The 230,686-nt window shown below is 53.1% G+C and carries 215 protein-coding genes, 3 tRNA genes, 2 pseudogenes and 1 other annotated feature (2 of these 221 only partly in view); of the genes and pseudogenes, 187 read left to right on the top strand and 33 right to left on the bottom strand.

Annotated features, from left to right (window positions below):
- The 10 genes from KE531_02220 to ytvI all read left to right on the top strand — a co-directional run.
- Positions 1-511 carry the 3' portion of a Gx transporter family protein gene (locus tag KE531_02220; GenBank protein MBR9952448.1) on the top strand. It extends 26 nt beyond the left edge of the window, so the window shows 511 of its 537 coding nt (coding positions 27-537); its start codon lies beyond the left edge, outside the window; the stop codon is at positions 509-511.
- An 85-nt stretch (positions 512-596) separates the two neighbouring features.
- Positions 597-2,099: a UDP-glucose--hexose-1-phosphate uridylyltransferase gene (gene galT, locus KE531_02215; protein MBR9952447.1), complete on the top strand. Its 1,503-nt coding sequence runs from the start codon at positions 597-599 to the stop codon at positions 2,097-2,099.
- A gap of 112 nt (positions 2,100-2,211) precedes the next feature.
- Complete coding sequence (locus KE531_02210; protein ID MBR9952446.1) at positions 2,212-2,637, top strand: hypothetical protein; 426 nt, start codon at positions 2,212-2,214, stop codon at positions 2,635-2,637.
- The gene (locus KE531_02205) at positions 2,634-3,599 is read left to right on the top strand and encodes an ABC transporter permease (protein MBR9952445.1); all 966 of its coding nucleotides are present in this window, start codon (positions 2,634-2,636) and stop codon (positions 3,597-3,599) included. The genes KE531_02210 and KE531_02205 overlap by 4 nt, the downstream gene beginning before the upstream one ends.
- Before the next feature lie 24 nt (positions 3,600-3,623).
- Positions 3,624-4,493: a diadenylate cyclase CdaA gene (gene cdaA / locus KE531_02200; GenBank protein MBR9952444.1), complete on the top strand. Its 870-nt coding sequence runs from the start codon at positions 3,624-3,626 to the stop codon at positions 4,491-4,493.
- Positions 4,474-5,883 (top strand): hypothetical protein, encoded by a 1,410-nt coding sequence (locus KE531_02195; GenBank protein ID MBR9952443.1) that lies wholly within the window; start codon positions 4,474-4,476, stop codon positions 5,881-5,883. The genes cdaA and KE531_02195 overlap by 20 nt, the downstream gene beginning before the upstream one ends.
- 26 nt (positions 5,884-5,909) lie before the next feature.
- Positions 5,910-6,173 carry an HPr family phosphocarrier protein gene (locus tag KE531_02190; protein MBR9952442.1) on the top strand — a complete coding sequence of 88 codons (264 nt, stop codon included), beginning with the start codon at positions 5,910-5,912 and terminating at the stop codon, positions 6,171-6,173.
- Positions 6,174-6,183: 10 nt separating this feature from the next.
- The gene (locus KE531_02185; GenBank protein ID MBR9952441.1) at positions 6,184-7,476 is read left to right on the top strand and encodes an oligosaccharide repeat unit polymerase; all 1,293 of its coding nucleotides are present in this window, start codon (positions 6,184-6,186) and stop codon (positions 7,474-7,476) included.
- Positions 7,473-8,672, top strand: a complete 1,200-nt coding sequence (locus tag KE531_02180; protein ID MBR9952440.1) for a pyridoxal phosphate-dependent aminotransferase — start codon at positions 7,473-7,475, stop codon at positions 8,670-8,672. The genes KE531_02185 and KE531_02180 overlap by 4 nt, the downstream gene beginning before the upstream one ends.
- A 32-nt stretch (positions 8,673-8,704) precedes the next feature.
- On the top strand, positions 8,705-9,850 hold the full coding sequence (ytvI, locus tag KE531_02175; GenBank protein ID MBR9952439.1) for a sporulation integral membrane protein YtvI: 1,146 nt from the start codon (positions 8,705-8,707) through the stop codon (positions 9,848-9,850).
- 184 nt (positions 9,851-10,034) lie between these two features.
- Here ytvI and KE531_02170 read toward each other — a convergent pair whose 3' ends face one another.
- From KE531_02170 to KE531_02155, 4 genes are all read right to left on the bottom strand, one after another.
- The gene (locus KE531_02170) at positions 10,035-10,373 is read right to left on the bottom strand and encodes a sporulation initiation factor Spo0A C-terminal domain-containing protein (protein ID MBR9952438.1); all 339 of its coding nucleotides are present in this window, start codon (positions 10,371-10,373) and stop codon (positions 10,035-10,037) included.
- 231 nt (positions 10,374-10,604) lie between these two features.
- Positions 10,605-11,213 carry a manganese catalase family protein gene (locus KE531_02165; GenBank protein ID MBR9952437.1) on the bottom strand — a complete coding sequence of 203 codons (609 nt, stop codon included), beginning with the start codon at positions 11,211-11,213 and terminating at the stop codon, positions 10,605-10,607.
- On the bottom strand, positions 11,213-11,509 hold the full coding sequence (locus KE531_02160) for a spore coat protein CotJB (GenBank protein MBR9952436.1): 297 nt from the start codon (positions 11,507-11,509) through the stop codon (positions 11,213-11,215). The genes KE531_02165 and KE531_02160 overlap by 1 nt, the downstream gene beginning before the upstream one ends.
- Positions 11,499-11,678 (bottom strand): spore coat associated protein CotJA, encoded by a 180-nt coding sequence (locus KE531_02155; GenBank protein MBR9952435.1) that lies wholly within the window; start codon positions 11,676-11,678, stop codon positions 11,499-11,501. Before KE531_02155 ends, KE531_02160 begins: the two co-directional genes overlap by 11 nt.
- A gap of 186 nt (positions 11,679-11,864) precedes the next feature.
- Between KE531_02155 and KE531_02150 the strand changes: the two genes are divergently transcribed.
- The 11 genes and pseudogenes from KE531_02150 to KE531_02100 all read left to right on the top strand — a co-directional run bounded on the left by KE531_02150 (position 11,865) and on the right by KE531_02100 (position 20,269).
- Positions 11,865-11,937 (top strand) — tRNA-Val (locus tag KE531_02150).
- Positions 11,938-11,949: 12 nt separating this feature from the next.
- Positions 11,950-12,022 (top strand) — tRNA-Ala (locus KE531_02145).
- A 27-nt stretch (positions 12,023-12,049) separates the two neighbouring features.
- Positions 12,050-12,120, top strand: a tRNA-Gly gene (locus KE531_02140).
- 120 nt (positions 12,121-12,240) lie between these two features.
- A complete protein-coding gene (locus KE531_02135) occupies positions 12,241-13,470 on the top strand; it encodes a peptidoglycan-binding protein (protein ID MBR9952434.1) in 1,230 nt (409 codons plus the stop codon).
- Positions 13,471-13,577: 107 nt separating this feature from the next.
- Positions 13,578-13,739 (top strand): hypothetical protein, encoded by a 162-nt coding sequence (locus tag KE531_02130; GenBank protein ID MBR9952433.1) that lies wholly within the window; start codon positions 13,578-13,580, stop codon positions 13,737-13,739.
- A gap of 21 nt (positions 13,740-13,760) precedes the next feature.
- A pseudogene (locus KE531_02125) lies at positions 13,761-14,990 on the top strand (N-acetylmuramoyl-L-alanine amidase family protein).
- Positions 14,991-15,311: 321 nt separating this feature from the next.
- Positions 15,312-16,373: a DUF4118 domain-containing protein gene (locus KE531_02120; protein ID MBR9952432.1), complete on the top strand. Its 1,062-nt coding sequence runs from the start codon at positions 15,312-15,314 to the stop codon at positions 16,371-16,373.
- Between the two features lie 10 nt (positions 16,374-16,383).
- Positions 16,384-17,091, top strand: coding sequence for a response regulator transcription factor (locus KE531_02115; protein ID MBR9952431.1), 708 nt, complete (start codon positions 16,384-16,386; stop codon positions 17,089-17,091).
- A gap of 234 nt (positions 17,092-17,325) precedes the next feature.
- Positions 17,326-17,601, top strand: a complete 276-nt coding sequence (locus KE531_02110) for a transcriptional repressor (GenBank protein MBR9952430.1) — start codon at positions 17,326-17,328, stop codon at positions 17,599-17,601.
- Between the two features lie 174 nt (positions 17,602-17,775).
- The gene (locus KE531_02105; GenBank protein MBR9952429.1) at positions 17,776-18,060 is read left to right on the top strand and encodes a hypothetical protein; all 285 of its coding nucleotides are present in this window, start codon (positions 17,776-17,778) and stop codon (positions 18,058-18,060) included.
- A gap of 106 nt (positions 18,061-18,166) precedes the next feature.
- Complete coding sequence (locus KE531_02100; protein ID MBR9952428.1) at positions 18,167-20,269, top strand: heavy metal translocating P-type ATPase; 2,103 nt, start codon at positions 18,167-18,169, stop codon at positions 20,267-20,269.
- Between the two features lie 59 nt (positions 20,270-20,328).
- On the opposite strand, the gene KE531_02095 is transcribed toward KE531_02100, so the two are convergent.
- Entirely contained in the window at positions 20,329-20,913 is a 585-nt protein-coding gene (locus tag KE531_02095; GenBank protein MBR9952427.1) for a GNAT family N-acetyltransferase, read from the bottom strand.
- Positions 20,914-21,165: 252 nt separating this feature from the next.
- Here KE531_02095 and KE531_02090 point away from each other — a divergent pair, with 252 nt between their 5' ends.
- From KE531_02090 to KE531_02010, 17 genes are all read left to right on the top strand, one after another.
- Complete coding sequence (locus KE531_02090) at positions 21,166-22,239, top strand: carbamoyl phosphate synthase small subunit (protein MBR9952426.1); 1,074 nt, start codon at positions 21,166-21,168, stop codon at positions 22,237-22,239.
- A complete protein-coding gene (carB, locus tag KE531_02085) occupies positions 22,239-25,439 on the top strand; it encodes a carbamoyl-phosphate synthase large subunit (GenBank protein MBR9952425.1) in 3,201 nt (1,066 codons plus the stop codon). The genes KE531_02090 and carB overlap by 1 nt, the downstream gene beginning before the upstream one ends.
- Before the next feature lie 172 nt (positions 25,440-25,611).
- A complete protein-coding gene (locus KE531_02080; protein MBR9952424.1) occupies positions 25,612-26,613 on the top strand; it encodes a transporter substrate-binding domain-containing protein in 1,002 nt (333 codons plus the stop codon).
- Between the two features lie 165 nt (positions 26,614-26,778).
- The gene (locus KE531_02075) at positions 26,779-27,468 is read left to right on the top strand and encodes an amino acid ABC transporter permease (GenBank protein ID MBR9952423.1); all 690 of its coding nucleotides are present in this window, start codon (positions 26,779-26,781) and stop codon (positions 27,466-27,468) included.
- Entirely contained in the window at positions 27,458-28,198 is a 741-nt protein-coding gene (locus KE531_02070) for an amino acid ABC transporter ATP-binding protein (GenBank protein MBR9952422.1), read from the top strand. The genes KE531_02075 and KE531_02070 overlap by 11 nt, the downstream gene beginning before the upstream one ends.
- A 70-nt stretch (positions 28,199-28,268) precedes the next feature.
- Positions 28,269-29,732: an amidohydrolase gene (locus KE531_02065; GenBank protein MBR9952421.1), complete on the top strand. Its 1,464-nt coding sequence runs from the start codon at positions 28,269-28,271 to the stop codon at positions 29,730-29,732.
- Positions 29,733-30,656: 924 nt separating this feature from the next.
- Positions 30,657-30,995 carry a helix-turn-helix transcriptional regulator gene (locus KE531_02060; GenBank protein MBR9952420.1) on the top strand — a complete coding sequence of 113 codons (339 nt, stop codon included), beginning with the start codon at positions 30,657-30,659 and terminating at the stop codon, positions 30,993-30,995.
- 4 nt (positions 30,996-30,999) lie between these two features.
- Positions 31,000-31,818: an ImmA/IrrE family metallo-endopeptidase gene (locus KE531_02055; protein ID MBR9952419.1), complete on the top strand. Its 819-nt coding sequence runs from the start codon at positions 31,000-31,002 to the stop codon at positions 31,816-31,818.
- 10 nt (positions 31,819-31,828) lie between these two features.
- The gene (locus KE531_02050) at positions 31,829-32,635 is read left to right on the top strand and encodes a hypothetical protein (protein ID MBR9952418.1); all 807 of its coding nucleotides are present in this window, start codon (positions 31,829-31,831) and stop codon (positions 32,633-32,635) included.
- Positions 32,636-32,998: 363 nt separating this feature from the next.
- Entirely contained in the window at positions 32,999-34,624 is a 1,626-nt protein-coding gene (locus KE531_02045) for a response regulator (protein MBR9952417.1), read from the top strand.
- Positions 34,625-34,636: 12 nt separating this feature from the next.
- Positions 34,637-36,367, top strand: coding sequence for a sensor histidine kinase (locus KE531_02040; protein ID MBR9952416.1), 1,731 nt, complete (start codon positions 34,637-34,639; stop codon positions 36,365-36,367).
- Positions 36,354-37,325, top strand: a complete 972-nt coding sequence (locus KE531_02035; GenBank protein MBR9952415.1) for a substrate-binding domain-containing protein — start codon at positions 36,354-36,356, stop codon at positions 37,323-37,325. Before KE531_02040 ends, KE531_02035 begins: the two co-directional genes overlap by 14 nt.
- Positions 37,326-37,480: 155 nt before the next feature.
- The gene (locus KE531_02030; GenBank protein MBR9952414.1) at positions 37,481-38,665 is read left to right on the top strand and encodes a galactose ABC transporter substrate-binding protein; all 1,185 of its coding nucleotides are present in this window, start codon (positions 37,481-37,483) and stop codon (positions 38,663-38,665) included.
- A gap of 184 nt (positions 38,666-38,849) precedes the next feature.
- Positions 38,850-40,364, top strand: coding sequence for an ATP-binding cassette domain-containing protein (locus tag KE531_02025; GenBank protein MBR9952413.1), 1,515 nt, complete (start codon positions 38,850-38,852; stop codon positions 40,362-40,364).
- A 12-nt stretch (positions 40,365-40,376) separates the two neighbouring features.
- On the top strand, positions 40,377-41,438 hold the full coding sequence (locus KE531_02020; GenBank protein MBR9952412.1) for a beta-methylgalactoside transporter: 1,062 nt from the start codon (positions 40,377-40,379) through the stop codon (positions 41,436-41,438).
- Between the two features lie 21 nt (positions 41,439-41,459).
- Positions 41,460-41,645, top strand: coding sequence for a hypothetical protein (locus KE531_02015; protein MBR9952411.1), 186 nt, complete (start codon positions 41,460-41,462; stop codon positions 41,643-41,645).
- Positions 41,646-41,774: 129 nt separating this feature from the next.
- Positions 41,775-42,428, top strand: coding sequence for a DUF1275 domain-containing protein (locus KE531_02010; protein ID MBR9952410.1), 654 nt, complete (start codon positions 41,775-41,777; stop codon positions 42,426-42,428).
- Here KE531_02010 and KE531_02005 read toward each other — a convergent pair.
- Entirely contained in the window at positions 42,425-43,318 is an 894-nt protein-coding gene (locus tag KE531_02005; GenBank protein ID MBR9952409.1) for a LysR family transcriptional regulator, read from the bottom strand. The two genes, KE531_02010 and KE531_02005, sit on opposite strands and share 4 nt — an antisense overlap.
- Positions 43,319-43,617: 299 nt before the next feature.
- On the opposite strand from KE531_02005, the gene KE531_02000 reads away from it, so the two are divergent.
- Together KE531_02000 and KE531_01995 are read left to right on the top strand one after the other, a co-directional pair.
- Complete coding sequence (locus KE531_02000; protein MBR9952408.1) at positions 43,618-45,168, top strand: hypothetical protein; 1,551 nt, start codon at positions 43,618-43,620, stop codon at positions 45,166-45,168.
- Positions 45,169-45,200: 32 nt separating this feature from the next.
- The gene (locus KE531_01995; protein MBR9952407.1) at positions 45,201-45,593 is read left to right on the top strand and encodes a hypothetical protein; all 393 of its coding nucleotides are present in this window, start codon (positions 45,201-45,203) and stop codon (positions 45,591-45,593) included.
- A gap of 86 nt (positions 45,594-45,679) precedes the next feature.
- Here KE531_01995 and KE531_01990 read toward each other — a convergent pair whose 3' ends face one another.
- A complete protein-coding gene (locus KE531_01990) occupies positions 45,680-46,561 on the bottom strand; it encodes a LysR family transcriptional regulator (GenBank protein MBR9952406.1) in 882 nt (293 codons plus the stop codon).
- 284 nt (positions 46,562-46,845) lie between these two features.
- Here KE531_01990 and KE531_01985 point away from each other — a divergent pair, with 284 nt between their 5' ends.
- The 6 genes from KE531_01985 (at position 46,846) to KE531_01960 (ending at position 51,665) form a co-directional block, all read left to right on the top strand.
- On the top strand, positions 46,846-47,796 hold the full coding sequence (locus KE531_01985) for an alpha/beta hydrolase (protein ID MBR9952405.1): 951 nt from the start codon (positions 46,846-46,848) through the stop codon (positions 47,794-47,796).
- A 207-nt stretch (positions 47,797-48,003) separates the two neighbouring features.
- Complete coding sequence (locus KE531_01980; protein ID MBR9952404.1) at positions 48,004-48,498, top strand: hypothetical protein; 495 nt, start codon at positions 48,004-48,006, stop codon at positions 48,496-48,498.
- A 13-nt stretch (positions 48,499-48,511) separates the two neighbouring features.
- Complete coding sequence (locus KE531_01975) at positions 48,512-49,378, top strand: aldo/keto reductase (protein MBR9952403.1); 867 nt, start codon at positions 48,512-48,514, stop codon at positions 49,376-49,378.
- Between the two features lie 18 nt (positions 49,379-49,396).
- Positions 49,397-50,536: an aldo/keto reductase gene (locus KE531_01970; protein ID MBR9952402.1), complete on the top strand. Its 1,140-nt coding sequence runs from the start codon at positions 49,397-49,399 to the stop codon at positions 50,534-50,536.
- Positions 50,533-51,390, top strand: coding sequence for a DUF3737 family protein (locus tag KE531_01965; protein MBR9952401.1), 858 nt, complete (start codon positions 50,533-50,535; stop codon positions 51,388-51,390). Before KE531_01970 ends, KE531_01965 begins: the two co-directional genes overlap by 4 nt.
- A gap of 26 nt (positions 51,391-51,416) precedes the next feature.
- The gene (locus KE531_01960; protein ID MBR9952400.1) at positions 51,417-51,665 is read left to right on the top strand and encodes a hypothetical protein; all 249 of its coding nucleotides are present in this window, start codon (positions 51,417-51,419) and stop codon (positions 51,663-51,665) included.
- 58 nt (positions 51,666-51,723) lie between these two features.
- Here the strand turns inward: KE531_01960 and KE531_01955 are convergent, their stop codons facing one another.
- The 3 genes from KE531_01955 to KE531_01945 form a co-directional block, all read right to left on the bottom strand.
- The gene (locus tag KE531_01955; GenBank protein ID MBR9952399.1) at positions 51,724-52,995 is read right to left on the bottom strand and encodes an MFS transporter; all 1,272 of its coding nucleotides are present in this window, start codon (positions 52,993-52,995) and stop codon (positions 51,724-51,726) included.
- Positions 52,996-53,316: 321 nt separating this feature from the next.
- A complete protein-coding gene (gene cadA / locus KE531_01950; GenBank protein MBR9952398.1) occupies positions 53,317-55,857 on the bottom strand; it encodes a cadmium-translocating P-type ATPase in 2,541 nt (846 codons plus the stop codon).
- A 320-nt stretch (positions 55,858-56,177) separates the two neighbouring features.
- Positions 56,178-57,623: a putative DNA binding domain-containing protein gene (locus KE531_01945; GenBank protein ID MBR9952397.1), complete on the bottom strand. Its 1,446-nt coding sequence runs from the start codon at positions 57,621-57,623 to the stop codon at positions 56,178-56,180.
- 211 nt (positions 57,624-57,834) lie between these two features.
- On the opposite strand from KE531_01945, the gene KE531_01940 reads away from it, so the two are divergent.
- From KE531_01940 to KE531_01865, 16 genes are all read left to right on the top strand, one after another.
- Positions 57,835-58,257: an acyl-CoA thioesterase gene (locus KE531_01940; protein ID MBR9952396.1), complete on the top strand. Its 423-nt coding sequence runs from the start codon at positions 57,835-57,837 to the stop codon at positions 58,255-58,257.
- Between the two features lie 75 nt (positions 58,258-58,332).
- Positions 58,333-59,937, top strand: a complete 1,605-nt coding sequence (locus tag KE531_01935) for a hypothetical protein (protein ID MBR9952395.1) — start codon at positions 58,333-58,335, stop codon at positions 59,935-59,937.
- Between the two features lie 106 nt (positions 59,938-60,043).
- On the top strand, positions 60,044-60,697 hold the full coding sequence (gene fsa, locus KE531_01930) for a fructose-6-phosphate aldolase (protein ID MBR9952394.1): 654 nt from the start codon (positions 60,044-60,046) through the stop codon (positions 60,695-60,697).
- 103 nt (positions 60,698-60,800) lie between these two features.
- Positions 60,801-61,673 carry a YitT family protein gene (locus KE531_01925; GenBank protein MBR9952393.1) on the top strand — a complete coding sequence of 291 codons (873 nt, stop codon included), beginning with the start codon at positions 60,801-60,803 and terminating at the stop codon, positions 61,671-61,673.
- A gap of 324 nt (positions 61,674-61,997) precedes the next feature.
- Positions 61,998-63,437, top strand: coding sequence for a carboxyl transferase (locus KE531_01920; GenBank protein MBR9952392.1), 1,440 nt, complete (start codon positions 61,998-62,000; stop codon positions 63,435-63,437).
- Positions 63,438-63,454: 17 nt separating this feature from the next.
- On the top strand, positions 63,455-64,264 hold the full coding sequence (locus tag KE531_01915; protein MBR9952391.1) for an OadG family protein: 810 nt from the start codon (positions 63,455-63,457) through the stop codon (positions 64,262-64,264).
- Between the two features lie 18 nt (positions 64,265-64,282).
- Positions 64,283-64,699, top strand: a complete 417-nt coding sequence (locus KE531_01910; GenBank protein ID MBR9952390.1) for a biotin/lipoyl-binding protein — start codon at positions 64,283-64,285, stop codon at positions 64,697-64,699.
- A gap of 38 nt (positions 64,700-64,737) precedes the next feature.
- The gene (locus tag KE531_01905; GenBank protein MBR9952389.1) at positions 64,738-65,886 is read left to right on the top strand and encodes a sodium ion-translocating decarboxylase subunit beta; all 1,149 of its coding nucleotides are present in this window, start codon (positions 64,738-64,740) and stop codon (positions 65,884-65,886) included.
- A gap of 78 nt (positions 65,887-65,964) precedes the next feature.
- The gene (locus tag KE531_01900; GenBank protein ID MBR9952388.1) at positions 65,965-67,377 is read left to right on the top strand and encodes an oxaloacetate decarboxylase subunit alpha; all 1,413 of its coding nucleotides are present in this window, start codon (positions 65,965-65,967) and stop codon (positions 67,375-67,377) included.
- A gap of 157 nt (positions 67,378-67,534) precedes the next feature.
- The gene (locus tag KE531_01895; protein ID MBR9952387.1) at positions 67,535-68,983 is read left to right on the top strand and encodes a sugar transferase; all 1,449 of its coding nucleotides are present in this window, start codon (positions 67,535-67,537) and stop codon (positions 68,981-68,983) included.
- Between the two features lie 63 nt (positions 68,984-69,046).
- Complete coding sequence (locus KE531_01890; protein ID MBR9952386.1) at positions 69,047-69,562, top strand: VanZ family protein; 516 nt, start codon at positions 69,047-69,049, stop codon at positions 69,560-69,562.
- Positions 69,563-69,805: 243 nt separating this feature from the next.
- A complete protein-coding gene (locus KE531_01885; protein ID MBR9952385.1) occupies positions 69,806-72,232 on the top strand; it encodes an SH3 domain-containing protein in 2,427 nt (808 codons plus the stop codon).
- 25 nt (positions 72,233-72,257) lie between these two features.
- Positions 72,258-74,096, top strand: coding sequence for a cadherin-like beta sandwich domain-containing protein (locus KE531_01880; GenBank protein ID MBR9952384.1), 1,839 nt, complete (start codon positions 72,258-72,260; stop codon positions 74,094-74,096).
- Positions 74,097-74,127: 31 nt separating this feature from the next.
- Entirely contained in the window at positions 74,128-75,519 is a 1,392-nt protein-coding gene (locus KE531_01875) for a M20/M25/M40 family metallo-hydrolase (protein MBR9952383.1), read from the top strand.
- Positions 75,520-75,619: 100 nt separating this feature from the next.
- Positions 75,620-76,993, top strand: coding sequence for a sodium-dependent transporter (locus KE531_01870; GenBank protein MBR9952382.1), 1,374 nt, complete (start codon positions 75,620-75,622; stop codon positions 76,991-76,993).
- A 15-nt stretch (positions 76,994-77,008) separates the two neighbouring features.
- Positions 77,009-77,536, top strand: coding sequence for a phosphatase PAP2 family protein (locus KE531_01865; GenBank protein ID MBR9952381.1), 528 nt, complete (start codon positions 77,009-77,011; stop codon positions 77,534-77,536).
- A 32-nt stretch (positions 77,537-77,568) separates the two neighbouring features.
- On the opposite strand, the gene KE531_01860 is transcribed toward KE531_01865, so the two are convergent.
- Both KE531_01860 and KE531_01855 read right to left on the bottom strand, forming a co-directional pair.
- Positions 77,569-78,591 carry a sugar kinase gene (locus KE531_01860; protein MBR9952380.1) on the bottom strand — a complete coding sequence of 341 codons (1,023 nt, stop codon included), beginning with the start codon at positions 78,589-78,591 and terminating at the stop codon, positions 77,569-77,571.
- 70 nt (positions 78,592-78,661) lie between these two features.
- On the bottom strand, positions 78,662-79,618 hold the full coding sequence (locus KE531_01855) for an L-lactate dehydrogenase (protein ID MBR9952379.1): 957 nt from the start codon (positions 79,616-79,618) through the stop codon (positions 78,662-78,664).
- 208 nt (positions 79,619-79,826) lie between these two features.
- On the opposite strand from KE531_01855, the gene KE531_01850 reads away from it, so the two are divergent.
- The 3 genes from KE531_01850 (at position 79,827) to KE531_01840 (ending at position 83,908) form a co-directional block, all read left to right on the top strand.
- The gene (locus tag KE531_01850) at positions 79,827-81,524 is read left to right on the top strand and encodes a glutamine--tRNA ligase/YqeY domain fusion protein (protein MBR9952378.1); all 1,698 of its coding nucleotides are present in this window, start codon (positions 79,827-79,829) and stop codon (positions 81,522-81,524) included.
- Positions 81,525-81,635: 111 nt separating this feature from the next.
- Positions 81,636-83,063 (top strand): PLP-dependent aminotransferase family protein, encoded by a 1,428-nt coding sequence (locus KE531_01845; protein ID MBR9952377.1) that lies wholly within the window; start codon positions 81,636-81,638, stop codon positions 83,061-83,063.
- Complete coding sequence (locus KE531_01840) at positions 83,060-83,908, top strand: hypothetical protein (protein ID MBR9952376.1); 849 nt, start codon at positions 83,060-83,062, stop codon at positions 83,906-83,908. Before KE531_01845 ends, KE531_01840 begins: the two co-directional genes overlap by 4 nt.
- On the opposite strand, the gene KE531_01835 is transcribed toward KE531_01840, so the two are convergent.
- On the bottom strand, positions 83,905-84,840 hold the full coding sequence (locus tag KE531_01835) for a ketopantoate reductase family protein (GenBank protein ID MBR9952375.1): 936 nt from the start codon (positions 84,838-84,840) through the stop codon (positions 83,905-83,907). The two genes, KE531_01840 and KE531_01835, sit on opposite strands and share 4 nt — an antisense overlap.
- A 485-nt stretch (positions 84,841-85,325) precedes the next feature.
- Between KE531_01835 and KE531_01830 the strand changes: the two genes are divergently transcribed.
- The 12 genes from KE531_01830 (at position 85,326) to KE531_01775 (ending at position 101,615) form a co-directional block, all read left to right on the top strand.
- Complete coding sequence (locus tag KE531_01830; protein MBR9952374.1) at positions 85,326-85,988, top strand: hypothetical protein; 663 nt, start codon at positions 85,326-85,328, stop codon at positions 85,986-85,988.
- Positions 85,989-86,059: 71 nt separating this feature from the next.
- Positions 86,060-90,319, top strand: coding sequence for a sortase (locus KE531_01825; GenBank protein MBR9952373.1), 4,260 nt, complete (start codon positions 86,060-86,062; stop codon positions 90,317-90,319).
- A 461-nt stretch (positions 90,320-90,780) separates the two neighbouring features.
- Entirely contained in the window at positions 90,781-91,065 is a 285-nt protein-coding gene (locus KE531_01820) for an OadG family protein (protein MBR9952372.1), read from the top strand.
- A 48-nt stretch (positions 91,066-91,113) separates the two neighbouring features.
- A complete protein-coding gene (locus KE531_01815; protein ID MBR9952371.1) occupies positions 91,114-91,560 on the top strand; it encodes an acetyl-CoA carboxylase biotin carboxyl carrier protein subunit in 447 nt (148 codons plus the stop codon).
- 10 nt (positions 91,561-91,570) lie between these two features.
- Positions 91,571-92,710 (top strand): sodium ion-translocating decarboxylase subunit beta, encoded by a 1,140-nt coding sequence (locus KE531_01810; GenBank protein MBR9952370.1) that lies wholly within the window; start codon positions 91,571-91,573, stop codon positions 92,708-92,710.
- A 72-nt stretch (positions 92,711-92,782) separates the two neighbouring features.
- On the top strand, positions 92,783-93,745 hold the full coding sequence (locus KE531_01805) for a CoA transferase subunit A (GenBank protein ID MBR9952369.1): 963 nt from the start codon (positions 92,783-92,785) through the stop codon (positions 93,743-93,745).
- A 2-nt stretch (positions 93,746-93,747) separates the two neighbouring features.
- Positions 93,748-94,554 carry a CoA-transferase subunit beta gene (locus KE531_01800; protein MBR9952368.1) on the top strand — a complete coding sequence of 269 codons (807 nt, stop codon included), beginning with the start codon at positions 93,748-93,750 and terminating at the stop codon, positions 94,552-94,554.
- Positions 94,555-94,663: 109 nt separating this feature from the next.
- Entirely contained in the window at positions 94,664-96,433 is a 1,770-nt protein-coding gene (locus KE531_01795) for a glutaconyl-CoA decarboxylase subunit alpha (protein ID MBR9952367.1), read from the top strand.
- Positions 96,434-96,607: 174 nt separating this feature from the next.
- Positions 96,608-97,399 carry a 2-hydroxyglutaryl-CoA dehydratase gene (locus KE531_01790; GenBank protein MBR9952366.1) on the top strand — a complete coding sequence of 264 codons (792 nt, stop codon included), beginning with the start codon at positions 96,608-96,610 and terminating at the stop codon, positions 97,397-97,399.
- Positions 97,400-97,425: 26 nt separating this feature from the next.
- A complete protein-coding gene (locus tag KE531_01785; protein ID MBR9952365.1) occupies positions 97,426-98,865 on the top strand; it encodes a 2-hydroxyacyl-CoA dehydratase in 1,440 nt (479 codons plus the stop codon).
- 4 nt (positions 98,866-98,869) lie between these two features.
- Positions 98,870-100,015 (top strand): 2-hydroxyacyl-CoA dehydratase, encoded by a 1,146-nt coding sequence (locus KE531_01780; GenBank protein ID MBR9952364.1) that lies wholly within the window; start codon positions 98,870-98,872, stop codon positions 100,013-100,015.
- A 217-nt stretch (positions 100,016-100,232) separates the two neighbouring features.
- Positions 100,233-101,615, top strand: coding sequence for an MATE family efflux transporter (locus tag KE531_01775; protein ID MBR9952363.1), 1,383 nt, complete (start codon positions 100,233-100,235; stop codon positions 101,613-101,615).
- Between the two features lie 48 nt (positions 101,616-101,663).
- On the opposite strand, the gene KE531_01770 is transcribed toward KE531_01775, so the two are convergent.
- Both KE531_01770 and KE531_01765 read right to left on the bottom strand, forming a co-directional pair.
- Entirely contained in the window at positions 101,664-102,425 is a 762-nt protein-coding gene (locus KE531_01770; protein ID MBR9952362.1) for an IclR family transcriptional regulator, read from the bottom strand.
- Positions 102,422-102,775, bottom strand: coding sequence for a hypothetical protein (locus tag KE531_01765; protein MBR9952361.1), 354 nt, complete (start codon positions 102,773-102,775; stop codon positions 102,422-102,424). Before KE531_01765 ends, KE531_01770 begins: the two co-directional genes overlap by 4 nt.
- Before the next feature lie 320 nt (positions 102,776-103,095).
- Here KE531_01765 and KE531_01760 point away from each other — a divergent pair, with 320 nt between their 5' ends.
- Both KE531_01760 and groL read left to right on the top strand, forming a co-directional pair.
- A complete protein-coding gene (locus KE531_01760) occupies positions 103,096-103,380 on the top strand; it encodes a co-chaperone GroES (GenBank protein MBR9952360.1) in 285 nt (94 codons plus the stop codon).
- A 38-nt stretch (positions 103,381-103,418) separates the two neighbouring features.
- Positions 103,419-105,041, top strand: a complete 1,623-nt coding sequence (groL, locus tag KE531_01755) for a chaperonin GroEL (protein ID MBR9952359.1) — start codon at positions 103,419-103,421, stop codon at positions 105,039-105,041.
- A 91-nt stretch (positions 105,042-105,132) separates the two neighbouring features.
- Here groL and KE531_01750 read toward each other — a convergent pair whose 3' ends face one another.
- Positions 105,133-105,585, bottom strand: coding sequence for a CYTH domain-containing protein (locus KE531_01750; protein MBR9952358.1), 453 nt, complete (start codon positions 105,583-105,585; stop codon positions 105,133-105,135).
- Between the two features lie 213 nt (positions 105,586-105,798).
- Between KE531_01750 and KE531_01745 the strand changes: the two genes are divergently transcribed.
- From KE531_01745 to KE531_01715, 7 genes are all read left to right on the top strand, one after another.
- Complete coding sequence (locus KE531_01745; protein ID MBR9952357.1) at positions 105,799-107,058, top strand: DUF975 family protein; 1,260 nt, start codon at positions 105,799-105,801, stop codon at positions 107,056-107,058.
- Positions 107,059-107,081: 23 nt separating this feature from the next.
- Positions 107,082-107,630: a DJ-1/PfpI family protein gene (locus KE531_01740; protein ID MBR9952356.1), complete on the top strand. Its 549-nt coding sequence runs from the start codon at positions 107,082-107,084 to the stop codon at positions 107,628-107,630.
- Between the two features lie 131 nt (positions 107,631-107,761).
- Entirely contained in the window at positions 107,762-109,051 is a 1,290-nt protein-coding gene (gene tig / locus KE531_01735; GenBank protein MBR9952355.1) for a trigger factor, read from the top strand.
- Between the two features lie 123 nt (positions 109,052-109,174).
- Positions 109,175-109,756, top strand: coding sequence for an ATP-dependent Clp endopeptidase proteolytic subunit ClpP (gene clpP, locus KE531_01730; GenBank protein ID MBR9952354.1), 582 nt, complete (start codon positions 109,175-109,177; stop codon positions 109,754-109,756).
- A gap of 32 nt (positions 109,757-109,788) precedes the next feature.
- On the top strand, positions 109,789-111,087 hold the full coding sequence (gene clpX, locus KE531_01725; protein ID MBR9952353.1) for an ATP-dependent Clp protease ATP-binding subunit ClpX: 1,299 nt from the start codon (positions 109,789-109,791) through the stop codon (positions 111,085-111,087).
- A 104-nt stretch (positions 111,088-111,191) separates the two neighbouring features.
- On the top strand, positions 111,192-113,507 hold the full coding sequence (lon, locus tag KE531_01720) for an endopeptidase La (GenBank protein ID MBR9952352.1): 2,316 nt from the start codon (positions 111,192-111,194) through the stop codon (positions 113,505-113,507).
- A 68-nt stretch (positions 113,508-113,575) separates the two neighbouring features.
- Positions 113,576-114,163: a YihA family ribosome biogenesis GTP-binding protein gene (locus KE531_01715; protein MBR9952351.1), complete on the top strand. Its 588-nt coding sequence runs from the start codon at positions 113,576-113,578 to the stop codon at positions 114,161-114,163.
- Positions 114,164-114,250: 87 nt separating this feature from the next.
- Here the strand turns inward: KE531_01715 and KE531_01710 are convergent, their stop codons facing one another.
- The 3 genes from KE531_01710 to KE531_01700 all read right to left on the bottom strand — a co-directional run bounded on the left by KE531_01710 (position 114,251) and on the right by KE531_01700 (position 115,606).
- Positions 114,251-114,703 carry a helix-turn-helix transcriptional regulator gene (locus KE531_01710; protein ID MBR9952350.1) on the bottom strand — a complete coding sequence of 151 codons (453 nt, stop codon included), beginning with the start codon at positions 114,701-114,703 and terminating at the stop codon, positions 114,251-114,253.
- 182 nt (positions 114,704-114,885) lie between these two features.
- The gene (locus tag KE531_01705) at positions 114,886-115,074 is read right to left on the bottom strand and encodes a hypothetical protein (protein ID MBR9952349.1); all 189 of its coding nucleotides are present in this window, start codon (positions 115,072-115,074) and stop codon (positions 114,886-114,888) included.
- Positions 115,075-115,084: 10 nt separating this feature from the next.
- Positions 115,085-115,606: a DUF4364 family protein gene (locus tag KE531_01700; GenBank protein ID MBR9952348.1), complete on the bottom strand. Its 522-nt coding sequence runs from the start codon at positions 115,604-115,606 to the stop codon at positions 115,085-115,087.
- A 289-nt stretch (positions 115,607-115,895) separates the two neighbouring features.
- Here KE531_01700 and KE531_01695 point away from each other — a divergent pair, with 289 nt between their 5' ends.
- From KE531_01695 to KE531_01580, 24 genes are all read left to right on the top strand, one after another.
- On the top strand, positions 115,896-119,468 hold the full coding sequence (locus KE531_01695; GenBank protein ID MBR9952347.1) for a hypothetical protein: 3,573 nt from the start codon (positions 115,896-115,898) through the stop codon (positions 119,466-119,468).
- A gap of 12 nt (positions 119,469-119,480) precedes the next feature.
- Positions 119,481-120,704, top strand: coding sequence for a hypothetical protein (locus KE531_01690; protein MBR9952346.1), 1,224 nt, complete (start codon positions 119,481-119,483; stop codon positions 120,702-120,704).
- Positions 120,701-121,513 (top strand): hypothetical protein, encoded by an 813-nt coding sequence (locus tag KE531_01685; protein MBR9952345.1) that lies wholly within the window; start codon positions 120,701-120,703, stop codon positions 121,511-121,513. The genes KE531_01690 and KE531_01685 overlap by 4 nt, the downstream gene beginning before the upstream one ends.
- Positions 121,514-121,590: 77 nt before the next feature.
- Positions 121,591-121,805: a binding site (T-box leader), on the top strand.
- Between the two features lie 87 nt (positions 121,806-121,892).
- Positions 121,893-122,102: a hypothetical protein gene (locus KE531_01680; GenBank protein ID MBR9952344.1), complete on the top strand. Its 210-nt coding sequence runs from the start codon at positions 121,893-121,895 to the stop codon at positions 122,100-122,102.
- Between the two features lie 25 nt (positions 122,103-122,127).
- Positions 122,128-124,767 (top strand): valine--tRNA ligase, encoded by a 2,640-nt coding sequence (locus tag KE531_01675; protein ID MBR9952343.1) that lies wholly within the window; start codon positions 122,128-122,130, stop codon positions 124,765-124,767.
- Positions 124,768-124,849: 82 nt separating this feature from the next.
- Positions 124,850-126,151, top strand: coding sequence for a bifunctional folylpolyglutamate synthase/dihydrofolate synthase (locus tag KE531_01670; GenBank protein MBR9952342.1), 1,302 nt, complete (start codon positions 124,850-124,852; stop codon positions 126,149-126,151).
- Positions 126,144-126,284 (top strand): hypothetical protein, encoded by a 141-nt coding sequence (locus KE531_01665; protein ID MBR9952341.1) that lies wholly within the window; start codon positions 126,144-126,146, stop codon positions 126,282-126,284. Before KE531_01670 ends, KE531_01665 begins: the two co-directional genes overlap by 8 nt.
- Positions 126,285-126,287: 3 nt before the next feature.
- Positions 126,288-127,592 carry a tetratricopeptide repeat protein gene (locus KE531_01660; protein MBR9952340.1) on the top strand — a complete coding sequence of 435 codons (1,305 nt, stop codon included), beginning with the start codon at positions 126,288-126,290 and terminating at the stop codon, positions 127,590-127,592.
- A 95-nt stretch (positions 127,593-127,687) separates the two neighbouring features.
- A complete protein-coding gene (locus KE531_01655; protein ID MBR9952339.1) occupies positions 127,688-128,026 on the top strand; it encodes an anti-sigma factor antagonist in 339 nt (112 codons plus the stop codon).
- A gap of 11 nt (positions 128,027-128,037) precedes the next feature.
- A complete protein-coding gene (gene spoIIAB, locus KE531_01650; GenBank protein ID MBR9952338.1) occupies positions 128,038-128,463 on the top strand; it encodes an anti-sigma F factor in 426 nt (141 codons plus the stop codon).
- Between the two features lie 4 nt (positions 128,464-128,467).
- A complete protein-coding gene (locus tag KE531_01645) occupies positions 128,468-129,190 on the top strand; it encodes a SigB/SigF/SigG family RNA polymerase sigma factor (protein ID MBR9952337.1) in 723 nt (240 codons plus the stop codon).
- Positions 129,191-129,260: 70 nt separating this feature from the next.
- The gene (locus KE531_01640) at positions 129,261-129,422 is read left to right on the top strand and encodes a hypothetical protein (GenBank protein MBR9952336.1); all 162 of its coding nucleotides are present in this window, start codon (positions 129,261-129,263) and stop codon (positions 129,420-129,422) included.
- Positions 129,419-130,060, top strand: a complete 642-nt coding sequence (locus KE531_01635; protein MBR9952335.1) for a stage V sporulation protein AA — start codon at positions 129,419-129,421, stop codon at positions 130,058-130,060. Before KE531_01640 ends, KE531_01635 begins: the two co-directional genes overlap by 4 nt.
- Positions 130,050-130,478, top strand: coding sequence for a stage V sporulation protein AB (locus KE531_01630; GenBank protein MBR9952334.1), 429 nt, complete (start codon positions 130,050-130,052; stop codon positions 130,476-130,478). Before KE531_01635 ends, KE531_01630 begins: the two co-directional genes overlap by 11 nt.
- A gap of 2 nt (positions 130,479-130,480) precedes the next feature.
- A complete protein-coding gene (locus KE531_01625; protein ID MBR9952333.1) occupies positions 130,481-130,930 on the top strand; it encodes a SpoVA/SpoVAEb family sporulation membrane protein in 450 nt (149 codons plus the stop codon).
- A 331-nt stretch (positions 130,931-131,261) separates the two neighbouring features.
- The gene (locus KE531_01620; protein MBR9952332.1) at positions 131,262-131,828 is read left to right on the top strand and encodes a flavodoxin family protein; all 567 of its coding nucleotides are present in this window, start codon (positions 131,262-131,264) and stop codon (positions 131,826-131,828) included.
- A gap of 29 nt (positions 131,829-131,857) precedes the next feature.
- Positions 131,858-132,583 (top strand): response regulator, encoded by a 726-nt coding sequence (locus KE531_01615; GenBank protein MBR9952331.1) that lies wholly within the window; start codon positions 131,858-131,860, stop codon positions 132,581-132,583.
- 767 nt (positions 132,584-133,350) lie between these two features.
- Entirely contained in the window at positions 133,351-133,851 is a 501-nt protein-coding gene (locus KE531_01610) for a sensor histidine kinase (GenBank protein MBR9952330.1), read from the top strand.
- Positions 133,852-133,972: 121 nt separating this feature from the next.
- The gene (locus KE531_01605) at positions 133,973-134,554 is read left to right on the top strand and encodes an accessory gene regulator B family protein (GenBank protein ID MBR9952329.1); all 582 of its coding nucleotides are present in this window, start codon (positions 133,973-133,975) and stop codon (positions 134,552-134,554) included.
- 1 nt (position 134,555) lies between these two features.
- Positions 134,556-134,678 (top strand): cyclic lactone autoinducer peptide, encoded by a 123-nt coding sequence (locus tag KE531_01600; GenBank protein MBR9952328.1) that lies wholly within the window; start codon positions 134,556-134,558, stop codon positions 134,676-134,678.
- Between the two features lie 294 nt (positions 134,679-134,972).
- On the top strand, positions 134,973-135,950 hold the full coding sequence (gene pfkA, locus KE531_01595) for a 6-phosphofructokinase (protein ID MBR9952327.1): 978 nt from the start codon (positions 134,973-134,975) through the stop codon (positions 135,948-135,950).
- A gap of 89 nt (positions 135,951-136,039) precedes the next feature.
- On the top strand, positions 136,040-136,411 hold the full coding sequence (locus tag KE531_01590; protein ID MBR9952326.1) for a helix-turn-helix transcriptional regulator: 372 nt from the start codon (positions 136,040-136,042) through the stop codon (positions 136,409-136,411).
- A gap of 18 nt (positions 136,412-136,429) precedes the next feature.
- On the top strand, positions 136,430-137,242 hold the full coding sequence (locus tag KE531_01585; protein MBR9952325.1) for a diaminopimelate epimerase: 813 nt from the start codon (positions 136,430-136,432) through the stop codon (positions 137,240-137,242).
- Between the two features lie 12 nt (positions 137,243-137,254).
- Positions 137,255-137,692 (top strand): Lrp/AsnC family transcriptional regulator, encoded by a 438-nt coding sequence (locus tag KE531_01580; GenBank protein ID MBR9952324.1) that lies wholly within the window; start codon positions 137,255-137,257, stop codon positions 137,690-137,692.
- Between the two features lie 68 nt (positions 137,693-137,760).
- Here KE531_01580 and sigG read toward each other — a convergent pair whose 3' ends face one another.
- A complete protein-coding gene (gene sigG / locus KE531_01575) occupies positions 137,761-138,537 on the bottom strand; it encodes an RNA polymerase sporulation sigma factor SigG (protein MBR9952323.1) in 777 nt (258 codons plus the stop codon).
- 283 nt (positions 138,538-138,820) lie between these two features.
- On the opposite strand from sigG, the gene KE531_01570 reads away from it, so the two are divergent.
- The 10 genes from KE531_01570 to KE531_01525 all read left to right on the top strand — a co-directional run bounded on the left by KE531_01570 (position 138,821) and on the right by KE531_01525 (position 147,993).
- Positions 138,821-139,615 (top strand): XdhC family protein, encoded by a 795-nt coding sequence (locus tag KE531_01570; protein ID MBR9952322.1) that lies wholly within the window; start codon positions 138,821-138,823, stop codon positions 139,613-139,615.
- A 16-nt stretch (positions 139,616-139,631) separates the two neighbouring features.
- Positions 139,632-140,411, top strand: coding sequence for a hypothetical protein (locus KE531_01565; protein ID MBR9952321.1), 780 nt, complete (start codon positions 139,632-139,634; stop codon positions 140,409-140,411).
- A 37-nt stretch (positions 140,412-140,448) separates the two neighbouring features.
- Positions 140,449-140,955: a formylmethanofuran dehydrogenase subunit E family protein gene (locus KE531_01560; GenBank protein MBR9952320.1), complete on the top strand. Its 507-nt coding sequence runs from the start codon at positions 140,449-140,451 to the stop codon at positions 140,953-140,955.
- Between the two features lie 27 nt (positions 140,956-140,982).
- A complete protein-coding gene (locus KE531_01555) occupies positions 140,983-142,686 on the top strand; it encodes a hypothetical protein (protein ID MBR9952319.1) in 1,704 nt (567 codons plus the stop codon).
- A gap of 129 nt (positions 142,687-142,815) precedes the next feature.
- Complete coding sequence (locus KE531_01550) at positions 142,816-143,769, top strand: ABC transporter permease (protein MBR9952318.1); 954 nt, start codon at positions 142,816-142,818, stop codon at positions 143,767-143,769.
- A 22-nt stretch (positions 143,770-143,791) separates the two neighbouring features.
- Positions 143,792-144,595, top strand: a complete 804-nt coding sequence (locus tag KE531_01545; GenBank protein ID MBR9952317.1) for an ABC transporter permease — start codon at positions 143,792-143,794, stop codon at positions 144,593-144,595.
- A 2-nt stretch (positions 144,596-144,597) separates the two neighbouring features.
- Positions 144,598-145,224 (top strand): ATP-binding cassette domain-containing protein, encoded by a 627-nt coding sequence (locus KE531_01540; protein MBR9952316.1) that lies wholly within the window; start codon positions 144,598-144,600, stop codon positions 145,222-145,224.
- Positions 145,225-145,236: 12 nt separating this feature from the next.
- Positions 145,237-145,995, top strand: coding sequence for an ATP-binding cassette domain-containing protein (locus KE531_01535; GenBank protein ID MBR9952315.1), 759 nt, complete (start codon positions 145,237-145,239; stop codon positions 145,993-145,995).
- Positions 145,992-147,236, top strand: coding sequence for a glutamate-5-semialdehyde dehydrogenase (locus tag KE531_01530; GenBank protein ID MBR9952314.1), 1,245 nt, complete (start codon positions 145,992-145,994; stop codon positions 147,234-147,236). The genes KE531_01535 and KE531_01530 overlap by 4 nt, the downstream gene beginning before the upstream one ends.
- Positions 147,237-147,300: 64 nt before the next feature.
- On the top strand, positions 147,301-147,993 hold the full coding sequence (locus KE531_01525) for a D-lyxose/D-mannose family sugar isomerase (GenBank protein ID MBR9952313.1): 693 nt from the start codon (positions 147,301-147,303) through the stop codon (positions 147,991-147,993).
- Between the two features lie 56 nt (positions 147,994-148,049).
- On the opposite strand, the gene KE531_01520 is transcribed toward KE531_01525, so the two are convergent.
- Genes KE531_01520 through KE531_01510 form a run of 3 tightly spaced genes read right to left on the bottom strand, consistent with a single transcriptional unit; the run spans position 148,050 to position 151,075 of the window.
- Positions 148,050-148,865 carry a carbohydrate ABC transporter permease gene (locus KE531_01520; GenBank protein ID MBR9952312.1) on the bottom strand — a complete coding sequence of 272 codons (816 nt, stop codon included), beginning with the start codon at positions 148,863-148,865 and terminating at the stop codon, positions 148,050-148,052.
- Positions 148,866-148,867: 2 nt separating this feature from the next.
- Complete coding sequence (locus KE531_01515) at positions 148,868-149,731, bottom strand: sugar ABC transporter permease (GenBank protein MBR9952311.1); 864 nt, start codon at positions 149,729-149,731, stop codon at positions 148,868-148,870.
- Between the two features lie 36 nt (positions 149,732-149,767).
- Positions 149,768-151,075 (bottom strand): sugar ABC transporter substrate-binding protein, encoded by a 1,308-nt coding sequence (locus KE531_01510; protein MBR9952310.1) that lies wholly within the window; start codon positions 151,073-151,075, stop codon positions 149,768-149,770.
- 342 nt (positions 151,076-151,417) lie between these two features.
- Between KE531_01510 and KE531_01505 the strand changes: the two genes are divergently transcribed.
- From KE531_01505 to KE531_01475, 7 genes are all read left to right on the top strand, one after another.
- On the top strand, positions 151,418-154,426 hold the full coding sequence (locus KE531_01505; protein ID MBR9952309.1) for a DUF4981 domain-containing protein: 3,009 nt from the start codon (positions 151,418-151,420) through the stop codon (positions 154,424-154,426).
- A 12-nt stretch (positions 154,427-154,438) separates the two neighbouring features.
- Positions 154,439-155,491: a LacI family DNA-binding transcriptional regulator gene (locus tag KE531_01500; GenBank protein MBR9952308.1), complete on the top strand. Its 1,053-nt coding sequence runs from the start codon at positions 154,439-154,441 to the stop codon at positions 155,489-155,491.
- Positions 155,492-155,506: 15 nt separating this feature from the next.
- Positions 155,507-156,616, top strand: a complete 1,110-nt coding sequence (gene ugpC, locus KE531_01495; protein ID MBR9952307.1) for a sn-glycerol-3-phosphate ABC transporter ATP-binding protein UgpC — start codon at positions 155,507-155,509, stop codon at positions 156,614-156,616.
- Positions 156,600-157,295: a YesL family protein gene (locus tag KE531_01490; protein ID MBR9952306.1), complete on the top strand. Its 696-nt coding sequence runs from the start codon at positions 156,600-156,602 to the stop codon at positions 157,293-157,295. Before ugpC ends, KE531_01490 begins: the two co-directional genes overlap by 17 nt.
- Before the next feature lie 155 nt (positions 157,296-157,450).
- Positions 157,451-157,963 carry a hypothetical protein gene (locus tag KE531_01485; protein MBR9952305.1) on the top strand — a complete coding sequence of 171 codons (513 nt, stop codon included), beginning with the start codon at positions 157,451-157,453 and terminating at the stop codon, positions 157,961-157,963.
- Complete coding sequence (locus KE531_01480; GenBank protein MBR9952304.1) at positions 157,960-158,634, top strand: hypothetical protein; 675 nt, start codon at positions 157,960-157,962, stop codon at positions 158,632-158,634. The genes KE531_01485 and KE531_01480 overlap by 4 nt, the downstream gene beginning before the upstream one ends.
- 97 nt (positions 158,635-158,731) lie before the next feature.
- Positions 158,732-159,457, top strand: a complete 726-nt coding sequence (locus tag KE531_01475; protein ID MBR9952303.1) for a hypothetical protein — start codon at positions 158,732-158,734, stop codon at positions 159,455-159,457.
- Positions 159,458-159,534: 77 nt separating this feature from the next.
- Here KE531_01475 and KE531_01470 read toward each other — a convergent pair whose 3' ends face one another.
- Positions 159,535-160,308 (bottom strand): type III pantothenate kinase, encoded by a 774-nt coding sequence (locus KE531_01470; protein MBR9952302.1) that lies wholly within the window; start codon positions 160,306-160,308, stop codon positions 159,535-159,537.
- A 336-nt stretch (positions 160,309-160,644) separates the two neighbouring features.
- Between KE531_01470 and coaBC the strand changes: the two genes are divergently transcribed.
- The 13 genes from coaBC (at position 160,645) to KE531_01405 (ending at position 172,849) form a co-directional block, all read left to right on the top strand.
- Positions 160,645-161,862, top strand: a complete 1,218-nt coding sequence (gene coaBC / locus KE531_01465; GenBank protein ID MBR9952301.1) for a bifunctional phosphopantothenoylcysteine decarboxylase/phosphopantothenate--cysteine ligase CoaBC — start codon at positions 160,645-160,647, stop codon at positions 161,860-161,862.
- A 41-nt stretch (positions 161,863-161,903) separates the two neighbouring features.
- Entirely contained in the window at positions 161,904-163,496 is a 1,593-nt protein-coding gene (locus KE531_01460; GenBank protein ID MBR9952300.1) for a peptide chain release factor 3, read from the top strand.
- A 15-nt stretch (positions 163,497-163,511) separates the two neighbouring features.
- Positions 163,512-163,958 carry a GatB/YqeY domain-containing protein gene (locus KE531_01455; GenBank protein ID MBR9952299.1) on the top strand — a complete coding sequence of 149 codons (447 nt, stop codon included), beginning with the start codon at positions 163,512-163,514 and terminating at the stop codon, positions 163,956-163,958.
- Positions 163,959-163,987: 29 nt separating this feature from the next.
- Positions 163,988-165,391: a dipeptidase PepV gene (gene pepV / locus KE531_01450; protein ID MBR9952298.1), complete on the top strand. Its 1,404-nt coding sequence runs from the start codon at positions 163,988-163,990 to the stop codon at positions 165,389-165,391.
- 16 nt (positions 165,392-165,407) lie between these two features.
- The gene (locus KE531_01445) at positions 165,408-166,220 is read left to right on the top strand and encodes an amidohydrolase family protein (protein ID MBR9952297.1); all 813 of its coding nucleotides are present in this window, start codon (positions 165,408-165,410) and stop codon (positions 166,218-166,220) included.
- Positions 166,221-166,246: 26 nt separating this feature from the next.
- On the top strand, positions 166,247-166,864 hold the full coding sequence (locus KE531_01440; protein MBR9952296.1) for a DUF1847 domain-containing protein: 618 nt from the start codon (positions 166,247-166,249) through the stop codon (positions 166,862-166,864).
- Between the two features lie 75 nt (positions 166,865-166,939).
- On the top strand, positions 166,940-167,188 hold the full coding sequence (locus KE531_01435; protein MBR9952295.1) for a YlmC/YmxH family sporulation protein: 249 nt from the start codon (positions 166,940-166,942) through the stop codon (positions 167,186-167,188).
- A gap of 81 nt (positions 167,189-167,269) precedes the next feature.
- Positions 167,270-167,725, top strand: a complete 456-nt coding sequence (gene nrdR / locus KE531_01430; GenBank protein ID MBR9952294.1) for a transcriptional regulator NrdR — start codon at positions 167,270-167,272, stop codon at positions 167,723-167,725.
- 9 nt (positions 167,726-167,734) lie between these two features.
- Complete coding sequence (locus tag KE531_01425) at positions 167,735-168,271, top strand: YqeG family HAD IIIA-type phosphatase (protein ID MBR9952293.1); 537 nt, start codon at positions 167,735-167,737, stop codon at positions 168,269-168,271.
- 77 nt (positions 168,272-168,348) lie between these two features.
- Complete coding sequence (gene efp / locus KE531_01420; protein MBR9952292.1) at positions 168,349-168,906, top strand: elongation factor P; 558 nt, start codon at positions 168,349-168,351, stop codon at positions 168,904-168,906.
- A 64-nt stretch (positions 168,907-168,970) separates the two neighbouring features.
- Positions 168,971-170,800: a bifunctional metallophosphatase/5'-nucleotidase gene (locus KE531_01415; protein ID MBR9952291.1), complete on the top strand. Its 1,830-nt coding sequence runs from the start codon at positions 168,971-168,973 to the stop codon at positions 170,798-170,800.
- Positions 170,801-170,950: 150 nt separating this feature from the next.
- The gene (locus KE531_01410; protein MBR9952290.1) at positions 170,951-171,823 is read left to right on the top strand and encodes a CPBP family intramembrane metalloprotease; all 873 of its coding nucleotides are present in this window, start codon (positions 170,951-170,953) and stop codon (positions 171,821-171,823) included.
- A gap of 75 nt (positions 171,824-171,898) precedes the next feature.
- Complete coding sequence (locus KE531_01405; GenBank protein ID MBR9952289.1) at positions 171,899-172,849, top strand: hydroxymethylglutaryl-CoA lyase; 951 nt, start codon at positions 171,899-171,901, stop codon at positions 172,847-172,849.
- Between the two features lie 46 nt (positions 172,850-172,895).
- Here KE531_01405 and KE531_01400 read toward each other — a convergent pair whose 3' ends face one another.
- Positions 172,896-173,639 (bottom strand): IclR family transcriptional regulator, encoded by a 744-nt coding sequence (locus tag KE531_01400; protein ID MBR9952288.1) that lies wholly within the window; start codon positions 173,637-173,639, stop codon positions 172,896-172,898.
- 138 nt (positions 173,640-173,777) lie between these two features.
- Between KE531_01400 and KE531_01395 the strand changes: the two genes are divergently transcribed.
- From KE531_01395 to KE531_01375, 5 genes are all read left to right on the top strand, one after another.
- A complete protein-coding gene (locus KE531_01395; protein ID MBR9952287.1) occupies positions 173,778-174,614 on the top strand; it encodes a helix-turn-helix domain-containing protein in 837 nt (278 codons plus the stop codon).
- Entirely contained in the window at positions 174,604-175,482 is an 879-nt protein-coding gene (locus KE531_01390) for a DMT family transporter (GenBank protein ID MBR9952286.1), read from the top strand. The genes KE531_01395 and KE531_01390 overlap by 11 nt, the downstream gene beginning before the upstream one ends.
- Positions 175,483-175,627: 145 nt before the next feature.
- Positions 175,628-176,197 carry an RNA polymerase sigma factor gene (locus KE531_01385; protein ID MBR9952285.1) on the top strand — a complete coding sequence of 190 codons (570 nt, stop codon included), beginning with the start codon at positions 175,628-175,630 and terminating at the stop codon, positions 176,195-176,197.
- On the top strand, positions 176,179-176,955 hold the full coding sequence (locus tag KE531_01380; protein ID MBR9952284.1) for a hypothetical protein: 777 nt from the start codon (positions 176,179-176,181) through the stop codon (positions 176,953-176,955). The genes KE531_01385 and KE531_01380 overlap by 19 nt, the downstream gene beginning before the upstream one ends.
- A 125-nt stretch (positions 176,956-177,080) precedes the next feature.
- A complete protein-coding gene (locus tag KE531_01375) occupies positions 177,081-177,689 on the top strand; it encodes a hypothetical protein (protein MBR9952283.1) in 609 nt (202 codons plus the stop codon).
- 68 nt (positions 177,690-177,757) lie between these two features.
- On the opposite strand, the gene aroE is transcribed toward KE531_01375, so the two are convergent.
- Positions 177,758-178,627 (bottom strand): shikimate dehydrogenase, encoded by an 870-nt coding sequence (gene aroE, locus KE531_01370; protein MBR9952282.1) that lies wholly within the window; start codon positions 178,625-178,627, stop codon positions 177,758-177,760.
- Between the two features lie 199 nt (positions 178,628-178,826).
- On the opposite strand from aroE, the gene KE531_01365 reads away from it, so the two are divergent.
- The 14 genes from KE531_01365 to KE531_01300 all read left to right on the top strand — a co-directional run bounded on the left by KE531_01365 (position 178,827) and on the right by KE531_01300 (position 193,897).
- Positions 178,827-179,354: a shikimate kinase gene (locus KE531_01365; protein ID MBR9952281.1), complete on the top strand. Its 528-nt coding sequence runs from the start codon at positions 178,827-178,829 to the stop codon at positions 179,352-179,354.
- Complete coding sequence (locus tag KE531_01360) at positions 179,351-180,127, top strand: class I SAM-dependent methyltransferase (GenBank protein MBR9952280.1); 777 nt, start codon at positions 179,351-179,353, stop codon at positions 180,125-180,127. The genes KE531_01365 and KE531_01360 overlap by 4 nt, the downstream gene beginning before the upstream one ends.
- Before the next feature lie 17 nt (positions 180,128-180,144).
- The gene (locus tag KE531_01355) at positions 180,145-180,576 is read left to right on the top strand and encodes a RidA family protein (protein ID MBR9952279.1); all 432 of its coding nucleotides are present in this window, start codon (positions 180,145-180,147) and stop codon (positions 180,574-180,576) included.
- Positions 180,577-180,648: 72 nt separating this feature from the next.
- Positions 180,649-181,611 carry a LysR family transcriptional regulator gene (locus tag KE531_01350; protein MBR9952278.1) on the top strand — a complete coding sequence of 321 codons (963 nt, stop codon included), beginning with the start codon at positions 180,649-180,651 and terminating at the stop codon, positions 181,609-181,611.
- Positions 181,612-181,751: 140 nt separating this feature from the next.
- Entirely contained in the window at positions 181,752-182,960 is a 1,209-nt protein-coding gene (locus tag KE531_01345; GenBank protein ID MBR9952277.1) for a pyridoxal phosphate-dependent aminotransferase, read from the top strand.
- Positions 182,961-183,005: 45 nt separating this feature from the next.
- Entirely contained in the window at positions 183,006-183,758 is a 753-nt protein-coding gene (locus KE531_01340; protein ID MBR9952276.1) for a DUF108 domain-containing protein, read from the top strand.
- 12 nt (positions 183,759-183,770) lie between these two features.
- Positions 183,771-184,949 (top strand): pyridoxal phosphate-dependent aminotransferase, encoded by a 1,179-nt coding sequence (locus KE531_01335; protein MBR9952275.1) that lies wholly within the window; start codon positions 183,771-183,773, stop codon positions 184,947-184,949.
- Between the two features lie 12 nt (positions 184,950-184,961).
- Positions 184,962-185,900, top strand: a complete 939-nt coding sequence (locus tag KE531_01330) for a hydroxyacid dehydrogenase (protein ID MBR9952274.1) — start codon at positions 184,962-184,964, stop codon at positions 185,898-185,900.
- Between the two features lie 5 nt (positions 185,901-185,905).
- The gene (locus KE531_01325; GenBank protein ID MBR9952273.1) at positions 185,906-187,957 is read left to right on the top strand and encodes a sigma 54-interacting transcriptional regulator; all 2,052 of its coding nucleotides are present in this window, start codon (positions 185,906-185,908) and stop codon (positions 187,955-187,957) included.
- A gap of 227 nt (positions 187,958-188,184) precedes the next feature.
- Positions 188,185-189,636 carry a Na+/H+ antiporter NhaC gene (nhaC, locus tag KE531_01320; protein ID MBR9952272.1) on the top strand — a complete coding sequence of 484 codons (1,452 nt, stop codon included), beginning with the start codon at positions 188,185-188,187 and terminating at the stop codon, positions 189,634-189,636.
- A gap of 12 nt (positions 189,637-189,648) precedes the next feature.
- Positions 189,649-191,025, top strand: coding sequence for an amidohydrolase (locus tag KE531_01315; GenBank protein MBR9952271.1), 1,377 nt, complete (start codon positions 189,649-189,651; stop codon positions 191,023-191,025).
- A gap of 4 nt (positions 191,026-191,029) precedes the next feature.
- The gene (locus KE531_01310) at positions 191,030-191,722 is read left to right on the top strand and encodes an L-2-amino-thiazoline-4-carboxylic acid hydrolase (GenBank protein MBR9952270.1); all 693 of its coding nucleotides are present in this window, start codon (positions 191,030-191,032) and stop codon (positions 191,720-191,722) included.
- 21 nt (positions 191,723-191,743) lie between these two features.
- Positions 191,744-193,576, top strand: coding sequence for an FAD-binding protein (locus tag KE531_01305; GenBank protein MBR9952269.1), 1,833 nt, complete (start codon positions 191,744-191,746; stop codon positions 193,574-193,576).
- Positions 193,577-193,897, top strand: coding sequence for a 2Fe-2S iron-sulfur cluster binding domain-containing protein (locus KE531_01300; protein ID MBR9952268.1), 321 nt, complete (start codon positions 193,577-193,579; stop codon positions 193,895-193,897).
- A gap of 426 nt (positions 193,898-194,323) precedes the next feature.
- Here the strand turns inward: KE531_01300 and aroF are convergent, their stop codons facing one another.
- Together aroF and KE531_01290 are read right to left on the bottom strand one after the other, a co-directional pair.
- Positions 194,324-195,343 (bottom strand): 3-deoxy-7-phosphoheptulonate synthase, encoded by a 1,020-nt coding sequence (gene aroF / locus KE531_01295; GenBank protein MBR9952267.1) that lies wholly within the window; start codon positions 195,341-195,343, stop codon positions 194,324-194,326.
- A gap of 299 nt (positions 195,344-195,642) precedes the next feature.
- A complete protein-coding gene (locus KE531_01290; protein MBR9952266.1) occupies positions 195,643-195,945 on the bottom strand; it encodes a helix-turn-helix transcriptional regulator in 303 nt (100 codons plus the stop codon).
- Positions 195,946-196,099: 154 nt separating this feature from the next.
- Between KE531_01290 and KE531_01285 the strand changes: the two genes are divergently transcribed.
- Genes KE531_01285 through KE531_01230 form a run of 12 tightly spaced genes read left to right on the top strand, consistent with a single transcriptional unit; the run spans position 196,100 to position 208,828 of the window.
- The gene (locus KE531_01285) at positions 196,100-197,140 is read left to right on the top strand and encodes an AAA family ATPase (GenBank protein ID MBR9952265.1); all 1,041 of its coding nucleotides are present in this window, start codon (positions 196,100-196,102) and stop codon (positions 197,138-197,140) included.
- A gap of 36 nt (positions 197,141-197,176) precedes the next feature.
- Positions 197,177-198,475, top strand: a complete 1,299-nt coding sequence (locus KE531_01280; GenBank protein MBR9952264.1) for a CpaF family protein — start codon at positions 197,177-197,179, stop codon at positions 198,473-198,475.
- A complete protein-coding gene (locus KE531_01275) occupies positions 198,441-199,220 on the top strand; it encodes a hypothetical protein (protein MBR9952263.1) in 780 nt (259 codons plus the stop codon). The genes KE531_01280 and KE531_01275 overlap by 35 nt, the downstream gene beginning before the upstream one ends.
- A 9-nt stretch (positions 199,221-199,229) precedes the next feature.
- Positions 199,230-200,321, top strand: a complete 1,092-nt coding sequence (locus tag KE531_01270; protein MBR9952262.1) for a type II secretion system F family protein — start codon at positions 199,230-199,232, stop codon at positions 200,319-200,321.
- Between the two features lie 44 nt (positions 200,322-200,365).
- Positions 200,366-200,599 (top strand): hypothetical protein, encoded by a 234-nt coding sequence (locus KE531_01265; GenBank protein MBR9952261.1) that lies wholly within the window; start codon positions 200,366-200,368, stop codon positions 200,597-200,599.
- 32 nt (positions 200,600-200,631) lie between these two features.
- Complete coding sequence (locus KE531_01260; GenBank protein ID MBR9952260.1) at positions 200,632-201,297, top strand: hypothetical protein; 666 nt, start codon at positions 200,632-200,634, stop codon at positions 201,295-201,297.
- Between the two features lie 32 nt (positions 201,298-201,329).
- Complete coding sequence (locus KE531_01255; protein MBR9952259.1) at positions 201,330-203,807, top strand: hypothetical protein; 2,478 nt, start codon at positions 201,330-201,332, stop codon at positions 203,805-203,807.
- Between the two features lie 14 nt (positions 203,808-203,821).
- Positions 203,822-204,616 (top strand): pilus assembly protein, encoded by a 795-nt coding sequence (locus KE531_01250; GenBank protein MBR9952258.1) that lies wholly within the window; start codon positions 203,822-203,824, stop codon positions 204,614-204,616.
- An 18-nt stretch (positions 204,617-204,634) separates the two neighbouring features.
- Positions 204,635-205,267, top strand: coding sequence for a prepilin peptidase (locus KE531_01245; protein ID MBR9952257.1), 633 nt, complete (start codon positions 204,635-204,637; stop codon positions 205,265-205,267).
- 42 nt (positions 205,268-205,309) lie between these two features.
- Positions 205,310-206,647, top strand: a complete 1,338-nt coding sequence (locus KE531_01240) for a WG repeat-containing protein (GenBank protein ID MBR9952256.1) — start codon at positions 205,310-205,312, stop codon at positions 206,645-206,647.
- A gap of 20 nt (positions 206,648-206,667) precedes the next feature.
- Complete coding sequence (locus tag KE531_01235) at positions 206,668-208,080, top strand: FHA domain-containing protein (GenBank protein MBR9952255.1); 1,413 nt, start codon at positions 206,668-206,670, stop codon at positions 208,078-208,080.
- Positions 208,081-208,096: 16 nt separating this feature from the next.
- On the top strand, positions 208,097-208,828 hold the full coding sequence (locus KE531_01230) for a serine/threonine-protein phosphatase (GenBank protein ID MBR9952254.1): 732 nt from the start codon (positions 208,097-208,099) through the stop codon (positions 208,826-208,828).
- A 7-nt stretch (positions 208,829-208,835) separates the two neighbouring features.
- Here the strand turns inward: KE531_01230 and KE531_01225 are convergent, their stop codons facing one another.
- Positions 208,836-209,291, bottom strand: a complete 456-nt coding sequence (locus KE531_01225; protein MBR9952253.1) for a prepilin peptidase — start codon at positions 209,289-209,291, stop codon at positions 208,836-208,838.
- A 97-nt stretch (positions 209,292-209,388) separates the two neighbouring features.
- Here KE531_01225 and KE531_01220 point away from each other — a divergent pair, with 97 nt between their 5' ends.
- Genes KE531_01220 through KE531_01210 form a run of 3 tightly spaced genes read left to right on the top strand, consistent with a single transcriptional unit; the run spans position 209,389 to position 216,185 of the window.
- Positions 209,389-209,538 carry a hypothetical protein gene (locus KE531_01220; GenBank protein MBR9952252.1) on the top strand — a complete coding sequence of 50 codons (150 nt, stop codon included), beginning with the start codon at positions 209,389-209,391 and terminating at the stop codon, positions 209,536-209,538.
- Positions 209,539-209,547: 9 nt separating this feature from the next.
- Positions 209,548-212,445, top strand: coding sequence for a protein kinase (locus tag KE531_01215; GenBank protein ID MBR9952251.1), 2,898 nt, complete (start codon positions 209,548-209,550; stop codon positions 212,443-212,445).
- 2 nt (positions 212,446-212,447) lie between these two features.
- The gene (locus tag KE531_01210) at positions 212,448-216,185 is read left to right on the top strand and encodes a putative Ig domain-containing protein (protein ID MBR9952250.1); all 3,738 of its coding nucleotides are present in this window, start codon (positions 212,448-212,450) and stop codon (positions 216,183-216,185) included.
- A gap of 118 nt (positions 216,186-216,303) precedes the next feature.
- On the opposite strand, the gene KE531_01205 is transcribed toward KE531_01210, so the two are convergent.
- From KE531_01205 to KE531_01195, 3 genes are all read right to left on the bottom strand, one after another.
- Positions 216,304-217,233 (bottom strand): IS3 family transposase, encoded by a 930-nt coding sequence (locus KE531_01205; protein ID MBR9952249.1) that lies wholly within the window; start codon positions 217,231-217,233, stop codon positions 216,304-216,306.
- Positions 217,203-217,874, bottom strand: coding sequence for a transposase (locus tag KE531_01200; protein ID MBR9952248.1), 672 nt, complete (start codon positions 217,872-217,874; stop codon positions 217,203-217,205). The genes KE531_01205 and KE531_01200 overlap by 31 nt, the downstream gene beginning before the upstream one ends.
- Positions 217,875-217,971: 97 nt before the next feature.
- Positions 217,972-218,571 carry a cytidylate kinase-like family protein gene (locus KE531_01195; GenBank protein ID MBR9952247.1) on the bottom strand — a complete coding sequence of 200 codons (600 nt, stop codon included), beginning with the start codon at positions 218,569-218,571 and terminating at the stop codon, positions 217,972-217,974.
- A gap of 192 nt (positions 218,572-218,763) precedes the next feature.
- Between KE531_01195 and metF the strand changes: the two are divergent.
- From metF to KE531_01175, 4 genes and pseudogenes are all read left to right on the top strand, one after another.
- Positions 218,764-219,625 (top strand): annotated as a pseudogene (metF, locus tag KE531_01190) (methylenetetrahydrofolate reductase [NAD(P)H]).
- Complete coding sequence (locus KE531_01185; GenBank protein ID MBR9952246.1) at positions 219,625-220,311, top strand: Vitamin B12 dependent methionine synthase activation subunit; 687 nt, start codon at positions 219,625-219,627, stop codon at positions 220,309-220,311. Before metF ends, KE531_01185 begins: the two are co-directional and overlap by 1 nt.
- Positions 220,268-222,721 (top strand): homocysteine S-methyltransferase family protein, encoded by a 2,454-nt coding sequence (locus tag KE531_01180; GenBank protein ID MBR9952245.1) that lies wholly within the window; start codon positions 220,268-220,270, stop codon positions 222,719-222,721. Before KE531_01185 ends, KE531_01180 begins: the two co-directional genes overlap by 44 nt.
- An 83-nt stretch (positions 222,722-222,804) precedes the next feature.
- Positions 222,805-223,407, top strand: coding sequence for a GNAT family N-acetyltransferase (locus KE531_01175; GenBank protein ID MBR9952244.1), 603 nt, complete (start codon positions 222,805-222,807; stop codon positions 223,405-223,407).
- Between the two features lie 67 nt (positions 223,408-223,474).
- Here KE531_01175 and KE531_01170 read toward each other — a convergent pair whose 3' ends face one another.
- Positions 223,475-224,017 (bottom strand): nitroreductase family protein, encoded by a 543-nt coding sequence (locus KE531_01170; protein ID MBR9952243.1) that lies wholly within the window; start codon positions 224,015-224,017, stop codon positions 223,475-223,477.
- Between the two features lie 138 nt (positions 224,018-224,155).
- Here KE531_01170 and KE531_01165 point away from each other — a divergent pair, with 138 nt between their 5' ends.
- The 9 genes from KE531_01165 to KE531_01125 form a co-directional block, all read left to right on the top strand.
- Positions 224,156-224,518, top strand: a complete 363-nt coding sequence (locus tag KE531_01165; GenBank protein MBR9952242.1) for a helix-turn-helix transcriptional regulator — start codon at positions 224,156-224,158, stop codon at positions 224,516-224,518.
- 66 nt (positions 224,519-224,584) lie between these two features.
- Complete coding sequence (locus KE531_01160) at positions 224,585-224,953, top strand: hypothetical protein (GenBank protein ID MBR9952241.1); 369 nt, start codon at positions 224,585-224,587, stop codon at positions 224,951-224,953.
- A 116-nt stretch (positions 224,954-225,069) separates the two neighbouring features.
- Positions 225,070-225,444 carry a DUF3795 domain-containing protein gene (locus KE531_01155; GenBank protein MBR9952240.1) on the top strand — a complete coding sequence of 125 codons (375 nt, stop codon included), beginning with the start codon at positions 225,070-225,072 and terminating at the stop codon, positions 225,442-225,444.
- 120 nt (positions 225,445-225,564) lie between these two features.
- Complete coding sequence (gene mscL, locus KE531_01150; protein MBR9952239.1) at positions 225,565-225,990, top strand: large conductance mechanosensitive channel protein MscL; 426 nt, start codon at positions 225,565-225,567, stop codon at positions 225,988-225,990.
- Between the two features lie 88 nt (positions 225,991-226,078).
- Positions 226,079-226,666, top strand: coding sequence for a sugar O-acetyltransferase (locus tag KE531_01145; GenBank protein ID MBR9952238.1), 588 nt, complete (start codon positions 226,079-226,081; stop codon positions 226,664-226,666).
- Positions 226,663-227,736, top strand: coding sequence for a CapA family protein (locus KE531_01140; protein ID MBR9952237.1), 1,074 nt, complete (start codon positions 226,663-226,665; stop codon positions 227,734-227,736). Before KE531_01145 ends, KE531_01140 begins: the two co-directional genes overlap by 4 nt.
- A 43-nt stretch (positions 227,737-227,779) precedes the next feature.
- Complete coding sequence (locus KE531_01135; protein MBR9952236.1) at positions 227,780-228,154, top strand: heavy-metal-associated domain-containing protein; 375 nt, start codon at positions 227,780-227,782, stop codon at positions 228,152-228,154.
- Positions 228,155-228,386: 232 nt separating this feature from the next.
- A complete protein-coding gene (locus KE531_01130) occupies positions 228,387-229,091 on the top strand; it encodes a hypothetical protein (protein ID MBR9952235.1) in 705 nt (234 codons plus the stop codon).
- An 83-nt stretch (positions 229,092-229,174) separates the two neighbouring features.
- Positions 229,175-230,686, top strand: the 5' portion of a protein-coding gene (locus KE531_01125) for a TetM/TetW/TetO/TetS family tetracycline resistance ribosomal protection protein (GenBank protein MBR9952234.1). It continues 1,245 nt past the right edge of the window; the window shows 1,512 of its 2,757 coding nt (coding positions 1-1,512); it begins with the start codon at positions 229,175-229,177; its stop codon lies off the right edge, out of view.

Below are 230,686 nucleotides of genomic sequence, written 5' to 3'. Positions count from 1 at the left end.
AACAGGAGAGGCAGCCAGATTCGCGTCCCTTTACGGCGTCCTCATCGCCCTTGCCATGGTGCTCAGCTACGTGGAGACGCTGATCCCGCTCCCGATGCTGGTGCCGGGCGCAAAGCTTGGGCTGGCCAATCTGGTGACCGTGGTGGGGCTTTTTCTCGTGGGGATCCCGGGAACCGTCTGCATCACCGTATTCCGGGTGGTGCTCGCAGGACTCACCTTCGGGAACGTGTACAGCATGGCCTATGGCCTTTCCGGAAGCTTTCTAAGCCTTTTTGTGATGGCGTCTGTCAAAAAAAGCGGCCTGTTCGGCCAGACTGGCATCAGCGTTTTGGGCGGCATCGCCCACAACATCGGCCAGCTCACGTTTGCGGCCTTTCTGGTGCGTACAGCCGGCGTGTTCAGCTATCTGCCCATGCTGCTGGCGGCCGGCTGCATCGCCGGGACAGTCATCGGGCTTTTGGGGGGAATCCTTACGAAACGGCTGGAAAAATTCGTAAAAAACCTGCATTAAACGATTGTATTGTCAGCATGTTTTTATTATAATAGAAGGAAGTATGTGTGTCTCTGAGACGCAGGTTTTATTGGGAGGAACCGGTATGATTTACGAAGCTGTGAGAGATCTGGTACAATATGGGCTGGAGACAGGCCTTTTGGAAAAGGACGACGAAATTTATGCAAGAAATCAGCTCCTGGCTGTCCTGGGGCTTGACGGGTATGAGGAGCCGGAACCGCCGGTATCCGGCCGTCCCCTGGAGGAAATTTTAAAGGAGCTTCTGGACTATGCGGCCGAAAACGGGCTTTTGGAGCATGACAGCGTCGTTTACCGTGACCTCTTCGATACAAAGCTCATGAACTGCCTGATGCCGCGTCCGAGCGAGGTGACAAACCATTTCTGGTCAGTCTATCACAGCGAATCGCCGAAGGCGGCCTCCGACTATTTCTATAAACTGAGCCAGGATTCCGACTATATCCGCCGGTACCGCGTAAAAAAGGATATGAAATGGGCCGTTTCCACGGAATACGGGGATCTGGACATCACGGTAAACCTTTCCAAGCCGGAAAAAGATCCGAAGGCCATTGCGGCGGCCAAGCTTGCCAAACAGGGCGGCTACCCCAAATGCCTGCTCTGCATGGAAAATGTGGGCTATGCCGGCCGCGTCAACCATCCGGCCAGAAACAACCACAGGATCATCCCGCTTACCATAAACGGCGAAGGCTGGGGCTTCCAGTATTCTCCCTATGTGTACTACAACGAGCACTGCATTGTGTTCAACGGGAACCATACGCCAATGAAGATTGAACGTAACACCTTTGTGAAGCTGTTCGATTTTGTAAAGCTGTTCCCCCACTATTTCCTGGGCTCCAACGCGGACCTTCCGATTGTGGGCGGCTCCATCTTAAGCCACGACCATTTCCAGGGCGGCAATTACACCTTTGCCATGGCAAAGGCCCCGGTGGAGACGGAGCTTTCGATCCGCGGCTTCGAGGATGTGAAGGCAGGGATCGTCAAATGGCCCATGTCCGTGATCCGGACAAGCAGCCCGAATCCGGAGCGGCTCATTGAGCTGGGTGATAAAATTTTAAAGGCCTGGAGAGGCTACACGGATGAGGCGGCCTTTATCTTTGCGGAAACGGACGGAGAGCCCCATAATACCATCACACCCATTGCCAGAAAACGCGGCGGGGAATACGAACTGGATCTGGTGCTCAGAAACAACATTACAACGGAGGAACATCCTCTCGGCGTCTTCCATCCGCATGAGAACCTGCACCATATTAAAAAAGAAAACATCGGGCTCATTGAGGTCATGGGGCTTGCGGTGCTGCCGGCCAGGTTAAAAGAGGAGCTGGCCCTGCTTGCCGACTATATGGTAAACGGGAAAGACATTCGAAGCTGCGAGGCCATCGAAAAGCATGCGGACTGGGTCACTGGCTTCCTTCCGAAGTACGGCTCCGTCACCGGGGAAAATGCCATGGAAATCTTAAAGAACGAGGTGGGACTCGTCTTTGCCCAGGTGCTTCTCGATGCCGGCGTTTATAAGCGTACCGAAGATGGAAAAGAGGCTTTCCTGCGGTTCGCGGACTTCTTAAACCGCTAATTTGTTTCATTTTCCTTAACATTTTTATAAAAACCAGGGAACCACCTCGCCAAGAAAAGGCAGATGTGCTATACTGTCTTATGGCCCGGACGAGGGCAAAAAGGAGGAGCTTATGCTCAATGAAGAAAAAATAAAGCTGATGACAGGGATTGCCATGTATGAAAAAAAGGCAGAAAAAGATATTTTCCCCATCAACCGCTATTTTAAGGGGGATTATATCGGCGCCCATATGCTGCGCTCCTTTGTTTCCTACACGTTTTCCTGCCTGCTTATCTTCCTTCTGTGGTTCCTTTACAGCATTGAGGATATTCTGGACACCCTGGATCTGGAGGCCCTTGCGGATACGGCAAAGCACATGGGCGTTTACTACCTCCTGGGGCTCATCCTCTATCTTTTCATTACTTACCGTGTTTACTCCGTGCGGTACGACACCGCCGGCAAAAGCATGAAAGTATATCAGGCAAAGCTGCGCCGCCTGGAAAAACGGTATGAGAACCAGGCACCGCAGAAAGACATGGAGGAGGGAAGAAGCCTATGATGGGACTTCTGGTCTTTAAGGAAAAACTCAGACGGTTTTATGCTAAATATAATATCTACATCACTCCGGTCATAAAATTCCTGGTGGGATTTCTGGCCTTCTTCCTGATAAATTCCAACGTCGGTTTTATGGAGAGGCTGTCAAACCCGCTGATCCCGGTGATTATGGGGTTAGTGGCCTCCTGCATTCCCTACGGCGTCACGGCATTCTTTGCCGGCTGCTTTGCCATGGGGCACATTTCCCAGGTTTCCATGGAAGCTGCCCTGATTATCCTGGTATTTATGCTGGTTGTGATGGCTTTATACTACGGCTTCCGGCCAGGAGACGGATATCTCCTTCTTCTAACGCCGATGCTGTTCTTTTTCAACATCCCGTATGCAGTCCCGCTGATTATGGGGCTTTCCGGGAGCCTTGTGTCCATTGTCCCGGTGAGCTGCGGCGTCTGCATTTACTACATCATCATGTATGTGAACCAGAATGCCGGTGTCCTGGCCGGCGGCAGCATGGCGGAGACGGCCCAGAGGTTCATCCAGATCGTCAAAAGCGTGTTCGGGAACGAGCTCATGTGGGTTATGGTGATTGCCTTTGCGCTGGCCATCCTTGTGGTCTATATTATCAGGAACCTGTCGGTGGATTATGCCTGGTCCATCGCCATTGTCGCCGGTGTGATTACACAGCTTGTGGCCGTGTTCATCGGGGATTTCTATTATGATCTCTCCCTTTCCGTGGGCGCCATGGTTGTCGGCGTTCTGGGCTCGCTGGCCCTGGCCTTTATCTACCAGTTCTTCGTCTTTGCCGTAGATTATTCGCGGACGGAGTACACACAGTTTGAGGATGACGACTATTATTATTATGTAAAGGCAGTTCCGAAGATTGCCGTATCGGCCCCTGACGTGAAAGTACGCAGGATCAATGCGAGAAAGGCCGTGCGGAAGGAGCGGAACATACAGAACCGAAAATAAATCGTGAGGAATGGTGGTGAGGATATGACGGAATTTTTAGGGCGCATGTATTCGTGGTTCGCATTTGTCCCGAAAATTACCCTGACGAATCTCCTGGAAATTCTGATTATTTCCTTTTTAATTTATGAAATCCTGATCTGGGTCCAGAACACGAGGGCGTGGTCCCTGTTAAAGGGCGGCCTCGTGATTATCGTCTTCTATCTTGCAGCCACGTTCCTGCATCTGACGACGATCACCTGGATCATCAATCATATGGGCCAGCTCGCCCTGATTGCCCTGATTATTATTTTCCAGCCGGAGCTTCGCCGGGCGTTAGAACAGCTCGGAAGCAAAAACATCCTGACGGAACTGTTTACGGCTGACAATACCAGGGTTCAGGAGGGGTACACGGAGAAAACCGTGAACGAAATCGTGCGGGCCGCCTTTGAAATGGGAAAAGTAAAGACAGGCGCCCTGATTGTCATCGAGAGGGAGACGCCCCTCCAGGAGATCGAGCGCACGGGCATTGCCGTGGACGGCATTGTGACGAGTCAGCTTTTAATCAATATTTTTGAGCACAACACGCCGCTCCATGACGGGGCCGTGGTGGTGCGCGGCAACCGTGTGACGGCTGCAACGTGTTACCTGCCGCTTTCCGACAACTTAAGTATCAGCAAGGACCTGGGCACCAGGCACAGGGCCGCCCTTGGAATCAGCGAGTCCACGGACAGCCTGACGGTGGTAGTCTCCGAGGAGACGGGCCGCGTGACGCTGGCGGAAGGCGGGAAGCTTACGAGAATGAACGACCAGGATTCCCTGCGGGCGGCGTTAAACATCGTGCCCAAAGAGGAAGCAGGCACAGGGCGTTTCCGGCTCAGAAAGGGAAGGCATAAAAATGAAAGAAAAGATCAATAGACGGTGGGCATTAAAGCTTCTGTCGTTCCTTTGTGCATTCCTTGTCTGGCTCGGTGTCGTCAATCTGGCAGACCCGGTAATGACGGGAACGGTGGAAGTGCCTGTGGAAATCGAAAACGAAGAAGTGCTGACGGCTAACGGCCTGACCTACCAGATCGTCGGGAAGAAGACGGCCACCGTCACATATAAAGTAAAGACAACAAACGCCTTCAAAATCAGATCGGCAGATTTCCGTGCCTATGCGGATATGACGGATCTCTGGTCAGTGACAGGCTCCGTGCCGATCAAGGTGGAGGTTTTAAACAATTCGGAATATCTGATTGACTCCCCGTCCACGAGGACGTCGACGATCAAGATTGAGACAGAGCCGCTCCAGAGAAAGCGGTTCGACCTGTCCGTGAAGATCACGGGAGAGCCGGGAGAGGGCTACGAGACGGGGGATGTGGAGCTGTTCCCGTCCTATGTCTATGTGGAAGGCCCGGAATCCCAGATCGGCCAGATCAGCAGCGCCGGCATCGAAATCAATACGGACGGCGTGACGGCGGACATGGAAGGGTACGCGGAGCTCACGTACTATGATGCCAACGGGAACAAGCTTTCGCCTGGCGACCGGGTGGAGAGCGACACGACGCAGATCAGCTACCAGCTTTCTGTTTTAAAGGTAAAGATCGTTCCCATTGATTTCCAGGTTTCCGGACAGCCGGCCTCCGGCTACCGGTTTACAGGAGTGGAAAGCAGCATCCAGGAGATTTCCATTGTGGGCTTAAAGTCGGCGTTAGCCTCTGTCAATACGGTGATTATCCCCGGCAGCGACCTGGATATCACAGGCGCCAGGGGGAATGTGGTAAAGACTGTTTACCTTGAGGATTATATCCCGGCCAATGTCTCCATCGCGGGAAGCACCGGCCAGGAGATCCAGGTGACGCTTCTCGTGGAGAAGCTGGAAGACCGGATCTATACGGTCAGCACGGCCGATGTACAGTTAAGCGGCCAGAGCGACGAGTACCGGTACGAGATGGTTTCTCCCAGTGTGTCAATCCTCGTGCGGGCGCTGACGGAAGAATTGGACAGCCTTGAAATTTCCGGCGCTGATTTTTCGGCGGACGTATCGTCTTTAACCGAGGGAACCCATTCGATCAGCCTGAATTTTGAACTGGATCCGGCATACGAGCTCATGAGCGTGCCGTCCATGGACATTCAGGTGATAAAAGTGAATGACGGGCCAGGTGCAGACGATTCCGCCCAGGAAGAGACATCTGCTGCGGCCGGCGGCCAGACAGACGAGACCGGCGGAAGCACCCAGACCTCCTCTGCCGATTCCGATAACGGCACAGAGGCAGCGCAGGCCCATGCAGAGCCAAGCTCTGCGGCGCATGAAAACGGGCAGTGACAAGAGAGAAAATTAGGAGAAGAGATATGGTAAGCCAGAAAGTGACAATCAAAAATCCTACCGGCCTTCATTTAAGGCCGGCAGGGCTTCTCTGCAAGGAGGCCCTCAAATACCAGTCGTCCGTTAAATTCCGGTACAGGAACTCCACAGCCAATGCCAAAAGCGTTTTAAGCGTCCTGGGAGCCTGCGTGAAAAGCGGGGACGAGGTGGAATTTTTCTGCGAGGGCCCGGATGAGACGGAGGCCTTAAACGCAATTATCGGGCTCATTGAGTCTGGTCTTGGAGAATAACAGGTAGGGTATGGCTGTATATTTTGCATGTTATGGCGCCGGAATGCTGTTTGCATCCAGCGCCCATTACTGTTTGTCGGGGGTGAGCCTGATTTTGGCCGCCGTCTGGCTGTATTTTTATGATTATCGAAGATCCGGGAATCCCCTTCATCTGCGGGCCCTGTTTTCACTGTTCTGGGTCGGCGGGGAAGGCGTTTCCTGCATGAAGCTGTCCAGGCTTCAGACAGACTGGCAGTTAGAAACATGGGCCGCATTTTTTGTGGCCTTTACGGCGTTTTGGGCCGTGTTCCAGTTTGCAGATTCCCATTTTGGGAAAAAGCCGGAAAAGGAGGCGCCGGTTCGCCTGGAAAAAGGCAGTATGCAGGGGCTTTTTGAGGCCATCCTGATCCTCACTGCCGTTTCCCTCGGTGCCTTTCTTCTGGAAGCAGCCGTCCTCGGATATGTGCCGTTTTTCCTCCGGGGCGTCCCTCACGCTTATTCGTACTTTCATATTTCCGGCGTCCATTATTTTACGGTTTCCTGTGTGCTGGTGCCGTCTCTTGCAGTGATCTTCCTTTTTTCTGCCGGGGCGGACGGGCTTTCAAGGAAAAAGAAGGCGGCGATTCTTGGTGCCTGCGGGATTTCGCTCTTGATTCCGATTCTCTGCGTGTCCAGGTTCCAGCTCATTTTTGCGGTGATCCTGGCCGTCCTCACCTACATGCTGGTGAGCGGGAAGAAGAAGCTTAAGTACCTGTTTCTGGCGGCTCTTGCGCTTGTTCCGGCTTACGTGATCCTGACCATTGCCAGGAGTCATGACGTGGAATACTTAAACGGGATTTTTGAGATGAAAAATGCCAGGATGCCGATTTTTATTACGCAGCCTTACATGTATATTGCAAACAATTACGACAATTTCAACTGCCTGGTGGAGCAGCTTCCGGAATATGCCATGGGGCTTAAGGGACTGTTTCCGCTGTGGGCGCTGACGGGACTGAAATTTTTGAAGCCGGAGCTGGTGAACTTTCCCATTTACACAACGAAGGAAGAACTGACGACGGTCACACTGTTTTACGATTCCTATTATGATTTCGGAATCGCAGGCGTGTTCTTTTTCGCCTGTGTCCTGGGGATTGCGGCAGCCTGGCTGGTGAAAAAAGTGAGGGAGGGCGCAGGCCCCATCTGGTACATGGTGTACGCCCAGGCAGCCCTTTATTTGATGCTTTCGTTTTTTACCACGTGGTTTTCCAACCCGACCACATGGTTCTATCTTGCGGCAACAGGAGCGATTGCTCTTTATATAAAAATCAGGAGGATGAAGCGATGATATCAGAAAAAATGAAGCCATATCTTCAGAATAATTCGGCGATCCGCGCCATGTTTGAGGAAGGAAACCGGCTGGCCGCCATCTACGGCCGCGAAAATGTCTACGATTTCAGCCTCGGGAACCCCAATGTCCCGGCGCCGAAGGAAGTGAACGAGGGGATCGCAGAAATCCTGTCCAAAGAGGATTCCGTCTTTGTCCACGGTTACATGAGCAATGCCGGCTTTGAGGATGTCAGGAAAACCATTGCAGACGATTTGAACAGGCGGTTTAAAACGGCGTTCGGGCCGCATAATATGATTATGACCGTCGGCGCCGCAAGCGGCCTCAACGTGATTTTAAAGACCATTTTAAATCCGAACGACGAGGTCATCGTTTTTGCGCCGTATTTTGTGGAGTACGGCGGCTATACGAGGAATTACGACGGCCGTCTCGTGGTGATTTCCCCGGATACGGAGACCTTCATGCCGAAGCTTTCCGAGTTTGAGGAGAAGATTACGGCAAAAACGAAGGCCGTTATCATCAACAACCCCAACAACCCCACAGGCGTCGTGTACCCGGCAGAGACCATTGAGGCCATGGCAGAGATCATGCGGAGAAAGGAAAAGGAGTTTGGTACCTCCATCGTCCTGATTTCTGACGAGCCCTACCGGGAGTTAGCCTACGGCGGCGTCGAGGTTCCCTTTGTGACGAAGTATTACCACAATACGGCAGTCTGCTATTCGTACAGTAAGTCCCTGTCTCTCCCGGGAGAGCGGATCGGATACCTTCTGATTCCCGATGAAATGGACGAGAGCCAGAGCGTGATTGAGGCGGCCACCATCGCAAACCGCGTCTTAGGAAGCGTAAACGCCCCGTCCCTCATGCAGCTTGCCGTCAAATACTGCATCGAGCATCACGCGGCGGTGAATCTTGAGGCATACGAAAAGAACCGGGATCTTCTGTATTCGTCCCTGACCGAGTACGGTTTTACATGCGCGAAGCCGGACGGCGCCTTTTATCTCTTTGTGAAGTCGCCGGCGGAAGATGAAAAAGAATTCTGTGAGGCGGCGAAGAAGCACCGCGTCCTGTTTGTGCCGGGAAGCTCCTTTGCGTGCCCGGGCTATGTGCGGATCGCCTACTGTGTTTCCTATGAGCAGATTGAGCGTTCCCTGCCGTCCTTTAAAGAGATTGCGAAAGAGTACGGGCTGATAAAGTAGAAGACGCAGAGCATCAGGGCAGGTGAGAGACTATGGAAGTGCGAAAATATGTGAGGATTATTCTCAATATCGTGATCCCCGTGATTACGGTTCTTGTAATCTGCTTTTTTGTGCCGAAGGTGCTGGCGTTTTTCCTGCCCTTTGTCATCGGCTGGATCGTGGCCATGATTGCGAATCCGCTTGTGCGGTTCCTGGAAAAGCGGGTGAAGATTGTGCGCAAGCACAGCTCCGTGCTTTTGATCGTCGGTGTTCTGGCCCTTGTGATCGCAGGGCTTTATATGCTGGCGAGCATCCTGATCCGGGAGATGAACGGGTTCCTCCATGACCTTCCGGCGCTCTATGAGAACAGCCGCGGGGAGATTCTGAGTGCAGTCGAGCGGATTTCCAGCCTCTTTGATTTCCTTCCGGAATCGCTTAACACGTCCTTTGAGCAGTTCATGGACAGCCTCGGCGCAGTCACGGGGGATTTTCTCCAAAAGCATGCGGCGTCGGCCGGCGGCGCCGTTGCCAGGACGCTGCCGGATGTCCTTGTGAATGTGATTGTCGCCCTGCTTTCGTCTTATCTGTTTTTAACGGAGCATGACCGTTTGGTGGCCCGCGTCTATAAATGGCTCCCGGACAGCACAAAACGGTATCTCCGGCTTTTCCGGCATGACCTTCGCCGTGTCATCGGCGGGTATTTTCTGGCCCAGTTTAAGATCATGTTCGTGGTGGCCTTTGTGCTGTTTGCCGGCTTCCTTGTCCTCGGGGTGCATTACGGCCTTTTGTGGGCCGTGCTCATTGCGATCCTGGATTTTCTTCCGATGTTCGGAACCGGGACGGCCCTGATCCCGTGGGCGCTTGTGAAGCTGTTCGCCGGGGAGTATGCCTACGCCTTCGGCCTTGCGATGATTTATGTGCTTTCCCAGGTGATCCGGCAGGTGATCCAGCCGAAAATCGTCGGGGACAGCATGGGTCTCCCGCCGCTTACAACCTTGTTTTTCCTGTTCATCGGCTACAAGGTCAGAGGGCTTGCCGGCATGATCCTGGCAGTGCCGGTGGGGCTTATTTTCATCAATTTCTACCGATATGGCGCCTTTGATTCCTTCCTGGAAAACGGACGTCTTCTGATCCATGAGATCGAAGCATTGCGGAAAGGGGAGGAAAAGGGCAGAAAAAATGCCGGCGAGGGGAAATGACCCCTGCCGGCTTTTCGCATCGTTTTTTGGAAAAAAAGCACACCAGCCGCAGCGTGTTCCCGGAATAGTCAGAGTGAGACCGGACACCTGCGATACGGAAAAGACCGCACTCCTTTCGGAACTGATGTGTTTAAAAGCATTATATGACAGAATAAAGGAAGTTTCAAGATGCAAATGAGAAGAGCTATTCTTCCTGCTCTGAGAGATAATTGACGAGGCCGTCGATGAACCGGCCGTTCTTCGGTTTGGCATCATAGGGATAGGGGATGATTTCCTTTAGGAGCTCCCGGTTTCCGTGATTCCAGATCAGATCCACAATCGTCCGGATATCCCGTTCCACGCAGTAGGGAGTGGTGTGAAACTGCTTTGCTACTTCGTTGTACAGCCACTTGCACTGGTAGATGTTCTCATGAGTTGCCATGACGGTTTCGATGGCGGCCGCTGTATAGTAGAAGCCGAGATAGCTTCCGCTTGCGCCCAGTCGCCGGAGCAGCTTATGCGCGCTTGTTTCTTTTCTTGGCATTTGCGTTTCTCTCCATTTCTTTTGTATGCTTTCATTATTATTTTAGATGGAGAACCCAAAGACGAAAACAGAATTCCAACGACAAGTTTCGACGGCAACCGACGGTAGGCGGGAAGCAGCCGAAAAACCGGCTTTTTGGCGGCAAAAAGAAGCGGCCGGGCGCAGGAGGAGCACATATTCGGGCATCCTTTTCCTGCGTGGGGCCGCTTTTTAGGCAGTGGCAAAAAGCCGCTATTTTACGAACTGCTTGTCAAATTCCGGGTTGAACCAGTAGTAATTTTTGGAGTCCAGGGTGGATTTGATCTTTTCCAGGGCCTCCCCGAACCGCTGGAAATGGACGATCTCCCTGGTACGGAGGAACTTTAGCGGCTCCCGCACTTCGGGATTGTCGATGACACGGATCAGGTTGTCGTAGGTGGTGCGTGCCTTCTGTTCGGCAGCCAGGTTTTCAAAAAGGTCGGTAATGGCATCGCCTTTGGACTGGAACTCGCAGGCGTTAAACGGCACGCCGGCCGCGGCTGTGGGCCAGACGCCGGTGGTGTGGTCGATATAGTAGGCATCGAAGCCGGCCGTCTTCGCCTGTTCCGGCGTCAGGTTTTTTGTGAGCTGGAAGACGATGGCGCAGATCATCTCCAGATGGGCCAGTTCCTCTGTGCCGATGTCGGTCAAAAGCCCGGCCGTCTCCCTGCATGGCATGGAATATCTCTGGGAAAGATAACGCATGGAGGCCGCCAGCTCACCGTCCGGGCCGCCGAACTGGCTGATGATGAGAGAGGCTGTTTTCGGGCATGGCTTTGTGATGGTTACGGGGAACTGAAGCCGTTTTTCATATTTCCACATCAGACGTTTCCTCCTTCCCACGGAAGCGGGCCGTCCGTCCAGGTAAAGTGGCGGATGCCGGCGTGTTTTGTTACGATATTGGTGCGGTTGGTGGTATCCGGGCAGGCATGGTCTGCCGTCAGTGGCTCGAACTCCGCGGCAAACTGGTCGAGAAGCTGTTTCCGCTTCTTTATGGTTTCGGAATACAGGGATAACGCTTCCGGATCCTCGGGATGGGTGTCCAGATACAAGGTCAGGTCGTCTGCCATGAAGCTGGTTTCATTGATTTCCTTTAAAAGTGCGGATCTATCGGCCAACTGCGTCACCTCCCGTCAGATAGAACTGGAGATCGAGGCAGGGGAATATGGTGCCCTGCCTGAGGGCTTTTTCCGGATCATATGGCGGCTCCCAGGGCTGGAACGGGACAGAAGCCATGGCGATGATGAGAGGGCCGGTTTCCGGCTGGCATTTACAGAAATCCATCATAAACACTCCTTTCTTTGGCTGTGATGCTTCCTGTTTTAGTATGCCGCATGTCGTCGGTTTGAGGCTGATGGATTTCTGCCTGCGGCGGAAAGATCTGTCATGGATGGAGGCGGGAACAGAGAAAATTTTTTCAATTTTTAAAAATTCTGCTTGCCAAAATGCCGGGGATATAGTAGAATATGTCTCGGAGATATAGCTCAGCTGGGAGAGCATCTGCTTGACGTGTAGAGGGTCGCAGGTTCGAGTCCTGTTGTCTCCATTGTAAGTTTTTGGGGCATTGGCGCAGTTGGGAGCGCGTTTGAATGGCATTCAAAAGGTCGTGGGTTCGAATCCCATATGCTCCACTCGGGACAAATTGTCTTTCTCAGTTTGCAGATATGGTTCATCGGTAGAACGCTAGCTTCCCAAGCTGGAAAGGCGGGTTCGACTCCCGTTATCTGCTGAATACGGCCTCTGTATTGCTTTTGCGGCAATACAGGGGTTTCTTTTTTTGCCTGAACAGGTCACAAATGCCTTTCTGCGGCCATACTCTATAATGACATCGTTTCCTGCGAGGGCAGCTATGGCTAAAGGCTATTTACAGGTGGACGTGGTATCGGACACCAACAGCTTTCCCATCGAAAATGCTGAAGTTTCCATTGCGAATACAGAGACGCCGAACGATATTTTTGAGACCCTGCGGACGAACAGTTCCGGCCAGACGGCAAACGTGGAGCTGGAGGCGCCGCCGCTTGAGTACAGCCTGGAACCGGGGGATGTGAGGCCCTACTCGGAGTACACGCTGCGGGTCTCGGCTCCGGGATTTGAGCCGGCCATGATTTCCGGAACGGAGATCCTTTCCGGCGCCACGGCGATTCAGGGCGTGAGGCTGCATCCGCTTGCGCTTGCGACAGGCGCCGAGGAGGAGATCATCATCCCGGATCATACCTTATATGGCGTTTATCCACCGAAAATTGCCGAAGATGAAATCAAGCCGGTGAATGAGAGTGGGGAGATCGTTTTGTCCCGGGTCGTCGTTCCCCAGACCATCGTCGTCCACGACGGTGTGCCGTCCAACGCCTCAGCGAAAAACTACTATGTGCCTTACCGCGATTACATCAAAAATGTGGCTTCCAGCGAGATTTATGCCACATGGCCCCAGTCCACCATCGTGGCCAACGTGCTGGCTATCATGTCGTTTACGTTGAACCGGGTCTATACGGAGTGGTACAGGAACCAGGGCTATGACTTTACGATCACATCGTCAACGGCCTTTGATCACAAGTGGATTTTCGGACGGAATATCTATGAGTCCATTTCGGTGGTGGTGGACGATATCTTCGATAGCTATCTTTCCAGACCCGGCGTGAAACAGCCGATTTTGACCCAGTACTGCGACGGCAGGCGGGTGACGTGTCCGGGGTGGATGACCCAGTGGGGCTCCTGTGACTTAGGCGAGCGCGGGTACAGCCCCATCGAGATCCTGCGCTACTTCTACGGGGACTCCATTTACATCAACAACGCGGAACAGATCGCCGGCATCCCCGCCTCCTGGCCGGGATACGACCTGACCATCGGCACCAGCGGCGACAAGGTGCGCCAGCTTCAGGAACAGCTTGATGCCATCTCCGGAATTTACACGGCAATCCCAGGCGTCGTCCCGGACGGGATCTACGGAAACGCCACGGCTCAGGCCGTGCGGGAGTTCCAGTCGATCTTCGGCCTGCCGGAGACGGGGACGGTGGACTTTGCCACCTGGTACAAAATTTCCCATATCTATGTGGCAATCACGCGGATCGCAGAGCTGTCATGACATGGCAGCGGCATGCAGGCCCTCGCCGGAAGCTGGCGGGGGCTGCGGTCCGTCCTGCCTGCTGTGCAGCTGGGGGCCAGGACGGCCGCTGCCGGCCGGGAGACGGTATGAGAGGAGCTGTGTGCCCCTCGGCGGGACATGCTGGAACGGGTATTTTTTGTGATGGGAAGCGGAGAGATGGATTGTCAGAAAATTGTAAAATTTATGTAATCGTTCTTCCATTGCCAGAGAATTCCATAGGCTGTATAATAGAGATAGAAAAGGAGTGAAGATCTATTGGAGGTGGAGTTATGAAGAAGAAATATAAGATTTTCCTGCTGTCTGCGGCGTTTGCGCTGGCAGGGGCCATGACGGTATTTGCAGACGATGAAGTAAAGATTGACAAGGTTCCGCTAAAAATCACATGCAATCCTGTTCCGGAGGCGGAGGCAGAGCCGGGAACCGTCACGGTGACGACTGCGAGCCAGGAATTTACGGTGCAGGGGGCGGAGTACACCAACGACGTGGAGACGTGGGTGCTCGGTGACGAGCCGGTTGTCCTGGTGGAACTGGAAGCAAAAAACGGGTACCGGTTTTCCTACACGAGCAAGAGCCACTTCGAGATTTCCGGCGACGGCGCCTCTTTTAAGAAGGCGAAAATCTATGACAGCGGGAGCTATATGGAAGTGGAGATCGAGCTGGATCAGATTACGGGAAAGCTGGGGCCGGTGGAGTACGTGGACTGGGACGGCCGCTATGCCTGGTGGGACCGCCTGGAGGGCGCCAAAAGCTATGAAGTCCGCCTGTACCGGAACGGGAATACGATAGGGACGTATAAAACGTCGAGAACGTCTTATGATTTTGCCGGGAAATTTACGAAGGCCGGCGAGTATAAGTTCCGGGTGCGCGGCGTCGCCGATTACAACGGGCGTGCCGGCGAGTGGTCGGAGTATTCCGAGGAATATGACCTTTCAACCCGGGATATCAACCGGATCAACGGCTCTGCTAATTCCGGCTCCTCGAACGACCGGGATGACTGGAAAGACGACGTTTTTGCAGGCGATCAGTGGCAGCAGAACCCGTCGGGCTGGCGCTACCGCTACGCCAACGGCACGTATGCGTCGGGCTGGCTTGAGACGGGCGGAGCGAAATATTATTTTGGAAGCAGCGGCTATATGGTGACGGGCTGGCAGCTTATAAACGGAAGCTGGTACTATTTTGACAGCAGCGGGGCCATGCAGAGAGACTGGCAGTTTGTCAATGACCGCTGGTACTTTATGGAGAGCAGCGGAAAGATGCTGACAGGCTGGCAGAATATCAACAATAAATGGTATTATCTGAACGGCAGCGGAGCCATGCTGACGGGCTGGCAGTATATCAACGACAAATGGTACTATCTGGACAGCAGCGGAGCCATGCAGACCGGCTGGCAGCTTGTAAACGGCCGCTGGTACTATATGGAAGGAAGCGGAAAGATGCTGACAGACTGGCAGTTCATCAACGGTGACTGGTACTATCTGGACAGCAGCGGAGCCATGTGGACAGGGCGCCAGAATATCAACGGAAAGTGGTATTACCTGGACGGAGACGGAAAGATGAAGACCGGCTGGCTTCAGATCGACGGCCGCTGGTACTACATGGAAAAGAGCGGCGCTGCGCTGACGGGCTGGCAGAATATCAATGAAAAATGGTATTATCTGGGTGACAATGGCGCCATGTATGCGTCGACCTGGACGCCGGACGGCTGGTACGTGGATGCCAACGGAGTCAGGACGGGAGAAAAACGGTAATTTTAACGGGATTTTAGCGAGAAGTTGTGTTACAATATAACTGAATAACGCCGGGAAGGAGATACAGAGGAGATGCCGAGAAAGAAAAATTCTGTCATGGAAAACAGTATGATTACGGCGGGAATCCTTTTTCTGGCGCTGGTGTTCTGTCTGGTGCTTTTAAATATTGCAGAGTCGGACAATCACGTGCTTTTGATCTTTGTACTGGCGGTGCTGTTCGTTTCCCGCTATACGGACGGTTATGTATATGGGATCGCCGCGTCCATGATCGCAGTCCTCTGCGTCAACTACGTGTTTACGATCCCATATTTCCAGTTTGACTTTACTCTCACCGGATATCCGCTGACATTTTTCACGATGCTGGCGGTGAGCTGGTGCGTCAGTGCGCTGACGACGCGGCTGAAAAACCAGGAAGAGATCCGGCTGGAGGCGGAAAAGGAAAAAATGCGTGGGAATCTTCTGAGAGCCATTTCCCACGATATCCGGACGCCGCTTACGTCCATCGCCGCCTCGGCTTCCGGCATGATTGAGAACTACGACCTGCTTCCGGAGGAGCAGAAGATCGGGCTTTTAAACGATATCCGGGAGGAGGCCCAGTGGCTGAACCGGATTGTGGAAAACCTGCTTTCTGTCACGCGGATCAGCAACGACGGAGGCGGGACGCGGCTGGACACCCAGGACGAGCTGGCAGAGGAGATCATCAGCGGCGCTGTCGGGAAGTTTAACAAGCGGTTTCCCGAGGTGCCTGTTGAAGTGAAGCTTCCCGACGAGGCGCTTCTCGTGCCGATGGAAGGGATCCTGATTGAACAGGTTCTTGTGAACCTTCTGGAAAATTCCGTGCTTCACGGGAAGGACATTTCAAAGGTCGAGGTGATTGTCTGGAAGGAGCGGGACCGGGTCGTGTTCTCCGTGGAGGACGACGGCCAGGGAATCAAGGAGTCTGTGCTCCCTGTCATGTTTGACGGAATTATCCAGGACGGGGACGTCAGGGAAAGCGAAAGCAAGAGGAACATGGGAATCGGCCTTTCCGTATGCAAAAGCATCGTGAAGGCCCATAATGGAAATATGAAAGCAGAAAACAAGGCAGCCGGCGGGGCCAGGGTCATGTTCTGGCTCCCTCTGGGTGAGGAGTGAGGAATACCATATGGAGATAAAAGACAGGGTACTCGTCATTGAGGACGACAAACATATATGCAGCTTTTTTAAGACGATTCTGGAGGCAAACCATTATGACGTAATCATCGCGCATACAGGCGCCGAGGCGTACAGCCTGGTTACGTCCCAGTGCCCCGATATTGTGATTCTGGATCTGGGACTTCCGGATATGGACGGGATGAAGATCTTAAAGAGCGTCCGGGAATGGTCGTCGATGCCGATTCTTGTGGTCTCAGCAAGGACACATGAAAAGGACAAGGTGGCAGCCCTGGATCTGGGAGCCGACGATTATATCACGAAGCCCTTCGGAACGTCAGAGCTTCTCGCCAGGATCCGCACGGCCATCCGCCACACGAGGACGGCGTTCCTCTCTCCGGGCGGTGCACAGACCGGGACATTTTCGGCAGGCGGACTTGTGATTGACTATGACAAACACCGGGTGTTCGTGGACGGCACAGATGCCAATCTGACCCAGAATGAGTATAAAATCGTGAGCCTTCTTGGAAAGTATCCGGGAAAGGTGCTGACCTACGACTACATTATTAAGGAAATCTGGGGCCCCAATATGAAGAACGACAACCGGATCCTGCGGGTCAACATGGCAAATATCAGACGGAAGATCGAGAAAAATCCGGCGCAGCCCCAGTACATTTTCACCGAAGTGGGAGTCGGCTACCGGATCGTGGAGCCGGATTGAGAAAAAATGGAAAAAGAAGATTGACAAGTTAGTTAGTCAGTGCTAATCTAAGTGTGTTACCAAGAATGGATAAACATGTTTCCTATCCGGAATGCCGGGCAGGGATGTCTGCGGCAGCAGCGTTTGTTTCGACGCGGTTCGCCGCAGGCAAAAAAGCCGGTATGGCCGGAATTTTTTTACTACTGAGTTAGTTAAAACTAATCAAATGGGCGGCGCACAGAGAGGGGCATGACGATGTGGCGAAAAGAGGAGATTATAGAAGAGTTCCGGAAGAGGGGGATGCGGATCACCCAGCAGAGGCTTGTGATTTTTGATGTGATTGCAGGGAATGAGTGGGAAAGCTGCAAAGAGATCTACTGTGAGGCGGCAAAGCGGGACCGTACCATCGGGATGGCGACGGTTTACCGGACGGTGCGGGTTCTGGAGGAGATTGGTGTATTGAAGCATGGGTACCAGTATGCGCCCCTTTCCAGGCCGGAACAGGAGCCAGTTGATAAGATTTCTCAATAAGGTGCGTTAGCTTTGACAAACCGGGGGCGGATTTGTTAGGCTTTACCAATAAACAGAGGAACTGCAAAGGAGAGAGGCGGAATGAAAAATCATAAATTCTGGGCATGGGCCACAGTCTTTTGCTTTGTGATGGTTTTTTATACCGGATATAAGCACAAATAGGAGGATGAAAAGATGTTTGATTGTTTAAAGCTTAAAAATATTGCGATTTTTGCCGGCGGCGTCCTGTTTGGAACGGCCGGAGTCAAGGTTCTTGCCAGCAAGGATGCGAAGAAAGTCTATGTAAACTGCCTGGCAGCAGGACTTCGGGCGAAGGATACGGTCATGACGACGGCCACGACGATCCAGGAGAACGCCGATGACATCCTGGCGGAGGCAAAGGAAATCAACCGGAAGCGCGAGGAAGACGAGGAGGCCGTCATCACAGACGAGGAAGCTTCTTCTGAGGCAGACGCGTAAAAGATAGGAAGGGACAGCAGCCGCCTGTGGAGAAAACCGAAGAATCCACAGGCGGCTGCTGTTCCCTGTTCGGTACCGGAAAACTGCAAAACGAGGAGATGACAGCATGAAATTTATAATCAGGCATGAAATCCGGGGACGGCTCCGTCTCCATGTCTGCCAGGCGCGGATGACGGTTCGGCAGGCAGACCTTCTTCATTATTATCTGCTTTCTCTGCCGCAGGTAAAGGATGTGAAGGTATATGAGCGGACGGCCGACGTTTCCGTCGTATTTACGGGAAGCCGTGAGGACATGATCGAGGGGCTTAAGCGGTTTTCCTATGAGGATAAAAAGTTAAACGAGCTTGTCCCGGGGGACAGCGGAAGACAGCTTAACAGGGAATATAAGGAGAAGTTAATCGGAAAGGTGCTCATGCGGGCGGCGGCGAAGCTGTTCTTTCCGGCGCCTGTCCGTGCCGTTTATACGACGGTGCAGTCGGTGCGGTACCTGTGGAAGGGAATCCGGTGCCTTGTGCGGGGACGGCTGGAGGTGGAGGTGCTGGATGCGGCGGCCATCTCCGTTTCCATCGCAAGGTGCGACTTTGACACGGCCAGCACCGTCATGTTCCTTTTGGGAGTCGGAGAGCTTCTGGAGGAGTGGACACACAAAAAGTCCGTCGGCGACCTGGCGCGAAGCATGTCCTTAAACATCGAAAAGGTATGGCAGAATGTGGACGGCACCGAAGTGCTGGTTCCGGTGTCCCAGATCAAAGAGGGCGATCTGGTGACGGTGCATACGGGAAATGTGATTCCCCTTGACGGCATCGTGGCCGCAGGTGAAGCCATGGTGAACCAGGCTTCCATGACCGGGGAGGCGGTTCCCGTGAGAAAGGAAAAGGACATGTACGTCTACGCCGGCACGGCCGTCGAAGAGGGGACGATTACGATCTGCGTAAAAAAGGCGGCCGGTTCCACCAGGTTCGAGCGGATTGTGACGATGATCGAGGAGTCGGAGAAGCTGAAATCCACGCTGGAAGGGAAAGCGGCCTCCCTGGCCGATGCGCTTGTGCCTTTAAGCTTTGGCGGGACGATCCTTACCTGGCTTCTTACGCGAAATGTGACGAAGGCCATCTCTGTCCTGATGGTGGATTTTTCCTGTGCCTTGAAGCTTGCCATGCCCCTTTCGGTGCTTTCGGCCATGCGGGAGGCAAGCAGCCATCAGGTGACGGTAAAAGGCGGCGTCTATCTGGAGGCCGCCGCAGAGGCCGATACCATTGTTTTTGATAAGACCGGGACGCTTACGAAGGCCAGGCCTGTGGTGGCAGGCGTCGTGACCTTTGAAGGGCGGGAGGAGAACGAGATGCTCCGGATCGCCGCCTGCCTGGAAGAGCATTTCCCTCATTCCATGGCAAACGCCGTCGTGAGTGAGTCGGTGCGCCGCGGCCTGGTGCACGAGGAAATGCATTCCAAGGTGGACTACATCGTGGCTCACGGCATCGCCTCGTACATCGGAGAAGACCGTGTGATTATCGGAAGCAGCCATTTTGTGTTCGAGGATGAGAAATGCGTTGTGCCGGAGGACGAGGAGGAGAAATTTGAAAGTCTCCCGCCGGAGTATTCCCACTTGTATCTGGCCGTGGCCGGGCGTCTGGCGGCAGTGATCTGCATCGAGGATCCGCTCCGCGAGGAAGCGCCTGAGGTCATGCGGAAACTAAAGGAGCTGGGAATCTCCAAGATTGTCATGATGACCGGGGACAGCGAGCGGACGGCACGGGCCATCGCGGCCCGCGTCGGCGTCGACGAGTATTATTCGGAAGTGCTGCCGGAGGACAAGGCCGCTTTTGTGGAGAAGGAAAAGAAGGCAGGAAGAAAGGTCATCATGGTCGGTGACGGCATTAACGATTCGCCGGCGCTTTCCGCCGCAGATGTGGGGATTGCCATCAGCGAAGGGGCGGAAATTGCAAGGGAGATTGCTGACATCACGATTTCCGAGAATGCCCTCACGCAGCTCGTGACCTTAAAGGCCTTAAGCAATGCCTTAATGCGGCGGGTCAACTGGAATTACCGGTTTGTCATCGGCTTTAATTTCGGCCTGATTCTCCTTGGCGTTGGCGGGATTCTGGCGCCGGCTGCATCAGCGCTTCTTCATAATACGTCGACTCTGCTTGTGAGCATGAAAAGCATGACGAACCTTCTGGAAAAGGAAGAGGGCCAAAAGGCCCGCGGATAAAATGGTTTGCGCCGGAGAATACGGCAGGATTGTCCTGCATGTTCTCCGGCGCATTCGGTTTATAAGTTTTCAACAAAGTGGTTCGGATACTGGTTCCAGTATTTTCTAAAGACGCGGTCTTCGTTTCCGTCCAGGTTTAACTGGTACATGCGGAAAACGACCGGGAAGTTTTTCGGCTGCCAGAGTTCCTCGTAGGAATACTGGTAGCGCATGCCGAGGGCCTGCATTACATGGCCGCTCCGAGGATTTTTGACGTCGTGGGTGGCCGTTAAATAGGGCATGCCGTCTTTTTTTACCTGGCTTATGACGGCCTGACAGGCTTCGGTGATGATGCCGCGGCGCCAGAATTCCTTTCTGAGGCCGTAGCCAAGGTCATGGCTTTCGCCTGTGTCCACGTTTACATAGCCGATGGGGATTCCGTCCTCTTTTAGGCAGACGGCGTAGCGGTACCCGAAGGGGCGCTCGTATTCTGAGGCATACCGCTCTTTAAAAAAGACTTCTGCCTCTTCCATGGATTTTAACGGGAACCACGGCAGGTACGTGTTGACTTCTTCATCTCTATAAATGTCATAAAAGGCCGGAAGGTCTTTCCCGGTAAATCTCCGGAGAATGAGACGTTCGGTTTCAAGTGTTGGTGTGTTCATTTTACTGTCCCCCTCTCATTTTCTTCCATTATAGTGTCTGTCCGTCAAATTATCAATAAAACGAACCCTGTCGGAGATAAAATTAACTTTTTAGCAAAAATCCGCCGTTTCTAACAGGAAAATTTCCCTGATTCCCACCTTCTTTCCGCCGATATTTTCGTCGAAAACCAGTTGAAAAATGACGGGGAATGTGATATCATAGTGAAAATTTGGGCAAAAATCAGTGCCCAAAAAAGAAGAAAGGGTGGCGTCATGAAAGCATATTTAATTCTGGAAGACGGAACCGTTTTTGAAGGTACGAGCATCGGTTCCGCCAGGGAAGTAATCAGTGAAATTGTTTTTAACACCTCCATGACCGGTTATCTGGAAGTCCTGACCGACCCGTCCTATGCAGGGCAGGCTGTGGTGATGACTTATCCGTTAATTGGCAATTACGGTATTTGCCGTGATGATATGGAATCGAAACGTGCATGGCCGGACGGCTATATTGTCAGAGAGTTATCCAGAATTCCCAGCAATTTCAGAAGCGGGGACACCATCGATCATTTCTTAAAAGAGCAGGATATTCCAGGTATCAGTGGTATCGATACAAGAGCCCTCACAAAAATTTTAAGAGAAAAAGGAACCATGAACGGCATGATCACCACCAACGGCGATTATGACCTTGAGGAAGTGAAAGCGCGCATCAAAGAGTACGCGGTGACTGGTGTTGTCTTAAAAACCAGCACGAAGGAAAAATATGTGCTTCCGGGGAACGGAAAACGCGTGGCGCTCATGGACTACGGTGCAAAGAGGAACATCGCCAGGTCGTTAAATGAGAGGGGCATGGAAGTGACGGTGTATCCGGCCGATACTCCGGCTGAGGAGGTCTTAAAGGATAAACCCGACGGCATTATGCTGTCCAACGGCCCGGGGGATCCTGCGGAGAACGTGGATATTATTAAGGAAGTAAGAAAGCTTTATGAATCCGATGTGCCGATTTTTGCCATCTGCCTTGGCCATCAGCTCATGGCGCTGGCCACCGGCGCCGAAACCTACAAATTAAAATACGGCCACCGCGGCGGAAACCATCCGGTCAAGGATCTGGAGACGGGACGCGTCTACATTTCTTCCCAGAACCATGGCTACGCCGTGAACATGGAGACGGTGGATCCGAAGATCGCAAAGGAGGCCTTCGTAAACGTCAACGACGGCACCAACGAGGGCTTAAAGTATGTTGGAAAGAACATTTTTACGGTTCAGTACCACCCGGAGGCCTGCCCGGGACCGCAGGATTCGGGATATCTGTTTGACCGGTTTTTACGCATGATGGAGGAGGGAAAATAATGCCAAAGAATCCTGATATCAAGAAAGTTCTCGTTCTGGGCTCCGGCCCGATCATCATTGGACAGGCGGCGGAGTTCGACTATGCAGGAACCCAGGCCTGCCGTTCCTTAAAGGAAGAGGGCATCGAAGTTGTCCTCTTAAACTCCAACCCGGCCACCATCATGACAGATAAAGACATTGCAGACCGGGTGTACATCGAGCCGCTGACCGTGGAGGTCGTAGAACAGTTAATTTTAAAGGAACAGCCGGACAGCGTCCTTCCGACTCTCGGCGGCCAGGCTGGCTTAAACCTTGCCATGGAGCTTGAGGAGGCCGGCTTCTTAAGGGAGCACAACGTCCGCCTCATCGGAACCACGGCCCTTACCATTAAAAAGGCCGAGGACCGTGAGATGTTTAAGGAGACCATGGAAAAAATCGGCGAGCCGGTAGCACCGTCCGAGATCGTCGAGGACGTGAATGCAGGCCTCGAGGTGGCTGCAAGAATCGGCTATCCCGTCGTGTTGCGTCCGGCCTATACCCTGGGCGGCTCCGGCGGCGGCATCGCAGAAAATCCCGAACAGTGCGCCGAAATCCTGGAAAACGGTTTAAGGCTTTCCCGCGTCGGCCAGGTGCTTGTGGAGCGGTGCATTTCCGGCTGGAAGGAGATCGAGTACGAGGTTATGCGCGACGGCGCAGGCAACGTGATTACGGTCTGCAACATGGAAAACATCGACCCGGTCGGCGTCCATACAGGCGACTCCATTGTCGTGGCGCCGTCTCAGACCCTGGGGGACAAGGAGTACCAGATGCTCCGTACCTCCGCTTTAAAGATTATCACCGAGCTTGGGATCACCGGCGGCTGCAACGTGCAGTATGCCTTAAACCCCAACAGCTTTGAATACTGCGTCATCGAGGTAAACCCGCGTGTGAGCCGTTCTTCGGCCCTGGCGTCCAAAGCCACCGGCTATCCGATAGCCAAGGTGGCCGCAAAGATCGCCCTGGGCTATACCCTGGATGAGATCAAAAACGCTGTCACGAAGAAGACCTACGCAAGCTTCGAGCCGATGCTCGACTATGTGGTTGTAAAGATGCCGCGTCTCCCGTTCGACAAGTTCATCAGCGCCAAGAGGACGTTAGGAACCCAGATGAAGGCCACCGGCGAGGTCATGAGTATCTGCACCAATTTCGAGGGCGCCCTCATGAAGGCCATCCGCTCCCTGGAACAGCACGTGGACTGCCTTCTTTCCTATGATTACAGCGAACTTACCGACATCGCCCTGATGGAAGAGTTAAGAAAAGTGGACGACAGGCGGATCTGGGTCATCGCAGAGGCCCTGCGCCGCGGCTTCTCCTACGAGCTGATTCACAGCGCCACAAAGATTGACATCTGGTTTATTGACAAGCTGGCGATCCTGGTGGAGATGGAAGCGGCCCTTAAGGAAGCCGGAAAAGACATGACGCCGGAGCTTTTAAAGGAAGCAAAGCGCGTCGAGTTTCCGGATACGGTCATTGCGCGGCTCACAGGCCTTTCCCAGGCTGACGTAAAGAGCATGCGCCATGAAAACGGCATCCGCGCCGCCTTCAAGATGGTAGATACCTGCGCCGCCGAGTTTGCCGCCGAGACGCCGTATTACTACTCCTGCTTCGGAAGCGAGAACGAGGCCGACGGCACAAAGACGAAAAAGAAGGTGCTCGTCCTCGGCTCCGGCCCCATCCGCATCGGACAGGGTATCGAGTTCGACTTCTGTTCGGTTCACAGCACCTGGGCATTTTCCAAAGAGGGATATGAGACGATCATCATCAACAACAACCCGGAGACGGTCAGCACCGATTTCGACATTGCAGACAAGCTGTATTTTGAGCCGCTGACGCCGGAGGACGTGGAGAGCATCGTGGATCTGGAACAGCCTGACGGTGCTGTCGTCCAGTTCGGCGGCCAGACGGCCATCAAGCTGACGGAAGCTCTTATGAAAATGGGCGTCCCGATTTTAGGAACCGCGGCCGAGGACGTGGATGCGGCCGAGGACAGGGAGCTGTTCGACAAGATCTTGGAGCAGTGCGGCATCCCGAGACCGAAGGGACAGACCGTGTTCACGGCCGAAGAGGCAAAGCGCGCAGCCAACGAGCTTGGCTACCCGGTGCTCGTGCGCCCGTCCTACGTGCTGGGCGGCCAGGGCATGCAGATCGCCATCAACGACCAGGACATCGACGAGTTCATCGGCATCATCAACCAGATCGCCCAGGAACACCCGATCCTGGTTGACAAATACATCATGGGCAAGGAAATCGAGGTAGACGCCATCTGTGACGGCACCGACATTTTAATCCCCGGCATCATGGAGCACATCGAGCGCACCGGTATCCATTCCGGCGACAGCATCTCCGTGTACCCGGCCCAGAGCATCACCGAGGGCAACAAAAAGACCATCGTCGACTACACCGAAAAGCTGGCCCGCGCCCTGCACGTAAAGGGCATGATCAACATCCAGTTCATCGTGGACGGCGATAACGTCTACATCATCGAGGTGAACCCGCGCTCCTCGAGAACCGTGCCGTACATTAGCAAGGTGACGGGCATCCCGATTGTGCCCTTTGCGACCAGGATCATCTGCGGCCATACGATCAAAGAGCTTGGCTATACGCCGGGACTCCAGAAGGAAGCCGATTACTTTGCCATCAAGATGCCTGTCTTCTCCTTCGAGAAGATCCGCGGCGCCGATATCAGCCTCGGGCCGGAGATGAAGTCCACCGGCGAGTGCCTCGGCATTGCAAAGAGCTTCAACGAGGCGCTTTATAAGGCCTTCCAGGGCGCCGGAATCAAGCTTCCGAAATATAAGAACATGATTATCACGGTGCGCGATTCCGACAAACCGGAGATGACAGAGATTGCCGAGCGGTTTGCCGCCCTTGGCTACAAGATCTTCTCCACGGCCGGAACGGCAAAGTTTCTGAACAGCCATGGCGTCAAGGCCATCCAGGTACCGAAGATCGAGCAGGATTCCCCCAATATCCTGGATCTGATCCTTGGCCATGAGATCGACCTTGTCATCGACATCCCGGCTCAGGGCGCCGAGCGCAGCCGCGACGGCTTCGTCATCCGCCGGAACGCCATCGAGACCGGCGTCACGGTTCTGACAGCCGTTGATACGGCCAGAGCCCTCGTCACCAGCATGGAAAACAGGGCGAAAGAGCTGACCTTAATCAACATTGCAGAGATTTAAAAATGCGAGGGCATGTCTGTGTATGCATGACATGCCCTTAAAAAATGCATAAAAAGTGAAAAAAACTCTTTACAAAAGAATATTTATGCATTATAATGCATATCAACAAAGGCGGCCGGCAAAAATGGCCGGCAGCCCGAGGAAACTGAAAGCAAAAAGAGGAGAGAGGATTATGAAAAAGAAATTTTTATTTGCGACATTAGCAGCAGCCATTTCCATCGCGGCGCTGGCAGGCTGCGGAAGCCAGAATACAGAAACGACGGCAGCCGCCACAACGGCAGCAGAAACAACAACCGCCGCTGAGACAACGACGGCGGCTGAGACGGAAGAAACAGAAGCGGAGTCCGAGACGGCGGCAGAGACCGAGGCCGCAGCGGCTGAGGCAGACGGCGACACCTTAGAGGCCGTAAAGAATATGTCTCCGGACGGAGAGCTTGCAAAAATTATCAATTCCGGAAAGATTTCCCTTGGAACGGCTCCTGATTTCGCTCCCTGGGAGTTCAAGGACGTAAGCTCCGGTACCACCGAATACGTCGGCGCAGATATCGAGCTTGCAAAATATATTGCCGAGAGACTTGGCGTTGAGTTAGAGATTAAGCCGATGGAGTTCGGCGCCATCATCCAGGGCCTTTCCTCCGATACCATCAACATGGGTATTTCCGGATTTGCCTACACCGAGGAGCGTGCGGAGGCAGCAGGCCTTTCCACTCCGTACAACCAGGCTTCCAAGGCCGGCCAGGGCCTTCTCGTTCTGAAGGATCAGACATCTGACTACAACACGGCAGAAGCTTTCTCCGGCAAGAAGGTAGCTGCTCAGAATGCTTCCCTTCAGATGCAGCTCTGCACGGCACAGCTTCCGTCCGACGTAGATCTTCAGCCGGTGCTTGCTGTTACCGACGGCGTCCTGATGCTGACGACAGGAAAGATTGACGCCCTTGCCGTTTCCGGCGAGAACGGAATTTCCCTTTCCCAGTCTTATCCGGAAGTTGCCATGGCAGATTTCATGTTTGAGTATGAGAGCGACGGAAACGTGGTTGCTGTTAAGAAAGGCAATGAAGAACTTCTTGCCGCAGTCAATGAAGTTATTGACGAAGTAAATGAGAACGGGCTGTACGAAGTATGGAAGGCAGACGCGATGGAGCTTGCCAACAGCCTCGGAATCGAAACACACTAATCAATCAGACAGACAGGAACCTTTTCAGGCCCCCAATCCGGTCTTCCCGGTTCATCGCCGGGAAGGCCGTTGTCTGCTGCAAAAGCCCTGCAAGCGGCTCTATGCTTGCAGCTATGTGTCCCGCCCGCGGCGCGGGGAAAAACGAAGAGAGGAGCTTTAAAGCGCATGGAATTTTTCAGCATCATGCTTCAGGTCTGGGAACGGTACTGGTCCCTGTTCCTGGAAGGTCTTGGGATGACCGTCTACATGGGTCTTGTGACCGTATTCATCAGTACCATTTCAGGTTCCCTGATGGCCCTGCTGCGGCGCAGCAACTGGGGGATTGGAAAGGTTAAGCCCTTCCGCGCCATTGCAACGGCATACGTGGAGATCATCCGCGGTACACCGATCCTGCTCCAGTTGTATTTCTTCTATTTTATGCTGCCCCAGTGGCTGCCGTTTTTGAACCTCAGCGAGTTCACCTGCGTCATGGTTGCCTGCTGCGTCAACTCCACGGCATACGTCTGTGAGATCGTGCGCGCCGGAATCCAGGCCGTAGACATCGGCCAGACCGAGGCGGCCCGCTCCCTGGGACTTAACAGCCGCCAGACTATGTTAAACATCGTCCTTCCCCAGGCAGTCAAGAACATCCTGCCGGCGCTCTGCAATGAGTTCGTGGCCATCGTCAAGGAGACCTCCCTGGCATCCACCTTCTTCATCGGCGAGCTGATGACCCAGTTTAAGACGATCCAGGGCATTACGTTCCGCGTTCTGGAACCCCTTACGATCATCGGTATTATCTATTTCCTTCTGACCTTTATTTTATCGAAGTTAATTGCCCTGCTTGAGAGGAGGTTGAGTGCAAGTGAACGATAATGTTTTAATCCGTGTAGAGGACTTACATAAATCCTTCGGAAGCCTCCAGGTACTCCGCGGGGTGACAGAGCAGATCAGCAAAGGAGAGGTGGTTTCGGTCATCGGCCCGTCCGGCGGCGGAAAAAGTACCTTCCTGCGCTGTCTGAACCTTCTGGAGGTGCCCACATCCGGCCATATTTATTTCGAGGGCGTGGATATTACAGATAAGAGCGTGGACATCAACGTGCACCGTCAGAAGATGGGCATGGTGTTCCAGCATTTCAACGTGTTCAATAACCTGACCGTCTCGAAAAATGTGACGCTGGCGCCTGTGCTTCTCGGGAAAAAGAAGCAGAAGGAGGCCGACGAGATGGCAAAGGATCTCCTTTCCAGGGTCGGACTTCTGGAAAAATGGGATCAGTATCCGAAAAAGCTTTCCGGCGGCCAGAAGCAGCGTCTTGCCATTGTAAGGGCCCTTGCCATGGAGCCGGATGTGATGCTGTTCGATGAGCCAACATCGGCCCTTGACCCGGAGATGGTCGGCGAGGTTCTCCAGGTTATTAAAAACCTGGTGAAGACAGGACTTACGACAGTCATCGTGACGCATGAGATGGGATTTGCAAAGGAGATTTCCGACCGCGTCTTCTTTATGGACGGCGGTATCATCGCGGAAAAGGGATCGCCGGACGAGGTGTTCAACCATCCCCAGAACCCGCGTACACAGGAATTTTTAAGCAAGGTATTATATTAGGATACCAGGGTCAGAAGGCCATAAATCCTTTTGGCCCCAGCATTATATCAGGAAACAGGAGGAAAGCAGCGTGACGGACGGAAAAAAGAAGATTTTGGATTATATTGATGAGCGGGCAGACCTGATTACGGAGGTGTCCGACAAGATCTGGGAGTATGCGGAGCTTTCTCTGCGTGAGTACAAGTCCGGTGATTTGTATGCAAAGGTGTTTGAGGAAGAGGGCTTTGTGGTTGAGCATCCTTTCGACAATATTGAGACGGCCTTAAAGGCCTCCTACGGCTCCGGGAAGCCGGTTATCGGCATCCTGGCCGAGTATGATGCTCTGACAGGGCTTTCCCAGGTGGCAGGTCTTTCGGAGAGAAAGGAGCTTGTCCCCGACGGAAACGGCCACGGCTGCGGCCATAATCTCCTTGGCGCCGGTTCCATGGCGGCTGCCTTTGCCTTAAAGAAATATCTGGAAGAAAAGGGCGAGGGAAGCGGAACCGTGATTTTCTACGGATGCCCCGGCGAGGAAGGCGCAGCGACGAAGGCGTTCATGGCCCGCGACGGCGTGTTTGCCGAGTGCGATGCCTGCTTAACCTGGCATCCCGGCAACGTGAACCAGGTGACGTCGGGAACCTGCAACACCTGCATCCAGACGGAGTATAAGTTTACAGGCGTGGCTTCCCATGCGGCAGGAGCGCCGGAAAAGGGACGTTCCGCCCTGGACGCCGTGGAGCTTATGAATGTGGCCGTGCAGTTTTTGCGCGAGCACATGCCGGACAGCGCGAGAATCCACTATTCCATCACCGACGCCGGCGGAGCCTCTCCCAACGTGGTTCAGCCGAGGGCGCAGGTGCTTTACATGGTTCGTTCCATTTGGGCAAAGGACGCCATTGCTCTTCAGGAGCGGGTCGATAGGATTGCGCTGGCAGCTTCCATGATGACGGATACGACCATGGAGAAGAAGTTCATCGACGGCTGCTCCAATTCCGTGCCCAACAAGGCGCTGGAATCCCTGCTTTATGAGAATTTCAGCGAAATCGGCGTGCCGGAGTACACCGAGGACGAGGTGAAGTTTGCCCAGGCTCTTTATGATTCCTATGAGATGAAGGACGACAGCCTTCCGGGCGCAGCTACGGAGGAAGACCCTGACATTTATGCCTATGTGGATGAGAAGTCCTGCCACGGGACGAAGCCCATCAACGATTTTATCGTGCCGTATCTCTATTCCGAGAAGCCGCGCATGGGTTCCACCGACGTGGGCGACGTGAGCTGGTGCGTGCCGACGGCGCAGATCAATACGGCCACGTACCCGTCCAAGGCGCCGGGGCATTCCTGGCAGAACGTGTCCTGCGGCCATACGTCCATCGCCCATAAGGCTATGCTTCTGGCCGGAAAGGTCATCGCCGCCACGGCCATTGACCTGATGGAAAAGCCGGAGCTTATAAAGGCAGCTAAGGACGAATTTGACGCGAAGATGAAACGCTACGGCGGATACTACTGCCCGGTTCCGGAGGGAGCCGTGCCGGTGGTGCCGGGGGAGAAGATGTAAAAAAGTTTCTGCATGAAAATGATATGCTCCCTTCCGGGGATGCAGGCGGGATAAGAAACGCCTGCGGCCTGGGAGGGAGCATATTTTTTCCTGTAAATGGCTTTTTCTGCAATCATGGCAACATACTGGCAACTCTCTAAAAAGTCTTGATTTATCTTGGAAAATGAAGCTTCAGAGTCCTGTTTTAGACCAAGTTTAGACCATTTGAAATGTGTAGAAAATAATGAAAAAACATGCAGATGGGGAGCCTTGTTGCAAATATACTCATATAGAAAATTACACAACGGAGATAACTCATGAGAGAAAAAATCATCCGGTGATGTGTGGAAATGTATCCATACGTCACCGGATTTTTACGTTTCGGGATTTGATTCCTGATCGCGTTTCATGGCTTCAGCGATTGCTCTACTGATAAAGGCAGTGGCACTTTCACCCATCTTTTCTGCGTGGTCTTTAATGATGGTACGCTTCTTTGGGGGGGACATGAACCTTGATTTCAACGAAACGATCATTATATTTTTTGTTCGCTCTTCAACGAGCTTCGGCTAAGCCCTTATAGGAACCATTTTTCTCTTCACTCATGACAGCCTCCAGCATGTGTATTGGCAGATATGCCTGTAAAGAGTATAGCACAGATTGATACATAAGACCATGTAAGATTTTACGGTAGTAATACTATCATTGTAAAAAAGAGTTTTCGCAATGTTATCGAAAAGTTCCACCGTGCCGTTGCAATGTTATTAAGTCTAAAAGAGTTGTGAATATAGGGACAAAACAGGGCAAAATAAAGAAATAGAGTTAAGAGAATGTTGATTTTTTCTGATGCTACGAATATAATGAAAGTGTAGAAGAAAGAAGATGCTTTGAATTATGTTGGAGGTAACGATGATGGTAAAGGCAAGCGAGATTATTAGCAACAATATAATGAATATTATGAAACAGAACGGAAAAAAGCAGATTGATCTTGCAGACTATCTCGGGGTGTCCAAGCAAGTGATAAGCAAGATGCTTACCGGTGGAAGGATGATTAATGCAATTGAACTGCAGAAAATTTCGGAGTTTCTGGGTACTTCCATGGAAAATCTTGTTAACCCCCCAGCAGTGGATGTAGAAACGAATGCGGTAAAGGCTTTTATGGGAAAGGTGGAATCTCAGGAAGCAAAGGATGGACTTGGAATTGCAGATGAGATTGCAAATCTTATTTGTTTTTATGCACGTACTCGTGAAAATGCTGAGGAAATGATGAAACCATGGGAGGCTTAGAACTATGTGCCGAGTTTTGGATAATAGCCTTTATATTAAAGATAGAAAGAAATATACAAAAATAAGTGAATGTGCAACAAGTTTTAATTCGCTCTATAATAAGAATAATATTATTCAGGATGATATCTTCAACGTGTTGGAGAATTATGTGGCACGACATGATATGCCCTTTGATATGCTGAGATATCCTATTGAAGATGCCGATTTGTGTGCATGTACTTTCATTCGTAAAGGAAGAATGTTTGTTATGGTTAATTCTGCGTTGCCATTATCAAAGCAGATATTTGCAACAGCACATGAATTGTATCATATTTATTGCTATTTCGAGGGGCATGATTCCGCATTATTACAATCTGGGTCAATTTTGGAATCTGGTATTATAGATGAAGAAGCAAAAGAGATTGAGGATATGGAAGCCAATGCTTTTGCAGCCTTTTTACTGGCTCCAAAGGAGCGGCTTGATGAGCAGACGGATGTGTACAATTTATCATATAAAGATATTTCAGTGCAGACGGTGCTTAAGATAATGGACATTTTTGCAATTCCTTATAAGGCAGCGGTACTTCGTCTCTTGGAGGAAAACAAGATTGATGTTAAAGCTGCAAAGAATCTCTTGCAAGTTGAAGAAAAGGAAATTTGCAGACAAATGGAACTTACGGGAAAAGCTGCACGCTGGCAGGAGATACCTAAGGATTTCATTAGATTTGGAAGCTTACCTGAATTGATGTATGATGTGGAGCAGTTGGATGCTGTTCGCGATGAACGGTTAGCAAGTGATAAGAACAGATTGAGTGAAATAATGAAAAGTTTAAGAAAACAGTGAGGTAGTGCCTATGGAAATGGACAAAAAATATGCCTTGCTGGATACTGACTTTTTGTATAAATCACATTTAGCAAGAAATGCAAAAAATCATACGTTGACAGACTTTGTAATGGAATTTGCGGAGTATGAGTTTTTCTGTCATGAAATGATAAAGAAAGAACTGAGCAGACATAAACTGAATCCGGATCCGAATCCTTGGCTTGAAGAGAAAATTAAAGCAGGAAAAGTGAAATCGTATTCGGATCGAGAGATTATAAGTGAATTAGGAAAAGTATATGGAGGAAAAGCAACAAGCATATATTTAGAGTTACTGGAAACAAGTTGTGATACTTTTAATGTCAATTTTTATAAACAGTACTATGGTTCTTTGAATGAGATGGAGAACCTGAACGATGTTGAGGCCTTTTTGGCGGCATTAAAGGATTGCGATGATAAGGTTCCACATAAAAAGGGACTAGGCGAGAAAAAGACCTATGTATTAATTCAAATGATGAAGGTGCTGTACGGTAATCGGGTGTATATATTCTGTTCAGATGATTTTAAAGCAAGACAGAGTATTACAAGTTTAGAAATGCCGGTTCATTGTATTAGTATCTTAGGTGTATTCTATAAGCTGATGAAGATGGGAAAGCAAAAATCTGAAATGCAGGAATATTACGATCATTTATCTGCGTTTTTGAAGAATCAGACGGAATATAAGGTTTGGTCGATATCTGGTCACCAACGAGATAGTGTGCCAATTAAACAAGTGTTTGATGAGATATATGATGAAAAGTTTCAGATGTTGCGGAACGGAGATTTGCAATACATAAAGTAATATGTTAGATAGCATGTAACAAAGCCTTGAGGAAAAGAAATCCTTCAGGGCTTTTCTTATGCAAAAAATTAAGTATAGATTGGAGTTCCGGCAGGAATGCCTAACTGAAGAAGATGAATTATGCCATCTGAAAAAGATCCAATTTGCTTTCGGGTTATTAGATTCCACCTTTCGTTTCCGCCTGGCAGAATAGAATTGATAAAGAAAAGAAGTGATTTCAGGAATGGAATGCTTTTATAATCATTATCATAGCTCAATCCATGCATTTTATAAATGGAAAACGGTTTGCTCGTCTCCCCAGTTGATTTCCCGCCCGCAGGATGGTAAACTATCCATATAAAAAACGAAAGAAACGGAGTCTTCATGTACACAGTAATTTTTGCAGACGACGAAGAAGATTTAAGGAAAGCCATCATACATAAAATCGACTGGAACGCCATCGGCTTCGAGATCATCGGCGAGGCGGAGAACGGGGCTGAAGCGCTGGAGCTGGTGGAAAAGCTGGGCCCCGACCTGCTGCTCACGGATATCAAGATGCCCTTCGTCTCCGGCATCGAGCTTGCCAGGCAGGCCAGGGAGATTCGCCCGTCCATGCAGATCGCCTTTTTAAGCGGCTACGACAGCTTCGCCTACGCCCAGCAGGCCATCCAGTACAACATCATCAGCTACCTGTTAAAGCCCATTTCCGCCGAGGAGCTGACCGTGGAATTAAGGCGGATCAAGGAGAAGCTGGACAAGCGGTTTTTCGAGATGAAAAACGGCGCTGTGGACAGCGGTCTGCGGGACAAAGAACACCGGCTGGCGTTGATGGAATTTTTGACGCCGCTTCTCATGGATCAGGACGACTTGTCCTTTGGACGCGGCGGCGGGCGGAAAGCGCTTCTGGAGCGGAAAGCGGCCGAACTGGGCCTGAAAAAAGCCCCGGAGACGGAGGTACGGTACCTGATCCTGGTGACGAGCATGGAGGACGCAGAGGGGAAAAACAGGACGGAGCCGGAGCTTCTGCCGTTCGTGGATTCCATCTTAAAAAAATACATGCAGTACGGAAGTATCTGTTCCGGCGGGAAGCTTATCTCCGTGGTTTCCGCCGTCGGGAGAGATGCCGGAAAATACATTCATATCCTGGTGACGGAAATCGCACAGAGTGCCGAGCGGATTCTCGGGCTTAAAACGCGGATCGGCGTAAGCCGGGAATTTTCCGAGATTGCCGTCGGCGGCGCCGCCTATTCGGAGGCGCTGGCGGCCATGCACTATATCCCTGCCGGGAGCGCCGGGATCCAGTTCATCTCCGACATCGAGCCGCGGGACGTAAGGCGGTTTGAATATATTGAGGACACGGTCAATACCCTGGATCAGCTCATCAAGACGGGGAGCCGGGCGGAACTGGAGGAATTTCTGGACGAGCTGTTTTCACGCGTCAGAAACGATCAGAACGCCGGGACCACCTGCGAGCTTCTTGTGATCCAGATTTTGTCCACAGTCTACCGCACCGTCAACATGTCCTTGAACAACAACGTGCCGCTTGAAATTCTCTCCCGGTTTTCGTTCCTGGAAAAGGGCTTTACCCAGAATTCCATCGATGCGGTGCAGGCCAAGGTCATCGGCCTCTGCCGCCAGGCCCAGGAGATCATCTCCAACCACAGGAAGGTGAGCTCGGAAATCCTTTCCGACAAGGCCATCCAAATCATCGACGCAGAATATGCCGACGAGATGCTGACGCTCGTCTCATTAAGCGAGCGGCTCCATATCAGCTCCAACTACTTAAGCGCCACCATCAAAAAGAACACAGGCGAGACGTTTATCAGCCTCCTCACGAAAAAGCGGATGGAGAAGGCGAAGGAGTACCTGCTCTGCACTTCCTTTAAGATTCAGGAGATCGCCGGCCGCTGCGGATACAGCGACCAGCATTATTTCAGCTACTGCTTTAAAAAGTATTACGGGAAATCGCCCAACAAGATGCGCGAGAGCGCCGCGAAGGCGGAAGCCTAAAAGGAGAGAGCCATGGAACAGAACAGGAAAAGGCGGGCAGTGCCCCTGTCCGTGCTTTTAGTGGCCATCATCAGCGGGATGACGATTGCGGCTATCCTTTTTATGACGCAGATTTTCGTCTCGGCATACCGGCGGTCGCTTCTTGAGTTAGCGGCCACCAACTCCGAGCAGGCCGTGTCCCAGGCGGCCAACACGGTGGAAATCAACGAAGAAGGCATGAGAAACGACCTGGAGCTTATCATTGGCCGCCTATCCAGAACCAGGAGCATGGAAGCGGCCGAAGCTCTGATTTCCGGCATGGCCGGCTTAAGGAGCGACGTAGTCTCCGTCATGATCTACGATGAGGACGGGAACCTTCTCCTCACGGGAAGCAGCAGCCTGCGGCTGAAAGATGAGATCACGGACAACCTGTCCTTTTGCAAAGAGATTTTTGAGAGCGCAGAAGACACGGCAGTCCTGGCGCCCCATGTGCAGAATCTGTTTTTAAATTACTATCCCTGGGTTGTCACCATCGCCAAACGGGCCGATCTGGTGCTGTTTCGCAAGCCGGTCTATGTGGCCATGGACTTTAACTTTTCATCCCTGGCCTCTTACGTGGACAACGTGGGCATCGGCCAGCACGGCTACTGCTATATCATGGATCAGGACGGGCAGATCGTCTACCATCCCCAGCAGCAGCTTATTTTTGCAGGTTTAAAGGAAGAAGACACCTCGTGGATCTCCGAAAGTCCGGACGGCGTTTACGCCGGTATGGATACGATTACGACGGTGCGCTCCCTGTCCGACGGAGGCTGGCGGATCGTCGGCGTCAGCTTTACGGATGAGCTGATCGGGGACAAGCTAAAAAGCGTTCAGACCATGGCAGCCGGCATTGCGCTCCTTTTCATCGGGGCAGCCGTCCTGTCGGGCGTCCTGATTTCCAAGGTGATTTCACGCCCTGTGCGTGTCCTGGTGTCAGCCATGCGGGAGTTTGAGGAGAACGCCGGCGCCTATGACTATGAGGCGCAGAACGGTGTCCGGGAAATCCAGACGCTGTCGGAGTCCTTTGCCCACATGGTGAAGATGATCAGGGAGCTGATGAACAAGGTCAAGCAGGAAGAAATTTCCTTAAGAAAGACGGAACTAAAGGCACTCCAGGCCCAGATTAACCCCCATTTCCTCTACAATACGCTGGATTCGATCCAGTGGATGTGCGAGCAGGGAAACAGCGCCGATGCCGTCCGCATGGTGGGCGCGCTGGCGAAGCTGTTCCGGATCAGCATCAGCCGCGGGAAGGAGTTAATCCCCATTGAGGACGAATTGAACCATGCCAAAAGCTATCTGGTGATCCAGAGCTACCGGTACAAGAACCAGTTCACCTATGAATTCGAGGTGGAGGACGCGGTGAAGCATTATCTCTGCAACAAAATCACCCTCCAGCCCATGATTGAAAACGCCATCTACCACGGCATCGACCGGATGGTGGACGAGGGGCTCATCCGGATTGAGGCGAAGGCCGCCGGGGACGACATCGAATTCCGGGTTTCGGATAACGGCGCCGGCATGACGCCGGAACAGTGCGAAAGCATCTTAAAGAAAGAGCGCAGCGACAGCAGCGGCATCGGCATCAAAAACGTCAACGACCGGATCAAAATTTTCTTCGGAGAACAGTACGGGATCCGGATTGAGAGCGAGCTGGATGTGGGGACGACGGTGATTATCCGGTTCCCGAAGATTGAGGAGGGAAGCTATGAGGCGAAATAAAACTGCGGCATTTTTCCTGGCGGCGCTTCTTTCTCTTTCCCTCTGCGGCTGTGCTGGCGCCAGGACGGCAGGGCAGGAGCGGAAGCCTTACATTGCCGTCATCACAAAGTCCACCGGCTCCAACTTTTTTAAAACCGTGTTTGCCGGCGTCCGGACGGCGTCCATCGAGTACAACGTGGATGTGACGATGGAGGGGCCGGACAGCGAGGAAAATTATGAAGAGCAGAATGCCATGATAAAGAAAGCCGTGGAAAATGGCGCCGACGCCATTGTGCTTTCGGCCATCGATTACAATGAGTCGGTGGAAGCCATGGAGGAGGCGGCTGCGGCAGGTGTCAAGCTGGTTGTCATCGACAGCGGCATCAACTCGGACGAGGTGGCCGTGAAGATCGGAACCGACAATTACAGCGCCGGCGTCCAGGCGGCAAAGGCGATTCTCGACCGGACAGAAGGCGATATCCAGGTGGGCGTCGTCAATTTCGATGAAGGAACCTACAACGGGCAGGAGAGGGAGCGCGGCTTCCTTGCCGCATTAGAGGAGAGCGGCCGCGCCCAGGTGGCGTCGGTGATCCATGTAAACTCCAACATCCGCGATGCCAGCGAGGGAACCAAGGCGATGTTATCGGAATATCCCGACATCCGCTGCATTGCGGCCTTCAACGAGTGGACGACCCTGGGCGTCGGCTATGCCGTACAGGAGCTTGGAATCGGAGAAGAGACGACCGTCGTCGGCTTTGACAACAACGTGATTTCCATCGGCATGCTGGAGACCGGCGAGGTGGACGCCCTCGTGGTGCAGAATCCCTTTGCCATGGGCTACCTTGGCATCGAAAACGCCTACCAGCTCATCAATGGAAAGAAGCCGGAGCACAAGGAGGTTTTTACGGAAACCCTGACAGCCTTCAGGGAGAATCTGTTCGATGAGGCGAACCAGAAGTTGATTTTTCCGTTCCGATAGGACAAAAACCGCCTGGAATGTGTAAAAATCTACATAAGAACAAAAACGGAGCATAAAATATTTAACATTTTGCATAAGATTTTCTATTTTACCCTTGTCTTTAATTTTATATACTATATACGTAACAAAAGTTCTATTTGAAGGAGGAGTTCAAAATGAGAAAGATCTTAAGCGTTGCTCTTGCATGCTCGATGGCATTCGCACTGGCCGGCTGTTCCGGCGGTACGGAGGAGACGACGGCAGCAGCAACAACCACCGCAGCAGCAGCCGCAGAGGAAACAACAGTAGCAGAGGCTGAGGCAGAAGCAGAAGCTACCACCGCAGCAGCAGAGGCAGCCGCAGTAGACGGAAATGTCGGCGTATTCTATTATTCTTACAGCGATACATATATCTCCAGCGTAAGAAGCGCCATGGATGCAAAATGGGATGAGCTTGGAATTACCTACACAGACTATGACGGCAACTCCACGCAGACAACACAGACCGAGCAGGTTTCCACAGCCATCACAAGCGGTGCGAACCTTCTTGTTGTAAACATCGTTGATACCGGTTCCGACGATGCCGCACAGAACATCGTTGATCAGGCAAAGGAAAAGGACATCCCGGTTATCTTCTTTAACCGCGAGGTTTCCGACGACGTTGTAAATTCCTATGAGAAGTGCGTATTCATCGGTACGGATGCAGCAGAAGCCGGCCATATGCAGGGCGAAATGATTGCCAACTTCTTACTGGAAGGCGACAACTACGCAAACACTGACTTAAACGGCGACGGAGAGATCTCCTACGTTATGTTCAAGGGCCAGGAAGGCAACAACGAGGCTATTTACAGAACCCAGTATTCTGTTGAGGATGCCGACGCCCTTCTTACCGAGGCTGGAAAGAGCGCATTAAAGTTCTACGACGACAAGAACAGCAACAAGTACCTGGTAGACCAGGACGGCAACTGGTCGGCAGCAGCCGCTCAGAACTACATGACCACGATCCTTTCCGAGTACAGCGAAGCAAACGGAAACATGATCGAGATGGTTATCTGCAACAACGACGGTATGGCTGAGGGCGCCATCGCAGCTCTCCAGACAGCCGGCTACAACATCGGCGACGGCAAAGTGATCCCGGTATTCGGCGTTGACGCAACAGACGCTGCAAAATCCCTGATCGCAAACGGCCAGATGACCGGTACCATCAAGCAGGATGCCGAAGGTATGGCAAACGGCATCGTTGAGGCAGCTCAGAACGGTCTTGCAGGCAATGGCCTGTTAGACGGCATGGACAGCTACATCATCGACAGCGAAGTTGATAAAGTCCGCATCCCGTATCAGATCTATCTCGGCGAGGAATAAAGAGACGTTTGTAAGAAATAAATCCAGAAAACGCGGCCGGCAGAAAGAGCCGGCCCGCGTTTTCTGTTGCACAAGAATCGGGCAGGGGGAAATCTTCCCCCAGCCGGTTTACATGGGGATGTAATGGGTATGGAAAAAGCCCTGCCCTGAGCTCATTATGAACCCGGGATAGAGGAGGTGGCTTATGAGCAGTATTGACAGAACAAAAAACGAAGTTCTGCTGGAAATGAAAGACATTGTGAAGGAGTTTCCCGGCGTTAAGGCTTTAAACCACGTTTCCCTGACGGTGAAAAAGGGGACGGTGCACGCCCTCATGGGGGAAAACGGTGCCGGAAAATCCACACTGATGAAATGTCTGTTTGGTATGTATGAAAAGAACGAGGGCCACATTTTCTTAGAAGGAAAAGAAGTGGATTTCAAGAGTTCCAAGGAAGCCCTGGAGAACGGCGTTGCCATGGTGCACCAGGAGCTGAACCAGGCCTTAAAGCGGAATGTTATGGATAACATCTGGCTCGGACGTTATCCCCACGTGGCAGGCATCTTCACATCTGAGAAAAAGATGTATGACGATACGAAGGCCATTTTTGACGAGCTTGGAGTCGACGTGGATCCGAAGCGGATCATGAGCACAATGCCTGTCTCCCAGAGACAGATGGTGGAGATCGCAAAAGCAGTCTCCTTCCACTCGAAAATTATTGTATTCGACGAACCGACCTCATCCTTAACGGAGAAAGAGGTAGAGCATTTATTTAAGATTATCAACATGCTCCGTGACAGAGGATGCGGCATTATCTATATTTCTCACAAAATGGAAGAAATCCTCCGGATCTCCGACGAAGTTACCATCATGCGCGACGGTACATGGGTGGCGACGAAGCCGGCGGCGGAGCTGACAATGAACGAGATTATCAAGCTGATGGTAGGACGTGAGCTGACGAACCGGTTCCCGCCGAAAACCAACCAGGTGGGCGGCCCGCTCATGGAGGTGGAGGGCTTAACGGCCATGTACTCCCATATCCGCGACGTCTCCTTTACTTTAAAGCAGGGTGAGGTGCTCGGCATCGCCGGCCTGGACGGCTCCGGACGGACGGAAGTCCTGGAAAATATCTTCGGCATCGCCACGAGAAAGAGCGGTACCATCAAGCTTCATGGAAAGCAGGTTTTCAATAAGAATGCCAGCGAATCCATCAAAAACAAATTTGCGCTTTTAACCGAGGAGCGCCGTGCCACCGGTATTTTCGGGATCCTGGACATCAAGGAGAATACGACGATTTCCAGCCTTCCGAAGTATAAAAAAGGCCTCCTTCTGGATGATTCCAAGATGCGCGAGGTGACGGACTGGTCGATCAAGGCCATGCGGATCAAGACGCCGAACCAGCAGACAAAGATCCGTTCCCTCTCCGGCGGCAATCAGCAGAAGGTAATTCTTGGAAGATGGCTTCTTACGGAGCCGGAGGTGCTTCTTCTTGACGAGCCGACGCGAGGCATCGACGTCGGCGCCAAGTACGAGATTTACCAGCTCATTCTGGATCTGGCAGGCCAGGGAAAAGGCGTTATCATGGTATCCTCTGAGATGCCGGAGCTTCTTGGCGTCTGCGACAGGATCCTTGTCATGTCCGGCGGACGACTTGCCGGCGAGGTTGACGCAAAGAGCACGACACAGGAAGAGATTATGACGCTTGCAGCGATGTATGCGTAAAGGAGGTCAAATATGAACCGTATCAGTGCGAGTATTCAGAATTATAAAAGTTTAGATGCGAAGGAAAAGAAGACATGGAGAAAGGAGTTCATGATCAACAACTCCCTGTACTTTTTCCTGATTATTGCCGTTATTTTGATTGAGATCAAGTCACCGAAATTCCTTTCCCTGGCTTCGGTCGTCAACATCATCTCCCTTTCCGCAGCCGCGCTTCCCTGCGCCCTGGGAATTGCCGGAGCCATCGTTTTAACCGGTACCGACCTTTCCGCAGGCCGCTGCGTTGGTCTCTGCGCCTGTGTTTCCGCCTCCCTGCTTCAGATGAGCGGATACGCCAACAAGATGTTTAAAACCCTGGACACCATGCCGATTATCGTCGTGCTGCTTGCCGTCATCGCCATCGGCGCTGTCGTGGGCTTAATCAACGGCTTCTGCGTGGCGAAGTTTAGCCTCCATCCGTTTATCGTAACCCTGGCGACCCAGTTAATCCTCTACGGCATCATCTTAATGTACCTGATGATCGGTACCAACAACGGCCAGTCCATTTCCGGTCTGGACGCAAGCTACACCGATTTCATCAAAGCACCGTTATTTAAGATCGGCGATGTTGCCATACCGAGATTTATCCTTTACGTTGCAATCCTGACGGTTATCATGTGGTTAATCTGGAACAAGACGTCCTTCGGAAAGAACATGTTTGCCGTCGGCTCCAACCCGGAAGCTGCCAATGTATCTGGTGTCAACGTGGCCCGCACGACGATCCTCGTATTCGTCCTTGCAGGCGTGATGTACAGCCTGACAGGCTTTATCGAGGGCGCGCGTATCGGTTCCAACTCCGCTACCACAGGTCTTAACTACGAGCTGGATGCCATCGCAGCCTGCGTTATCGGCGGCGTTTCCTTCGTCGGCGGTATTGGAAAGATTTCCGGCATTATCCTTGGCGTTGTAATGTTAAAGCTGATCTTCACGGGTCTTACGTTCCTTGGCATGAGCGCCAACATGACCTACATCATCAAGGGCCTTGTTATCCTTGTTGCATGTGCCATTGATATGAGAAAGTATCTGGTTCGCAAATAATCCGGAAGAAAGCAGGTTTTTATGGAAGAAAAGCTGGAAGAAAAAAAGGAAGCGGGAACAGAAGAAAAGGAAAAGGATGAGGGCCCGGTTGTCGTTGGACGCGGGAATATTTACGGGAACGCAAAGATTCCGGTCAAGGTGCTGGACGGCGTCATTTTCTTTGGAATTGCCCTGATCTTTCTTTTGATCCTTCTGGAGCTTCGATAGGAAGTAGAGCCCCCCGGCGGCAGATGAAATGTCTGCCCCGGGGGATTTTTGCTTTACATGGCGAAAAGCCGTGCTATAATGAAAGAATGGAAGAAAAAGGGGGATTTTACATTGGAGAAAAACGGGCATATATCGGAAAGCATCCGGCTTGGAACGCTTTTAACGCTGACGGGCGGATTTATGGACGCCTATTCTTACCTGATCCGCGGCGGGACGTTTGCCAATGCGGAGACAGGAAATATCGTTTTGATGGGACTCAGCCTGGCTGAAGGCAAGTGGATGCGGGCGCTTTACTATCTGGTTCCTGTCGTGGCCTTTGCCCTCGGCATTTTTGCAGCGGAACGGATCCGGGAGCGTGTCGGGGAAAATCCCGGCATCCACTGGAAGGAGGGTGTTCTGTGGGCGGAAATCCTTCTCCTTTTTCTGGCCGGCTTCCTGCCCCAGGAATACAATGCCGTCGTCAATTCCATGATTGCGTTCAGCTGTGCCATGCAGGTGGAGGCGTTCCGGAAAATACGCGGCAAAGCCTTTGCCACGACCATGTGCACTGGTAATCTGAGATCGGGAACGGAGCTTTTGTGTTCCGGCGATTACCGCCATGATGCCAAAAAGAGAAAGGAAGGCCTGCATTATTACTGGATTGACCTGGTGTTCGCAGGCGGCGCTGCTCTCGGCGTTTTCGTCTGCCGGGCTTTTGGCGAGCGGGCCATCTGGTTCGGCTGCATCACACTTCTCTTTTCCATTCTTTTTATCAGGTACCAGAAGCAGAGGGCGCAGGTCTAAAGGCCTGTGCCGCCTGCTGATATTTCTTCGTTCAGGGTGTTCAGAAACAGCTCGGCTGCTTTTGTGAGCACCTGATATTTTTTCCACACGATACAGAGATTTGCCGTAAGGGGCGGACTCAAAGGGCGGAAGCAGAGGCTGCTGCCGCAGGTGTTGATGATCTTATCCAGAGTAAGGGCATAGCCGATCCCTTCCTCCACGAGGATGGAACCATTGTAAAGCAGGCTGTATGTGGCTGTGACGTTCAAATCTGCTTCTGGCCTGGAAAGCCACATGGAGAGGGCGCTTCCCTCCCGGTGCTGCCTTGAGAGGATCAGGGGCTTGTCCCAGAGGTCTTCTGGGGTGACGGCCGTTTTTTCAGCCAGCGGGGAATCCCGGCGCATCAGAACGCCCCAGGTGTCCTGGTGCGGGAGCTTTAAATAATCGTATTTGGAAAGATCCCTGGGGTCAAAGAGGATGCCGAAATCAATGAGCCCTTTGTCCAGGTCTTCCGTCACGTCTGCCGAATCGCCGCTGGCAATGTGCAGGCGGATCCCGGGATGGTTCTCCTGAAGCCTGCGGGCCGTTCTGGCGAGGATGCGGATGGCATCTGTTTCTCCGGCCCCAATGTAGATGTCACCGGCGATGGCTGCGTCGTTTAAGGCAATTTCTTTTTCTGTTTTCTGCATCAGATCCACGATCTCTTCTGCACGTTTTCTTAAAATCATCCCCTCCTCCGTGAGGGTGATCCTTCGGTTCCCGCGGATAAAAAGCTGTTTTCCAAGCTCTTCCTCCAGTTCTTTCAGCTGCCTGGAAAGGGTCGGCTGAGAGAGGTGGAGATATTCGGCGGCGCCGGAAATACTTTGTTCCCTGGCGGCTGCGAGAAAATACTGAAGTACGCGAAATTCCATAGGGGAGCCTCCTTCGTTTGGCAGAGTTCAGGCGGCCGGCTTTTTTCGAGCGTTCCGAAAAGAGCCTGGCAGCCAAAGGTTCCTATACAAAATTTTACACGGAATGAAGAGGAAAAGCAATAGATTCCGCCTCATGCCGCCGGTTCGGGCGATGGAAGACTTGACTTTATCATATTATTAGAGATATAATTTATCATGCTTATAATGCGACTTATGGGAATCTGGTGCATTTTGAAACAGCTTGTCCCTTTGCCTGCGGCGAAGGTGTCAACTGAAATAGATTAAGGGGAGATGAGAGAATGAAAAGGAAAATGTGCAGAAAAGGGATGGTGTTCCTGGCGTTTTCCATGGCGGCGTTTCTTAGCGCCTGCGGCGGCGGAGAAACGACAGAAACGGAACCGGAAAAGAACGGGGTCATGTGGATGATGGAACAGATGAAAGAGGAAAAGGCGAAGAACGCGTCCATAGCGGCCGAAGAGGAAGAATCCAAAAGCCATGTGGGAGAAGGCAAGACGGTGAAAATCAAGGATGCAAAGGATCTGGAACGGTTCCGCGACAGGGTCAACGAGGGAGAAGCGGCCCTGGAAGGGATTCTGGAGGGAGACATTGACTTGTCGTCTGTCTGCTCGGAAAGCGCCGGAAACTGGGTGCCCATTCAAAATTACAACGGAAGCTTTGAAGGCGGCGGGCATATGATTACCGGACTTTACATTGTGACAGACGGAGAGGAATCCGTCGGCCTCTTTGGAGAGACAGACAAGGATGCTGTCATTCAAAATCTGGGCGTGGAGGACTCTGTGATTCAGGGCGCCGGTTACGTCGGAGCCGTTGCGGGGGAGTGCAGAGGTACGCTTGTTAATTGCTGGAGTGACAGCCAGGTTACTGCTTACGGGGAATCCTGCGGAGGCGTGGCCGGATATGCGAAGAATCTGACGGGCTGCTGGAACCTGGGAGAGGTAAACGGAGCCGAATCCTGGACAGGCGGGGTCGTAGGTGAGATGAGCGGAACGATTACCGACTGTTATAATGAGGGGACTGTCCATGGACAGGATTTCTATACGGGCGGAGTCATCGGCCTTATGGGAAATGAGAATCAGTATGCTGCGGCCGTGGCGGCGTCAGGCTGCTATAATACAGGGAAGGTCCGCGGAGAGATCTATGCCGGCGGAGTCATCGGCTATGCGTTCAATGCCTGGATTGACAAATGCTGGAATACGGCGGAGGTGGAAAGCCCCCTGACGGCCGGCGGCATTGTCGGCTATGCCAACGGCAAGGATTACGAGGTGCTGATGACCAACTGCTTCAATAAAGGAAAGGTTTCCGGCCTTTGGGAAGGCGTAAAAAGCTATTACGGAAACAAATATGTATTTGAAGAGCAGGATATCGGCGGCCTAGCGGGACGGTTTTTTAAAAGCGCCATGGTGAACTGCTATAATACCGGGGAACTTTTCGGCAGCGAGTCGGAAGCCAGATTCTTCCGGGTGGGCGGTTTGGCTGGACAGGCTTATGATACATATGACTCCCATTTCTATAACAGCTTTGCCGCATGCCGTATCGATGTCCGGAGTGAGAATGCATATATCCAGGGAATCGGAGCCGGAGCCAGATGGCAGCAATGCGACAATCTCTTCTTTTTGGAAGGAACCCAGTCCGAGATGCCGGAGGGAAGCAGCATTTGGAAGGTCACGCCGGAAAGCTTTACGGACGGAACCGTCCTTGAGGTTCTCCAGGGGTGGCCGGCCAACGGAAGCGAGACCAGGCAGGAGTGGCTGGAACGGTTTGACGGCCGGGAGTACGAGATAAGCGGCTGGAAGGCAGGAGACGAAAGCCCCTGCTTTGACTGGGAGTAGAGCAGAAAACAGCAGATAAGGAGTAAATGATCATGGAAAAAATCAAAGAAACATGGAAGCTTGTAACTGTAAAAATTGCCCTTGCGGCGGCCGTCCTTGCCCTGGTTAGCTTATACCTTCCCTGGTACACGAGAGACAACCTGAGCCAGACCATCATGCAGGCAATAAAGGAAAGGCCGGACTACTATGTGGGAGCGCTGCCGGTGGTTGTGATCGGCGCCCTGTGGACTGCGGCGTTTTTCCTCCTGAACCACCCGAAGCTGACTTTGATTGGCGATGCAGCGCTGATTTTTATGTTCCTGGCTTTTGTAATGGAAGCCTCGGGACGCGGCATCAGCCTGGGAATGGGAGCATATCTTTACGCAGTCATGGTGATTGCTTTAATTGTATGTGCTTTTGCTACGAAAAAGATCAGAAAAGCGTAAGAGAGCCAGCAGCGGAGCCGGTGCAGAATAGGTGAAGGATCATCTATGGAGCAGCGGCTCCTTTTTTTGTGCCCAGACAGAGGATTTTATTGGATCTTTCTTCTCAGATATTCCAAAAAAAGTTTGACAGCAGGGGAAAAGGCCTGGTACTTCTTGGCTGCAAGACAGAGGCCGGCGCTTAACTCCGGTACAATCGGCCGGAAAACGAGGGGCCGGCTGGTGCTGTTCCCTGCCAGACGGTGAAAACAGAGGGCATATCCGATGCCCTGTTCCACCAGAAAGGCCGCGTTGAAAACAAGATTGTAGGTAGCAGCAATGTGAAAGGACGGATAATGCGTCCCGAACCAGTCGAGCTGCCGTCCGCTGCGGAAAAGCTGATCGGGGAAAATTAGCGGAAGGCGGGACAGCTCCCTGCGGTCAATGACTTCCTTCTCTGCGAGCGGACAGTCCTCAGGCATGAGAAGCCCGAAGGAATCCCGGATGGGCAGCGGGATGAAATCGTATTTGTCGTTCTGGATGGGGCCGTGGAAGAGGCCTAAGTCTGCCAGCCCCTTGTCGAGCCGTTCCGTGATGGTGTCGGCATCTCCGCTGTGGATATGGAGGCGGATGTCGGGATAGTCCGTGAGGAGTTCGTGGTAAACCTCTGCGAGAAAGCCCATTCCCGCCGACTCGCCGCAGGCGAGATAAATGTCTCCGCCAACACCGCGTGCGCTTTCCTGAAAGGAGCTTTCTGTTTTTTCCATCAGGGCGATGATCTCCTGGGCAGATTTTCTTAAATATTCCCCGTCCTCCGTCAGGGTGACGCGCTTCCTGCCGCGTATCAGAAGCTGTTTCCCGAGCTGCTCCTCTAGCTCCATCATCTGTTTGGACAGCGTGGGCTGGCTTACGTGGAGCGACTCGGCGGCTCTTGTGATGCTCTGCTCTCTGGCGATGGCCAGAAAATAGGAAAGAAGACGGATCTCGATCATGGCGGTACCTCCTGACAGGTGGGAATTTACTGTCATTATAAAAAAGAATAGCATAACTGTCAACTATGATAATGGATTTAAAATAGCTATTTTACATGATAATGAACGTGTGCTATGATGATGCCATAAGGAAGAGCTCTCCTGAGAAAAACGGAAAGGAGATTATCATGATGAGCAGAAAAAAAAGAATCATAGGACTTTTGGCAGCAGGCGCGCTGGCAGTGACGGCATGCGGCATGTCCGGGATTATGGCCGCAGCAAACGAAACAGGCAGGGAGGAAACCATGCGGGCAGAAGATACATACACATTTGAACTGAGCAGCCAGGTGGAGCGCCGTCCGGTTCGCTATAAAAACCGCTACGGCATCGAGCTTTCGGCAGACATGTACCTTCCCAAAGACATGGAGGAAGGCAGAAAATATCCGGCAGTGGTAATTGGGGCGCCGTACGGCGGAGTGAAAGAGCAGGGGCCTGGGGTTTATGCAAACGCACTGGCCCAGAGGGGCTTTGTGGCGCTGGCCTTTGATCCGTCCTTCAACGGAACCAGCGGCGGGGAGCCGAGGCATGTCTCTTCCCCGGAAATTTTTACCGAGGATTTCAGTGCAGGCGTGGATTATCTGGGAACGTGGTCTTTTGTGGACAGGAACCAGATCGGCGCCGTGGGGATCTGCGGCAGCGGCGGCTTTGCTCTCTCCGCAGCCCAGGTGGACACGAGAATCAAGGCCGTGGTGACGGCGAGCCTGGTGGATATCAGCAGCAACGGCGATGCCATGTCTCCGGAAGAGAGGACGGCACTGCTCGAACAGATTTCCGAGCAGCGCTGGGCTGATTTTGAACAGGGAGAGCCGGAGTATGTTCCGGTGTATCCGGATGAACCCCAGAATGCAGTGCCGGAGGGGCTGGATCCCATGTCCGCCGAGTTTTATTCCTATTACGGCCTCGAGCGGGGAAACCATCCCAATGCAGACGGCGCGTTCACGACTACGAGCCAGATGCCGTTTTTAAATTACAAGCTTCTGGAACATCTGGAGACCATTTCTCCGCGGCCGGTTCTGATGCTTGCAGGGGAAAACGCCATGAGCCGCGGCCTGACGGAAGGCGTCTATGAGCGTCTCGGTGAGGCGAAGGAGTTAATGATTATCCCTGGGGCGAACCATGTGGATCTGTACGACAGGACGGATCTGATTCCCTTTGACCGGATCGAAAGCTTCCTTCTCGAGGCGTTTGCAGGGTGATATCCCGGTAAGCTGACAGGCTCATAGCCAATAAGCATACCTGCCTATTTATTATAAGCATTTGTCATGGTGCATGCACGGCGTTATAATAAAGACAGAAAAAACATACAGAGCAAGGAAAGGATGAGGCAGGTGAAAAAGTCCGCAGTTTTCTTATGTGCAGCCATGTTTTCGCTTCTGGCCTGCGGGTGTGTGCCGGCCGGGCAGATGCCGGAGGAAGCAGTCTCAGCGGAAAGCCCGGCCGGGACAGAGGCCAGTATCGGGTCGGAGATCAGTACCGGAACAGAGGCCAGCACCGGGACGGCCGAAAGACAGGAGGAAACGACAGAGGCAGAAGGAGAGGAGAGCATGATGGTGAATATAGAAGTAAACGGGGAGACCTTAAAGGTAAAGCTCAGTGACAACAGCTCCGCAGAGGCTCTGAAAGCCCTGCTGGAGGAAGGCCCGCTGACGGTTGAGATGGAAGACTACGCCAATATGGAGAAGGTCGGAAACCTTGGGACGGATCTTCCGCGGAACGACGAGCGGATTACCACAGAGGCCGGAGACGTGATCCTGTATCAGGGGAACCAGCTTGTCATTTACTACGCGCCGAATACCTGGACGTTCACGAGACTTGGAAAGGTTCAGGATCTGACAGGCGAGGAGCTCTATCAGATTCTTGGGAGCGGCGGCGTCACGGCGACGCTGACTCTTGAGTAAGGAGGCGTTTTTTATGGAGACGGTTCGTCTGAACAATGGAGTAGAAATGCCCCTGGAGGGCTTCGGCGTTTTCCAGGTAACGGATCCTAAGACATGTGAACATGCGGTGGCTGAGGCCATAGACGTCGGCTACCGCCTGATTGATACGGCGAGCTCCTATGAAAACGAGGAAGCCGTGGGGCGGGCCATCCGCCATTCCGGAATTCCCCGGAAAGAGCTTTTTGTAACCACAAAGGCCTACATTCACCAGATGGGCTATGAGAGGACAAAGACCGCTTTTGAGGAATCTCTGGAAAAGCTGGGCCTGGAATATCTGGATCTGTATCTGATCCATATGCCTTTCGGCGATTATTACGGAAGCTGGAGAGCCATGGAAGAGCTCTATGAAGCCGGGCGGATCCGCGCCATCGGCGTCAGCAATTTTCTGCCGGACCGGATCATCGATCTTTGCAGAAATGTCCGGGTGATCCCGGCCGTCAACCAGATGGAACTCCATCCCTTTTACCAGAGGGAGGAAGAGCTTTCCATTTTAAAGGAGTACGGCATCACGCCCCAGGCATGGGCGCCGTTTGCCGAAGGCATGAACGGGATGTTCACGAATCCGGTGCTTGGCGAGATTGCGGCCGCCCATGGAAAGACCGCGGCCCAGGTGATCCTGCGCTGGAACATCGAGCGGGGCATCAGCGTCCTTCCGAAGACCATCCACAGGGCGCGCATGGAAGAGAACCTGGATATATGGGACTTTAAGCTGGAGAATGAGGAAATGAAGCGGATTGCGGCCCTCGATCTGGGACGCCCGCAGATGCTTGATCCGAGGAAGCCAAGCGAAGTGCAGCGGGTGTATGATTATATGGAGAACCCGGTGCTTACGAGCCTGTGAGAGGAAAGGAGATATCACATGATTTACAGAGATTTTCAGGGAATGAAGCTGTCCGGCCTGGGGCTGGGCATGATGCGGCTGCCGGTGAAAAACGGTGACGACGCTGTTGTAGATGAGGCGGCCGCAGCCGAAATGATCGACTATGCCTACCAGAGCGGAATCAACTATTTCGATACGGCCTGGGGCTACCACAATGGAAACTCGGAGCTGACGGCCGGAAAATTCCTCTCCAGGTACCCGCGGGAGAGCTATTATCTGGCAACGAAGTTCCCAGGCTATGACCCGTCCAACATGGGAAAAGTCGAGGAGATCTTCGAGGCGCAGCTTGAAAAGTGCCAGACGCCGTATTTTGACTTTTATCTTTTCCACAATGTCTATGAGGGAAACATCGACGGCTATCTGGATCCGAAGTTCGGAATCCTGGACTATCTGTTAAAGCAGAAGGAAAACGGCCGCATCCGTCACCTGGGCTTTTCTGCCCACGGCTCCGTTCCGGTGATCCGGCGGTTTTTGGAGGCTTACGGTGAGCACATGGAATTCTGCCAGCTTCAGTTAAACTACATGGACTGGCATTTCCAGGGGGCGAAGGAGAAAGTGGAGCTTGTCCGGGACGCCGGTATCCCGGTTTGGGTCATGGAGCCGCTGCGGGGCGGAAAGCTGGCGTCTGCGCCGGCAGAAATGGAAGCGAAGCTTAAGAGCCTGCGGCCGGAGGAATCCGTCCCGGCATGGGCCTTCCGTTTCCTTCAGGCCATTCCCGGCGTAACCATGGTGCTTTCCGGCATGTCGAACATGGAGCAGTTAAAGGAAAACATCGAAATCTGGAAAGAGGATAAGCCGTTAAACGAGACGGAATTTGACACGGTAGTAAGCCTTGCCGACGAGGAGACGCGAAAGGGCGGCCTTCCCTGTACGGCATGCCACTACTGCACGAGCCACTGTCCGAAGGGCCTGCCGGTTCCGGAGTTAATCGCCCTTTATAATGAACATAAAATCACCGGCGGCGGCTTCCTTGCGCCCATGGCCGTGGCAAGCATGCCGAAGGAACACCATCCGTCCAACTGCATCGGATGCAGAAGCTGTGAGACCGTCTGTCCGCAGCAGATTAAAATTTCGGAAATGATGGCGGACTTTACGAAGATTTTGGGAGGCCAGGTATGAAACTGATCGAAAATCAGACCTTTGACATGGAGCGGGCGCTGTATGGAAGCGAAGAGCTCAGACTGGTAAACTGTGCCTTTGACGGGCCGGCGGACGGGGAAAGCGCCTTAAAGGAGTGCAGGAACATTGAGCTTGAGAAAGCCTTTTGCAATCTCCGCTATCCCTTCTGGCACGACGACGGACTGAAAATGAAGGATTCGGAGCTTACGCCCCTCTGCCGAGCCGCGCTGTGGTATTCCGATCATGTGGAGATTTCCGGGACGAAGCTCCACGGAATCAAGGCGCTCAGGGAGTGCAGCGATATCGCGCTGGCAGGCTGTGACATCGCGTCTGCCGAGTTCGGATGGTCGGTGAAAAACCTTTCCATGGACGGCTGTACGGCGGAGAGCGAGTATTTCCTGATGCGCGGGGAAAACATGCGTCTGAGGAATGTGGAGTTTAAGGGGAAATACTCTTTCCAGTACACGAAAAATGTGGATATTGAAGACTGTATTCTGGATACAAAGGACGCTTTCTGGCACTCGGAAAACGTAACGGTGAGAAACAGCGTGGTAAAGGGCGAGTACCTGGCCTGGTATTCCGACGGCCTGACGCTCATCAACTGTAAAATCATCGGCACGCAGCCGTTCTGTTACTGCAAAAACTTAAAGCTGATCGACTGTGAGATGGAAGACACGGATCTGTGCTTTGAAAAATCCCAGGTAAACGCCGTTATCACGTCGCATGTGGACAGCATCAAAAACCCCTATTCCGGTACGATTGTGGTTCCGTCCGTCGGCGAGATTATCATGGATGATGCGAAGGCCGAAGGAAAGATCGTGATCCAGGGGACGGCTGAGGAGAAGACGGCATGAGAAAACAACCTGCAAACGGCGCCGGCATGGCGGAGGCAGGCGATACCTGGGCGAGCCTGTACCAGAACCTGATGGATGCCGGATGCAGCCGGAAGACGGCCGAGGAGTGCATGAAATTTGCAAAGGCAGGACAGGATGCGGCAATGCTTAAGCAGCTTTCCCGCCACAGGGCAGCCCTTTTGGAGAGCCTCCATGCGAATCAGAAGCAGATTGACTGCCTGGATTTCCTCGTTTATCAGATGGGAAAGAAATCCGGCAGAAAGATAAACGGATGAAAAAAGGAAGCGGAGAACGCGCCCGCCTGGGAGCGCCCCGCTTCCTTTTTATAAAGTGTCAGTCAAGCTTCCGGATTTCAGGCAGTCTGTATGCAAGACAGCTTATCAAAAATCCGCAGGTTCCCGTCATGAGAAACATCACGGCCATGCCGTTTCCATCGCTGCTTCCGACGATCACTTTTAAATAACCGGCCAGCAGATGCCCGGATTTCATAAAAGGCTCAAACACATAGTCGGCCAGAAAACCGCCAAACAAAATGCCAAAGGGAATCGTACCATACTGGACAGAATTTCTTACGGCAAAGATGCGCCCCTGCATTTCCTTCGGAACCCGGCTGTATAGAATCACGTTCTGCCCGGCCTGTATAAACGGAATGGGAAGACTGGCGGCAAATCCTGCAAGCGACCATACAAAGGCATTCCTTCCGATTGCCATGAGAAGGTCTCCAAGCAGAAAGGACAGCGCCGCTGAGACATAGATCATCCTTACATGATTCTTTGAGGCTTTCCGAAAAGAGACGATCACGCCCCCGGCAATCCCGCCGGCGCCCATGACGGCGTTTACGATTCCAAGCACCTCATGGCTTCCGCCGCTTCTTGCAAGGATCATCGGCGAAAGAATATTTTCGTAGGTAAGCCGCGAAAAGAAGTTGATAAGCGCCATCGTGAGCATGAGATAGAAGATGCCTTTTTCCTTCTTAAGGAAGCGGAATCCCTCTTTTGTCCCGGCAAAGATCGTCTGCTTTCGCATCGTCCCCGTTTCTTCCGGAATCGAAATCACGCCTGCAAGAATGATAAAGGCAGCCAGAAAGCTTGCCAAATCCAGCGCCAGGATGAGTGGCAGGCCGCCAAGGGAAAAGAAAAATGCGGATAGGATCGGGCTTAGGATATTCGTAAGGCTGCTGGAAAAAGAATTCATCCCGCTTACGGCAGAAATTTTCTCCTGCGGGACAAGCCTGCCAACGGCCGCTGCCGAAGCCGGCTGTTGAAAGGCATTCATAGCTCCAATTACCAGATTGACTGCATAGATATGCCAGACCTCAAGACTTCCGCCGGAGGACAGAACGAATACCGCAAAGGAGCAGGCCGCAGCCATGCTGTCAGAAAGCAGCATCACGGCCTTTTTGCTGTGCCGGTCGATGAGAGAACCGGCGGCCAGGCTCACGAGGATCATCGGAACATAGCTGCAAAAGGACATGAGGGAAACGGCCATTGCGGAATGCGTCTGCTCGTATGTCCATAAAATCAGCGCAAAGCCTGTCATTGCACTGCCTAACTGCGAGATGCTCTGACTTAACCAGAACAGGATATACTTATGAAATTGTTTCATCGAATTTTACTCCTTCTTTGATTCAGATTTTCATGAAATCAATGCGTGCAAAATCCGATATAGGACGAATCGGTATTTCCTCTGTACAGGCTTCGTCCCGGGATCAGATCCTGCACAGAGATATCAGCTTAAATCAATAACCAAATGACAGAGCATGGATGTCTCCTTCGATATGGAATATTTGTCCGATTACAGCTCTATTTTATCACAGTGGCTCATGATATGCCAGCTTTTCTGAAGACAAACTAAAAACGCCGAACCGCCGCAAAAACAGTGTTTTCGCGGGAGTCCGGCGTTTTCCGGCTTTCCGGAGAGAGTCTTCTATTTCTTATAGAGAACCCGGATGGAATTTAAAACACAGAGCATGGCGACGCCGGAATCGGCGAACACGGCCATCCACATGGAGGCATAGCCGAAGAGGCCAAGAACCATGACGAGCGCCTTTACGGCCAGAGCAAAGACCACATTCTGATATGCGATCCGGCCCACTTTTTTGGCGATGCGGATGGAGGCCGGGATGGCTTCCATGCTGGAGGTCATGAAGACCACGTCGGCGGCTTCGATGGCTGCGTCGGCGCCGCTTCCCATGGCTGCGCCCACATCGGCGCCTGCAAGGACGGGGGCATCGTTGATGCCGTCGCCCACGAACATGGCGCTTCCGGCTTCGCTTCTTAATTTCCGCAGAATATCCAGCTTGTCGCCGGGCAGGAGGCGGGAATAAACCGTATCAATGCCGGTGGCGCGGGCAACCTCGGAGGCCGAAGCCTCGCTGTCGCCGGTCAGCATGGCCGTCCGGATGCCAAGGCTCTTTAAGGACGCAATGGCGGAAGCGGCTTCCGGCTTCACCGTATCGGCGATGGAGATGGAGCCGAGGAAGCGGCCGTCCTTTGCGAGAAGAACCGTGGTGGAGGCGGAGCCTGCATCAAAGGCAGAAATGTCCACATGGAAGGCCTCCATGAGCTTGGCGTTTCCGCAGAGCAGGCTGCCTTCGGAAGTCACGGCACGGATGCCTTTTCCGGAGATTTCCTCGATTTCCGACGGAGTTTCCCAGGAAAGGTTTTTCTCCCCGGCGGCCGTTAAGATGCTGACACCGATGGGATGGGTGGAGGCAGATTCGCAGGCGGCCGCGAGCCTTAAAAGCTCTTCTTCCGGGACATCGGCGGCCGGCAGGATGGACTGCACCACAAAATTTCCCTTGGTGATGGTGCCGGTTTTGTCCATAACAACGGCCTTTACATCCTTTAATGCCTCGAGGGCCACGCCGCCCTTAAAGAGGATCCCAAGCTTGGAACCGGCGCCGATTCCGGAGAAGAATGCTAACGGCACGCTGAGGACGAGGGCACAGGGACAGCTAATGACGAGGAATGTCAGAGCCGTGTAGACCCAGTGGGCCCAGTCGCCGGTGATTAAGGACGGAAGGACTGCGGTTGCAATGGCAAGAATTACGACAAAAGGCGTGTAAATTCTTGCAAATTTCGTGATAAAGCGCTCTACCTGCGGTTTGCTTGCGGCGGCGTTCTCCACGGAATCGAGAATTCTCGTAACCATGGACTCAGAGAGCTCTTTCTCCACGCGGATTTTCAGGAGCCCGGAGGTGTTGACGCAGCCGGAGGTGACGGCGCTTCCTTCTTTTACGGATACGGGAACCGGCTCCCCGGTAATCGGGGAGGTGTCGATCCGACTCTGTCCCTCAACGACGACGCCGTCCAGAGGGATCCGGTCGCCGGGCCTTACGTGAAGAATCTGGCCCACAACGGCATCTTCTGCCGGGATTTCATGGGTGGTGCCGCCTTCCTCCAAGAGAACGACTTCCGGGCGGAGATCGACGGCGTCCATGATCTGGCTGCGGCTTCTTTCCACGGCCTTGTGCTCGAAGGCCTCACCGATGCGGTAGAAGAGCATGACGCCGACGGCCTCGTCAAACTGGCGGATGGCAAAGGCACCGAGAGTCGCTATGCTCATTAAGAAGTTTTCATCGAGCATGTGTCCGTTTTTCAGGTTTTTTAAGGCCGTGATGAGGACTTCCCGGCCGAGAACGATGTAGGCCGCCGCAAAGCAGAGAAGCGAAGCCATGGGAATGCGGCTGGAGAGCAGCTCGCCGATGACGAACAGGGCGGCGCCGGCCAGGATCTCGATTCCGTCGTGATTGTGGCTGTCATGGGCTGCTTCGTCGTGAGCTGCCTTTTTTCTCTTATCGCGGACAGTAATGGTGGTGCCTGGCTCCACGTAGTCGGCGATTTCCTGGAGCTTCGGAAGAAGCTCCGTGCCCATGGAGGAGTAAACGCGGAGCTGTTTCGTCGCAAAGGTCAGAACCGCGTCGTCCACCTCCGGCAGTTCCCTGATTTTTTCTTCGATTTTGGCGGCGCAGTGGGCACAGTCGATGTTGCCGACCGTATAGACGACGCTTGGCGCCGCCGGGTTCTTGACGACGTGAACCGGGATGTCGTGGCTGTGGTCGTGACTGTGTCCGTGCTCATGTTCGTGGTCATGATGGTGATGTCCGCACCCGCAGCTGCACTCGGCTTCGTCGTGGCTGTGCTCGTGGCGGTGTTCATGTTCATGCTCATGATGGTGGTGTCCGCACCCGCAGCTGCACTCGGATTCATCGTGGCTGTGCTCGTGGTGGTGTTCATGTACATGGTCATGATGGTGGTGTCCGCATCCGCAGCTGCACTCGGCTTCGTCGTGGCTGTGCTCGTGGTGATGTTCATGTTCATGGTCATGATGGTGGTGTCCGCACCCGCACTCACCCTCGGCTTCACCGTGGCTATGGCCGTGTTCATGTTCATGATGATGTTCATGTCCGCATCCGCACCCGCATGCCTCTTTTTCTTCCAGTTGGCTGTTGGCCTGCTCTGTCATACCGTATCCCTCCTCAGTCATAATTCCATATTAAAACGCTCAGAAGAACAAATTAACATATGAATGATTGTTCATATGTGTATGATAATACACTTCCATCCAAAATGCAATACGAAACAGAAAAAACTAAGAAAAGAAAGCGGGACAAGGGAAAAAAGAGCGGATTGCCGTGCGGCTGCTGCAATAATAAAGAAGGCGGCTTTGAATGGGCATGTTCATGTATCATTTGGCTGGCAAAAAGGCGTTGTGGCACAAAGATGTAAAACAGGCGGTATGCGGTCCTTTACGGGAGCATATCGCCTGTTTGGAGGTCTGTTTTCTTATTGGAAGTGAACGGTGACATATTTCTGGTTTTGACTTCTTGGCTTATCAGGAATCGTCATTGTAAGCAATCCACTATCCAGGAGCGGACGCAGATATTTCCGCGTGAAATTCTTTGAGTTTTTATATCCGCAATGCTCTGCGATTTCTGCTTTGGAGTGAGGTTCTTTACAAAAAGACAAAATTGTATCTGTTATTGTGACATGGGTCGTCACTTGGGTCGTGACATGGGTCGTCACTTGGGTCTTTTCCCGCGGCCCCACCTTTTCCACCGCAACAGAAGCCAAAGGAACCACCGTGCGGAACACATCGCCCTCGATAAATTCCGGTGTGCCGCCGGAATAGAGCTTCGTATATTTGTAAGTATTGCGCATACCGGATCCCAGTTCATCAGCCAAGCCGATTTCCCGGAACACCTTCGAGATCGGTGGGTTTTTGGCGTAAGGTTCAAAGGAAGAAAGGTGGAGAGCCCCGTGTCCGTGGGAACGGTTGGCATTCTCAGTGTAGAGCCTGTCCCGCTCTATTACGAACTTTGCCACATATCCGCTGGAATAGTCCCGGTGTGCCAGACTGTTGGAAAAAATCTCCCGCAGGATTCTGTCTCTGGCGCTGACGCTGTGAATCCCTTCCTGCACAAAGGGGTCATTGAGATGTTTTTGTCCAAAGGCGATTAGCCGGTCATAGCTTTCCAGGAGATTTGTGATAATCACATCCCGGTCATCATAACGATCCAGATTTTCTACCCGGAAAATAGCATCCGTCTTATGCTGAGGGAGAACCGACATGATAGTAGAGTCTTTCCCGAAGAGAAGGATTGCCGCAAGGGTAATACCTTCCAGCTGCCGCTCATCATCTTTCAAAATCAGACCGGCACTGCGAAGCATTTCTTCGTCGGACATGGATTTCCAGGGATGGTTGGAGCTGCGGATAGAAGTCATGGCTCTGGCCCGTTCCATCAAATCAGACCGCAGATCATCTAACTGAAACCGGGTAACTTTATTGATGAAATAGCTGCCGCTTTTCCGTGCATACAGCTGGTACACCATATCGGAGCTGTCTGTAATATCAATGTCAGATTCATGGTTCCGGTCAAAAATACGTCCATGATGGCGGCATACCTGACTGCTGACCGGGACTTGAATGACCAGAATCGTGCGCCCATCCACAAGGTGTGTTTCCGGCTGTAAGTAAAGCGGCGGATTGATTTTCTGGCCGTTGTTAATTGACGTAACAAAATCCGTTTTCATACGGTCAACTGCATCCGGGGCGATGCCAAGAATCTCCCCGTTGTCTTTCACACCGAGGAAGATGATTCCGCCATCGCGGTTGGAAAAGGAACAAACGGTATCATACACATCTTTTGTAATCTCATGGGTGGATTTCTTAAACTCCACACGGATATTTTCGCCGTCATGTATGAGTTTCAGAAGTTCTGTTTCTGTCATAGAGACAGCCGCCCCCTTTCCTTTCAAATTCATTTTTATTATACAGGATTTTTCATAGAATATCAATTTCATGTCCGCATGCAGGCAAAGAAAATTTCCCGGTGTCCCGGACGCCTGGCTATTGATACTCCCTGCACCGGCCGCTTGAAAGTTCCCCCAATTTTCGCTATAATTGGAAAAAATGTGTTGAAAAGTGGAAAGGGAGAAACATATGCAGCCATACGAATGGAAAGCACAGTATTATGAGACAGACCAGATGGGGATTGTCCATCACTCCAACTACATCCGATGGTTTGAATCGGCCAGGATCGACTATATGGATCAGATGGGGATCCCGTATAAAGAGATGGAAGCACAGGGGATCATCTGCCCTGTGCTTACGGCGTCCTGCAATTACAGGCTTATGACATATTTTGGGGACACGGTGACGATTGCGCCGTCCATCAAAGCCTACAACGGCATCCGCCTGGTTTTAAGCTACGAGGTGCGCGACAGGGAAACCGGCGCCCTAAAGGCAGACGGGGAGACAAGCCACTGCTTTCTGAACCGGGCGGGGAAGCTGATTTCCTTAAAAAAGGAAGCGCCGGAGACAGACGCCGTCTTTCGCAGATATGCGCCTGAAAAGAAAAATTAAAAGAATCTTTATGGAATCACTCCCATTTTTCCAGTATAATAAAAGAAACAGTCAGAGTACATGGGAGGTGACGGAATGAAGAAGAAATGGATTGCCATAGCCGCCGTGCTCATGCTTTTGACGGCATGCTCCGGCGGGACAGAAACCGGAGCCGGGAGCGTCATTCCGGATATAAAAAGTGAGCCGGCATCAGAAAGCAGCCAGGCGGGCATCAAAGAAATGACAGCCGCGGCTGTGCCGGAAAAGGAAGAGAAAGAAGTGCCTTCCGCTGGCTATACGAGGCCTGTCCCCCTCGACGTGGAGATCTCGATGGAATATCTCTCCGAGTGGGATGCCGGCACCGAGCTGCTCCATGCCGAGTGCCAGAAGCTTACGGTGCTGGCGGCCGGCCATGATGCTATAAACCAGGTGCTGGAGGACCGGTTCCTGACGGCCTGGGCGGATATCCAGGCGCAGTATGAGCCGGTGCTTGCCGACCTGAAGGCCAGGCGAGAAGAAAATCCGGAAACCACAGACGGCTGCTGGATCGAGCAGTCTGTCGTCCCCATCCGGGCAGACGATAAGATTGTGAGCTTTTTAGAGACATCAAGCTCCTATACGGGCGGTGCCCATGCCATGTACGGGGAGACCGGCGTCAACCTGAGGCCGGAGAACGGGACGCCCATTTCTTTAAAGGATGTGACTTCCGATTATGAGCAGGTCTGCGGTCTGGTGAAGCAGGAACTGAGAGTCAAGTACGGGAACGGTGAGATGTTTGACAACTACGAAGCCGCCCTGGATGCCATGTTCCATGAGGACGGTTCCATTGACAACTGCTGGGTCATGGACATGGAAGGCCTTCATTTCGTCTTCAGTCCATACCTCTTATCGCCCTATTCCTCGGGCGTCCTTTCGGCGGACATTTTCTTTTCCGATGCGCCGGGGCTGTTTCTTGAGGAGTACGTGCCGGCCGGCGGCTTTGCAAGGCGGATGCATCCTGACGAGCCGGAGGCGTTCGATGTGGACGGCGACGGGCTCATGGAGCAGATCCTGTTTGACGTTTCCTATGATAACGAGACGTATTCCAGCCGGATCACCATCTCCAGCGGCGGAAGCGAGGCAGAGTCAGAGGCATACGGAAGCTGCCGCGATGCCTACCTGATGCATACGGAGGATGGACGGACGTATCTGTATCTGGAGTTTGCCGGAGACAACGATTACAGGACGGTGACTGTGTTTGACTTAAACGGGAAGACGCCGCTTTATGTGGGTGAGACTGCAAACTGCTTTCTCGATCATCTTGTCTCGGATCCGGAGAACTTTTCCCTGTACACGCACATGGACGCGCTCGGCACCTACACCGGACGCCGGCGCTACCATGTCGGCGAAGACGGGATGCCCGTGGAAAAGGACGGCGTCTACACTGTCGGCGCAGAATGGGGCAGAGGGTATGAGCTGACGGCAAAAATCCCGGTGCCTGTGTGGGTTTCCCAGGGAGAAACAGGGGAAGAAAAGGTGCGCGAAATGCTGCCGGCCGGCAGCCGGATGACTGTCCGGCGGACTGACGGGAAGACGTTTGTGGAGATGGAGCTGGAGGACGGCAGGCGGTGCGACGTGCAGATTGAAAAGGGCGATTACTTAAGCACAATAGAGGGCGTCGGCGAGGAAGAATATTTTGACGGGCTCCATTATGCAGGATAGTCCGAAACCATTTGACATTGACGCAAAGAACGCGTAAAATGATAACAGACCAAGCCGTGCAGGCTTACAGACAAACGAACTGACAGAAGTTAGGAGGGGGATACCAATGAAACTGTTTCTTGATACTGCCAATGTAGAAGAAATAAAGAAGGCAAATGACATGGGCGTCATCTGCGGCGTCACGACGAACCCGTCCCTGATTGCAAAAGAGGGGAAAGATTATGTGGAGACATTAAAAGAAATTGCTTCCATCGTCGACGGGCCCATCAGCGGTGAGGTAAAGGCTACCACCACAGATGCCGAAGGAATGATTGCCGAGGGACGTGAGATCGCAAAGCTCCATCCCAATATGGTTGTAAAAATCCCGATGACGGCCGAGGGCTTAAAAGCTACGAAGGTGCTTTCTTCTGAGGGCATCAAGGTCAACATGACGTTAATCTTTTCCGCAAACCAGGCGCTTCTGGCAGCAAGAGCCGGCGCCGCCTACGTTTCTCCGTTTTTGGGACGTCTCGACGATATCTCCCAGCCGGGAATCGAGTTAATCGATACGGTGGCGGAAATCTTCAATATCCATAACATTACGACGGAAATCATCGCAGCCAGCGTCCGCCACACGATCCATGTGACCGACTGTGCGCTGGCGGGAGCCGACATCGCAACGGTTCCCTATAAAGTTATCGACCAGATGATTCATCATCCGCTGACTGATCAGGGAATTGAAAAATTCCGCAAGGACTATGAAGCGGTCTTCGGAAAATAAGGGAAAGTCCCAGGGGGCGCGAAAGCACCTCCCTTTTTATGCGCTTTTTTATGTTAAAGGGACAGCGCGATAGAAGTAAAATGTGAAAAAGGGAGCAGAAAAAATGGAAGAGAACAAGACAAATTACAAAAAGGCGGCAGCCCAGATCGCCATCATCCTGTTCGGGCTGACGTGCTATGCCTGCGGCGTAGTGTTTTTCATCCTGCCGCTTGACATGATTGCGGCCGGGACGACAGGAATCGCCCTGGTGGCGGAACACTTATGGGGTATCCCCCTTTCCGGCTTTGTGGCCGTGTTCAATGTGCTGATGTTTGTCATCGGCTGGTTCGTCCTCGGGAAGAAATTCGCCCTGACGACCCTTGTGGCGACGTTTTATTACCCGTTCATTTTAGACCAGATCATGCGCCTTGCCGGGGATTTTGTGGTGACGGAGGATCCCATGCTCTGCGCCGTGTTTGCCGGCCTCATCATCGGCTTTTCCCTGGGTATCGTCATCCGCTCCGGCGCCTCCACCGGCGGCACCGACATCCCGCCGCTGGTGCTGAAAAAGAAATTGGGCATCCCAGTTTCCGCAACGCTCTATGTGATGGATTTTACGATCCTTGTGTCGCAGCTTGCCTTCCAGGACAGGGAAAAAATCCTTTACGCCCTTGTGATGGTGATGATTTATACGGTTGTCGTCGATAAGGTTCTGGTATCCGGCACGAAGCAGATCCAGGTGAAGATCATCAGTGACCGATGTGAGGAAATCAGCCGGCGGATCCAGGAGGAATTGGACCGCGGCGTGACGCTTCTCCACACCCAGGGCGGCCATATGCGCAAGGAAGCGTTCACAATTCTCACGGTAGTTTCCGGGCGGGAACTGATGAAATTAAATGAAATCGTCACGCAGGCCGACGATAAAGCGTTCATGATTGTAAACCAGGTAAGCGAGGTGCGGGGACGCGGCTTTACTCTGACAAAAATGTACCGGTAGCATCAAAAAAAGCACTTTATAAAGTAAAGAAAAATCTGGCGGCGGCATTACAAAAGTAAATGCCGGCCGCCAATTTTTTTTGAGGGTAAGAAACTGTTCTTCTGAGAAAAAATTCCTTGAAATTTGCACAAAACAAGTATATGATTACACTAGGCAGAAATTTGATTTTCGTCAATTTTTTATTTCGTGAGGCTTTCGCCCATGAAATAAAAATGCTCCGCGAGGATGCGCACTCCGCGCAAAGGAATATGGCTGTTTTAACAGCCGCGCTCCGGCGCGAGTGTGTGCCGAAGCGCACACTTTTTTATAATGGAGGACAGCAAAATGAGTAATTCAGCACAAACATCTGCAATGAAAAGAATCAACGCATTGCTGGATGACAACAGCTTTGTTGAAGTCGGCGCATATGTGACTGCCAGAAGCACAGACTTTAACATGCAGGCTCAGGAAACACCTGCTGACGGCGTTGTGACCGGCTATGGCACCATTGAAGGCGGCCTCGTCTATGTGTACAGCCAGGATGCGGCCGTTATGGGCGGCTCCATGGGTGAAATGCATGCAAAGAAGATTGTGCATGTCTATGAGATGGCCATGAAGATGGGTGCTCCGGTCATCGGCCTGGTGGACTGTGCAGGCTTAAGGCTTCAGGAAGGAACGGACGCTTTAGACGGCTTCGGAAAGCTTTACCAGATCCAGTCCTTAGCTTCCGGCGTAGTTCCGCAGATCCAGGCAGTATTCGGAACCTGCGGCGGCGGAATGGCAGTTTCGTCTGCAATCGCAGACTTTACTTTTGTGGAGGAAAAGGCAAAGCTGTTTGTGAATTCCCCGAACGCGATTGCTGAAAACAAGAAAGATACCTCCAGCGCAAAATTCCAGTGTGAAGAGGCAGGAACGGCAGACGGCGCCGGCAGCGAGGACGAAATCCTTGCAAAGATCCGTGCGTTGGTATCCATCCTTCCGGCCAACAACGAGGATGACATGTCCTACGGCGAGTGCAGCGACGATTTGAACCGTGTCTGCGAAGGCCTTGAAAACTGTGCCGGTGATACGGCCCTGGCTCTTGCCATGATTTCTGACGACAGCTTCTATATGGAGCTTAAGAAGGACTACGCCCCCAACATGGTAACGGCGTTCATCCGCCTCAACGGAAACACCGTCGGCTGCGTTGCAAACCGCACCGAGGCCTATGAGGACGGCGAGAAGACAGAAGAATTCGAGAAAGGGCTTACGGCTCAGGGCTGCGAGAAGGCGGCAGAGTTTGTAAACTTCTGCGACGCGTTCAACATCCCGGTGCTGACCCTTGTAAATGTAAACGGCTATAAGGCATGCACCTGCACCGAGAAGAAGATTGCCAAAGCGGCAGCCCGCCTGACATGTGCATTTGCAAACGCAGATGTGCCGAAGGTGACGGTTATCGCAGGCGAGGCCTTCGGAAGCGCATACCTGACCATGAACAGCAAGTCCATCGGCGCCGATGTGGTGTACGCATGGAAGAATGCCTCCATCGGAATGATGGATGCCGTTCCGGCTGTGAAGATCATGTATGCAAAAGAAATTTCCGAGTCCGACAACGCGGCTGCGCTCATCAATGAGAAGGCGGCAGAGTATAAGGAAATCCAGTCCAGCGCCCTTGCAGCAGCAAAGAGAGGCTATGTGGATGATATCATCGAGGCGGCTGAGACGAGAAAGCGCGTAATTGCGGCCTTTGAGATGCTGTTTACAAAGAGAGAGGACCGTCCGGCGAAAAAACACGGAACGGTCTAGGATGAGGTGGCAGATATATGAAACAGAATATAAAAAGAATCTGGCTGGCTCTTTGCATGGCCGTTTGTCTGTTCGCTCTGTCCGGGTGTTCCATGGGCGGTGCGGAAGAGGAGATTGACCCCTCGATTCAGATGGCAATGCAGCAGGGTGCACAGCAGTATCTGGAGCTTTTCAACACCATGACGGATGACGCGGATCTTGAGAGCGCCATCGCGACGAGCCAGAAAAATAAAGACACGGTTATGGAGAGCGCCTTTAATTCCTGGCTGAGCGTGAAGGATGACCTCGGCGCCTTCGTATCTGCCGGTACGGCAGCCGTATCGGATACGGGAGACGGCTATGCGGCCAAAATTGACGCCGTATATGAGAACCGGGAGATGGAGTTCACCCTGACGGTGGACGAGGATCTGGCGAACGTGACCTCCGTTACGTTCAACCCGGAATATACCATCGGTGAAAAGATGGTGAAGGCAGCCATGAATACAGTGATGGGTATGGGCGTCGTATTCGCCGTACTGATTTTCATCTGCTGGCTGATCAGCTGCTTTAAGTATATCAACCGCTGGGAAGAGGGAGTTAAGAAAAAACAGCAGGAGAAGGAACGTGCGGCAGCGCCGGCTCCGGCACCAGCCCCCGCTCCGGCAGCAGCGCCGGCCCCGGCCCCGCAGGCAGCGCCTGTTCAGGCTGAAGCAGACCTGACGGATGACACAGAGCTTGTGGCCGTCATCGCGGCAGCCATCGCAGCGTCCGAAGGAAAGCCGTCCGCAGAAGGCCTTGTAGTACGGTCCATCAAACGCGTCCCGAACGCAAACTGGAAAAGAGCATAAAATCAGGAGGAAATCATCATGAAAAATTATACAATTACGGTTAATGGAAATGTTTACGAAGTAACGGTAGAGGAAGGCTTCACCGGCGCAGCATCCGCCCCGAAGGCAGCAGCCCCGGCTCCGAAGGCAGCTCCGGCTCCGGCCCCGGCAGCACCTGCTCCTGCTCCGGCAGCAGCACCGGCCCCGGCTCCCGCTCCGGCAGCACCGGCAGGCGGCGAGGGAAGCGTAAAGGTTACGGCTCCGATGCCCGGAAAGATCCTTGGCGTTAAGGCTTCTGTCGGCCAGGCTGTAAAGAGAGGACAGGTTCTCGTGATTCTTGAGGCAATGAAGATGGAAAATGAGATTGTGGCTCCGGAAGACGGTACGGTTGCATCCATCAACGTATCCACCGGTGATTCTGTGGAACCAGGCGCAACGCTTGCTACGCTGAACTAATCGTCTGCTGAACGCAGATTCCACATGGAGGGATTAACATGGAATACATTCAAAACACACTTTTGAATCTTCTTCATCAGACAGCATTCCTGAATCTGACCTTCGGAAACATGATCATGATTCTGGTGGCCTTCATTTTCCTGTATCTTGCGATCAAAAAGGAATTTGAGCCGCTCCTTCTGGTTCCGATTTCCTTCGGTATGCTGCTCGTTAATATCTATCCGGATATTATGCTGACGATTGAAGATTCTTCCAACGGGGTAGGAGGACTTCTCCATTATTTCTATCTGTTAGATGAGTGGAGCATCCTGCCGTCCCTGATCTTCATGGGCGTCGGTGCAATGACGGACTTCGGCCCGTTGATTGCAAACCCCACCAGCTTCCTTTTGGGAGCTGCCGCCCAGTTCGGCATCTATGCCGCTTATTTCCTTGCTATTTTATGGGGCTTCAATGACAAGGCAGCCGCTTCCATCTCCATCATCGGAGGCGCTGACGGCCCGACCTCAATCTTCCTTGCAGGAAAGCTCGGCCAGACCGAGTACCTGGGGCCGATTGCGGTTGCCGCTTACTCCTACATGGCCCTTGTACCGATCATCCAGCCTCCGATCATGAAGCTGTTCACGACGGAGGAAGAGAGAAAGATCAAGATGGAACAGCTTCGTCCCGTATCCAAGCTGGAGAAGATCCTGTTCCCGATCATCGTTACGGTTGTTGTCTGCCTGATCCTGCCGTCAACGGCTCCCCTTGTTGGACTCCTGATGGTTGGAAACCTGTTCCGTGAGTGCGGCGTTGTAAAGCAGCTTGCAGAGACCGCGTCCAACGCCCTTATGTACATCGTCGTAATCGTCCTTGGACTTTCCGTAGGCGCTACTACAAGTGCTGAGGCGTTCTTAAAGGTGACAACCTTAAAGATCGTTGCCCTTGGTCTTGTGGCCTTTGCCTTTGGTACGGCTGCCGGCGTCCTGTTCGGAAAGCTCATGTGCAAGGCAACCCACGGCAAGGTCAACCCGTTAATCGGTTCCGCCGGTGTATCTGCTGTTCCTATGGCAGCCCGTGTATCCCAGAAGGTTGGTTCTGAGGCAGATCCGACAAACTTCCTGCTGATGCACGCCATGGGCCCGAACGTAGCCGGTGTTATCGGTACGGCAGTTGCCGCCGGTACCTTCATGGCAATCTTTGGAGTATAGGAAAATGGCCCCGGCCGGGCCGCAGTTTCGCCGGCGCGGCCGGTGCATGACCGTTTTAAATATTAGGAGGTAAAGAAAATGGCAGAGGTTCAGAAAAAACCGGTAAAGATTGTTGAGACTGTCCTCCGTGACGCTCATCAGTCCCTGCTGGCTACGAGAATGTCCACGGAGCAGATGATGCCCATCGTGGAGACCATGGATAAAGTTGGATACTACGCAGTTGAGTGCTGGGGCGGCGCAACCTTTGACGCATCCCTGCGCTTCTTAAAGGAAGATCCGTGGGAGAGGCTTAGAAAGCTGAGAGCCGGCTTCAAGAACACGAAGCTCCAGATGCTGTTCCGCGGCCAGAACATCCTTGGATACAACCACTATGCAGACGATGTTGTGGAATACTTCGTACAGAAGTCCATCGCAAACGGTATCGACATCATCCGTATTTTCGACTGCTTTAACGATATGAGAAACCTGGAGACGGCTGTAAAGGCGGCAAAGAAGGAGAAAGGCCATGCACAGGTTGCATTAAGCTACACCCTCGGCGACGCTTACACGCTGGACTACTGGAAGAACATTGCCCGTGACATCGAGGAGATGGGCGCCGACTCCATCTGTATCAAAGATATGGCCGGCCTTCTGACCCCGTACAATGCGGCTGAGCTTGTGAAGGCATTAAAAGAGGGCACAAAGCTCCCGATTGACCTTCATACCCACTATACGTCCGGTGTCGCTTCCATGACATACTTAAAGGCAGTGGAAGCAGGCTGCGACATCATCGACTGTGCAATGTCCCCGTTGGCCCTTGGAACATCCCAGCCGGCAACGGAGGTTATGGTAGAGACGTTCCGCGGAACGCCTTACGATACCGGTTACGACCAGGATACCCTGGCTGAAATTGCAGACTACTTCACACCGATCCGTGAAGAGGCATTGAAGAGCGGCCTCTTAAATCCGAAGGTTCTCGGCGTTGATATCCGGACGCTCCGCTATCAGGTTCCGGGCGGCATGCTTTCCAACCTGGTAAGCCAGCTTAAGGAAGCCGGCCAGGAGGACAAATACCGTCAGGTTCTCGAAGAGATCCCGAGAGTAAGAAAAGACTTCGGCGAGCCGCCGCTTGTTACTCCGTCTTCTCAGATCGTTGGAACCCAGGCCGTGTTAAACGTCCTTGCAGGCGAGCGCTACAAGATGGTAACGAAGGAGTCCAAGAAGATCATGATGGGCGAGTTCGGAAAGACCGTAAAGCCGTTCAACGCAGAGGTTCAGAAGAAGATCATCGGCGATGCAACGCCGATCACCTGCCGTCCGGCAGACCTGATCCCGCCGCAGCTTCCGGAATTCGAGAAGGAATGCGCGCAGTGGAAGCAGCAGGATGAGGACGTCCTGACCTACGCCCTGTTCCCGGCAGTTGCAAAGGATTTCTTCGAGTACCGTGAGGCACAGCAGACGAAGGTAGATCCGGCCAAGGCAGACAAGACAAATAAGGTTTATCCTGTATAATTAAGAAACGAAAGACGAGGCCCTGTACCTGCAAAAAGGAGGTACGGGGCCTCTTTTGCGGCTGGGCGGCTGGTTTTTCCCGCCGGCAAAACTTGACGAAAGCCTTGGCGGATGGTATAGTGATAAGACAAAAACGGTGCCGGAAGGAGGCGGGAAAATGGGAGAGCGGGAAGCTGGAGATTGGCTGGAACAGGCCGATTTTTTTATTCTTGGTGTCCTGAGCCTTCTGGCCGCCTTTTTCCTGGCCTGCTGGCTCCGGTTCGGGGATCTGGCTGTTCTCGGCAGCCCCCTGTACCGAAATCTGACGGCTGTTCTGGCGGTGGTTGAGCTGCTGGTTTCTGCCGCATTCGGAGAGCCGGGAAGGGAATGGCGTTCTGGACGCGGCGGGAAGGCGGCCGGAGTCGTCCGGCATGTACTCTTTGTGGAGCTTTTGTCCGTGGCCTGGCTGTTTTTTACGAAAGAGGCGGAAGCCTATTCCAGGGCCGTCTGCCTGATGACAGGCGTGTTTTCTGCGCTGTTCCGTCCCGCCGCGTGGACGGCATGGAGCCGTATGCGGCGGCGTTTTTTCCGGCGGAAGGAGATTTCACTCCTTCTTGTCAGTACAGAAGCGCAGATGCCCGGCCTTCTTAAGGAGATGAAAAAGGCGGAATACGAAAACTGCCGCATTGCCGGCCTTGTTGCGGCCGACCGGGACAGGACGGGGGAAATCATCGAGGGAACGGCTGTTGTGTCTTCACTTTCGGGGGCTGCCGCCTATGTGAACCATCAATGGGTGGATGCCGTACTCTTTTTCCTGACGGAGCCGTGTCCGGAGGCGGAGAAGCTTTCGGAGGCGCTCATGGAAATGGGCGTTACCATACATAGAATCCTGCCGGCCGCGTCAAAATACAGGCAGGGGCAGGCGTTTGTGGAACCCTTCGGCGACGGATGGATGGTGACGGTGTCGCCGGTCTTTGCGGCAGCCGGAAAGCGCATGGCAAAGCGGGCCATGGACATTGCAGGCGGCTTTGTGGGCTGTGTCTTTACAGGCCTTTTGACGGTGATTCTCGGCCCTGCTATTTTTCTCCAGTCGCCGGGGCCTGTCTTTTTCTCGCAGGTGCGGGTCGGAAAGAATGGCCGCCCGTTCCGGATTTATAAGTTCCGCAGCATGTATATGGACGCGGAAAGCCGGAAGGAAGAGCTGGCAGAGAAGAACCGTCTGGCAGACGGCAGGATGTTCAAGTTAGACTGGGATCCCAGGATCATAGGCGCCAGGCGCCTTCCTGACGGCTCCGTGAAAAAGGGAGTCGGGAACCTGATCCGCGAGTGGAGCCTCGACGAGTTCCCGCAGTTTTTCAACGTGCTGAAAGGCGATATGAGCCTGGTGGGCACGCGGCCGCCGACAGTGGATGAGTGGGAAAAGTATGAAATCCGGCACCGCGGCCGCCTGGCTGTGAAGCCGGGGATTACGGGGCTTTGGCAGGTGAGCGGGCGGAACCGGATCACGGATTTTGATGAGGTCGTCCGCCTGGATAAGAAATATATTTCGGAGTGGAGCCTGGGGCTCGATCTTCGGATTCTTTTAAAGACAATCCTCGTCGTCCTGTCCAGGGACGGGGCCATGTAAGGCGGGGAGAATGGAAAGGATGCGGTAAAACTGGCAGACGTTTTGGCATGCATGGGAAAGGATATGGCGGAGGTCATCCCTTTCCTTGGTTTGGGGCTCCCGCTGGCGGCGGTTTTGACGGCGCTTTTTTGGGGGCTGGCAAAAAGGCACAGGGGCATGGCGGTTCCGCTGTTTTTGTTTCTCGTTTATCTGATCTGCATGGTGCAGGTGGTCTTTTTTTCCAGGGAGCCGGGCTCTAGGCACGGGCTGGATCTGGCGCTGTTTTCCACCTGGGGGAACACGGCTCAGTCCCATGCCTATGTGATTGAGAACGTCCTTCTGTTTCTTCCCTTCGGCATGCTGTTTCCGTTCCTCTCTTCCAGGGCGGAAAACCTTCTTTTTTGTACCGTCTCAGGTGCGCTCATAAGCGTCCTGATCGAAACGGTGCAGCTTTTTACCGGGCGCGGCTACTGCCAGACGGACGATGTGGCGGCCAATGCACTCGGCGCATTTTTCGGTGTTTTGATCTTTCGGACTGTTTTAAAGCGCATATTTGGAAAAGAAAGAAAAACAGGCTCTCCCGGGCCAGGTTCCAGATGAAAAACGGAATCTGCCCCGGGAGATTTTTGCCTCGGGAGGACAATTCGGCAATGAGGATTTTCCATGGTGCAGGACACGCCCCGGCGCTCACATTTTGCTTAAGAAATTCTTACGATTTCAAGGGAAAACCTGGCAATTCTGTGAACTTTTGCAAGCGAGGTTGACAGGGAACTTGCTTTGTCAGTATAATGAACCTGATGTCATTTTTTGGCATGGACGGACAAGAACGACAGGAGAAAGCAGATGAAAAAGAAAAAGGGGAAACGAATTCTGGCGGCGGTTTTGGGAATGGCGCTGGCCTTCGGGGCAGCGGGAAAGACCGCGCTTTTCATAAAGAATCCGGACACAGCCTTTGCCGATATGGAGCGGTCCGCCAACGTCAAGGCGACGACGCTCAATGTGCGGAGCGGGGCGGGAACGGGGAATTCCATCGTGGCCCGGCTGGACTATGGGACGGCCGTGACGGTCACAGGGGAAACCACGGGTTCCGACGGCGCTCGCTGGTACGAGATCCGTTTTTCAAGCGGCTCCGGTACCCAGACGGGTTATGTGTCTTCAGAGTACATCAAATTCCCGGTGTCCTATACGACGGATGCCTCCTTTGAGGCGTATCTGAATGAACAGGGATTTCCGGAGAGCTATAAGGACTCCCTGCGGACGCTGCATGCGGAATATCCCACCTGGGTTTTCCAGGCGCAGAAAACCGGCCTCGACTGGAATGATGTAATTGCGAACGAGGGGGCCGTGGGCGCCAACCTGGTGGACAAAAACAGCATTTCCTCCTGGAAATCCACGGAATACGGCGCATATGACTGGGGAAGCGGCGTGTGGACAGGCTTTGACGGCGCCACCTGGGTGGCCGCATCGAGGGACATCGTATGCTATTACATGGATCCCAGGAATTTTTTAAATGAGACTTATATTTTCCAGTTCCTTCTGCATACATATGACAGCAATCACCAGACGAAGGAAGGGCTCCAGAGCCTGATAAAAGGGACATTTTTGGAGAAAGCTGCCGTGTCTTCGGGACAGGGAACGGCGCCCGGCGGGACGGTGCAGGAGACACAGCCGGCTCCCGGGGAAAACTACGGCCCCGGCTTTTCGGCGTCTCCGGAACAGACGGCGGCCCCGGTATCCCCGGTGGAGACTACCCAGGGCTCCGGCAGCCAGGGAAACGTGAGCCTGGAAGGGCCGTCGGCCGTTGTGAGCGCCAGGGAGCTTCCCGTGGTGGCTGTGCCGTCGGTGGAGTACGGCCCGGGCATGGACGCCTCGGCGATCACCGGCGACAATACGGGAGCCGGGACGGAATCCCCGGTGCCGCCGGGAAGCAGCTACGCCGACATTATCATGGCGGCAGCGGCGCAGTCCGGCGTGAATCCCTACGTTCTGGCTGCCATGATTATTCAGGAGCAGGGAGCCGGGACTTCGGGCAGCATTTCCGGAAAGACTCCTGGTTACGAAGGCTATTACAATTTCTTTAATATCGGCGCCTATGACTCCGGCACCATGTCGGCCGTCACCCGCGGCCTCTGGTATGCCTCCCAGAACGGGAGCTACGGGCGGCCATGGAATTCCATCGAGAAGTCCATCGTCGGCGGTGCCCAGTATTACGGCGACAATTACGTGAAGCAGGGACAGGATACCTTCTATTTAAAGAAGTTCAATGTCCAGGGAACGAACCTTTATAAACATCAGTACATGACGAACGTGGAGGGTGCAGCAGGCGAAGGCGCCAAGCTTTCCCGCGCCTACACGGATGACATGAAGAGCCAGACGCTCGTATTCAAGATACCGATTTACAACAACATGCCGGAGACGGCATGTGCGAAGCCGACGAAGACGGGAAGCCCCAACAACAAGCTGGCTTCTTTAGAGGTTACGGGCTACGCCCTGACGCCGACCTTCGGCCGCGACACGGAAAGCTACGATATCATCGTGAACCCGTCCGTTGACAGGATCGAGGTAAAGGCAGGCGCCATTGACTCGAAGGCGTCTGTGAGCGGAACAGGAACCATTTCCCTCCAGAGCGGCGCCAACACCATTTCGGTGACGGTTACGGCAGAAAACGGCGATGTGCGGACGTACCGGCTGAACGTGGTGAGACAGAGCGATGCGCCGGTGGTAACGGTGCCGGATTCCGGAACCGGCGGTACAGGAACGTCCGCAGGGACGGGAACGGCCGTCGGCCCGGGCGGCCAGACAGGGCCGGGCGCAGGCCAGACCGGAGGCCCCGGTGCTCCGGCGGAAACGACGGCGGCTGCCACCCAGGGCGTCCAGACAGGTGTGGGGCCTGGCGGTTCCACGACCCAGGCGCCGGAGACAACGGCCCCGGTTGTATCCCAGACCCCGGGAGCCCCGGCAAAGACCCAGGCGCCGGAAACCGCGGCTCCGACCGCGGCGGAGACACCGGCTGAAACTCAGGCTCCGGCGGAAACGACGTCGGCAGAGGCTCCGCCCCAGACGGAAGCAGCCCAGGGCGGCAGGCTTTCCGGCGATGTCAACGGGGACGGGAGCCGGACGGTTCTCGATGTGATGCTGATAAAACAGCATATTCTTGGGGAAACTACCCTTAGCGGGGATGCCGCGAAAGCGGCCGATTTAAACGGGGACGGCACGGTCAACGCGGCCGACATGGCGGCCCTCCAGAAGATCATCCTGGAGAATGGGTGATAAAACGAAGTAAGGAGACATGGATATGAGTACAAAGATAAAGAAGCTGGCGGCGGGCCTTCTGGTTCTCGCCATGATGGCAGTTTTCCTGCCGGGCCAGATGCTTACTGCCTTTGCGGCGACAGGAAAGATTACGTTTTCCGACCCGTCTGTTACCGTCGGGAATCAGGTGACGGTTTCGATGAAGATTACAACAGACGGGGCAGAGGGGCTCGGCGCCTCGGACGTCATGCTGGAATATGATTCCTCCGCCCTGGAATTTGTGAGCGGCACCAGCGCCAACGGCGGCGCCGGCTCCGTGAGAGTCTTAGGCACCATGGAATCGGTGGGACAGACGACGTTTAACTTTTCTCTGACCTTTAAGACGTTAAAGGCCGGTACCACAAACATCACCGTAAAATCCCAGGAGGTCTATGACTCCAACTCCCAGGCGGTGTCCTTAAGCCATGTGGGAAGCTCGGCCGTCAAGGTCAACGCGCCGGCAACCTACTCAAGGGATGCGAACCTGTCGTCCTTAACGATTTCTCCGGGCGAGCTTTCCCCGGCCTTTTCGCCGGACGTGACGGATTACACGGCCACGGTTTCCGGCGATGTGGAAAAGATCACGGTCAGTGCACCGGCCAATGACAGCAAAGCGACGGTAGTTGTCAGCGGAAACGACGGCCTCCAGATCGGGGAAAATGAGATTGTCTGCAAGGTAACGGCAGAAGATGGTACAACCGTTAAAAATTATACGATTAAGGTGACAAAGACCGAGGGCGGCGAGACGCCGGAGGCTTCGGAGCCGGCTGACGCGGGCGCTGAGGGCAGCGGCATGACGGCAGCCGTCGGTGAGGAGAACTGGCAGGTGGCAGCTTCCTTTGACGAGGCAGCGCTTCCCGCAGGCTTTACGTCCACGCAGATTGATTACAACGGAACGCAGGTACAGGCCGGCTGGAACGAGGCGGAAGGCCTGACGCTCCTTTACATGACGAATGACGCGGGAGAGGGCGATTTCTTCCTCTACAATTCGGAGAATGGAACCTTCGCGCCGTATGTAACGGTGAAGATGGCGGAGAAGACCATCATCGTCCTTCCGGTCAGCGAGATTCCGGAGGGCACGGAAATTCCGGACGGCTTTGAGGCCTGCTCCATCGACATCGGCTCGCACACGGTGAGCGGATGGATCTGGGCGGCGGACGACGATTCGGTTCCGGAGTACTGCGTCGTCTACGGTATGAACAGCAATGGTGAAAAGAACTTCTACCGCTACGACCAGAAGGAGATGACACTCCAGAGGTACTTCCAGGATCCGGATGCGGAGAGCGCGAAGACGAAGCTTGCATCACTGGCAGAGGAATACAACAGCCTCTTAGATGACTACTCCATCCGCGGCTGGCTGATCGTCGGGCTCTTTGCCGTATGCATCGTGTTAATTATTGTACTTATTGTCCTGCTCTTAAAGAAGCCGGGCAGCCCGGGGCGCGGAGGCACTTCCTATGACCTGGACTACGGCGCAGAGAGGCAGACGGGCGCGGAACGCCAGGAGGCCGGCCGCTATGACAGGCGGGATACAGCCGGAAGAAGGAACGGACGCAGATATGAGAGCGAAGATCCTGACGACGGATACGGCGACATAGAGGATGCGGACGAGGAAGTGTACGAAGGCCGCGGCAGGAATACTGCCGCGGACAGACGCCCGACCGGAAGACGGGATGCAGAGCCGGATTTTGAGGACGAGGAAATCGAAGATCTGGATGCGGATTTTGACGATCCGGAGGAAATGGAACCTCAAACCGGCAGGAGGAGCCAGAAGCCAGCCAAAGAGGCGGGCCGTTCCGTCGAGGAAGACGACGATTTCGAGTTCATTGATTTAGATCTGTAAAAGAAATCCGGGAAAAGGAGAGGTGATCCGTATGGAAATGACAAGGGAAATGGCAGAGGTGCTTCACGGCTATATCGACAGCATGGCGGATGTGCATAAGCAGGAGCTCATCCGGGTGGCGTCCCAGCCAAGCGTCAGTGCACAGAACTGGGGCGTGGAGGAATGCAGCAGCCTTTTAATCTCCATGTTCCGTGACATGGGCATGGAGGCAAGGCTTTTGGACTCGCCGACAAAGCCGGCAGTCTTTGCTGAGCTCCACTCCGATAAGGAGGACGCGCCGACGGTACTGTTTTACGGCCATTACGACGTCCAGCCGCCGGAGCCCCTGGAAGCATGGGATACGCCTCCCTTTATCCCGACGGAAAAGCTTGGTGTCCTCTACGGGCGCGGCGTTGCCGACAACAAGGGGCAGTTCATGGCTCATCTGATGGCGGTGCGTTCCTGCCTGGAGACCTTTGGAAAACTCCCTGTCCATGTGAAATTTATCCTGGACGGCGAGGAGGAGAGCGGGAGCCCGAGCCTTCCGTGGATCGTGGAGCAGAACCGGGAACTTCTGGCGGCCGATGTGGTTTACGTTTCCGACGGCGGCATGTACAGCGACACGGTGCCGCAGATTGTCTACGGAAACCGCGGCATCCTGTCCTTTGAGATCGGGATTACGACGGCAAAGAGCGACAACCATTCGGGGAACAAGGGCGGCGTCATTGAAAATGCGGCCTGGAAGATGGTAAAGCTTTTATCGTCCATGACAGACGCGGACGGGAAGGTGCTGATCGACGGCTTTTATGACGGCATTGCGCCGGTTTCCCCGGCACAGCAGGAAATGATGGAAGCCATGGAGTTTGAGCCGGAGGAGCTTTGCAGGCTGTACGGCGTGGACAGGCTGAAATTTGACGATAAGCTGGAGTTTTACCGCCACCTGATGTTCCTTCCGACGCTCACCATCAACGGCCTGACGAGCGGCTACGGCGGAGAGGGCACGAAGACCATCATCCCCTGTCATGCAGTGGTAAAGATGGATATCCGCCTTGTGCCCGGTATGCGGGGGAAGGACACGTATGAGAAGGTGAAGCGCCATGTGGAGAAGATGGAGCCGTCGGCTGTTGTAAGCGGGTATTCCGTCATGGAGGCTTCCTGTACGGAGCCGTCTCTGCCGCTTGTTGTGCGGATCCGCGAGGGCATAAAGAAAGCCTACAACACGGAGCCGGTGAATCTGCCGCTCATGGGCGGCAGCCTTCCGAACTACGTGTTCACAGATATTTTAGGCGTTCCGGTCGTCAGCGTCCCCTATGCAAATCCGGATGAAAACAACCATGCGCCCAATGAAAATATGAAGCTTTCCTGCTATTACAACGGCATCCATGCGACGGCCCAGGTGCTCTGTGAGCTTGGCCGCCCGGCAGAAGAATCAGGAAAATCATAAAAAGTATTTGCTTTTTCTCTCAAACCCGTGTATAATGGGGCCAATTATCACTTTTTTACTTTACACTTTTAACGTGACATTTAGAGAAGGAGAACATTGGATGAAAGAGAGAAGCAGCTTTACAAGCAGGATCGGCTTTGTCCTGGCCGCAGCAGGCTCCGCGGTCGGACTCGGGAATCTCTGGCGGTTCCCGTACCTGGCGGCAAAATACGGCGGGGGAGCATTTCTGATTATCTACATCCTGCTGGCAGTTACCTTCGGGTTTACGCTGATGATTACGGAGATTGCCCTCGGGCGCAGGACGAGGCTTTCTTGTATTGAAGCGTATGCGAAGCTCGATAAGCGGTTTGCGGCCCTTGGCTGGCTTTCCGCGCTGATCCCCGTCATTATCACGCCGTACTACTGTGTCATCGGCGGATGGGTCATCAAATATTTTGCGGAATTTGCCCGCGGGAACATGGCAGCCATGGCTGGAGATTCCTATTTCGGGGATTTCATCGCAGGAAGCGGAAGCGGCCTTTTTGAGGCGCCGATGTTCTGGTTTTTGATTTATGTGCTGTTGACGGCGGCCGTCGTCCTGTTCGGCGTGGAAAAGGGGATTGAGAAAGCCAGCCGGTTTTTGATGCCGGTGCTTGTCCTTCTATCTGTCGGCGTGGCTGTGTACAGCCTGACGCTTCCCGGTTCCATGGACGGGTTAAAGTATTACCTGCTCCCGGATTTAAAGGATGTCTCCGTGACGACGGTGCTGGCGGCCATGGGACAGCTTTTTTATTCCATGTCCTTAGCCATGGGCATCATGATTACCTACGGCTCTTATATGAAAAAGGAAGACAATCTGGAAAAGTCCGTGGCGCAGATTGAGATTTTTGATACGGGGATTGCGTTCCTGGCCGGTCTGATGATCGTGCCGGCCGTCGTGGCATTTAACGGCGGCGATGCGTCTTTAATCCGCGGACAGGCAGGGCCGGGGCTTATGTTCGGCGTGCTGCCGAAGGTGTTCGGCTCCATGAATATGGGCGGGCTGTTCGGCACGGCGTTTTTCCTGCTGGTGCTGTTTGCGGCGCTGACGTCGTCGATTTCCCTTTTGGAGACGGTGGTTTCCATGGTGCAGGATAAGGCAAAGCTGGGGCGGAAAGCGGCCACGGTCGTTTCCACGGCGGCCATTCTCCTGCTTGGGATCCCGTCCTGCCTTGGCTATGGGCCTCTTTCCGGCATCAAGCTTCTTGGCATGCAGTTTCTGGACTTTTTTGACTTCATCTCCAATTCGGTGCTGATGCCGGTTGCGGCCATCGGGACGTGCGTATTTGTGGGACATGTGATCGGGAGCCGTTTTGTGGAGGAAGAAGTGGAAAGCTCCGGGGAGTTTAAGAGAAAGCGCCTTTATCAGGTCATGCTCCGCTGGATTGCGCCTGTCATGCTGGCGGCGATCCTGGTGGGAGAGCTTTTGAAATATTTTGGAGTTATCAGCATTTAACGGAGGTTTTTGGACATGGAATTTGCCATTCTGGATTTCCTTCAGACGATTCACAATCCCGTTCTGGACGCAGTCATGTGCGCCTTGTCAGCGGCTGGGAACGGGGGCTTGCTCTGGATCCTTCTGGGGATTGCCCTGCTGTTTTGGAAAAGGACGAGAAAAGAAGGGATCATCGTGCTGCTTATCCTTCTTGGCTGCCTGATCGTCGGGAATTTGATTTTAAAGAATGCCGTTGCACGGCCAAGGCCCTGCTGGCTGAATCCGGCGGTGGAGCTTTTAATCCCGGTGCCCGAGGACTTTTCCTTCCCGTCGGGACATACGATGGCAGGCTTTTCCGTTTCCTTTTACCTTTGGCTTAAAAACCGGAAATGGGGCAGTGCGGCGCTTGTGCTGGCGGCTCTCATCGCCTTTTCCAGAATGTATCTTTACGTCCACTTCCCGACGGATATCCTGGGCGGGCTTCTCATCGGGCTGGCTCTTGGATATGCGGGAATGAAAACAGAAAATCTTTGGAATAAAAAGACATCCCCCAAAACGCCGTAGAGGTGCGGGGGATGTCTTTCGTATGTACTCTGTTACCGGTTCATTTCGCTGACAGGGCCGGTGGAGTGGTGCTCTCTTATGATCCTGTCGATTTCCTTGAAATCCGAGGACGGAAGGTCGCCGGGCACCGTGTTTTTCACGCTGGAGGTGGCGTTTCCGAATTCCATGGCTTTTCTCGGATCCTGGTACTTTAAGAGGCCGAAGAGGACGCCGGCTACATAGGCGTCGCCGGAGCCGATCCGGTCGATGACGTCGATATCCTTATACGGCTCTTCTGTGAAGAACTGGCCGCTCTGGGCGTCGTAGAGCGTCGAGGTAAAGCAGTGCTTTCTCGGGCTGATGACGGTACGCTGGGTGGCGGCAACAATCTTTACGCCGTACTCGTCGGCATAGCTCTTTAAAATATCCTCGAGGCAGCCGGTTTTCCGGAACATGCGGCGGCTCGTCTCCTCGGACACGAACAGGACGTCCACCATGGGAAGAATCTTTTTGATGGTCTCCCTGGCTTCTTCTTCGCTCCAGAGGTTCGCACGGTAGTTGACGTCAAAGGAGATCAGTGCGCCGTGCTCTTTAAAGCGGCGGATCAGTTCGATGGCCGTGTTTTTCATGCCTTCGCAGAGAGCCAGGCTGATGCCGCTGGTGTGGAACATTCTGGCAGAGGAGTAAACCTCCTCGGGGATTTCCTCCAGCCGGATCCTGGTGACGGAGGAAGAACGGCGGTCATAGACGATGGTGGGCTTTCTCGGCGCGGCGCCCATCTCGTAGTAGTAGAGTCCCAGCCTTGCTTCAGGTGAGTCGTCGTAAATCAGATAGTCGTCGGATACGCCGACGAAACGGATCCTGTTTTTGATGAAGGTTCCAAGCTCGTTTAAGGGGAGTTTGGAGATGATGCCGGTGCGGAGTCCTAAAAGGGCCACACCGGAAGCCACGTTCAACTCTGCGCCGCCGGCGCGCTTTTCAAAAATGTCGCCGTCCACGATGCGGGCATGGCGGGGCGGGGAAAGCCTCAGCATGATTTCGCCAAAGGTCATCAGGTCAAAGGAATTCGTACTCATGATTCATACCTCCGCGTTATGTAGTTTCTGCGGGCCGCCTCCGGGCCCGCAGCTTATCTCTACTATAAACCTATAAACCGAGTTCGTCAAAGGATTTCCGCAGGGTATCGCAGGATTTGCCGAGTTTGTCCATCTCTTCGTCGGGAAGATCCAGGGTGAGGATCCTGGAGACACCATTCTGGTTTAAAATGCAGGGGACTCCCACATAGACGTCCTTCTGACCGTATTCGCCGTTTAAGCAGGCAGAGACCGTAAGGACACTGTTTTCGCCGCCCAGGATGGCGCGGACAATCCTGGTGAGGGCCATGCCGATGCCGTAGTAGGTGGCTTTTTTGGCGTCGATGATTTTGTAGGCCGCTTCGCGCACCTCGGTGGAGATGTTTTCCAGATCAGAGACGGAGAGCCTGCCGTCAGATTCCGCACAGATCTGGAGTACCGGCTTCGTGGCGAGAAGGGCCTGGCTCCACGGGACAAACTCCGAGTCGCCGTGTTCGCCCATGACATAGGCATGGATGTTCCGCGGATCCACATCCAGATAGGCGCCGAGCAGGTAGCGGAGCCTTGCTGTGTCTAAGGCTGTTCCGCTTCCGATGACGCGCTCTTTGGGGAAGCCGGAGATTTCCCTTGTGATTCTGGCCATGATGTCTACCGGGTTTGTGGCAATTAAGAAGATTCCGGAGAAACCGGAGTCTGTCACGGAGCCGACGACGGAGCGGAAGACCTCGGCGTTCCGCTTTAAGAGGGCAAGCCGCGTTTCGCCGGGCTTCTGGGCCACGCCGGCACAGATGACGACGATGTCGGCATCGCCGCAGTCGGAATATTCCCCTGCATAAATTTTCATGTTCCCGGGCGCAAAGGCAAGGCCGTGATTCAAGTCCATGGCCTCGCCCTCGGCTCTCTTTTTATCCAGATCGATGAGGACGAGCTCATCGCATGCTGCCTGGTTTAAAAGACAGTAAGCAAAGCTCATCCCCACCATGCCGGTGCCCACAAGGGCAATTTTCCGGTTGTCACATCTTGTTGCCATAAAGTCCTCCTTCCGGCGGGAAACGGATCTTTGCCGTCTGCCGCCTCACACACATATATTTTCAAGTGTTTTCTTTTCATGCCTATACTATACATCCATTGTTAAAAAAATGTCAATATCTAAAAACAGAAATTTTGAAAAATACTTTATCAATCGGGGAAAATGTGATAAGATAAATCATTAAGAAACGGGAAATGGAGGAATGGATATGGCAGAGAATACGAAGCCGGCGGTAGAAACAGAAGAAAAAGAAGAAACCGTCTCCAAAAATTTCATTGAGCAGGAGATTGATAAGGATTTGGCAGAAGGTGTGTACAGCCATGTCCAGACGAGATTCCCACCGGAGCCAAACGGCTACCTTCACATTGGCCATGCAAAATCAATCCTTTTGAATTCCGGCCTTGCAAAAGAGTACGGCGGGAAGTTCAACCTGCGGTTTGACGATACGAACCCCACGAAGGAAAAGACGGAATTTGTGCATTCCATTATTGAAGACGTGAAATGGCTTGGCGCCGAGTTTGAGGACAGGCTGTTTTTTGCTTCCGACTATTTTGAGACCATGTACGAGTGCGCCGTCCTTCTGATTAAGAAGGGAAAGGCTTATGTCTGCGATCTGAGCGCAGATGAAATCAGAGAGTACCGCGGCGATTTCAATACGCCCGGAAAGAACAGCCCCTACCGCGACCGCAGTGTCGAGGAGAACCTGGAGCTTTTTGAGAACATGAAAAACGGCATGTACAAGGACGGGGAGAAGGTGCTCCGTGCGAAGATTGACATGGCGTCGCCCAACATCAACATGCGCGACCCGGTCATTTACCGCGTGGCCCATATGACCCACCACAACACCGGTGACAAGTGGTGCATCTATCCGATGTACGATTTCGCCCATCCCATCGAGGATGCCGTCGAGCACATCACCCACTCCATCTGTACGCTGGAATTTGAGGATCACAGGCCGCTTTACGACTGGGTCGTCAGAGAATGTGAGTTTGAGAACCCGCCGCGCCAGATTGAGTTTGCGAAGCTCTATCTCACCAACGTGGTGACGGGAAAACGGTATATTAAGAAACTCGTCGAGGACGGCATCGTGGACGGCTGGGATGATCCGCGTCTTGTTACGATTGCCGCTCTGAGAAGAAGAGGCTACACGCCGGAATCCTTAAAACTTTTCGTGGATCTGGTGGGCGTTTCCAAGGCCAACAGCTCTGTGGACTATGCGATGCTGGAATACTGCATCCGCGAGGATTTGAAGCTTAAAAAGCCGAGGATGATGGCGATTCTCGATCCGGTGAAGCTGGTGATTGACAATTATCCGGAAGGGCAGACGGAGATGCTTCCGGTGCCCAACAACCTGGAGAATCCGGAGCTTGGCGAGCGGCTCGTGCCGTTCTCCAGAGAGCTCTATATCGAGCGGGAGGACTTCATGGAGGAGCCGCCGAAGAAATATTTCCGGCTGTTCCCGGGCAATGAGGTGCGCCTGATGAGCGCGTACTTTGTGACGTGCACAGGCTTTGAAAAGGATGAAAACGGCAATGTGACCGTGATCCACTGTACCTATGATCCGGAGACGAAGAGCGGTTCCGGCTTTACGGGAAGAAAGGTCAAGGGGACGATCCACTGGGTATCTGCCGCAGAGGCAGGCAAGGTGGAGTGCCGCCTGTATGAAAATATCGTGGACGAGGAGAAGGGAAAGTTAAATGCCGACGGCACGCTGAACTTAAACCCCAACTCCAAAAAAGTTGTGGAGGCGTATGTGGAGCCGGCGCTTATGGAAGCAAAGGCATACGACAGCTTCCAGTTTGTGAGAAACGGTTTCTTCTGCGTGGACTGCAAGGACAGCGCCGAAGGGAAACCGGTGTACAACCGGATCGTGTCCTTAAAGAGTTCCTTTAAGATCACGAAATAGCCAAAGAGAAAGGGAAGGGATGCCCGCAGGGAAGTTTTATGTGGACATCCCTTTTTGCTGTACAAGCCCGGCAAGCGGCATCATGCTTGCATGAAAAGAAGGAGTTTTTGCATGGAGTTAATGATCCCTCTGGACAGCCAGGACAAACGGCCGTTATACGAGCAGATTTATCATTATATTAAGGAAGAGATCCGTACAGGCGGCATCCGCCCCGCCAGGCAGCTTCCGTCCACGCGCCAGCTTGCGGAGAGCCTGAAAGTAAGCCGCAGCACGACGCAGCTTGCCTATGAACAGCTTGTGTCCGAGGGGTATCTCGAGGCCATTCCGCGGAAGGGGTATTTTGCCGCCAGCCTGGAGGGGATTTTTCCGCCGCTTGCCGAGGCGCCTGTCCGCCATGGGGAAAAGCCTGAGAAAGCCGCAGGGCAGGAGAAGAAGGCAGAATATGCCGTGGATTTTTCACCCCGCGGCATCGACCTGACGGGGTTTCCGTTTTCCACCTGGCGAAAGATCAGCCGCGCAGCTTTGAGGCGGGAGGAACAGGAGCTTTTCTTAAAGGGCGAGCCCCAGGGCGATCTGGAACTTCGGACGGCAATCGCTGAGTACCTCCATGCGGCCCGCGGCGTCCACTGCCTGCCGGAGCAGATTGTCGTGGGGGCGGGGAACGAGTATCTTTTGATGCTGCTTTCCCAGCTTCTCGGGCGGGACGCGGGGATTGCCATGGAAAACCCCACCTACAACCAGGCCTACCGCGTGTTCAGCGGCATGGGACATCCGGTGTACCCGGTGGAGATGGACAAAAGCGGGCTCATGGCAGAGGCGCTTTCACGCCTGCCCGTGACCGTAGCCTATACGATGCCGTCCCATCAGTTTCCCATGGGGATTGTCATGCCGGTGAAGCGGCGCCAGGAGCTTCTCTCCTGGGCAGAGGAAAAAGAGGGGCGCTATCTGATCGAGGACGACTACGACAGCGAGTTCCGCTATAAGGGAAAGCCGATCCCGGCGCTTCAGGGCATGGACAGGAAGGGGCTTGTGATCTACATGGGCACTTTTTCCAAGTCCATTGCGCCGGCCATCCGTATCGGCTATCTGGTGCTGCCGGAGCGGCTCCTTTCCCGGTACCGGGAGAAGGCGTGGTTTTATTCGTCTACGGTTTCCCGGGTGGATCAGCGGATTCTCTGCCGTTTCCTTTCCGGCGGGTATTTTGAGCGGCATTTGAACCGGATGCGGGAGATTTATAAGGGAAAACATGACGCGCTGCTTGCGGCGCTTAAGGCTCTGGAGCCGGAGTTTGAGATCCGCGGGGAGTTTGCGGGGCTCCATGTGCTGCTTGCAAGCCGGACAGGGCGGAGCGAGAAGGAACTTTTGGAGACGGCGGCTGCGGCTGGCGTCCGCGTGTATGGGCTTTCCGGCTTCTTCATACATCCGGAGCATGAGCGGTATCCAGGGACGGTGCTTTTGGGGTACGCAAACCTGGAAGAGGAAACGATACGGGAAGGCGCGTCACTTCTTCTTAAAGCATGGAAAGAGGGGAAGGAATGAAGTATTTTCTGATGTTGATCATGGCGGCATTTTTTCTCTCGGCCTGCGGGAACACAGCGTCGGAGACGGAGACGCCGGCCGCAGAGGAGACGGCAGAGGTGCTCCGGCCGTCACAGCCGGAACTTCCCGTCTCGGAGGCGGAGGCGAAGCTTTGCAAGTCGCTTTATGAGGCCATGGAAGAGAAAGATATGGAGGCGGCAGCCGGACTTTTAAACGGCAGCCAGGAGGAGTTCCGGACGCTCTCCGAGGAGACGCTTTCCGGCGAGCGGTATCTGTTTTACCGGGAGACGACGGCCCAGGGAGATGTGATATGGCGGATGCGGCCCGTGGACGGGGAGCTTCTGGGGTACGGGCTCGTACTGACCCGCTACAATACGGCATTTTTCGGGGAGTTTATGGCGGGAAAGCCGGATGGCGAATGCCTGGCAGTGCAGGCGGTGGTGCTTGATGAGCCGCGGTTCACGTATGCGGACGGGCTCTGGTCAGACGGGCGCATGAATGGCCATGGCGTCACCGGCTACCAGTATTATGAGGAAAAGCCGGAGGGGAGCTTTGCTTTTATATCCAAAGAAGCCGTTTATGTGGACAACCTCTGTGACGGAACGATGGTTTATACGGCCGGCGACGGTGACGGGGATTCGCTCCACTGGCAGATGGAGACGGGCATGGGCGTGACGGTGTTAGATGAGCGGTGGATGTATTATGCATACAGCAGCGAGTACATGCTTCCGTCGCAGGAAGACGAAGACCGGGCGTATGTGATCCCGGAGGATTCGATGGATGCGGTTCGGTGGAGTAATTTGATTTTGTGGGAGGAGAGCGGAAAAGAAAACGGCGGGAGTTAAATCCCGCCGAACAATCTCTCTTCGATTAAATGGATCCCATGGAGAAAGCACTCGCAGACCGGCGTTTCCACTCCCAGGGATTTTCCAAGCTCCACCACGGTGCCGGCGAACATGTCGACTTCGGTGCGCTTTCCGGCCTCGAGATCCTGGAGCGTTGAGGGCTTGTTCCCGTAAGGGATCCGGGAGAGCGTGTGCTCCTGGCGGTCGATGTCGGACTGATCCAGGGCAATGCCCAGTTTGTTGGCAACGCGGATCACCTCCCACATGGCGGCGCGGCGGAAGAAGTTGGCATGCTCGCTTTTCTGGAACGCGCCGAAGGGCACCTGGAGCATGGCACATGTCATGTTTTCGCCGACGTTGCACATGAATTTAAACCAGATCCCGCGCAGCATGTCGGGATCAATTTTATAGTCAATATCGCAGGCATCAAATAAATTTTTGACGGCCAGGACGTTTTCCGAGAGGTTTTCGGGATCATTTTTCAGGTCGCCGAAGTGGATCAGGCCCTTTTTGGGATCGAATTCCGTTTTTCCGTCCCGCATGACGATGCTGATCCGCATATAAGAATAGAGCAGGTGGTCTTCGCCGTAGACGGCGGCCACCTGTTTTTCACTGTCAACGCCGTTTAAGACGGAGAGGATGATGGTGTCCTTGCCTACCTGATTTTTGATGTCCCGAATGGCCTGTTCCAGATCGTAGCCTTTGACGGCGATGATAACTAAATCAGCCGGCCCGCAGTCGGCTTCCGGCGTGATGATCGGAAAACGGTAATTGGTACCGTTTACGGTAACGCCTTTCTGTTCCAGGCGATCCTTCCGCTTCCCATCTGCCATAATCTTAAAATTTTCCCCCAGATACCCGGAAAGCCGCGGCGCAAAGAAAACGCCCATGGCCCCGAGGCCGATCAGGGTCACGCGTTTGATTTCCCTCATAATCGTACCTTCTCCCCTTTATTTTCTTATGGTTTATGTAAGATACCGGGAGCACGAAGTGCGGAACAATCCAGTATCAAAGGGGCTAAAAATCCTTTTGACCCCAACACCATTTTAATATAAGAAGAGATCGGTGTCAACAAAATGCCTGGCCCGATTGGCGTTCCGGAGTTTTGGAACATAGGAAAAACATCCTGATTTCCCATACGGCAGCGTGTGGGAGCAGGATGTTTTTTTCTTTGAAGATGTGATACGGATAAGCACAAGGGAAAGACACATATACACGGCATAATGTGTATTATGTCATGCATCTGCTTTCCCTCCTTTCCTATTAAAAATAGCACAGGAACAAGGAAACTTCAATAGAAAAGCTGGAAAAAATTGGAAATTCCAGGCCTTTGCCGTCTGGCGGGGGGCGGTTTTTCAGGCCTTAAAAGCAGTCAACATCTCATAATACACATTATGTCATTGCTGTATGTGCAGCTATGAAACAGGATTTGACAGGCAGGACATTCGGATATCTGACCGTAGTCAAAAGAGCCGAAAAAGGAGATAGCCGGCACCGGTACTGGGTCTGCAACTGTATTTGCGGAAACGAGAAAATTGTCGAGGAGTCTCATTTGAAAAACGGCCACACCAAGAGCTGCGGCTGCTATCGGAAAGAGGTTCGGCAGGGGAAGGGAAACGACTTGAGAGGTATGCGGTTCGGCCGTCTGACAGCCGTCTGCCTGATCTCAGCCCAGGATGACAAAGAGCAGTATTGGCTCTGCCGCTGTGACTGCGGAAATCTTGCCGTCTGCCGCGGCATCCAGCTTCGGACGGGAGCAGCAAAAAGCTGCGGCTGTCTTCAGAAGGAAAAGCCCATCCGTCCTGCGGGCGGGCTGAGTGCGGAGCGGATCGCAAACCGGAAGACGTACACAAACAATACCAGCGGGCACCGGGGCGTATATCGCAAAGGGCGGGACCGCTGGAGAGCGGCCATCGGCATCGGCGGAAAAGTTTACCATCTGGGGACGTTTCTGACCTATGGGGAGGCCGTGACGGCACGCCGGGAGGCAGAAAACCGTTTTTACGAAATGTTTCAGGCGGGCCATGAAGAAGAGAGGCTGGAAAAACAGGACAGCCTCGGAGAAAAAAGACAGGGGTGATTTAGAAAAAGGATCCCGGAATATGGAGAGACGAAAAGTTACCGGGAAGTTATGATTTAGGAGGAAAAGCTATGAGGCGAAAAGCGAAACGCGTATTCATAGGGATTCTGACGGCGGCGCTCATGCTGAACAATGTTATGGTTTCCCTGGCGGATACGGATATCGGGGGACTCGTCCAGATCCCGGTGAAAGATGCAAATGGCATGGGGGCGGCGGTGCGTGTTGCCAGCGGCTCCAATTCGGACGCAAAAGAACCGGATAGGACGGCAAGCTCGTCAGATGCGGTCATGAGCGTTTCCATCGCTGAGGGAAATATTGTCATTGAAAACAATAAAGTGTCAGCCGGCGAGGAAGTTCTGGGGGCAGTTCCGGAGGAAGGAATTGTCATTTCAGGAGAAAGCACGGAAAACCATATCACACTGCGGGGCGGAAGCGAAGAAAGTCCGCTGAAGGTCACAATTTCGGGCCTTTCCATTTCTTCGGAAGTTCTGGAGGCAGATAAGGCCTATTCCCTGATCGACATTGCAGGCGGCCATGTGGAACTGACCCTTGACGGGGAAAACACGTTGGAAAACGCCGGCGGCGACAAGGCCGTTGTCCATGTGGCGCCGAATGCAGCACTTACGGTAGTCGGGGACGGAAGCCTTGGGATACAGAACGGCAGACCGGACAGCACGGACTTTGAGGCCAGCGGAGCTTCCATTGGAGGAAATGCAGGGCAGACGCCTGGCGCCATCACAATTGAAAACGGAAATATTTCAATTGAGCAGTACGGAACCGGCGCCGGAATCGGCGGCGGCGGAGAAGTCAAAGGGGTCGTTGGAAACAGCGGGAGCCTTGCAGTCCATGGAGGAAATCTTGAGGTCTGCGTTGAGGCTGTAATCGGTGGAAAAGGAACCGGCGCCGGCATTGGCGTAGGCGGAGGCGGCACCTATTCGAATGACGGGCTCCTGGAAACCATAGAAATATCTGGCGGAATCGTCGATGTTTCGGTGAAGGGGGATCCCAGTCCAAGTAAGAAGGGAGCTACAAAAGCGGCCATCGGCGCAGGAAGAAGCGGGAACCCGGACGGAGGAATCATTCACATCACTGGTGATGCAGAAGTGACGGCGTATGTGGATATGTATTCCGCAGCCATTGGAGGCGGAGGTATGTACGCTACTGTGATGCCGCGTGACAATGGAAAACCATATCAGATTGTGATTGACGGTGAAGCCGTTGTGGATGCCAGAACAGAAATGCCGGAAAATGGTGAAAGCACTCTGATACTTGCCGGGGCAGCCATCGGCGCCGGACAGATCAACTGGCTGGATTGGAACATTCATATCAGCGGAGACAGTAGGGTCACTGCAAATGGCGGCGGTGGCGGTGCCGGAATCGGCGGTGCACTTGTGATGCGACCCTCTTCCGCTCTTGGCAACCCGGAAATCAACATTACGATTGACGGAAATGCAGATGTATATGCAGCCAGTGAAGCAAATGGAGCTGGTATCGGAAGCGGGTACATGGCTTTTGCCCCTCTCGCAAGGACGGCTGTTTCCATCGGAGACAATGCGAAAGTCGTTGCCATTGGCGGTGCTGGAGGAGCCGGAATCGGAGCCGGCTATAATGACGATGCGAAGAGTATCTCAATTACCGGCAATGCAGAGGTAAAAGCAGTCGGCGGTTACGGCGCGGCTGCCATCGGTGCAGGTGAAGACTGTACAGTACATTCCCTCACCATCACCGACGGCACCCACATCGAAGCCTACGCCGACGGCACAAAATTCGCCGTCGACAGGATGATAAAAGATGGCGGCGAATCCGTCACCGACGCGATCCTGAACGGCAGATTTGCAGAGTTCGGCACCGAGGACACGCTGACGGAAGATCAGGAAAATCCTGTGAACCTGCTTCTTGACGGCGGCGTCGATGCTCTTGCAGGCGAGGACGGATGTCTCGTGATCCCGGCGAATTACCGTTCCTTTGCATCGACGGTTTCCATTGAAGATGACGGGCTCCATATGGTCAAGCTTCAGGATGCCGCCAGGAACGTATATTATGCCTACTATGACGGCGATACGTCCAACATTCAGTATGATGTGAAGCAGAATGAAATGCTCACGAAAGACAATCTCCGCTGGATGAAGATGGAGAACATCCATATTAAGCCGGTGGACATGACGATTTACGTGGGCGGTGACGGCTACGAAGGCGTTACTCATAACGCCGCAGGCCGGGCAATGTCCGTAAGCCGGGCAGTATCCGGAAACGGAATCCCGGAGCCGGTATTTGAGATCACAGGTATTGAAAATCCGGAGGAGCTGACCCTTCGCAACGCAGATACGGGTGCGGAATGGAAAGCCGTAAGTGCCGGCGAAAACACTTACCGGCTGGAAACGGTCGGGGAAGCCGAACCGGCAAGAATGGTTTACACGAATCCTGAAACAGGAGAAACCATTGGAAACGATGCTTTCGACCCGCAGGAAGAACAGGAGTTATTTGCAACCTACTCGGCAGAGCTTTATGCCGGGGAACATGAAAATGCCTTCTCCTTCTATGTGGCAGCCGAAGATGAAGCCGGCGCTTCCTACACGGTGACGACGGAACCGGCAGTTCTGACAGTGCGTGCCGTTGAGAACACAGACGCAGGCAAGACTGTGACAGACGTTCTGACGGACAAGCCGCAGACAGGGCTGGAATCCGGAACGGCAGCCGTATGGGCCCCGGCAGGAACGACTTATACGATCAACGACAAGGGAATTGAGCTGAAAGACGGCGCAAGACCAAGCCTTCTGTTTGACGATATCATTACGTCAGACGGAAAAGAGCGGATCCAGCCGTTAAAGGCTGCTTCCGACAGCCACCTGGGACTGCCGGCCATGAACGCAGAGCGAAATTACGAGTTAAAATATCTGGATCTCGTGGACGCCAACGACGGAAATGTCTGGATCACGGCTTCGCAGCCGGTGACAATTTACTGGGCATACCCGGAGGGGACGGATTCCAATACGGAATTTAAGCTTCTGCACTTTAAAGGGCTCCACCGCGACAGCACGTCTGACGGAGGCAACACAGGTTTTGACCCGGCAGACATTGCAGGCGCCGAAATTGAAACGGTATCTGTTGAGACAGCAGATTCCGGCATCAGCTTCCAGGTCGGCTCCGGCGGCTTCTCGCCGTTTGTCCTTGTATGGGATGCGGTGACGGAAGAAGGCGGAGAAGACCCAGACCCTGACAAGCCAGGAACAGAGGAGCCGGATCCCGATCCTGACAAGCCAGGAACAGAAGAGCCGGATCCAGATCCTGACAAGCCGGGAACAGAAGAGCCGGATCCAGATCCTGACAAGCCAGGAACAGAGGAGCCGGATCCCGATCCCGACAAGCCAGGAACGGAAGAACCAGATCCAGATCCTGACAAGCCGGGAACAGATGAGCCGGACAGGCCTCAGGGAGGAGACTCTGGTGATTCTGACGACGATAACGGAGGCGGCGGAAGCAGCGGAAACGGCGGGAGGCCGTCCCATGGCAGCGGCACCTCGACGCCTACGGCGCAGGTTCCCACACCGCCGGCCGAAGAATCCTCTGATCCTCCGCATCCGGAGATCAACCGCCTGCCCAACATGGGCGACGAGCAGTTCGGGCCGGGCATGACTTACACGGCCGAAGAGGATCAGGAAAATACGGTTGTAACCGTGGATGAAACAAAGGAAATCATTCCGCAGCTTCAGAGCTATTATGAGCAGAACAGTGACCTCAGGGGCTGGCTCACCGTGCCGGGAACCGGTTTCGGATACCCGGTTATGAAGACCGTATCCCCCTATGACTACTATCTGCATCATAACTTCAGCCGTCAGTCCGACGCGGTAGGCATCCCGTTCATCGGTGAGGGCTGCGATGCCGGGGACATGAATGTGCTGATCCATGGACACAACATGAATGGCGTCCTTCAGTTCGGCTATATCTGGAACTACCAGTACCCGTCCTTCCGCGCGAAGAACCCGTACATCGACTTCAAGAGCCTCTATGATGAGGACGGCAGCTATGAGGTTATGGCTGTCTTCTTTGCCCCGGTTTATCCGGAAGAGGCCGAGGGTGTGTTCAAGTGGTACCAGTATGTAGGCGATATGAACAAGGCACAGTTCGACTATTATGTGGAGAACGTAAAGGCAAGCTCCCTCTATGACACCGGCGTAACGGCGGCATATGGGGATAAGCTGATTACCCTTGAGACGTGCGCCGACAGCAAGACGAACACCAGGCTTGTGGTTGTAGCAAGAAAGCAGGCAGCCCAGAATGCCCAGGAGACGGCCGTGACGGCAGCCGAAGCAGGCATAGAGCAGCTTCAGTAACAGGACAGGAGAGGGAGAATTCCAAAACGGGGTTCTCCCTTTCCTTTTTAAATAGCGGAGAAACACCCATGGAAAAGAGCGCCGGGCGGGCCGCGGAAAGAAACAATTTTTGTCATAATTTTGTCAGCCTTTGTTGACATTTTTGGGTGGAACTGATATACTGTTTCTATCAATATTGTGTAAAGTGCATAGGAACAGTCAGGAGAAGACTTTTATGGTATTTTAGCTTTTAGATTCAGAGGAAATGACATTATGATAAAGATATCATTATCCAGTGAGAAGAAGGAAAATATTATAAGGGTCTATTTTTGTGGATATACGAAGCTGGCTTAACATGGTGAGGGGATACTGTAAGAATTATAGTAACCTTTCTATGTTTTCAACAGAATGGAATGCATTCCACAATATGGAATATAACTGACCTGAAAAGGGAAGAAAAATGAAGGAGGTGCGGTGAGTATATGTGGGTTGGTCAGGAAGTGACGTTTTTAGATTCCGTCTCAATTTCTATCCTTGGGCTTTGTGTTGTATTCGCGGCTCTTGTGGCACTGGCGCTGGCGATCATCATCATATCCAAAATCCTTGGAATGATTATTAAGCCGGAGGCTCCGAAGGCGGCTGTCGTGACGCCGGCTCCGGATCCGGGAATTGACGAGGAATCCTATGCAGTGCTTCTCGCGGCGATCAGTGAGGAAGCACGCCTGTCAGGCGAAGAGATTCGAGTGGTAAGCATCAAAGAACTGTAACCTTGCAGAACAAAATTTAAAAAGAGAAGGAAAGGATGTATCAGAACTATGAAATACGTTGCTACATTAAATGGAAAGAGATATGAAGTGGAGATCGAAAGAGTAGACGGCTACAAACCGCTTGACAGAGGCGCTTCCGTAAGCGCACCGGCTCCGATCATTGCTCCGACTCCGGCAGCAGCACCGGCCCCGGCACCTGCTCCCGCACCAGCCCCGGCTCCTGCACCGGCCCCGGCACCCGCTCCCGCACCGGCAGCAGCACCTGCACCGGCAGCAGCAGGCGGACAGAGCGTGGAAGCTCCGATGCCCGGCAAGATCCTTGATATCAGAGTTAAGGTCGGCGATGCAGTAAAATACGGCCAGCCGGTTGTTATCATGGAAGCAATGAAGATGGAAACCGAAATTGTAGCGCCCGCTGACGGAACCGTAGCGTCTGTCAATGTAAACAGCGGAGATACCGTAGAGACGGGTGCTGTCCTGGTTACCTTAAACTAGGAGGTGCCGCGTGAATATAATTTCTGTCTTTGGAGAGCTGTTGGCCCAGTCAGGCTTTGCCGCACTGACCTGGCAGCAGGCCGTCATGCTCCTCATTTCCTTCATTTTATTATATCTGGCAATCCATAAGCAGTTTGAACCGCTTCTGCTGCTCCCGATTGCTTTCGGTATGTTCCTTGCGAACCTGCCGCTCGCAGACCTGATGAAAGAGTCCGAGCCGTGGTACACGGCCGGCGTTCTGCGGATTATTTACGGCGGCGTAAAGTCCAGCCTGTTCCCGTGCCTGATCTTCATGGCCGTCGGCGCCATGACGGATTTCGGCCCGTTGATTGCGAACCCGATCAGCCTTCTTCTTGGAGCGGCTGCTCAGTTCGGTATCTACGTTGCATTTATGTTTGCCCTCGCAACAGGGCTCTTTACCCCGGGTGAGGCGGCTGCCATCGGTATCATCGGCGGCGCTGACGGCCCGACCGCGATTTACATCGCAAACAACCTGGCTCCCGATCTGGTGGCGCCGATTGCCGTGGCAGCGTACTCCTACATGGCGCTGATCCCGTTAATCCAGCCGCCGATCATGAAGCTCCTCACGACGAAGAAAGAGCGCCAGGTTGTCATGAAGCAGCTCCGTAAGGTCAGCAAGGCTGAGAAGATCATTTTCCCGGTATTCGTGGTTCTGTTCTGCTCCCTGCTGCTCCCGTCCGTAGCACCGCTTCTCGGCATGCTGATGCTTGGAAACCTGCTCCGTGAATCCGGAGTGACGGCAAGACTTTCCGATACGGCGCAGAACTCCCTCTGCAACATCGTAACGATCATGCTCGGAACGACTGTCGGAGCCACTGCAAACGGAGAGATCTTCCTTCGTCCGCAGACCATCGCCATTATTGTTATGGGACTTGCAGCATTCTGCTTCTCCACGGTAGGCGGTGTTCTTCTTGGAAAGCTTCTGTATCTTGTAACCGGCGGAAAGATCAATCCGTTAATCGGTTCGGCAGGTGTATCCGCAGTTCCGATGGCTGCCCGCGTTTCCCAGAAGGTTGGCTCCCAGGAAAACCCGACCAACTTCCTGCTCATGCACGCCATGGGCCCGAACGTAGCCGGCGTTATCGGCTCCGCCGTAGCAGCAGGATTTTTCATGCTCATGTTCAAGTAGGAAGTGAGCTTCGGCTCACTCCCATACATACCAACGATTCATTTATATTATCTATATAAAGGAGGCTTTATTGTGAGTAATAAAGTGTGTACATTACAGGAAGCAATAGCGAAATACGTGGAAGACGGCGACCAGATCTCCTTCGGCGGCTTTACCACAAACAAAAAGCCCATGGCTGCTGTCCGTGAGATCCTGCGCCAGGGTAAGAAGGACTTCATCGCATGGGCCGGCCCGGCAGGTTCCGACTGGGATATGCTGATCGGCGAGAACCGCGTAAAAGCTTACATCAACTGCTATACGGCAGACTCCGGCGTAACGAACGTATCCCGCCGGTTCCGCAAAAAAATCGAGAGCGGCGAGCTGATCTATGAGGATTACTCCCAGGATGCCATCATGCTGATGCTGCATGCGGCTTCCCTCGGCCTTCCGTACCTTCCGGTGCGCCTGATGATGGGTTCCGGCCTGGTAGACGAGTGGGGAATCAGCAAGGAAGTAAGAAAGACGATCCCGGGCCTTACCGAGGACAAGTTCGTATATGTTGAGAACCCCTTCAACCCGGGCGAGAAGGTAGTTGCCCTTCCGGTTCCGAAGCTGGATACGGCCATCATCCATGTTCAGAAGGCATCCCCGGACGGAACTGCCATCATCATCGGCGATGAGTTCCACGATGTAGACATCGCAGTTGCTGCAAAGAAAGTCATCATCACCTGCGAAGAGCTCATCAGCAATGAAGAAATCCGGAAAGACCCGACCGTCACCAAGATTCCGTGCTTCTGCGTAAGCGCAGTCTGCCATGTACCGTACGGCGCTCATCCGACTCAGTGCTACGGCTACTATGACTATGACAACGCATTCTTAAAGGCATACGGCGCAGCCAGCAAGACTGAGGAAGACTTCCATGTATTCTTAAACGACTATGTTTACGGCGTTAAGGATCAGGATGAATATCTCAACAAACTTGGCGCAACCCGTCTTATCAACTTAAAGGTAACACCGGGCTTCGGATATGCGGCAGATGCCAGCAAGGAGGACTAATTATGGCTGATTATACAAAATATACAAATAAAGAGATGCAGGCAATTACGCTTGCAAAATGCATTCACGACGGACAGATCGCAATCGTAGGAACGGGACTTCCGTTAATCGGCGCATCCGTTGCAAAGAGATTATTCGCACCGAAGTGCAACCTGATCGTAGAGAGCGGACTTATGGACTGCTCCCCGATTGAGGTACCGCGCTCCGTAGGCGACCTGCGCTTCATGGCTCACTGCGGCGTTCAGTGGCCGAATGTACGTTTCATCGGTTTCGAGGCAAACGAGTGGCTTCATGACAACGACCGCCTGATCGCTTTCATCGGCGGCGCTCAGATCGACCCCTACGGAAACGTAAACTCCACCTGTATCGGTGACTACCACAACCCGAAGACACGTTTCACAGGCTCCGGCGGTGCAAACGGAATCGCAACCTTTGCAAACACCATCATCATGATCCAGCATGAGAAGAGAAGATTCATGCAGAAGATCGACTACGTTACAAGCCCCGGCTGGATCGATGGCCCTGGCGGACGTGAGAAACTCGGCCTTCCGGGCAACCGCGGCCCGCAGGCAGTCGTTACCGACCTTGGTATCCTGAAATTCGACGACGAGACCAAGAGAATGTACCTGGCCGGCTACTATGAGACGACGACTCCTGAGGAAGTACAGGAGAACACCGGCTTCGACCTCGACGTATCGAGAGCTGAGAAGTTAGCTCCGCCGGATCCGGAAGTTATCCGCATGATCCGCGAAGAGATCGACCCGGGTCAGGCCTTCATTCAGGTTCCGAAGGAAGAGCCGGCAAACTAAACCATGACGCCGCAGACTGCGGCTTCACGAAGTAAAAACCCAAGGCCGCCGGGCGGGGAGAAACTCCCCGTTCCGGACGGCTCACATGTATTTAGAGGAGGAAGAAAAAATGGGCTACTATTCCATGCCTGGATATTTCCAGAACATGCCGGTCATCGGCAAAGAGCTGGTAAACCCGAACCCGGAGAACGAGCAGGAGATCAAAGCCGTTGAAAAAGATATCCATGAGTCCATCGAAAAGGCTCTGGCTGCCGGTATTACCAGCGAAGAAAAGTTAAACGAGCGCGGACAGTTATCCGCCATGCAGCGTATCAACGCCCTGATTGACGAGGGAACCTGGTGCCCGCTCAACAGCCTTTACAATCCGCAGAACAACAAGTTTGGAACCACCAACATCATCAACGGCCTCGGCCGTGTCAATGGAAAATGGGTGTACATCATCGCTTCCGACAACAAGAAGATGGCAGGCGCATGGGTGCCGGGCCAGGCAGAGAACCTGCTCCGCGCTTCCGATACTGCAAAGATGATGCACCTTCCGCTTGTGTACCTTTTAAACTGCTCCGGCGTTGAGTTCCCGAACCAGGACAAGGTATATCCAAACAGAAGAGGCGGCGGTACCCCGTTCTTCCGCAATGCTGAATTGAACCAGCTCGGCGTTCCGGTTATCGTAGGCATCTACGGAACGAACCCGGCCGGCGGCGGATACCACAGCATCTCCCCGACCATCCTGATCGCACACAGCCAGGCCAACATGGCAGTCGGCGGCGCAGGCATCCTTTCCGGTATGAACCCGAAGGGCTACATCGACGAGGAGAGCGCAGAGCAGATCATCGCAGCCCAGATCGAGAACAGCAAACAGCATGTTCCGGCACCGGGCTCCGTACCGATCCACTATGACGAGACAGGCTTCTTCCGTGAGGTTTATGAGAACGACTACGGCGTAATCGACGGAATCAAGAAATACATCAGCTACCTTCCGGCATACAACCTGGAGTTCTTCCGCGTAGACGAGCCGAAGCACCCGAGATTCTCCGCAGACGACCTGTACAGCATCATCCCGATGAACCAGAAGCGCCCGTATGATGTCTATGACGTCATCGCACGTCTCTTCGACGGCTCTGAGTTCTCCGAGTACAAGAAAGGCTACGGCCCGGAGATGGTGACAGGCCTTGCAAAGGTCAACGGTCTTTTAGTCGGCGTCATCGCAAACGTACAGGGACTCTTGATGAACTATCCGGAGTACAAGCAGAATTCCGTCGGCATCGGCGGCAAGCTGTACCGTCAGGGCTTAATTAAGATGAACGAGTTCGTAACCCTCTGTGCACGCGACCGCATCCCGCTTATCTGGCTTCAGGATACGACGGGTATCGACGTCGGCGACGATGCAGAGAAGGCAGAGCTCCTTGGACTTGGCCAGTCCCTCATTTACTCCATCGAGAACTCCAAGCTTCCGTCTCTGGAGATCACGCTCCGCAAGGCCAGCGCCGCAGCCCACTATGTACTCGGCGGCCCGCAGGGCAACAACACCAACGCATTCTCCCTTGCAACAGGCGCAAGCGAGTACTATGTAATGCCGGGCGAGACGGCTGCAAACGCCATGTACTCCAGAAAGCTTGTAAAGGCAAAGAAGGCAGGCGAGGAGCTTCAGCCGATCATCGACAAGATGAACGACATGATCAACATGTACACAGAGAAATCCCGTCCGAAATACTGCACGATCATGGGCATGGCAGACGAGATCGTCGATATGAACGAGCTTCGTCCGTACATCCAGGCATTCACGGAGGCTGTTTACCAGAATCCGGAAACCATCTGCCCGTTCCATCAGATGGTAACGCCGCGTGCAATCCGCGAGTGGGATACCTTTAAAAAAGCGTAATTCTGACCTGACGTCCAGGCCGGGGAAAATCCCCGGTCTGGATATATCTGTTTTATCTGCCAAATGCATGGCGGGCATCCATCTGAAATTTGCCGAAACGCTTGCGGAAGCATGGCCCGTGTGCTATACTTTGATAGATAAAAAACGATGTTTGACGAAAAACCGGAGGTTAGTATGAGCGCGATTTATACATTGGGAATTGACGTTGGCTCCACAGCGTCCAAGTGCATAATCTTAAAGGACGGAACGGAGATTATCGCCAAATCCCTGATTGATGTCGGGGCGGGCACCAGCGGCCCGCAGCGTGCCATCGACCTGGTACTCGAAAATGCAGGTATGACGAGGGACCAGATGGCATACACCCTGGCGACCGGCTACGGCCGCAATTCCTTAATGGGAATTGCAGACAAGCAGATGAGCGAACTTTCCTGCCATGCCCGCGGGGCTTATTTCCTGTTTCCCAACGTCCATACGGTCATCGACATCGGCGGCCAGGACGTAAAGGTGCTTCATATTGAAAACGGCGCCATGGTGAATTTCCAGATGAACGACAAGTGTGCGGCCGGAACCGGGCGGTTCTTAGACGTCATGGCACGCGTCCTGGAGGTGGAAGTAAAGGATCTCGGCCGTCTCGGCGGCATGTCCAAGAAGAATGTGGCCATCAGCTCCACCTGTACGGTTTTCGCGGAGAGCGAGGTTATCAGCCAGCTTGCCCAGGGAACCGATAAATGCGATATTATCAACGGCATCCACCATTCGGTGGCTCACCGCGTGACGGGATTAGCCCACCGCGTCGGCGTTGTGCCGGAGGTCGTCATGACCGGCGGCGTGGCTCAGAACACAGGCGTTGTAAAAGCGCTTGAGGAAGAGCTTGGCTGCCCGATCCAGACGTCCCCGCTGACTCAGTATAACGGCGCGCTTGGCGCCGCCCTGTTTGCATGGCAGGGTGCCAGCCGTCAGAAATAAATTTCTAAAAATGGAGGATGAAAATTATGGCAAAACAAGTTAGTCCTGGCGTTCTCGCCCTGCGTAAGGTTGTCGATGACGTCCATAAGGAAGCGCGTGAGGCCAAGGCGAGAGGAGAGTTAGTCGGATGGTCTTCATCCAAATTCCCCTGCGAGCTCGCTGCGGCGTTTGACCTTAATGTAATGTACCCGGAGAACCAGGCAGCCGGTATCGCTGCAAACCACTACGGTGAGCTGCTCTGTCAGGCGGCCGAGGATCTCGGTTATGACAACGATATCTGCGGTTATGCCCGCATCAGCCTTGCCTATGCGGCAGGAAAGCGCGGCGCCCGCAAGTTTGACCCGGAGACAGGCGAATACATCATCGACCCGAACACCGGAAAGCCGTTAAAGGATGCTGACGGAAAGGTCATCATCGACGAGGCAACCGGAAAGCCGAAAAAAGACCCGAAGACCCAGAGCCCGTACATGGTTCTCGATGACTTAAATGAGATCAATGCCCTTCCGGACGGCCCGGAGAAGGAGCGCCGCCTGGCTGCTATTTCCCCGATCCGCCAGATGCAGATCCCGCAGCCGGATTTCGTCCTTTGCTGCAACAACATCTGCAACTGCATGACGAAGTGGTATGAGAACATCGCACGTATGCACAACATTCCGCTTATCATGGTGGATATCCCCTACAACAACACCGTTGAGGTGGACGACTCCAACGTGAAGTATGTCCGCGCCCAGTTCGACAAGGCCATCAAGCAGCTTGAGGAGCTGACCGGAAAGAAATTCGACGAGAAGAAGTTTGAAGAGGCATGTGCAAACGCAAACCGTACCGCAAAGGCATGGTTAAAGGTCTGTGATTACCTTCAGTACGAGCCGGCTCCGTACAGCGGCTTCGACCTGTTCAACCACATGGCTGACGTCGTAACGGCACGTGCGAGAGTCGAGACCGCAGAGGCCTTCGAGCTGTTCGCAAAAGACCTGGAAGAGATGGTAAAGAAGGGCGAGACGACGACTCCGTTCCCGGAGAAGTACCGCGTCATGTTCGAGGGTATCCCCTGCTGGCCGAAGCTTCCGGCCCTGTTCAAGCCGCTTAAAGAGCACGGTGTGAACGTAACGGCTGTCGTTTATGCACCGGCCTTCGGCTTCGTTTACAACAACATGGACGAAATGGCCCGCGCTTACTATAAAGCTCCCAACTCTGTCTGCATCGAGCAGGGCGTTGACTGGAGAGAGGGCATCTGCCGTGACAACAAGGTTGACGGCGTCCTCGTTCACTACAACAGAAGCTGCAAGCCGTGGAGCGGATACATGGCAGAGATGCAGCGCCGGTTCACCGACGATCTTGGCATTCCGTGTGCAGGCTTCGACGGCGACCAGGCTGACCCGCGCAACTTCAACGCCGCTCAGTATGAGACGCGTGTCCAGGGCCTCGTAGAGGCGATGGATGCCAACAAGCAGGCAAAGGAGGCATAAACAGATGAGTATCAATGCATTATTGGATGAATTTAAAGTAAAGGCTGCGACTCCGAAGCAGCAGCTTGAAGAATATAAGGCTCAGGGAAAGAAGGTCATCGGTGTCCTTCCGTACTTTGCACCGGACGAGCTTGTGTATGCAGCCGGCATGGTTCCCATGGGAATCTGGGGCTCCAACACAAAGACCATCAGCCGTGCAAAGGAATACTGCGCGACCTTCTACTGCACCATCGCACAGCTTGCGCTGGAAATGCTTCTGGACGGCACCATGGATCAGCTTGACGGCATCATCACGCCGACCATCTGCGATACGCTGCGCCCGATGAGCCAGAACTACCGCGTTTCCATGGGCGACAAGATGGCTGTTATCTTCTTGGCTCATCCGCAGAACCGCTTCGAGTCCTTCGGGCTTCAGTTCTGTGCGGATCAGTACAATCATGTAAAGGCCGAGCTTGAGAAGGTTGCCGGCCACGAGATCACAAACGACGATATCCAGAACGCCATCAAGGTGTACAACGAGAGCCGTGCAGCCCGCCGTGAATTCGTGAAGCTGGCGAGCGAGCACTGCGACGTCATCACGCCGACGCTGCGTTCCGCAGTATTAAAGGCTTTCTGGTTCATGGAGAAGCCGGTTTATACGGCAAAGCTTACGGAGCTCAATAAAGAGCTTGCAGCTCTTCCTGTCTGTGACTGGAAGGGAACAAAGGTTGTTACGTCCGGTATTATCTGCGACAATCCGAAGCTGCTTGCAGCCTTCGAGGAGAACAACATCGCCATCGCTGCCGACGACGTTGCCCATGAGAGCCGTTCCTTCCGTGTGGACGTTCCGTTCAATCCGGATCCGATCATGGCTCTTGCAGAGCAGTTTGCGGCACAGGATTACGATGTCCTGCTCTATGATCCGCAGTCCAGCAAGAACCGCCGCGGCGAGTTCGTTGCCAATATGGTAAAGGAGAGCGGAGCCCAGGGTCTCGTGCTGTTCATGCAGCAGTTCTGCGACCCGGAGGAGATGGAGTATCCGTACTTAAAGAAGGCTCTTGACGATGCAGGAATCCCGCACATCAAGCTCGGCATCGACCAGCAGATGCGCGACTTCGGTCAGGCTCAGACTGCAATCCAGGCATTCGCAGACGTTTTGAGCATGCAGTAAAAAATCATCGTCTGTCAGGGCAGACGGTATTGTGACAGGAAGGCCCCGGACGTGCCGCAGGTTTGCGGTGTGTCTGGGGCCTATTTGCGTCCAGACGCCAAAACTCCTTTACGGAATGGCCGCAGTCTGGTAGAATTGGAAGGAAACGGCCTGCGTTCAGGCGCGGGCGCATGAAAACAGGAGTGTGAAAAAGATGTTTCTGCAAATGACAAAGGAAATGGCGGGGGACAGGGTGTTCCTTAGTAAGGCCGTGCGGATGGCCCTGCCGGTTGCCATGCAGGGAATGCTCAATACGGTGGTAAACCTGGTGGATACGATGATGATCGGAACCCTGGGCGCCACGGCCATCGCTGCCGTCGGCCTTGCAAACAAGGTGTTTTTCGTATTTTCGCTTCTGGTGTTTGGAATTGTCAGCGGGAGCGGGATCTTGGCGGCGCAGTATTGGGGAAACCGGGATGTGAAAAACATAAGAAAGGTTTTGGGGCTTGCAATCGTTCTGGCCCTGGGAAGCGCGTTCTGCTTTTTGATTCCGGCCGTTTTAAAGCCGGAGCTTGTGATGCGGATTTTTACCGTGAGCCCCGATACGATCCGCGTGGGCGCGTCTTATCTCATCATAGCGGCCCTTTCCTATCCGTTCACGGCGTTTACCAACGTCTATGTGGCGATGCTTAGGGCTGTGGGACAGGTGAAGCTCCCTGTCTTTACGAGCTGTCTGGCGATTGTGATTAACATCTGCTTTAATTTCCTGCTGATTTTCCCGGAGCGCACCATGGTCATTGCCGGCCATGAATTTGCTGTTTTCGGCTTCGGCATGGGCGCAGCAGGAGCGGCTCTTGCGACGTTGATCGCCAGGATCACGGAGACGACGGTGATGCTCCTTGTGGTGTACATAAAGAAATTCCCGATAGCATGCAGGCTCCGGGAGATGGTGGGATATTCGGGGGCTTTTCTGCGTCAGTTTCTTTCCACCTGCGCGCCGGTCATCGCCAACGAGTTCATGTGGGGGCTCGGCGTCACCATGTATTCGCTGGCTTACGGGCGGATGGGGGACGACGCGGTGGCGGCCATCACCATTGCCACGACCATCCAGGACATCGTGGTGGTGCTGTTCCAGGGCTTAAGCGCCGCGACGGCCGTGATTTTGGGTCACGAGCTGGGCGCCGGGAATTTAAAGAGGGCGGAAAAGTACGCGACCCATTTCTTTGTGCTCCAGTTCCTTGTGACGCTCTTTGGAATGGCGGTCTGCACGGCAATCCGCGGGCCGATCCTCTCGATTTACCGGATCACGCCGGAGGTGGCGGCGTCTGCCTCCCTCTGCATCATGGTGTTCGTCCTCTACATGCCGGCGAAGATGTTCAACTACGTCAACGTGGTCGGCGTTTTGCGAAGCGGCGGCGACACGAAGATGTGCCTGTTTTTGGACACCAGCGGCGTCTGGTTTATCGGGATCCCCCTGGCCTTCCTCGGCGGGCTGTGGTTCCATTTCCCAATCCATATTGTCTACGCGCTGGTGATGTTAGAGGAGGTCTATAAGGCCGTGCTCGGGTACTGGCGGTACCGGCAGAAGAAGTGGCTTAGGAATTTAACGGAAGAAATTTAAAAACAGACAATCGGGCAGGGAAAGATTTCCGCTGTCCGATTGTCTGTTTTAAAGCTGCTGCGGGGCATAGCCCAGGTCAGCCGACAGTCCTGCGGCCGACTGCATGACGGTCTCCCGCAGGGCCTTTAAATGGGCCTCGCCCTCTACGCGTGAGGTGGGGGCGATGATCCCGATGGAGCCGGCCAGCATACCCTCTGCGTTGAAAACAGGGGCGCCGATGCCGACGGCGTCGTTTACATATTCCCCGTAGGTGATGGCATAGCCCGAGCTTCGGATGGTGCCTAACTCTTTCCGGAGCTTGTCAGGGCTCACCTGGGGAAACGCGTGATCCCGCTCTATGATGGTTTTGATGTACTCGTTGATGAACATGGGCGTCTGATAGGCCAGAAGCACTTTCCGGATGGCGCCGCAGTGGAGATACATCTCATAGCCAAATTCTTCCACGACCCGCAGATGATGGGGGCCGTCCACCTTTTCAATCACAAGCCCCTTGTTTTCCACAGGAATCACCAGATAGGAATCCTCTTTCGTGCGGCAGGATAAGGATTTTAATACAGGATGTGCCGCATCCTGGAGACGGATTCCCCTGGCCGCGGCTTTCCCAAGGGGGATTAAGGCCGGCCCCAGCCGGTAGGTATGGGAGCGGTCGTCGCGGATCACATATTTTTTTTCGCAGAAGGTCTGGAGAATCCGGTGGATCGTGCTCGGCGGCAGATTCATGGATTCCGACAGCTCTGCGATGGAAAAGTTCCGATTCTGTTCCTTTAAAACCTCGAGAAGCTCCATGGAACGCAGAAGGCTCTGGATCATGCCGGTTCCCCGTCCGTGTCTTCTTCCACGGTCACGTCAGAGGAGCTTCCCTTTTCCTCCGGCTCCTGACATTCCGTTTCATCCTCGGAGACAGCGGGGGCTTCTTTTTCCCCGTCTTCTTCCTGTGTCCGGCCTTTGGCGGAATCAATGGTGATATAGTTCCGTTCAGCCGTTTCTTTCTTCTGGGCTTTGGCGTCTTCCTCCAGGCCGTCTTCCTCCTCGTAGTCATGGAAATCCTTGTCCAGCTCGTCGTTAAAGGATTTATATCTCAGATAGTAGGAGATACATGCAGCGGCGGCACCGAGTGCAGCGCCGAGCGCGATGAACAAACCAGTTTTTTTCTTTGACATAACCACTTCTCCTTTCAGTCCGGTATCGGCCTGCGGACGGAACAGCTCCTGTTTCTGATGAAAAAGAGCCGCGTCCGGAACCTGCCGGAGGCTGCTTGTGACTGCCGCGCAGCCATATATGATATAATCATAATCCAAATGTTGTGAAAAGAAAAGGGATAATTATAAATAAAGTAAAAAAGTTTAAAAAATTAGCACTCAGTGCTTGACAGTGCTAATGATGAGTGCTATAACATTACATGTGACAGGGAGCAGGGATTATGCTCCGGACTTTCCGTTTATGAAAAGCAGAAAACAGATTTGACAAGGAGGAGTCAGTAATGAAATTAGTACCATTATTTGACAAGGTTGTATTAAAACAGTTGGTGGCAGAGGAGACGACGAAATCCGGTATCGTTCTTCCGGGTCAGGCTAAGGAAAAACCGCAGCAGGCAGAAGTAATCGCAGTAGGCCCGGGCGGAATCGTGGACGGCAAGGAAGTTACGATGCAGGTAAAGGCAGGAGATAAGGTTATCTTCTCGAAATATTCCGGAACCGAAGTTAAGATCGACGAAGATGAGTACATCATTGTAAAGCAGAATGATATTCTGGCAGTGATCGAATAATACATCATTATTTTTGTTATAAATTGGAGGAATGAATCATGGCTAAGGAAATCAAATACGGAGTAGACGCCAGAAAAGCTCTTGAGACCGGCGTAAATAAACTTGCAGATACGGTTCGCGTGACTCTTGGACCGAAAGGACGCAACGTCGTTCTTGACAAGTCCTTCGGCGCTCCGTTAATCACAAACGACGGCGTTACGATTGCAAAGGAGATCGAGCTTGAGGATGCGTTCGAGAACATGGGCGCACAGCTCGTAAAGGAAGTTGCCACGAAGACCAACGACGTTGCCGGCGACGGTACCACGACGGCTACGGTTCTTGCACAGGCAATGATCAACGAGGGAATGAAGAACCTGGCAGCAGGCGCAAACCCGATTGTTCTCCGCAGGGGCATGAAGAAGGCTACGGACGAGGCTGTTAAGGCCATCGCCGAGATGAGCCAGCCGATCAGCGGCAAGGCACAGATCGCAAGAGTTGCAGCCATCTCCGCTTCCAGCGACGAGGTCGGCGAGCTTGTGGCTGACGCTATGGAGAAGGTATCCAACGACGGCGTTATCACCATCGAGGAGTCCAAGACCATGAAGACCGAGCTGGATCTCGTAGAGGGCATGCAGTTCGACAGAGGCTACATCTCCGCTTATATGTGCACCGATATGGAGAAGATGGAAGCTGATCTGGATGATCCGTACATCCTGATTACCGATAAGAAGATCGCCAACATCAACGACCTGCTTCCGGTTCTTGAGCAGATCGTAAAGACCGGCGCAAAGCTTTTAATCATCGCTGAGGACATCGAGGGCGAGGCTCTTACGACCTTAATCGTCAACAAGTTAAGAGGCACCTTCAGCGTAGTCGGCGTCAAGGCTCCGGGCTATGGCGACAGAAGAAAAGAAATGCTTAAGGATATCGCAATCTTAACGGGCGGCACCGTGATCTCCGAGGAGCTTGGCCTTGACCTCAAGGACGCTACCATGGATCAGCTTGGCCGTGCGAAATCCGTAAAGGTTCAGAAGGAGAACACGATCATCGTTGACGGTCTTGGCGACAAGAAGGAAATCTCCGACCGCATCGCCCAGATCAAGGCTCAGATCGAGGAGACGACTTCTGATTTCGACAGAGAGAAATTACAGGAGAGACTTGCGAAGCTGTCCGGCGGCGTAGCTGTAATCCGCGTAGGCGCAGCGACCGAGACCGAGATGAAGGAAGCAAAGCTTCGTATGGAGGACGCTCTTGCAGCTACGAAGGCTGCCGTTGAAGAGGGCATCATCGCAGGCGGCGGTTCTGCATACGTTCACGCAGCAGAGCAGGTTGCCAAGGTTGTTGCCGAGATGGAAGGCGACGAGAAGACCGGCGGAAACATCATCTTAAAGGCTCTGGAAGCTCCGCTTTACCACATCGTAGCAAACGCAGGCTTAGAGGGCTCCGTTATTGTCAATAAGGTAAAAGAGCTGAAGACAGGCATGGGCTTTGACGCATACAAGGAAGAGTATGTGGACATGATCGAGGCTGGCATCCTGGATCCGGCCAAGGTTACAAGAAGCGCACTTCAGAACGCTACCAGCGTTGCTTCCACGCTGCTGACAACGGAATCTGCCGTTGCCAACATCAAGGAAGAGACACCGGCTATGCCGGCAGGCGGCGGAATGGGCGGAATGATGTAATCGTCCGGCGCGCAAAAAACATTTGAGCGTAAAAACAGGGCCATCGGCATTGCCGGTGGCCCTTTCAGGTAAAGCTGCATGGGGCGCGTCCTTATGGCAGGCGGGAGAGGCGGCTGTTCTGGTACTTGCCGGAGAAGGTCACGTCCTCGCCGAACCACTCCGGCGGCGTGAAGGCACGGGCTTCGTCTTCGGTTTCAAATTCCACCTCGGCCAGGATCAGGCCGTCAAATTTCCCCTGGAATACGTCCAGCTCGATGGTTAAATGTTCATGGCCGGGGCAGGGGAGCAGGTACCTGGTTTTTGTGAGGACATTTCCGTCTGCTTTGGAGAGCAGATGGGCGTAGGACGCTTCGGTCAGCGGAAGATTGTATTCTTCCCTGGCGAGAAGTCCTTTGGATTTGTAGGTCAGGTAATAGGAATCGTCCTCTTTCCGCACGCGGACAACCGGGTCGGTGCAGAGGTATGCCTGTTCAATATGGTGGAAGGGGCAGCGTTCATAGCCGTCCGGCAGTGTCTTTACAAGGAATTTCCGTTCAATTTCCATGGGAATTCTCCTTTCGCAGAATTGTCTGGGTTGTCTGACGCGATCATTTTAGCATGGGCGGCCATAAAATGTAAAGAGCAGGCTTTTGTCCCGGATTTTTCCGGCAATACTGCATAGTATGGTACTCGTATCATTTCATAAGAAAAATGTAAGAACATGAGCCGGAAAAGTATGGTATGCTAGGGATATCAATGAATACAAGGAGGAAAGCATATGTGGACGAGAGCAGAACTGAAAGAGAGGGCAAAGGCGAATCTCAAAAAATATTACTGGATGGCGTTTCTTGTGAGCCTTGTCTTCAGCCTTGTAAGTGCTTTTGGAGGCGGGAGCGAAAGCTCCGGCAGCAATGACACGTATGGAACAGACAGTTCCTATTACAATGAGGTACTTCCGGAATCCCTTTTTGAGGGAAATCTCGATATTGTGCCGGACGCAGTCGATAAGCTGCCGTCGGGCATGGTGACGCTGCCGGGCGGAGGCGGAACTTCGGCGGCAAGCATCGCAAGGATTGCCCTTGGGGTCATGACCGGCGTGCTGATTGTGCTTGTGATTATCAGCATCGTGCTGGCGATTTTTGTAATCCCCGTCATGGAGGTAGGCCGGAACCGGTTTTATATGGAGAGCCGCGGGCTCGGGTATTCGGCCGGCTTCGGGAAGCTGTTCTGGGGATTCCGTCACCACTACCTGAATATTGTGCTGACGATGTTTTTAAGGAGCCTGTTTATTGGCCTGGGCTATATTTTATGCGTGATTCCAGGCATCTACCTGTCTTACTCTTATTACATGGTGCCCTATATCCTGTCGGAGAACCCGGAGATGAAGCCGATGGAGGTGCTTAGGCTTTCCAAGGAGATGATGAATGGGCACAAGCTCAATACCTGGATCCTGGAGCTTTCGTTTATCGGATGGATTTTACTGGGAATTATCGCATGCTTTGTAGGAACCTTTTTCGTTGCGCCGTATATTGATGCCACGTTTGCGGAGCTCTATGCCGTACTGAGACGGCCCCACAACGGACGTCTGGCCGGCTTTGGCGTGCCGGATGTGGTTCCGGTGGGCGGAGATTCCTATGGAAGCTATGTGAATCCGGAGAGCGTGCATGATGCCCAGGGCGGCTGGAACCAGGGAAACTGGAACCAGGGCGGAAATTACGGCGGAAGCTACGGTCAGGGAAACTGGAATCAGAATGGAACCGACGGCGGTAATTATGGCCAGGGAAGCTGGGGACAGAGTGGAACCGACGGTGGAAATTATAATCAGGGAAGCTGGAACCAGAGCGGAACCGGCAGCGGAAACTACGATCAGGGCGGCTGGAACCAGAGTGATAACGGCGGCGCTTACGGCGCAGGCACAGTGGAGACGGGAAGTGAAAGCCCGTATGATTCCGACGTGAAGCGGTCCGAGGGCGGCCCTGGGAACGGCTATTACCTGAACGGGGAATTCCATCCTTACAGCGACGACGAAAAGCATTAAGGAACGGCAGAAAGGAGACCGATATGGCAAAGGTATATGCATTTACGGCAGACGGCATGGAGGAAGTGGAGTGCCTGGCTGTCTGCGATATTCTGCGGAGAGCCGGCGTGGACACGAAGCTGGTCTCCATCATGGGCAGGAAGGAGATCGTGGGTTCCCATGGCTTTAAGATAGAAGCCGACTGCCTGTTTGAGGAGATTTCGGACGATGCCGATGTGCTGTTCCTTCCGGGCGGATTAAAGGGTACGGAGAACTTAAAGGCCCATGAGGGGCTTGCGGAAATGTTAAAGGCCCACGCGGCAGCCGGGAAGCGCCTGGCAGCCATCTGCGCGGCGCCCAGCGTCTTAGGAGCTCTCGGGCTGGCAGACGGCCACCGGGCCACCTGCTTCCCAGGGTTTGAAGGGGAGATGAAGGGGGCTGACTGCCGCGGGGACGGCGTCGTCACCGACCGCCTCCTTACAACCGGGCGCGGCATGGGCTGGTCCCTCGACATGGGGCTGGAGCTTACACGGCTTTTATGCGGCGAAGAGACCGCAGCAGAGCTGAAAAAGAAGATCCAGTACGAAAAATAGTGCTGGTATTTCCGCGGCCCTTATGATATAATGCTAAATTGAAGTGTAACGCCTTGCCGAATGGTTGTTACGAATTTGCACGGATATGCAGGCATGTCCGATACAGATATATTTAAGGAGGAACCCATACAATGAGTTTACAGGTGGAAAAATTAGAGAAGAATACGGCAAAGCTTACGGTGGAGGTGCCGGCAGAGCAGTTTGCGGCTGCAATCCAGAACGCATACAAGAAGAACAAGGGAAGATTCAACATCCCGGGCTTCCGCAAGGGAAAAGCGCCGTTTGAAATGATTAAGAAAATGTACGGCGTCGGTGTATTCTACGAGGACGCGGTCAATGAAGTGATTGATGCCACATATCCGAAGGCAGCAGAGGAGAGCGGTCTTGAGATCGTTTCCCGTCCGTCCATCAGCGTCGATGAGCTGGAAGACGGAAAGCCGGTTGTTTACAGCGCAGTCGTTGCTGTTAAGCCGGAAGTAACCCTCGGCGAGTACAAGGGCGTTGAGGTTCAGAGAGTGAAGGCAGACGTCCTGGATGAGGATATCGAGAGCGAAATCAACAGTGTCCGCGAGAAAAATTCCCGCCTGATTACTGTTGAGGACAGAGGCGTTGAGGATAAGGATCATGTAACCATCGACTTCGACGGCTATGTGGACGGAAAGAGATTCGACGGCGGCAAGTCTGAGGATTACCCGCTTGTGATCGGTTCCCATACGTTCATCGACACCTTTGAGGAGCAGCTCATCGGAAAGAAGACCGGCGAGGAGTGCGAAGTAAACGTGACCTTCCCGGAGAACTACCATGTAGAAGACTTAAAGGGCAAGCCGGCCGTATTTAAAGTAACGATCAAGGAGATCCAGAGAAAGGAGCTTCCGGAAGTAAACGATGAGTTTGCAAGCGAAGTTTCCGATTTCGATACGCTTGAGGAATATAAGAAGGATTTAAGGGAAAAACTTTCCAAGGAGAAGCAGAGAGCAGCCGCGACCGAGAACGAGAACCGCGTTGTCGACAAGGTTGTGGAGAACGCTTCCATGGAGATCCCGGATCAGATGGTTGAGGAGCAGGTAAACGCCATGGTGAACGACTATGCGCGCCGGCTCGAGAGCCAGGGCCTTTCCTTCAAGCAGTATCTGGAGTACACAGGACTGACCGTCGAGAAGATCGGCGAGCAGATGAAGCCGCAGGCCGTAAAGAGAATCGAGACGAGACTCGTTCTTGAGGCAGTCGTAAAGGCTGAGAACATCCAGGCCAGCGACGATGCGGTAGAAGAGCAGATCAAGAAGATGGCAGACGCTTACAAGATGGAGGCAGAGCAGGTGAAGAACATGCTCGGCGAGGAGCAGATTGCTCAGATGAAGGAAGACCTGGCCGTTCAGGAGGCCATCGACTTCCTGGTAGCAGAGGCGAAGCTGGTAGACTAAGAACCGGCCCTTTCTGCAAAGCCTTCGTTTGAAATGAACAGATGAGAAAAGCAAGGGGGTTGCTGCGATTGGAAATTTTGCGGCAATCCCCAATCAAGTGTAGGAAAGACGGGAGGCAGGACGATGAGTTTAGTACCTTATGTCATTGAACAGACCAGCAGAGGCGAGCGCTCTTATGACATCTATTCCAGACTTCTCAAGGAGCGGATTATTTTCCTCGGCGAGGAGGTCAACGAAGTGACCGCCAGCCTTGTGGTGGCGCAGCTTCTGTTTTTGGAGTCTGAGGATCCAAATAAGGACATCAACCTTTATATCAACAGCCCGGGCGGCGTTGTGACGTCCGGAATGGCAATTTACGACACGATGAACTATATCAAGTGCGACGTGTCCACCATCTGCATCGGCATGGCAGCCAGCATGGGTGCATTCCTTTTGGCAGGCGGAACGAAGGGAAAACGGTTTGCGCTCCCAAATGCGGAAATCATGATCCATCAGCCCTCCGGCGGCGCCCAGGGCCAGGCCACGGACATCAACATTGTGGCAGAGCAGATTTTAAAGACGAAGAGAAAGCTCAATGAAATCCTGGCAGCCAACACAGGGCAGCCGCTTGAGGTCATTGAGCGGGATACGGAGAGAGACAATTATATGACGGCCCAGGAGGCTGTAAAGTATGGGCTGATCGACCGCGTGATAACCGGCCATTGATCGGCCAATAGATTCAGAATCGAGGTGCAGCTATGCCAGTCAGGCCAGAGGAAAAGATCCGGTGTTCCTTCTGCGGAAAGACCCAGGACCAGGTCAGGAAAATGATCGCGGGAACGGGCAATGTTTTTATCTGTGACGAGTGCATCGAGCTCTGCGGGGAGATCCTGGAGGAGGAGCTCGGCGAAGAGGAAGAGGCTCCCGATTTTTCCGGCATCAATCTTTTAAAGCCGAAGGAGATCAAGGAGTTTCTTGACGAATACGTTATCGGACAGGAGGAAGCAAAAAAAGTCCTGTCGGTGGCCGTGTACAATCATTATAAGAGAATTACGTCGAAGCGGGACAATGAGATCGAGCTTCAAAAGAGCAACATTTTAATGCTCGGGCCGACAGGTTCCGGAAAGACGTATCTTGCACAGACGCTTGCGAAGCTTTTAAACGTGCCGTTTGCCATCGCCGATGCGACGACGCTTACGGAGGCGGGCTACGTGGGCGAGGATGTGGAGAACATCCTCTTAAAGCTGATCCAGGCGGCAGACAATGATGTGAGCCGTGCGGAGTACGGCATCATCTATATCGACGAGATCGACAAGATCACGAAAAAGTCCGAGAACGTCTCCATCACGAGGGATGTTTCCGGAGAGGGCGTCCAGCAGGCCCTTCTTAAGATCCTGGAGGGAACCGTTGCGAACGTCCCGCCCCAGGGTGGGAGAAAGCATCCGCAGCAGGAGCTGATCCCCATTGATACGACGAATATCCTGTTTATCTGCGGCGGCGCTTTCGACGGCCTGGAGCGGATCGTGGAATCCAGGCTGGAAACTGGTTCCATTGGCTTCAATGCGGAGATCATTGACAAAAAGCATTCTGATATCAGCAAGCTTTTAAAGCAGGTAATGCCGGAGGATCTGACGAAATTCGGTCTGATTCCGGAGTTTATCGGCCGTGTGCCTGTGGTGGTTTCCTTAGAGCTTCTCGATGAAGAGGCGCTGGTAAAGATTTTGTCGGAGCCGAAGAATGCCCTCGTCAAGCAGTACCAGAAGCTGTTTGAGATCGAGGACGTGAAGCTGGAGTTCACACAGGAAGCCGTCCGTGCCATTGCCCATATGGCGGTGGAGCGGAAAACCGGAGCCAGGGGCTTAAGGGCCATCATGGAATCGGTGATGATGGATATGATGTATGAAATCCCGTCGGATTCCAATGTGGGAATCTGTACGGTTACGAAGGACGCGGTGGAAGGAAAAGGGACTCCGGAAATCGTGTACCGGGATGTGGCTGTTCCGAGGAAGGCGTTTCTTGGCCGTTCCAGGAAGGACAGCAAGGGCGAAAGCGCCTGAGAGGTGAGGGGCTGCTGCGAAGGTTACAGCAGCCCCTTTTGCAGCATGTGAGGGCGCAGGCGTTTCCCGGAATGCCCGCCGGGAGAATCGAAAGAGGAGAAAGCATGGAGAATAAAGTGATTACATTGCCGGCCATTGCGCTGCGCGGGCTTACGGTGCTTCCAGGCATGATCCAGCATTTTGATATCAGCAGGGACAGATCCGTGAGTGCCGTGGAGAAAGCCATGGTTGGGGAGCAGAAGGTGTTCCTCGTGACGCAGCGGCATATGGAGGAAGAGGAACCGGACATTGCCGGCCTGTTCCAGATCGGCACGATTGCACAGATCAAGCAGCTTGTGAAGATGCCGGGCGGCGTTATCCGCGTGATGGTCGAGGGGCTTTTAAGGGCAGAGCTTTTGAACCTGACCGAGGAGGAGCCGGCGCTGGTGGCTGAGGCGGCAGAAGCGCCGCTTGATAAGGAAAACCTTGGAGATACCATCTGTGAGGCCATGGCCCGCGTCGTGAAGGAGAAGCTTGAGGAGTACGGAAACGCCAATCCCCAGGCGGCAAAGGAGTTCCTTGGCGGGCTTCTTGCCATCAACGGCCTGGAGGAGCTGCTTCTTCAGACGGCCAGCGTGTTCCCCTGGGATTATCAGGTCAGGCAGGAGCTTTTGGAGTGCGGGAACATCAGCTATCTCTATGAGCGGGTCGTTTACTATCTGATGAGGGAAATCGAGATCATCCGCATCAAGAGGGAATACCAGGCGAAGGTAAAGGCCAACATTGACAAGAACCAGAAGGATTATATCCTGAGGGAGGAATTGAAGGTCATCCAGGAGGAGCTGGGCGAGGACTACACCGGCTCCGACGCCGACGAGTATTTAAAGCAGCTTGAAGCTTTAAAGGCCGACAAGGAGACGAAGGAAAAGATCAAGAAGGAGATCATGCGGTTTAAGATTATGCCGGGCGGGAGCCAGGAGGCCAATGTGCTGCGTACATACATCGAGACCGTGCTGGAGCTGCCGTGGAAAAAGGTGTCCAAGGACAACCAGGACATCACACACGCGAAGGAGATCCTGGAGGAAGACCATTACGGCTTGGAAAAGGTGAAGGAACGGGTGTTGGAATATCTGGCTGTCCGCGTGCTCACGAAGAAGGGGACAAGCCCGATCCTCTGCCTCGTGGGGCCGCCGGGAACGGGAAAGACGTCCATCGCCAGGTCGGTTGCCAGGGCGCTGAATAAGAAATATGTCCGCATCAGCCTGGGCGGCGTCCGCGACGAGGCGGAGATCCGCGGCCACAGGAAGACGTATGTGGGCTCCATGCCGGGCCGGATTGCCGAGGGGCTCAGGCAGGCCGGCGTGGCGAACCCGTTAATGCTTCTTGACGAGGTGGACAAGGTTTCAAACGACTATAAGGGCGATACGTCGTCTGCCCTTTTGGAGGTTCTTGACGGGGAGCAGAACATGAAGTTCCGCGATCACTATGTGGAAATCCCCATTGACCTTTCCAATGTGCTGTTTATCGCCACGGCCAACACGACCCAGACGATCCCGGGGCCGCTTCTTGACCGTATGGAGGTCATCGAGGTTTCCAGCTATACGGAAAATGAGAAGTTCCATATCGCAAGGAATTATCTCGTCACGAAGCAGCTGGAGCGAAACGGCCTTACGGAGGAACAGCTTGTCATCAGCGACAAGGCCCTGGAAAAGATTATCCACAACTACACCAGAGAGGCAGGCGTCCGGAACCTGGAACGCCGGATCGGGGAGATCTGCCGGAAGGCGGCCAGGGAATTCCTGGAAAATAAGAGGGAATCCATCCGTGTGACCGAAGCGAACCTGGAGAAATACCTGGGGAAGGAAAAGATTACCTTCGAGGATGCCAACGAGGAGGACGAAGTGGGCATCGTCCGCGGCCTTGCATGGACAAGCGTCGGCGGCGATACGCTCCAGATCGAGGTCAATGTGATGCCGGGAAGCGGAAAGCTCCAGATGACGGGCCAGATGGGAGACGTCATGAAGGAGTCGGCTCAAATCGCTTTAACGTATGTACGCTCAGTCAGCGAGTCCTATGACATCGCAAAGGACTATTTCGACACCCATGACATCCACCTTCATATCCCGGAGGGCGCCGTTCCCAAGGACGGCCCGTCGGCCGGCATCACCATGGCGACGGCCATGCTGTCGGCGATTATTGGGAAAAAGGTGAAGGCAAGCGTCGCCATGACCGGGGAGATTACGCTCCGCGGGCGCGTGCTGCCCATTGGCGGCCTCAAGGAAAAGACGCTGGCGGCGAAGATGGCCCATATGAAGACCGTCCTCGTCCCGGATAAGAACCGGCCGGACATTGCGGAGCTCTCGAAGGAGATCACGAAAGGCCTGGAGATTGTCTATGTGAAAACCATGGATGACGTGCTGGCTGCGGCGTTAGCAGAATAGAACGGATCCGTCCGGCAGGCGTCGGGAGCATTTCCCCGCCTGCCGGACGGGGATAGAAAGGAAATGCCATGATTATTAAACATGTGGAGCTGGAGACCGTCTGCGGCGTTACCAGCAAGCTGCCGGAGAATACGCTGCCGGAGATTGCTTTTGCCGGAAAATCCAATGTGGGGAAATCATCGTTAATCAATGCGTTAATGAACCGGAAGTCCCTGGCGCGGACGTCGGCACAGCCGGGAAAGACGCAGACCATCAACTTTTATAATATCAACCAGGCGCTTTATTACGTGGATCTGCCGGGTTACGGCTACGCGAAGGTGTCCCAGGCGGAGAAGGCGAAGTGGGGGAAGATGATTGAAAATTATCTCCACAAGTCGAAGATGTTAAGGTGCGTCTTCCTGCTTCTCGACATCCGCCATGAGCCGTCGGCCAACGACAAGCTCATGTATGAGTGGATCGTGAGCCAGGGCTTCCGGCCGGTCATCATCGCCACGAAGCTTGACAAAATTAACCGCAGCCAGGTGAAGAAGCAGGTGAAGCTTTTAAGAGACGGGCTCGGGCTTACCACAGAGGATCTGGTGTTCCCGTTTTCTGCGCTGTCGAAGCAGGGCAGGGAAGAGATATGGGAGTATATTGAGGGGATATGCGGGGATTAAAGGAAAGAGCCGCTGCAAAATAGACGTTTGCTATGGAGCAGCAGCTCTTTTTTGGTTCGGAAAAAAAGGGTGCCAAATACTCTGACCTTACTGATTTTTACCGTTCCATGTATGAGCCAAAATATCCTTTAACACTAACATAGCATCCAAATCATTGTAGCCATAGCGTTTTTTCAAACTATCAAGCAGTCCCTGTATTTTAGCGGCATAATCATCAACGGCGACTATTTTCTGGTAAGTGGTAAGGACAGGATATTTTTTCCCCCAGACACTCGTCCAGTTGATTTTCCGTTGTTGTTCCTCGCTAATGTTTTCAATCGCTTCTTCAATTTCTTTTTGATCAATATCAAAGTCTATCAGCTCATCCAGCGTAAGATGGTAGAGTTTAGACAATTTTTTTGATTGGCGAATGTCTGGAAGAGTCTCATCAAGTTCACATTTGGAAATCGTCTGTCTGCTAACCCCCAATTTTTCAGCAACTGCTTCCTGTGACAGCCCGCTTTTTTTGCGGGCATTATAAAGATTGCGTCCCAAACCCATTGCTATTGCCTCCTGCATTTTTGTTAGAATTATAATGGAAATGCGGAAGAAAATCTACCAAGGAAACATTTCATTTCTGCCCGTTTTGTTTCCTTTGATTTGATGCGTTAATTCGTCTCAAACCTTCACATGAAATAAAAAAAGGCAGATCATCTCTGCCTCTTTAAATGTCCTATTTACATTCATGTCATATCCCCGCCTTCCGCCGCCTCCCGCACGCGCGTCTTAATCAGCTCTTTCACAATCGCCGACGCCAGGCAGGAGATTACCGTCGACAAAACAAAAAGGGAGAAAACCTTCACCTTAAAGAAAAACAGCTTCCGTTTCATGCGCCGGATTTTAACGGAGAGCTCCGATTTTTTCGATGCCATAAGCGCCTCCTTAGGATTTCATCAGTGTTTTCATCACATAGGAATAGATTTCCTGGCTCCGCTCTTTCCAGTGGCCGCACATGATTTCGGCCTGTTCTTTATCGGGGACGGAGACGTCCAGGTTGATTAAAACGGCCTTTCCCTCGCGTACCTCGCAGTGGACGATGTAGTCCTGGGCCGTGGATTTGTAGAAGTCGGAGACGATCCCCACCTCGCTGCGGAGACGGAATTTGTTTTCTTTCAGATAGTTGTCGATGTCCTCCACAATGGCCGAGGAGATATTGCTTCCGAAAAAGGACAGGGTATCGGCCCCCTCTTTGGTGATCTCGTAGCGGGACGTGTTGTGGATGGATTCCTTGCGGATCAGGCCGGCCTCGAGAAGGTCGTTGATGGCCTGCTGGAGGGTAAAATAGGTGGTGTATTCATGATCGAGGAAAAAATCCGTAAGCTGTGAGTTTGTGAGCGGAAAGTTCACATGCTCCAGCATATAAAGAATCATAAGCTTATATAAGGTGATGGGATCCGACAGCATAAATACATCTCCTTTGACATTCTACTTCTCGGCCGGTGCCGCAGTTCCATTTTACAGGTTTTTCCGCCGGGATTCAACCTTTTTTTCGGATTTTTAGAGGCGCTGCGGATTTCTGTCCCCAAGAGGGGAGGCGGCTGCCGAGGAAGAGAGGCAGGACACCAGGAACAGGCGTTTTTGGAAAATTTTACCATCCCCGTTTTTCCAATGTCACCTCCTGCAAAATTTTAGTGTATTTGCTCGAAAAATGTGGTATGATGGTTTTACTACGAAGACATTAAGGTGATTACTTATGAGAGAACGGATCAACCGCCTGGCAAGAGGCATTGTGGATGCAGAGCTTCCCAAGCTTTTCCTGTCCCCGCTCATGGTGGAGGAGACGCTTGGCAGCAATACCATATACAAAAGAGAACTGTACCTGTCCAGCGAAAACAATCTTTATATCAAGGGCCTGGCCTATTCGGACAGCGCCAGGGTGCGGATTTTAAACAGCGCCTTCGGCGGCCTCAGAAACCACATTACCTACGAGGTGGACACCTCCTGGTGTGAAAACGGGGACGAAATCAAGGGCTCCATCTATCTGGTGACAAACGGGGGAGAGCTGGAAGTCCCCTTCCTTTTCCATGTGCAGATGACGGCTTCCGTTCAGGTTTTAAACCAGCTTGACACGGTGGAAGACTTTGTGGAGCTGGCGAAAAAGGACATGGAGCTGGCCCTGCGGCTCATGGAATACCGGGACTTTATTGAGGCACCGTTTCTTAGGGACATGCATGTGCGGGCTGTCTATGAAGGGCTTAAGGGCCATGGGAACAGGCAGAATGCCCTGGAAGAATTTTTCCTGGCACTGGGTGTGAAAGAGCCCATCGAGCTGACGCTTTCGTCGGCAAAGAAAACCTATGAGATGCCGTCGGAAACCGTAAACGACAAGGTGGTTCTTCGGAAAAACACCTGGGGTTATATCTATATTGAAGTGCGGGCCGACGGGGATTTCATCGAGCTTCCGAAAAAGGTGATTACCCAGGCCGATTTTGAGGATGACCGGTTTGAGCTGCGCTATAAAATCCATCCGGAGCGGCTCCACAAGGGAAAAAATCTCGGCGCCATCCGCCTTTTGACGGTTCACGGCGACACGAAGATCCGCGTCGAGGCCATGGGCGGCGAGCGGGAAAAGTCCGTCCTGGAGAGCGAAATCAGCCGGGCCGGCATCTGCCGGTACTTAAAGGAGCGGATTTCCTACGAGAGCGGCCTTTATGAGGATGCCCTGGCGTTAAACCGTATCAAAAAGGAGCTGGATGCCATCCGCGGGGCAAACGGGAAATCGGCGCTCCTTTCTCTCCTGACGGCGGAAAATTTTCTCCTTTCTGACAGGAAAGAACAGGCGGCAGAGCTGCTTTCCGACGTGCGGGAAGAAATTTTGGAGACGAGAGAGGAACAAAAGGAGCGGTATTTCTTCTTCAAGTACCTGGAATATCTCCTTTCCCCGCAGGACGAGGCGCGGGAGGAGCTGCTTTCCGCCCTTCACCGGCACCAGGATGAGCGGGAGAATTTTTATCTGTTCCTTTTGGAGCTTAAATTGGAGCCGGAGCGGATGGCCGATGGGGCCGCGCTCTACGACAGCTTAAAGCGCCACTATAAGATGGGCTGCCACAGCCCGTTCCTCTACGCCATGGCCTGCCGGATGTTCGAGCGGGAGCCGGAGCTTTTAAAGGCCATGGAAGGCTTCGAGATCCACGTGCTGTTTTACGGGGCAAAGCATGGGATGGTCGCCATGGAGACGGCCAAGCAGTACGCGTCCTTGGCGCCGGCGGCGAAATTTTTCCACCGGCTGTATTACAGGGCCATGGCCATGCTTTATGAAAAATATCCGGAAAAAGAGCTTCTTGAGGCCGTCTGCTGCCTGTTAATCAAGGGAAACTGCCGCAGGGAGGAATGCTTTTCCTGGTATGAAAAGGGCATCGAGGCCGGAATCAGCCTCACGCGGCTTTACGAATATTTCCTGTACTCCCTTCCGCGGGACTATGAAAAACAGATGCCGAAGCAGGTGCTTTTATACTTTTCCTACGAGCACAGCCAGCTTGACCGCCACAGCCGTTCCGTCCTCTATAAAAACATCCTGACATACTTAAAGCCGGACAGCGAGCTTTACCGGACATACGAGCGGGATATGGAGAAGTTTGCCATGGAGCAGCTTTTCGAGTCCAGGATCAACAGCCGCCTGGCCGTAATTTACAAGCACATGATTTATAAGGACATCATCGACGTGCAGGTGGCGAAGGTGCTGCCGGGGATTTTAAAGGCCAACCGGATTTCCTGCGAGGACAGCTCCATGAAATACGTGGTGGTCTTAAGCGCCGGACTGACCGGCGAGGACGCCTATCCCTTAAATCACGGTGCAGCCTATGTGCCGCTGTTTTTCGACGACAGCGTCATCCTGTTCCAGGACATGTACGGCAACCGCTATATGGATGTGGCCTATAAAAAGGAGCCGGTTCTTGACGAACCGGAGCTTTATGAGCGCTGCTTTGAGGTGTACCCGGAGCATCCGATGCTCCGGATGCGGGCCTGCCAGGAAATCTTGAAAAAGGATGAGATCACAGGCGATGAGGCGCTGGTGCTCCAGAAGGCCCTGGATGAGCTGCCCCTGCGGCCGCTGTGCCAGCAGCAGATGCTCACAAAGATCATCGCCTATTACAAACATCAGACGCAAAACGAAGACGAGGCCATGGCAGAACAGGGCGGAACCTATCTTCTGCGCCTCGATAAGAAAAAGCTCACGAGAAAAGAGCGTGTCGGCGTCTGTGAGACCTTAATCAGCCAGAATTATTTCGAGGAAGCCTATGAAATGATCCGGGAATTCGGCGAAGAGGGCATCCGGACAAAGCGGCTTTTAAAGCTCTGCGCGAAGATGATCCTCCGCCAGCTTTTCGACGAGGACGAGCTGCTTTTGCACCTGGCCTTTCGGGTGTTTTCCGAGGAAAAGGGCGACAGCGTAATTCTCGACTATCTCTGCGAGCATTTTAACGGGACAAACGGCCAGATGTATAAGATTTTGACCCAGGCCATCCGCGAGCATGTGGAGACGTATGACATGGAGGAACGGCTTTTGGCGCAGCTTCTCTTTACCGGGAGCGATACGCATCTGGATCAGGTGTTTGATTTCTATGCCGGCAGGAAGAAGACGTCCGATGCCATCGTGAAGGCGTACTTTACCGTTAAGAGCGTCAACTACTTTTTAAAGGACATCGTGCCGGGCGATAAGGTATTTTCCTATCTGGAGGGCGCGTTGAATGCCAGCCAGGAGATCAGAAAAGTGCCGGAGATCTACCTTCTTGCACTTTCCAAGTTTTACGCCGGGCTTCCGTCTTTGGATCCCGACCAGCAGGCGCTCTGCCGCCGGATCATGGAAATCCTCACGGGAAACGGCATGCTGTTTGCGTATTTTAAGAAGCTTTCCAAATATGCGGAGCTTTCCGGCGACGTACTGGACAAGGAAATCATCGAATACCACGGGAGCCAGGATGTGCGGCCGGTTTTAAAGATCCGGATTCTGCCGGATGAAGAAGAATTCCATGAGGAAGAAATGCGGATGGTTTATAAGGGCATCTATATCCGCCAGAAAGTCCTGTTTGAGGGCGAAATCATGGAATATGAGATTTATGAAGAGGAGAATGGGGCACTCGTAAAAAAGGCCGGCGGCGAAATCGACTGCAAAGAGGTTCCGGCGGGAGACCGGGGGAACCGGTTTTCCTGTTTGAATTCCATGAGCCTTTTCCTCAGCACGAAAGAGGATGCGAAGCTTAAGGAAGCCATGACAAAATATGTGACGGACAACATGACAGTGGAAGAACTGTTTCCGCTTAAGTAGGGGGCGAGCAGCATGGAAAAACTGATAATCGGAATTGATTTGTGCGACACCTACACCCAGGCCACGGTTCTGGGGCGCGAGGAGGCGTGGATGCTTCCGACGGTGATCTGCCGGAAAAAGAGCGCCGACGAGTGGTGTGTGGGCGAGGACGCCTACCGCTATACCCTGGTGGGAGAGGGCGTCATTGTCGACAAGCTTTTGAGCCTTGCCATGAAGGACGGCACGGCCACCATCTGCTCCGTCAAATACACGGGGACAGACCTTTTAAAGAAATTTCTCGAAAAAATCCTGGACATGATCCGGGCCGAGTACCCGGATTCTTCGGTGGCACAGCTTGTGATTTCCTTAAAAAATATGGAAATGCGGCTGATGGACGAGTTAATGTACTGTGCGGATTACTTGAAAATCCCACGGGAGAACGTCCATATCGCAAGCCATACGGAGTGCTTTGTCTACTATGTGTTAAGCCAGCGCCGGGACGTCTGGGGCGGCCAGGTGGGGATGTTTTCCTTATCGGACGAGGATCTTCGGTATTATGAGCTCAAGGTGGCCCGCGGGCCGAGACAGATGACGGCCTGGGCCGAGCACGAGGAGTTAGAAGAGGGCTTTAATTTAAGTGTCCTGGACACTGGTTCCGGGGCCAAGATGGCCGATAAAATCCTCTGCGCCTGTGCCGAGCGGTTCCTTCAGAAAAAGCTGTTTTCGTCCATTTTCCTGACGGGAAAGGGCTTTGCCAGGACAGACTGGGCGCCGGAGTTTATGAAGCAGGTCTGCCACAGGAGACGCGTTTTCGTGGAGCCGTCGTTATTTGCAAAGGGAGCGGCCTTAAAGGCCGAGGACTATCTCCATGAAAAGACGTCTTACCCCTTCGTCTGCCTCTGTGAGGGAAAGCTCCGTTCGACGGTTTCCTTAAAAGTACAAAAACGGGACGGCGAGGTGCTCATGGCCCTCGCATCGGCAGGGGAAAGCTGGTATGAGGCCAGAAGCAGCCTGGAAGTGATTTTAGACGGGGAGCGGGAGCTGGAGCTTACCATAAGCCCCCAGGACTCCAAGCAGAAGCGGATCGTGAAGGTGCCCCTGGATGGGTTCCCGAAGCGGCCGGAGCGGACGACGAGAATCCAGATCACGGCAGGCTTCTTAGATGAAAAGACAATGGTGGTAAAGGTGACGGATAAGGGCTTTGGAGAGCTGTTCCCGAAGACGGACGCGGCGATCCGGCAAGAGGTGATGGTATGAGTCTATTGCTTTGCAGAAGGGAGCCGGTGACGGTTCCCTATGAAATCGAGGAGCTGGGGATCCATATCTGGTCGTCCCAGGAGCTCTGCTATGTGATCTACAACCATCCTCTGCTTGTGATGGAGGATTTCATAAATGAACGGCTGACCGCCTTCTTGCGGAGCCAGCTTGGGCTTCCGTTCCTTGCGGAGCGGATTGAAAAATGGATTGAGGGCCGCGGCATGTCCGATGAGCTTTTATTCCTAATCCTTCAGGAGTGCTTTTATTACACGCCCCAGGAACAGACCAGGTACCGCCAGGAGGTGACAGTTTTAAGAAAGCTTCCGACAGAGGAGTTTTTAAAGCGGCGCGCCGACTATTTTTACGGCTTAAAGCTTTACGGACGGGCGGCGGCCATGTATGAAAATATCCTGGAGACGGGAAGCGAAAAAACACTTTCCGCCGGGTTCATGAGCCGGATCTGGAACAACATCGCCGCCTGCTACACGAAGCTGTTCTGCTACCAGAAGGCCATGCACGCCTACGACTGCGCGTACAGCCTGGAGGCGGATAAGGACTATGTGAAGCGGATGTATTTCCTCACGTTAATGGAGCCGGAGATCGAGATGAAGGAGCGGTACGAGGCGCTCATGAGCGAGGCAGAAAAGGAAGAGTGGCTGGAAGAAATGGTGAAGGCCCAGTCCAATGCCGAAAAGGAACGGCCGGCCGTGGAGATCGGCCAGCTTTTTGAGAAAGACCCGGTGAAGAGGCTTTCCGGCGCCACGGAGCTTCTCAATAAATGGAAGGTGGAGTACCGGCGGATGATTTAAAAGAAAGAAAAAAGATTTTTCATCCGGCTCTTGACAACCGTTTTCCCTTCCGTTATGATAAAGAACAAACCAATTTTGTACAGGCTATGAAGAAGAGGAGTACATCCCCCGGCGCCAACAGAGAGGACTGCCCACCGGCTGAAAGGCAGTCTCGGAGAGCAGCGGATGGAAGTAGCTTCGGAGCCGGGATGGTGAACGATAAAAATAGCTGTCCCCGGGCCGTCCCGTTACAGACGAATGAGATGCCGGATTTCCGGCAATGAAGGTGGTAACGCGGTGCTTCGCCCTTTGCATGTTTTGATGTGCAGAGGGCGTTTTTCTATTCCGCAGGCCGGAGGGGACTGCGGCGTGCGCCGGCAGAAAGGAGGTGCAGGAAGCCATGGGGGTGCAAAAGAAAGCATCCGAAAGGAAAAAAGCCACAAGCTGCGAGAGCTGTACGTTTTACGCCTGGGACGACGAGTACGAGTATTACGTCTGCGAGGCGGACCTGGATGAAGACGAGATGTCGTCCTTCCTTTCCGGGACAGATTTTTCCTGCCCTTATTATCAGCCGGACGACGAGTACCGGATCGTACGAAAACAGATGTAAGAAGAGATAAAGGAGAAGCAGATTCATGAAAGAACTGGAAAAAAATTATAATCCGGCGGACATTGAAGGCCGCCTGTACCAGAAATGGCTGGACAGCAAATATTTCCACGCGAAGGTGAACCCGGACAAGAAGCCGTTCACCATCGTGATGCCGCCGCCAAACATCACGGGCCAGCTCCACATGGGCCACGCCTTAGACAACACGCTCCAGGATATTTTAATCCGCTATAAGAGAATGCAGGGCTACGAGGCCCTCTGGCAGCCGGGCACCGACCACGCGGCCATTGCCACCGAGGTAAAGGTCATTGAAAAACTGAAAAAAGAAGGCATCGACAAAAAGGATCTCGGCCGCGACGGCTTCTTAAAGGAAGCCTGGAAGTGGAGAGAAGAGTACGGAAGCCGCATTATCAACCAGCTTCACAAGATGGGTTCCTCCGCCGACTGGGACAGGGAGCGGTTCACCATGGATGAGGGTTGTTCCGACGCGGTTCTGGAAGTATTTACAAGACTTTACGAAAAAGGCTATATCTATAAAGGCTCCAGGATCATCAACTGGTGCCCCAAGTGCCAGACGTCCATCTCCGACGCCGAGGTGGTGCATGAAGAGCAGGACGGCTTCTTCTGGCACATCAACTATCCGATTGTGGGCGAGGAAGGCCGCTTCGTGGAGATCGCCACGACGCGTCCCGAGACCATGCTCGGTGATACGGCCGTGGCCGTCAATCCCGAGGACGAGCGTTACAAAGACCTGATCGGGAAGACCTTGAAGCTTCCGCTCACCGACCGGGAAATCACGGTGGTGGCCGACGAATACGTGGACAAGGAATTCGGTACCGGCTGCGTGAAGATTACGCCGGCCCACGACCCCAACGACTTCGAGGTGGGACGCCGTCACAATCTGGAAGAAATCTGCATCATGAACGACGATGCGACCATAAGCGTGCCGGGAAAATATTTCGGCATGGACCGCTATGAGGCGAGAAAAGCCATGGTGGAGGACTTAAAGGAACAGGGCCTTCTCGTGAAGGTGGTTCCCCACTCTCATAACGTGGGAATCCACGACCGCTGCAAGACGACGGTGGAGCCCATGGTGAAACCCCAGTGGTTCGTAAAGATGGACGAGATGGCAAAGCCGGCCATCGAGGCCATCAAGACCGGCGAGCTGAAATTCGTGCCGGAGAGCTTCGGAAAGACGTACCTGCACTGGCTGGAGGGCATCCGCGACTGGTGTATCTCGAGACAGCTCTGGTGGGGCCACAGGATCCCGGCTTACTACTGCGCCGACTGCGGCGAGATGACCGTGGCGAAGGCAAAGCCGGAAACATGCCCCAAGTGCGGCGGTACCCACTTAAATCAGGATGAGGATACGCTGGATACCTGGTTCTCCTCGGCGCTCTGGCCGTTCTCGACCCTTGGCTGGCCCGAAAAGACGCCGGAGCTTGAGTATTTCTATCCGACCGACGTGCTCGTGACCGGATACGACATCATTTTCTTCTGGGTCATCCGTATGGTATTCTCCGGCATCGAGCAGACGGGAAAATGCCCGTTCCATACGGTGTTCATCCATGGCCTCGTAAGGGATTCCCAGGGCCGGAAGATGAGCAAGTCCCTCGGAAACGGCATTGACCCCTTAGAGGTCATCGACAAGTACGGCGCCGACGCGCTCCGCATGACGCTAATTACGGGAAATGCGCCTGGAAACGACATGCGCTTCTACTGGGAGCGGGTGGAGGCCAGCCGCAATTTTGCAAATAAGGTGTGGAACGCCAGCCGCTTTATCATGATGAACATGGAAAAGGCACCGGTGTCCGAGGTGTCTCTGGATGAGCTCACCATGGCCGACAAATGGATCCTTTCCAGGGCCAACAGCCTTGCAAAGGAGGTCACGGAAAACCTCGATAAATTTGAGCTGGGAATCGCTCTCCAGAAGGTGTATGACTTCATTTGGGAGGAATTCTGCGACTGGTACATCGAGATGGTGAAGCCGCGTCTCTGGAACGATGAGGATACGACGAAGGCGGCGGCCATCTGGACGCTTAAGACGGTCTTAATCCAGTCCTTAAAGCTCCTTCATCCCTACATGCCGTTTATCTCCGAGGAGATTTTCTGCAACCTTCAAGACGAAGAAGAGTCCATCATGATTTCCTCCTGGCCGGAGTACCGGGACGACTGGAATTTCGCTGACGAGGAATATTCCGTGGAGACCATCAAGGAAGCCGTCCGCGCCATTCGCAACGTCCGCACGTCCATGAATGTGCCGCCGAGTAAGAAGGCGAAGGTTTATGTGGTGTCCGAGGATGAGAAGCTGCTCTCCGTCTTTGACCACAGCCGTGCGTTCTTTGCAGCCCTCGGCTTTGCAAGCGAGGTGACGCTTCAGAAGGACAAGTCCGGCATCGGCGAGGACGCCGTTTCGGCCGTGATCCCGAAGGCGGCCATCTACATGCCGTTTGCGGAATTGGTAGACATTGAAAAGGAAAAAGAGCGCCTCTTAAAGGAAGAAGAGCGGTTAAACAAGGAGCTGGCCCGCGTCAACGGAATGCTTGGCAACGAGCGGTTTGTGAGCAAGGCGCCCCAGGCGAAAATCGACGAGGAGAAGGCAAAGCTTGCAAAATACACGCAGATGATGGAGCAGGTAAAAGAGCGGCTTTCTCAGCTTGCGAAATAGGCGGCATGTCGATTCCGCCCGAAAATTTTTCCTTGCAACATGACGGTTATTTTTGTATGATGTAGGAACGGGAGGCGTCTTCATGGAGAGAAGGAAAGGGGAGTCCGCCAGGGATTATCTGGAGCGGATCCCGTCCTTTGCAAAGAAAAAAAGCACACGCCCGGAGGTGCGGGCGTTTTTAGGGCTCATGGGGAATCCGGACAGGAAATTCCGGATTTTCCATGTGGCCGGAACCAACGGGAAGGGCTCGGTCTGCGCCTTCCTTACGGCGGCGCTTCTGGAGGCGGAAAAGACCTGCGGGACGTTCACCTCGCCCCATCTTTCCGACATCCGGGAGCGGTTTCTCATAAACGGACGCATGGTGCCGGAGGAGGCGTTTCTAGCGGCCTTTGAAGCCGTGTATGGGTACGTTTCAAAATGGGAGGCGGCCGGACATGCCCATCCCACCTACTTTGAGTTTTTGTTTTACATGGGGCTATTCCTTTTTTCCGAAGCGGAAACGGAATTTCTCGTCTTGGAGACCGGAATGGGCGGCCGGTACGACGTGACGAATGTCATCGAGGAGCCGCTTGTGTCCGTGATTACATCCGTAAGCATCGACCACACGGCGTTTTTGGGAACGACAGTCCCCGAGATTGCGGCCCACAAAGCCGGGATCATAAAGTCCGGACGCCCGGTCGTGTACGATACGGTTTCCGAAGAAGCCGCACAGGTGATCGCGGCGGAGGCAGAGCGTCTTCTTTCGTCGGCATATCCCGTGGAAGACGTGCCGTTTTCCTGCGTTGACGGGAAAATCGGAATTTCCTGTTCCTATCTTGGAAGAGAGGAAACCTTTGTTCTTCCCTTTGCCGCGCCGTACCAGGCGAAAAACGGTGCCCTTGCCGTAAAGGCGCTGGAGGTTTCCGGGCTTCATATTCCGGCGGACGTCCTGCGCGCCGGGCTTTTAAAGGCAAAATGGCCGGCCAGGATGGAGGAGGTGCGTCCCGGCATCTTTTTAGACGGGGCGCACAATGGGGACGGGATGCGCGCCTTTCTTGATGCGGCATGCCTCATAAAGGAAATGAGAAAGCCGGAGCGGACATTATTTTTGTTCGCCGTTTCTGCCGATAAGGACTTTGAAACGATGCTTTCGGAAGCCGGAAGGCGGCTTTCGCCGTCGGTCTGCTTCCTTGCCAGGATGGAGTCCCACCGGGCGCTTTCCCTTTCCGCACTTTTAGAGACGGCAGAAAGGCTTTGGGGAAAGAAGGTTTTGGTGCGGGGCTTCGAGACTACGAAAGAGGCACTTTCGGCGCTGTTTTCCCTGAAACAGCCGGGGGATCTGGCGTTTATTGCCGGTTCGCTTTACCTGGCCGGCGAGATTAAAAAGGAGACGGAGCATGATTAACTTTGAAGAAGAGCTGGAACGCTTTAAGCCGAGCCTTGAGGTGGAGGCGGTCAGCGATGCCATCGTAAAAAGCGATTTGACGGATATGACGGATATCATGATGGAAATCATGAAGGAAATAAAGGAACAGTAAGATATGGATTATTTGCAGAAGATCCAGTATGCGGCCAACAGCTATTATAACCGCGGGCTGGAGAAGGCGAGGGAGCGGGATCTTTCGGGAGCGGCCGAAAGCCTTAAACGCGCCCTGCATTTTAACAAGTACCATACGGATGCCAGGAACCTTCTGGGATTAATCTTCTACGAGATGGGCGAGACGTCTGATGCGCTGATCCAGTGGGTCATCAGCATCAATCTCCAGCCGGACGATAATCTGGCCGATTATTATCTCGACGAGGTGCAGAGAAAGCCTGGAAAGCTTGAGATCGCAAGCCAGACCATAAAAAAGTACAATCAGGCCTTAATCTATGCCCAGAACGGAAGCGATGACCTGGCCGTGCTCCAGCTTAAGAGGATCGTGGAGGAAAAGCCGAATTTTGTGAAGGCCCATCTGCTTTTAGCGCTTCTCTACATCGGTCACGAGGAGTACACAAAGGCCGGGAAATCCCTCTATAAGGTGCTCCAGATCGACCGGAACAACCAGAAGGCCCAGCGGTACATGGAGCATGTAAAGTCCAGGACGGGAAAGGCCGACATTGAAAAGCGGAAGATGAAGAACGCTTTTTCCCACAGGGAAATGCAGGATGACGACGTAATTCTGCCGCCTACATACAAGGAAAACACCGGCTGGCAGTCCATCATCAACATCGGGATCGGGCTGTTTTTGGGAATCCTGGTGGTTCTGTTTATAATCATGCCGGCCAGGATCCGTTCTTTAAACTACGACCACAACCAGGAAATGCTTTCCTATGCCGATAAACTGAATCTGGCGAACCAGGAGATTGACCGGCTCTCCGGCGAGGCAGAACAGTACCGCCAGGAGAAGGAACAGGCCGAACAGGAATTAAACAGCCTGATTTCGGATCCAGGAAGCACCATGGTTCAGTACCAGAACACCATCGCGCTTCTTGATGCTTACCGGAAAGGCGACATGAACACGGTCGTCCAGCTTTATATCGGCTTAGATCTTACAAAGATCACCGACGAGGCCGTCCTTGGAACCATAAACGAAATCGCGGCTGCCATGACGACAGAGGCGCCGCCGGTTTTGGAGGCCCTCGCGGCACAGTCCACGGAGGCCGGGGATTACGATACGGCCCTTTATTACTACGGGAAGTACATGGAATTCAACAGCCAGAATCCCCAGGTGATTTTCAACATGGCGATGCTCTATAAGGCCAAGGGCGATGAGGCCCAGGCAAACGAGCTGTTCGGGCAGGTGATCTTAAACTTCCCGGATACGGAGCTTGCCGAGCAGGCAAGGACCGAGCGCGGCTATTAAGACATACTAAGAGAGAAACAGGAAAAGAGACTCTACAAAAGAAATTTTGCGGGGCCTCTTTTTTTGTTTGAAAGAAAAAGGATTGGAGGGATTCTATGGAACCATCATTTATCTACGAAGCGAAGGGACAGACGCTTATCATCCATCTTCCCAAGGAACTAGACCACCACAACTGCCGGAACCTCCGGTACGAGACGGATCTTCTCATGGCGGAAAACTACATTTCCCGGGTGATTTTCGATTTTTCCCGCACGGAATTCATGGACAGCTCCGGCGTCGGGATCCTGTTAAACCGCTATAAACAGATGAAGGCCGGCGGCGGGACGTCCTGTTTTTACGGGGCGGGGCCGCAGGTTTTAAGGATTTTAAAAATTTCCGGCATTTTAGGGCTCATGAGCCGGTATGAGACAAAAGAAGGGGCGCTTGCCGGCTGAGGGAGGAAGGTATGGAAAAGAAAGAATTTATGAGCATGAAAATGGACAGCCTTTCGGAGAACGAGGAGTTTGCCAGGGTTGTCATGGCCGTCTTTGCAAGCCGCCTGGATCCGACCTTAGAGGAGATCGACGACATCAAGACGGCGGTGTCAGAGGCCGTCACAAACGCCGTGATCCACGGTTACCAGGGAGGCGAGGGCGTCATAAGCCTTTCGGCCGAGACCTGCGGCCGGATCTTAACGATCACGGTAAAGGACGACGGCGTCGGAATCCCGGACGTAAAAAAGGCCATGGAGCCGATGTTTACGACGGCGCCGGATGGGGAACGCTCCGGCATGGGCTTTTCGTTTATGGAGGCGTTCATGGACGAAGTCACGGTGGATTCGGCCCCGGGCAGGGGGACGGCGGTCACGATGAGAAAGAAAATCGGCAGGTGATCGTATGGCGGAGACCATGGAACTGCTTCAAAGGGCGCACGATGGGGATAAAGAGGCCAGGGACAGGCTGGTTATGGAGAACATAGGACTCGTCTGGAGCATCGTAAAACGGTTTTCCGGACGCGGTTGTGAGACAGAAGATTTATTCCAGATCGGGAGCATCGGCCTTTTAAAGGCCATCGACAACTTTGACCTTTCCATGGATGTGAAGCTCTCCACCTACGCCGTTCCGATGATTACCGGGGAAATCCGGCGGTTTCTCAGGGACGATGGGATGATTAAGGTCAGCAGGCCTTTAAAGGAGCTTGCCATGAAAATCTATTCGGCCAGGGAGCGGATGGAGTTTTCCCTGGGGCGGGAGCCGACCATCGAAGAGCTGGCGGGCCAGGTGGGGGTCAGCCGTGAGGAGGTGGCCGCGTCCTTAGAGGCCGGGGCCGAGGTGGAGTCTCTCTACCGGCCGGTAGGAAAGGAGGACGACGGGAACGGATGCCTTCTCGATAAGCTTGCGGAAAAATCATCGGAAAATGAGAAGGTGTTAGATAAAATCGTCGTAAAGGAGCTGCTTTCCGGCCTTGGCAGGCAGGAACAGGAGATTATCATTAGGCGGTACTTTGAAAACCAGACCCAGACGAAAATCGCAGAAGACCTTCACATTTCCCAGGTACAGGTATCGAGGCTGGAAAAGAAGATCCTGCGGCAGCTCAGGGAAAAGCTGGCCGGAGGATAGGAATTCCGTATAGAACTGTGAAAACTTACACATACTAGGGGCAGAAAACCAGAGAAAAGGATGTGGGATCATGGATTCGCTTAAAAATAAAGCCGGTGTTCTGGTAATGATCCTCTGCATGGCGGCCGCGGCTGTCCTCGTGTGGTACCTGCTGTTTGCTGCCCAGAGAAAAACAGAGGAGCCGGAGGGAATTCTTGTGGAGGCCGTCTCCGGGAGGCTTTTGGAGCTATGACAGGAGATACGGTTTATATCAATCTTCCCCAGATTTCAGAGGTTCATGAGCGGCAGGTGCATCTGGGCGACATTGCCGATGTCCGGTGCAAAAACAAAGCCGTGGAAGCGAAATGCCGGGCCGTGAAGGTGACGTCCTTTCCCGAAAAGCAGAAAGGAAAACAGGACAGCGTCTATGTGGGAAGCGTACTGGATCTTGTGGAGACACTGGAAGCCGCCGGCTCCGGCGTCCAGGTAAACAACGTGGGCGAAGTGGACTTTATCGTAAAATACAAGCCGGACAAGATGCCGGCGATGGCCTGGGAATGGACGAAGACGGCCTTTGTTTCCGCTGTCTCTTTCTGCGGCGCGGCCTTTGCCATCATGACGTTTAATAACGATGCCAACGTGACGGATGTGTTTTCTAAGATTTACGGGACCGTCATGGGGCAGGAGCCGGGCGGCCCGTCCATTCTGGAATTTTCCTATTCTCTGGGGCTGGCGGCAGGCATCCTGGTATTTTTCAACCATTTTGCGTCCTGGAAGCTGACGGCGGATCCGACGCCCATCGAAGTGGAAATGCGGCTTTATGAAGAAAGTGTCAATAAGGCGGTGATCCAGAACAGCCAGAGGAAGGAGTCGGGTGTGGATGTTTCTTAGACAGGCCTTTCTGTTTTTTGCCGGGATCAGCGCCGGCGGTGTCATTGCTGCCGGCATCTTCGCCTTTCTGGCGATCATCGGCGTCTTTCCGCGGCTCATCGCCGTCACAAAGACGAGAAGACATGTGTTCCTCTATGAGACGCTCATTGTCCTCGGCGGAGTCTGGGGAAACGCCATGGATCTTTATTTTGTGGAATTCCCGGTGGGCGGCGCCTTCCTTTTGGCTGTTTACGGAATTTCCATCGGGGTTTTTGTGGGCTGTCTCGTCATGTCTTTGGCCGAGACATTAAAGGCCCTGCCGGTTCTTGGCCGCAGGATCCGCCTGGCAGTGGGGATCCAGTATCTGATTCTTGCCATTGCTGCCGGGAAGTTTGCAGGGGCCTGGATGTATTTTACGAAAGGGTTTGGAGGTGCTTAAATATGGAAGTGGATAAAAAGGAGTATGCGGAGTACGTCAAGCAGGTGACACCTACGAATAAGATGGGGATCAACCTTTTGTGGGCCTTTCTTGTGGGCGGGATCATCTGTACCATCGGCCAGTTTTTAACAAATCTCTACATGGGCATGGGGATGGATCAGGAGACCGCGGCCGCCTGGACGACCTTAAGCCTCATCGGAGGAAGCGTCGTCTTAACCGGCCTCAATATCTATCCGAAAATCGTAAAATTCGGCGGCGCCGGGGCGCTTGTGCCCATCACCGGCTTTGCAAATTCTGTCGTATCGCCGGCCATTGAGTACAAAGCCGAGGGCCATGTCTTCGGCATCGGCTGCAAAATTTTCACCATCGCCGGGCCGGTGATCCTGTTCGGGATTTTTACCTCCTGGGCTCTTGGCGTGCTGGACTGGATTATGAGGTGGATGGGGATTTGAGGCAGGAGATGCGGCAGGGAACGATTTTGGTATTTGACAAAACGGAGCGGCTGCATTATAATATACTTAACAAGAGAACCGTTGGCCAGCGTACACCTGGCCGCCGGCAGATAAGTTTACAAAAAGTAGCGCCTTATCTTACCAGAGCGAGGGCGCTGCTTTTTGCGTGTAAAAAGCATAACAAGTGTTATGACAGGATGAAAGATGAGTCTTATTAAATAAAGCGACAGATTAAGAATGTAAAGAAAGTATGGCAAAATTTCATTTGAAAAACAATAGGAATTTTTCCTTGAATCTGCTATAATCATGTACAAAAGAAAGGGGTGGGGGCATGAAGGTTACGTTATTATGGTCGAGTCCCAATCAGGACGGTCTGACTGCTTCGGCGAAGGACAGCTTCCTCGCGGGGCTTTTGAAAACCGAAGCGGAAACAGAGGTAATCCATCTGAACCGAAAACGGCTCGGGCACTGCCTGGCTTGTGGGAACGGATGGGGAACGTGCCGCGCGGAGGGAACCTGCGTGCTGAAAGACGATTTTTCGGAAATCTATCAGAAGCTCACAGAGTCAGACGGAATTGTGCTTATTACGGCCGTGTACTGGCATGACATGACCGAACAGATGAAGGCCTTTGTAGACCGGCTCCGCAGGTGTGAAACAGGGCACAACCGGTTCCTCTCCGGAAAGCGGTGCTTTTTGGCTGCGTGCGCCGGCGGCACCGGGCTTGGGGCTGTCGAATGCCTGCATCATATGGAAGAGACCATAAAGCATATGGGGATGCGGGCGTATGACAGGATCCCTGTGACACGCTTTAACCGGGATTACATCCTGACGGCGCTGGAAACGGCCGGGGAGCTGTACGGCCGGCGGCTGAGAGACGGATTCGACATGCAGTATTAGAAGCATGCAGCATACCATGGGAGGAAGAGATGTTAAGGCTGGCATTGTGTGATGATGACAGGGAATATCTTAAACTGGTTGAAGGGAAGATCAAGGACTATTGCAGGATGCGGCACAGGGAAATCATGCTGGAATGCTTTTCAGACAGTGATCTTCTGGCCACAGCCATTGAACGGGAGAGGCTTTTTGACGCATATATTCTGGACATAGAAATGCAGGACTATTCGGGAGTAGAATTGGCAGAAATGATTCGGGAACGCTCTGAGATGGCCTGCATTCTTTTTTTGACTGCCCACGTCATGTATGCCGTGGAGGCCTGCGGCATGGGGATTTTCCGATATCTTTTAAAGGAGCGGCTGGATCAGGAGCTCCCTGCGGCGCTGGACAGTTTGTTTGAGTGTCTGGAACAGAGAAATGACGGCAAGGTTTACCTGATTATCAACCAGAGAAAATATTTGAAGATTTACCAGAACAGCATCGTTTATATCTACAAAGATCAGAAAAATTCCGTCTTTGTCCTGAAAAACGGCAGAGAGGAACAGGAGAGGCTTACCATCAGGGAGGTTTATAAAAAGCTGGACAGTGACCGGGAAATGTTCCTTCTCGACAGAGGGACGATTCTGAACCTGCTTCATGTCCAGAAGGTGACGGCAGAAAAAGTCGTTATGGACAACGGGGCGGAGTTTTACGCCAATGCGGCTCATATCGCGGAACTGAAGAGAAGCTTAAATGCCTTCTGGGGGAAGTTAATATGATGGTCTTTTATGCGGCGGAGATAGCGGCGTCGTTTGTGGAAACCTTTCTTGGAATCGTGATACCGGCTAGAATCCTGAAGGGCGGTGGGAAGAGATGGAAACCAGAACTTTTAGCAGCGGCCATACTGACAGGAGTCGTTTGGGGACTGAATCAGATTTCTCTGTTTTCCATTGTCACAACATCACTTGGAGTCCTGCTCATGTCATTTGCATCTGCGTGGATCCATAAAACGAGGTTATGGGATACACTGGTTTTGATAGGATTTTACATGATGCTGATATACATCACTGATTTTCTGATGCTTTCTCTTCTCGGTATCCTGTTTAAAAACTCAGAATTTGCCAGATATGCAGTCAGCGGGCTGTCTTTGCAGAGGAGCTGTTTTCTTGTCCTGTCTAAATCGTTGCTGTGTATTACATGCATATTATTTTTGCGGCATTTTACGGAATTTAAGATGGAACGCAGCAGGGTTCTGCTGCTGTCATGCCTGATGATCGGCGGACTCCATTATCTGATGAACAGTACCTTCCTGCAGATTGATGTCAATGCATTTTTTGCGTGGCTGCTTTTCCTGCTTCTGATTCTATCCGGGGTTTATTATAAGGTACAGAGTGTGATTGTCGGATCAGAAAAAGAACGCGCTGAGTTTGAAATAGAGAAAGCCCGTATGCTTGCAGAAAATTATGAGCTTTTAATAAGCAGTTATCGAAAGAACCAGGTATTTTACCATGATCTGAAGAACCAGTACCTGATTATCAGCAATTATTTGAAAGACAAAGAATATGAGAAGGCGGACCAGTATATGACGGAATTAAAACTTACGGATCCGCCGCCTCCTGTCATACCGACGACGGGGATGGAAGAACTTGATGTGATTTTGGCATACAAAAGAACTGCGGCCAATGCAGAGGGAATCTATCTGAACATATTGGCAGAGCCGGTCTGTCTGGAAATGACTGCCCCGGAAATCGCATCTCTGTTTGGAAATTTATTGGATAATGCCATTGAAGCCTGCCGGAAATCAGAAAAAGAGAATAAATGGATTCAGCTTTCAATACGCAGGATTCGTGACATGACATTTATAAAAATTGTTAATCCTTATAAAAAGGAAGAATGCGGGGAAAAGCGAAACACAGAAGAAGCCGAAAGCGGACTGCATGGAATTGGCCTTAAAAGTGTAAGGATGCTGGTACAGAAATATGGCGGTGAAATGGAAATCAATGATGAAGAAATGAATTTTACCGTTGTTATTTCATTTTTTGATTGAGCATAAACATCAAGACGAGAATTCGAGGACAAAGTATGGGTGATTAAAGGACATTTTCTCCCGAGACAAAAGAAATAGAATATAATAATATCCAAATATCAGCCAGAAAAACGGAGGAATTATGCTGTCGTCAGCCGCAAGAAAATGTACGGATTATCTGTTATTGCACAACAAAATCAGCAGAGAGAGGACAGCAGTTTATGTTTATGGGTTTGAGCTTCTGTTTTCCACAGCGAGCTGCGTCATCTGTATTCTGCTCCTGGGCTTTTTCTTTGACTATTTTGCGCTGGCAGTCACGTTCCTTGCATATTTTGTTCCAATCCGGATCATGGCGGGAGGGTATCATGCAAAATCCTATGAGAGGTGCTTTTTCCTGACAAACGCCATTGCAGTTTTTTGTGCTGCGGGTGCAAAGTATCTTCAACAATGGAATGGGCCATATCTTTATGGGGCTCTTGGACTGGCCTTGGCGGTATCTGCATGGGTTATATGGAAAAATGCCCCAATTATCCCGGCAAAATACAGGGAAAAGACGGACAAGTATGAGAGAAACCGACGCTATGCCCATCGTGTGCTGGTACTGGAATTGGCAGCTCTGTCAGTCATGGTTTTGTTTGAAAATAGCTGCATGGCCTGCACTGCGGTACTTACAAGCTGTGCAGTGGCAGTTATGATGATATTAGCAAAAAAGGAGGGAAATTAGTATGGATTCTTTGCTTACACTGGTTGCTGAAGTAGTAGAGAAGGTAGCTGAATCTGGTGCCGGATTCTTCTCATGGGGAACCGGATATCAGCCGGAAATCCCGGATGAACTGTTCGAAAAATAAGAACTGAAAATGGATCGGCCTGGGCGGATGAGAAGCAGATGTTTCTCATCCGCCTTTTTTACCGCCGTAAAAGGTTTCCGTGCTTGAAAAAAGATGCAGCCTGCCGCGTCCCAAATCCATGATATTTCCCGCCATCATGGGGACACTATGGGACAGCGGAGAGAAATTGGTGAAATTTCTGTCAAAGTCGGTGAAAAAACCATTGAAAAGACGGATGAAATGAATTAAAATAAGAAGCGTATATTTTTCGAGGAAATTATTACCTTGCTTACAGGAAGCTTTGGAGGACGAAGAATGACAAAGAAAGAAGTAAAGACAATCGGTGTCCTGACAAGCGGCGGCGATGCTCCGGGAATGAACGCGGCCATCCGTGCTGTTGTCAGGACTGCAATCAATAAAGGGCTGAAGGTTAAGGGAGTCATGCGCGGATACGCAGGACTGCTTCAGGAAGAGATCGTGGACATGGACGGCGTCAGCGTGGCCGACACCATCAACCGCGGCGGTACGATCCTTTATACGGCCCGCTGTGAGGAATTTAAGACGGAAGAGGGCCAGAGGCAGGGTGCTGAGATCTGCAAAAAGCACGGAATTGACGGTATGGTCGTCATTGGCGGCGACGGTTCCTTCCGCGGCGCCGGAAAGCTTTCGGCTCTCGGTGTCAACACCATCGGCCTTCCGGGAACCATCGACCTGGACATCGCCTGTACCGACTACACCATCGGCTTCGACACGGCTGTCAACACGGCCATGGAGGCCATCGACAAGGTGCGCGATACTTCCACGTCTCATGAGCGGTGCAGCATCATCGAGGTTATGGGCCGCAACGCCGGCTACATCGCGCTCTGGTGCGGAATTGCCAACGGCGCCGAGGATATCCTGCTGCCGGAGCGGTACGACGGCAACGAGCAGTATTTAATCAACCGCATTATCGAGAACAGGAAGCGCGGCAAAAAGCACCACATCATCATCAACGCCGAGGGCATCGGCCACTCCACCTCCATGGCGAGGCGGATTGAGGCGGCCACCGGCATCGAAACAAGGGCAACGATCATCGGCCACATCCAGCGAGGCGGCACACCGACCTGCAAGGACCGTGTTTATGCGTCCATCATGGGTGCTACGGCGGTGAAGCTCCTCAGCGAAGGGAAGAGCAACCGGATTGTTGCATACAAAGGCGGCCAGTTCGTGGATTTTGATATCCAGGAAGCTTTAAATATGAAGAAAGACATTCCGGAAGAGCAGTTCGAGATCAGCAAACTTTTGGTACGTTAACCGGAAACGCAGGGCTGGCATGTAATACAGAGGTATTATATTTCAGCCTTTTTATCCGAAGCGGAAAGAAATAGAAGGGAGCGCGCAGGATGGGAAAAAAAGAAGACGAGAAGATTGCTCCGCACTGTGATTTTATGTTTGTCCATGAGGAAGTGGTGAAACAGGTGATGGAGGTTATGCCCCAGGGGGAAGAGCTCCAGAATCTCGCAGAGTTTTTCCGGATTTTCGGGGACTCTACCAGGATCCGCATCCTCTATGCCTTAAGCCGGTCGGAGCTCTGCGTCTGTGACATCGCAAGCCTGCTTCAGATGGGGCAGTCAGCGATTTCCCACCAGCTAAGGCTCCTAAAGCAGATGCGCCTCGTGAAGTTCCGCCGGGACGGGAAAAGCGTCCTGTATTCTTTGGCGGACAGCCACATTGAGACCATTCTCGCGCAGGGCATGGAACACATAAAAGAATAAAGAAGACGGAGAATACCAATGAAATTTACAAAGATGCAGGGCATCGGAAATGACTATGTATATGTGGACTGCTTTCAAGAGGCCGTAGAAGACCCGGCGTCCGCGGCCGTAAAGGTCAGCAACCGGAATTTCGGCATCGGCTCGGACGGGCTGATTTTAATTAAGCCTTCGGATTGTGCCGACTGCCAGATGGATATGTACAATCTGGACGGCTCAAGAGGCGCCATGTGCGGCAACGGCATCCGCTGTGTCGGGAAATACGCATACGACCACGGAATCGTAGACAAGACGGAAATTGATGTTGAGACGGCCTCCGGGATCAAGCATTTAAGCCTCCATGTAAAGGACGGGAAGGTGGAAACCGTGACTGTGGACATGGGACGGCCGGAGCTCACTTCTGAGGTCGGAGAGGCCATCGAGGTGATGGGAAAGACGTGGAAGTTCACGGGCGTTTCCATGGGAAATCCCCATGCCGTTGTTTTTCTTGACAGCCTTTCCGGGCTGGAAATCGAAAAAATCGGGCCGCAGTTCGAGATGCATCCCCGATTTCCTGACAGGACGAACACGGAATTTGTGGAGGTCATCGACAGGAGCCATGTGAAAATGCGCGTCTGGGAGCGCGGTTCCGGAGAGACCATGGCATGCGGCACCGGGGCATGTGCGGTGGCTGTGGCATGTGCCGTAAACGGAAAGACGGGAGAGCATGTTGAGGTGGAGCTTCCCGGCGGGACGCTTTCCATTGTCTGGGACAGGGAAAAGGAAACTGTGTTCATGACCGGGCCGGCCGTGGAAGTGTATCATGGAGAGATTGATATCAGCCGTTTAGGATAAAGGAGAAAGATTATGGACCATATCGACAGGGAAATCCTTCAGATTTTGCAGGCAAATGCCAGGACATCCCTAAAGACCATTGCAGAGAAGACCTTCCTCTCCTCGCCGGCCGTTTCCGCGAGGATCGAAAAGCTGGAGAAGGACGGGATCATCACGGGATATCAGGCACAGATCGATCCGGTGAAGCTTGGCTACCATATCATTGCGTTCATCAACCTGAATGTGCTTCCGGAGGACAAGCCGAAATTTTACAAGTATGCGGAGTCCATTCCGAATATTCTGGAATGCAGCTGTGTGACAGGAGAGTTTTCCATGATTATGAAGGTGGCCTTTGAGAGCACCATGCAGCTTGACACCTTCATCGGCCAGCTCCAGAAATACGGAAAGACCAGCACGCAGATCGTATTTTCCACCCATGTGGGCCCCCGGGGAGTAAAGCCCAGGGAATAGATAAAAAGAATGCCGCAGACTGCCTGACGGACGGGCAGCCGGCGGCCGGAAGCCCTGTGTACGGGCTCCTAGTTCAGATAATTTCTCATGCTTTTTAAAGCATTCTTTTCCAGACGGCTGACTTGTGCCTGGCTGATGCCGACCTCCTCGGCCACTTCTGTCTGGGTTTTTCCTTCAAAAAAACGCATGTCGATGATATGGCGTTCCCGTTCCGGGAGCCGTTTCATGGCTTCGCTTAGGGAGAGCTGCTCAACCCAGTTTTCTTCCCTGTTTTTCTTATCGCTGATCTGATCCATCACGTAGAGCGGGTCGCCGCCGTCGGTGTAGATGGGCTCATAGAGGCTTACAGGGCTCTGGATGGCGTCCAGGGCGTAGGCGATTTCTTCCTTGCTGATGCCGACCTCGTCTGCGATCTCCATGATAGTCGGCTCTTTCAGATTCTTTTTCATCAGCTTTTCCTTTGCGTAAATGGCTTTGTATGCAGTATCCCTTAAAGAGCGGCTGACGCGGATGGAGTTGTTGTCACGAAGGTACCGGCGGACTTCTCCGAGAATCATCGGGACGGCGTAGGTGGAGAATTTGACGTTCTGGGTCACGTCAAAGTTGTCGATGGCTTTTATGAGGCCGATGCAGCCGATCTGAAACAGGTCGTCCACATTTTCGCTGCTGCCGGAAAATCTCTGGATGACGCTTAAGACGAGGCGGAGATTGCCTTTGATATAGAGCTCCCTCGCTTCCTTGTCCCCTTTCAGGATTCTGGCAAAAAGCTGCTCCTTCTCTTCTCCTGTGAGGAGAGGAAGCTTCGAGGTATTGACCCCGCAGATTTCTACTTTATTTAATGCCATAAAGAGATTCCTCCTGTTCATTTTGTCAATGAAAAGGATTCTCCGCTTGGCGGGACAATATACTGCCGCGGGCGAAATTAAAAAAACTTTTAGACCTTGACAAAGCGAAAAGCCGCCCGGAGGGAAAAACCTGGAAAACATATAATCAGAAAAAGCAATAAAAAGAAAAAAACCATAGAAAATATCTATGCGGAGTTCAAACGGTTCCTATGGCAGAGTGAAAATGCTATAATAACGCTGTTGTTTTTACAGAAGGCGGCAAAAAAAGGAGGACGGCTTTCTCATGGAGTACATAGAGATCGTGAAGGAGCAGCTAAATGCTCATAAAAATAACCGCAGTTATGCCCTTGTTACTATTATAGGCACAGATGGGGCAACGACGCGTAAAAACGGCAGGATGCTGGTTTACGGCACAGGTGAGCGCTTAGGCACCATCGGCGGGGGAGCGATTGAAGCACTTGCTGTGCGGGATGCCGTAAAGGCGGCTCTTTCCGGTGAAAGCGGCCTGTTTTCCTATGATTTGAATACGGAGGCGTCTGCGGCCGGACTGGCATGCGGCGGCGCCATGCAGGTGTGGATTGACGCTGTGCCGGCGCGCCCGGTTCTTGTCATGTGCGGCGGCGGCCATGTGGGAATGGCAGTTATGCCTTTGGCCCGCAGCGTTGGCTTTGAGGTCATTCTGGTGGACAAGCGTCCAAAAGAGGAGCTTGGCAGTGCCATTGAGATGGCAGACCGGTTTTTCAGGGCGGAAGATATGGAAAAGGGGCTTTTGGAGTTAGAGCTTCCGGCCGGCGCCTATTATGTGATTGCCGGGCCGAATCATGATGCCGACGGCGCGGCGCTTGCCGGTGCATTGAAAAAGGCCGGCGCCTATGTGGGAATGATTGGCGGGCCGCCAAAAATCAACGCAATTTTTGCAAAGCTTAAGGCAAAGGGATTCAGCGAAGGAGAGCTTGCGGCTGTCCATACACCGATTGGCCTTGATATCAGCAATGAACGCCCGGAAGAAATCGCCGTTGCGATTCTTGCCGAGATCCTGATGGTGAAAAACGGCAAGGGGCGTCCTGCCGGGCTTTAGAAAAGAGGATATGCTCATGACATTGATGGAAAAAGTTCTGGAGGAAGCCAGACCTCATATGGAGGGGCGCGGATTAAAGGTTGCAGACGGCGTCATCGGGCTTAATTTTGTTGGAGTCACCTTAAATAACGGACGCTCCCACTTCATTTATCTGATGCGGGAGTCGCTTCCGTCCGGGGATATGATTTTCGGCTACGGAGAAAAGATGATCGGCATGGACGCCTGGGAGGTAGCCAAATGGGCACAGGACGGGGCAGAGGATCTTCAGCGCAGCCTGGGGGTGGCGGCCCTGAATGCGGCCTCACCGTTTTATTTTGATCCGAGGTACCGTCAGAATGAGGACTTCTATAATCATGTCAATGAAGAGACGGTCATGGGGGTCATCGGACATATGCCGCCGCTTGTGGAGCGGTTCTCCCATAAAGTGAAGCATTATTATTCCTTTGACAGGGCCATTGACCTGAAGGGCACCGTGGAGGGGGCAGAAGTGTATCCCATGGAAAGGGAGGCGGAGCTTTTGCCGTTATGCGATACGGTGACGATCACCGGAACGTCCATGATTAACCATACGACGGAAGAAATCCTGTCCATGTGCAGAAATGCCAGACATGTCATTTTATCAGGATTTTCAGTGCCGTTTTATCCGGAAGCATACAGAGGAAGCGGCCTGACTGCACTTGGAACCCTATATTTTACGGAGGACAGCACGGCTCTTATGAGGCCTCTGTCGCTGGCCGCCGGAAGGCTCCGCGTGCGCGAATACACGCAGAGTGTTTTTTGCAGGCTTTCGGATTAGAAAACCGTACATATAAAAAGAAAAGGGAGGAGAAAGAATGGAAAGCCCAACGATTCAGGATTGTGTGGATTTCCACGGCCATCTCTGCGGCGGCGTTACCCTGGGATACGTCATGAGCCGCTTTGCCATGGAAAAGCTTGGGGCAAAAAGAGGGGATGCGCTTTACTGCATTGCAGAGTTTCAGAACTGCATGACCGATGCCGTCCAGCTCGTCACCGGCTGTACGGCAGGAAAAGGAAACCTTGCCCTGCGTCCCATAGGGAAACGTGCCATGACGCTTGTCCGCAGGGATACCGGTGAGGGTTTCCGCGTTACCATTGATTTTACGTTTCCGGAAGACGGAACCAAGGAAGAGAATGCAATGCTTGTTCTCAGGGAAGATGCAGAGAAAATCTGTAAGGCCGTCCCGGTAAAAATCGAGGTGCCAAAGAAAAAGCATGCCTCATTCGGACTGTGTGCCGGCTGCGGCGAGGAGTTTGATCTGAACTGCGGGACAGAGCGGGACGGGAAAATTTACTGCCCGGACTGTACTGCAAACTGCTGACAATCAAGGAAAAGGAGAAAAGTTACCATGTCTAAGTTTAAACGTATCCCGTGCTTTTTGCTGGCGGCCGCAATGGCCTTGAATCTTGCTGCCTGCGGCGGGAATGAAGCACCAAAGGAGACAGAAGCAGCCACAGCCGTACAGGAGACGTCTGCGGAAGAAACGACCGCAGAAGAAACGTCGAAGGAAGAGGAGACCAAGGAAGCAGAGAAGACAGCAGAGCGCGTACTGCGAATGGATGCCATGTCGAGCGCCGGATATCCTGCACCGTACCTGTCTTCCCCCAAGGGAGCCGGATATGCGGTTGTCCAGTATATTTTTGATACGCTTATCTGGAAGGATGACAAAGGGTTTGTCAACTATCTGGCGGAGAGTTACTCCGTGTCGGATGACAACAAGACTTATACGTTCAAGCTTCGTCCGGACGTTACCTTCAGCGACGGCACGCCGTTTACGGCCGAGGATGTCAAATTTACATTTGACTATATGACAGAGCATCCGTACAGCTGGGTCTCCACCTCCTCCGTGAAAGAAACCCGCGTTGTGGATGAGCTGACGGTTGAAGTAGAGCTGAATGATGTGTATGTGGCATTTATTGCAGACGTCGCATCCAACCTGCCGATGCTGCCGAAGCACATTTATGAAAAGATTGAAGATCCGACGACTTACACGGAGCCGGATGCCATGATTGGTACAGGCCCGATGATGTATGAGAGCTACGATAAGGACGCAGGCGTCTATACGTTTGTGAAAAATCCCAACTACTTTTACGGCGATGTCCAGATTGACCGCCTGATCCTTTCCGGTTATGATGACCCGAAGACGGCGCTCCTCAACGGGGATATTGACGTCGCTACCACCGCCAGCTACAAGCAGGCCAAGAGCCTTGAAGGGACAGAAAATATCACGGTGCTTGAGGGACAGAGCCTTTGGGTAAGCCGTCTCTACTTTAACTTTGATACTCCTGCGCTGGCTGATAAAAAGGTGCGTCAGGCGATGGCATATGCCATTGACCGTCAGGAAATTGTGGATAAGGCCTATAGTGGAGCCGGCCTTCCGGGAAGCATTGGCTATGTCCATCCGGAGTCCAACTGGTACAATCCGGATGCAGAGAACTATGCACTTGATGTAGAGAAGGCGAAAAGCCTGATGGCAGAGGCCGGCGCTGCCGACAGCGACGGTGACGGCGTCATGGAGTACGGCGGCCAGCCGATGTCCTATGAGCTTCTTATTTCTGACAGTGATGAGACGCTGGCAGAGCTCCTTAAGGCATACCTTGGAGAAATCGGCATCGAACTGACGGTCAAATCTGCGGATGACGATACCGTCAAGTCCCTGATCCAGGAAGGAAACTTCACTCTGGCAGCCAATGGCCACGGAAGCTTTGGCGGTGATCCCAAATATCTGGCAAGCCTTGCCACGGATACAAGCGGGGCAGCCAAGATCACGACCCAGGGCGGTACGCGCTGGCAGAGCGACGAATACGATGAGCTGTTTTCCGCATCCACAAAGGAGCTTGACGAGGCAAAGCGGGCCGAAATGGTAGACCAGCTCCAGGAAATCATTGCAGAAGAGGTTCCGACCATCGCTCTTTATTTTAAGAGCAATGCAGCCGCCTACAACAATTCCGTATTTGACGGCTTCTACTACACCATGGATGGTATTTCCAGCGGAATTCCTTATCTTTACAATAAGCTGATCCTGACGACTGGTACCTGGAAAGCGGAATAATCAACATGGAATGTTTTGCTGCGGCCATACGGCCGCGGCATAAGAAAGGTCACAAGGGAAAGGTCTTGCGGCCTTTCTTATGCCATAGGCAGGAGAAAGGACGGTGGCGATACGAGAGCGAAAAACCTGGTGCGTATCCTGTTAAAGTACGCGCTCTATTTTTTTATTGTAGTCTTAATTAGCTTTTTCCTTCCGCGGCTGATCCCTGGGAGCCCTCTCTACACGTTTGCAGGAGAGGGAACGGGTGATGCAGAAGGGCTTTCAGCCTCGGTTCTGAGCAGCTTTGAAAGCTACTATGCCCCGGATCTGCCTCTCGCAGAACAGTTTATGCGCTATCTTAAAAATCTGGCGGCAGGCGATCTTGGCATTTCGTTCTTTTATAAAACCTCTGTTTCGGAGCGCGTTCTGTCTGCGGCCCGCTGGACGCTCCTGCTTTCCCTCAGTTCCCTGGCCATTGCTTCTGTAATAGGGATCCTGCTGGGGACGGCGATGGGGCTGTCTGCAAAAGGGCGCGGGGCATTCCTGCTTCCGCCGCTTCTGGCCGTCCAGGCAGTTCCTTCTTTTCTGACAGCCGCCATAGCCCAGATGATTCTGGCCTACCGCCTGCGGATTTTCCCGGCGGCGGGAGCTGTGACGCCGGGGATGCTTCCCGGACAGGAGGGGTACTGGGCAGACGTGCTGGCCCACCTGATTCTGCCGATGCTCATCCTGATTGTCTCAGAGCTTCCGTCCATCACAATTTTTGCCTATAACAGCACACTGCGCGTAAAAAAAGCGCCCTATGCAGCGTTTGCCCGCTATCTGTGCATCGAACCGGGACAGATCAGGCGCAAATTCATCATCCGCAATGTCATGCCGGATCTGCTGGGCAAGCTTAATATCCAGGCTGTCATGTGTATTATGGGGGCAATGTTCATTGAGGCTGTTTTTTCCTATCCAGGGCTGGGACAGCTTTTAAAAAATGCCACAGGAAACCGCGATTACCCGCTGATGCAGGGAATTCTTCTGATTTCCAGCCTTTACGGCATCGCAGTGAACCTGGTGTTTGAGCTGATCATTAACCGTACCCAGAAACAGGGATAACGGGAAGGGAGGAAAATCAGACATGACTAAATTTTTAAAGACCCTTTCCCGGCGTCAGAAGATATGTTCTTTTATTCTTGCCCTGTATCTGCTTACGGCTTTGTTTGCGCCTGTGCTTATGCCCTATGAAGTCACAGATTTCAGCCATTCTTCCCTGGAACCGCCGAGTCTGGCTCATCTGCTCGGAACGGATGAAATGGGGCATGACATTTTTTCGCTGCTGCTCCACGGTTTCCGGCTGACGATTGTCCTGGCGGTTGCTTCCGGCTTTTTTTCGACAGTATTGGGGACTGTTCTGGCTTTCTGTGCCGGTTATCTGGGGAAAACGGCCGACGACCTTCTTGGGATGGCGGCCAACCTTTTTCTGATCGTACCGGAGATGGTCGTTATCATGTTTGTGGCCGTTCTGGCGGAACCAACAATGCTCAATACCATGCTTGTTATTGTGGTTTTTTCATGGCCGCGCGTATTTAAAATTATCCGCGGCAAACTGGCCGACTGCCTGGGAAGCAGCAAGGTACAGTACACAATGATGATGAAGGGGAATGTCTGGGATGTCCTGCGGAAGCTGCTTCCGGATATCCTGCCGTCCGTCAAATCTTTTTTTGTTTTGCAGTGCAACAAAGGCGTCATGTATGAGACAACCCTTTCCTTTCTGGGAGTCGGCGATCCGCTGGCAAAGACATGGGGGAAGCTGATCCGGTCGGCCATGGATTATGAAAATCTTTATTATGACACGGTTTTTCTTTGGTACCTGCTTCCTGTGGCTGCTGTCGTCATTGTTTTTGTGATCAGCCTGGCCCTGCTGGTCAGCGAGGAGGAATAGCGATGCTTCTGCTGGAAAATTACCGTATTACATATCCCGACGGAACGAAGCTGTGCTACGGAGATATACATGCCGCCAGAGGGGAATTTGTAGGCTTATTCGGAACCAGCGGCTGCGGAAAAACCAGCCTGCTGGAATCTTTAGTCAATCCTTTTTTTGCAGGGCATGCAGAGTGGAAAACAAAATCCCTGAACGGCCGCCCATTTCCGGAGCCAGGGCCGGAATTATACCGTCTTATCAGCTACTGCCCGCAGTTTTCACAGGCAGCATTGAATCCCAAGCTGACGCTGGGGGAACACATCAGGCTTACGTTAAAGGGCAGCGGACTTACGGCTGAGGACGCAGGACTTTCTTCCATGCTGGAAGCGCTCCGCCTCGATCCGGCGCTGTTAAAAAGGCACCCTGGCGCTGTTTCCGGCGGCCAGCAGCAGAGAGCTGTGCTTCTGCTCTGCGTCATAAAGAAGCCGGAGCTTCTCATCCTGGATGAACCTTCGTCGGCCATTGATTTAATCACCCTGCGGGATATCAGTGAGTTCCTCCGGGGATTTAAGGGGAGAATGACGACGCTGATGGTGGCGCACAGCCGGCCCCTGTTAGAGCATGTGGCCGACAGGATCATTGATCTTTAGGGAGGGGATAACGTGCTGGTTCTCGATAAAATTGTGAAAAAATACGGCTCCCTTTATGCAGCGAAAAATGTCAGCCTGACGCTTGAAGACGGGCAGAGCCTTGTCCTTGTTGGCGAGAGCGGGAGCGGAAAGACGACGGCTGCCAGGACAGCCGCCGGCATGCTGGCTCCGGACGAAGGAAAAATCCTGCTGGACGGAAGGGAGCTGGCCCATACCTGCCGCCGCCGTTCCTTTGACGACTGCGCCAGGATACAATATATTTTTCAGGATCCGTACAGTGCCCTGGATGACGGGAGGACGGTGAGGGCCGCGCTTGAGGAGACGGCGCGCATCTGCCGCCGGCACAGGCATCCATGCCTTACGGCAGAGGAGGCGCTTTCTTATGTGGATCAGAACCTGGTTTTCGGCATCGACCGCCCTGTCAGGGAGTTTTCCGGCGGCCAGAGGCAAAAGATCTGCATTGCGCGGGCGCTGATGCCTTTCCCGCAGATTATCATTGCAGACGAGGCCACTTCCATGCTGGACAGGCAAAGCGGCAATGATGTTTTTTCTTTGCTTGGAAGAATTAAACGGGAAAAGGGCATCAGCATCCTGGCTATTCTGCATGATATTGATTTTTCCGGGGGATATTGGGACAGGATTGCAGTTATGCACCGCGGGGAAATTGTTGAAGAAAGGGATTTTTCCCGGTTCCCTGAAAGCGCCGTTCATCCTTACAGCCGGGAATTATTGAATGCTTATGAATACTTTAACGGGAGGATCCATGTATGAATAGTCAGATAGAAGAAAATCTGGACAGAATCAGGCAGGCAGCTTTTATCCTGGGGCGTGCTTCGGCCCAGGAGCGCACCATGGCTCTGAAACGGATGGCAGAAGCCCTGCGGGAAAACAAGGAGGCCGTGCTTGCGGCAAATGAACAGGACGTTATGAGGGAGAAAGCCGCCGGACTGGAGAAAAAGCGGCTTGGGATTTTGACGATTGCTTCCCGGGATATTGATGCCATGGCCGGCTTTTTTGAGCAGGCAGCTTCTTTTAAAGACCCGGTTGGGCAGGTTTTGGAGGAAGACTGTTCCAATGGACTCCACAGAAGCAAGCGCCTTTTCCCTGTCGGTGTTGTCGGTGTCGTCTATGAAGCGCGTCCGAGCGTCGTTACCGACTGTGCCGCCTTATGTGTCCGAAGCGGGAACGCGCTGCTTCTGCGGGGAAGCCGTCACGCCGTTAAAACAGACCGGGTTCTGGCAGAGATCCTTAAAAAGGCGCTTCGGGAGGCCGGCCTGCCAGGTGAGGCAGTTATGCTGGTGGAAGGCGGCGGCCACGCGCTGACCTGCGAGCTTGCGGCATGTGAGCGAAAGCTTGATCTTCTGATTGTGCGGGGAGGATATGGGGCGCTGGAGGAAATCCGCCGGGCCGCCACAGTCCCGGTCATTGGCGCCGGCCCTGGAAACTGCCATATTTATATTGATGAGAGCGCCGTTCCGCAGATGGCCGAGGCGGTCACGGTCAACAGCAAGGTCCCGCGCCCGCTGGCATGCAATGCCGCGGAAACCCTGCTGGTTCATGAAAAATGGGCAGAAAAGAATCTGCCTGCGCTTTTGGAGCGCCTGCATGACGAAGGTCTGGAACTCAGGGGCTGTCCGCGCACATGCCGGCTGAGCGGATATGTGAAGGAGGCGTGTGAGGAAGACTGGCGCTTTGAATATTTTGCACCGGTTCTTGCGGTAAAGGTGGTTGAGTCGCTTTCTGAGGCGATTGACCATATCAACCGTTACAGGACGCCGCATACGGAGGTCATTATCACAGAAAATGAGGCCAATACGCGTCGTTTCATGGCCAGCGTCGAGGCAAACGTCGTCGGGTGGAACGTGTCGACAAGGCTGACGGACGGAGCCGGCTTCGGCATGGGCGGCGAGATGGGAATCAGTACCCAGAAATATCCTTACGGCGGCCCCATCGGCATGGAACATTTGATGCAGCAGAAATATTATCTTTCCGGAAATGGAGTCCTGCGGTAAAAAACGGCTTGCCTTCTGCGCTTTCGCCGAGGTAAAATGAGAAACAGGATAAGGAGGGACATCCATGAAACGCAGTGAAATCAATGCGGCTTTAAAGGAAATGGAAGCTATGCTCCGGGAATACCGGTTCGCCGTTCCGCCGTTCTGCCATTTTACGCCGGCGGAGTGGGAGGAGAAAGGACACGAGTACGACGAAATCCGTGACAACATGCTCGGGTGGGACATCACCGACTATGGCCTGGGGGATTTTAAGAAGGTGGGCTTTTCCCTGATTACGCTCAGGAACGGGAACCTGAAGGAAAAAGACAAGTACGCGAAGACTTATGCGGAAAAGCTTTTATACATCCGCGAGGGGCAGTATTCACCGATGCATTTCCACTGGTCGAAGATGGAGGACATCATAAACCGCGGCGGCGGGAATGTGCTGATTCGCGTTTACAATTCCACGAAAGAGGAAGGCCTGGATCGGGAGAGCGATGTCCATGTGCACGTGGACGGCCGCGAGATGGTGGTTCCGGCCGGCGCCCAGGTGCGCCTGGCCCCGGGCGAGAGCATCACAATTTCTCCGTACCTGTACCACGATTTTGAGGTGGAAGAGGGCACAGGGCCGGTACTTCTTGGGGAAGTGAGCCAGTGCAACGACGACAACACCGACAACCGGTTTTACGAAAAGGTGGGGCGGTTCCCGGAAATCGAGGAGGACGAGCCGCCGTACCGGCTTTTATGCAGCGAGTACCCGGCGGCAAAAGAAAATTAAAAAACGGCAGCAGGAACCCAAAAAAAGGATTCTTGCTGCCGCTTTCTATGCGGAGATCACTCTTTTACCGCTCCGCCCATGACGCCGGCCACAAACTGCTTCTGGAATACCATGAAGATTACCAGGATCGGAAGCGTTGCGATGGCAGTCGCCAACAGGATGACGGCGAAGTTTTTGTTGGTGGGGTTCCCGTCCAGGACGGCCAGGGCCACCGGGAAGTTGTACATTTCCTTTGTTTCAAGGACGATCAACGGCCACATGAAGTTGTTCCACATATTCGTGAACATGTAGATGACGAGGGCGCTTAAGGCCGGCTTCACATTCGGAAGCACGATCCGGCAGAAAATACCGAATTCGCTGGCCCCGTCGATCCTTGCCGCCTCCACGAGGGCCGTGGGGAAGTTCATCATGTTCTGCCTCATAAGGAAGACGCCGAAGGCGTTTGCCAGGGAGGGCAGGATGACGGCGGAGTAGGTGTTCGTCATGTTCACGGACACGAAAAGCTGGAACAAGGGGACGTACATGACCTGTGCCGGGATCATCATGGAGACCATGATAAAGCCGAAGATCAGGCCCTTGCCCTTGAATTCAAACTTTGCCAGGATGTATCCGGCGGAAGAGTAAAGCACCAGGGTCAGCACGGTAAAAACCGTGGAGATGAACAAGGTATTGAAGGCTACCCGGATGATGTCCATTTTCTCAATGAGGATAGAGAAATTCTCAAGGAGCATGGCACCCGGGAGCAGCCGCGGCGGCGCCTGAAGGATTGCCTGGTTTGTGTTGGTTCCGCTTACAAACATAAAGTAGAAGGGAAACAGGGAAAGAAAGGCCGCAGCGATTAAAAAGATATAAATTCCTGCTTTTTTTACCATGTTTACTCCTCCTTTGTCACTTTGAACTGTACCCAGGACAGAAGTCCGATGATAATCACCATCACATAGCCCAGGGCAGATGCAAAGCCGAATTTCAGGTAGGTGAAGCCGTTTTCATACAGGTACTGGCCGAGGGTGATGGTTGCATAATTGGGGCCGCCCTGAGTCAGGATGTACGGCTCATCGAAGAGCTGGAGCGTTCCGATGGTGGACGTAATGGTGGTGAACAGGATGATCGGCTTGATGGCAGGGATGGTGATATAAAACAGCTGCTGCCAGAAATTTGCACCGTCCAGGGAAGCTGACTCATACATTTCCGTGGGAATCGCCTGAATGCCTGCCAGAAGGATAATCATGTTGTAGCCCACCCATCTCCAGGTGATGGAGATGATGACGGAAGCTCTCGCCGGCCATGCGGAATAAATCCACTGGATCTTCTCGCCGCCGAAAAACTCCACAATATAGTTGATTAAGCCGTAGTTTGTGTTGAACAGCACCTTAAATACAAGGGAATAGGCAACTAAGGACGTAATCGTCGGAAGGAAGGTTGCCATCCGGAAAAATCCCCTGCCCCGGACGAACTTCTGCTCGATGAGGACAGCGAGCAGAAGCGCGAGGCCGATCATGACCGGAACCTGGATAATCAGATAGAAAAAGGTGTTGAACAGGGCTTTGTAAAATACCGGGTCATTGAACAGCTCGATATAGTTGCGAAGTCCCACAAACTCGTATGTACCGCCCGTAAATTCCGTAAAGCTCAGATAAAGCGAGTACAGAATCGGGTAAATCATGAATACTGCAAAAACCACGATGGTGGGAAACAGCATTGCATATGGGAAAAATCTTGATTTTCTGCGTGTTTTCATGTCGTTCTCCCCTCCAATTATTCGAGGCAGACAGAATTATTTTCCAAACTTGGATACCAGATCGCCCTGGAGAGAATCGAGGGCAGTCTTGGGATCGGCGCCTTCCAAATAAACCTGGGCACATGTGGCTCCCACGGCGCTCATGGCTTCATTGAAGTTTTCCGTATAGTTGACGGACGGAACCGTCTGACCAAGCTCGATGAAGATCTGATAGATCTCCTGGCCGCCGAAGAATTCGTCAGGCTCAGAGAAGGTGGGATCTTCGTAGCTCGGGATGTAGGACGGGAACAGGCCGTAGTTTACAAAGCCGGAAACCTGAAGCTCCGTATCGGTCAGGGCAAATTTTACGAAATCTTTGGCTGCATCCACGTTTGCAGACGCTGCCGGAATGACGATGTTGGAACCGCCGTTGGTGGAGCCGGCAGCCTCTTTGCCCGGGAATGCCGGAAGCGGCATAACGCCCCATTTGCCGGACTGTTCCGGCCCTTTGTCTTTGATGGTTCCGATCATCCATACGGCTTCCGGGATGGTGGCGACGGTTTCATTTACAACGACGGCCTCGTACTCGGACCAGTCGGCGTAATTGTAGGCAATGCCGGAGTCATAAATTTTCTTGGCAAGTTCCATAGCTTCCAAGGAAGCGTCGGCGTTGATGACAGTATTGCCGTCTGCATCAAAGAAGCCGGCCTGGTTCTCTGTAAGAAGAAGACGGAAAAAGCCGGAGCTGTTGGGGTTGACAGGAAGCATCTTTACCGGTTCGCCGGACGGTGTCGTGCAGGCGGCTTCTACCTTCTTTCCTGCCTCGATAAAGTCGTCCCAGGTCTTGATGTCATCGGCGTTGACGCCGGCCTGTTCAAAATAATCGGTGCGGTAGAAGACGGCTACCGGGCCGGCATCCCAGGGGAAGCCGACAATTTTTCCGTTGGCCGTTACCTCGCCGATTTTGACCGGCAGATAGTCCTCGGCGGTTACGATATCGCTTAAATCAGCAAAGCCCTCCGGGTACTTGTTGGCATAGCCGCTTACCTGCTCGCCTTCCAGAAGAATGACGTCAGCCAGGCCTTTTCCTGTGGAAAGCGTCGTGGCTAATTTCGTGTAGATCTGATCCGTACCCATTTCCTCAAAGACGAATTCCACGTCCGGATTTGTCTCCTTGTACTTTTCGGAAGCCTCCTGAAGCTGCTTTAAAGCCACATCCCAGGCCCAGACGGTAATGGTGCTCCCGCCTTCTGCCGAAGCGCTTTCGCTTCCGGCGTCGGTCGTGCTGCCGCCGCAGCCGCTGAGAGTCAGTGCCGCCGCCATGGTGAGCATCGCCGCTGATGTGATCAGTCTGTGTTTTTTCATAATCCTTACCTCCTGATTGAAAAAATATAATAGAATTTTACTAAAAAGTTTTCCTATTCAATAATAATGCAAGAGAAAGAAAGATCTAGTAATTGGATAAAATCACTAAGAATAAAACAATAATACGCCCTTTAAATAGAAAAGTCAACATGTTTTAGAAAAAAATAGGTAAAAAACTAATAGTAAAATGTTTGACTTTTACCAACAAACAGATTATAATGAAGATAAAAATCAGCAAAGTGACGAACTGATGACAGGCTGCCGGTAAAGGAAAATTTTCTTTGCAGACAGACACAAAAACGGGCTGCCGGCTCTGGACAGCCGCGAAAAAGGAGGAAAGATATGCAGGAAAGAGCAAAAAAAAGATGGGAGGATCAGACGCTTACGGGGATCGGGCGGCTTCCGGCCCGCGCGTCACGGTTTACGGATTCTTCCGCAGTGGAATCGTTAAATGGAGAATGGAAGTTTTTATATCTGGCGGCACCGGAATACAGTCCTCAGGGATTTGAACAACCGGATTTCAATACGGATGGCTGGGACACCATCCCGGTTCCCTCCTGCTGGCAGACGGAAGGGTACGATCATATGCATTACACCGATGTCCTGTATCTGTTCCCTTTAAATCCGCCGTTTGTCCCGTCGGAGAATCCTGCGGGCATTTATAAAAGAAGCTTTGAGGTCCCGGCAGATTGGATGGAAAATACGACGATCCTGCGGTTTGACGGGGCAGACAGCGCCTATGACGTGTGGGTCAACGGAAACCATGCCGGGTACAGCAAGGTTTCCAGGCTCCCGGCCGAGTTCGACATTTCTTCCTATATAAATGCAGGAACCAACAGCCTGACGGTGCGGGTGTACAAGTGGTCGGACGGAAGTTATCTGGAAGATCAGGACATGTGGTGGTTCAGCGGCATTTACCGCGATGTCACCTTATTAAACAGCCCAAAGCAGAGAATCGAGGACTGCCGGATCCACGGAGATCTGGATCCATCCTACACAGACGGCCTGTTTTCAGCCGAAATCCGGCTTTCCATGGCCGGCGGGGCCCTTTCCTGGACGCTGTCGGATCCGGAAGGCAAAAAAGCCGCAGAAGGTACGGTTTCCCCGGCGGAAAAGACGTTCTCCATTGAGGCAAAGATCCCCGGAGTAAAGAAATGGACGGCTGAGACGCCGGCGCTTTATACGCTTACGATGACCCTGGAGGGAGATGCCGGCGCCCATACGGTAAGCTTCCGCACTGGTTTCCGGAAAATAGAAGTAAAGGGTAATGTGTTTACCGTCAACGGGAAGGCGATCCTTTTAAACGGCGCGAACCATCACGATTATTCTCCCGAAGGCGGCAGGCGCGTGGATCCCGAGGTGATGCGACAGGATGTGCTGATGATGAAGCGGCACAACATCAATGCCGTGCGGTTCTCCCACTATCCGTCCATCGAGGCCATCTATGATTACTGCGACGAATACGGTCTTTACGTGATTGATGAGGCCGATCTGGAGTGCCACGGCTTTGAGTGGGCGCATATCTACGACAGGATCAGCGACGATCCCGAGTGGGAGGCAGCCTATGTTGACCGCGGTGTCCGTATGGTGGAAAGGGATTATAACCATCCCTCGATTATCATGTGGTCGCTCGGAAATGAATCCAGCTTCGGCGTTAATTTTAAGAGAGAGGCTGAGGCCATCCGGGCTCTGGATTCCTCCCGTTTGATCCATTATGAAGGCGATTTTGAAGCAGAGATCACGGACGTCTACTCCACCATGTACACATGGCTCGGGCCGTTAAAGGAAATCGGAGCCACGAAAGTGAAGCACAACAAGCCTCACGTCCACTGCGAATATGGTCATGCCATGGGAAACGGCCCCGGCTGCCTTGCCGATTACGAAGAGCTTTACCATACCTACGACAGGCTTCAGGGAGGCTTTGTCTGGGAATGGTATGATCACGGGATCCGGAGTGAGGAAGAGGACGGAACGGTTACTTACAAGTACGGCGGCTGCTACGGCGATTTCCCGACAAACGGAAACTTCTGCATCGACGGGTACCTGATGCCCGACCGCACCCCGTCGCCGGCCCTTTTGGAGCTTAAGCAGGTTTTCTGCCCGGTATCGGTTAAGCGGGCCGCAGAAAGTACGGATCTTTACCAGGTAAAAAACTGGTACGACTTTAAGACACTTTCCGGCGTAGCCTTAAGCTGCACGGTTACAGATGGGAAAACGGCCGTTTCTTCCTTTACTATCGACAATCTTTCGGCGGCGCCGGGAGAAGAAGAGCTGGTGCTTCTTCCCTGTACCGTGGAAAATCCGGAGGGCAATGCCGATTATTACTTAAATATCCGTGTGGTGGAAAAAGAGAGTACTTCTTACGCACCGGCCGGTCATGAGTTAGGCGTGTTCCAGTTCCTGCTGCCGGTGAAAAAGACGGTTTATGCGGAAAGAAAAGCCGGTACGGTTTCCGTTGCGGAAGATGCGGCAAGGCTGACTGTCCGGGCGGCCGGCACGGAATTCGTTTTCAATAAGGTGACAGGTGTGCTGGCGTCCATGGAAAAATCCGGAAAAACCCTGATTTCCAGGGGCCCGGTTGTGACAGTTGACAGAGCGGACATTGACAATGACATGTATAAAGTGTACGATTGGAATAACAAGTATTTTGTTTCCAGGGGAATGGAGCAGCTCGAATATATGACGGTCAGACAGTCTGATGACAGAGCCGCCGTCTATATTCAGAAATATTTTGGATGCTACTGCCAGGCGTGGGGCTTTAAGCTCTCTTATGTCTACACCATTTACGGCGACGGCTCTATGGATGTGAGCCTTAACGGCCGTGCTGTGAGGAACAGGGAGTTTGAACCGGCATTCCTGCCGCGGATCGGCGTAGAGCTTTATGCGGCAAAACCGCTTTGGAACGTGTCCTGGTACGGACTCGGGCCGGGAGAAAGCTACTGCGACTCGAGGCAGGCAGCCATTATGGGGATTTACGAGACGGATGTGGACGGAATGCATACGGACTATGTAAAGCCTCAGGAGAACGGCCACCGCGAGAAGGCTGGCTGGCTGGCGATCTGTGACCGTGAGGAGGGAATCCTCATAAAGGCGAAAGAGCAATTTGGCTTCAATGTCCATGACTACACGGCCGAAGCGCTGAGAAAGGCTCCTTACCCCAGGGACATCAAAAGGGAGGATTATCTGATCCTCAATCTTGATTACAGACAGTCGGGCCTGGGAAGCAATTCCTGCGGTCAGGAGCAGACGGAGAGCTGCAAGACGCCGATTGAAGATTTCACCATGGCATTTTCCATAAGGCCGGTGAAGCGGGAGGAGATTCTTTCGGAGGCCAGGACTGAATACAAATAAGGAAGGTCAAATATGGCAACGATTAAGGACATTGCAGAGCAGGCGCAGGTATCCATCAGCACGGTATCCAGAGTATTGAATTATGACGAAACTTTGTCGGTCAACGCGGCGACAAAAACGAGGATTTTTGAAATCGCAGATGCGCTGGATTATCAGACAAAGAGTCAGAAACGCGGGAAAAAGAAGCTTTCCCTCCTGTTAATCAACTACTATTCTCTGGAAGGAGAGGTGGAAGATCCCTACTACCTGTCTGTCCGGGTTGCCATTGAGCGGCGGGCGGCACAGCTTGGCTACAAGCTCACCAACATTTCGCGGGGCGAGGAGTTCCGCCAGGGAAACGCAGACGGCGTGATCTGTCTGGGAACCTTTAACGAGGCAGATATCAGACGGATTGATTCCCTGGAAAAGCCGGTGATTTTTGTGGACAGCTGTCCCGACGAAGCCAAATATGATTCGATTATTTTTGAGCTGAAGCGGGAGACGCGGCGGATTCTCGACTATCTGTGGAGCTGCGGCCATAAAAAAATCGGTTTCATCGGCGGCAATGACACAGAAGGGACGGGGCTTGAAGATGACCCGGATAAGCGAACCGTCGTCTACCGGGAGTTTATGAAGGAAAAGGGCTGTTACCGCCAGGAATATGAGCGGATCGGTTCTTTTACCTCGAAAATGGGATTCCGGCTGATGAATGAGCTAATGGAGCTTGCAGATCCGCCGACGGCCGTCTTCGTCGCCAACGATTCCCTGGCCGTGGGGTGCTTAAACGCCATCAACCGGGCGGGAAAAACGTGTCCAGGTGACTTCAGCATTGTGGGCTTCAACGACATCCCCACGGCAAAATACATGCTTCCCCCGCTGACAACCATGCGGCTTTACATGGATTTCATGGGCGAGCAGGCGGTGGACATCATCGGCAGCAGGATCCAGACGAAGAGAGAGATCCCGATCCAGGTGATTCTCCCGGCGAAGCTCATGATACGGGAAAGCGTAAGAGATATTAACGCAGAGACAGCAGAATCCGGCAGCACAGAGCGAACGGGGCCGGAAAATCTGAAGGTTCAGTAAAAGGAGATAGATTATATGTCAACGGTTAAGCTGGAACATATCGGCAAACAATATCCCAACGGATTTGAGGCCGTAAAGGATTTTAATCTGGAAATCCAGGACAAGGAGTTCATTATTTTTGTCGGCCCCTCCGGCTGCGGAAAATCCACCACCTTAAGGATGGTGGCAGGCCTTGAGGATATTACAAGCGGGGATCTTTACATTGACGGAAAGCGGATGAATGACGTAGAGCCGAAGGACCGGGACATCGCCATGGTTTTCCAGAATTATGCCCTCTATCCGCATATGACCGTGTATGAAAACATGGCCTTTGGCCTGAAGATCCGGAAGGTTTCCAAGGAAGAAATTGATAAAAAGGTGCATGAGGCTGCAAGGATCCTGGATCTGGAGCATCTTCTGGACAGAAAGCCGAAGGCCCTTTCCGGCGGCCAGAGGCAGCGTGTCGCCATGGGCCGCGCCATCGTTAGGAATCCGAAGGTATTCCTCATGGATGAGCCGCTTTCCAATCTGGACGCCAAATTAAGGGGCCAGATGCGGATCGAGATTTCCAAGCTTCACCAGAACCTGGGAACGACGATTATCTATGTAACCCACGACCAGACAGAGGCCATGACGCTTGGCACGCGGATTGTCGTCATGAAGGACGGCGTCATCCAGCAGGTAGATACGCCGGAGAACCTCTATGAGAAGCCGGGCAACAAGTTTGTGGCGGGCTTCATCGGAGCACCCCAGATGAACATGGTAAGCGCACGCGTCACGGAACAGGATGGAATTCGCCTGGAATTCTGCGGACAGAGCATTAAGCTTGATGCAGAGCGCGCCGCTGTTTTAAAGAACAAAGGGTATGTGGGGAAGACGGTGATCCTGGGAATCCGTCCCGAGGATCTCCACGATGAGGGCGATGCAGGCAAGGCGAACAGAGAGGCCTGTATCCACGCCGAGATCCGGGTTTATGAGATGTTAGGCACCGAGACATACCTTTATTTTGACATGGATGACGCCACCTGGACGGCCAGACTGGATCCGTCGGTAAAGGCAAAGCCTGGCGACCGTGTGGATCTGTACATGAATACGGAGAAGCTTCACGCCTTCGATCCGGAGACGGAGCTTGCCATTTTCAATTAAGCCTATGGGAGAACTTTTCAATACGGACAATGCATTCTGGCAGGCAGTGGGGAAGGCAGGGGAGCTGATTGCCCTGACGGTTATCACGGTTTTCTGCTGTCTTCCGGCTGTGACGGCGGGCGCTTCCTTAAGCGCCCTCTGTTATGCCTCTTTTAAGCTGGCGGAGAATAAAAGCGGCGGCGTTTTCCGCGATTTTTTTCACAGCTTCCGAAAAAACCTGGCTCAGGGAGCCGTCCTGTCTGTGATTTTCGGCGGCTTTGGGCTGGCGCTTCTTTTTGACGTAAGGTTCATGCTGGCGGCAGGAAATGCCGGGGATACAGTTATGCCGTCTGCCTTTTTTCTGGCGGGATGGGTGATCTGTGTGGTTCTGGGGTTTTTCTATCTCCTGTTGTTCCTCTATGTGTTCCCACTCCAGGCCAGATTTGTGAACCCGGTTTCCGTGACCTTAAAAAATGCCGTATTCGCCGGGCTTTTGTACCTTCCGAAGACGATTTTAATGGCGGCGGCCGACGGGGCAGCGGCGTTTCTTTTGCTTCTTTGCTTTAAAAACTGGACTCAGATTGCCATTATCCCGGCGCTGCTTTTTCCGTCCCTGTTATGCTGTTTTCATGCATGGGTGCTTCGGGATCTGCTTGGACTGGAGATAAAAAACGAAAAACTGCCGAAAGCCGATGAATAGTTGGTCTGCTTTTGGCAGTTTTTATTTTGAATATAACGATTTTATTACATATTATAACGAAAACAGTACATTTATTGAGAAAATAATCCCGATATGCTATGATAAAATCAGATAAAACCATTGTTTTCCATCCAACAGCACAAGGAGGAATCAGGATGAAGCAATTATTTTTAGCGGGAGCTGGCTGGCTTTTCCTGGCGTTCGGAAACCTTTCAAATTTCATGACGGCGGGAGACGCAGAGATGATCTGGTACGCGAATCTCCCGACGGCATCGACGGCAGAGGCGCTTTACGGGACTCATCAGTTTTTTACGGAGCAATGGCCGGAAGACGATAGATCCCTTTCCTTCCAGCCGGCCGATATAGAAGGACTGACTGCGTCGGAATTTTCGGTGAGACTTCCAAACAACGGCTGTTCGGCCTTTGTGGACATCATCGCAAAAATCGATGAGGAAACGTATGTGAACGTGACGCCGTTTGCTGAATGGAAAAGCGGGGACGAAACCGTCGCCTATGCCTATAATGGAAGAATTACGGCAAAGGGAAAGGGGACGACCGTCATTACGGCGTCTTTTGCCGGCGCGGAGGTATTGATTGACGTGGAGGTTGAAAATGAGGTTGACCTGGAGGCTGAAATCGAACGGCTGAACGAGGAGATGAGCCGATGAAAAAGAATGCATTTACGATGGCCCTTTTTGTCTGTATCCTGACAGGATTCCTTTCCAATATCGGGCTTTTAGCCGGGATTTTTTATGCGGATGAGATGCTTTACAGCGGCTTCAGTACGGCATTTATGAAGCTTGGAAATCAGGTGGGCGATTCTCTTGTCCCGGGGCTTGCGGCCGGCATTGCCGTCCTTTTAGCGGTGCACAAGCTTAAGCTCTGGCAGGCATGCGCCCTCTGCCTGTCGATTCCGCTCTTTCATGCGCTGTTTCAGAATCTTTTCATTCCGCTTGTTTCCATGGCCGTAAAGCCGGAGGAGGCGCTTTCCGTGAGCCTTCCGGCGGCTGTCCTTAGCTATGTTATGAATGAATCCAATTCTTTTCCCGTGTTTTTCCTGGGCCTTTTCGTCTGCGGCATTTTGGAACAAGACCGGCTTGTGGCGGGACTTTGTACGGCCTGGAATATTGGGTGGTACGGAATCTTAAACCTTCTGCCGCCGTTTTTCCCGCAGTTTGATTTTAACACCATGCAGATGGACAAGGGAGAGCTTACGAGGCGGGCGCTCCTTTATGGGCTTTCGTATCTGGCGGTTGGGGTGTTGATTTTCCTTGTGATTTATGATCTTGCAAAAGACGTAAAGCGTGAAAAAAATACCATAATTTGTAAAAACAGTTGACTTTTTAAGACGTAAAAATGTATTATAGATACATAAAAACAATCCCCTGTGAAAATCAAATACCGGGGAGCTGAAAACATCAAAAAGGAGAAACAGCATGAAAATTTCAGGCAGGAAAAGATGGAAAACTTTCGCAGCTGCCGCAGCGGCAGCAGCAATGACAGCGGCCATGAGCATGACGGCTTTTGCACAGGGCTACTGGGTGAACGATCTGTCAGGCTGGTGGTACAGTACCAATGAGGAAGGCACCGCATGGTACAGCAACGGCTGGCAGTGGATTGACAACGACTATGACGGCATCGCAGAGTGCTATTACTTTGATGGCAGCGGGTGTCTGGTTATGGGCGGTGTGACGCCGGACGGCTATGAAGTGAGTGCAGGCGGTGCATGGATGGAGAATGGTGTTGTCAAGACAAAGGAAGTGACGGCAGAGATCCCCACTGATAAGGCTGCGGAAAGCGGATACAACGAATATGGCATCAGCAATACGGCGATTGCCATGCTTGGCAGGACAAAAGCTGAAAATAATGCGCTGTATGCGAAACTATATGTAAATGAATGGTCTGAATCCGTACAGTATTACAATGGAATCACCGTCTATTATGACGGGGGAAGTCCCTATGGAGTGGCAGCCATTGCCCCGTCTGCGGTAATCGAAGGCGCTGACGACACCATTCAGGGTACGGAGGCCGTTTTGGAGCATGCAAAAGGCCTCGGCTACACCGACGCCTATGCAGATGGAGCTGGTGATATCATCATAGAAATCCCGAACTACAAAATAAACTGGGGCAGCACAGGCGGCATCCTCATGTTTTCCAGATAAAACGCGGTAAAAAGACAGGCTGGATCTGCAAAGACGCAGACTCAGCCTGTTTGTTTGCTGTAAAAGCCCGGCAGGTTTTACGCCTCCCCCGTATTCTGCCTGTAAAGGATCAAAAGCCCGCGGATTAAAAGATCCGGGTCATAGATGATCTTATGATTGCAGAGCGGCGTGATGAACCTTGCCATGCCGCCGGTGGCGATGAGCGTCGCCTTTTCGCCGAGCTCCTCCTCCATTCGGTCAATGATACCGTCGATGGTGGCAGCATTCCCGTACATGATGCCGTTTCGCATACATTCGATGGTGTTCTTTCCGATGACGCGTTTGGGGATATCCAGGTTGATCCTGGGAAGCTGCGCTGTGTTGCTTACCAGGGAGTTTAAGGCGACGTTGACGCCCGGCAGGATGACGCCGCCGATGTAGCTGCCGGCCCGGTCGACGACGGTGATAGTCGTGGCCGTCCCCATGTCGACGATGATGATGGGGCCCTCGTACCGGTCAACAGCCGCCACAGCCGCCACAATCAGGTCGCTTCCGACGGTTTTGGGGTTGTCCATCTTGATGTTCATGCCGGTCTTCATGCCGGAGCCGACGAGAAGCGGCCGCCTGCCGGTGATTTTCTTGACGGCAGAAGAGAGCGGCGCATTTAAAGGCGGCACCACCGAAGAAATGATGGAGCCCTCGATGTCGCTCCGCTTTACCTTATGGATTTCCAGGATGTTTTTTAGCATGATGGCGTACTCCAGGCTCGTCTTCCTGTCGTCCGTCGTGATCCGTTCCTCGAAATACGTCCGCTGTTCGTCAATTCCGCCGACAACAATGTTGCTGTTGCCCATGTCTATGGCTAAAATCATATTGAAAACTCCTTCCACATTGAATTGGTAAGTGTTATAATGTTTTCAGGCTTTGAGACGGGACTGCGCCGCAGCCCTCTTGGAGAAAAAGCGTAGCAGTTCAGCCATGCCATTCATAATTTGACGGATTCCACGATATTGGCTAACAAAAAAGGTATTGGCCGTCAAATTATTCATGTCGGATGTTCACCATATAGAACCATATGACAAAATACTGCTTAGCGAGCAAGCTCTCACGCAGCATTTTGCCATATGGTTCTGCATGGCTGAACTGTTACTAAAAATCAGGTGTTATCTTACCATAATTTTTCAGGAATTACAACGGAGGAATCCAGAATGTTGAAAGGAAAAACCGTACTTTTATGTGTGAGCGGCAGCATCGCCGCCTATAAAATTGCCTATCTGGCAAGCGCCCTAAAAAAACTTCATGCCACGATCCATGTGCTGATGACGGAAAATGCGACAAATTTCATTAACCCCATCACCTTCGAGTCCCTGACGGGAACCAAGTGCCTGGTGGATACCTTCGACCGAAATTTCCAGTTTTCGGTGGAACATGTGGCAATCGCCAAGCAGGCTGATGTGGTTTTGGTGGCGCCGGCGTCTGCCAACGTGATTGCCAAGCTGGCGCACGGCCTGGCAGACGACATGCTGACGACGACGGTTTTGGCATGCCGCTGCAAAAAAATCATAAGCCCGGCCATGAACACCAACATGTTCGAGAACCCGATTACCCAGGACAACTTGAAAATCTGCGAAAAATACGGCATGGAGGTCATCTCCCCGGCCGTCGGGTACCTGGCCTGCGGCGACACGGGAGCCGGGAAAATGCCGGAGCCGGAGGTTCTGCTCCAGTATATTTTAAAGGAAATCCAGTATGAAAAGGATCTTTCCGGGAAAAAGATACTTGTAACGGCAGGCCCCACCAGGGAGGCTATCGACCCGGTGCGCTACATCACGAACCACTCCACGGGAAAAATGGGCTGTGCCATCGCAAAGACGGCCGCTTACCGCGGCGCCGACGTGACCCTCGTTTTAGGGCCGGCAGAAGTGGAACCGCCGATGTTTGTAAACGTGGTGCCGGTGGTGAGCGCCGCAGACATGTTTAAAGCGGTGACAGAAAGAAGCGAAGGTATGGACGCCATCATAAAGGCCGCCGCCGTGGCTGACTACCGGCCGAAGTTCGTGAACCCGGAAAAGACGAAGAAAAAGGACGGCGACATGGCTATCGAGTTAGAGCGCACCGACGACATCTTAAAGTGGCTGGGAGACCATAAAAAAGAGGGCCAGTTCCTCTGCGGCTTCTCCATGGAAACAGAGAACATGCTGGAAAATTCCAGGGCGAAGCTTAAAAAGAAAAACCTGGACATGATCGTCGCCAACAATTTAAAGGTGGCCGGCGCCGGCTTCGGCACCGATACCAACGTGGTGACGCTGATCACCGATTCCATGGAAAAGGAGCTTCCGATTATGACGAAGGAGGAAGCGGCCGGGAAGATCCTGGATGAGATTTTCTTGACGAAACGGCAGAATGCTGGCAAAATAGTAGGGTAGAAAAAATTGGAAGATTAGATGAGAAATTGGAGGACAACATTTTGACTGCATTTGCGGATGAGATAAGAAGACGAAGAACCTTTGCGATCATTTCCCACCCGGACGCCGGAAAAACGACGCTGACGGAGAAATTCCTGCTTTACGGCGGCGCCATCAACCTGGCCGGTACGGTAAAAGGAAGAAAAGCCACGAAGCATGCCGTCTCCGACTGGATGGAGATCGAAAAGGAGAGAGGAATTTCCGTAACCTCGTCGGTGCTTCAGTTTAACTATGAAGGCTTTTGCATCAATATCCTGGATACGCCGGGCCATCAGGACTTTTCCGAGGATACCTACCGGACGCTGATGGCCGCCGACTCGGCCGTCATGGTGATCGACGGCTCCAAGGGCGTGGAGGCGCAGACCATCAAGCTTTTCAAGGTCTGCGTCATGCGGCATATCCCGATTTTTACGTTTATCAATAAAATGGACCGGGAGGCGAGGGACCCCTTCGAGCTTATGAGCGAGATCGAGGAAGTGCTGGGGATCCATACCTGCCCGATCAACTGGCCCATCGGCTGCGGAAAGAGCTTTAAGGGCGTCTACGACCGTCAGACGAAACAGATCACCACGTTTACGGCTGCCATGGGCGGCCAGAAGGAGGTGGCGAGCCGCACCTTCGACGTGGAGGGGACGGATGTGGATTCCGTCATCGGCTTAGACTACCACAGCCAGCTTAAGGACGATATCGAGCTTTTGGACGGCGCCAGCGACGAATTCGATCAGGATTTGGTGGATCAGGGGCTTTTATCGCCGGTATTTTTCGGCTCGGCCCTCACCAACTTCGGCGTGGAGACCTTCCTTGAGCATTTCCTTAAAATGACGTCGCCGCCCCTTCCGAGAAAGACTACGGACGGCGTTGTGGATCCGTTTGACGAGAAGTTTTCGGCTTTCGTCTTTAAGATTCAGGCCAACATGAACAAAGCCCACCGCGACAGAATCGCCTTTATGCGGATCTGTTCCGGAAAATTTGAGGCCGGCATGGAGGTGAACCATGTCCAGGGCGGGAAAAAGATCCGCCTGACCCAGCCGCAGCAGCTCATGGCCGAGAGCCGGAAAATCATTGAGGAAGCCTATGCCGGAGATATCATCGGCGTCTTCGATCCCGGCATTTTCTCCATCGGCGACACGCTCTGCGCCTCCGGTGAGAAGTTTGCCTTCGAGGGAATCCCGACCTTTGCGCCGGAACACTTCGCAAGGGTGCGCCAGATGGACACCATGAAGCGCAAGCAGTTTATTAAAGGAATCAACCAGATTGCCCAGGAGGGCGCCATCCAGATTTTCCAGGAGTTCAACACCGGTATGGAGGAGATTATCGTCGGCGTCGTCGGCGTGCTCCAGTTTGAGGTTTTGACCTACCGCCTGAAAAACGAGTACAACGTGGAAGTCAAATTAGACCAGCTTCCCTTTGAATTCATCCGCTGGGTGGAAAACCCCGAGGAGGTCGACGTCTCTAAGATCCAGGGAACGTCCGACATGAAGCGGATCCGCGATTTGAAGGGAAATCCGCTGCTTTTATTTATCAACAGCTGGAGCGTGGGCATGGTGGAAGAGAGGAACCCGGGCCTTAAGCTCAGTGAATTTGGAAGAAATTAGGAAAGGATGATAAATATGTCGAAGATTGATGTGGTAAGGGCCGCCATGGTGGAGGCCATGAAGGCAAAGGACAAGGAGCGTAAGGATTCCCTTTCCATGCTGCTTTCTGCCTTAAAGAACGCGGAGATTGACAAGCGCTCTCCCCTCACGGAGGACGAGGAAAACGCCGTCGTGAAAAAGGAAATCAAGCAGACCAAGGAGACCATGGATACGGCACCGGCTGACCGCACGGACATCATCGAGGAAGCCAGGAAGCGGATGGAGGTTTACCAGGAATTCGCCCCGGCTGATATGACGCCGGAACAGATCGAGGCGACGATCCGCCAGGTGCTTTCCGACCTGGGAATTGAGGAACCGAAGGCTTCCGACAAGGGAAAAATCATGAAGGTTCTGATGCCGCTCGTAAAGGGAAAGGCCGACGGCGGCGAGGTAAACCAGATTCTATCAGGAATGTTCCGGTAAACAGATGGGAGACAGCGGGAGGAAAGGCCATGTACAGAGAAGAAATCGAACAGTATATCGAGAGCCATAAGGCGGAAATGTTAGAGGATATCTGCACCCTTTGCAGAATCAACAGCGAGAAGATGCCGTACCAGGAGGGGATGCCTTACGGAAAAGGGCCGGCGGAGGCGTTATCCTGTGCCCTTACGATGGCAGAAAAATACGGATTCGCCATCAACAACTATGATAATTATGTGGGCACTGCCGACTTAAATGATAAGGAGGCGCAGCTCGACATCCTGGCCCATCTGGACATCGTGCCGGCCGGAGACGGCTGGACGGTGACGGAGGCCTTCGAGCCGGTGGTAAAGGACGGAAAGCTTTACGGCCGCGGGACGTCGGACGATAAAGGCCCGGCTGTGGCGGCGCTTTACGCCATGCGCGCCGTGAAGGAGTTAGGGATCCCGGTGACGAAAAACGTCCGCCTGATTCTCGGAACCGACGAGGAGTGCGGAAGCTCTGATATTGAGCATTATTATAAAATAGAAAAGGAAGCGCCAATGACGTTTTCGCCCGACAGCTCTTTTCCGGTGACGAACATCGAAAAAGGGAGCCTTACGGGGCGGTTCGAGGCGGATTTTAAAGAGAGTGCGGCTCTCCCGAGGTTAAAATCGTTTACGGCGGGCACAAAGGTCAACGTGGTTCCGGGAAAGGCGGAGGCCGTCATCGAAGGACTTTCTTTAGAAGAACTTGAGGCAGCGGCAGGAGCCATGGAGGGATGCGAGGGCATCCGGTATGAATTCGCGGCAGAAGACGGCTCTGTCACCGTCCGTGCCATCGGCGAAAGCAGCCACGCCTCTAAACCGTGGAAGGGAAAAAATGCCCTGACAGGCCTTCTTTCCTTTGTGGCAAAGCTCCCGCTTGCAGACTGTGAACAGATGAAGCTTGTAAAAAGCTTAAATACCCTGATGCCCCACGGCGATATTTACGGGGAGGGCCTTGGGATTGCCATGGCAGACGAGCTTTCCGGGCCGCTGACCCTGGCCTTTGACATCCTTTCCATCACGGAAAGCCGCATCGAGGGCTGCTTTGACAGCCGCTGCCCGCTTTGCGCAGATGATGACAACGTGTTAAAGCCTGCAAAGGCGGCCATGAGGGCGCACGGCATCACCTTGTTAAGCGAGGCTTTAGATCCGCCGCACCATGTCTCCGGCGATTCGGAGTTTGTCCGTACCTTAAACCGCTGCTATGAGGAGTGGACAGGGAAAGAGGGCGGCTGCGTCGCCATCGGAGGCGGCACGTATGTCCATCATTTAAAGAACGGCGTTGCCTTCGGCGCAGCCATGCCGGAGACGGAAAACCGTATGCACGGGCCGGATGAATTTGCCGTTGTCGATGAACTTCTTGCCAGCGCAAAGATTTTTGCCCAGGTCATCGCAGAGCTTTGCAGGTAAGCGGGGCGGATTTGCCATGACAGAGGAACGGATCATAGACATCCATACCCATATTTACCCGGCGACCCTCGCAAGACGCGCCATGGAGGTGGCAGGGCGGGAGCATGATTCCTACGAAAAGCTTCCGTTAAAGGAGAATCTGCTTGCCAGGATGAAGGAGAGCAATGTCTCCCTTTCTGCCGTCCTTCATGTGGTGACGAAGCCGAAGACCCAGACGGATGTGAACCGGTTTGCGGCGGAAAGCGTCAGGCGGGGGCTCATCGCCTTCGGCGGGCTCCATCCCGACTGCGCCAATGTGGCGGAGGAGCTGGAAAAATTAAAGGATAAACGGATGGCCGGGGTGAAATTCCATCCGCCCTTCCAGAAGGTCTATCTGGCTGACGAATCCTACCGGGAGATGTGGGAGCGGATCAACCATCTGGGCTTTCCTGTGCTGATCCACTGCGGACAGGCCAGGGTGCCGGGCGGTTTTGATTTTTTTCCGTCGGATGCGGCCAAAATTATCCCGTATCTTCCGGATGTGCCGGTGATTCTGGCCCACATGGGCGGGCGTTCCGGCGACCCGAGAGAGGAAGAGCTTTTATTCGGCTTCCCGGAAAATGTGTTCATCGACTCGGCCATGAGCGCCGAGCGTCAGGAACTTTCGGATTTTGAGCGGCTGACGGAACGGATGGGGCCGGAGCGGGTGCTTTTTGGAAGCGATTTTCCCTACGGAACCCAGAAGGCGGCCATCGCTTACATACGCTCCAGCCATTTTTCCAGGTCGGAAAAGGCCATGATGCTTGGGGGAAATGCCGGGCGGATCCTTGGGGAGGCTGCCCTGAAATAAAAATACGCTTAAAAAGGAGAAGGATTATGTACACTTGTGCGGACTGCGGCATCCATGCCTGCCGGGAAAAGGAACATGAAAACATGCCGAAAAACTGCCCAATGCGCGGCGAAGAGCTGGTGAAAGAGGCCATGGCAGAGTATAAAGACCCGGAGGTGGGCCGGTTCTTTGTGACGGCCTCGGAGATTGAGCACGATGGCTACTGCCAGTGGCCGAGATTAAAGGAGACTATCGTATTCTGCAAACGGATGGGCTACAAAAAAGTCGGGCTTGCTTTCTGCATCGGCCTTTACAAAGAAGCAAAAGTGGTGGCCGGACTCATGAGAAAGGAAGGGCTCGAAGTGGTGTCCGTAGTCTGTAAGTCCGGCGGCATCGACAAGGCCGAGGTGGGAATCCCGGAGGAGAAGAAGTTAAAGCCGGGCGAACATGAGGCCATGTGCAACCCGATTCTCCAGGCCAAGCTCTTAAATGAACAGAAGACGGAATTCAACGTGGCTCTCGGCCTCTGCGTCGGCCACGATTCGCTGTTTTACCGGTATTCCGACGCCATGGTGACGACGCTTGTGGCAAAGGACCGTGTGCTAGCGCACAATCCGGTGGGCGCCATTTACTGCGCTGAGGGGTACTTTAAGAACCGGCTCTAAAATTTTCTTCCCGCAGACATGCAGAGAAGGCGTTCCGGCCGAATAAAATGAAAAAAAGAGCGGCCGGAGGGCAGTATGCGTTTGAGTGAATTAAAGCGCAAGGAGGTCATCAACATCTGCGACTGCAAACGCCTTGGTTTTGTGGGCGACGTGGACTTTGATGCGTGTTCCGGGCAGATTCTGGCGCTTATCGTGCCGGGGCCCGGCTGTATCTGCGGCTTTTTGGGGCGTGAGAAGGAATTTGTGATCCCCTTCTGCGACGTGTGCCAGATTGGGGACGACATCATTCTCGTAAAGCTTCCGGAGCCGCCGCCCAGGCCATAAAAAGCTTGCCCTGACAGCGTTTTTCATGATAAAATAATAAAAACATGCCATAAAATGGCAAGCAGAAAAGGAGGGATACGCATGAAATGTCCGTTCTGCAATGCGTCCGATACGAAGGTCATTGATTCCAGGCCGGCGGATGACAACAGCTCCATAAGGCGCCGCAGGCAGTGCGAGCAGTGCGGGAAGCGGTTCACGACCTACGAAAAGCTGGAGACGATGCCGCTCATGGTGATTAAAAAGGACAATTCCAGAGAGACTTATGACCGCGCCAAGTTAGAAAAGGGAATCCTTCTTTCCTGCCATAAGCGTCCCGTGGCTTCCCATCAGATCAGCACGATGATCGACGAAATCGAAAACCAGATTTTCGGCATGGAGGAGCGGGAGATCCCGGCGAACCTGATCGGCGAGCTGGTGATGCGGAAATTAAAGGATGTGGACGAGGTGGCTTATGTCCGGTTCGCATCGGTGTACCGGGAGTTCAAGGACGTCAATGCATTTATGGAGGAACTGGAGAAGTTCCTCAAGAATAAGTAGGGGAGCCGCATGTTAGAGACATTTTACCCGGAGCGTTATGAGAAAGATGCATATGGGATACCCTACAAAAGGCTTTATGAAAAGGGATACCGCGGCATCATCTTCGACGTGGACAACACGCTGGTGCCCCATGGAGCGCCGGCTGACGGGAAAGCGAAGGCGCTGTTTGAGGAGCTTCGTGCCATCGGCTTTGAAACCTGCATCCTTTCCAATAATAAAGAGCCGCGTGTCTCACCTTTCGCCAACGAGGTAAAAAGCCCGTATCTTTTTAAGGCGAACAAGCCGTCGAAAAAGGGCTATGAAAAAGCCATGGAACGAATGGGGACAAGCCGGGAGACGACGGTGTTTGTCGGTGACCAGCTTTTTACGGACGTCTGGGGTGCCAGGCGCACCGGGGTTTTTTCGATCCTCGTAAAGCCCATCAATCCCAAAGAGGAGATCCAGATCGTCTTAAAGCGGCGGCTGGAGGCCGTGGTGCTCTGGTTTTACCGGCGGGAACGGAAAAAACGGAAGGGACAGGCTGAGGATTTTGTAAAAAACAGTTGAAAACGGCTGGATAATAGTATAGAATAGGATAGAATCAGCCATAAGAAGAAAGAGATTTTTAAGGAGGAATATCATTTATGGTATCAGCTGGTGATTTTAGGAATGGCGTTACGCTTGAGATTGACGGACAGGTTGTACAGATCATCGAATTCCAGCATGTAAAGCCTGGAAAAGGCGCTGCTTTTGTTAGAACGAAACTGAAAAACGTAATCAACGGCGGTGTTGTGGAGAGAACCTTCCGCCCGACTGAGAAATTCCCGTCTGCAAGAATCGACCGTGTGGACATGCAGTATCTGTATGAGGACGGCGATTTATATAATTTCATGGATATGAACACCTATGAGCAGATTGCCCTCAACAAGGACATCGTCGGCGATGCCTTAAAGTTCGTGAAGGAGAACGAGGTTGTCAAGGTCTGCTCCTACAACGGAAGCGTATTCTCCGTTGAGGCTCCGCTTTTCGTAGAGCTGGAGATCACCGATACGGAGCCGGGCTTCAAGGGCGATACGGCTACGGGTGCAACCAAGCCGGCTATCGTTGAGACTGGCGCACAGATCAGCGTTCCGCTGTTCGTAAACCAGGGCGACAAGGTTAAGATTGATACGCGTACCGGCGAGTATCTTTCCAGAGCATAATTTAAAATGGAACATCAGGGCTTCATGGCAGGAAAACCGGCTGTGGAGCCCTTTGTTTTTTAATATGCACATACAGGAGGGGAAGAGGATGAGAATCAGAAAAATGACGGCAGGATTTTTGTCAGCCGCGTTCCTTGTGCTGCTCTCGGCAGGCACGGTTTTTGCGGCCGACCAGGACATTATAATCCTGCACACCAACGACGTTCACTGCGGCATTGAAGACGGGATCGGTTATTCCGGCGTGGCGCTCTATAAGAAGCAGATGGAAGCGCAGACGCCGTACGTGTTCCTTCTGGATGCCGGCGATGCCATCCAGGGCGCACCCATAGGGACGCTTTCGGACGGCGGCTACATCGTGGACATCATGAACGAGATCGGCTATGACTTTGCGATTCCGGGAAACCATGAATTTGACTACGGCATGGAGCGGTTTCTGGAGCTTTCGGATTTGCTTTCCTGCGGCTATTATTCCTGCAATTTCATGGATTTAAAGACGGGAGAGACGAAGCTTCCGGGCTACAAGATGGAACGGTTTGACGATGTGGACGTGGCATTTGTGGGTGTCACCACACCGGAAAGCTTTACGAAATCGACGCCGGCTTACTTCCAGGACGCGTCCGGACAGTATATTTACGGATTCTGTGAGGATGAGACGGGAGAGGCTCTTTATACAAAAGTCCAGGCGGCGGCCGATGAGGCCAGGGCCGCAGGCGCCGAGTATGTGATTTTGGTGGGCCATCTCGGAAAAGACGGCATCACGGAAAAATGGAGCGCCGGAGCCGTCATAAAGAACACGACGGGCATCGACGCCGTGATCGACGGCCATTCCCACCAGGAGTATGAGGAGTTCATGGAGAATAAGAACGGGGACATGATTCCTGTGGCCCAGACCGGCACAAAGTTAAATGCCCTTGGAAAGCTTACGATCACGCCGGACGGCGCCATCAAAACAGAGCTTGTAAAGGAGATTCCGGCGTCCGGCGAAAAGACGGTCACAGTGAAAAGCGGCGACAGCTTGAGCCGCATTGCCAAGCGGGAGCTGGGCTCTTATTCGGCATGGACGAATATCTATGAGGCTAACCGGGATACGATAAAGGATCCGAACCTGATCTATGCCGGCATGGTGCTCAAGGTACCGGGCAGCAGCGAAGCCGAAGAAGGAAAGCAGACAGATCCGGAGACGGATCTTTTCATTGCGGCCATCGAAAGCCAGTATGAAGAGTCCTTAAAGACTGTTCTGGGGCATACCGACGTTGACCTCGCGGAAAGCGACCCGGAAACCGGGGCCAGGGCTGTCAGAAGCAAAGAAACGAACCTTGGCGATTTCTGTGCTGATGCATACCGCTTTGTGCTGGGGACGGATATCGGCCTCATGAACGGCGGCGGAATCCGTACAGGAATCCCGGCCGGCGACATCACCTATGAGGACATGTTAAATGTCTATCCCTTCGGCAATATGATCTGTGCGGCCAGGGTGACAGGACAGCAGATCTGGGATGCTCTCGAGATGGGGGCAAGGTTCCTTCCGGAGGAGAGTGGCAGCTTCCTCCATGTATCGGGCCTGACCTTCACCATTGATACGTCCGTGCCGTCCGGCGTCCAGCTTGACGACAAGCAGAATTTTACCGGCGTCGAGGGCGAGTACCGCGTAAGGGATATTCTGGTGAACGGCGAGCCGCTGGATCCCCAGAAGACATACACGGTGGCCTCTCACAACTATATGTTAAAGAACGGCGGCAGCGGCATGGCGATGTTTAACGGCTGTGAGATCATCAAGGATGATGTGATGGTTGATGTGGATACGCTGTCGGCTTATGTCCGCGATTTCCTGGGCGGAAGCGTGAAGGACGGGTATGAGAACCCCATGGGAGCCGGGCGGATTACAATCAAATAGGAACGATGATAAGCCCCTGGGGCGCGGGAAGGCGCTTTGGGGGCTTTTTCGTGGTGTATGCATATGGTCTGTGTTTACAAAAATCGCCTGCTTATGATATCATAACGCCATAATACCAGAAGAACCGTCACATCCAAAAGGAGGCCTCCTATGACTCAAAACACTTCTTCCTATGTCAAAAACCTTCCGGGTGCCATAGCCCTGTCTTTTCTTTGTATGTTTTGTGTTCTTCTTGCCGGCTCCCTTACGTCGGGAATTGCCCGAGTCTTTTTCCCGTTGGGATATTTTCTTCGGTTTCTCGTCTATGCCGGCCTGACATTTTTGATTGTCAGAAAGCTCTGTTCCATGAGCGGCCTGACCATGCCGGAGTGCAGGATTACCAGCTTCCGTTTAAGCTTTCTCAGTGTTTTCTGGGCCGTTCTTTTGCCGGTTTTCCTTTTTGCCGCGGCATGCATGGGGAGCAGGGGAAGCTGGCAGATGTGCAGCCGCCTGACAAAAGAGCATCTGGAGAACTTGTTTTACTCCCTCTTTTATACCGGAATTTGCAGCGGTCTCGTGGAGGAGGCGGCATTCCGAGGCTATATGCTGAGTCTGTGTGAACGGCGATTGGGAAAGGCGGGCGCATTTTTGGTGTCGACCTTCTTTTTTGTTCTTCCTCATGTGTATGGAAGCGGGGGAGATTTTACGGTTCTGGCATCCAGGATTCTTTTATATGTTTCGCTCTGCTCTCTGTTTACCCTGGTGACGTTTCATGACAATTCCATCTGGGGCGCCGTGCTGATCCATGCATCATGGGATATTTTTGCGGCGGGGGACAGGATTGTTTCTGTGAGCCTGGAGCCGGAGACGGGGGTATTTTTTACTTATGTGCTGGAATCTGAGCCGTATATTATGGCGGCATCGCCTGCTGCCGGCGCTTTTTTAGGCGCTGCGGCCGTTATTTTCTGCTGCCTTGTGACGGCTGCTGTCCTGAAAGGGAGGCAAAAGCCAGATATTCGCGGGAAATCTTCAATTTCCAGTTGAAATGGGAACTTTCATGGTGTATAATTTCATATAATAAAAATTATTTTTGTTATATGAAAACAAGGAGAAAGCGCTATGAAATACGGAAAGGAAATTGTCTTATGTGAGGTGGGGCCGCGAGACGGCCTGCAAAGCGAGAAATCCACGCTGACGACAAAACAGAAGGTGGAACTGATCGACGATATGGGAAAGGCGGGCTTCCGGTTTATTGAGGTCGGGAGCTTTGTAAGTCCCAGGGCTGTGCCGCAGATGGCAGATACGGACGAGGTTTTCCGGCGGCTCGAACCGTATCCCGGCGTGGAGTACCGGGCGCTGATTGCCAATCTCCGCGGCGTGGAGAGGGCGGCGGCCTGCGGCTGCAAAAAGGTGAAGTTAAATGTTTCGGCCAGCAGGGCTCACAATCTGGCGAATCTAAACTGTACGCCGGAGGAAAGCGTCGCCGGGTTTGCGGCATGCGTGGAAAAGGCGAAGGAGACAGGAATCGGGATTTCCGGCTCCATTTCCATGGCTTTCGGCTCTCCCTGGGATAAGGAGATCCCGGTGGATGACGTAAAGCGGGTGGTGGAGGCGTATCTGAACGTGGGAATTACGGAAATTTCCCTGTCGGATGCGGCCGGTGTCGCATATCCCGGTCAGGTTTATGAGATGGGGCAGGAGATGAAGCGGGAATACCCGCAGGTGGACTGGTGGTTCCATTTCCACAATACCCGCGGCCTTGGAATCGCAAATGTGCTGGCAGGCATGGACGCAGGTTTTACCCATTTTGACACCAGCTTTGCCGGCGTCGGCGGCTGTCCGTTCGTGCCGGGGGCGGCCGGGAATGTGACGACTGAGGATGTGCTCCATATGTGCGGGCAGATGAAGATTGCCACGGGAATCGATCTGGATCAGGCCATCGCCATCAGCCGGAAGGTGGTTTCCATGCTGGGCCACAGCACTGACAGCTATATTCTGCGGGCGGGAAAAGCCAGCGAGCTTTTGCGGGAACTCCCCAAAGGGCAGATCAAAAATCAGACAGGAAAGTAGAAATCCGGGCACAGGCCCGGCTGGAAGGCGGCTCTTTTGGGGCCGCCTATTTTTCTTCCGCGGGCCGGTAGCCCATCTGGATCGAAAGCTTCAGGGCTGCCTGGCATAAGTCTTCGATGAGATCCGGCCGGAAACGGCTCCTTAAGCGTCCTGCCGGCCCTGTTAAGAAGATGGCATCGGACACGTTTCCGTCTGCGTCAAAGACGGGAGCGGCGATGGATTCGACGGCCGGGTCACGTTCGCCTTCGCTGATGGTATAGCCGTCTTTTTTCACCTGAACGAGGGCATCCATGGTGGTGAAGGGATCGTCTTTTAAGAGGCGTTCCTGGTCGGCGGCTGGCATATGGGCGAGCAGCACCCTTCCTGCGGCGCCGCGGGTCAGCGGATATGTATTCCCCACCATGAGGACGGAGCGCAGGGTCTGGTTGCTGTTGATTCTGGCGATGCAGACGCGCAGATCCCCGTTTCGCTCATAAATTCCCACGCTTTCATTGTATTTTTTGCACAGATCCTGGAGGAAGGGCTGGGCCTCCTGGCAGATGTCCATGTTGGTGAAGACGGCATTGCCGAGCTGTGCAATGCGGGCGCCCAGATAGTAGCGGCTGTTGGAGGGGTTCCGGTACAAATAGTTGTTTTTCTCCAGAGTGGAAAGCAGGCGCAGCGTCGTACTGGCGGAAAGCTGGATTTCCTTGGCAAGCTCCACCAGCGAAAAAGAGGTATGCTCTACGCTGAAGCAGTCCAGGATAGCCAGGGCGCGTTCTACGGATCGTACACTGTAATCAGGCGGCATGATGAATTCTCCTTGCTTGTAAGATAAGGTTATTATAACCATTTTTCCGAAAAATGTAAACCGGCGGGAAATGAAGATATTTTACAAGACTTTTTTGTGATTTCGATGTAAAATATCCCGGGAGAGGATTTGAGGCATATGAAAAAAGAAGTCAGGACGGCCGTCTATGACAGAAAATTAAAGGTGGAAGCCTACCGGTTTGAAGGGATGGTGCGGCCGTTCCCGCCCCATTTCCACGAGCATTATGTCATCGGATGCGTGGAGAGCGGCCGGCGCACGCTTTCCCTGCGAAACCGGGAAGTTTTCATCGGCCCGGGGGATTTGGTGGTGTTCCACCCGGGCGAGAACCACGGGTGCACACAGAGTGGCGGCGATGCCTTTGGCTTTTGCGGCTTTTCTGTTTCAAAGGCGGCCATGGCAGAGATTTCCCAGGCGGCCGGGCAGAGAGGGCTCCCGGTGTTTTCTCAAAATGTGATTTCTGACGGCAGCATGGCAGGCTGTTTTCAGGAAATCCATGAAGCGCTGATGAGAGGAGACAGCCAGGAAAAGGGAGAGGCGTTTTTTGCGTTTCTTTCGGCGCTCATGGAAAGAAACGGCGGACGGACAAAAACAGAAGGCCTGACGTGCCGCGGGGAGATCGGCCTGGCATGCGGATTTATGGCGGCACATTTTGCCGAGCACATTTCCTTAGGGGATATCTGCCGTTACGCCGGCCTCAGCAAGTCGGCGCTCTGCCGGGCATTTTTAAAAGAAAAGGGGATTACGCCGTACCGGTACCTGGAAAATGTCCGGGTCAATGAGGCGCGGCGGCTTCTGGAACAGGGAACGGCGCCGTTGGAGGCGGCTGTGCGGACAGGGTTTTCCGACCAGAGCCATTTTACTAATTATTTCAGCCGCTTTACGGGGCTTGCGCCCGGCGTGTACCGGGATATGTTCCGGGAAAAGAAAAAGGAGGAAAAACAGGATGGAAAGTAAACGGATCGGGCATGCGGCCGCATTGGCAACAATCATCATATGGGGGACGACATTCATCTCCACCAAGGTTCTTTTGGAGGCGTTCCAGCCGGTGGAGATCCTGTTTTTCCGGTTTGTGATGGGATACCTGGCACTTTGGCTTGTCTGCCCGAGGCGGCTTACCGGTGTGGGCCGCAGGCAGGAGCTGACCTTCGCGGCCGCCGGCCTCTGCGGGATCTGCCTTTATTACCTTTTAGAAAACATCGCCCTGACCTATACGATGGCGGCCAATGTGAGTGTGATTATTTCTGTGGCGCCGTTTTTTACGGCACTTTTATCCAGGAGGTTTGCCAGGTCGGAGGAAAAACTCGGCGCCGGCTTCTTCATCGGCTTTGCCGCCGCCATGGCAGGGATTATCCTTGTGAGCTTTAACGGCGCGCAGTTTGAGTTAAATCCCTTCGGAGATTTCCTGGCGGCCGCCGCGGCCTTCGTGTGGGCATGCTATTCCCTTCTTACGAAGGAGATCGCAGGCTTCGGCTATCCCATTCTTCTGACGACACGGCGGACATTCTTTTACGGGCTCCTGTTCATGGTGCCGGCGCTGTTTTTCTTTGATTTTGAAATTGGCCTTTCGCGGTTCGGGAACATGACGTATCTTTTAAACATCATCTATCTCGGCCTTGGCGCGTCAGCCATGTGCTTTGTGACCTGGAACTATGCGGTGAAGGTTCTTGGAGCTGTGAGGACGAGCATTTATATTTACATGGTTCCGGTCGTTACCATTGTGACCTCCGTCCTGATTTTGGACGAGCCGGTGACGTGGCTTTCGGCGGCAGGGACGGCACTGGCGATTTTGGGGCTGGTGATTTCGGAGTATAAAAGGGCCTGATTAAGCGCGGCAGCGGCAAACGTCAGATGTTCCGGCGAAAATGGGGCTTCCAGTATGTTCCATAAAAAAGACAGCCGAAAAAATGAACCTTTTTCCTCCCAGCGTCCTCTATAAGGCAGGTGCACCGAAAAACATGAGAAGGAGGATATGCATGGAAGATGCGGAGCTGGTAAAGAAGATGATATCCGGCGACATGGACGCGTTCGACCGGTTAATGGAACAGTATCAGGCGGAGGCTCTGAGGGCAGCATATCTGATTTCAGGAAACCATGCGGACAGTGAGGATATTGTCCAGGAGACTTTTGTTTCCTGTTATTTGAACCGGAGCCAGATCAAAAATCCCGAGGCCTTCCGGAGCTGGTTTTATAAAAGCCTGTCACGGAATGCCTGGCGGATCTGCAAAAGAAGACGGCGGGAACAGCCGGCGGAGGAGGTTTACGAGGAACGCCCAAGCAGTTCCAGCGTGCTTTCCGAGGTGATCCGGGACGAAGAGGAGCGGGAGATCTGCCGGGCAATTGAGTCGCTGCCGGTAAAACAGAGGACCGTGATTGTCCTGTATTACTACAACCAGATGTCCATCCGCGAGATCGCAAAGGTCTGCGGCTGCCTGGAGGGAACCGTGAAATCGCGTCTCTTTGGCGGGAAGGCCAGGCTTAAGAAGCTTTTGGAGGACATGGAACAGAAAGGAGAAAAGACATGGACGATTTTATCTTAGATAAAAAAATCGAGGCGGCTCTTAACAAACAGGCATCCGGCGTCCATGACGGCATCCTGGAAAGGCAGAGGATGCAGGCGGCGGTTCACCGAAGGCTAAAGGAGGAACGGAATATGAGACATAGAAGCTGGAAAGTTATGGCGGCAGCGGCGGCGGCCGTATGCCTGATGGGCGGCATGACGGCAATGGGCCTTGGAAAGGCTGCTGTTTACATTTCGCACAGCAACCGGAATGAGGCTGTAAATGATTATGCTGCGGCAGAAGAGATGCAGAAAAGCTACCGCACAGATGTGAAGATGGTGGAAGAATTCTCAAATGGATATGCGTTTGCAGAAGCAGTCCCCCATCATTCCGAAGCGCAGGATGCAGATGGGAATACCATTGAAGCAGGAACGGCCATGTCTGTCATTTACGAGCGGGAAGGCAGTGAATCCGTAAACTTTGAGGGCGTCTATTCCTCGCTGCCGTTGGATTTTGAGGCGGATCTGTCCATGACGCTGGATAACGGCGTGGTGCTTCGGTATTCCAGAATGCAGAATAAATTCGTGCCGCCGGACTATGTGCCGACGGAGGAGGAGCAGAAGCTTAGCGAGGAAGGGAAGCTGAATCTCGCTTACGGAAGCAGTGAGATTGAAGAGATGGTTTCTTCCATGGTTCAGTGGGAGGACGGCGGCATCACATACAGCCTCTTTACCTTTGATGAGGCCATAACGGCGGAAGAGATGTTCCAGATGGCGAAGGAAGTTGTGGAGAGCTGATGACATAAGACTTGATGAGACGGAATCCCCGGGCCGCAGAGAAAGCGGCGCGGGGATTCTGCGAGAAAAGGTATGGAAAACTGTTTTGGGCTGTGGTAAAATATAAGACACAGGAGGGCCGCTTATTGAAGGTAAGTACAACCATCGCAAACAACATTCACATTGCAGATGATAAAGCGAGGTATGATGCTGCGTGCAGACGGCTGCTGTCGGACAAGATGATCCTGGCATGGATTATGAAAAACTGCCTGGAGGAATTTCGGGACTGCGGCATAAAGGAAATTGCAGATCAGTACATCGAAGGAAAACCAAGTGTAGCGGATGTGCCGGTGCATCCCGATGAGGAAGCACTTTCTGGTGCGCCGATGATTTCCAGTATGGAGAACGAAGACGTGACAATAACGGAGGGGAAAATCACCTATGACATCCGTTTTCAGGCCATGGTACCGTCTTCCGGGGAGCAGATTCGGCTAATTTCAATCGAAATGACGCATAGCCTGGAAAGTGAGGTATCGCTGATGTGCAACTTGAGTGAAGGTGTTGAGAGAAGGGGAATCGAAAAGGGGCTCATAAAAGGGATCGAGCAAGGCCTAGAAAAAGGCATGGAGCAGGGAAAAATTTATGGGCTGATCGAGGCTTACAGGGATGACAATCTTCCGGAGGCGGAGATCATCGCCAGGCTTCAGAAAAAATTTGGCCTGACAGAAAGTGAAATCAGGAAATATCTGGATTAAATTGCCGTAAAAAGGCCGTTTCCGACGGGGAGAACCCTATGCCGGGAACGGCCTTTTTCTGCGAGCTTTTACCGGAAAAACCTCTCCCGCACCACCTCCACCGGCATCTCCATCCCGGTCCAGAGGCGGAAGGCCTCGGCGCCCTGGTAGAGAAGCATATAGCTTCCGTTAAAGGCCGGGCAGCCGTTTTCCCGCGCCATCTTTAAAAGCTTCGTCTCTTTTGGATTGTAGATAATATCGGAGACGATCAGGGTTTGGGGAAGGTAAGAGGCGTCGGGAACCGGGCAGGCGTCTTCGTCCGGTGCCATGCCTACGGAGGTGGCGTTTGTCAGGATGGCGCTTTCGGAGAGCTCTTTTTTTAATAAATCCAAGTCTCCGAAATCGCAGAGCGTGATTTTGCAGTCCGTCCGCTCTCTTAAGATCCGGGCAGTCTCCTCTGCGCGGGAAAAGAACCGGCTTAAGGGCCGCAGGAAAACGGAGATCTCCGCCACGCCGTCCAAGGCCGCCTGAACGAGAATGGCCGTGGCAGCCCCGCCTGCGCCGAGAAGCGTCATCTTTTTCCCGAGGATGTCAAAGCCTGCGTCCTTTACGGAGCGCATGTATCCGACGCCGTCGGTGTTGTGGCCGGTCAAAATGCCGCCGTCGTTTACGACGGTATTGACGGCGCCGATGATTTCCGCCGCCGGGGAAAGGCGGTCGCAGAGCCCGGCCATGCGGTTTTTGTCGGGCATCGTCAGATTGAAGCCGCGGGCATGCATGGCTTTTAAGCCCTCCACGGCGGCCGGAAGCGCCTCTTCGTCCACGTCAAAGGCCAGATAACAGTAGTCTAAATGAAGGGCCTCAAAGGCCGCGTTGTGCATCATGGGCGATATGCTGTGGGAACAGGGGCTTCCCAGAAGGCAGATGAGCCCTGTATGTCCTGTGATGGAACTGGTCATAGAATGTCCTCCTGAATGTTTATCAAATGGAAAGTTCCTGTCTATTATATCAGCCTGCCGCAAGGATTGCAACGGAGAGAAAATTCTGCTATACTTTTTGGTAAATGCCAGGGTCAAAAAGCCAAAAATCTGACGCAGGCCTGCCTGCAAAGCGGCACTTACCCCTGGAACCAGCCAAAAACAGAGGAGAAAACATGGTATGGAATTAAACGGTCATATTTTCCTGATCGGTTTCATGGGAAGCGGGAAGAGCACCAACGCGGCCTGCCTGGCACGCCTTGCGGACGCAAAGCGCATCGAAATGGATGATGCCATCACAGAGAGTCAGGGCATGGAAATCAGGGAAATTTTTAGAAAGTATGGGGAAGAGCACTTCCGGGATCTGGAGACAGGCTTCCTAAAAAGCTTGCTGGATCGAGAGCCGGCCGTCGTCTCCTGCGGCGGCGGTGCCGTGCTGCGGGAGGAAAATGTGAGGCTTATGAAGTCTATGGGAAAGATCGTTCTTTTGACGGCTCGGCCGGAGACGATTTTTGAGCGCGTAAAAGACAGCGGCGACCGCCCGGTTTTAAACGGGCATATGAACCTGGAGTACATCAAGGAGCTCATGGAAACGCGCCGGCCGCGCTACGAAGCTGCCGCCGATTTTTCTGTGGCGACGGACGGGAAGACGGCCGAAGAGATCTGTCTGGAAATCCTGAAAACAGGGCAGGAGGGAATGCGCTCATGAACATCAAATGGGATGCCGAAAAATATACGGCCGATTTTTCCTTCGTCCATCAGTATGGAAACGATGTGATCGGGCTTTTGGAGAAGAAAGCAGGCGGTACAGTCCTGGATCTCGGCTGCGGGAACGGGGCTTTGACGAAGGCGCTGGCGGATCAGGGATGGAACGCCGTGGGGCTTGATGCGTCAAAGGAGCTTCTCTCCGCCGCCAGAAACCAGTATCCCGAGCTTTCCTTCCTTGAGGGGGACGCGGCCGGATTCTCCCTCGATCATCCTGTTGACGCCGTGTTTTCCAACGCGGTTTTCCACTGGATTGCAAAGGAGCGCCAGCCGGACATGATGGCGTGCGTTTTTGAGGCGTTAAAGGACGGCGGGCAGTTCGTATTCGAGATGGGCGGATACGGGAACAACGCGAAGATCCATGGCGCGTTAAAGGAAGCGTTTGAGGCCCGCGGACATGCCTACCGGATGCCGTTCTATTTCCCCACCATCGGAGAATACGCGGCGCTTTTGGAGAGGGCTGGCTTTCTCGTGGTTTACGGGACGCTGTTTGAGCGGCCCACGAAGCTTAAGGGAGAAGATGGGCTTTTGGACTGGCTTTTGATGTTTGTGAAGACGCCCTTTGAGGGGATTTCTGAGGAAGAGAAGGAAGAAATCCTGCGGGCGGCCGTCCGGCGGCTGCGCCTGGTGCTTTATAAAGACGGCACCTGGTACTGCGATTATGTGCGGCTTAGGATGAAGGCCGTAAAGCCTGCATTGGATTTACATAAAAAATGAGAAGGAGTTGCAGAGAGATGAGAGAGAAAAACCCAATCCCGCAGGGGAAATACGTCCCGGCTGTCCGGTTTGAAAACATGGTTTTTACAGCAGGGATGACGCCAAGGGACAACGGTGTCCTGATTAAGGAGGGGAAAATCCGTCTGGAGGATTCCGTGGAAGAGTACACGGAGGCCGTCCGCCAGGCGGCAAAGAACGCCCTGACGGCAGCAAGGAACACGCTCGCCGAAGGGGAGAAGATTGCCCGGATCCTTTCCATCACGGTTTACGTGAATGCAGAAGAGGGCTTTACCAAGCAGTCCAAGATTGCCGATATCGCATCGGAATATTTCTGTGAAGAACTGGGCGAGGCCGGCGTCGGGAGCCGGGCTGCCGTGGGAGTGGCTTCCCTTCCGGGAAACGCGCCGGTGGAAATTTCCATCACGGCAGGAATCACAAAGACAGCATAAGAGAGAAGATGGCCGCCTGGACGAAATGGCCTTTGTCCGGGCGGCCGCTTCTGTCAGGAAGGGAGGTTTGGCATGGAACCGGTGGAAATCCGTGACATCCAGTATATTTTAGCCGTATGGCAGGAGCGGAGCATTTCCCGCGCCGCAGAAAAATGTTATATCTCGCAGCCTGCCCTCAGCAAAATCGTAAAGCGTGTGGAGACAGGCCTGGGGACGGCCATTTTTGACCGTGGCTCCGTGCCCTTAAGAGTCACGCCGGAGGGCGAGGTGTTCCTGGATTACTTTAAGCGGATCAAGGAACTTTACGGGGAGATGGAGCAGTACCGGGCGGATATCTGCCGCCAGAAAAAATGCGACGTGAGAATCGGCGCGCCGTCTTTTTTCTGTACCTATGTGCTGCCGCCGATCCTGTCGGCATTTCTCATGGACAATCCCGATTTCCAGATCCGCCTGATTGAGACCAACGACAGCGACTTAAAAAAGTTCCTCCGGGCCGGTGCGGTGGATCTGGGAATTTCCGTGGAGGAAGGCATGAAGGCGGAGTTTGATTCGTTCCTTCTTCAGAACGAGACCATCATCCTGGCTGTCCCCAGAAGCCTTCCTGTGAACCGGGAGCTTTCCGGATACAGTCTCCGGTTCGAGGATATCAAAGACGGCCGATTCCGGGAGCCTGACGTTGAGAGCGTTCCCATGGAGCGGTTTTCGGGAGAGCCGTTCCTGTTTTTGAAGCAGGGGAACGACATGCACAGGCGGGGCCTTAAAATTTGCCGGGACGCAGGCTTTGAGCCGGACATCGTCATGGAACTGGATCAGCTTCTTACAGCCTACTATCTGGCGGACGCCGGCCAGGGCGTTACCTTTACCCGTGCCAGCATCCCATACTATGCCGGGGAGACGGAAAATCTCCTGTTTTACAAGGTGGGACATCCCGATATGGTACGCCAGATCCGTGTCTTTTATAACGGCGGAAAGCAGGCCACGGGAAAACAGAAAGCTTTCATGGAGTACATGAAAAGCTATCCGCTTCCGGGCTGATGAAAGAGTTTCTTTCACGGTATTCCGGTTGGGACATAAGAATATGAGTATCTGGATATTGGACATCAGACCGTATCTGGTGCTATGATGAAAACAGACCAGAACGGCTATGAATATAAAAATAGCGGAGGGGAATGATTATGACAATCAAAGAAAAATTCGACAAACTGGGGATTGATAATGCGCCGGGCCAGGAGAGCCTTCAGAAGGAGACAGCTCTGGATTTAAGAGGGGAGAAAATTCCCGGGGCGCCTGTGGACTTTTCCCACGGGGATGTGGATGCCCACGAACCGATTCCGGGGAGTTTTGAGATTTTTGCCGCAGGCGTGAGAGAGGGAGCTTCCCAGGCCTACACGCCGTACCGCGGGCGGAAGGAAATCCTGTCTCATGTGGCAGAGAGCCTGTCAAACTTCATGGGTGCAAAGATCGAGCCGGATAAGAACCTGATCTTGACGCCCGGAACCCAGGGTGCCCTGTTCCTTGCCATGGGCAGCAATATCATGCCCGGGGACAAGGTGGCCATTGTGGAGCCGGATTATTTTGCCAACCGGAAGATGGTAGAGTTTTTCCACGGCGAGCTGGTGCCGGTTTCCATGGATTACATGAATGTGACGAAAGGTGCCGGATTGGATCTTGCGGCTTTGGAAGCGGCGTTTAAGGACGGCGTAAAGCTGTTTTTATTCTCCAATCCCAACAACCCGGTGGGCTGCGTGTATTCTTTTGAGGAGATCACGAAAATCGCAGCCATGGCGAAAGAGTACGGCGTGACGCTGATCGTTGACGAGCTTTACTCCCGCCAGGTCTATCCGGGCGTGGAGTACACCCATCTCTGTGCCCAGAAAGAAATCCCGGACAACTTAATCACCATCATCGGCCCGTCCAAGACCGAGTCCTTAAGCGGCTACCGCCTTGGCGCGGCCTTCGGGACGGAGGAAGTCATCGACCGGATGGAGAAGCTCCAGGCCATCATGGCGCTCCGGTGCAGCGGTTATAACCAGGCTGTCTTTAAGTCGTGGTTTAACGAGCCGGAGGGCTTTATGGAAGACCGTGTGAAAAAGCATATGGAAATCCGCGATGCCCTCATGGAGCGGATCCGCCAGGTTCCCGGCGTTTCTGCAAGGCCCACAGACGGCGGAAGCTATCTGTTCGTGACGATTCCGGAACTGGAGGTTTCTCTCCACCAGTTCATCCGCATCGTGCGGGAGATGGCCGGCGTTTCCGTGACTCCGGGCACGGAATTCGGGCCGCAGTTTTTACATCAGTTCCGCATTAACTTCTCCCAGGATAAGGAGAAGGCCGTGGCAGCCATAGACCGGCTGTTTGCGGTTATGGAACGCTACCGCAAATAAACGGCTCCCGGCAGGGGCCCGCATCCGGCAGGAAAGGAGACGCGTATGAAAAAGATCGGATTTTTGGGAGGCGGAAAGATTGGAAGGAGCATGGCAGAGCATGTCCTTGAAAGAAAGCTGGCAGAGCCGGTTTTCATCTATGATCCCTATGTGACGGAAGAGGAAATCTGCGGCGTGAAGGTGGTTCATGAACTCACCGAGGACATGGTTTCAGGCCTTGACCTCGTGGTGGAGTGCGCCGCGGGAGAGGTGACGGCAGAGTATGGGGAGATGATTTTAAGGCACTGTGATTATATGCCGTTTTCCATGACGGCCTTCCGGGATGACGGTCTGGCCGGCCGGATGCGGGCTGCCTGCGGGAAATACAATAGAAGCGTGTTTTTGCCCCATGGGGCCATCCTGGGACTGGACGGGATCTTTGACGGCCGGGAGGCTTTTACGTCTGTGAGCATCGAGACTATCAAAAATCCCAAAAGCCTGGGACGTGACGATACGGAATATACCATCCTGTTTGAGGGCACGGCCAGGGAAGCGACGGGGCTTTATCCGAAAAATGTCAACGTCCACGCGGCGGTGGCTCTGGCAGGCATCGGTTTTGATAAGACGCATTCCAAAATCATTGCAGATCCGTCCGTGAACACCAATACCCATAAAATCAGCCTGAAGGGGCCGGGAATCAACTTTACGATTCAGGTTTCCAGTTTTTCCGAGGGCGGCGTTTCAGGAAAATACGTGCCTCTTTCCGCCTGCGGGAGCCTGGAGCGGGTTCTGGGCGGGGACGGCTTCCGGTTTGTGTAGAGGAGACGGCCTATGAAGAACAAACTTGCAGCGAGAATGGATCGGATTCTCCCCTCGGGAATACGGAAGGTCAATGAGAAGGCGCTTGCCATGGAGCGGGAGGGCCGCCATGTGATCCATTTTGAAATTGGGCGCCCGGATTTTGATACGCCGGACTATATTAAAAATGCATGTATCGAAAGCCTGAAGCAGGGGGATGTATTTTATACGTCCAACTATGGCGACATGGAACTTCGCAGGGCCATCGCAGAAAAGCTTGAAAAACAGAACCACATTCCTTACCGTGCAGAGGAAATCCTCGTGACTGTCGGTCTTTCGGAGGCGATTTTTGATCTGCTCTGCACCATCCTTGACGAGGAAGACGAAATCCTGGTGCCGGATCCGGTGTGGATGAACTATGTGAATGTGCCGCGGCTTCTCGGAGCCGTTCCCGTGAGTTACCGCCTGCGTGAGGAGAACGGCTGGCAGATGGATCTGGACGAAATCAGGGGGAAGATTACGAAAAAGACAAAGGCTCTTGTTCTCGTAACGCCCAATAATCCCACCGGAAGCATTTTGTCAGAGGAGAACCTTTTGGAGCTTTCCAGGCTTGCACAGGAAAACGATTTTCTGGTGGTGGCAGACGAAGTTTATGAGCGGCTTGTGTATGACGGCAATACCCATGTGAGCATCGCCTCCCTGCCTGGCATGAAGGAGAGGACAGTCACGTTAAACGGCATGTCTAAGACGTATTCCATGACTGGCTGGCGGCTTGGCTATGCGGCGGCGCCGGAGGAATTTATCGCGGCCATGAATAAGATCCACCAGCATAACGTGACCTGTGCGCCGTCTTTCGTCCAGAAGGCGTCCATTGCGGCGCTTAGGGAGGAGACAAATGAGGTGGAAGCGATGGTCAAAGAGTACCAGAGGCGGAGGGACTATGCCGTGAAGGCTATCAACGAAGTTCCCGGTTTGAGCTGCCAATGTCCGGAGGGTGCCTTTTATATTTTCATCAATGCAAAACCTCTGAGCATGTCAAGCGAGGAGCTTGCCGGTTATCTTCTGGAAAGTGCCGGGATCGCACTGGTTCCCGGAAGCGTGTTCGGCGAATCCGGGGAGGGGTATCTGAGGATGTCCTTTGCAAACAGTTATGAGAATATTGTGGAAGGTACAAAGCGGCTGGCAGACGCAGTAAGGAAACTGGATAAATAGAGGAGAGCACATATGGCAAAGGTACTGATATCAGAAAAAATCAATCCTGCCGGCATCGGGCTTTTAAAAGAAAAGGGCCATCAGGTAACGCAGATGGAGACCATCGGGGAAGCAGAGCTGGCGGAAAAAATAAAGGATGCCGAGGCACTTCTTGTGCGGATTCTTCCGATCACGAGGGAGCTCATGGAAAGCGCGCCGAATCTTACAATCATCAGCAAACACGGTGTCGGCGTGGACAATATTGATCTGGAGGCGGCGAAGGAGCTTGGAATCGCGGTAACGACGACGCCGGACGCCAACGGCCTTTCCGTGGCGGAGCATGCCATGGCACTCCTCTTGTCGCTTGCGAAAAACGTGGTGCCGGTTGCAAAGGCTTATAAGGACATTGGCTTTGCCGCCAAAAATTACCGGGAAGGCGTGGAAATTTCGGGAAAGACGCTGGGGATCATCGGCTGCGGAAAAATCGGAAGCCGCGTAGCGTCCATGGCCGCCCATGGCTTCGGAATGCGGGTACTCGTCTATGATCCGTATATCGAGACGGTACCGGACGGGGCAGAGCTTTTAAAAGACCGTGAGCAGGTGCTTAGGGAGTCTGATTTTTTAACGCTTCACTGTTACCTCTCTGATGAGACGCATCACTGTATTGGGGAGCCGGAATTTTCCATCATGAAAAAGGGCGCATACCTGATTAACGTCGCCCGCGGCCCTGTCGTAGATGAGGCGGCCATGATCCAGGCGCTAAAAGACGGCCGCCTGGCCGGCGCCGGACTCGATGTGACGGAAAAAGAACCACTCGATCCCGAAAGCCCGCTGTTTTCCATGGAAAACGTGATTGTCACGCCTCACTATGCGCCGACGACGAAGGAAGCGGCCACGCGGGTGTCGCGGATTGCGGCGGAAAATATTGTGACGTTTTTTGAGAATGGGAGTACGGTGGGGAGGATTGTGTAGGCAGTATGAAGAAAAAAGTGATTCTCGCCTGCACGAGACGGCGCGTATCGGAGTATATCCGGGAACAGCTTGAGAAAATGCTTGGGGAGTATGCCGATTTCGGCATGCTCCTCGTCAATCAGGAGATGCCGGGCCAGATCCGCTGCGATCTGGTTGTCGCCATCAGCGAGGAGACGGCGAAGCAGGTGGCGCCGCTTCTCATGGGCGGCACGGAGTTAATTGTTTTGCGGCTCACAATCCAGCGGAGCATGTACGACCGCTTAAAAGCCATCGGCGGCGAGGAAAAGGCCCTTGTGGTAAACAATACCCAGGAGCTGGCCCTCGAGACGGTGGCGCTTCTCTATGCCCTGGATGTAAAAAACATTGAACTGATCCCGTTTTATCCCGGCTGTACCGAGGACTATTCTCATATTCGGTCGGCCATCACGCCAAACGAGTTTGCGGTGATTCCGGATTACATCGAACGGGTGCTTGACATCGGGGAGCGGTGCCTGGATCCTTTGACCTTAATCGAGATATGCAGCCGCCTCGACTGTCTCAACCAGGATTCCATTGACATGATTTTTGCATATGGGCAGAATGTGATCTCCGTAAACAGGGGAATTACGGAGCTTACGAGGAATGGGAGGAGTCTTTCCTTCGGTCAGAAGAGGTTTTTGGAGAATTTTGACGACGCTGTTTTTATCACAGACGCAGAAGGAAAGCTCATGATGTTTAACCAGGCGGCCCGTGGGCTTTTGGGAAACGCCTCTTCCTATATGTTGGACCGGGAAATATCGGAGCTTCTCCCGGAGCTTTCGGCGGGCCCGTCAAAAGATGGCAGAGAGCTTCACAACTTCCCCGTGACAATTAACGGAAAGCGGTATCTTTTGACGAAAAACCCGGCAGAGGAAAAAGAACATGCCGGGACGGTTTATGTGCTTAAAAGTCTGGATGCTGTCCGCAGCCTTTATACCCGCTATGCCGGGGAGCGGACGAAGCGGGGCGAAATCAAATATGGTTTCGACGATATCCTGGGCTCCAGCCAGGCCATGAGGGCGGTAAAGGAAAAGGCCAGGCTGTTTGCCGGCACGGAATTTCCGATTTTAATTCAGGGGGAGAGCGGGACAGGAAAAGAGCTGTTTGCCCAGGCCATCCATCAGGCATCGCCAAGGAAGGACGGCCCGTTTCTGGCCTTTAACTGTGCGGCTCTTACGGATTCTCTTTTAGAGAGCGAGCTTTTTGGATACAGCGATGGGGCATTCACCGGCGCGCGTAAGAACGGCCGCGCCGGAATTTTCGAGATGGCAAGCGGCGGTACTTTATTTATGGACGAAATCGGAGATGTGTCCTTAAATGTCCAGGCGAAAATTTTAAGAGTGCTTCAGGAGCAGGAGGTGGTTCGCGTCGGCGGCACAGAAGTCATCCCTGTAAACTTACGGATTATCTCGGCTACGAATCAGGATCTGGGCCGTCTGGTAAAGGAAAAGAAGTTCCGGCTGGATCTCTATTACCGGTTAAACACCCTGATCCTTCAGACTGTGCCATTAAGGGAGCGGGCCAGGGACATTTATGACATGCTGCCGGAATTTTTTAAGAAAAACAAAATCAAAAAAAACATCGGCAGGGAAGCCATGGATTTCATGCTGCGGTATTCCTGGCCGGGGAATGTGCGGGAGCTTCAAAACTGCGTGTCGTATCTTTCCATTGTGCAAAAAGATACCATCCATTTGGAGGATTTCCCGGAATACATGCAGGAGGAAGCCAGATTGCTTTTAAGGGGGGAGAGAAAGGACGCGAAGGAAGCAGGCCAGGAGCCGGAGCTTCTTATTTTAAAAGAGCTGGAGAACTGCCGGGAGAGCGGAGAAAAAATCGGGAGAAAGCGCCTGGCAGAGGCTCTGGGACGTTTCGGCGTCCCGGTCTCAGAGGCAGAAATCCGTGTGTATCTGGAAAAACTGCGGGAAAATGGCTGGATTGAGGTTTCCAGAGGCCGAGGCGGGACGCGGATTACCGAGGCCGGAAAGAGGCGGCTTGAGGAAGCAGACCGTGCGGAAAATCGTGAAACGATAAAATGGTGAAATAAGATGGTTTAATTGGGAAAAATCCAGTTAAACCATCTTTTCTTTTGGTTTATTACAGGAAAAGGGCCTAAAATCATGGATTTTGCCGTCCCCACAATCTTGGCATAAAGGTTGCTAAATAAAAAGGCATCTGACATATGCCAATCACGACAGGCTGAGGGGGAGGTTCAGGACTGCGGCATAGGAAAGGCAGCAAATGGTATGGAAATGAAAGGAGAGTATGAATGAACGAAAGCAAAGCCCTGGCGGCAAAGGAAACAAAGGAAGCGTTAAGCGTCGGGAAAGCCCTGTCCATGGTGGCTGTGGCACTTCTTACGGTCGTGGTGGGGAAGCTGTTTTTTAAACTGGACACGACGTTAGTACTGTTTATTTCAGCGGCACTTGTAAGCTGTGTGGCCGTTTGTTTTTGCGGGATCCCATGGGATAAAATTGAAGAGCAGATCGCCGTCGGGATCCGTGCCATGGGCGTTCCGGTCATTATCCTGATGGAAATCGGAATGCTTGTGGGAGCCTGGATGATTTCGGGGACGATCCCGACGATCATGTACTACGGCATGGTTATCATGAATCCGCGGTATTTTCTTGTATTAACATGTCTGTCCTGTTCGGTCATGTCAGTGGCTTCGGGAACCTCATGGGGAACACTTTCCACCCTTGGCGTTGCCCTCATGGGCGTGGCTCTTGGCCTTGGAATCCCCCTTCCCTATGTGGCAGGTGCCATCGTAGTCGGTTCCTTTTTCGGCGATAAGATGTCGCCTCTTTCCGACTCTACTATCGTAGCAGCGGCCTCCTGCAACGTGGATCTCAGGGAACATGTTTTTCACATGCTTTATACGACGGTTCCCGGATATGTGGTTTCCCTGATTTTATATCTGGTGCTCGGCTTCCAGTTCGGCGGCGGAACCATCCAGAATGAAGAATATACCATTATCCTGAATGCCCTTCAGGAGAATTTTGTCATCAACCCGATCATGGTAATCCCGCCAGTGATCGTCCTGGTGCTGATTGTCATGAAAAAGCCGTGCCTTCCGACATTCGCGGCAGGCATCGCCTCAGCCGTAATCCTGGCTGTCGTCTGTCAGGGCCGTGAGTTCACAGCCGTCATGGGCGCCGTTGTCGCCGGGTACACGGAAAAAACGGGAACCGACATTGTAGATTCCCTTTTAAACCGCGGCGGCATCAACAGTATGTTAAGTACCGTCGGCATCGTTCTTGCTGCCGCCGTGTTCGGTGCTCCGATTAAGGCATCGGGAGCGGCAGAAGCGATTTTCACGCAGGTGCGGAAGTTTGCGAAGACGCCGAAGCAGCTCATGATCCTTTGTACGATCATGCACCCGATTTTCATCCTGATTGCCGTGACCTACTATGTAACCTATCCGGTTATGGGCGAGATGGTGGGGCCGATTTACGAGGAGTACGGGCTTCATAAGAAAAATCTTTCCAGAACCTTTGAGGACACCGGCACCATCAGCGCGCCGCTCATCCCCTGGGGCATGGCCGGTGCATTCATCGCTTCCACGCTGGGAATCGGGCCTGCCGAATACTGGATGTACATGCCTCTTTCCTGGATGTGCGCCCTGACCGGCATCGTGCTGGCTATCACCGGCATCGGCGTTGCGAAGACGGACGGAACCATGGTGACACCGATTTTCAGGAGAAAGAAAGCGAAATCATAGGAGGAGAGGATTATGAAAGGAATCGAGTGGATTGACCGGGAAAAAGGACTTCTGGCGGACATAAACGACACGGTCTGGCGTTATGGGGAGACGGGCCTTAAGGAGAAAAAATCCTCCGCATTTCTGAAAAAAGTCCTTTTGGAGCAGGGGTTTGACGTACAGTCCGGCGCCGCCGGTATGGAGACGGCTTTTGTCGCCTCCTTCGGGACAGAAGGGCCGAAAATCGGCTTTCTGGCCGAATATGACGCCCTGCCGGGACTCAGCCAGACTGTGAACACAAAAAAGGAGGCGCGTAGGGAATGCCCGGATTCCGGCCATGGCTGCGGGCACAATGCGCTGGCGGCGGCGATCCTGGGAGGCGCCATCGCGCTTTCCAAGGCAGTGGCGGCAGGAGAGGTGAAAGGGCAGGTGATTGTTTTTGGCTGCCCGGCAGAGGAGCTTTTAATCGGCAAGGTGCGGATGGCGCAGGCTGGCCTCTTTGACGGCTGTGATATCCTGTTTTCCTGCCATCCCAACGACGTGAGCTACGTCTGGGCCAGGACGAGCAATGCCGTCTGGTCGGGTATCTTTACCTTCTCCGGAAAGACGGCCCATGCGGCCATCGACCCGCAGAACGGGCGGAGTGCCCTGGACGCGGTGGAGCTCATGGACGTGGGCGCCAATTATTTAAGAGAGCATGTGACGCCGGACGTACGGATCCATTATGTCATCACTGAGGGCGGCCAGGTTCCAAACGTGGTACCGGCGAAGGCGAAGGTCTGGTACACGGTGCGGGCAAAGACCTCAAAGGCGGCAAAGGATTTAAGGCGGCGGGTCGAACTTCTGGCAGAAGGCGCTTCCGTCATGACGGAGACCTCCTGGGAGGAGGAAACGGTATCGTCCTGTTCGGAGGTCTTAAGAAACCGCGTTTTGGAGGGTGTCCTTTTAAAGGCCATGAAGACAGTTGGGGCGCCGGCCTGGGAGGAAGCGGATTATGCATTTGCCGAAGAGCTTTCCAAAGAATTGCCGGAAGGGCTTTGTGCCGGGGCAGAAGCCGATTACGGCCTTACGAAGGAGACGATCTGCCGCGGGCTCCATACGGGGATTTATGATGGTTTTTACCGGGAGGGAGAAGTAATGGCCGTGTCTACGGATGTGGGTGATGCCAGCCTTAAAGTGCCCACGGGCGTCTTTTCCTTCGCCTCAACGGTGATCGGTTCGCCGGGCCATTCCTGGTTTTACACAGCATGCTGCGGCTCTTCCATTGCCCATAAAGGTGTTGTGATGGCAGCAAAGGTATTTGTGCTGGCGGCAGAAGAGCTATTGAAGAATCCGGAGCTCATAAAGAAGGCATGGGCAGCATTTGAAGAGGAGAAACAGAAAAACGGATATCAGAATACGGAGGAATAGAGAGATGAAGGAATTTACGGAAAAGCATCACGCCTACCTGGTGGGGCGGTTCTATGAGGCGCTTATGAGGGATTATCCGGAGCAGGCGGAACATATTTTTGTCATGTGCACCCAGAGATATGCCGAGCAGAGGGGATCGCGGATGGCCCAGAGAGCCATCCGTGACAAAAAGCCGCTGACCTTTACCACATACCGGGAGTACGGGGAGTGGAAAAATACGGAAACAGTAAAGGCCGAGGGCTGCGCCAATTCCGGGGAGACGGTTTCCTGGTCACCGGATCATGTGGAAAAGGTGTACATGTGCCCGTGGGCGGCCCAGTTTAAGGAGATGGGGCTGCAAAAATGCGGGACACTTTACTGCAAATATGTGGACAAATCCCTGGTTTTGGGCTTCAACCCGGAGCTGGTGTACGAGGTGCCGCAGAGCATGCATGAGAGTGGTTACTGCATCCAGATTTCCAGGGACGCCAACTTTTCGGAAAACCAGGAATTCCATAAGCATGCCGAGTACCAGAAGGGCTTTGATTACCACTGCGGCCACTGTTATAAGACCTTCCGTGAAATCATTTCTGCGATTCTCGGGACAAATGGAGAAGAGATAGCAGTTTTTGTTTTAAAGCAGTTTGAGGACGACTACGGGAAAGAAATGGCGGACGTGCTTTTGTCCTATAAAAATGTGGATTTCAATCTGATCTGACATCCGAAGGAGAGGAAAACTATGCTGGAAATCAAGACTACTATCCGTGCGGACGTTTTAGTGGCAGGCGGCGGAGGGGCCGCCTGCACGGCAGCCGTGGCGGCAGCGAGGCGGGGGGCCGACACCGTCCTCGTATCGAAGGGAAAGGTGGGAAACAGCGGCAACACCATCATGATCGGCGGCTCCTACGGGATGGACGGGGAGAGTGCCTACCGGGATTTCCATATTCCGGAAGCAGACCCGACGTTCACGAAAGAAGAGTTGTTCCGCTCCATCTGCAACGATGGTTTTAACTTAAGTGATCAGAACCTGGTGGAACAGTTCGTAGAGGAGAGCCCGCGCATTGTCTATGAAGTCAAGGAATGGGGCGAAGCGGCAGGGCAGAAATTCAAATTTTACCGTCCCGGAAACTGGGACGTGACCGGCCGCGGCATGGGGCGAGCCCTTTCGGAAGGCGTGAAGGAGACAGGCGGCATCCGGGTGTATGAGGATGTTGTTCTCATCGGTCTCCTAAAAAACGGGGAACGTGTGACGGGAGCAGTCGGATGGGATCTTTACGGCGGAGACCTGATCCGTTTTGAGGCCAAGGAAGTTATCTTAGGAACCGGCGGCTACCAGCCGTATTCTTTAAAAAATACGAATTCCGACATGACCGGCGACGGCCAGGCCATGGCCTACCGCGCAGGTGCGTCTTTAGCTGATATGGAATTCATGCTGTTTCTCATCACAGCCATCGAGCCCAACGAGATGCGCGGGTCGATCCTGCCGGTGATCTGCACCTTCCGCGAGGCCTTTGACTATGATCCGGTTGACCGCTTCGGAAACCGGATTGAGATTCCGGAATCTCTCCGGGAAATGGAAAAGACAAGTGAGATGTGCAAGCTGGTACATATTTACTATTATGGAAAGGCCATAAAGGACGGACGCGGGACGGAAAACGGCGGCATCTATTTCGACTTCCATCGGTTCACTGACGAGGAGATCGACGCCATGTTTGAGAGTGTGATGGATCATTTCGATGGTTTTTATCCTCGGGGAAAATACCATGGAAACGATATTCTGGAGTATAAAAGGATCATCAAGGAGAAACGCCGGATTGAGGTAGGGCTTGCAAGCGAATACAGTGTTGGCGGGATTTTCGTGGATGAGACCATGCGTACCGGCGTGCCGGGGCTTTTTGCAGCAGGTGAATGTGCCGGAGGTGTGTTTGGGGCGAACCGGGTGGCAGATGCGGTGACGGAGATGCTGGTGCAGGGCTATAAGGCAGGCGAGGAAGCCGCGGCGGCAGCACTTGGCGAGGAGAAGATTGAGAGCGCAGAGGAGTCCGTCCGCGAGGTGCTGGAGAGACTTGAGAGCCATCTGCCAAAGGCGCCTGCCATGGCGGAGAAAACAAGGCGTCCCGTCGGGGCCATCATAAAGGATATGGAAAAGGCATCAGATGAGGCGCTTGGGCTTTGGCGGAAGGAAGAAACGCTGATGGACGGCATAAAAGCCTTTGACCGGCTGGAAAAAGAGCTTTCCCATGCAAGGGCCGGGGAGTCTTCTCTCGTCTATAACCGGGAGCTCCTTCGGATTTTAGAGGCTGAAAACACGCTTCTCTGTACGCGGACGGCTGTGAAAATGGCGGAGATGAGGAAGGAAAGCCGAGGCCTCCATTTACGGGAAGACTTTCCGTACATCGACAATGAAACCTGGCAGGTGCGTATTTTAAGCCGGCTGGAAGGCGGGAACGATGTTCTGACGAGCCGGCCGCCGGTGGTGACGCGTGTGCCGCTGCGTGAAGCAGGTAAAACAGATTATGAGACATTCATCCTGGAGGAAGATCTGGGAATGGCAAATATGGAGGAGAAATAGATGAAGGCAAAGGTGTATCGCTTCCGCCCGGGAGAGGAGGCGCCTCATTACGATGAATTTCAGGTGGAATTTAAGGCGGAGGACAGGAAAACCGTCATGGATCTTCTCGAATACATCGGGGATCATCTGGACGGAACCTTGAGCTTTTATTCCCACAGTGCCTGCCGTCAGGGGATTTGCGGCCGCTGTGCCGTGCGCGTAAACGGAAGCGTGCGGTTGGCCTGCAATACGGTTCTCACGGGCGAAGACGTGGTTCTGGAGCCGGCGGGCGGACGTGTTATAAAGGATCTGGTGACGAGGCAGGAAAAGGGCGGAAAATAGTGGAGGATAAAAGTCTGTCGAGGCCGGAAATTGCATTTGACAAACAGTCATAATCGGCATATAATATACTTAACAAGAGAGCCGCTGACTGGATGAAGCCCAGCCGCCGGCAAGTTTTAGCTAAAAAATAGCGCCTTACTTTACCAGAGCGGGGGCGCTATTTTTTGCGTATAAAAAGTATAACAAGCGTTATGACAGATAGCACCAGCCCCCTTTCGTACAACGTCCGGCGGCTGGCATAACACCCCAATGGCTCCCCTGGTAAGTATATGATATTGCCAAAGAGCGGGAAAGATCTTCCAAAACCATTGCAGCCCTTTGAATCATCGATGGCTTCCCCAAAATGAAACCAAGACCAAAAAATCTGCCCGCAGGCACAGCCAGGGGCAGATTTTTTGAATGTTTGGGAGCATCAGGGAAATCCGATTACGCTTCCTCTTTCAACCTTCTATGAAATTCCACCGATTTCTCAATCTTTTTCATCAGCTTATCAAACGCCTGCGGCGTCAAGGACTGGGCGCCGTCGCAGAGGGCCTTTTCCGGATTATTGTGAACCTCGATCATCAGGCCGTCGGCGCCGGCCGCGATGGCTGCGAGGGAGAGCGGCTCCACCATGAAGCGGATGCCGGCCGCGTGGCTCGGGTCAATGATGACGGGGAGATGGGTCTTCTGCTTTAACATGGGGATCGCCGAGATGTCCAGGGTGTTCCTGGTGGAGGTCTCGAAGGTACGGATGCCGCGCTCGCAGAGGATGACATTTTCATTTCCTCCGGCCAGGATGTACTCGGCACTCATCAAAAGCTCGTCTAAGGTGTTTGCCAGGCCGCGTTTTAAGAGAATGGGTTTCTGAAGCTTTCCGAGTTCCTTTAAAAGCTCAAAGTTCTGCATGTTCCTGGCGCCAACCTGGATCACGTCCACATCGTCGAAAAGGGGAAGATGCTCCGTACTCATGATTTCTGTCACCACCGGGAGGCCGGTGGCTTTTTTTGCCTCTAAGAGAAGGTCAAGCCCCTGTTCGTGAAGTCCCTGGAAGGAGTAGGGGGAAGTCCTCGGCTTGAAGGCGCCGCCGCGAAGGAGATGGGCGCCGGAATGTTTCACATCTTCGGCCACCTCCGTGATCTGTTCCTTCGTCTCGATGGAGCAGGGGCCGGCAATGACCTGGAAATGGCCGCCGCCGATCTTTCTTCCGCAGACGTCGATGACCGTGTCTTCGGGATGCATGGAGCGGCCGGCCTTTTTGTAGGGCTCTTTGATGCGGCGCACGTCCTCGACCACGTCCATGGCCCGCAGCCAGTCCTCCTGGACGGCAGAGGTGTCGCCGATGAGGCCGATTAAGGATGTGTCGGTGCCATCTGAGAGGTGGAGACGGAAGCCGCGGCTTGTGAGGGTCTCTTTTAATTCCTCAACTTTTGCAGGATTGGCGTGTTTTTTCAGGATAATAATCATGGTGAAGCTCCTCCTTTAGTGACGGAAAATAGAAAAGCCGGCATCTGCTGCATGCAGATACCGGCTCCTGGTTTCTGAATTCCCGATTTTTTATCTGGGATTCGGAGAGGCATGTCCGCAGCAAGCAAAAAAGTCCGCGCTGTAATAATAGCCCGGAAAGTAATAAAAAGAAAAGGATGCTGCAAACAAAGAAGTCTTTAACATAGTTAAAATCCTCTCAGAATCAAAATAATTTTGTTTATCATAGCGCGGTTTCAGAAAATTGTCAACTGGAAAATTGCGGCGGATGCGTTTTTGCATCATAAATCGTGGATCACAGCAAGGATGTGATCCCGTTTTTCTTTGTCCAGGGATTTTAATTTGGCCACAGCCTGCGAAATCTCCAGATCCGGCGTTTCCTCCGTGGCGAAAAATTCCTCTGGGGTGATTCCAAAGTAATCGCAGATATAAAAAAAGACGGACATGGAGGGAAGCATTTTCTGGCTTTCGATCCGGTTAATGTAGGATTCACTTTGACCAAGGGTCAGGCTCATATCCCTGGCTGACACCCCTTTTTTTAGCCGGAGTTTTGTTAGACGTTCCGAAAATTCCTGTTCGAGCATATGACATCACCTCCGTGCGTCTATTGTAAAACATGCGTCGCCATGAAATATAAATTATGAATACCTATTTTTACTTGACTTTATATATTTTAAGTTTATAATAAGAAGCAAAGACAAAAATTCAGAGTATAGAGTCGGAAAGCAGGGGGAAGGTATGAATATTTCAGTTGCGATTGCCAGTTCCGACCGTGAATATATGGAGCGTCTGTCCGAGGCACTGGGGCAGTACGAGGAGCTGGCAATACATGTCTACACAGGCAGGGAAACACTTACGGCGGCCATGGAGTCGAATCATTTCGATGTACTGTTGTTTGACCCGGATCTTTCCGAAGACCGGCTTCCATTTCAGCATGTGGAGCTTCCGATCTGTTTATACAGCGACGAGGCAAAAAATACGGGGCTGTATCCGGAGGAGGTCAAGACAGAAAAGTACCAGAGGGTCAGCAATATCTATAAGCAGATCATTCGTGAATACGCGGAAAGGGCCGGTGAAGCCCTGGAACCGGATCGTTCACAGAAAACCGTTTGTATCGCAGTCTATTCCCCGATTGGGGGAAGCGGCAAGACGGCGGCGTCCCTTGCAGTCGGAAGCCGGCTTGCAAAGCAGGGGAAATCCGTGCTTTTTTTCAGCGCAGAACAACTTGACAGTTCCTCCTACATAAACCCGAGAAAGGAAGAGGGCCTCGTGGCTCTAATCGAGGCGGCGTCTGACAAAAAGGTGAATTTTGAGCTGAAGCTGAAAGGGCTTTTGAAGACGGGAAACGGCGGAATCTCTTATTTAGAGGGCTTTGAACGGCTGGCAGATTTTGACGCCGTGACGGCGGAGGAAATGAAAGAGCTTCTCATGAAAATCAGGCGGTGCGGCCTTTGCGACGTGCTGGTGATTGACATGGAGAGCAGCCTTCACGCCTTAAGCCGGACCATCCTGGAATTTGCCGATAAGATCGTTATCGTGGAGCGGCCCGGGGAACTCTCCGGCGTAAAGATGGAGCTCTTTGCAAAGCAGGCCCTTGTCAATGAATATAAGAAAAAAATGGTTTTAATCCGAAACTTCGCGGAAAGCGGCTCCAGATACAGCAATGCCCTTTCCGTTCCGGAGGCCGGTACGATCCATAATTACGGAAACCTGACATTTTCCGCCCTTTTAAACGCCATCGAAGCAAACGGCGAGATCCGGACGGAAAAACTGGTATAGGAGCGAAAGAGGACTGCCATGGCAAAAAATTACTTTATGGAGGAAGTCTCGGCCTTAAAGCAGGTGATCCGGGAAGCCAGCAGGATCCGGGAATATTCCGGAGACGAGATGAAAAGGCTGGTGGAGGAGAAGCTTGCGGAGCGCGTGGAATGGGCCAGGCTCAACAATGAAGAGCTCTACTGGTACTACCAGAACCTTTCCTTCAAGGAAAAAAACACCTTAAAATACACGATCACTGAGTCGGTGGAGGGCCTTGGGATCCTGGGAAAAATCATCATGGATCCCGACATTACCGAGGTCATGATTAACGGCTACGACACGATTTTTGTGGAGAAGAGCGGGAAGCTTTCGCGGCTTTCCGAACATTTTGAGAGCAGCGAGGATTTAATCCGCATCGTGCAGCGGTTCGTCAACAGCATGGACCGTACCGTCGATGCCAGCAACCCCATCGTCGATGCCAGGCTGGAAGACGGCTCCCGTGTCCATGTGGTGCTGCCGCCGGTGGCCTTAAACGGCGCGACCGTGACGATTAGACGGTTCCCGAAAAATCCCATGACCATCGAAAAGCTTCTGGAATACAAATCCATCACGCCGGAGGTGGCGGATTTTTTGAGGAAGGTCGTCACATCCCGCCACAACGTCTTTGTGAGCGGAGGAACGGGAAGCGGAAAGACGACGTTTCTAAACGCCCTTTCCAATTTCATCCAGCCCTGGGAACGCGTGATTACCATCGAGGACTCGGCCGAGCTTCAGATTAAGAACGTACCGAACCTGGTGCGGATGGAGACGAAGAAGGCGAACTCCAAGGAAACGGCGGAAATCACCATCCGCGATCTCATCAAGGCGTCTCTCCGTATGCGTCCCGACCGGATCGTCGTCGGCGAGGTTCGAGGCGAGGAGGCGTTAGACATGCTCCAGGCCATGAACACGGGCCACGACGGGAGCCTTTCCACGGGCCACGCCAACTCTCCCGAAGGTATGTTAAGCCGTCTGGAGACCATGGTTTTGACGGGAAGCGCCGATCTGCCCCTGGAAGCCATCCGCCAGCAGATTGCTTCGGCCGTCGATTACATTGTTCATTTGTCGAGGCTTCGTGACTTTTCCAGGAAGTGCATGGAGATTTCGGAGGTAGCCGGCTATGAAAACGGCCGGATTCTCTTAAATCCTATTTATAAATTTGAAGAAGATGAAAATACGACGTTAAAAAAAGTGTCGGGCAGCTTAAGGCGGACGGGGAACCGGATCAGAAACCAGGACAAATTCGTCCTGGCCGGCATTTACGATTATCTGGAGGAACAAGATGGCGGAAAACGGGAAGGAAAAAATACGGCTTAAATACTACGAATGCAACATGACAAAGTCCCAGCACGTCCTGGCATGGCTCGTGTTTGCAGTCCTGATTGGAATCATTCTTTTTATCTATTACCAGTTTCTCCCGGTCTCCATCATCAGCGGCCTTGTGATCGCCGTGTTCCAGGAGAAAAACTATGCCAAATCGGTCGTGCGGAAGCGTCAGTCGCGCCTGCGCCTGCAATTTAAGGAATTCCTGGAAATCGTCTCCATTTCCGTCAGCGGCGGAAGCGGCCGTTCCATGGAGAACGCCGTCGTAGACTCCCTGAGGGAACTGAAAATGATTTTCAACAGTGATTCCGATATCGTGCGGGAGATCGGGCTGATCGTAACGGACTATGAACAGGCGGGAATTCCCATGTCGAGGGGATTTGAAGAGTTCGGAGAGAGAAGCGGGATCGACGACGTGTCGAGCTTTGCGGCCATCTATAAGACCATCGAAGGAAAGACCAGCGATTTCGGCTACATCGTCTCGCAGACCAGGGACATCATCAAGGACAAGGCAGAGATCACCATGGAGATCGAGACCAGCATCACGTCGGCAAAATCCGAGGCGTATATGATGCTCGTTTTGCCGCTCATTCTCGTGGCGGCCATGTCCACCATGGGAAGCGGATTTTTAGACGCGCTGTTTACGACAGCCATCGGCCGCGCATCGGCCACGGTCGGCGTCATCTGCACCTTTGTATCCTATGTGATCGCGGTGCGGGCGGCGGAAATCGAGGTGTAGGAGGTACATATGATTCCTGTGATATTGATGATCCTGGCGACGGCGGCTTCCGTAATCTTTTTAGCCGAGAGCGGAAAGGCCGGCAGGATGGCGGCGGCAGAAATCGTCCTTTCTAAGGCGTGGAGCTATCGGTTCGAGCGCCAGAGACTGACGGAGACGATGGAAGAATTTCTTGCGAAAAATGAGAAATACCATACGGTTTCAGACAAAAAGGCCGAAAAGAAAAGGAAAGAATGGGAAAAACAGATCGACGGGCATGAAAAACAGGAAGAGAAATACATGTCCGGAAAGAAATTTACCATTATGGATCTGATGGCCCTGTTCGGCTACCAGCTTCTCACGGATATCCGGCTGGACGGCGACAATGATCTTTTGAGAAAGCTCACGTCCGACTGCGAGCACAGCGGTTATGTGGAGTTAGAGCGCGACCAGGAGACAGGCGGGAAGAAAAACTCCGCGATTTATGCCTATTATCTTCTGGCATCGTTAATTTCCAGCATGTATATGGGCGTTATATTGGGCTGTGTGGCCGGCGTCGTCATGATGGCGGCCGGGAAGACGGGCGGCACGGTCCTGGTGCCCATGGCCGTATGCTTTGGCCTTGTGGCGCTTTACGGTTATCTTCCCTACGATAACCTGCGGACGCGGGCGAAAAAAAGGCAGGAGGAGCTGGGACAGAGCTTTCCAAACGTCATTTCCGAGATTACGCTTCTCGTCATGGCCGGCATGAACATCGTAAAAGCCATGGAAGAGGCGGCAGAAAACAGCGACACGCTGATGGGAAGGGAGCTTCGCCTCGCCATGAAGGAGATGGGGCAGGCATCCACGCTCCAGGCGGCTTTAACGAGGCTCCAGTGCCGGTGCGACAACAAATACCTGGACAAGATGGTCACGATTATCGCCAAGAGCTATGTGGCCGGAAACGTCAACCTGGCCGACGATCTGCGGGCAGTCAATGAGGAGTGCTGGCTGGACAGAAAGCACAATGCGCGCCGGATGGGCGAGGCCGTCCAGAACCGGCTGTTTATCCCGACGATGTTGATGTTCATCGGGATTCTTGTGGTGATTGTCGTTCCTGCCATGTCCGGTTTTTCCTTATAGGGCAGGCGGGATGATAATAGATAAAACTCAGGAGGAAGAGAAATATGAAAATGTTGGACAGTTTATGTATCGGCGCCATGGTGCGCATGACGGCCATGAAAGATAAGGCAAAAGACTTCGTAAAGAGCCAGGACGGCGTATCCAACGTGGTTGCGACGATCATCATTCTTTTGCTGGTGGTTATGTTAATTGCCGTATTCTGGGAAAATCTTCAGGAGTGGATCAGCGGCATGATGGATCAGATTTTCGGAACGACATTCGACGACAGCGGATTATAAAAAAGGCAGAAAATATACAAGGGGGAGAGGTCATGGAGAAGAAAAAAAGGAACAGAGAATCCGGCTATGTGGAGGTGGAGGCGGCAGTCATCCTTCCGTTGGCGATTTTAAGCGTCCTTCTTCTCCTGTACCTCTCCCTTTTTCTGATGCAGCGTGCCCATCTCCAGGCGGCGTTAGAGACGTCCCTTGTTTACTATAAAAATACGGTGACGGACACGTATGTATCGCGGGATGGCCAGGTGCGCTATGAAGACAGCGGGGGAAGCTATATGGGAGCCGGGAATTCCTATGCGGCAGACAGGCCCTTAAGCCCGTACCGCGGCATGTTTGGCGACGGGAACAACTTAAATTCCCAGGCGGCCTTTGAGGAATATTTCCGTTCCGCTGCCGGGAACATGCTGTTCGGGGACGATCTGACGCTCTCGATCCGGTACAGCAACTATGTCTATTTAAAGCAGTTTGAGGTCACGGCCACCCAGAAGGTTTCCGCGCCCATCGACTTTGGCGCGCTGGGGATTGGAAATGAATACTGTATTTCAGCGTCAGCCAGGACGGCGGTGGCAGACCATGACAGCGTAATCCGCGACGTGGATTATGCAGTGTCCCTTCTTAAGGACACAAAGCTTGGAGAGGCGGCGAGAGAGCTGGCTTCCAAAATTTCAGAGGCATACGGAAAGATGAAGGAACTCCTTTCTTAGAAGCCGGGACGGATAAAGGGGAATGGATGTGCATGAAAGCGGAAAACAGAAGGCGGCCTTCGGGAAAGCGGAGGAGAACATACGGAAGCCATGGAATCATAACGGTGTTTGTGACGCTCATCATGATCCCGGTGGTGGCGATCACAAGCCTCATGGTGGATCTTGCGAGGCTTAAGCTTTACAGCTCCCAGGCCGTCATGGCGGCGGACTCCTACGGGAGCGCGGTGCTCAGTGAATTTGACAATCTTTTAAAGCAGTTATACGGGCTTTTTTCCGTTACCCAGGATGAAGAGGGGTTAGCGGCCGTTGAGAAGCTGGCAGAGTATGCAGGCTATTCCTTTGACCCGTCCGGCGGCGGGATGGAGGCCGACGGCTTTATGCCATACAAGGACGCCGATGTGGAAATGGAATGGGAGAAAGTGGAAGGCGCGAGCCTTTCCAACAACAACGTCCTGATGACACAGATTTCCGATTTCATGAAATACCGCATCGTGGAAGAAGTGCTGGAGGAAGGCGGGCTTCTGGACTTCTTAGGAGAATTTGAGTCTTATGAAGCCGATACAAAGGCGGTGGAAAAGCGGAAGGAGATCACGGAGAGCAGCACCGAGGCTCTGGAAGTGATAAACAGCTACTACGGGGAGCTTAGGAAGCTGGCCGCCTACCCGGATTATCTGGATGCAAGGGAAAAGGCGTTTCTCGATTACAGCGAGGAGCTGGAGGACGTGGCGGACAGCGACGAGTACGAAGACTACGTCTACTATCTGGAGCATGAAGATGAGATTCAGGACGCCATCGAGGCGTTTGAAGAGAGCGAGGACGGCGAGGATCTGGGCGATGCGTCAGAGCTCTATGATAAATATGCGGATTACGATCCGGACGAGTATATTGAAGACCTGGAAGAAATTTTTTCCGAGCTTTCGGACGACGCCAATGAAAACGACAGCGACCCGGTTGATTTTGATAACGTGGACAGTATCATCGACAATCTGGGCAGGCATACAGAAAAACTGGAAAGCGTCATGGGGGAACTGAAGGAGCAGGTGGCAGAGCTTAAGAACAGCCTTTCTGACTGCTCTGAGGATCTGCGGGAAGGGATCGAAAAAGAGATCCGTGATATTGATGAGATCCTGAGCCTTGCCGGCGAATTCAGGCGCACCTATGAGCTGCTGATTGAAAACGACTGCAAGGGGCTGAATGCAGGGAACAAGTCCTTTATGGAGACGTATGTGCCGGAGCTGGATGATAAGAAAGACGACCTTCTGGACGGGGAGATTGAGCCAGGAGATGACGACTGGCCCCACACCACGTCCCTTGTCTGGTACGATTTCCGCGACGATGCAGGAAGCTTTTACTCCGTCCTTCAGAGGCTGTGCGGCTCCGGCGGAAGCGGCGGCGATGAAAAGGCGGGGGAAAAGGAAATCGACAGGGCTGATGCAGCAAAAGAGGAGGCACTGGAAACACTCAGGCGGGAGGAGAGCACGTCTGCCAGGGACATTCCGTCAGGGATCCAAAGCGAGCTCGGAACGGGCGGAGGTGCCGCCGGCTCCGTCCCGGATATCGGGGACTGCTTCATCGGCGGCCTTTCCTTCGATGCGCTTTCGGCGGCCGGCAGCCATATCCTCGATAAATTTCTCGTGACAACGTATGATTTCGGGATGTTCTCCAGCCGGGTCTCCGGGATCCGGCCGGAAGAAGAAAACGAGGATGGGACGGTTCCCGGAGAATCAGAGGAGGCGTATTCCGATTACAGCCTGACGGGAATTGAAATGTCCAAGGATGTCAATTACCTTTACGGGGCAGAGTTAGAATACTTATTCGGCGGGCACGGAAGCTCGAAATCCAATCTGAATGAAACAAGAAACGTCATATGCGGAGTCCGGATGGCGCTGAATTTTGCATCGACGTACAGCATCGAAGAGATCAATTCGGCCATCAACGCCATTGCCGACGCGGCTGCGGCCGCCGTCGCGTCTTCCGGCGTCGGAGCCGGGGCGGCACCTCTCGTGCGCCTGGCTGTCAGCGGGGCCCTGCGCCTTGCGGTGGCATCCATTGAGACAGCCGCCGACTGGACAGAGCTTACGGCACGGAAAACCGTTGTCCTTTATAAATCGGAACTTGGCGACCTTCAGTCTGCGGAGGCAGTTTCCTCCCTTCTGGGGCTGGAAATCCGTGAGGGGTCCGGGAAAGATAAATTCGGGCTTTCCTATGAAGATTACCTCTATCTGCTGCTGTTTTTATTCCTGGATGACAACACCCTGCTTTCCAGGACGTCAGACCTTATCACCTTAAATGTGAACCAGGCAAAAGAAGGCGGCGACAGCCTTTCGTCCCTGGATTTTAAGATGGAGGACACGGTCACGGCCGTAAAATCCACCTGCAAGGTAAAGGCAGATTTTGTGGTGCTGCCGGAATATATTGCCGAGTGGTACTATGCCAATACGGACACCGCGTCGGTCATTGAGGTTCTGGAAGATCATTATTTCGGATACTCGGTCATCCGCGGATATTAAGGGAGGAAACTTCCATGGAAAAGAAAACCAACAGGGAGAGCGGCTTAATGACGGTGGAGGCTGTGTTAAGCCTCGTCCCCTTCATCATCGTGATCCTGGGAATCATTTCCTTTACGAATATTTTCCTGGTTCACAATAAGATCCAGTACGCCCTTTACCAGATGGGAAACGAGCTTTCCTGTTATACCTATTTTTATCAGGCGCTCGGGCTCCGGTCGGCGGATCTCGGCCTGAAAGCAGACATTGACGCCAACACGGAGAGCCTGGATGAAACCCTCGAAAATCTGGATTCGTTCCTCTCTCAGATTGAGGAATTTGAAAGCAGCCTGGACGGCGGCGCCGGCCTGGTTTCGGATCCCGGGAGCCTGATCGGCCAGGGGGAAGGTATCATTGAGACCGGCGGGGAACTGGTAAATTCATCCAGGGATCTTTTAAGTGATCCGAAGGCGCTTCTAAGAAGCTTTGTCTATCTGGGGATCGAGGAGGCAGAGGGAGCCGCGAAGGGCATGCTTTTAAGCATCATTTCCGGCGGCCTCATGGACGTGTACCTGGATGAGAGCTTTGCCGGCTATCATCCGATGACGGCAGAGGAATATTTATCGTATTTCGGCGTGGCAGACGGGCTGGATTTCGGAAACAGCGAGCTGTTTACCGACGACGAGTACCGGATGATCGACATGGTCGCGGAATACGACGTGGAAGTGTATATTTTAAAGCTCTTTTTAAAGGATCCGACGATCCATGTCGTGCAGCGGTGCGCCGTACCGGCCTGGCTGGACGGCGACGGGATCTCTTATGAAGGCAGCTAAAGAACGGAGGCATCAGGTATGGACAGCATGGGCAGGCTGGCAGCAGGCGTGATTTTTCTCCCTCTGCTCTACGCTGCGGCGACCCGCAGCCTGAAAAAAGAAAAGGGGAAACCGGCCGTTTCTCTGCCGGAGATTTTTGTACTCCTCTCGGGGGAGGCGGCAGTTGCGGCGGCGTGGCTGGCAAAAGGGGACACCCCGTGGTTCCCCATGGCCGTTTTGATGACTGCCTTCATGACGGTTTTCTGCATGACGGATTACTGGGAAAGGATCGTTCCGAACCGGCTTCTTCTCATCCTTTTGTTCCTTTTGATCCTCTATCTTGGATTTTTGGGGATCCGGGACATGGATGCAGTCATGGGGCTTCTTGTCCCGATGGTGCTTGGCTTTGTATTCTGCGCCGTCTCCTTTGGACTGGGCTATCTGTTAAGCCACGGGAGCATGGGGGCAGGCGATGTGAAGCTTTCCCTTGTGATGGGGCTTTCCCTGACCGGAAGCTACGTGGTGGGAACTGTCCTTTACGGCTGCATTGCGGCGGCAGCCTTTTCGCTGGTGCAGCTTATGAGGAAGAAGCTCACGCGGAAGGATACCATACCGTTCGTGCCGTTTTTATATATCGGCCTGGTGATAAACTGCCTGCGCCTCGCATGGTAGGCGGCAGGAAAAATAAGAACCGGGAAGGAGAAAAAGCGATTTATGGCAGGAAAGAAGAATGTTGTAGGCAGGGCAAAGGGATCGGCCGTCCTGGCGCTTGGCGGGATTTTATGCGGCGGCTGGCTTCTAGCCGGCTTTGTCATGGTGACGGGAAATGAAGCGAGGAAGCAGGAAAGCCTGATCCGTTCGGCCGATATCCTTTTGGAGGATGAGCTTTATGTGCGGGCAGCAGGCGTCTACACGACGGCTCTCCGGACATACAGCACGGAGCAGAATCCCGTCTATGAAGAGAAGCTTCTGGATATTTACCGGACAGGCGGGATGATGGAGGAATACTACGGGCTCATTGAAGACCGGATGGAAAAGGGCGCCGCAAAGCCGGAAGAATACATGGCGCTTGCCTCGTACTATGTGGACGGGGAAGCCGTAAACCGGGCAATTCCCGTTTTAAAGGACGGCATCAGCCGGTACGGGAGCGAAGACATGATCGCTCTTTACGAGTCGGTTTCCTACGCGTATGCACCGGCTTCCACCAATTATACGGAGGTAAAAATGCCGTCATCCGACTGGTACATCCCGGCTTTCGACGGCGAACACTGGGGCTACATCGGGGACAACGGGAAGACACGGCTCCCTTTCCTTTATGAGGAAGCGACTTCCTTTTCGGGAAATTACGCCGTCGTGAAGCAGGACGGGCAGTACCTTCTGATTGATAAAAACGGGTACCGGAACGCCGTGGACAAAAACGGCCTGGAAGAAGTGACAGCCATTTCAGGCTCCAGGATTATCGGGAAGAAAGACGGCAGGTACAGGATTTACACCAATACCTTTACGCCTCTTGGGGAAGAGACCTACGAGGCGGCCAGTTTCGGCGGAAACGGGATGGCTGCCGTAAAGAAGGACGGAAAATGGGCGTTTCTTGACGAGAAGCTGGAAGCTGTGACGGAATATGCGTTTACCGACGTGGCCGTCAACAGCCGTGGCGAGGTTTTTTCCGGCGGCTATGCAGCCGTCTCCGATGAGAGCGGGTATTTCCTCATAAATGAAAAAGGCGAGGCCTGCTTTGAGGCCAGGTTTGCCGGTGCAAAGGGAATGGAAGGCGGCCTTGCCGCCATGGCTGACGCGTCGGGAAACTGGGGCTTTGTCAATGAAAAGGGAGAGGTACTTGTGGACTTTCTGTATCAGGATGTTTATTCCTTTTCCGACCGTCTGGCGGCCGTAAAATATGCAGGAAAATGGGGATATCTCAACCGGTACGGCACCATGATGATCGAGCCGCAGTTTGAGACGGCGTTCCCGTTCCATGAGGGGAGAGCCCTTGTGACGGACGATATGGGAAGGTATAAAGTGCTGGAGCTGAAATACTTCGATTTATTTTAATGAAAAGGTGAGTGGAAACGATGCTGACAGATGTGGTAATTGCCAATAAGAGCTATACGAAACTGACGGTGCCGGCCGGAAGCCAAACCGATCAGATCGCTTTGCGGGTCATAAGGCGTGACTGCCCGGATTTTCTTCTTCCCATAAAGGTCATGGAAATCGATGGGGAGTTAGAGATCCGGTACGAGCTTTTGGAAGGCGTGCGCCTTTCCTATTTTCCGAAGAAAATGAAAAAGAGGGAATTCATCGACCTGTTTGTCAGGCTTTTAAGCCCGTTTAAAGAGTGCTCCGACTGGTTCCTCGACTACCATAATTTCCTTCTGGATGAAAATTATATCCTGGTGGGGAAAAATGGGGGAGGCGTGAAATACGTCTACCTTCCGGCGGCAGAGTACGCCTCGTCCGACAGCGCGGTGCGGGATTTCTTTACGGGGCTTATGCTGGACATGGACATTACGGACGACCCGGCTTATATGGTGGGGCTCCTTCGGATCTGCAAAAACCCGGACGCAAACCTTTTAACGCTTTTAGAGTATTTTAAAAAGGAATCCGCAGAACCCAGGAAAGAGGCGGCTGCGGTTTACGATGCGCCAAAACCGGCCGAAGCAGCAAGGCCTGTGATGGTGCAGGCGGAGGAAAGAAAGCTTCCGGAAAAGGAAGAAACGCCGGCAAAGGCCGTAAAGAACCTGTTTTCAAAAAAGGCGGAGACGCCGAAGCCGCCTGTCACGGAGGCGCCGCCTGCAAGGCCCGGAACGCCGCCGGCACAGTTTGGGAAAAATAACGAGACGGACCGTCTGGCAGCCGGGCTTTTCGGCGACCAGGAGGAGCCGGAAAAGGAGAAGAAGAAAAAGCAGCCGAAGGGCGGCGGCCTGTTTGGCCTTTTTAAGGGAAAACAAAAAGAAAAGGAAGAACCGTCCGCCGGCATAGCACTCCCCGTATCCGCAACCGTCCAGGAGACTGTGCAGGCCGCAAAGCCGCAGCAGGCCGAGCAGGAGCGCGTCCCGTACGATGTCCCCTCCTATACGCCGCCAAAGGATTTGGAGCTTGACGACGCCACAGAGATCCAGGATGACTGTGAGGCGTCGAGCGGCGGAAATGTGCTTGTGCTGCGTCTGGAATCCTGTACGGGGTGCCGCTGTCCGGAATACATCGAGCTGGATCTGGGAAGCGGCCCAATCACCGTAGGACGTCTCGATAAGAGCGGCGTCCCCCAGGCCGATTATAACTTTGACTATGCCGTATCCTTTGTAAGCCGCCGCCATTTCCGCCTGGAAAAGGCTGCCGACGGCTTTCGGATCATCGACGTGGGTTCCACCAACGGAACCGAGTTAAACGGGAACCTCCTTGTGATGAACATGCCGTACCCGCTTTCCAAGGGCGATACGGTTTCCATCCATTTAAACAGGCGGGGCATGACCTACCGGGTATCATAGAGGGGGCTTTTGAGGGATGGAGTTTTATACCGGATGCCTGACAGAGAAAGGCCCGTACAGAAAGAAAAACCAGGACTCCGCCGTCTGCATGAAGAGCCGCAAAAAGGGCGCGGCCCTTTTAGCCGCCTGCGTCTGCGACGGGATCGGGAGCTTTGCCGACAGTGAAATCGCCTCCGGCATGGTAACGGAGGGGATTTCCAGATGGTTTGACGGCATTATCGGCCTTTATCCGGACGTGATGGACGAGGACATGCTCACGGAAGATCTGGAAATCACGGTTCGGGAACTAAACGAGCTTGTTTTTGAATATCGGAAGAAATATGAAGTGAACATCGGCTGTACCATGTCGCTGCTTCTTCTCACAGAGGAAAGCTACTATGTGTTCCATGTGGGAGACAGCCGGATCTGTTTTGTGGAAGACGGGTTAAATCAGATTACCCGGGACGAGGTTGCAGTGGTGGAAAAAGACGGGGAAGTGAAAAAGCTGCTTGCCAATTATGTGGGAAAGTCCGGGGAACTCTGGGTGAATAAGTTAAACGGAAGCGTAACGGAAGGCATGAAATTCCTTTTGGGGACAGACGGGCTTTTTAAAAAGCTTTTGGAGGATGATGTGCGGGAGGAAACGGCCGAAATCCGTGGAGATGACGCGGCCGTGGCGGCCTGCAAAACATTCATGAACCGCGTCATGGAGCGGGGAGAGCGGGACAATATTTCCTGCATCCTGGTCTGCGTTTCGGCCTCATCCTGACAGCCATTTAAGAGAGGATGGCGAAAAGGAGCAGGCCGTAGACAAGATGATAGGCCGAGAAAATAAGGAGCCCTTTCAGGAGTCCGTGATGGCGGCGCCGGCAGCGGAAAATAAGAAGAAGCCACAGGGCAGAAAGCCAAAGGGCGGAGAGAAGAACCGGGTGCCGGAAAAGAAGCAGGAAAGAAAGCCCGTAGCCTGCGAGGAACCCGCCTTCGATGAGCGGATAGCGGACAGGGATCGGCGCATGGCAGTAATGGCACCGGCCGCGAAGGAGAAAAAAGCCCACGAGGGGAATCTGGTGGACAGCCGTCAGCACATGGGAGCAGCTTGGACAGTAACATTTCCTGGTGATTAAGGGCAGGCCGTTTTGGATCCGGTATTCGGCCGTCGTAAAATAGGCGCCGATGATGCTTCCGAAGCAAAGCGTGCAGAAAAAAAGAACTGCAAATTGAAACGATGTCATGCTCATTTCCCCTCTTTCGTTTTTCTGGGTTCTATCTTACGGAAACATGCGGGGAAAGTCAAGAGTGCGGAAGAATGGACTGAGAGAGGAGAAAACCATGGGAGAGCTTATGTTTTACGGCGGCATCGCCGTAACAGCCGTTTCCCTTGCCGTCCTTCTTATTTTTCTATGTGTCATCCAGGTCATAAAAATGCGCCTGGATCTCAAGCTGGACGAGGAATACGGAAAGAGGAAAAAAAAAAAGTAGGGGAGTGCCATGTCAGAGATTGCAGCATCGAGATATGAAATCATCAAAAAACTTGGCGCCGGAGGCGGCGGGAGCGTGTTCCTGGCAGAAGACATGCGCCTTGCAAAGCAGGTCGTCTTAAAGATTGACAAGCGGAAGATCACGACGCGGACAGAGCTTCTCCGCCGCGAGGTCGACATTTTAAAGGATTTAAAGCACCCCAACATCCCTGCGGTCTACGACTTTTTTGCAGAAAACGAGAAGGTCGTCACCGTCATGGAATATATCGAAGGGGAGAGCCTGGATAAGCCGCTAAAAAGGGGAGAGAAATTCCCCCAGGCGCAGGTACTTGAGTGGGGAAAAGAGCTTTTGGAGGCGCTCTGTTACCTCCATAAGCCGGTTCACGGCACGCCGCCCCGCGGCTTTGTCCACAGCGACATCAAGCCGGCAAATCTGATGCGGCGGACGGACAATACGGTCTGCCTCATCGACTTTAACATCGCGCTGGCGCTCGGGGAGACGAATATCATCGGGTGCAGCGCCGGATACGCGTCGCCGGAGCATTACGGCATTGATTTTTCCTCGGATTCGGAGACCGTAAACACCGAAGGGGCGACGGATGTCCTTGGCGGCGGGGAAAACGACGAGACAGAGGCCGTGTCCGTGGACAGGACGCTGACGGAAGAGGAAGCGGCTGTTTCCGTAAAATCAGAGAGCAGCTCGTCTGCGAGGAAGCGGATCGTCGTCCCTGATGTCCGCTCCGATATTTACAGCACCGGGGCGACCCTGTATCACCTGATGAGCGGTGTCCGTCCGGCCAGGAACGCGACGGAGGTTGTGCCGCTTTCCAAAAAGGAATTCAGCCCCCTTGTGGTGAAAATCATCACGAAGGCCATGAACCCCAATCCCGACCTCCGCTACCAGACGGCGGAGGAGATGCTCGACGATCTTTTAAAGATCCGGGAGCGGGATCCCAGAGTCAGGCGCTTAAAAGCCGTCCGCCTCGCAGGCGTCGGGGTCCTTTCCCTTTTCCTTGCAGGCGGGGCAGCGGCGGCCTTTGTCGGGTTAAAGCAGATGGAGACAACGGAAAGCTGGTTAAAGCTTTCGGAGTATTCCGGGAATGCCTTAGAATCCGGCGACAGAAAACAGGCCGTGGCGTATGCGCTGGAGGCGCTGCCGGCTGAGACGGGCCCTTTTACGCCTCCGTACCTTCCGGAGGTTCAAAAGGCCCTGACGGATGCCCTCGGCGTCTATGACCTTGCGGACGGGTTCCAGACCTTCCGGTATGCCAAGCTTCCTTCGGCACCGCTTTTTCTTAAGCTGTCGCCGGAGGGAAAAACGGCGGCCTGCGTATATTCCGGCGGGACGGCCATTATCGATACGGAGACGGCGGATATTCTTAAGACATTGGAAACGGAAAGCTCGGCGCTCTCCGAGGTTCGGTACGTGAATGAGGAAGAAATCCTCTATGCCGGAAGCCAGGGAATTTCCGCATACAGCTTAAAGGACGAAAAAACGGTATGGACAGGGGAGATGGCGACGGCCATCGCAGTTTCTGCCGATGGGACGAGGGCAGCCGCCGTTTACCGGGATGAGCCGTCGGCGGCCGTCTACGATACGGCGGACGGAACGAAAATAGCCGGCATTGATTTTGAGGGAAAGAGCCAGAGCGCTGCGGTCAACGACAGCTTTGCAAACCCCAACGACAACCTGCTTTCCCTGAACGCCGACGGCACGCTCCTTGGAGTCAGCTTTTCGGACGGCTCTTTGAAGGTCTATGACCTCGCGGGAGAAGGGCGTGATCTGGAGCTTTTTGAGGCAGATTCCGGCTTTACCCATTTTGAGGGCGGCTTTTTCGGAAAATACTTTGCGTTTTCCGGCACGGGAGACGGATCTTCGGTTTTTGCCGTCATCGATATGGAGGAGCTTGTTCAGACCGGCGGCTTTGAATCAAAAAGCGCCTTCCATGTGCAGGCGGATGAGACAGGGATTTATGTCCAGACAGAAAATCTCCTGGTGCAGATCGACCCGGTCACGGGAGACCAGACGCCGCTTGTGACGACGCCGGAAAACATCCTGAGCTTTGCGGGAAGCGACAGCCACACGGTCATTGCGACGGAACAGGGGCTTCAGTTTTTCGACAGGAACGCATCCCTTACGGAAAGCTTCCGGAAGGAATACGGAAGCGAGCTTTTGGGGATTGCAGGCCGAATGGCCGTTGTCGGAAGCCGCGATACGCCTCTCGTACAGATTCTGCGGTATGAGAGCCATCCGGAGGCGGAGGTTTTTTCCTATGACCCGTCCATCCCCCATGACGAAGCCAGGATCAGCGCCGATAAAAAGACGGTCATGCTGTTTCGGTATGATAAATTTTACTTATTTTTGGCGGACGGGACGCTGATTTCGGAGACGGAGATTCCGGATGCAGAGGAGGTCTTCGACCAGCAGTTTGTCCGGGATGGCGAAGCTTCCAGGCTGGACGTTTACTATAACGATGGAAAAGTTATCTCCTACGATGCGGCCGACGGGGCGCTTTTATCCGAAACCATGGGAGAAAAGCCGGACTCCACGCTTTTTGAAGAGTTTTACACCGACCGTCTGCGGATCGAATCCCCGCTTCACGGGACGCCGGCCGCTTACGATAAGGAGAGCGGCAGGCTCATAAAGGAACTGGCGCAGGACGCGTACCTCACCTATGTGACTCAGGCCGGGGACTATGTGGTGACGCAGTATGTGACGGCAGACGGTGAGTATTACGGCCAGCTTTTAAATGAAAGCTGCGAGGTGCTGGCCGAGCTTCCGTATCTTAGCGACGTCATGGGCGAAACGCTCTTATTCGATTATCCAACCGGTAATTTGCGGGAATCCCGCATTTACAATTTAAACGAGCTGATTCAAACGGCTCAAAATAAGACAGGAGGAGAGTAGAATTGAGAAAACACAGACGAAAATTCTCAAGATTCCTGGCGGCGTTCCTTAGCGCGGCGCTTCTGACACAGCCGGGAATGACAGTGCTCGGCGCCGTGCCCGATGCGGGCGGCGCTGTTGGCGGGAAACCCCGGACAGCAACCGATTCCAACGCATCGGAAAGCGACCGGGTGGCGACGGCTTCCAATGCAGGGATCTCGGTGATGTCGCTGCTGCCGTTGGAGGAGAGGGAGGCGACGCTTACTCTGAATTTTTATTCGGAAGAAGAGCTGAGCGCCGTGCCATTAAAAGATCTTTTGGACATGATGGTGGATGAAAACGGAGATCCTGTTGAAATTCCGGAAGAGGCCAACATCGTGTGGACGTACCTTCGGGACGAGAATGGCAATGTCCTTGAAGATGAGTACCGTCTCCAGGATCGGGATGTAGTTTTGGACATGCGGCCGGAATATTACAGTTCCAGTTATAACTGGTCTTATGAGATGGAAATGATTGTCGGCAGCGGAAAGCAGCTTGATCCAGGCAATATCCGCTATCATGTGCAGGTCGTAATTGATTTTGACAGAGCCGATGCCAGCCTTTTCTTGGGAGAATATTCAAGTGATGAACTTTCTGCAATGCCTTTGGAGACGATCCTTACGCTTCTTACGGATGCTGCCGGAGAGCCCATCGAGATCCCGGAGGATGCAAAGCTTGTCTGGTACGACTATAATGGTGACTGGACATATCATCTGAAGGAGCGGAACGAGACCGTAGATTTGAGTACATCCTCCCCTTACCGTGATTTTTACCTGATTGCAGAGGACAGTGAGCGTCAGGTTTGCGGTACCTTTTACAGCATCCGTGCTTATTACAATAATATAACGGTCGATCTTAAGAATCCGATGATGTACCAGCCGACAAGTCAGGGAGATATCTGGCCGGATGACGTTTTATGGGAAAGGCTCGGGAAAGTACCGGACACGGATATTCAAATGACCTGGCTTACCTGCATCGATTCTGAGTACGAAGAGGGAGATGAATACTCCCTTGTTTTCAACGCAGAGATAGACGGAGATGCAGAAGGCTTCCAGATTGATGTCTATCCTATGGAAAATTTCCTGGATTACTATCGAAACGGAGCCGACCTTACGGGTGCCATTACGGATGTAGTTCTGAATGGGAATGAGGAAGATTATCTTGCAACCTTCGACAGCATCCCGGAGGATTTCATAGGGGATAATGTTTTCTGCTTCGTATTTTCAGACAAAGAAAAGGGAGCGGTACTTGGATATTTCGGAGTCGTTGTGACAGTCGAGAAAGAGTCCGTTCAGGCTGAGGGAAGAATTCTGGCTTATGAAAACGGAACCATGAAAGATGTCGGCGAACGCTCTTATTATAGCGGCGGCGGAATCAATAAGATGATCTTTCGGGCTGAAAGAGGAAATGTAGCTTATCAGTATTCAAACTATAACAATTACTTTTATCTGGAAGCAGGGTATCCGGAAAATGCTACCTACTATTATGTGCTGAAGGATGGAACTGGTGTTGAAAAGGTTGTGAAGGGAGCATATGAATCCATTGCGTCGGCAGAGGCACTTGGCGCAGAGGATATTACGGATCAGATACTCCCGTCCGATACGGATTCCGCTCCTTATGGATATGCAATAGACTTCGGTGAGACGCCCTTTTTCGAGATGACCGTATTCTTAGAGGATGGGATCAGACACCACCATTCGATCTGGCTTTATGAGACAGCGCCGGAAGATATATATTTTATGATTAACAGCGTAAAAAAATACACCTCCTGGATGGTTGAGCCAGATATGGACACCTACTATGACATGGGCTACCAGACCGGCTTCATTCTGGATGAAGATGCAGATCTGGCCCATCTGGTACCATATTTCTACGCCGGAGCCGATGTCCGCGTCCACAGCGGAACGGAGCAGATTTCCGGCCAGACAGAAAACGATTTTTCCGATGGAACAGTCACATATAAGGCAACGCTTGGTGACACGGAAAGACAGTATTTCGTCACCTTCGCAAAGAAAGAACAGGGCCCGAAGCTCTTTGTCAACGGCCCTGACACAAGGGAAGTTTTCCTGACAGATTACTATGACAACCGCCATGATATCCTGGTTGCCAACATCGGAAGCGAGGCGCTCACCGGCTTAAAGGCAGAGTTAATTGACGCCACGCATGTAAAACTCGACGACTACTGGAATATCGGAGGCGAAAACAATGAAACGCTGGAGGCATTTGAATCTGTCTCCACAAGCAGCATGGCGAACCTGGCAAAAGTACGCCTTGTACCGGACGGCGAAGGTGAGATCAGCGGAACCTTAAAGATCTCCGCAGACGGCCAGGAGGACGTGCTCATTGAGCTTCAGGGTTTTGCAGGAAATCCGGAGATTACAACGGAAAGCCTGGCAGACGGCGTGAAGTTTGTCCCCTATTCCTTCATGATCGACACAAGCAACATCCATTCTGACTGGATCAAAGTGTCGTACAGCCTGGAAGGCACATTGCCCGACGGAGTGACGTTCAATACCTCGACGGGCGAGATTTACGGCGTGCCCCAGGAAACCGGGGAATTCCCGATCACGGTGACAGCAGACTTTAACCGGAAGGAATTTGTTCCGTCGACAGCCGAGTTTGTACTGACCGTCAATGAGAATACAAACGAAAATGTTTACATGGAAACCGATGAAGGCTACCTCATCGAGACTCCGCTTGGTAAGGAAAGCACAGAGGGAAGCTATGATTTCGTTGTGACAAGCACGAGGGATCAGCTCTTTGTTTCCGCCGGTACCATCGATGAGTTCATCGACTTCTGGTTAAACGGTGAAAAGCTGACGGACGGCGTGGATTATGAAAAGGAATCCGGCAGTACGCGCATCACCATCAAGAGCCAGACCTTTAAAAACAAGACCGTAAGCGGCGCCAATACCATAGCGGCTGAGTTCCGTGTGGACGGCGACAGGGATAAGGAATTGAAGCGCACGGCACAGAACTTCCGTCTTGACTTATCCGGCGGAGATGATTATGACGAACCGGATACACCTGAGAATCCGGGCAGCAGCGGAGACAGCGGAAATAACGGCAGTTCCGGAAATGACTCCGACAACGATTCCGACAACAGCCATACAACCGTTTACCGGCCAAACGATACCTCCACGCCGTCCTACACCGACGCCTCCTGGCTCCAGGACGAGAATGGCTGGAAGTGTCAAAAGCCGGACGGCACGCTCCTTACCGACACATGGCAGCAGATCCCGTACAACGGAACCCTGAACTGGTATTTCTTCGATGAGCAGGGCTACATGATGACGGGCTGGCTAAACCGCGGCGGCTCCTGGTACTACTTAAATCCCGCTTCTGACGGCACAAGAGGCCGGATGATGACCGGCTGGCAGTACATCGGCGATATCTGGTACTACTTTGGTGAAAACGATGCCGAAGAGGGAAAGATGGTATCGGAGGGCTGGCATTACCTCTCCTATAACGGAGCAGTAAACTGGTATCATTTCAATGCCGACGGCGGCATGGATACCGGCTGGCTGGAAATCGGCGGCCAGACCTACTACCTGTACCCGGTTGCCGACGGGACGCGCGGCTACATGATGACGGGCTGGCAGCAGATCGGCGGAAACTGGTACTACTTTAGCGAAGAAGAAGGCGCAGGCTTCGGCGCCATGAAACGGAGCGCATGGATCGGTGACGACTATGTAGACAGCGATGGAATCTGGGTGCAGTAATCGCCCCATAGAATTAAGAAAAGCCCCGGCCTGCCGGCTATGAACTGCTTCCCGTCAAGTAGACAATCAAAAAAATATAATTTTTTTCTGCCAGTAGGTATCACCTGCTGGCAGATTTTTACGCTGCCTGTAAATATTTTTCGTGTTTCTCCATTGGTGTTACTATACCAAGCTTCCTCTGCAAACGTCTGTTGTTATAGTAATTGATATATTTCTCTATCATGACCACCAGTGATTCTCTGTCCATAAATCGTTTACCATAATAACGCTCCCGTTTTAGAATTCCCCAGAATCCTTCCATTGGTCCATTATCGATACACTTTGCTACTCTGGACATGCTCTGCATCATCCCTGCTGCTTCAAGTTTTGCATGAAAGGCTCTATTGGTGTATTGAAAGCCTCTGTCACTGTGAAACATCGGATGTGCATCAGGATTATCTTTGACTGCATCATCAAAGGTATCAAACACTAATGCATTACTATTACTGTCTCCAATACGGTAGGATACGATTCTTCGGTCATACAGGTCAAGAATTGCACTTAAATATACCTTGTGCTTTTCATTTCCGATATAGTAATGAAATTCCGTTACATCGGTCAACCACTTTTCATTCGGAGCTTCTGCCGTAAATTCACGATTCAGGATATTTTCGGCTATGTACTGTGGATTTGCAGCCTGTCTTGTACAGCTATCGTTTGCATATTTAATGGTGGATTTGATACCAAGTTTCCGGCAGATGCGCAAAACACGTTTATCATTTACATCAATGTCATGGTAACGCTCCAACTCATCACGGATTCTGCGATAACCCTTATCAGGTGATTCTATGTGGATTTTTTCTATCAGTTCCGCAATTTTTCGGTTTTCCTGTTCATTCTCTGACATTTCATGGTTCAGCCATTTGTAATAAGCCGCCCTTGAAACACCGCCAATCTTACAAAGCGCCTGTATCGGATAATCGTGTTCTTTCTGTTCTTCTTTGACAGCCTGATAGATATGCTCGTGGCGGATCAGGCTCAGCCCCGCCTCCTTTCGATTTCCTCTAATTTTTTTAAGAATGATAACTCCATTTCTGCACGTTGCCGTTTGGCTTTTTCCAGTTTCAACTCCGCTTGAAGCTTTTCCACCTCTGTAAGAGAATCTTCCGATTTTCTTTTGCCGCGGTTATCCTGTAATGCAGGAACTCCGCCTGTTTCGTATTTGATAGTGTAATTTCGTGCCTGCTGATAGGACACCTTAAAGTTTTCTGATGTTTCAGCATAGTTATGGCCATGGGAAATGCAGTAGGATGCAATTTCCACTCTTTCTTCAAACGTTGTTTTTCTTCCTTTGGTCATAAGACTACATCCTCCTGTTCTGGAAGCCTTCAGTTCCTTATGACCATTATACAGCGCAATCCATTGCCTGAGTGTACGAGTACTGGAAATTTTATATTTTTTACAAATATCACGTAGTGAACCAAGACCAGAAAGATACTCTTGTACGGCAATCTCTTTCTCGGCAGAAGTTCTTTTGGTCCATCCTTTGTTGTAAAAGGTTTCTGAACCCATAGACTGATAATTACGAATCCATTCTTCTAAAGTAGTAGGATGAATTCCTTCGCCTGTTGATACAGATGTAATACTATGTTTAGCTTCCAAAATAAGCTTTACCATTCGTAATTTATCTTCAGCAGAATATTTACGCATAAGAAATGCTCCCTCCTTGATAAACAGTTTTATTATTTCAACTGTCTACCTAGAAGGGAGCATATCAAAACCGGCGGGCCGGGGCGTCTTTCTGCAATCAAAGCCCGACACTATGTGCAATAATATCCACGCATGCCTCAACGCCAAGGAGGCCGCTGTTTAGGCAGAGGTGGTAATTTTTCGATTTTCCCCATTCATTTCCGCTGTAAAACTGATAATAATCGCGGCGGCGGCCGTCGATTTCACGGATCCTGGCCTCCATCTTCTTCGCGTCGATGTCCGGCTCCTTTTCCAGGGCCAGAAGGCGCTCCACCCGCTTCTTTAAGCTGGCGCAGATGAATACATGGAAGCCATCCTCCACAATCACATCGGAGCAGCGCCCGATCAGGACACAGGGGCCGTCGTTGGAAATCTGCCGGATGACCTTGGACTGGATCACAAAAAGCTGATCTGACACGGGAACCTCATAGCGTGTCGAGAACGGATCCACCGTCATGTATTCGCAGTTTGTCCTCTCCCGGTTTGCGATGATTTCATCGTTGGCGTGGAACACATCCTCGGAAATATTGCTGTCCTCGGCCGCCATGGCGATTAACTCCTTGTCATAGAAGGGGATCCCAAGCTTTTTCGACAAACGGAACCCGATTTCACGCCCGCCGCTCCCAAACTCACGGCTGATTGTAATCACTTTGCTCATAAAATACCGCCTCCCTTTCCTGTTTTCGTTCTGCCTCTCAATCATACCACATAATCCGCAGATTTCCAACAATTCTTTTCGGAAGGCAGATTCATTTATGCTGGATTTTCCCGGAAAACTATGCTACCATAGACACCATATCTGGAAAAAATCCCGGAACCATGACAGCATGAGAAAGGACGGAACAAAAACTTGAAAATCAGAGAAATCCTCGCACAGGAAAAGCCTGTGCTTTCCTTTGAAGTATTCCCGCCGAAGGCGGAGGACAAATACGACGTGGTAGAAAGGGCAGTGGCAGGGATTGCCGGGCTTTCGCCGTCGTTTATGAGCGTCACCTACGGAGCCGGCGGCGGCACCAGCCGCTATACCGTAAAAATTGCCTCGGGCATCGAGAAAAACTACGGGGTGACGGCTCTGGCCCACCTCTCCTGCGTGACCTCGAAAAAAGAAATGGTGCGTCAGGCGGCCGAAGAGATGAAGGCACAGGGAATCGAAAACGTCCTGGCTCTCCGCGGCGACATCCCGGCGGACGGGAACGTGGAAACCGACTACCATTACGCCAGCGAGCTGGTGCGCGATTTAAAAACCATGGGCGACTTCTGCATCGGCGGCGCCTGCTATCCCGAAGGCCATGTGGAGTCGAAAAATAAGGAAGAGGATCTCTGCCATTTAAAAGAGAAGGTGGACGCCGGCTGCGACTTTCTGACGACCCAGATGTTTTTTCGACAACGATATCCTCTATAACTTCCTCTACCGTATCCGCGACAAGGGCATCCAGGTGCCGGTCATCGCCGGGATCATGCCGGTGACGAATGCAAAACAGATCAAGCGGATCTGTTCCATGTCCGGCACTTACCTTCCGGCCAGATTTAAGGCCATCGTGGACAAATTCGGGGAAAACCCGGCTGCCATGCGCCAGGCCGGCGTTGCCTACGCCACAGAACAGATCATCGACCTGATTGCAAACGGCGTCCATGCCGTCCATGTCTACTCCATGAACCGGCCGGAGGTGGCAAAGCAGATCAAAGAGAGCCTGTCGGAGATCCTCATCTGATGGAGACGGACAGAAAAGAGGCGCTCCGCTACCTTGGCTACGGGAAACAGCCGGCAGACGAGGCGGTAAGCAGGCTTTTGGAGGAATGCATCGGGGAGCTTGAAAAGGCAGCCGTTCCCAGATTTCTCATGCGGGAATTCCCCTTAAAAATGCAGGCGCCGGACGGTCTGGACTTCGGCGGATACAAGACGAAAAGCTTAAATCTTTCCAAAAACCTGGCAGGCTGTGAAAAAGCCCTTTTCATGGCGGCAACCCTGGGCGCAGGTGCCGACAGGCTTTTGACAAAATACGGAAAGCTCCATGTGGCAAAAGCCGCCGTCATGCAGGCTGCGGCCGCGGCCATGACCGAGGCGTACTGCAATGAATTAAACGGCAGGTGGAGAGAAGAATATAAAAAGGACGGCTGGATTTTACGCCCCAGGTTTTCACCGGGATACGGGGATTTTTCCCTTTCCTTTCAGAAAGAAATCCTGGGGGCCCTGGAGGCGGAAAAGCGGATCGGGATTACGCTGACGGACGGCTTTCTCATGATGCCGTCCAAGTCGGTAACGGCCGTCATCGGCATCTCAAAAGAAGAGAGCCCCTGCGGCCCGTCCGGCTGTGAAACATGTGAAAAAAAGGACTGTACATTCAGGAGGCAGCATGGGAATACTGGAAGAGATCAGAAAAAAGAGACTTATTTTTGACGGAGGCATGGGGAGCCTTCTTCAGGCCCGCGGTCTAAAGCCCGGCGAGCTTCCGGAGACCTGGAACCTTAAAAGGCCTGAGGCCGTCCGCGAAATCCACAGGGAATATCTGGAAGCCGGTGCCGACATCATCACGACAAACACCTTCGGCGCCAACCGGTTCAAATTCAAAAAGGAAGACGGCTGGAACCTGGAAGAGATCGTAACGGAGGCTGTGGGCCATGCGAAGGCGGCCATTGAAGCTGCCGGACACGGCTATGCGGCACTTGACATGGGGCCGACGGGAAAGCTTTTAAAGCCCCTTGGCGACCTGGATTTTGAGGACGCCTGCGAAGCGTACAAAGAAGTGGTGCGGGCCGGAAAAAAGGCCGGCGCCGACCTGATTATCATAGAAACCATGGGCGACAGCTACGAGCTCAAGGCAGCCGTCCTGGCGGCGAAGGAAGAAAGCAGCCTGCCGGTGTTTGCGACGGTGACGTTAGATGAAAAGGGGAAGATGCTTACCGGCGGCAATGTAGAATCGGTGACAGCCCTTTTAGAGGGGTTTGGTGCCGACGTCATCGGCTTAAACTGCGGCCTTGGGCCCATTGAGCTTCTACCGTTTTTAAAAGAGATGGCTGCCGTCTCGGAGACGCCGATTTTAGTAAATCCCAACGCCGGACTTCCGCGGAGCGAAAACGGCGTTACGGTCTATGACATTGACTCCGACATGTTCGCGGCTGCCATGAAGGACATGGCCGAGGCCGGTGCATCGCTCCTTGGCGGCTGCTGCGGGACGACGCCGGAGCATATCAGAAAAATGAAGGCACTCTGCGCCGATGTGCCCCTTCCTAAAATCACGAAAAAGGAGAGAACGGTCATTTCCTCCTATTCCCACGCCGTCGTATTCGGGGATAAGCCCGTCGTCATCGGCGAACGGATCAATCCGACGGGAAAGCCGCGGTTTAAGAAAGCTTTAAAAGACCATGACCTCACCTACATTTTAAACGTGGCCGCCGCACAGCAGGAGAGCCGCGCCGAGGTTCTGGACGTAAATGTGGGGCTTCCTGAGATCGACGAGCCGGCCATGATGGTGGATGTGGTAAAGGAGCTTCAGAGCGTCTTCGACCTGCCGCTCCAGATCGACACGTCCGACATCCGCGCCATGGAGCGGGCCATGCGGATTTACAACGGGAAGCCGTTAATCAACTCGGTCAACGGCAAAAAAGAAGTGATGGACGCCATATTCCCGTTAATGAAGCGGTACGGCGGCGTGGCCGTGGCCCTCTGCCTTGACGAAGACGGGATCCCGGAGACGGCGGACGGGCGGCTTGCCGTGGCAGAAAAAATTTATAAGACGGCGGCGTCCTATGGAATCGAAAAAAAGGACATCCTGATCGACGCGCTCTGCATGGCCGTCAGTTCGGAAAAGACAGGCGCCCTTGTGACGTTAGAAACCGTGCGGCGGGTGAAAAAAGAGCTTGGCGGAAAGACCGTACTTGGCGTCTCCAACGTCTCCTTCGGCCTTCCCATGCGGGAGCACATCAACGCGGCCTTCCTCCTGATGGCCCTTGAAGCCGGCCTTTCCGCAGCCATTTTAAATCCCAATTCCGAGGCCATGATGGCGGCCGTCGACAGCTATCTGGTTCTGACGGCCCAGGATGAAAACTGCCAGAGCTATGTGGGTGTTTACGGGGAGATGGAGGCCAAAAGAAAAAGGGAGGCCGAGGAGAAAAAAAGGCTTGCGGCCGAACAGCCGGGGACGGCGTCCGAAACCGTGCCGTCGTCAGGAACCGGCGGGACGCAGCCTTCCATATCCCCTTTAAAAAAGAGCATTCTTCGCGGGATGCCGGCGGCTGCAAAAGAGGCGGCCGGGACAGCCCTTCTTTCGGCTGACCCGCTTTCCGTCATCAATGAAGAGCTGATTCCGGCCCTGGATGAAGTGGGAAAAGGATTCGAGGCAGGGAGCGTGTTTCTGCCGCAGATTTTAATGAGCGCGGAAGCGGCCAAGGCGGCCTTTGCCGTCATGAAGGAAACCATGGCGGCCTCCGGTGAGACCGGGGAGAGCCGCGGAAAGGTGATTCTTGCGACGGTGCAGGGCGACATCCATGACATCGGGAAAAACATCGTGAAAGTGCTTTTGGAAAATTACGGCTTTGATGTCATCGACCTTGGCCGCGATGTGCCGCCGGAGACCGTTGCAGAGGCGGCGGAAAAGTCCCATGTGCCCGTGGTGGGCCTGAGCGCCCTCATGACGACGACGGTGCCGGCCATGGCTGCCACGATCCGGCTTCTCAGGGAGCGGACACCGTGGGTGAAAATCATGGTGGGCGGCGCCGTGCTTACGAAAGAGTACGCCGACTCCATCGGCGCCGACGCGTACTGCAAAGACGCCATGGCATCGGTCAATTTTGCGATGGAAGCCGTGTAAGGGCTGTTTTTCCATGGGCATGACACATGGTTTCATTTAGGCGGATGCCGTGAAATGCCAAATGACATAAAGGAACGAAGGCAATGCAGATAAAAGAGCTGGATAAGAAAGACTTTAAAAAGGTCATTCAGTATGCCATCAGGGGAATGCATTTTGATGAATATTCAAATAGCAATTTCATTGTTCAGACATACGGCAGATACTTCTGGTATCTCGAATACACGAATGCAACGCAGGTTATCGCAGCGTATGAGAACGATGTGCTTTTGGGCGTTCTGATTGCGGATATGAAGGGCGAACCAAAAGCATATCAATCTTTCTGGAAGGTCTTATATGTTAAGATTTTGGATGCCATTCAAACGCTGATTTATGGTAATGGTGTGATGTCATACATGGAAGCCAATAGGGAAATGTTTGACAAATATACGGAAAAGTATGAGCCGGATGGTGAAATCAGGTTTTTAGCCGCAGACCCGGACAGCAAAGTCAGGGGCATAGGCACGTATCTTTTAAATGAGCTTTCCAGGAGGGAAGCCGGAAAAGAAGTCTATCTGTTTACCGATACCAACTGCACCTACCAATTTTATGAGCGGAGAGGTTTTGAACGGGCAGGAGAAAAAGATATCGTTCTTGAGCTTTCCGGAGATGTGGACTTAAAATGCCTGCTTTACAGGAAACGGCTGTAAATTTAAAAGGAATAAATGTCCGAAACGGTTTTCGGCCTGTCGAAAGACAGGCCGATTTTTCCATACCTTACATATAGCTGATATTGTCGCAATTCTTCTGGCGTTCTTCAAACGGTTCGTCTGTTTTTCCAAGCGCAACGACAACAAGCGGGACGAAGCCTTCCGGGAGCAGAAGCTTATGGAGGAGCTGCTCTGTCCGGAGCGCCATGACCGGCCCCATCATGAAGCGGGAACCGACGCCAAGCTCTGTGGCCGCCAATAGCATGTTTTCGGCGGCACAGGATACATTTGCCATGTGAAAGCCCATGGCGTCCATCCCGCCGGGAGCGGAGAGGACAAGGAGAACCTGGGCGTTTCTGGTGGCACAGTATCCCGGCATGGCAGCCATTTTCTCAGCAAATTCGTTGCCGCTTTTCTTCATCATGTCCAGAGTCACCTGGTTGATGGTCTCGATGAAATCAGGATCCGTGATGACTGTTATGTGGATGCGCCCAAAAATCGGGGCGTAGTTCCCGGCCTCTGCAATGGCTGCGGCGGTTTCATGGTCGAGGGGCTCAGAGAGGAAGGCCTCAGGGCTTTTCCTGGAGCGGATTGTCTGAATGGTGTTCATAAATATGCCTCCGTTTTCTTGATTTTCTTGCATTTCTGCCATCCGGAATGGTATAATTATCATACCACATTAAAAAATCCAATCAAGTACGCAGAAAAAACGAACGTGGTACGAAAACATGTACCGGAGGGAAGAAACATGCTCACACTGGAAGAATTTCGAGAGGGAATCAGGACTGCCGATCCGGAGGAAAACTGCCCGGTGGCGAAGACCCTGGAGCTGCTGACCGGAAAATGGACGGCGCGGATTATGTTTGAACTCCAGAAGGCGGAAACCGTCCGATTCGGGGAGCTTAAAAGGAATCTGGGCAGCATCACGAACACCATGCTGTCGTCGACGCTCAAAGCCCTGGAGGAAGATGGGCTTGTGAGGCGGCGGCAGTATGATGAGATGCCGGTGCGGGTGGAGTATTCCCTGACCGAGGCCGGCCGGGATATGCTGCCGGTCTTTTATGAGATGGCAAAGTGGGGGAGCCGGTTCTTTCATATCGAGCTTAAATAATGTCCCAATTCGAGGAAGTGTTCCCGAATGAGACAGTATAATAAATCAGAATCAGGATGTGAGACAATGGGGATTGATATTGAACAGACACGCCAATATTATACAGAAATCAAAACAGAGGATTTGTGCGATTGCGATTATTGCAAGAACTATTATTTGCAGGTCAAAGAAGCATATCCTCTTGTTGCTGATTATTTAAATGAGTTGGGTGTTGACATTGAAAAACCTTTTGAGATTTCTCCATTAGAGCCTGTGAATGGAATGTTGGAGTATTGCGTATGTCAATATGTCGTGTTTGGCAAAATATCTGGTGAATTGGTAAAGAAAATCGGCAATGTAGAATTAGGGATTGCAACCTCATATCCAAGCACAAACATACGGAGAGAGCATTTTGTGATAGACATTTATCCAATTAAGCTAAATTGGATTATGTAAAAGAACAGAAACTTTTAGTTTCGCGCAGTTAAATTCTGATTTTTTGGTGGGAACACAAAGGGAAATTGGGAGTAAATAATAAAGGGAGAAAAAATGATCCGGATTCGGAGGTATGTATGAGACGGGAATTAGGCATTGCAGGCTGCGGGCTTGCCTGCTGTTTGTGTTCGGAAAACGTGACGTGCGGCGGCTGCGGTTCCAACGGATGTCCCGATAATGACCGATGTGAAAATAAAAAATGCTTTTCGGAAAAGGGAATTTCCCACTGCTATCTGTGCCGTGAGGACTGCAAAAAGGGCCTGTTAAGCAAAATCAAGCCATATACATTCACGCTGTTCATGAAAAAGTACGGCGAGGAGAAACTGCTGGACTGTCTGGAGGAAAATGAGAAAAAAGGGATCGTATATCACCGGGAGGGCATAAACGGGGACTATGACGATTTTGATGATGCAGAAAAGCTGATGAAATTCATTCTGACGGGAAAGCGGTAAGGGCAGAGCTGCGAAGGGGACCCGGAACTGATTCTATACTAAAATAAGGCTTTCACACTTGCTTTTTCTTCTTGTCTGTGTTACAAATAAACAGGTTGCATTACAAAGGAGGAAAAGAGCATGAGAAAGTTTTTAAATGAATTTAAGTCATTTGCACTTCGCGGAAACGTGATGGACATGGCAGTCGGTGTGATCGTCGGCGGTGCGTTCTCCGGAATCGTGACATCGCTGACGGACAATTTCATAAACCCGATCTTAAACGTGCTGACAGGGGCGGAGCGCTACAACTTGAGCCAGGTGGCTGGTTTTGCTTCCGCATTTGCCTCGGCGGTTGTAAATTTCGTGATTATGGCGTTTATCCTGTTCTGCCTGTTAAAGGCTGTGAACAAGGCGATGAGCTTCGGACATAAAGAAGAGCCGGAGGCGCCGGCAGAGCCGACAACAAAGAAATGCCCCTACTGCCTGGCAGAGATCCCCATCGGTGCAGTCCGCTGCATGTACTGTACCTCGGAGCTTACGGAGGAGAAGACGGAATCTGCGGAGTAAAGAGGCGGCAAAGCATAAAGGATGAGACAGGCGGCGCCGGAGACGGAGCCGCCTTTTCAAATATCAGGGACGCAAAAAGGAGACGGAAATGACAGAAAAGGAAAAGATGGCGGCAGGCCTTTTGTATGATGCAAATTACGACAGGGAGCTCATGGAAGCCAGAACGAGATGCAAGGATATCTGCCATGAATTCAACAGCCTGTACCCGTCGGAGGAAGAAAAGCAGAAAGGCCTTTTAAAAGGGCTTTTGGGGAAAACGGGAGAGGAGTTCCGGGTGACGGCTCCATTCTGGTGCGATTACGGCTTCAATATTGAACTGGGAGAAAATTTTTACGTGAACCACAGCTGTGTGATTCTGGACTGTGCGAAGGTGACGTTCGGCGACAATGTGTTTGTCGGGCCGGACTGCGGCTTTTATACGGCCGGCCATCCCATCGACGCCAAACAGCGGAATCAGGGGCTGGAGTATGCGCGCCCGATTCATGTCGGCGATAATGTCTGGATCGGCGGCGGCGTCCGCGTGCTTCCCGGAGTCTCCATCGGGGAAGGCGCTGTCATTGGCTCCGGAAGCGTAGTGACGAAGGACATCCCGCCCCGCGTCATTGCAGCCGGAAACCCCTGCCGTGTGATACGGGAAATAGAAGAAGAGTCTGAACCAGACAGGGAGAAACTATGAGCGCAGGCAGAAAAATCTTGATCGGAGCCCTTCTTGCCCTGCTCGCAGCGCTGGCCGTCCTGGCAGTGACGGCATTTCTTCGGAGAGACAGCGGGTATGAGGCATGGAAGGAAGCGGAGAAAACCGAAGATACAGACGGGGAAGCGGAATCCTATTCCTTTGTCATTGAGGCAGGCTCCAAAGAAGAAACGGAGGCTTCTGCCGCAGAGGAAGTGCCTCAGGACAAAGAAATTGTCCTGTTGTTTGCAGGCGATGTCTACCTCTCCAATCATGTACTGGCCGCTTATGACAGCGCAGGCGGCATTAACGGCGTCTTAGACGAGGCGATTCTGAAAGAGATCGAAAACGCCGACATTTTCATGGCAAACCAGGAATTCCCGTTTACCGAACGGGGGATGGCGGCCGCTGACAAACAGTTTACGTTCCGTCTGCCCATGGACCGCGTCCATCTGATGAACGAAATGGGGATCGACATTGTGACGCTGGCGAACAATCATATCCTGGATTTCGGCGAAGAAGGGCTTTTAGACAGCTGTGAGGCTCTTGACGCTGCGGGGATCCGGTATGTGGGCGCCGGAGCAGATCTGGAGCGTGCGAGGAAGCCGGAATTTATGGAAGCCGGCGGAAAGACCATCGGATTTCTCGGCACCTCCCGGGTTTATATGGACGGAAGCTGGGCGGCAGGAAGCGGCCATCCCGGCGTTTTTTCCACATACGATTCCAGACAGGCGCTCGAATCGATTCGGGCGGCAAAAGAACTTTGTGATTACCTGGTAGTTTACGTCCACTGGGGAGTGGAAAAGGAGACTGTCCCAAAAGAATACCAGCGCACCATGGGGCGCGAATACATCGACGCCGGCGCTGATCTGGTAGTCGGGAGCCACCCCCATGTGCTCCAGGAGACCGAATACTACAACGGAAAGCCCATTGTGTACAGCCTTGGAAACTTTGTGTTCGGAAGCAGCATCCCGGAAACGGCGCTTCTTAAGGTGGTGTTAAGGGAGGACGGCGCAGAGCTTTCCATGCTTCCCTGCACATCGTCGGCCGGATATACCAGGATGGTGCAGTAAAAAACAGTTTCGGCTGTCTGAGTGCCGGGAAAGGAGAAAGCGCATGGCTACATATATCATTTTGGCGGCATTGGTGCTGCTTTGTGCTGCGGCCGGGTACCGCTATGTGAAAAGGCTGCGGTCAGGAGGCTGCTGCGGAGGCGGCGGGGAGACCCCGGAGAAAAGAGTAAAGGTAGAGGATAAAAATAAGGCTCACTACCCCTATCTGGCGACGCTGAAAATTGATGGGATGATCTGTTCGGCCTGCGCCAGACGGGTGGAAAATGCATTGAACCGCCTGGACGGCGTCTGGGCACAGGTGGATCTGGAACGCCGTGAGGCGAATGTGCGGATGAAACAGGAGCCGGATGAAAAGACACTCCGGGATACGGTGCTTGCGGCCGGCTATACGGTCATGAGCGTAAGACGGGGCGCATAGGAAGACTTAGGCCAGCGGCATAACGGCCAGCCCGCTTTCTTGTGCCAGGAAAAGCTTCCGACATCCTTTCACGGTTCATTTCGCTCCCCGGTTTTCCGGCCGGCCGTAAAAGGCGCCGGAAAGCCGGGGAGTGTTTTTTCATATATTGCAGCTGTTCCTCACAGAATACGGATAAAAATTTTGACAGAAAAGCCCGAATTTGTTACTATATTACTGCCGCCCAAAAAGCGGCATGGATTTCGATCATAAAAAACAGGGAAGTGACAATGAAATGAAACCATACAGCCAGATACCGGCGGCCGCTTACGTGATTTTGCTGTCCCTCCAGGTTCCCTTAAATATCAGCTTTCTCCTGATCTCAGCAAACGGCCTTGCTTCAGGGAAGCTTCCGATTTCAGGAGAGGGGCTCTTTTTTATCTACATAGGGGCAGCCGTTTTCTATTTCCTCGTTCTGGGGATTCTGGGAATTACGAACATAGTCCGCTCCTTCCTTGCTTATGGGAGAGGAAACGAGGAACATTGCCTTCGGGGAATGCTGATTTTAAAATACGGGATGGTTCCGTTTTTTATAATCAATTTCTGCTCCATTCTGCTGCTTTCCCTGGCGGCGCTCGTGGGCTCCAGAGGGACGCTTCTCTTTGCATTTCCGGTCACGGTTCCGCTTCTTTTTCTGGCGTTTTTTTGCACATGGCTGGCCATGGTTCCGGGAAGCTTTTACAGCATCCAGGTGATACGCCTTACACGAAAGAAGGGAAAAACAAACCTTCTATGGGCAGTCTGGCACGGCTTTTTGCAGTTCTGCTTCCTGACGGATGTGCTGGACACCATGTATCTGGCTGTGCGAAAATGGAACAGAGGAAAGCTTGGCGCAGCTCTGATCGGGCTTTTGTACATAGGAGCGGCAGGATGGGTTATCCTGACGGTGTGCGCCTCATAAGAGAGCTTCCGGCGGGCATCCGCGCCGTGGCTTTCGGGAAATCGGGAATTTTCGGATGATTAAGCGCAGAAAGGGGTATTTTCATGGGAAATACGTCTGGAAATAAAGAAAATAAGGCAGAGGGCGGCGCCGGCCGCATTACCCTCGGAATCCTGGCCCATGTGGATGCCGGAAAGACGACGCTTTCCGAAGCGATCCTCTTTCAGACCGGCGTGATCCGCAAATGCGGCCGCGTGGACAACCAGGACGCCTTCCTGGATACATACAGGCTGGAGCGGGAGCGGGGCATTACGATTTTCTCCAAACAGGCTGTTTTTGGCCTGGGCGGCATGACGGTGACGCTTCTTGACACGCCCGGCCATGTGGATTTTTCCACGGAGATGGAGCGGACGCTTCAGGTTCTGGATTACGCCGTACTTGTCATCAGCGGGGCTGACGGGGTTCAGGGCCATACGGAGACGCTTTGGCGGCTGCTAAAACGGTACAAAATCCCAGTGTTCCTTTTTATCAACAAAATGGATCAGCCGGGTACCGACCGGGCACAGCTCATGGCAGACATCAAAAAACGCCTGGGAGACGGCTTCGTGGATTTTGGAGAAGAAAGGGAGGCATGGCTCGACGGCCTCGCCATGTGCAGCGAAGAACTGATGGAGGCGTATCTGGAGACAGGTGAGCTTGAAAAAGACATGATCCGCCGGGCCGTCCGGGAGCGGAAGGTATTTCCCTGCTTTTTCGGCTCTGCCCTGCGGCTTACCGGAGTGGAAGAGCTTTTAAAAGGGATGGAAGAATACGCGGAATGTCCAAAATACCGGCCGGAGTTCGGCGCCAAAGTCTTTAAAATTTCCAGGGACGGTCAGGGAAACCGGCTCACCCATTTAAAAATCACCGGCGGGAGCCTGAAAGTCCGGGAGCCCCTGGGCGGTTCGGACGGCGAAAAGGTCAACCAGATCCGGATTTACTCCGGGGCGAAATACGAGATTTCCGGGGAGGCAGAGGCAGGGACGGTCTGTGCTGTGACAGGGCCTTCGGACACGCGGCCCGGCCAGGGCTTCGGAGCCGAGATGGAAACGGGAACGCCGTTTCTCGAGCCGGTTCTCACCTATGGCCTCATTCTCCCCGACGGATATGACGCCCACAAAATGCTTGCGAACCTGCGGGAGCTGGAGGAAGAGGATCCCATGCTCCATATCCTTTGGAACGAAGTCCTCTCCGAAATCCAGATTCAGGTCATGGGCGACGTCCAGATCGAGATTTTAAAGAGCCAGATCGCAGAGCGGTTCGGCGCGGACGTGGAGTTTGGAAGCGGAAGCATTGTATATAAAGAAACCATCGCAAAAGCTGTGGAGGGCGTCGGCCATTATGAGCCGCTCCGCCATTATGCCGAGGTGCACCTTCTCATGGAACCCGGCGATCCGGGCAGCGGCATCCAGATTGCCAGCGAATGCAGCGAGGACATGCTGGATCGGAACTGGCAGCGGCTCGTGATGACCCATCTGGAGGAAAAGCCCTACCGCGGCGTCCTCACCGGCTCGGAAATCACGGACATGAAAATCACGCTGATTGCCGGCCGCGCCCACTTAAAGCATACGGAAGGC

The organism is Eubacteriaceae bacterium Marseille-Q4139 (assembly GCA_018223415.1).
GTDB lineage: Bacteria > Bacillota > Clostridia > Lachnospirales > Lachnospiraceae > CABSIM01.
The sequence above is the reverse complement of the archived record's forward strand: the minus strand, read 5'-3'. Positions and strand labels throughout refer to the sequence as shown.

Bases quoted from the DNA above. Each gene is read 5' to 3' on its own strand.
- KE531_01350 (MBR9952278.1), top strand. From the start codon at position 180,649: ATGGAACCGGTGGAAATCCGTGACATCCAGTATATTTTAGCCGTATGG.
- KE531_01200 (MBR9952248.1), bottom strand. From the start codon at position 217,874: ATGCGTAAATATTCTGCTGAAGATAAATTACGAATGGTAAAGCTTATT.
- KE531_01965 (MBR9952401.1), top strand. From the start codon at position 50,533: ATGAAACTGATCGAAAATCAGACCTTTGACATGGAGCGGGCGCTGTAT.
- KE531_01820 (MBR9952372.1), top strand. From the start codon at position 90,781: ATGTGGGTTGGTCAGGAAGTGACGTTTTTAGATTCCGTCTCAATTTCT.
- KE531_01185 (MBR9952246.1), top strand. From the start codon at position 219,625: ATGGAGACGGACAGAAAAGAGGCGCTCCGCTACCTTGGCTACGGGAAA.
- KE531_01340 (MBR9952276.1), top strand. From the start codon at position 183,006: ATGAAAAAGATCGGATTTTTGGGAGGCGGAAAGATTGGAAGGAGCATG.
- coaBC (MBR9952301.1), top strand. From the start codon at position 160,645: ATGTTGAAAGGAAAAACCGTACTTTTATGTGTGAGCGGCAGCATCGCC.
- KE531_02120 (MBR9952432.1), top strand. From the start codon at position 15,312: ATGCCGAGAAAGAAAAATTCTGTCATGGAAAACAGTATGATTACGGCG.
- KE531_02190 (MBR9952442.1), top strand. From the start codon at position 5,910: ATGGTAAGCCAGAAAGTGACAATCAAAAATCCTACCGGCCTTCATTTA.
- KE531_01275 (MBR9952263.1), top strand. From the start codon at position 198,441: ATGGCGGAAAACGGGAAGGAAAAAATACGGCTTAAATACTACGAATGC.
- KE531_01625 (MBR9952333.1), top strand. From the start codon at position 130,481: ATGGAAGTGGATAAAAAGGAGTATGCGGAGTACGTCAAGCAGGTGACA.
- galT (MBR9952447.1), top strand. From the start codon at position 597: ATGATTTACGAAGCTGTGAGAGATCTGGTACAATATGGGCTGGAGACA.
- KE531_01180 (MBR9952245.1), top strand. From the start codon at position 220,268: ATGGGAATACTGGAAGAGATCAGAAAAAAGAGACTTATTTTTGACGGA.
- KE531_01860 (MBR9952380.1), bottom strand. From the start codon at position 78,591: ATGAGTACGAATTCCTTTGACCTGATGACCTTTGGCGAAATCATGCTG.
- KE531_02080 (MBR9952424.1), top strand. From the start codon at position 25,612: ATGAAAAAGAAATTTTTATTTGCGACATTAGCAGCAGCCATTTCCATC.
- KE531_01850 (MBR9952378.1), top strand. From the start codon at position 79,827: ATGGCAGAGAATACGAAGCCGGCGGTAGAAACAGAAGAAAAAGAAGAA.
- KE531_01395 (MBR9952287.1), top strand. From the start codon at position 173,778: ATGAAAAAAGAAGTCAGGACGGCCGTCTATGACAGAAAATTAAAGGTG.
- KE531_01955 (MBR9952399.1), bottom strand. From the start codon at position 52,995: ATGAAACAATTTCATAAGTATATCCTGTTCTGGTTAAGTCAGAGCATC.
- KE531_01425 (MBR9952293.1), top strand. From the start codon at position 167,735: ATGTTAGAGACATTTTACCCGGAGCGTTATGAGAAAGATGCATATGGG.
- KE531_01565 (MBR9952321.1), top strand. From the start codon at position 139,632: ATGACATTGATGGAAAAAGTTCTGGAGGAAGCCAGACCTCATATGGAG.
- KE531_02060 (MBR9952420.1), top strand. From the start codon at position 30,657: ATGAATATTATGAAACAGAACGGAAAAAAGCAGATTGATCTTGCAGAC.
- KE531_02135 (MBR9952434.1), top strand. From the start codon at position 12,241: ATGGCTAAAGGCTATTTACAGGTGGACGTGGTATCGGACACCAACAGC.
- KE531_01580 (MBR9952324.1), top strand. From the start codon at position 137,255: ATGGACCATATCGACAGGGAAATCCTTCAGATTTTGCAGGCAAATGCC.
- KE531_01670 (MBR9952342.1), top strand. From the start codon at position 124,850: ATGGAGAGAAGGAAAGGGGAGTCCGCCAGGGATTATCTGGAGCGGATC.
- KE531_01215 (MBR9952251.1), top strand. From the start codon at position 209,548: ATGTCAGAGATTGCAGCATCGAGATATGAAATCATCAAAAAACTTGGC.
- KE531_01865 (MBR9952381.1), top strand. From the start codon at position 77,009: ATGGAATTTGCCATTCTGGATTTCCTTCAGACGATTCACAATCCCGTT.
- KE531_01240 (MBR9952256.1), top strand. From the start codon at position 205,310: ATGGCAGGAAAGAAGAATGTTGTAGGCAGGGCAAAGGGATCGGCCGTC.
- KE531_01945 (MBR9952397.1), bottom strand. From the start codon at position 57,623: ATGACAGAAACAGAACTTCTGAAACTCATACATGACGGCGAAAATATC.
- KE531_01305 (MBR9952269.1), top strand. From the start codon at position 191,744: ATGCTGGAAATCAAGACTACTATCCGTGCGGACGTTTTAGTGGCAGGC.
- clpP (MBR9952354.1), top strand. From the start codon at position 109,175: ATGAGTTTAGTACCTTATGTCATTGAACAGACCAGCAGAGGCGAGCGC.
- KE531_01875 (MBR9952383.1), top strand. From the start codon at position 74,128: ATGGAAATGACAAGGGAAATGGCAGAGGTGCTTCACGGCTATATCGAC.
- KE531_02020 (MBR9952412.1), top strand. From the start codon at position 40,377: ATGAACCGTATCAGTGCGAGTATTCAGAATTATAAAAGTTTAGATGCG.
- KE531_01540 (MBR9952316.1), top strand. From the start codon at position 144,598: ATGCTTCTGCTGGAAAATTACCGTATTACATATCCCGACGGAACGAAG.
- KE531_01995 (MBR9952407.1), top strand. From the start codon at position 45,201: ATGGAAAAAATCAAAGAAACATGGAAGCTTGTAACTGTAAAAATTGCC.
- KE531_01740 (MBR9952356.1), top strand. From the start codon at position 107,082: ATGGCAAAGGTATATGCATTTACGGCAGACGGCATGGAGGAAGTGGAG.
- KE531_01890 (MBR9952386.1), top strand. From the start codon at position 69,047: ATGGCGGAGGTCATCCCTTTCCTTGGTTTGGGGCTCCCGCTGGCGGCG.
- KE531_01165 (MBR9952242.1), top strand. From the start codon at position 224,156: ATGCTCACACTGGAAGAATTTCGAGAGGGAATCAGGACTGCCGATCCG.
- tig (MBR9952355.1), top strand. From the start codon at position 107,762: ATGAGTTTACAGGTGGAAAAATTAGAGAAGAATACGGCAAAGCTTACG.
- KE531_02105 (MBR9952429.1), top strand. From the start codon at position 17,776: ATGTTTGATTGTTTAAAGCTTAAAAATATTGCGATTTTTGCCGGCGGC.
- KE531_01745 (MBR9952357.1), top strand. From the start codon at position 105,799: ATGTGGACGAGAGCAGAACTGAAAGAGAGGGCAAAGGCGAATCTCAAA.
- KE531_01555 (MBR9952319.1), top strand. From the start codon at position 140,983: ATGTCTAAGTTTAAACGTATCCCGTGCTTTTTGCTGGCGGCCGCAATG.
- KE531_02100 (MBR9952428.1), top strand. From the start codon at position 18,167: ATGAAATTTATAATCAGGCATGAAATCCGGGGACGGCTCCGTCTCCAT.
- KE531_02205 (MBR9952445.1), top strand. From the start codon at position 2,634: ATGATGGGACTTCTGGTCTTTAAGGAAAAACTCAGACGGTTTTATGCT.
- KE531_01660 (MBR9952340.1), top strand. From the start codon at position 126,288: ATGGATTATTTGCAGAAGATCCAGTATGCGGCCAACAGCTATTATAAC.
- KE531_01585 (MBR9952325.1), top strand. From the start codon at position 136,430: ATGAAATTTACAAAGATGCAGGGCATCGGAAATGACTATGTATATGTG.
- KE531_01760 (MBR9952360.1), top strand. From the start codon at position 103,096: ATGAAATTAGTACCATTATTTGACAAGGTTGTATTAAAACAGTTGGTG.
- KE531_01615 (MBR9952331.1), top strand. From the start codon at position 131,858: ATGTTAAGGCTGGCATTGTGTGATGATGACAGGGAATATCTTAAACTG.
- KE531_01815 (MBR9952371.1), top strand. From the start codon at position 91,114: ATGAAATACGTTGCTACATTAAATGGAAAGAGATATGAAGTGGAGATC.
- KE531_01260 (MBR9952260.1), top strand. From the start codon at position 200,632: ATGGAGAAGAAAAAAAGGAACAGAGAATCCGGCTATGTGGAGGTGGAG.
- KE531_01280 (MBR9952264.1), top strand. From the start codon at position 197,177: ATGGAGGAAGTCTCGGCCTTAAAGCAGGTGATCCGGGAAGCCAGCAGG.
- KE531_01970 (MBR9952402.1), top strand. From the start codon at position 49,397: ATGATTTACAGAGATTTTCAGGGAATGAAGCTGTCCGGCCTGGGGCTG.
- KE531_02170 (MBR9952438.1), bottom strand. From the start codon at position 10,373: ATGCCAAGAAAAGAAACAAGCGCGCATAAGCTGCTCCGGCGACTGGGC.
- KE531_01130 (MBR9952235.1), top strand. From the start codon at position 228,387: ATGGATTTCGATCATAAAAAACAGGGAAGTGACAATGAAATGAAACCA.
- groL (MBR9952359.1), top strand. From the start codon at position 103,419: ATGGCTAAGGAAATCAAATACGGAGTAGACGCCAGAAAAGCTCTTGAG.
- KE531_01310 (MBR9952270.1), top strand. From the start codon at position 191,030: ATGAAGGAATTTACGGAAAAGCATCACGCCTACCTGGTGGGGCGGTTC.
- KE531_01980 (MBR9952404.1), top strand. From the start codon at position 48,004: ATGCCGGAGGAAGCAGTCTCAGCGGAAAGCCCGGCCGGGACAGAGGCC.
- KE531_01715 (MBR9952351.1), top strand. From the start codon at position 113,576: ATGATTATTAAACATGTGGAGCTGGAGACCGTCTGCGGCGTTACCAGC.
- KE531_01455 (MBR9952299.1), top strand. From the start codon at position 163,512: ATGTCGAAGATTGATGTGGTAAGGGCCGCCATGGTGGAGGCCATGAAG.
- KE531_01325 (MBR9952273.1), top strand. From the start codon at position 185,906: ATGAAGAAAAAAGTGATTCTCGCCTGCACGAGACGGCGCGTATCGGAG.
- KE531_01220 (MBR9952252.1), top strand. From the start codon at position 209,389: ATGGGAGAGCTTATGTTTTACGGCGGCATCGCCGTAACAGCCGTTTCC.
- fsa (MBR9952394.1), top strand. From the start codon at position 60,044: ATGAAACTGTTTCTTGATACTGCCAATGTAGAAGAAATAAAGAAGGCA.
- KE531_01335 (MBR9952275.1), top strand. From the start codon at position 183,771: ATGAAGAACAAACTTGCAGCGAGAATGGATCGGATTCTCCCCTCGGGA.
- KE531_01500 (MBR9952308.1), top strand. From the start codon at position 154,439: ATGGCAACGATTAAGGACATTGCAGAGCAGGCGCAGGTATCCATCAGC.
- KE531_01235 (MBR9952255.1), top strand. From the start codon at position 206,668: ATGCTGACAGATGTGGTAATTGCCAATAAGAGCTATACGAAACTGACG.
- KE531_01230 (MBR9952254.1), top strand. From the start codon at position 208,097: ATGGAGTTTTATACCGGATGCCTGACAGAGAAAGGCCCGTACAGAAAG.
- KE531_02195 (MBR9952443.1), top strand. From the start codon at position 4,474: ATGAAAGAAAAGATCAATAGACGGTGGGCATTAAAGCTTCTGTCGTTC.
- nhaC (MBR9952272.1), top strand. From the start codon at position 188,185: ATGAACGAAAGCAAAGCCCTGGCGGCAAAGGAAACAAAGGAAGCGTTA.
- KE531_02055 (MBR9952419.1), top strand. From the start codon at position 31,000: ATGTGCCGAGTTTTGGATAATAGCCTTTATATTAAAGATAGAAAGAAA.
- KE531_02095 (MBR9952427.1), bottom strand. From the start codon at position 20,913: ATGAACACACCAACACTTGAAACCGAACGTCTCATTCTCCGGAGATTT.
- KE531_01485 (MBR9952305.1), top strand. From the start codon at position 157,451: ATGAAGCAATTATTTTTAGCGGGAGCTGGCTGGCTTTTCCTGGCGTTC.
- KE531_01935 (MBR9952395.1), top strand. From the start codon at position 58,333: ATGAAGAAGAAATGGATTGCCATAGCCGCCGTGCTCATGCTTTTGACG.
- KE531_01825 (MBR9952373.1), top strand. From the start codon at position 86,060: ATGAGGCGAAAAGCGAAACGCGTATTCATAGGGATTCTGACGGCGGCG.
- mscL (MBR9952239.1), top strand. From the start codon at position 225,565: ATGAGAAAGTTTTTAAATGAATTTAAGTCATTTGCACTTCGCGGAAAC.
- KE531_01475 (MBR9952303.1), top strand. From the start codon at position 158,732: ATGAAAATTTCAGGCAGGAAAAGATGGAAAACTTTCGCAGCTGCCGCA.
- KE531_02025 (MBR9952413.1), top strand. From the start codon at position 38,850: ATGAGCAGTATTGACAGAACAAAAAACGAAGTTCTGCTGGAAATGAAA.
- KE531_02005 (MBR9952409.1), bottom strand. From the start codon at position 43,318: ATGGAATTTCGCGTACTTCAGTATTTTCTCGCAGCCGCCAGGGAACAA.
- KE531_01665 (MBR9952341.1), top strand. From the start codon at position 126,144: ATGATTAACTTTGAAGAAGAGCTGGAACGCTTTAAGCCGAGCCTTGAG.
- KE531_01410 (MBR9952290.1), top strand. From the start codon at position 170,951: ATGACTCAAAACACTTCTTCCTATGTCAAAAACCTTCCGGGTGCCATA.
- KE531_02165 (MBR9952437.1), bottom strand. From the start codon at position 11,213: ATGTGGAAATATGAAAAACGGCTTCAGTTCCCCGTAACCATCACAAAG.
- KE531_01415 (MBR9952291.1), top strand. From the start codon at position 168,971: ATGCACATACAGGAGGGGAAGAGGATGAGAATCAGAAAAATGACGGCA.
- KE531_01250 (MBR9952258.1), top strand. From the start codon at position 203,822: ATGGAAAAGAAAACCAACAGGGAGAGCGGCTTAATGACGGTGGAGGCT.
- KE531_02045 (MBR9952417.1), top strand. From the start codon at position 32,999: ATGTACACAGTAATTTTTGCAGACGACGAAGAAGATTTAAGGAAAGCC.
- KE531_02130 (MBR9952433.1), top strand. From the start codon at position 13,578: ATGAGAGGAGCTGTGTGCCCCTCGGCGGGACATGCTGGAACGGGTATT.
- KE531_01480 (MBR9952304.1), top strand. From the start codon at position 157,960: ATGAAAAAGAATGCATTTACGATGGCCCTTTTTGTCTGTATCCTGACA.
- KE531_01400 (MBR9952288.1), bottom strand. From the start codon at position 173,639: ATGCCGCCTGATTACAGTGTACGATCCGTAGAACGCGCCCTGGCTATC.
- KE531_01905 (MBR9952389.1), top strand. From the start codon at position 64,738: ATGGAATACATTCAAAACACACTTTTGAATCTTCTTCATCAGACAGCA.
- spoIIAB (MBR9952338.1), top strand. From the start codon at position 128,038: ATGGAAAAGAAAGAATTTATGAGCATGAAAATGGACAGCCTTTCGGAG.
- KE531_02090 (MBR9952426.1), top strand. From the start codon at position 21,166: ATGAAAGCATATTTAATTCTGGAAGACGGAACCGTTTTTGAAGGTACG.
- KE531_01790 (MBR9952366.1), top strand. From the start codon at position 96,608: ATGAGCGCGATTTATACATTGGGAATTGACGTTGGCTCCACAGCGTCC.
- KE531_01795 (MBR9952367.1), top strand. From the start codon at position 94,664: ATGGGCTACTATTCCATGCCTGGATATTTCCAGAACATGCCGGTCATC.
- KE531_01710 (MBR9952350.1), bottom strand. From the start codon at position 114,703: ATGGGTTTGGGACGCAATCTTTATAATGCCCGCAAAAAAAGCGGGCTG.
- KE531_01645 (MBR9952337.1), top strand. From the start codon at position 128,468: ATGGCGGAGACCATGGAACTGCTTCAAAGGGCGCACGATGGGGATAAA.
- KE531_02110 (MBR9952430.1), top strand. From the start codon at position 17,326: ATGTGGCGAAAAGAGGAGATTATAGAAGAGTTCCGGAAGAGGGGGATG.
- KE531_01270 (MBR9952262.1), top strand. From the start codon at position 199,230: ATGATTCCTGTGATATTGATGATCCTGGCGACGGCGGCTTCCGTAATC.
- KE531_01195 (MBR9952247.1), bottom strand. From the start codon at position 218,571: ATGAGCAAAGTGATTACAATCAGCCGTGAGTTTGGGAGCGGCGGGCGT.
- KE531_01845 (MBR9952377.1), top strand. From the start codon at position 81,636: ATGGAGTTAATGATCCCTCTGGACAGCCAGGACAAACGGCCGTTATAC.
- KE531_01175 (MBR9952244.1), top strand. From the start codon at position 222,805: ATGCAGATAAAAGAGCTGGATAAGAAAGACTTTAAAAAGGTCATTCAG.
- KE531_01525 (MBR9952313.1), top strand. From the start codon at position 147,301: ATGAAACGCAGTGAAATCAATGCGGCTTTAAAGGAAATGGAAGCTATG.
- cadA (MBR9952398.1), bottom strand. From the start codon at position 55,857: ATGACAGAGCAGGCCAACAGCCAACTGGAAGAAAAAGAGGCATGCGGG.
- KE531_02015 (MBR9952411.1), top strand. From the start codon at position 41,460: ATGGAAGAAAAGCTGGAAGAAAAAAAGGAAGCGGGAACAGAAGAAAAG.
- KE531_01560 (MBR9952320.1), top strand. From the start codon at position 140,449: ATGGAAAGCCCAACGATTCAGGATTGTGTGGATTTCCACGGCCATCTC.
- KE531_01245 (MBR9952257.1), top strand. From the start codon at position 204,635: ATGGACAGCATGGGCAGGCTGGCAGCAGGCGTGATTTTTCTCCCTCTG.
- KE531_01900 (MBR9952388.1), top strand. From the start codon at position 65,965: ATGGCAGAGGTTCAGAAAAAACCGGTAAAGATTGTTGAGACTGTCCTC.
- KE531_01290 (MBR9952266.1), bottom strand. From the start codon at position 195,945: ATGCTCGAACAGGAATTTTCGGAACGTCTAACAAAACTCCGGCTAAAA.
- efp (MBR9952292.1), top strand. From the start codon at position 168,349: ATGGTATCAGCTGGTGATTTTAGGAATGGCGTTACGCTTGAGATTGAC.
- pfkA (MBR9952327.1), top strand. From the start codon at position 134,973: ATGACAAAGAAAGAAGTAAAGACAATCGGTGTCCTGACAAGCGGCGGC.
- KE531_01510 (MBR9952310.1), bottom strand. From the start codon at position 151,075: ATGAAAAAACACAGACTGATCACATCAGCGGCGATGCTCACCATGGCG.
- KE531_01170 (MBR9952243.1), bottom strand. From the start codon at position 224,017: ATGAACACCATTCAGACAATCCGCTCCAGGAAAAGCCCTGAGGCCTTC.
- KE531_01155 (MBR9952240.1), top strand. From the start codon at position 225,070: ATGAGACGGGAATTAGGCATTGCAGGCTGCGGGCTTGCCTGCTGTTTG.
- KE531_01355 (MBR9952279.1), top strand. From the start codon at position 180,145: ATGAGAGAGAAAAACCCAATCCCGCAGGGGAAATACGTCCCGGCTGTC.
- KE531_01445 (MBR9952297.1), top strand. From the start codon at position 165,408: ATGACAGAGGAACGGATCATAGACATCCATACCCATATTTACCCGGCG.
- KE531_01765 (MBR9952361.1), bottom strand. From the start codon at position 102,775: ATGTCAAAGAAAAAAACTGGTTTGTTCATCGCGCTCGGCGCTGCACTC.
- KE531_01655 (MBR9952339.1), top strand. From the start codon at position 127,688: ATGGAACCATCATTTATCTACGAAGCGAAGGGACAGACGCTTATCATC.
- KE531_02075 (MBR9952423.1), top strand. From the start codon at position 26,779: ATGGAATTTTTCAGCATCATGCTTCAGGTCTGGGAACGGTACTGGTCC.
- KE531_01135 (MBR9952236.1), top strand. From the start codon at position 227,780: ATGGCTACATATATCATTTTGGCGGCATTGGTGCTGCTTTGTGCTGCG.
- KE531_01675 (MBR9952343.1), top strand. From the start codon at position 122,128: ATGAAAGAACTGGAAAAAAATTATAATCCGGCGGACATTGAAGGCCGC.
- KE531_01545 (MBR9952317.1), top strand. From the start codon at position 143,792: ATGACTAAATTTTTAAAGACCCTTTCCCGGCGTCAGAAGATATGTTCT.
- KE531_02185 (MBR9952441.1), top strand. From the start codon at position 6,184: ATGGCTGTATATTTTGCATGTTATGGCGCCGGAATGCTGTTTGCATCC.
- KE531_01590 (MBR9952326.1), top strand. From the start codon at position 136,040: ATGGGAAAAAAAGAAGACGAGAAGATTGCTCCGCACTGTGATTTTATG.
- KE531_01360 (MBR9952280.1), top strand. From the start codon at position 179,351: ATGAACATCAAATGGGATGCCGAAAAATATACGGCCGATTTTTCCTTC.
- sigG (MBR9952323.1), bottom strand. From the start codon at position 138,537: ATGGCATTAAATAAAGTAGAAATCTGCGGGGTCAATACCTCGAAGCTT.
- KE531_01960 (MBR9952400.1), top strand. From the start codon at position 51,417: ATGGCGGAGGCAGGCGATACCTGGGCGAGCCTGTACCAGAACCTGATG.
- KE531_01770 (MBR9952362.1), bottom strand. From the start codon at position 102,425: ATGATCCAGAGCCTTCTGCGTTCCATGGAGCTTCTCGAGGTTTTAAAG.
- cdaA (MBR9952444.1), top strand. From the start codon at position 3,624: ATGACGGAATTTTTAGGGCGCATGTATTCGTGGTTCGCATTTGTCCCG.
- KE531_01880 (MBR9952384.1), top strand. From the start codon at position 72,258: ATGAGTACAAAGATAAAGAAGCTGGCGGCGGGCCTTCTGGTTCTCGCC.
- KE531_01605 (MBR9952329.1), top strand. From the start codon at position 133,973: ATGCTGTCGTCAGCCGCAAGAAAATGTACGGATTATCTGTTATTGCAC.
- KE531_02030 (MBR9952414.1), top strand. From the start codon at position 37,481: ATGAGAAAGATCTTAAGCGTTGCTCTTGCATGCTCGATGGCATTCGCA.
- KE531_01775 (MBR9952363.1), top strand. From the start codon at position 100,233: ATGGCGGGGGACAGGGTGTTCCTTAGTAAGGCCGTGCGGATGGCCCTG.
- KE531_01690 (MBR9952346.1), top strand. From the start codon at position 119,481: ATGGAAAAACTGATAATCGGAATTGATTTGTGCGACACCTACACCCAG.
- aroE (MBR9952282.1), bottom strand. From the start codon at position 178,627: ATGACCAGTTCCATCACAGGACATACAGGGCTCATCTGCCTTCTGGGA.
- KE531_01885 (MBR9952385.1), top strand. From the start codon at position 69,806: ATGAAAAAGAAAAAGGGGAAACGAATTCTGGCGGCGGTTTTGGGAATG.
- ugpC (MBR9952307.1), top strand. From the start codon at position 155,507: ATGTCAACGGTTAAGCTGGAACATATCGGCAAACAATATCCCAACGGA.
- KE531_01255 (MBR9952259.1), top strand. From the start codon at position 201,330: ATGAAAGCGGAAAACAGAAGGCGGCCTTCGGGAAAGCGGAGGAGAACA.
- KE531_01975 (MBR9952403.1), top strand. From the start codon at position 48,512: ATGGAGACGGTTCGTCTGAACAATGGAGTAGAAATGCCCCTGGAGGGC.
- KE531_01265 (MBR9952261.1), top strand. From the start codon at position 200,366: ATGAAAATGTTGGACAGTTTATGTATCGGCGCCATGGTGCGCATGACG.
- KE531_01145 (MBR9952238.1), top strand. From the start codon at position 226,079: ATGACAGAAAAGGAAAAGATGGCGGCAGGCCTTTTGTATGATGCAAAT.
- KE531_01705 (MBR9952349.1), bottom strand. From the start codon at position 115,074: ATGGCATCGAAAAAATCGGAGCTCTCCGTTAAAATCCGGCGCATGAAA.
- KE531_01830 (MBR9952374.1), top strand. From the start codon at position 85,326: ATGAAACAGGATTTGACAGGCAGGACATTCGGATATCTGACCGTAGTC.
- KE531_01870 (MBR9952382.1), top strand. From the start codon at position 75,620: ATGAAAGAGAGAAGCAGCTTTACAAGCAGGATCGGCTTTGTCCTGGCC.
- carB (MBR9952425.1), top strand. From the start codon at position 22,239: ATGCCAAAGAATCCTGATATCAAGAAAGTTCTCGTTCTGGGCTCCGGC.
- KE531_01390 (MBR9952286.1), top strand. From the start codon at position 174,604: ATGGAAAGTAAACGGATCGGGCATGCGGCCGCATTGGCAACAATCATC.
- KE531_02050 (MBR9952418.1), top strand. From the start codon at position 31,829: ATGGAAATGGACAAAAAATATGCCTTGCTGGATACTGACTTTTTGTAT.
- KE531_01985 (MBR9952405.1), top strand. From the start codon at position 46,846: ATGCGGGCAGAAGATACATACACATTTGAACTGAGCAGCCAGGTGGAG.
- pepV (MBR9952298.1), top strand. From the start codon at position 163,988: ATGTACAGAGAAGAAATCGAACAGTATATCGAGAGCCATAAGGCGGAA.
- KE531_01635 (MBR9952335.1), top strand. From the start codon at position 129,419: ATGACAGGAGATACGGTTTATATCAATCTTCCCCAGATTTCAGAGGTT.
- KE531_01840 (MBR9952376.1), top strand. From the start codon at position 83,060: ATGAAGTATTTTCTGATGTTGATCATGGCGGCATTTTTTCTCTCGGCC.
- KE531_01940 (MBR9952396.1), top strand. From the start codon at position 57,835: ATGCAGCCATACGAATGGAAAGCACAGTATTATGAGACAGACCAGATG.
- KE531_01300 (MBR9952268.1), top strand. From the start codon at position 193,577: ATGAAGGCAAAGGTGTATCGCTTCCGCCCGGGAGAGGAGGCGCCTCAT.
- lon (MBR9952352.1), top strand. From the start codon at position 111,192: ATGGAGAATAAAGTGATTACATTGCCGGCCATTGCGCTGCGCGGGCTT.
- KE531_01470 (MBR9952302.1), bottom strand. From the start codon at position 160,308: ATGATTTTAGCCATAGACATGGGCAACAGCAACATTGTTGTCGGCGGA.
- KE531_01750 (MBR9952358.1), bottom strand. From the start codon at position 105,585: ATGGAAATTGAACGGAAATTCCTTGTAAAGACACTGCCGGACGGCTAT.
- KE531_01800 (MBR9952368.1), top strand. From the start codon at position 93,748: ATGGCTGATTATACAAAATATACAAATAAAGAGATGCAGGCAATTACG.
- KE531_01620 (MBR9952332.1), top strand. From the start codon at position 131,262: ATGAAGGTTACGTTATTATGGTCGAGTCCCAATCAGGACGGTCTGACT.
- KE531_02155 (MBR9952435.1), bottom strand. From the start codon at position 11,678: ATGATGGATTTCTGTAAATGCCAGCCGGAAACCGGCCCTCTCATCATC.
- KE531_01405 (MBR9952289.1), top strand. From the start codon at position 171,899: ATGAAATACGGAAAGGAAATTGTCTTATGTGAGGTGGGGCCGCGAGAC.
- KE531_01160 (MBR9952241.1), top strand. From the start codon at position 224,585: ATGGGGATTGATATTGAACAGACACGCCAATATTATACAGAAATCAAA.
- KE531_02000 (MBR9952408.1), top strand. From the start codon at position 43,618: ATGAAAAGGAAAATGTGCAGAAAAGGGATGGTGTTCCTGGCGTTTTCC.
- KE531_01435 (MBR9952295.1), top strand. From the start codon at position 166,940: ATGCGTTTGAGTGAATTAAAGCGCAAGGAGGTCATCAACATCTGCGAC.
- KE531_01835 (MBR9952375.1), bottom strand. From the start codon at position 84,840: ATGAGGGAAATCAAACGCGTGACCCTGATCGGCCTCGGGGCCATGGGC.
- KE531_01785 (MBR9952365.1), top strand. From the start codon at position 97,426: ATGGCAAAACAAGTTAGTCCTGGCGTTCTCGCCCTGCGTAAGGTTGTC.
- KE531_01680 (MBR9952344.1), top strand. From the start codon at position 121,893: ATGGGGGTGCAAAAGAAAGCATCCGAAAGGAAAAAAGCCACAAGCTGC.
- KE531_01640 (MBR9952336.1), top strand. From the start codon at position 129,261: ATGGATTCGCTTAAAAATAAAGCCGGTGTTCTGGTAATGATCCTCTGC.
- KE531_01225 (MBR9952253.1), bottom strand. From the start codon at position 209,291: ATGACATCGTTTCAATTTGCAGTTCTTTTTTTCTGCACGCTTTGCTTC.
- KE531_01780 (MBR9952364.1), top strand. From the start codon at position 98,870: ATGAGTATCAATGCATTATTGGATGAATTTAAAGTAAAGGCTGCGACT.
- KE531_01345 (MBR9952277.1), top strand. From the start codon at position 181,752: ATGACAATCAAAGAAAAATTCGACAAACTGGGGATTGATAATGCGCCG.
- KE531_02035 (MBR9952415.1), top strand. From the start codon at position 36,354: ATGAGGCGAAATAAAACTGCGGCATTTTTCCTGGCGGCGCTTCTTTCT.
- KE531_01685 (MBR9952345.1), top strand. From the start codon at position 120,701: ATGAGTCTATTGCTTTGCAGAAGGGAGCCGGTGACGGTTCCCTATGAA.
- KE531_02210 (MBR9952446.1), top strand. From the start codon at position 2,212: ATGCTCAATGAAGAAAAAATAAAGCTGATGACAGGGATTGCCATGTAT.
- KE531_02115 (MBR9952431.1), top strand. From the start codon at position 16,384: ATGGAGATAAAAGACAGGGTACTCGTCATTGAGGACGACAAACATATA.
- KE531_01915 (MBR9952391.1), top strand. From the start codon at position 63,455: ATGAAACAGAATATAAAAAGAATCTGGCTGGCTCTTTGCATGGCCGTT.
- KE531_01365 (MBR9952281.1), top strand. From the start codon at position 178,827: ATGGAATTAAACGGTCATATTTTCCTGATCGGTTTCATGGGAAGCGGG.
- KE531_01570 (MBR9952322.1), top strand. From the start codon at position 138,821: ATGGAGTACATAGAGATCGTGAAGGAGCAGCTAAATGCTCATAAAAAT.
- KE531_01630 (MBR9952334.1), top strand. From the start codon at position 130,050: ATGTTTCTTAGACAGGCCTTTCTGTTTTTTGCCGGGATCAGCGCCGGC.
- ytvI (MBR9952439.1), top strand. From the start codon at position 8,705: ATGGAAGTGCGAAAATATGTGAGGATTATTCTCAATATCGTGATCCCC.
- KE531_02040 (MBR9952416.1), top strand. From the start codon at position 34,637: ATGGAACAGAACAGGAAAAGGCGGGCAGTGCCCCTGTCCGTGCTTTTA.
- KE531_01990 (MBR9952406.1), bottom strand. From the start codon at position 46,561: ATGATCGAGATCCGTCTTCTTTCCTATTTTCTGGCCATCGCCAGAGAG.
- clpX (MBR9952353.1), top strand. From the start codon at position 109,789: ATGCCAGTCAGGCCAGAGGAAAAGATCCGGTGTTCCTTCTGCGGAAAG.
- aroF (MBR9952267.1), bottom strand. From the start codon at position 195,343: ATGATTATTATCCTGAAAAAACACGCCAATCCTGCAAAAGTTGAGGAA.
- KE531_01380 (MBR9952284.1), top strand. From the start codon at position 176,179: ATGGACGATTTTATCTTAGATAAAAAAATCGAGGCGGCTCTTAACAAA.
- KE531_01315 (MBR9952271.1), top strand. From the start codon at position 189,649: ATGAAAGGAATCGAGTGGATTGACCGGGAAAAAGGACTTCTGGCGGAC.
- KE531_01920 (MBR9952392.1), top strand. From the start codon at position 61,998: ATGAGTAATTCAGCACAAACATCTGCAATGAAAAGAATCAACGCATTG.
- KE531_01910 (MBR9952390.1), top strand. From the start codon at position 64,283: ATGAAAAATTATACAATTACGGTTAATGGAAATGTTTACGAAGTAACG.
- KE531_01440 (MBR9952296.1), top strand. From the start codon at position 166,247: ATGTACACTTGTGCGGACTGCGGCATCCATGCCTGCCGGGAAAAGGAA.
- KE531_01855 (MBR9952379.1), bottom strand. From the start codon at position 79,618: ATGGCAACAAGATGTGACAACCGGAAAATTGCCCTTGTGGGCACCGGC.
- KE531_01330 (MBR9952274.1), top strand. From the start codon at position 184,962: ATGGCAAAGGTACTGATATCAGAAAAAATCAATCCTGCCGGCATCGGG.
- KE531_01530 (MBR9952314.1), top strand. From the start codon at position 145,992: ATGAATAGTCAGATAGAAGAAAATCTGGACAGAATCAGGCAGGCAGCT.
- KE531_01925 (MBR9952393.1), top strand. From the start codon at position 60,801: ATGGAAGAGAACAAGACAAATTACAAAAAGGCGGCAGCCCAGATCGCC.
- KE531_01140 (MBR9952237.1), top strand. From the start codon at position 226,663: ATGAGCGCAGGCAGAAAAATCTTGATCGGAGCCCTTCTTGCCCTGCTC.
- KE531_01695 (MBR9952347.1), top strand. From the start codon at position 115,896: ATGAGAGAACGGATCAACCGCCTGGCAAGAGGCATTGTGGATGCAGAG.
- nrdR (MBR9952294.1), top strand. From the start codon at position 167,270: ATGAAATGTCCGTTCTGCAATGCGTCCGATACGAAGGTCATTGATTCC.
- KE531_01515 (MBR9952311.1), bottom strand. From the start codon at position 149,731: ATGAAAACACGCAGAAAATCAAGATTTTTCCCATATGCAATGCTGTTT.
- KE531_01520 (MBR9952312.1), bottom strand. From the start codon at position 148,865: ATGGTAAAAAAAGCAGGAATTTATATCTTTTTAATCGCTGCGGCCTTT.
- KE531_01600 (MBR9952328.1), top strand. From the start codon at position 134,556: ATGGATTCTTTGCTTACACTGGTTGCTGAAGTAGTAGAGAAGGTAGCT.
- KE531_01700 (MBR9952348.1), bottom strand. From the start codon at position 115,606: ATGCTGTCGGATCCCATCACCTTATATAAGCTTATGATTCTTTATATG.
- KE531_01895 (MBR9952387.1), top strand. From the start codon at position 67,535: ATGGGAGAGCGGGAAGCTGGAGATTGGCTGGAACAGGCCGATTTTTTT.
- KE531_02180 (MBR9952440.1), top strand. From the start codon at position 7,473: ATGATATCAGAAAAAATGAAGCCATATCTTCAGAATAATTCGGCGATC.
- KE531_01505 (MBR9952309.1), top strand. From the start codon at position 151,418: ATGCAGGAAAGAGCAAAAAAAAGATGGGAGGATCAGACGCTTACGGGG.
- KE531_01285 (MBR9952265.1), top strand. From the start codon at position 196,100: ATGAATATTTCAGTTGCGATTGCCAGTTCCGACCGTGAATATATGGAG.